217 protein-coding genes, 1 tRNA gene and 5 pseudogenes (1 of these 223 only partly in view) are annotated in these 223,983 nt (G+C 69.1%); 93 read left to right on the top strand and 130 right to left on the bottom strand.

What is annotated here, in order from left to right; genetic code table 11:
- Positions 1-351 precede the first annotated feature (351 nt).
- The 3 genes from ASG51_RS02570 to ASG51_RS02560 are packed head-to-tail and all read right to left on the bottom strand — an operon-like array spanning position 352 to position 3,433.
- Positions 352-2,133 carry a DUF2326 domain-containing protein gene (locus ASG51_RS02570; protein WP_056378841.1) on the bottom strand — a complete coding sequence of 594 codons (1,782 nt, stop codon included), beginning with the start codon at positions 2,131-2,133 and terminating at the stop codon, positions 352-354.
- Positions 2,130-2,384 carry an ABC-three component system middle component 6 gene (locus ASG51_RS02565; protein WP_056378839.1) on the bottom strand — a complete coding sequence of 85 codons (255 nt, stop codon included), beginning with the start codon at positions 2,382-2,384 and terminating at the stop codon, positions 2,130-2,132. The genes ASG51_RS02570 and ASG51_RS02565 overlap by 4 nt, the downstream gene beginning before the upstream one ends.
- Positions 2,381-3,433: an ABC-three component system protein gene (locus ASG51_RS02560; protein WP_156389532.1), complete on the bottom strand. Its 1,053-nt coding sequence runs from the start codon at positions 3,431-3,433 to the stop codon at positions 2,381-2,383. Before ASG51_RS02560 ends, ASG51_RS02565 begins: the two co-directional genes overlap by 4 nt.
- A gap of 165 nt (positions 3,434-3,598) precedes the next feature.
- Between ASG51_RS02560 and ASG51_RS02555 the strand changes: the two genes are divergently transcribed.
- Positions 3,599-4,147: a metallophosphoesterase gene (locus tag ASG51_RS02555; RefSeq protein WP_056378835.1), complete on the top strand. Its 549-nt coding sequence runs from the start codon at positions 3,599-3,601 to the stop codon at positions 4,145-4,147.
- Between the two features lie 45 nt (positions 4,148-4,192).
- On the opposite strand, the gene arsH is transcribed toward ASG51_RS02555, so the two are convergent.
- The gene (arsH, locus tag ASG51_RS02550; protein ID WP_056378834.1) at positions 4,193-4,945 is read right to left on the bottom strand and encodes an arsenical resistance protein ArsH; all 753 of its coding nucleotides are present in this window, start codon (positions 4,943-4,945) and stop codon (positions 4,193-4,195) included.
- A gap of 50 nt (positions 4,946-4,995) precedes the next feature.
- Here arsH and ASG51_RS02545 point away from each other — a divergent pair, with 50 nt between their 5' ends.
- Genes ASG51_RS02545 through ASG51_RS02525 form a run of 5 tightly spaced genes read left to right on the top strand, consistent with a single transcriptional unit; the run spans position 4,996 to position 8,803 of the window.
- Entirely contained in the window at positions 4,996-5,355 is a 360-nt protein-coding gene (locus ASG51_RS02545) for a metalloregulator ArsR/SmtB family transcription factor (protein ID WP_056378967.1), read from the top strand.
- Entirely contained in the window at positions 5,348-5,875 is a 528-nt protein-coding gene (locus ASG51_RS02540) for an arsenate reductase ArsC (RefSeq protein WP_056378831.1), read from the top strand. The genes ASG51_RS02545 and ASG51_RS02540 overlap by 8 nt, the downstream gene beginning before the upstream one ends.
- A complete protein-coding gene (gene arsC / locus ASG51_RS02535; RefSeq protein WP_056378829.1) occupies positions 5,875-6,300 on the top strand; it encodes an arsenate reductase (glutaredoxin) in 426 nt (141 codons plus the stop codon). The genes ASG51_RS02540 and arsC overlap by 1 nt, the downstream gene beginning before the upstream one ends.
- A gap of 36 nt (positions 6,301-6,336) precedes the next feature.
- Positions 6,337-7,632 carry an arsenic transporter gene (locus tag ASG51_RS02530; RefSeq protein ID WP_056378827.1) on the top strand — a complete coding sequence of 432 codons (1,296 nt, stop codon included), beginning with the start codon at positions 6,337-6,339 and terminating at the stop codon, positions 7,630-7,632.
- Between the two features lie 7 nt (positions 7,633-7,639).
- Positions 7,640-8,803, top strand: coding sequence for an MFS transporter (locus ASG51_RS02525; protein WP_056378824.1), 1,164 nt, complete (start codon positions 7,640-7,642; stop codon positions 8,801-8,803).
- A gap of 96 nt (positions 8,804-8,899) precedes the next feature.
- Here the strand turns inward: ASG51_RS02525 and ASG51_RS02520 are convergent, their stop codons facing one another.
- On the bottom strand, positions 8,900-9,313 hold the full coding sequence (locus ASG51_RS02520) for a helix-turn-helix domain-containing protein (protein ID WP_056378821.1): 414 nt from the start codon (positions 9,311-9,313) through the stop codon (positions 8,900-8,902).
- 487 nt (positions 9,314-9,800) lie between these two features.
- On the opposite strand from ASG51_RS02520, the gene ASG51_RS24850 reads away from it, so the two are divergent.
- From ASG51_RS24850 to ASG51_RS02490, 6 genes are all read left to right on the top strand, one after another.
- Positions 9,801-10,031, top strand: coding sequence for a GDCCVxC domain-containing (seleno)protein (locus ASG51_RS24850; RefSeq protein ID WP_082513832.1), 231 nt, complete (start codon positions 9,801-9,803; stop codon positions 10,029-10,031).
- 214 nt (positions 10,032-10,245) lie between these two features.
- Positions 10,246-10,617, top strand: a complete 372-nt coding sequence (locus ASG51_RS02510) for a hypothetical protein (protein ID WP_056378820.1) — start codon at positions 10,246-10,248, stop codon at positions 10,615-10,617.
- 82 nt (positions 10,618-10,699) lie between these two features.
- A complete protein-coding gene (locus ASG51_RS02505; RefSeq protein ID WP_056378817.1) occupies positions 10,700-11,095 on the top strand; it encodes a FixH family protein in 396 nt (131 codons plus the stop codon).
- Positions 11,092-12,594 carry an efflux RND transporter periplasmic adaptor subunit gene (locus tag ASG51_RS02500; protein WP_056378815.1) on the top strand — a complete coding sequence of 501 codons (1,503 nt, stop codon included), beginning with the start codon at positions 11,092-11,094 and terminating at the stop codon, positions 12,592-12,594. The genes ASG51_RS02505 and ASG51_RS02500 overlap by 4 nt, the downstream gene beginning before the upstream one ends.
- Positions 12,591-15,758, top strand: a complete 3,168-nt coding sequence (locus ASG51_RS02495; RefSeq protein ID WP_056378813.1) for a CusA/CzcA family heavy metal efflux RND transporter — start codon at positions 12,591-12,593, stop codon at positions 15,756-15,758. Before ASG51_RS02500 ends, ASG51_RS02495 begins: the two co-directional genes overlap by 4 nt.
- 17 nt (positions 15,759-15,775) lie before the next feature.
- Complete coding sequence (locus ASG51_RS02490) at positions 15,776-16,252, top strand: DUF411 domain-containing protein (RefSeq protein WP_056378810.1); 477 nt, start codon at positions 15,776-15,778, stop codon at positions 16,250-16,252.
- A gap of 37 nt (positions 16,253-16,289) precedes the next feature.
- On the opposite strand, the gene ASG51_RS23110 is transcribed toward ASG51_RS02490, so the two are convergent.
- From ASG51_RS23110 to ASG51_RS02475, 4 genes are all read right to left on the bottom strand, one after another.
- Positions 16,290-16,538, bottom strand: a complete 249-nt coding sequence (locus ASG51_RS23110; RefSeq protein WP_082513831.1) for a DUF1289 domain-containing protein — start codon at positions 16,536-16,538, stop codon at positions 16,290-16,292.
- Between the two features lie 67 nt (positions 16,539-16,605).
- Entirely contained in the window at positions 16,606-16,815 is a 210-nt protein-coding gene (locus tag ASG51_RS24470) for a hypothetical protein (RefSeq protein ID WP_056378808.1), read from the bottom strand.
- 224 nt (positions 16,816-17,039) lie between these two features.
- Complete coding sequence (locus tag ASG51_RS02480) at positions 17,040-17,303, bottom strand: hypothetical protein (protein ID WP_056378805.1); 264 nt, start codon at positions 17,301-17,303, stop codon at positions 17,040-17,042.
- Positions 17,304-17,831: 528 nt separating this feature from the next.
- Positions 17,832-18,572, bottom strand: a complete 741-nt coding sequence (locus ASG51_RS02475; protein ID WP_056378803.1) for an NYN domain-containing protein — start codon at positions 18,570-18,572, stop codon at positions 17,832-17,834.
- Between the two features lie 370 nt (positions 18,573-18,942).
- Between ASG51_RS02475 and ASG51_RS02470 the strand changes: the two genes are divergently transcribed.
- From ASG51_RS02470 to ASG51_RS02440, 7 genes are all read left to right on the top strand, one after another.
- Positions 18,943-19,152, top strand: a complete 210-nt coding sequence (locus tag ASG51_RS02470) for a heavy-metal-associated domain-containing protein (RefSeq protein WP_056378801.1) — start codon at positions 18,943-18,945, stop codon at positions 19,150-19,152.
- 92 nt (positions 19,153-19,244) lie between these two features.
- Positions 19,245-19,718: a hypothetical protein gene (locus tag ASG51_RS02465; RefSeq protein ID WP_056378799.1), complete on the top strand. Its 474-nt coding sequence runs from the start codon at positions 19,245-19,247 to the stop codon at positions 19,716-19,718.
- Between the two features lie 90 nt (positions 19,719-19,808).
- Complete coding sequence (locus ASG51_RS02460) at positions 19,809-21,548, top strand: HlyD family efflux transporter periplasmic adaptor subunit (protein WP_056378962.1); 1,740 nt, start codon at positions 19,809-19,811, stop codon at positions 21,546-21,548.
- A gap of 12 nt (positions 21,549-21,560) precedes the next feature.
- Complete coding sequence (locus tag ASG51_RS02455) at positions 21,561-24,707, top strand: efflux RND transporter permease subunit (RefSeq protein WP_056378797.1); 3,147 nt, start codon at positions 21,561-21,563, stop codon at positions 24,705-24,707.
- A gap of 26 nt (positions 24,708-24,733) precedes the next feature.
- A complete protein-coding gene (locus tag ASG51_RS02450) occupies positions 24,734-25,099 on the top strand; it encodes a hypothetical protein (protein ID WP_056378795.1) in 366 nt (121 codons plus the stop codon).
- 158 nt (positions 25,100-25,257) lie between these two features.
- Positions 25,258-25,500, top strand: coding sequence for a hypothetical protein (locus ASG51_RS02445; protein WP_056355088.1), 243 nt, complete (start codon positions 25,258-25,260; stop codon positions 25,498-25,500).
- 97 nt (positions 25,501-25,597) lie between these two features.
- Positions 25,598-26,029, top strand: a complete 432-nt coding sequence (locus ASG51_RS02440; RefSeq protein ID WP_056378793.1) for a DUF305 domain-containing protein — start codon at positions 25,598-25,600, stop codon at positions 26,027-26,029.
- On the opposite strand, the gene cueR is transcribed toward ASG51_RS02440, so the two are convergent.
- Complete coding sequence (gene cueR / locus ASG51_RS23100; RefSeq protein WP_082513843.1) at positions 25,965-26,450, bottom strand: Cu(I)-responsive transcriptional regulator; 486 nt, start codon at positions 26,448-26,450, stop codon at positions 25,965-25,967. The genes ASG51_RS02440 and cueR overlap by 65 nt on opposite strands.
- A 206-nt stretch (positions 26,451-26,656) precedes the next feature.
- On the opposite strand from cueR, the gene ASG51_RS02430 reads away from it, so the two are divergent.
- Together ASG51_RS02430 and ASG51_RS02425 are read left to right on the top strand one after the other, a co-directional pair.
- Entirely contained in the window at positions 26,657-28,924 is a 2,268-nt protein-coding gene (locus ASG51_RS02430) for a heavy metal translocating P-type ATPase (protein WP_244480040.1), read from the top strand.
- Between the two features lie 166 nt (positions 28,925-29,090).
- Positions 29,091-29,858: pseudogene (locus ASG51_RS02425) on the top strand (cobalamin-binding protein); the annotation flags it as partial.
- A gap of 357 nt (positions 29,859-30,215) precedes the next feature.
- Here the strand turns inward: ASG51_RS02425 and ASG51_RS23815 are convergent.
- Positions 30,216-30,482, bottom strand: coding sequence for a hypothetical protein (locus tag ASG51_RS23815; protein ID WP_156389530.1), 267 nt, complete (start codon positions 30,480-30,482; stop codon positions 30,216-30,218).
- Positions 30,483-30,772: 290 nt separating this feature from the next.
- Between ASG51_RS23815 and ASG51_RS02415 the strand changes: the two genes are divergently transcribed.
- Both ASG51_RS02415 and ASG51_RS02410 read left to right on the top strand, forming a co-directional pair.
- Positions 30,773-31,111 carry a system killer suppression protein gene (locus tag ASG51_RS02415; RefSeq protein WP_056378782.1) on the top strand — a complete coding sequence of 113 codons (339 nt, stop codon included), beginning with the start codon at positions 30,773-30,775 and terminating at the stop codon, positions 31,109-31,111.
- A gap of 18 nt (positions 31,112-31,129) precedes the next feature.
- On the top strand, positions 31,130-32,224 hold the full coding sequence (locus tag ASG51_RS02410; protein ID WP_056378780.1) for a HigA family addiction module antitoxin: 1,095 nt from the start codon (positions 31,130-31,132) through the stop codon (positions 32,222-32,224).
- A 60-nt stretch (positions 32,225-32,284) separates the two neighbouring features.
- On the opposite strand, the gene ASG51_RS02405 is transcribed toward ASG51_RS02410, so the two are convergent.
- The 3 genes from ASG51_RS02405 to ASG51_RS02395 form a co-directional block, all read right to left on the bottom strand.
- A complete protein-coding gene (locus ASG51_RS02405) occupies positions 32,285-33,355 on the bottom strand; it encodes a murein L,D-transpeptidase family protein (protein ID WP_056378960.1) in 1,071 nt (356 codons plus the stop codon).
- Between the two features lie 88 nt (positions 33,356-33,443).
- Positions 33,444-33,920 carry a signal peptidase II gene (gene lspA, locus ASG51_RS02400; protein ID WP_347379724.1) on the bottom strand — a complete coding sequence of 159 codons (477 nt, stop codon included), beginning with the start codon at positions 33,918-33,920 and terminating at the stop codon, positions 33,444-33,446.
- A 38-nt stretch (positions 33,921-33,958) separates the two neighbouring features.
- A complete protein-coding gene (locus tag ASG51_RS02395) occupies positions 33,959-36,139 on the bottom strand; it encodes a heavy metal translocating P-type ATPase (protein WP_056378776.1) in 2,181 nt (726 codons plus the stop codon).
- Positions 36,140-36,238: 99 nt separating this feature from the next.
- Between ASG51_RS02395 and ASG51_RS02390 the strand changes: the two genes are divergently transcribed.
- Positions 36,239-36,640, top strand: coding sequence for a helix-turn-helix domain-containing protein (locus ASG51_RS02390; protein ID WP_056378774.1), 402 nt, complete (start codon positions 36,239-36,241; stop codon positions 36,638-36,640).
- 219 nt (positions 36,641-36,859) lie between these two features.
- Here the strand turns inward: ASG51_RS02390 and ASG51_RS02385 are convergent, their stop codons facing one another.
- From ASG51_RS02385 to ASG51_RS02365, 5 genes are all read right to left on the bottom strand, one after another.
- Positions 36,860-40,105 (bottom strand): CusA/CzcA family heavy metal efflux RND transporter, encoded by a 3,246-nt coding sequence (locus tag ASG51_RS02385; RefSeq protein WP_056378771.1) that lies wholly within the window; start codon positions 40,103-40,105, stop codon positions 36,860-36,862.
- A 15-nt stretch (positions 40,106-40,120) separates the two neighbouring features.
- Positions 40,121-41,530, bottom strand: a complete 1,410-nt coding sequence (locus ASG51_RS02380; protein WP_056378770.1) for an efflux RND transporter periplasmic adaptor subunit — start codon at positions 41,528-41,530, stop codon at positions 40,121-40,123.
- Positions 41,531-41,670: 140 nt separating this feature from the next.
- Positions 41,671-42,033, bottom strand: coding sequence for a hypothetical protein (locus tag ASG51_RS02375; RefSeq protein WP_238225741.1), 363 nt, complete (start codon positions 42,031-42,033; stop codon positions 41,671-41,673).
- Positions 42,034-42,098: 65 nt separating this feature from the next.
- Positions 42,099-42,332, bottom strand: a complete 234-nt coding sequence (locus ASG51_RS23095) for a hypothetical protein (protein WP_082513829.1) — start codon at positions 42,330-42,332, stop codon at positions 42,099-42,101.
- A gap of 143 nt (positions 42,333-42,475) precedes the next feature.
- The gene (locus tag ASG51_RS02365) at positions 42,476-42,727 is read right to left on the bottom strand and encodes a DUF2171 domain-containing protein (RefSeq protein ID WP_056378768.1); all 252 of its coding nucleotides are present in this window, start codon (positions 42,725-42,727) and stop codon (positions 42,476-42,478) included.
- A gap of 288 nt (positions 42,728-43,015) precedes the next feature.
- Here ASG51_RS02365 and ASG51_RS02360 point away from each other — a divergent pair.
- Positions 43,016-43,156: pseudogene (locus ASG51_RS02360) on the top strand (thioredoxin-disulfide reductase); the annotation flags it as partial.
- A gap of 251 nt (positions 43,157-43,407) precedes the next feature.
- Positions 43,408-44,298: a LysR family transcriptional regulator gene (locus tag ASG51_RS02355; RefSeq protein WP_055956592.1), complete on the top strand. Its 891-nt coding sequence runs from the start codon at positions 43,408-43,410 to the stop codon at positions 44,296-44,298.
- A 55-nt stretch (positions 44,299-44,353) separates the two neighbouring features.
- Here ASG51_RS02355 and msrP read toward each other — a convergent pair whose 3' ends face one another.
- From msrP to ASG51_RS02335, 4 genes are all read right to left on the bottom strand, one after another.
- Entirely contained in the window at positions 44,354-45,310 is a 957-nt protein-coding gene (gene msrP / locus ASG51_RS02350; protein WP_056378763.1) for a protein-methionine-sulfoxide reductase catalytic subunit MsrP, read from the bottom strand.
- A 135-nt stretch (positions 45,311-45,445) separates the two neighbouring features.
- Positions 45,446-47,140 (bottom strand): AMP-binding protein, encoded by a 1,695-nt coding sequence (locus ASG51_RS02345; protein ID WP_056353176.1) that lies wholly within the window; start codon positions 47,138-47,140, stop codon positions 45,446-45,448.
- 85 nt (positions 47,141-47,225) lie between these two features.
- Positions 47,226-47,921, bottom strand: a complete 696-nt coding sequence (locus ASG51_RS02340; protein ID WP_056378761.1) for a hypothetical protein — start codon at positions 47,919-47,921, stop codon at positions 47,226-47,228.
- 5 nt (positions 47,922-47,926) lie between these two features.
- On the bottom strand, positions 47,927-49,423 hold the full coding sequence (locus tag ASG51_RS02335; protein ID WP_056378758.1) for a leucyl aminopeptidase: 1,497 nt from the start codon (positions 49,421-49,423) through the stop codon (positions 47,927-47,929).
- Between the two features lie 282 nt (positions 49,424-49,705).
- Here ASG51_RS02335 and lptF point away from each other — a divergent pair, with 282 nt between their 5' ends.
- From lptF to rsmA, 5 genes are read left to right on the top strand one after another with little or no spacing between them, the layout of a single operon-like run.
- Positions 49,706-50,875, top strand: coding sequence for an LPS export ABC transporter permease LptF (lptF, locus tag ASG51_RS02330; protein WP_056218783.1), 1,170 nt, complete (start codon positions 49,706-49,708; stop codon positions 50,873-50,875).
- A gap of 15 nt (positions 50,876-50,890) precedes the next feature.
- Positions 50,891-51,979: an LPS export ABC transporter permease LptG gene (gene lptG / locus ASG51_RS02325; protein ID WP_056218780.1), complete on the top strand. Its 1,089-nt coding sequence runs from the start codon at positions 50,891-50,893 to the stop codon at positions 51,977-51,979.
- Positions 51,979-54,645, top strand: coding sequence for an LPS-assembly protein LptD (locus ASG51_RS02320; RefSeq protein ID WP_056378756.1), 2,667 nt, complete (start codon positions 51,979-51,981; stop codon positions 54,643-54,645). The genes lptG and ASG51_RS02320 overlap by 1 nt, the downstream gene beginning before the upstream one ends.
- A 36-nt stretch (positions 54,646-54,681) precedes the next feature.
- On the top strand, positions 54,682-55,704 hold the full coding sequence (gene pdxA / locus ASG51_RS02315; RefSeq protein ID WP_056378754.1) for a 4-hydroxythreonine-4-phosphate dehydrogenase PdxA: 1,023 nt from the start codon (positions 54,682-54,684) through the stop codon (positions 55,702-55,704).
- Positions 55,701-56,561 carry a 16S rRNA (adenine(1518)-N(6)/adenine(1519)-N(6))-dimethyltransferase RsmA gene (gene rsmA, locus ASG51_RS02310; RefSeq protein ID WP_056378753.1) on the top strand — a complete coding sequence of 287 codons (861 nt, stop codon included), beginning with the start codon at positions 55,701-55,703 and terminating at the stop codon, positions 56,559-56,561. Before pdxA ends, rsmA begins: the two co-directional genes overlap by 4 nt.
- Positions 56,562-56,649: 88 nt before the next feature.
- On the opposite strand, the gene ASG51_RS02305 is transcribed toward rsmA, so the two are convergent.
- From ASG51_RS02305 to ASG51_RS02295, 3 genes are all read right to left on the bottom strand, one after another.
- The gene (locus tag ASG51_RS02305) at positions 56,650-57,648 is read right to left on the bottom strand and encodes a TIM44-like domain-containing protein (protein WP_056378751.1); all 999 of its coding nucleotides are present in this window, start codon (positions 57,646-57,648) and stop codon (positions 56,650-56,652) included.
- Between the two features lie 115 nt (positions 57,649-57,763).
- On the bottom strand, positions 57,764-58,879 hold the full coding sequence (locus tag ASG51_RS02300) for an ATP-binding protein (RefSeq protein WP_056378749.1): 1,116 nt from the start codon (positions 58,877-58,879) through the stop codon (positions 57,764-57,766).
- Between the two features lie 87 nt (positions 58,880-58,966).
- On the bottom strand, positions 58,967-59,599 hold the full coding sequence (locus ASG51_RS02295) for a helix-turn-helix transcriptional regulator (protein ID WP_056378747.1): 633 nt from the start codon (positions 59,597-59,599) through the stop codon (positions 58,967-58,969).
- A 218-nt stretch (positions 59,600-59,817) separates the two neighbouring features.
- Between ASG51_RS02295 and ASG51_RS02290 the strand changes: the two genes are divergently transcribed.
- The 3 genes from ASG51_RS02290 to ASG51_RS02280 all read left to right on the top strand — a co-directional run bounded on the left by ASG51_RS02290 (position 59,818) and on the right by ASG51_RS02280 (position 61,889).
- Positions 59,818-60,210 (top strand): DUF952 domain-containing protein, encoded by a 393-nt coding sequence (locus ASG51_RS02290; RefSeq protein WP_056378745.1) that lies wholly within the window; start codon positions 59,818-59,820, stop codon positions 60,208-60,210.
- Positions 60,207-61,286 carry a quinone-dependent dihydroorotate dehydrogenase gene (locus tag ASG51_RS02285; protein WP_056378743.1) on the top strand — a complete coding sequence of 360 codons (1,080 nt, stop codon included), beginning with the start codon at positions 60,207-60,209 and terminating at the stop codon, positions 61,284-61,286. The genes ASG51_RS02290 and ASG51_RS02285 overlap by 4 nt, the downstream gene beginning before the upstream one ends.
- Positions 61,287-61,514: 228 nt before the next feature.
- Positions 61,515-61,889: a response regulator gene (locus ASG51_RS02280; RefSeq protein ID WP_056378741.1), complete on the top strand. Its 375-nt coding sequence runs from the start codon at positions 61,515-61,517 to the stop codon at positions 61,887-61,889.
- Between the two features lie 51 nt (positions 61,890-61,940).
- Here ASG51_RS02280 and ASG51_RS02275 read toward each other — a convergent pair whose 3' ends face one another.
- A complete protein-coding gene (locus ASG51_RS02275) occupies positions 61,941-63,410 on the bottom strand; it encodes a PAS domain S-box protein (protein WP_056378739.1) in 1,470 nt (489 codons plus the stop codon).
- A 393-nt stretch (positions 63,411-63,803) separates the two neighbouring features.
- On the opposite strand from ASG51_RS02275, the pseudogene ASG51_RS23810 reads away from it, so the two are divergent.
- The 4 genes and pseudogenes from ASG51_RS23810 to ASG51_RS23085 all read left to right on the top strand — a co-directional run.
- A pseudogene (locus ASG51_RS23810) lies at positions 63,804-63,899 on the top strand (IS5/IS1182 family transposase); the annotation flags it as partial.
- Between the two features lie 4 nt (positions 63,900-63,903).
- A complete protein-coding gene (locus tag ASG51_RS23090) occupies positions 63,904-64,524 on the top strand; it encodes a transposase (protein ID WP_082513828.1) in 621 nt (206 codons plus the stop codon).
- Positions 64,525-64,536: 12 nt separating this feature from the next.
- A pseudogene (locus ASG51_RS02260) lies at positions 64,537-64,761 on the top strand (transposase); the annotation flags it as partial.
- 338 nt (positions 64,762-65,099) lie between these two features.
- The gene (locus tag ASG51_RS23085; RefSeq protein ID WP_082513827.1) at positions 65,100-65,384 is read left to right on the top strand and encodes an AlpA family phage regulatory protein; all 285 of its coding nucleotides are present in this window, start codon (positions 65,100-65,102) and stop codon (positions 65,382-65,384) included.
- On the opposite strand, the gene ASG51_RS02255 is transcribed toward ASG51_RS23085, so the two are convergent.
- On the bottom strand, positions 65,350-66,606 hold the full coding sequence (locus tag ASG51_RS02255) for an integrase arm-type DNA-binding domain-containing protein (RefSeq protein ID WP_056378735.1): 1,257 nt from the start codon (positions 66,604-66,606) through the stop codon (positions 65,350-65,352). The two genes, ASG51_RS23085 and ASG51_RS02255, sit on opposite strands and share 35 nt — an antisense overlap.
- Before the next feature lie 293 nt (positions 66,607-66,899).
- Positions 66,900-68,456 (bottom strand): glutamine-hydrolyzing GMP synthase, encoded by a 1,557-nt coding sequence (gene guaA / locus ASG51_RS02250; RefSeq protein WP_056272257.1) that lies wholly within the window; start codon positions 68,454-68,456, stop codon positions 66,900-66,902.
- Positions 68,457-68,621: 165 nt separating this feature from the next.
- Here guaA and ASG51_RS02245 point away from each other — a divergent pair, with 165 nt between their 5' ends.
- Positions 68,622-68,849, top strand: a complete 228-nt coding sequence (locus ASG51_RS02245) for a hypothetical protein (RefSeq protein WP_056212771.1) — start codon at positions 68,622-68,624, stop codon at positions 68,847-68,849.
- A 62-nt stretch (positions 68,850-68,911) separates the two neighbouring features.
- On the opposite strand, the gene ASG51_RS02240 is transcribed toward ASG51_RS02245, so the two are convergent.
- Positions 68,912-70,213, bottom strand: coding sequence for an RsmB/NOP family class I SAM-dependent RNA methyltransferase (locus ASG51_RS02240; protein ID WP_056378953.1), 1,302 nt, complete (start codon positions 70,211-70,213; stop codon positions 68,912-68,914).
- Between the two features lie 164 nt (positions 70,214-70,377).
- Here ASG51_RS02240 and ASG51_RS24560 point away from each other — a divergent pair, with 164 nt between their 5' ends.
- The gene (locus ASG51_RS24560) at positions 70,378-70,551 is read left to right on the top strand and encodes a hypothetical protein (protein ID WP_200927196.1); all 174 of its coding nucleotides are present in this window, start codon (positions 70,378-70,380) and stop codon (positions 70,549-70,551) included.
- Here the strand turns inward: ASG51_RS24560 and panE are convergent.
- The 4 genes from panE to ASG51_RS02220 all read right to left on the bottom strand — a co-directional run bounded on the left by panE (position 70,545) and on the right by ASG51_RS02220 (position 74,632).
- A complete protein-coding gene (gene panE / locus ASG51_RS02235) occupies positions 70,545-71,501 on the bottom strand; it encodes a 2-dehydropantoate 2-reductase (RefSeq protein WP_056378732.1) in 957 nt (318 codons plus the stop codon). The two genes, ASG51_RS24560 and panE, sit on opposite strands and share 7 nt — an antisense overlap.
- A 77-nt stretch (positions 71,502-71,578) precedes the next feature.
- Entirely contained in the window at positions 71,579-72,010 is a 432-nt protein-coding gene (locus tag ASG51_RS02230) for an MAPEG family protein (RefSeq protein ID WP_056378730.1), read from the bottom strand.
- A gap of 61 nt (positions 72,011-72,071) precedes the next feature.
- Entirely contained in the window at positions 72,072-73,565 is a 1,494-nt protein-coding gene (guaB, locus tag ASG51_RS02225; RefSeq protein ID WP_056272260.1) for an IMP dehydrogenase, read from the bottom strand.
- Between the two features lie 164 nt (positions 73,566-73,729).
- Positions 73,730-74,632: a DUF3313 domain-containing protein gene (locus ASG51_RS02220; RefSeq protein WP_056212782.1), complete on the bottom strand. Its 903-nt coding sequence runs from the start codon at positions 74,630-74,632 to the stop codon at positions 73,730-73,732.
- A gap of 72 nt (positions 74,633-74,704) precedes the next feature.
- On the opposite strand from ASG51_RS02220, the gene ASG51_RS02215 reads away from it, so the two are divergent.
- Positions 74,705-76,354, top strand: a complete 1,650-nt coding sequence (locus tag ASG51_RS02215; RefSeq protein WP_347379723.1) for an MDR family MFS transporter — start codon at positions 74,705-74,707, stop codon at positions 76,352-76,354.
- A gap of 36 nt (positions 76,355-76,390) precedes the next feature.
- Here ASG51_RS02215 and ASG51_RS02210 read toward each other — a convergent pair whose 3' ends face one another.
- A complete protein-coding gene (locus ASG51_RS02210) occupies positions 76,391-76,924 on the bottom strand; it encodes a DoxX family protein (protein WP_056378726.1) in 534 nt (177 codons plus the stop codon).
- A gap of 79 nt (positions 76,925-77,003) precedes the next feature.
- Positions 77,004-78,173: a multidrug effflux MFS transporter gene (locus ASG51_RS02205; RefSeq protein ID WP_082513842.1), complete on the bottom strand. Its 1,170-nt coding sequence runs from the start codon at positions 78,171-78,173 to the stop codon at positions 77,004-77,006.
- A gap of 352 nt (positions 78,174-78,525) precedes the next feature.
- On the opposite strand from ASG51_RS02205, the gene ASG51_RS02200 reads away from it, so the two are divergent.
- From ASG51_RS02200 to ASG51_RS02190, 3 genes are all read left to right on the top strand, one after another.
- Entirely contained in the window at positions 78,526-79,956 is a 1,431-nt protein-coding gene (locus ASG51_RS02200; RefSeq protein WP_082513826.1) for a serine hydrolase, read from the top strand.
- 185 nt (positions 79,957-80,141) lie between these two features.
- The gene (gene adh, locus ASG51_RS02195; RefSeq protein WP_056378724.1) at positions 80,142-81,662 is read left to right on the top strand and encodes an aldehyde dehydrogenase; all 1,521 of its coding nucleotides are present in this window, start codon (positions 80,142-80,144) and stop codon (positions 81,660-81,662) included.
- Between the two features lie 113 nt (positions 81,663-81,775).
- The gene (locus tag ASG51_RS02190) at positions 81,776-82,198 is read left to right on the top strand and encodes a DUF779 domain-containing protein (protein WP_056272271.1); all 423 of its coding nucleotides are present in this window, start codon (positions 81,776-81,778) and stop codon (positions 82,196-82,198) included.
- A gap of 4 nt (positions 82,199-82,202) precedes the next feature.
- Here the strand turns inward: ASG51_RS02190 and ASG51_RS02185 are convergent, their stop codons facing one another.
- From ASG51_RS02185 to ASG51_RS02160, 6 genes are all read right to left on the bottom strand, one after another.
- Positions 82,203-82,742 (bottom strand): hypothetical protein, encoded by a 540-nt coding sequence (locus ASG51_RS02185; protein ID WP_056378722.1) that lies wholly within the window; start codon positions 82,740-82,742, stop codon positions 82,203-82,205.
- Positions 82,743-82,779: 37 nt separating this feature from the next.
- Positions 82,780-83,964, bottom strand: a complete 1,185-nt coding sequence (locus tag ASG51_RS02180; RefSeq protein ID WP_056378721.1) for a hypothetical protein — start codon at positions 83,962-83,964, stop codon at positions 82,780-82,782.
- A gap of 441 nt (positions 83,965-84,405) precedes the next feature.
- Positions 84,406-85,701 carry an alpha-hydroxy acid oxidase gene (locus ASG51_RS02175; RefSeq protein ID WP_056272280.1) on the bottom strand — a complete coding sequence of 432 codons (1,296 nt, stop codon included), beginning with the start codon at positions 85,699-85,701 and terminating at the stop codon, positions 84,406-84,408.
- A gap of 282 nt (positions 85,702-85,983) precedes the next feature.
- Entirely contained in the window at positions 85,984-86,700 is a 717-nt protein-coding gene (locus ASG51_RS02170) for an RlmE family RNA methyltransferase (protein ID WP_056378720.1), read from the bottom strand.
- Entirely contained in the window at positions 86,697-87,797 is a 1,101-nt protein-coding gene (locus ASG51_RS02165) for a Ppx/GppA phosphatase family protein (protein ID WP_056378718.1), read from the bottom strand. The genes ASG51_RS02170 and ASG51_RS02165 overlap by 4 nt, the downstream gene beginning before the upstream one ends.
- A 172-nt stretch (positions 87,798-87,969) precedes the next feature.
- A complete protein-coding gene (locus ASG51_RS02160; RefSeq protein WP_056189093.1) occupies positions 87,970-88,440 on the bottom strand; it encodes a response regulator in 471 nt (156 codons plus the stop codon).
- Between the two features lie 379 nt (positions 88,441-88,819).
- On the opposite strand from ASG51_RS02160, the gene ASG51_RS25310 reads away from it, so the two are divergent.
- The gene (locus ASG51_RS25310; protein ID WP_056272289.1) at positions 88,820-89,587 is read left to right on the top strand and encodes a cold shock domain-containing protein; all 768 of its coding nucleotides are present in this window, start codon (positions 88,820-88,822) and stop codon (positions 89,585-89,587) included.
- 127 nt (positions 89,588-89,714) lie between these two features.
- Complete coding sequence (locus ASG51_RS02150; protein WP_056378716.1) at positions 89,715-89,987, top strand: hypothetical protein; 273 nt, start codon at positions 89,715-89,717, stop codon at positions 89,985-89,987.
- Between the two features lie 94 nt (positions 89,988-90,081).
- Here the strand turns inward: ASG51_RS02150 and rpsD are convergent, their stop codons facing one another.
- Together rpsD and murI are read right to left on the bottom strand one after the other, a co-directional pair.
- Positions 90,082-90,699: a 30S ribosomal protein S4 gene (gene rpsD, locus ASG51_RS02145; protein WP_055953400.1), complete on the bottom strand. Its 618-nt coding sequence runs from the start codon at positions 90,697-90,699 to the stop codon at positions 90,082-90,084.
- Positions 90,700-90,906: 207 nt separating this feature from the next.
- Complete coding sequence (murI, locus tag ASG51_RS02140) at positions 90,907-91,785, bottom strand: glutamate racemase (RefSeq protein WP_056212805.1); 879 nt, start codon at positions 91,783-91,785, stop codon at positions 90,907-90,909.
- 213 nt (positions 91,786-91,998) lie between these two features.
- Between murI and egtB the strand changes: the two genes are divergently transcribed.
- Together egtB and egtD are read left to right on the top strand one after the other, a co-directional pair.
- Positions 91,999-93,270 carry an ergothioneine biosynthesis protein EgtB gene (gene egtB / locus ASG51_RS02135; RefSeq protein ID WP_056212891.1) on the top strand — a complete coding sequence of 424 codons (1,272 nt, stop codon included), beginning with the start codon at positions 91,999-92,001 and terminating at the stop codon, positions 93,268-93,270.
- Between the two features lie 49 nt (positions 93,271-93,319).
- Positions 93,320-94,288, top strand: coding sequence for an L-histidine N(alpha)-methyltransferase (gene egtD, locus ASG51_RS02130; protein ID WP_244479572.1), 969 nt, complete (start codon positions 93,320-93,322; stop codon positions 94,286-94,288).
- Between the two features lie 112 nt (positions 94,289-94,400).
- Here the strand turns inward: egtD and ASG51_RS02125 are convergent, their stop codons facing one another.
- The 4 genes from ASG51_RS02125 to ASG51_RS02110 all read right to left on the bottom strand — a co-directional run bounded on the left by ASG51_RS02125 (position 94,401) and on the right by ASG51_RS02110 (position 98,582).
- The gene (locus ASG51_RS02125) at positions 94,401-94,664 is read right to left on the bottom strand and encodes a hypothetical protein (protein ID WP_056212809.1); all 264 of its coding nucleotides are present in this window, start codon (positions 94,662-94,664) and stop codon (positions 94,401-94,403) included.
- Between the two features lie 241 nt (positions 94,665-94,905).
- Entirely contained in the window at positions 94,906-97,377 is a 2,472-nt protein-coding gene (gene clpA, locus ASG51_RS02120) for an ATP-dependent Clp protease ATP-binding subunit ClpA (RefSeq protein WP_056212811.1), read from the bottom strand.
- A 23-nt stretch (positions 97,378-97,400) separates the two neighbouring features.
- Complete coding sequence (clpS, locus tag ASG51_RS02115; RefSeq protein ID WP_055953857.1) at positions 97,401-97,745, bottom strand: ATP-dependent Clp protease adapter ClpS; 345 nt, start codon at positions 97,743-97,745, stop codon at positions 97,401-97,403.
- 387 nt (positions 97,746-98,132) lie between these two features.
- Positions 98,133-98,582: a phasin family protein gene (locus tag ASG51_RS02110; protein ID WP_082513825.1), complete on the bottom strand. Its 450-nt coding sequence runs from the start codon at positions 98,580-98,582 to the stop codon at positions 98,133-98,135.
- Positions 98,583-98,881: 299 nt separating this feature from the next.
- Here ASG51_RS02110 and ASG51_RS02105 point away from each other — a divergent pair, with 299 nt between their 5' ends.
- The gene (locus ASG51_RS02105) at positions 98,882-100,369 is read left to right on the top strand and encodes a D-alanyl-D-alanine carboxypeptidase (RefSeq protein WP_056378710.1); all 1,488 of its coding nucleotides are present in this window, start codon (positions 98,882-98,884) and stop codon (positions 100,367-100,369) included.
- Between the two features lie 129 nt (positions 100,370-100,498).
- On the opposite strand, the gene ASG51_RS02100 is transcribed toward ASG51_RS02105, so the two are convergent.
- The 3 genes from ASG51_RS02100 to ASG51_RS02090 all read right to left on the bottom strand — a co-directional run bounded on the left by ASG51_RS02100 (position 100,499) and on the right by ASG51_RS02090 (position 102,650).
- Positions 100,499-101,176, bottom strand: a complete 678-nt coding sequence (locus ASG51_RS02100) for a DnaJ domain-containing protein (RefSeq protein ID WP_056378708.1) — start codon at positions 101,174-101,176, stop codon at positions 100,499-100,501.
- Entirely contained in the window at positions 101,173-101,427 is a 255-nt protein-coding gene (locus tag ASG51_RS02095) for a hypothetical protein (protein WP_056378706.1), read from the bottom strand. The genes ASG51_RS02100 and ASG51_RS02095 overlap by 4 nt, the downstream gene beginning before the upstream one ends.
- Before the next feature lie 65 nt (positions 101,428-101,492).
- Positions 101,493-102,650 carry a trypsin-like peptidase domain-containing protein gene (locus ASG51_RS02090; protein WP_056378704.1) on the bottom strand — a complete coding sequence of 386 codons (1,158 nt, stop codon included), beginning with the start codon at positions 102,648-102,650 and terminating at the stop codon, positions 101,493-101,495.
- A 436-nt stretch (positions 102,651-103,086) separates the two neighbouring features.
- Between ASG51_RS02090 and ASG51_RS02085 the strand changes: the two genes are divergently transcribed.
- A complete protein-coding gene (locus tag ASG51_RS02085; protein ID WP_055953370.1) occupies positions 103,087-103,302 on the top strand; it encodes a hypothetical protein in 216 nt (71 codons plus the stop codon).
- Between the two features lie 489 nt (positions 103,303-103,791).
- Here the strand turns inward: ASG51_RS02085 and galU are convergent, their stop codons facing one another.
- On the bottom strand, positions 103,792-104,658 hold the full coding sequence (gene galU, locus ASG51_RS02080; protein ID WP_056272316.1) for a UTP--glucose-1-phosphate uridylyltransferase GalU: 867 nt from the start codon (positions 104,656-104,658) through the stop codon (positions 103,792-103,794).
- Positions 104,659-104,826: 168 nt separating this feature from the next.
- Here galU and galE point away from each other — a divergent pair, with 168 nt between their 5' ends.
- The 3 genes from galE to ASG51_RS02065 all read left to right on the top strand — a co-directional run bounded on the left by galE (position 104,827) and on the right by ASG51_RS02065 (position 108,506).
- Positions 104,827-105,816 carry a UDP-glucose 4-epimerase GalE gene (gene galE, locus ASG51_RS02075; protein ID WP_056378701.1) on the top strand — a complete coding sequence of 330 codons (990 nt, stop codon included), beginning with the start codon at positions 104,827-104,829 and terminating at the stop codon, positions 105,814-105,816.
- Between the two features lie 29 nt (positions 105,817-105,845).
- The gene (locus ASG51_RS02070; RefSeq protein ID WP_056378699.1) at positions 105,846-107,030 is read left to right on the top strand and encodes a lytic murein transglycosylase; all 1,185 of its coding nucleotides are present in this window, start codon (positions 105,846-105,848) and stop codon (positions 107,028-107,030) included.
- Positions 107,031-107,102: 72 nt separating this feature from the next.
- Positions 107,103-108,506, top strand: a complete 1,404-nt coding sequence (locus ASG51_RS02065) for an SGNH family hydrolase (protein WP_056378697.1) — start codon at positions 107,103-107,105, stop codon at positions 108,504-108,506.
- A 66-nt stretch (positions 108,507-108,572) separates the two neighbouring features.
- Here ASG51_RS02065 and gor read toward each other — a convergent pair whose 3' ends face one another.
- The 10 genes from gor to ASG51_RS02015 all read right to left on the bottom strand — a co-directional run bounded on the left by gor (position 108,573) and on the right by ASG51_RS02015 (position 121,124).
- On the bottom strand, positions 108,573-109,970 hold the full coding sequence (gene gor, locus ASG51_RS02060; RefSeq protein WP_056378695.1) for a glutathione-disulfide reductase: 1,398 nt from the start codon (positions 109,968-109,970) through the stop codon (positions 108,573-108,575).
- Between the two features lie 150 nt (positions 109,971-110,120).
- Positions 110,121-110,288 (bottom strand): 50S ribosomal protein L33, encoded by a 168-nt coding sequence (gene rpmG / locus ASG51_RS02055; protein WP_018044575.1) that lies wholly within the window; start codon positions 110,286-110,288, stop codon positions 110,121-110,123.
- Positions 110,289-110,395: 107 nt separating this feature from the next.
- Complete coding sequence (locus ASG51_RS02050; protein WP_056212829.1) at positions 110,396-111,577, bottom strand: MFS transporter; 1,182 nt, start codon at positions 111,575-111,577, stop codon at positions 110,396-110,398.
- A gap of 85 nt (positions 111,578-111,662) precedes the next feature.
- Positions 111,663-112,937, bottom strand: a complete 1,275-nt coding sequence (locus ASG51_RS02045) for an efflux RND transporter periplasmic adaptor subunit (protein ID WP_056378693.1) — start codon at positions 112,935-112,937, stop codon at positions 111,663-111,665.
- 64 nt (positions 112,938-113,001) lie between these two features.
- Positions 113,002-116,226 carry an efflux RND transporter permease subunit gene (locus ASG51_RS02040; RefSeq protein ID WP_056212833.1) on the bottom strand — a complete coding sequence of 1,075 codons (3,225 nt, stop codon included), beginning with the start codon at positions 116,224-116,226 and terminating at the stop codon, positions 113,002-113,004.
- 366 nt (positions 116,227-116,592) lie between these two features.
- Complete coding sequence (locus ASG51_RS02035) at positions 116,593-116,817, bottom strand: YbdD/YjiX family protein (protein WP_056212834.1); 225 nt, start codon at positions 116,815-116,817, stop codon at positions 116,593-116,595.
- A 5-nt stretch (positions 116,818-116,822) separates the two neighbouring features.
- Positions 116,823-118,889, bottom strand: coding sequence for a carbon starvation CstA family protein (locus tag ASG51_RS02030; protein WP_056212837.1), 2,067 nt, complete (start codon positions 118,887-118,889; stop codon positions 116,823-116,825).
- A 158-nt stretch (positions 118,890-119,047) separates the two neighbouring features.
- On the bottom strand, positions 119,048-119,680 hold the full coding sequence (locus ASG51_RS02025) for a hypothetical protein (protein WP_056378692.1): 633 nt from the start codon (positions 119,678-119,680) through the stop codon (positions 119,048-119,050).
- A complete protein-coding gene (locus ASG51_RS02020) occupies positions 119,670-120,479 on the bottom strand; it encodes a YgcG family protein (protein ID WP_056378689.1) in 810 nt (269 codons plus the stop codon). The genes ASG51_RS02025 and ASG51_RS02020 overlap by 11 nt, the downstream gene beginning before the upstream one ends.
- Before the next feature lie 6 nt (positions 120,480-120,485).
- Positions 120,486-121,124 (bottom strand): LemA family protein, encoded by a 639-nt coding sequence (locus ASG51_RS02015; RefSeq protein ID WP_056212844.1) that lies wholly within the window; start codon positions 121,122-121,124, stop codon positions 120,486-120,488.
- Between the two features lie 219 nt (positions 121,125-121,343).
- On the opposite strand from ASG51_RS02015, the gene ASG51_RS02010 reads away from it, so the two are divergent.
- The 5 genes from ASG51_RS02010 to ASG51_RS01990 all read left to right on the top strand — a co-directional run bounded on the left by ASG51_RS02010 (position 121,344) and on the right by ASG51_RS01990 (position 127,754).
- Positions 121,344-121,661, top strand: a complete 318-nt coding sequence (locus ASG51_RS02010) for a SelT/SelW/SelH family protein (protein ID WP_056212846.1) — start codon at positions 121,344-121,346, stop codon at positions 121,659-121,661.
- Entirely contained in the window at positions 121,658-123,895 is a 2,238-nt protein-coding gene (locus ASG51_RS02005) for an HWE histidine kinase domain-containing protein (protein ID WP_082513824.1), read from the top strand. Before ASG51_RS02010 ends, ASG51_RS02005 begins: the two co-directional genes overlap by 4 nt.
- 576 nt (positions 123,896-124,471) lie before the next feature.
- On the top strand, positions 124,472-125,845 hold the full coding sequence (locus tag ASG51_RS02000) for a methyl-accepting chemotaxis protein (protein WP_056212848.1): 1,374 nt from the start codon (positions 124,472-124,474) through the stop codon (positions 125,843-125,845).
- 104 nt (positions 125,846-125,949) lie between these two features.
- Positions 125,950-127,491 (top strand): AMP-binding protein, encoded by a 1,542-nt coding sequence (locus ASG51_RS01995; RefSeq protein WP_056378687.1) that lies wholly within the window; start codon positions 125,950-125,952, stop codon positions 127,489-127,491.
- 171 nt (positions 127,492-127,662) lie between these two features.
- A tRNA-Ser gene (locus ASG51_RS01990) sits at positions 127,663-127,754 on the top strand.
- A gap of 237 nt (positions 127,755-127,991) precedes the next feature.
- Here the strand turns inward: ASG51_RS01990 and ASG51_RS01985 are convergent.
- The 4 genes from ASG51_RS01985 to ASG51_RS23805 are packed head-to-tail and all read right to left on the bottom strand — an operon-like array spanning position 127,992 to position 130,123.
- Entirely contained in the window at positions 127,992-128,336 is a 345-nt protein-coding gene (locus tag ASG51_RS01985; RefSeq protein WP_056378685.1) for a nitrile hydratase accessory protein, read from the bottom strand.
- Positions 128,333-129,010, bottom strand: coding sequence for a nitrile hydratase subunit beta (nthB, locus tag ASG51_RS01980; protein ID WP_056378683.1), 678 nt, complete (start codon positions 129,008-129,010; stop codon positions 128,333-128,335). Before nthB ends, ASG51_RS01985 begins: the two co-directional genes overlap by 4 nt.
- The gene (gene nthA, locus ASG51_RS01975) at positions 129,007-129,648 is read right to left on the bottom strand and encodes a nitrile hydratase subunit alpha (protein WP_056378681.1); all 642 of its coding nucleotides are present in this window, start codon (positions 129,646-129,648) and stop codon (positions 129,007-129,009) included. Before nthA ends, nthB begins: the two co-directional genes overlap by 4 nt.
- A gap of 43 nt (positions 129,649-129,691) precedes the next feature.
- Complete coding sequence (locus ASG51_RS23805; protein ID WP_156389526.1) at positions 129,692-130,123, bottom strand: hypothetical protein; 432 nt, start codon at positions 130,121-130,123, stop codon at positions 129,692-129,694.
- 766 nt (positions 130,124-130,889) lie between these two features.
- On the opposite strand from ASG51_RS23805, the gene ASG51_RS01970 reads away from it, so the two are divergent.
- From ASG51_RS01970 to ASG51_RS01950, 5 genes are all read left to right on the top strand, one after another.
- On the top strand, positions 130,890-131,846 hold the full coding sequence (locus tag ASG51_RS01970; RefSeq protein WP_056378678.1) for a LysR family transcriptional regulator: 957 nt from the start codon (positions 130,890-130,892) through the stop codon (positions 131,844-131,846).
- 134 nt (positions 131,847-131,980) lie between these two features.
- The gene (locus tag ASG51_RS01965) at positions 131,981-132,349 is read left to right on the top strand and encodes an HU family DNA-binding protein (RefSeq protein ID WP_082513823.1); all 369 of its coding nucleotides are present in this window, start codon (positions 131,981-131,983) and stop codon (positions 132,347-132,349) included.
- Positions 132,350-132,555: 206 nt separating this feature from the next.
- On the top strand, positions 132,556-133,569 hold the full coding sequence (locus ASG51_RS01960; protein ID WP_156389545.1) for an iron ABC transporter substrate-binding protein: 1,014 nt from the start codon (positions 132,556-132,558) through the stop codon (positions 133,567-133,569).
- A complete protein-coding gene (locus ASG51_RS01955; protein WP_056378676.1) occupies positions 133,566-134,627 on the top strand; it encodes an iron ABC transporter permease in 1,062 nt (353 codons plus the stop codon). The genes ASG51_RS01960 and ASG51_RS01955 overlap by 4 nt, the downstream gene beginning before the upstream one ends.
- Positions 134,624-135,400 carry an ABC transporter ATP-binding protein gene (locus ASG51_RS01950; RefSeq protein WP_056378944.1) on the top strand — a complete coding sequence of 259 codons (777 nt, stop codon included), beginning with the start codon at positions 134,624-134,626 and terminating at the stop codon, positions 135,398-135,400. Before ASG51_RS01955 ends, ASG51_RS01950 begins: the two co-directional genes overlap by 4 nt.
- Here the strand turns inward: ASG51_RS01950 and ASG51_RS01945 are convergent.
- Positions 135,397-136,467: a substrate-binding domain-containing protein gene (locus tag ASG51_RS01945; protein ID WP_056378674.1), complete on the bottom strand. Its 1,071-nt coding sequence runs from the start codon at positions 136,465-136,467 to the stop codon at positions 135,397-135,399. The two genes, ASG51_RS01950 and ASG51_RS01945, sit on opposite strands and share 4 nt — an antisense overlap.
- Positions 136,468-136,753: 286 nt before the next feature.
- Between ASG51_RS01945 and ASG51_RS01940 the strand changes: the two genes are divergently transcribed.
- From ASG51_RS01940 to ASG51_RS01925, 4 genes are all read left to right on the top strand, one after another.
- On the top strand, positions 136,754-137,311 hold the full coding sequence (locus tag ASG51_RS01940; protein WP_056378672.1) for a hypothetical protein: 558 nt from the start codon (positions 136,754-136,756) through the stop codon (positions 137,309-137,311).
- Between the two features lie 296 nt (positions 137,312-137,607).
- Positions 137,608-138,684: a catalase family protein gene (locus ASG51_RS01935; protein ID WP_056378670.1), complete on the top strand. Its 1,077-nt coding sequence runs from the start codon at positions 137,608-137,610 to the stop codon at positions 138,682-138,684.
- Between the two features lie 58 nt (positions 138,685-138,742).
- Positions 138,743-139,249, top strand: coding sequence for a cupin domain-containing protein (locus ASG51_RS01930; protein ID WP_056378668.1), 507 nt, complete (start codon positions 138,743-138,745; stop codon positions 139,247-139,249).
- 73 nt (positions 139,250-139,322) lie between these two features.
- Positions 139,323-139,721 carry an MAPEG family protein gene (locus ASG51_RS01925; RefSeq protein WP_056354269.1) on the top strand — a complete coding sequence of 133 codons (399 nt, stop codon included), beginning with the start codon at positions 139,323-139,325 and terminating at the stop codon, positions 139,719-139,721.
- Between the two features lie 16 nt (positions 139,722-139,737).
- On the opposite strand, the gene ASG51_RS01920 is transcribed toward ASG51_RS01925, so the two are convergent.
- Entirely contained in the window at positions 139,738-140,757 is a 1,020-nt protein-coding gene (locus tag ASG51_RS01920) for an NAD(P)-dependent alcohol dehydrogenase (protein ID WP_056378666.1), read from the bottom strand.
- 269 nt (positions 140,758-141,026) lie between these two features.
- Between ASG51_RS01920 and ASG51_RS01915 the strand changes: the two genes are divergently transcribed.
- A complete protein-coding gene (locus ASG51_RS01915) occupies positions 141,027-142,019 on the top strand; it encodes a catalase family peroxidase (RefSeq protein ID WP_056378664.1) in 993 nt (330 codons plus the stop codon).
- 23 nt (positions 142,020-142,042) lie between these two features.
- Here ASG51_RS01915 and ASG51_RS01910 read toward each other — a convergent pair whose 3' ends face one another.
- Positions 142,043-142,324 carry a hypothetical protein gene (locus ASG51_RS01910; protein ID WP_056378663.1) on the bottom strand — a complete coding sequence of 94 codons (282 nt, stop codon included), beginning with the start codon at positions 142,322-142,324 and terminating at the stop codon, positions 142,043-142,045.
- A 270-nt stretch (positions 142,325-142,594) separates the two neighbouring features.
- Between ASG51_RS01910 and ASG51_RS01905 the strand changes: the two genes are divergently transcribed.
- A complete protein-coding gene (locus ASG51_RS01905; RefSeq protein WP_056378661.1) occupies positions 142,595-143,695 on the top strand; it encodes a catalase family protein in 1,101 nt (366 codons plus the stop codon).
- A gap of 80 nt (positions 143,696-143,775) precedes the next feature.
- Here ASG51_RS01905 and ASG51_RS25305 read toward each other — a convergent pair.
- A pseudogene (locus ASG51_RS25305) lies at positions 143,776-143,963 on the bottom strand (PQQ-dependent dehydrogenase, methanol/ethanol family); the annotation flags it as partial.
- 302 nt (positions 143,964-144,265) lie between these two features.
- Between ASG51_RS25305 and ASG51_RS01900 the strand changes: the two are divergent.
- From ASG51_RS01900 to ASG51_RS01890, 3 genes are all read left to right on the top strand, one after another.
- On the top strand, positions 144,266-144,493 hold the full coding sequence (locus ASG51_RS01900; protein WP_056378943.1) for a hypothetical protein: 228 nt from the start codon (positions 144,266-144,268) through the stop codon (positions 144,491-144,493).
- 143 nt (positions 144,494-144,636) lie between these two features.
- Entirely contained in the window at positions 144,637-144,924 is a 288-nt protein-coding gene (locus tag ASG51_RS01895) for a hypothetical protein (protein WP_056378659.1), read from the top strand.
- 219 nt (positions 144,925-145,143) lie between these two features.
- Positions 145,144-146,577 carry a mannose-1-phosphate guanylyltransferase/mannose-6-phosphate isomerase gene (locus tag ASG51_RS01890; protein ID WP_056378658.1) on the top strand — a complete coding sequence of 478 codons (1,434 nt, stop codon included), beginning with the start codon at positions 145,144-145,146 and terminating at the stop codon, positions 146,575-146,577.
- Between the two features lie 166 nt (positions 146,578-146,743).
- On the opposite strand, the gene ASG51_RS01885 is transcribed toward ASG51_RS01890, so the two are convergent.
- The gene (locus tag ASG51_RS01885; RefSeq protein ID WP_056211408.1) at positions 146,744-147,010 is read right to left on the bottom strand and encodes a hypothetical protein; all 267 of its coding nucleotides are present in this window, start codon (positions 147,008-147,010) and stop codon (positions 146,744-146,746) included.
- Between the two features lie 261 nt (positions 147,011-147,271).
- Between ASG51_RS01885 and ASG51_RS01880 the strand changes: the two genes are divergently transcribed.
- Complete coding sequence (locus tag ASG51_RS01880) at positions 147,272-148,105, top strand: YdcF family protein (RefSeq protein ID WP_056378656.1); 834 nt, start codon at positions 147,272-147,274, stop codon at positions 148,103-148,105.
- On the opposite strand, the gene ASG51_RS01875 is transcribed toward ASG51_RS01880, so the two are convergent.
- From ASG51_RS01875 to ASG51_RS01830, 8 genes are all read right to left on the bottom strand, one after another.
- Complete coding sequence (locus ASG51_RS01875; RefSeq protein ID WP_056273630.1) at positions 148,063-148,326, bottom strand: DUF3253 domain-containing protein; 264 nt, start codon at positions 148,324-148,326, stop codon at positions 148,063-148,065. The two genes, ASG51_RS01880 and ASG51_RS01875, sit on opposite strands and share 43 nt — an antisense overlap.
- Before the next feature lie 134 nt (positions 148,327-148,460).
- Entirely contained in the window at positions 148,461-149,183 is a 723-nt protein-coding gene (locus tag ASG51_RS01870; protein WP_055953252.1) for a DUF599 domain-containing protein, read from the bottom strand.
- A gap of 114 nt (positions 149,184-149,297) precedes the next feature.
- Positions 149,298-149,576: an acylphosphatase gene (locus ASG51_RS01865; protein WP_056272392.1), complete on the bottom strand. Its 279-nt coding sequence runs from the start codon at positions 149,574-149,576 to the stop codon at positions 149,298-149,300.
- A 168-nt stretch (positions 149,577-149,744) separates the two neighbouring features.
- The gene (locus ASG51_RS01860) at positions 149,745-150,176 is read right to left on the bottom strand and encodes a gamma-glutamylcyclotransferase family protein (RefSeq protein ID WP_056354245.1); all 432 of its coding nucleotides are present in this window, start codon (positions 150,174-150,176) and stop codon (positions 149,745-149,747) included.
- A gap of 79 nt (positions 150,177-150,255) precedes the next feature.
- Positions 150,256-152,259 carry an acetyl/propionyl/methylcrotonyl-CoA carboxylase subunit alpha gene (locus ASG51_RS01855; RefSeq protein ID WP_056378654.1) on the bottom strand — a complete coding sequence of 668 codons (2,004 nt, stop codon included), beginning with the start codon at positions 152,257-152,259 and terminating at the stop codon, positions 150,256-150,258.
- Positions 152,260-152,458: 199 nt separating this feature from the next.
- The gene (locus ASG51_RS01850; RefSeq protein ID WP_056378652.1) at positions 152,459-152,893 is read right to left on the bottom strand and encodes a hypothetical protein; all 435 of its coding nucleotides are present in this window, start codon (positions 152,891-152,893) and stop codon (positions 152,459-152,461) included.
- Between the two features lie 211 nt (positions 152,894-153,104).
- Entirely contained in the window at positions 153,105-153,527 is a 423-nt protein-coding gene (panD, locus tag ASG51_RS01845; protein ID WP_056272401.1) for an aspartate 1-decarboxylase, read from the bottom strand.
- A 1,154-nt stretch (positions 153,528-154,681) separates the two neighbouring features.
- Positions 154,682-155,305, bottom strand: coding sequence for a L,D-transpeptidase (locus ASG51_RS01830; RefSeq protein ID WP_056272406.1), 624 nt, complete (start codon positions 155,303-155,305; stop codon positions 154,682-154,684).
- Between the two features lie 181 nt (positions 155,306-155,486).
- On the opposite strand from ASG51_RS01830, the gene ASG51_RS01825 reads away from it, so the two are divergent.
- Positions 155,487-156,416, top strand: coding sequence for a histone deacetylase family protein (locus tag ASG51_RS01825; protein ID WP_056273632.1), 930 nt, complete (start codon positions 155,487-155,489; stop codon positions 156,414-156,416).
- A gap of 29 nt (positions 156,417-156,445) precedes the next feature.
- Here the strand turns inward: ASG51_RS01825 and ASG51_RS01820 are convergent, their stop codons facing one another.
- The 4 genes from ASG51_RS01820 to ASG51_RS01805 all read right to left on the bottom strand — a co-directional run bounded on the left by ASG51_RS01820 (position 156,446) and on the right by ASG51_RS01805 (position 158,702).
- Complete coding sequence (locus ASG51_RS01820; RefSeq protein WP_056211391.1) at positions 156,446-156,643, bottom strand: hypothetical protein; 198 nt, start codon at positions 156,641-156,643, stop codon at positions 156,446-156,448.
- 23 nt (positions 156,644-156,666) lie between these two features.
- Complete coding sequence (locus ASG51_RS01815; protein WP_056211389.1) at positions 156,667-157,290, bottom strand: acyl-homoserine-lactone synthase; 624 nt, start codon at positions 157,288-157,290, stop codon at positions 156,667-156,669.
- 149 nt (positions 157,291-157,439) lie between these two features.
- Positions 157,440-158,174 carry a LuxR family transcriptional regulator gene (locus tag ASG51_RS01810; protein WP_056211387.1) on the bottom strand — a complete coding sequence of 245 codons (735 nt, stop codon included), beginning with the start codon at positions 158,172-158,174 and terminating at the stop codon, positions 157,440-157,442.
- Positions 158,175-158,270: 96 nt separating this feature from the next.
- Positions 158,271-158,702 (bottom strand): DUF488 domain-containing protein, encoded by a 432-nt coding sequence (locus ASG51_RS01805; protein ID WP_056378942.1) that lies wholly within the window; start codon positions 158,700-158,702, stop codon positions 158,271-158,273.
- A 215-nt stretch (positions 158,703-158,917) separates the two neighbouring features.
- Here ASG51_RS01805 and ASG51_RS01800 point away from each other — a divergent pair, with 215 nt between their 5' ends.
- Positions 158,918-159,787, top strand: a complete 870-nt coding sequence (locus tag ASG51_RS01800) for a GH25 family lysozyme (protein WP_056211385.1) — start codon at positions 158,918-158,920, stop codon at positions 159,785-159,787.
- A 76-nt stretch (positions 159,788-159,863) separates the two neighbouring features.
- Here ASG51_RS01800 and ASG51_RS01795 read toward each other — a convergent pair whose 3' ends face one another.
- The 6 genes from ASG51_RS01795 to ASG51_RS01775 all read right to left on the bottom strand — a co-directional run bounded on the left by ASG51_RS01795 (position 159,864) and on the right by ASG51_RS01775 (position 164,999).
- On the bottom strand, positions 159,864-160,544 hold the full coding sequence (locus ASG51_RS01795; RefSeq protein WP_056211384.1) for a hemolysin III family protein: 681 nt from the start codon (positions 160,542-160,544) through the stop codon (positions 159,864-159,866).
- 106 nt (positions 160,545-160,650) lie between these two features.
- Positions 160,651-160,875 (bottom strand): hypothetical protein, encoded by a 225-nt coding sequence (locus ASG51_RS01790; protein ID WP_056378646.1) that lies wholly within the window; start codon positions 160,873-160,875, stop codon positions 160,651-160,653.
- A 229-nt stretch (positions 160,876-161,104) separates the two neighbouring features.
- Complete coding sequence (locus ASG51_RS01785) at positions 161,105-162,199, bottom strand: COX15/CtaA family protein (protein ID WP_056378643.1); 1,095 nt, start codon at positions 162,197-162,199, stop codon at positions 161,105-161,107.
- 88 nt (positions 162,200-162,287) lie between these two features.
- Positions 162,288-162,437, bottom strand: coding sequence for a hypothetical protein (locus ASG51_RS24555; protein WP_200917650.1), 150 nt, complete (start codon positions 162,435-162,437; stop codon positions 162,288-162,290).
- A gap of 357 nt (positions 162,438-162,794) precedes the next feature.
- On the bottom strand, positions 162,795-162,980 hold the full coding sequence (locus ASG51_RS01780) for a hypothetical protein (protein WP_056211377.1): 186 nt from the start codon (positions 162,978-162,980) through the stop codon (positions 162,795-162,797).
- A 210-nt stretch (positions 162,981-163,190) separates the two neighbouring features.
- Complete coding sequence (locus ASG51_RS01775; RefSeq protein ID WP_056378642.1) at positions 163,191-164,999, bottom strand: adenine deaminase C-terminal domain-containing protein; 1,809 nt, start codon at positions 164,997-164,999, stop codon at positions 163,191-163,193.
- A gap of 324 nt (positions 165,000-165,323) precedes the next feature.
- Here ASG51_RS01775 and ASG51_RS01770 point away from each other — a divergent pair, with 324 nt between their 5' ends.
- Positions 165,324-165,578 carry a hypothetical protein gene (locus tag ASG51_RS01770; RefSeq protein WP_056211374.1) on the top strand — a complete coding sequence of 85 codons (255 nt, stop codon included), beginning with the start codon at positions 165,324-165,326 and terminating at the stop codon, positions 165,576-165,578.
- Between the two features lie 46 nt (positions 165,579-165,624).
- Here the strand turns inward: ASG51_RS01770 and ASG51_RS01765 are convergent, their stop codons facing one another.
- The 9 genes from ASG51_RS01765 to ASG51_RS01725 all read right to left on the bottom strand — a co-directional run bounded on the left by ASG51_RS01765 (position 165,625) and on the right by ASG51_RS01725 (position 174,100).
- Positions 165,625-165,840 (bottom strand): alkylphosphonate utilization protein, encoded by a 216-nt coding sequence (locus ASG51_RS01765; RefSeq protein WP_056378640.1) that lies wholly within the window; start codon positions 165,838-165,840, stop codon positions 165,625-165,627.
- 11 nt (positions 165,841-165,851) lie between these two features.
- Entirely contained in the window at positions 165,852-166,055 is a 204-nt protein-coding gene (locus ASG51_RS01760) for a hypothetical protein (protein ID WP_056211367.1), read from the bottom strand.
- Between the two features lie 92 nt (positions 166,056-166,147).
- Positions 166,148-166,912, bottom strand: coding sequence for an SOS response-associated peptidase (locus ASG51_RS01755; protein WP_056378637.1), 765 nt, complete (start codon positions 166,910-166,912; stop codon positions 166,148-166,150).
- Positions 166,913-166,998: 86 nt separating this feature from the next.
- Positions 166,999-168,687 (bottom strand): methyl-accepting chemotaxis protein, encoded by a 1,689-nt coding sequence (locus ASG51_RS01750; protein ID WP_056378635.1) that lies wholly within the window; start codon positions 168,685-168,687, stop codon positions 166,999-167,001.
- Between the two features lie 93 nt (positions 168,688-168,780).
- Positions 168,781-169,785 (bottom strand): magnesium transporter CorA family protein, encoded by a 1,005-nt coding sequence (locus ASG51_RS01745; RefSeq protein WP_056211361.1) that lies wholly within the window; start codon positions 169,783-169,785, stop codon positions 168,781-168,783.
- A 10-nt stretch (positions 169,786-169,795) separates the two neighbouring features.
- Positions 169,796-170,656 carry an NAD(P)-dependent oxidoreductase gene (locus ASG51_RS01740; RefSeq protein ID WP_056211359.1) on the bottom strand — a complete coding sequence of 287 codons (861 nt, stop codon included), beginning with the start codon at positions 170,654-170,656 and terminating at the stop codon, positions 169,796-169,798.
- Between the two features lie 3 nt (positions 170,657-170,659).
- The gene (locus tag ASG51_RS01735) at positions 170,660-171,520 is read right to left on the bottom strand and encodes an SDR family NAD(P)-dependent oxidoreductase (protein ID WP_056378634.1); all 861 of its coding nucleotides are present in this window, start codon (positions 171,518-171,520) and stop codon (positions 170,660-170,662) included.
- Complete coding sequence (locus ASG51_RS01730; protein ID WP_056211355.1) at positions 171,517-172,275, bottom strand: enoyl-CoA hydratase-related protein; 759 nt, start codon at positions 172,273-172,275, stop codon at positions 171,517-171,519. Before ASG51_RS01730 ends, ASG51_RS01735 begins: the two co-directional genes overlap by 4 nt.
- A gap of 61 nt (positions 172,276-172,336) precedes the next feature.
- Positions 172,337-174,100, bottom strand: a complete 1,764-nt coding sequence (locus ASG51_RS01725; protein ID WP_056378632.1) for an acyl-CoA dehydrogenase — start codon at positions 174,098-174,100, stop codon at positions 172,337-172,339.
- 122 nt (positions 174,101-174,222) lie between these two features.
- Here ASG51_RS01725 and ASG51_RS01720 point away from each other — a divergent pair, with 122 nt between their 5' ends.
- Positions 174,223-175,236, top strand: coding sequence for an L-threonylcarbamoyladenylate synthase (locus tag ASG51_RS01720; protein WP_056378629.1), 1,014 nt, complete (start codon positions 174,223-174,225; stop codon positions 175,234-175,236).
- A gap of 175 nt (positions 175,237-175,411) precedes the next feature.
- On the opposite strand, the gene greA is transcribed toward ASG51_RS01720, so the two are convergent.
- The 8 genes from greA to ASG51_RS01685 form a co-directional block, all read right to left on the bottom strand.
- Positions 175,412-175,873: a transcription elongation factor GreA gene (gene greA, locus ASG51_RS01715; RefSeq protein WP_056378627.1), complete on the bottom strand. Its 462-nt coding sequence runs from the start codon at positions 175,871-175,873 to the stop codon at positions 175,412-175,414.
- Between the two features lie 42 nt (positions 175,874-175,915).
- Complete coding sequence (locus ASG51_RS01710; RefSeq protein WP_056378625.1) at positions 175,916-176,902, bottom strand: MDR family oxidoreductase; 987 nt, start codon at positions 176,900-176,902, stop codon at positions 175,916-175,918.
- Between the two features lie 106 nt (positions 176,903-177,008).
- The gene (locus tag ASG51_RS01705; protein ID WP_056211346.1) at positions 177,009-177,596 is read right to left on the bottom strand and encodes a hypothetical protein; all 588 of its coding nucleotides are present in this window, start codon (positions 177,594-177,596) and stop codon (positions 177,009-177,011) included.
- Positions 177,597-177,789: 193 nt separating this feature from the next.
- Positions 177,790-178,797 carry a cell wall hydrolase gene (locus tag ASG51_RS01700; RefSeq protein ID WP_056354195.1) on the bottom strand — a complete coding sequence of 336 codons (1,008 nt, stop codon included), beginning with the start codon at positions 178,795-178,797 and terminating at the stop codon, positions 177,790-177,792.
- Between the two features lie 171 nt (positions 178,798-178,968).
- Complete coding sequence (locus ASG51_RS01695; RefSeq protein ID WP_156389523.1) at positions 178,969-179,232, bottom strand: hypothetical protein; 264 nt, start codon at positions 179,230-179,232, stop codon at positions 178,969-178,971.
- Between the two features lie 227 nt (positions 179,233-179,459).
- On the bottom strand, positions 179,460-182,141 hold the full coding sequence (gene ppdK, locus ASG51_RS01690) for a pyruvate, phosphate dikinase (RefSeq protein WP_056378621.1): 2,682 nt from the start codon (positions 182,139-182,141) through the stop codon (positions 179,460-179,462).
- Positions 182,142-182,288: 147 nt separating this feature from the next.
- Positions 182,289-182,441 carry a DUF3096 domain-containing protein gene (locus ASG51_RS23065; protein ID WP_082487738.1) on the bottom strand — a complete coding sequence of 51 codons (153 nt, stop codon included), beginning with the start codon at positions 182,439-182,441 and terminating at the stop codon, positions 182,289-182,291.
- 61 nt (positions 182,442-182,502) lie between these two features.
- Positions 182,503-183,144, bottom strand: a complete 642-nt coding sequence (locus ASG51_RS01685; RefSeq protein WP_056378618.1) for a L,D-transpeptidase — start codon at positions 183,142-183,144, stop codon at positions 182,503-182,505.
- Between the two features lie 246 nt (positions 183,145-183,390).
- On the opposite strand from ASG51_RS01685, the gene ASG51_RS01680 reads away from it, so the two are divergent.
- Entirely contained in the window at positions 183,391-183,837 is a 447-nt protein-coding gene (locus tag ASG51_RS01680) for a VOC family protein (protein WP_056378616.1), read from the top strand.
- A 22-nt stretch (positions 183,838-183,859) separates the two neighbouring features.
- Here the strand turns inward: ASG51_RS01680 and ASG51_RS01675 are convergent, their stop codons facing one another.
- Positions 183,860-184,303 carry a Crp/Fnr family transcriptional regulator gene (locus tag ASG51_RS01675; RefSeq protein ID WP_056211334.1) on the bottom strand — a complete coding sequence of 148 codons (444 nt, stop codon included), beginning with the start codon at positions 184,301-184,303 and terminating at the stop codon, positions 183,860-183,862.
- Positions 184,304-184,595: 292 nt separating this feature from the next.
- Between ASG51_RS01675 and ASG51_RS01670 the strand changes: the two genes are divergently transcribed.
- Complete coding sequence (locus ASG51_RS01670; protein ID WP_055953126.1) at positions 184,596-184,790, top strand: KGG domain-containing protein; 195 nt, start codon at positions 184,596-184,598, stop codon at positions 184,788-184,790.
- Positions 184,791-184,914: 124 nt separating this feature from the next.
- Here ASG51_RS01670 and ASG51_RS23795 read toward each other — a convergent pair whose 3' ends face one another.
- Both ASG51_RS23795 and ASG51_RS01665 read right to left on the bottom strand, forming a co-directional pair.
- Positions 184,915-185,226, bottom strand: coding sequence for a hypothetical protein (locus ASG51_RS23795; protein ID WP_162245223.1), 312 nt, complete (start codon positions 185,224-185,226; stop codon positions 184,915-184,917).
- Positions 185,227-185,734: 508 nt separating this feature from the next.
- The gene (locus ASG51_RS01665; RefSeq protein WP_055953119.1) at positions 185,735-186,538 is read right to left on the bottom strand and encodes a response regulator; all 804 of its coding nucleotides are present in this window, start codon (positions 186,536-186,538) and stop codon (positions 185,735-185,737) included.
- Positions 186,539-186,718: 180 nt separating this feature from the next.
- Here ASG51_RS01665 and ASG51_RS01660 point away from each other — a divergent pair, with 180 nt between their 5' ends.
- On the top strand, positions 186,719-186,943 hold the full coding sequence (locus tag ASG51_RS01660) for a NepR family anti-sigma factor (protein WP_056211330.1): 225 nt from the start codon (positions 186,719-186,721) through the stop codon (positions 186,941-186,943).
- 142 nt (positions 186,944-187,085) lie between these two features.
- Here ASG51_RS01660 and ASG51_RS23060 read toward each other — a convergent pair whose 3' ends face one another.
- The 9 genes from ASG51_RS23060 to ASG51_RS01620 form a co-directional block, all read right to left on the bottom strand.
- Positions 187,086-187,262: a DUF1328 domain-containing protein gene (locus ASG51_RS23060; RefSeq protein WP_003599466.1), complete on the bottom strand. Its 177-nt coding sequence runs from the start codon at positions 187,260-187,262 to the stop codon at positions 187,086-187,088.
- Positions 187,263-187,442: 180 nt separating this feature from the next.
- The gene (locus tag ASG51_RS01655) at positions 187,443-187,643 is read right to left on the bottom strand and encodes a hypothetical protein (protein ID WP_056272448.1); all 201 of its coding nucleotides are present in this window, start codon (positions 187,641-187,643) and stop codon (positions 187,443-187,445) included.
- 114 nt (positions 187,644-187,757) lie between these two features.
- Positions 187,758-188,951 (bottom strand): hypothetical protein, encoded by a 1,194-nt coding sequence (locus tag ASG51_RS01650; protein WP_056211486.1) that lies wholly within the window; start codon positions 188,949-188,951, stop codon positions 187,758-187,760.
- A 139-nt stretch (positions 188,952-189,090) separates the two neighbouring features.
- A complete protein-coding gene (locus ASG51_RS01645) occupies positions 189,091-189,294 on the bottom strand; it encodes a hypothetical protein (RefSeq protein ID WP_056272450.1) in 204 nt (67 codons plus the stop codon).
- Between the two features lie 91 nt (positions 189,295-189,385).
- Positions 189,386-189,826, bottom strand: coding sequence for a response regulator (locus tag ASG51_RS01640; protein WP_056272453.1), 441 nt, complete (start codon positions 189,824-189,826; stop codon positions 189,386-189,388).
- A gap of 154 nt (positions 189,827-189,980) precedes the next feature.
- The gene (locus ASG51_RS01635) at positions 189,981-190,844 is read right to left on the bottom strand and encodes a dienelactone hydrolase family protein (RefSeq protein WP_056378612.1); all 864 of its coding nucleotides are present in this window, start codon (positions 190,842-190,844) and stop codon (positions 189,981-189,983) included.
- Positions 190,845-190,974: 130 nt separating this feature from the next.
- Positions 190,975-191,505 carry a hypothetical protein gene (locus ASG51_RS24550; RefSeq protein ID WP_200941314.1) on the bottom strand — a complete coding sequence of 177 codons (531 nt, stop codon included), beginning with the start codon at positions 191,503-191,505 and terminating at the stop codon, positions 190,975-190,977.
- Positions 191,506-191,643: 138 nt separating this feature from the next.
- On the bottom strand, positions 191,644-192,081 hold the full coding sequence (locus tag ASG51_RS01625) for a DUF192 domain-containing protein (protein WP_244480043.1): 438 nt from the start codon (positions 192,079-192,081) through the stop codon (positions 191,644-191,646).
- Positions 192,082-192,152: 71 nt separating this feature from the next.
- The gene (locus ASG51_RS01620; RefSeq protein ID WP_056378610.1) at positions 192,153-192,770 is read right to left on the bottom strand and encodes a cold-shock protein; all 618 of its coding nucleotides are present in this window, start codon (positions 192,768-192,770) and stop codon (positions 192,153-192,155) included.
- Positions 192,771-193,073: 303 nt separating this feature from the next.
- Here ASG51_RS01620 and ASG51_RS01615 point away from each other — a divergent pair, with 303 nt between their 5' ends.
- A complete protein-coding gene (locus ASG51_RS01615) occupies positions 193,074-194,063 on the top strand; it encodes a heparan-alpha-glucosaminide N-acetyltransferase (protein ID WP_156389521.1) in 990 nt (329 codons plus the stop codon).
- Between the two features lie 26 nt (positions 194,064-194,089).
- Here the strand turns inward: ASG51_RS01615 and efp are convergent, their stop codons facing one another.
- Positions 194,090-194,656: an elongation factor P gene (gene efp, locus ASG51_RS01610; RefSeq protein ID WP_056211320.1), complete on the bottom strand. Its 567-nt coding sequence runs from the start codon at positions 194,654-194,656 to the stop codon at positions 194,090-194,092.
- 182 nt (positions 194,657-194,838) lie between these two features.
- On the opposite strand from efp, the gene epmA reads away from it, so the two are divergent.
- The 3 genes from epmA (at position 194,839) to ASG51_RS01595 (ending at position 197,505) form a co-directional block, all read left to right on the top strand.
- Positions 194,839-195,891: an EF-P lysine aminoacylase EpmA gene (gene epmA, locus ASG51_RS01605; protein ID WP_056378607.1), complete on the top strand. Its 1,053-nt coding sequence runs from the start codon at positions 194,839-194,841 to the stop codon at positions 195,889-195,891.
- A complete protein-coding gene (locus ASG51_RS01600; RefSeq protein ID WP_056378605.1) occupies positions 195,888-196,940 on the top strand; it encodes a lysine-2,3-aminomutase-like protein in 1,053 nt (350 codons plus the stop codon). Before epmA ends, ASG51_RS01600 begins: the two co-directional genes overlap by 4 nt.
- A gap of 115 nt (positions 196,941-197,055) precedes the next feature.
- Positions 197,056-197,505, top strand: coding sequence for a hypothetical protein (locus ASG51_RS01595; RefSeq protein WP_056211314.1), 450 nt, complete (start codon positions 197,056-197,058; stop codon positions 197,503-197,505).
- Between the two features lie 3 nt (positions 197,506-197,508).
- Here ASG51_RS01595 and ASG51_RS23055 read toward each other — a convergent pair whose 3' ends face one another.
- Complete coding sequence (locus tag ASG51_RS23055) at positions 197,509-197,901, bottom strand: phage holin family protein (RefSeq protein WP_082487734.1); 393 nt, start codon at positions 197,899-197,901, stop codon at positions 197,509-197,511.
- Positions 197,902-198,002: 101 nt separating this feature from the next.
- Positions 198,003-199,427 carry an SNF2-related protein gene (locus ASG51_RS01585; protein WP_056378603.1) on the bottom strand — a complete coding sequence of 475 codons (1,425 nt, stop codon included), beginning with the start codon at positions 199,425-199,427 and terminating at the stop codon, positions 198,003-198,005.
- A gap of 182 nt (positions 199,428-199,609) precedes the next feature.
- Here ASG51_RS01585 and ASG51_RS01580 point away from each other — a divergent pair, with 182 nt between their 5' ends.
- Entirely contained in the window at positions 199,610-200,251 is a 642-nt protein-coding gene (locus ASG51_RS01580; protein WP_244480038.1) for a hypothetical protein, read from the top strand.
- 6 nt (positions 200,252-200,257) lie between these two features.
- Here the strand turns inward: ASG51_RS01580 and ASG51_RS01575 are convergent, their stop codons facing one another.
- Positions 200,258-202,312 carry a nitrate- and nitrite sensing domain-containing protein gene (locus tag ASG51_RS01575; RefSeq protein ID WP_056378601.1) on the bottom strand — a complete coding sequence of 685 codons (2,055 nt, stop codon included), beginning with the start codon at positions 202,310-202,312 and terminating at the stop codon, positions 200,258-200,260.
- 485 nt (positions 202,313-202,797) lie between these two features.
- On the opposite strand from ASG51_RS01575, the gene uvrA reads away from it, so the two are divergent.
- The 3 genes from uvrA (at position 202,798) to ASG51_RS01560 (ending at position 208,078) form a co-directional block, all read left to right on the top strand.
- A complete protein-coding gene (gene uvrA, locus ASG51_RS01570) occupies positions 202,798-205,773 on the top strand; it encodes an excinuclease ABC subunit UvrA (RefSeq protein WP_056378599.1) in 2,976 nt (991 codons plus the stop codon).
- A gap of 511 nt (positions 205,774-206,284) precedes the next feature.
- A complete protein-coding gene (locus tag ASG51_RS01565; RefSeq protein ID WP_056211306.1) occupies positions 206,285-207,244 on the top strand; it encodes a transporter in 960 nt (319 codons plus the stop codon).
- 255 nt (positions 207,245-207,499) lie between these two features.
- On the top strand, positions 207,500-208,078 hold the full coding sequence (locus ASG51_RS01560) for a fasciclin domain-containing protein (protein ID WP_056354159.1): 579 nt from the start codon (positions 207,500-207,502) through the stop codon (positions 208,076-208,078).
- A gap of 94 nt (positions 208,079-208,172) precedes the next feature.
- On the opposite strand, the gene hflX is transcribed toward ASG51_RS01560, so the two are convergent.
- The 4 genes from hflX to ASG51_RS01540 all read right to left on the bottom strand — a co-directional run bounded on the left by hflX (position 208,173) and on the right by ASG51_RS01540 (position 213,748).
- Positions 208,173-209,585 carry a GTPase HflX gene (gene hflX, locus ASG51_RS01555; RefSeq protein ID WP_056378597.1) on the bottom strand — a complete coding sequence of 471 codons (1,413 nt, stop codon included), beginning with the start codon at positions 209,583-209,585 and terminating at the stop codon, positions 208,173-208,175.
- A gap of 113 nt (positions 209,586-209,698) precedes the next feature.
- On the bottom strand, positions 209,699-209,953 hold the full coding sequence (gene hfq / locus ASG51_RS01550) for an RNA chaperone Hfq (protein WP_009866358.1): 255 nt from the start codon (positions 209,951-209,953) through the stop codon (positions 209,699-209,701).
- A 154-nt stretch (positions 209,954-210,107) separates the two neighbouring features.
- Positions 210,108-211,478: a sigma-54 dependent transcriptional regulator gene (locus ASG51_RS01545; protein ID WP_056211300.1), complete on the bottom strand. Its 1,371-nt coding sequence runs from the start codon at positions 211,476-211,478 to the stop codon at positions 210,108-210,110.
- Entirely contained in the window at positions 211,475-213,748 is a 2,274-nt protein-coding gene (locus ASG51_RS01540) for a PAS domain-containing sensor histidine kinase (protein WP_056211298.1), read from the bottom strand. The genes ASG51_RS01545 and ASG51_RS01540 overlap by 4 nt, the downstream gene beginning before the upstream one ends.
- A gap of 299 nt (positions 213,749-214,047) precedes the next feature.
- On the opposite strand from ASG51_RS01540, the gene ASG51_RS01535 reads away from it, so the two are divergent.
- A complete protein-coding gene (locus ASG51_RS01535; protein WP_056378595.1) occupies positions 214,048-215,646 on the top strand; it encodes a gamma-glutamyltransferase family protein in 1,599 nt (532 codons plus the stop codon).
- A gap of 99 nt (positions 215,647-215,745) precedes the next feature.
- Positions 215,746-217,020 carry an oxalate/formate MFS antiporter gene (gene oxlT, locus ASG51_RS01530; protein WP_056272485.1) on the top strand — a complete coding sequence of 425 codons (1,275 nt, stop codon included), beginning with the start codon at positions 215,746-215,748 and terminating at the stop codon, positions 217,018-217,020.
- A 72-nt stretch (positions 217,021-217,092) separates the two neighbouring features.
- Here the strand turns inward: oxlT and ASG51_RS01525 are convergent, their stop codons facing one another.
- The 4 genes from ASG51_RS01525 to dusB are packed head-to-tail and all read right to left on the bottom strand — an operon-like array spanning position 217,093 to position 221,374.
- Complete coding sequence (locus ASG51_RS01525; RefSeq protein ID WP_244480037.1) at positions 217,093-217,701, bottom strand: DUF6886 family protein; 609 nt, start codon at positions 217,699-217,701, stop codon at positions 217,093-217,095.
- Positions 217,698-219,161 (bottom strand): nitrogen regulation protein NR(I), encoded by a 1,464-nt coding sequence (gene ntrC, locus ASG51_RS01520; protein WP_056354145.1) that lies wholly within the window; start codon positions 219,159-219,161, stop codon positions 217,698-217,700. The genes ASG51_RS01525 and ntrC overlap by 4 nt, the downstream gene beginning before the upstream one ends.
- Positions 219,162-219,170: 9 nt before the next feature.
- On the bottom strand, positions 219,171-220,286 hold the full coding sequence (locus tag ASG51_RS01515; RefSeq protein WP_056211472.1) for an ATP-binding protein: 1,116 nt from the start codon (positions 220,284-220,286) through the stop codon (positions 219,171-219,173).
- 35 nt (positions 220,287-220,321) lie between these two features.
- Positions 220,322-221,374 (bottom strand): tRNA dihydrouridine synthase DusB, encoded by a 1,053-nt coding sequence (gene dusB / locus ASG51_RS01510; protein WP_056378593.1) that lies wholly within the window; start codon positions 221,372-221,374, stop codon positions 220,322-220,324.
- Between the two features lie 182 nt (positions 221,375-221,556).
- On the opposite strand from dusB, the gene ASG51_RS01505 reads away from it, so the two are divergent.
- The 3 genes from ASG51_RS01505 to ASG51_RS01495 form a co-directional block, all read left to right on the top strand.
- Complete coding sequence (locus ASG51_RS01505; RefSeq protein ID WP_056378591.1) at positions 221,557-222,852, top strand: bifunctional 2-C-methyl-D-erythritol 4-phosphate cytidylyltransferase/2-C-methyl-D-erythritol 2,4-cyclodiphosphate synthase; 1,296 nt, start codon at positions 221,557-221,559, stop codon at positions 222,850-222,852.
- A complete protein-coding gene (locus tag ASG51_RS01500) occupies positions 222,849-223,352 on the top strand; it encodes a CinA family protein (RefSeq protein ID WP_056378589.1) in 504 nt (167 codons plus the stop codon). The genes ASG51_RS01505 and ASG51_RS01500 overlap by 4 nt, the downstream gene beginning before the upstream one ends.
- Positions 223,353-223,611: 259 nt before the next feature.
- A protein-coding gene (locus tag ASG51_RS01495; protein WP_056378587.1) for an ABC transporter ATP-binding protein crosses the window boundary here: on the top strand, positions 223,612-223,983 show its 5' portion. It continues 1,419 nt past the right edge of the window; 372 of the gene's 1,791 nt are visible here — the first part of the coding sequence; the start codon lies at positions 223,612-223,614; its stop codon lies off the right edge, out of view.

Genomic DNA, 223,983 nt, shown 5'->3' with positions numbered 1-223,983 from the left:
GTCACGGGCTGAACCTTGGCGGGGGACGTGTGCGCGGATGGTCGAACCCGCGATATCGGGAACGAACGAAGAACGCATAAGGAGTGAACGACCCGAAGGTCAAGCCGGATTGGGCGTAATCCGATGTCCGGGCGCTTCCTCCTTGGCGGCAACTGTGGATCCGTGTGGACGGTTAAGAAGTCCTTATCGCCGAGCGCCCCCTACAAGCCTCAGGGCGTCCGGCGCAACCTTTGGGATCGGATATGATAGCCTGAAGCGTGCAGCGCGCGTCGCCGTGGTTATCGAGCGTCGAACTGTGCATGCCGGAGGCTTCTACCGCTCCAGGAACGCGTCGGTAGCCGGTACGTCCGCTCACCTCGCGTCGAACCGGATTCCGAACAGGCCGCCGGTCTCGTCGTCGGACAGGCGTGGTCGGAGCACGGCAGCGTCGAGGTCGATTTCGCTTCCGAGGTCGAGGACGTCGAGCACTTCCGAGTTCAGGGCGATGATGTATTGCCCGCCCCGAGACACGGTCGTTCGGTGGCCGAGGGCGATGGCGGTGCGAACCTGGCGGGGGTCAACGCCGTCGAAAAGGTGGCTGTCGTGGACGAGGAGCCCAGGACCTCCGTTGAACCGTTCCGCGGCGGTCTCGTAGAGCATCAGGTCGAAGCAGAAGATCTCCATGCGGTCGATCCCGCCCCGGTTCCCGTCGCCCTGGATGCTGATGCGGAACTCAGGCCCCTTGGGCGTCGCCTCGACGATGAGGTTGCCGTACCGGTCGTCGTAGAGCTCGGTGATCGATCGGTCGATCATGAGGGTGGCCGAACGAAGGGCATCGCCCCGCTCCCGATGATCGGCCTGGAGACGTTGCAGGAGGGATGCGCGCTCCTGCAGCAGCAGGGACTTTTTGCCTTCGAGGACTTCCGCGTTCCTGAGCTTTTCGCGCAGGAGCTCGACCTCGCTGCCGAGGGTGCCGATCTCCTCGGCCATCATCGTGAAATCTTCCAGAGCGCCCTTGCCGGCTATTTCGGCCATGATCGCGCCCTGGCTCTCGTCCAGAGCGGTCATCTCGGCGTCGACCAAGGCCAAGCCCGCGCGGGTTTCCGAGATCTGCCCCCCGAGATGGACGCGGCGATTCTCGGAAACCGACCTCTGGAAGCTCGCGACGTCGTCCATCTTGGCCAGGACGATGCCGGGCAACTGGACGTCGGCGGCGCGGTAGAGGCGTTCGAGGGCGGCGTATTCCGGGGCCCTTTCCTCGGCGACCGCCGCCTCAAGGTGGGCGATGGTCTGAAGTGCGCGCATACGCTCGAAGCCGAGCGACTGGATGCGGCGTCGGGCGGTCGCGGCTTCCGCGGCGCGTTCCCGGTAATTCTCGGCGACCTCGAACGCGGCGATGGCGGCCCTGAGGCGTTCGATCCTGGCCTCGATCCTCTGGATCTCGGGCCGGATCTCCCCGACGCTTCCAAACAGCTTGCCGAAGGCGCCTTCCTTGATCGCCTTCCGTAGGTCGGCCAGGGCGGCGGTGGAAACCTTAAGCTGTTCGATGGCCCGCGGGATGCGCCAGTCCAGGCCGATGAGGTAGGACAGGTTGACTTGCCAGTCGTAGGCGTTCTGCTTCTCGTGCTGGCGTACAGGCACAGCGAACGCGCCTCCGGCGTTGCGGCGGATGAAGTAGCTTACGAGCGAGCGGAAGCCCGGCACAAAGGATTGCTCGAACTCGGTGCCCTTTGGGTCCCTGGGCAGGTCAAACCAGTAGTGGCCGAGGATCTCGCGCCACCGCTCCACGGGAAGGTAGACCGCCCCCGACTTGTCCCGCGTCAGCGGGGCGGCGATCTTGGCGGCATCCTCCTCCAGGAGAAGTATCCGGTTTGCGTCGGCACCGCTGCGCGACACGGTGATTTCATGATGACCGAGCCGGAGTCTGGCGTGGAACGTGAACGCGAACAAGGCGGGCGACTGGAAGATCGACGACTTCCCGGCGGCCGAGCCAAGCAGGAAGTGCATGACCTCGATCACGCTGGTCTTGCCGGCGCTGTTGCGGGTCTGCCTTTCCGTGGACGCGTCGGTACGGTCGGCGAGGACGACGTTGAGACCTTCGTGGAAGGTGAGCCCCTTGAAGCCCGGAAGGTCGCTGGTGAGGGATAGGATCATGGCTTGCGCTCGGCCCGGACGAGCAGGCCCTCGTCGTTCAGGTCGAGGGCGCCAAGGGCCCTGAGCAGGCACATGGCCAGCACGAACCAGTCGAACGGCAGCACGGCGCTGTCGGGGCGCGAGGCGCGGTTCTTCCGTACCCCGTCCCACGCCTCGGAAACGGTCATCGGTCGGGTGAGGACTTCGAGGATGTCCGCGCCGACGCCGATGAGGGCCCGATCCTGGCTGAGATGTTTGCTCGGCAGGATCATCCGAACACCCCTTCGTCGACAACTTTGTCCTTGAAGATGGTGCACCGGACGAAGAGGTAGGAGAGCAAGCTCCAGGCGGCCACGTCCATCTCGACCGCGACCGGACCGTGGCCGACGATGTTGCCGTAAAGCTTCATCATGATGTCATCGGGTTCGAGGCCCTGGAGGTCGAGATCGACGTACTGTCGCCTGAACTCGTTGGCGATGGTCATCGCCATCAGCGGGACCGGGTGGCCCTCGATCTCCCTCTTTACGATGCGCTCGTTCAGGCCGCCCATGGCGATCTTACGCTGGATGGCGCCCGACAAGCCGTTCGTCCGGAGCTTGCCAACCGGCACGTCACGTCGCTCGTCGTCTTCCGGCAGTTCCTCAAGGGTACCCTGGGCGATGGCATCGATGACGGCGACCACCTCAGGAGCCTGGATATTGCGGAAGTCCTCGGCCGTTACCTCGCGTCCGAGCAGGCCGGTCACCTGGTAGGACTCCAAGGACATGATGTGGGCCTCGAAGGTCGCCCAGCCGAAGACCGCGATACGGTGATGCGGGTTGGCGGCCTGCAGCGCGTCGATCCGGGCAAGCGGCGTCGTGCCCATCCCGAGGATGAAGTTGTTGACGATGTGCCAGACCTTCATGTCGGGCCAATGCCCTGCCGCTCCGACGTAGTCCTCGTCGATCTTGGCCGCCAGTCGGGCATTCACGGCCTTGACCTTCGCACCGCCGTTCTCGGCCCCGTAGCACTGGAAGATCTCGTGCCCGGGGCGAAGGTAACCATCGCACTTCCGATCACCGAGCGAGCCCTCAAGCGCGGGCCTCATGAAGGCGTCGGGGTGACGGAGTTCCATCATCCGACAGAAGAACTCCTGGAAGTGGTTGCCGGTCAGGCGCCGCAGCGTGAGCTCCAGCATGTCCGAGAGGGCGAGCCGTTGCTCAGGAGGGATCGGCATGGCTGCGTTCGTACAATCACGGGCGGATTCGTTGGGGGTCAAGCGTAGCAGCCGGCGTTGAAACCCGCGAGCGCGGGATACACCGACGGGCGGGATGACGGCCATTCCCGTGGATCTCGTCGGACGAACCCTTGCGAAGGGACGCAAGCGGTGCGATCGACACTGCGCAACAGGAGCGCCGAGCCGATGAAAACCAGGGACGTCCACCCTTCCCGCTGACTTCGGAGCGCTGCGTCCCGTACGAGGCCTCCGTCATTTCGGAGGCAAAGAATGCCTAGGACGCTCTTCTGCGCGGACACCCATTTCGGCCATCGAAGCCTGCTCAGTTCCCGCATGGCTCGCCCCCGTCCGTTCGAGACCATCGAGGCGCATGACGAGGCCTTGGTCGCCGCCTGGAACAAGGCCGTCCGACCCGACGACATCGTCTGGCACCTCGGGGACTTCGCCTACCGGTGCAGCCTCGACTACGCCGCCTCCATTCGGGCGCGCCTACACGGCCGCATTCATCTGGTCCGGGGCAACCATGATTTCGGGCTGGGCGAGCGTCTCGAATGGGCGGGACCCGTCGTCGACGTCCAAAGGGTCTTCGTCCAGGACCCGGGCATGCCCCGGCGGGTCGCCCTGTGGGTGAGCCACTATTCGCACGTGACGTGGCCCCATGCCTGGCACGGCGACCTTCACGTCTATGGCCACTCCCACGGCAGCATTCCGGCGACCCGGGCGAGCCTCGACGTCGGCGTTGATTGCTGGGAGTGGGCTCCGGTCACCCTGGGCGAAATCATCGAAAGGATGGCGGGAGCCCATGCATCCGGCCCATAGGGCCGATGCCTCGCCGAAGTTCGGAGGCTCCTCCGTCCAGGCCTGTCACGAAGGTCGTTTTACGAACCCGATGTCGACCGCCACGGCCTTGAGCCGTTCGGGCTCCCGCTCCTTCCGCTCGGAATACCGGTCGACGAGGTAGTCAGCCCGCTCGCGGGTCAGGAGCGTGAACCTGACCAGTTCCTCGCAAACGTCGACCACCCGGTCGTAGAGCGGCCCCTGCTTCATCCGGCCGGCCTCGTCGAACTCCTTGTAGGCCATGGGTACGGACGACTGGTTCGGAATGGTAATCATCCGCATCCAGCGCCCGAGGATGCGCAGGTTGTTGACGGCGTTGAACGACTGCGAGCCGCCTGAGACCTGCATCACAGCCAGGGTCCGACCCTGCGTCGGGCGCACCGACTCCTCCGACAGGGGCAGCCAGTCGATTTGGCTCTTGATGACCCCGGTCATGTTGCCGTGGCGCTCGGGGCTGACCCAGACATGCCCCTCGGACCAGATCGAGAGGTTGCGCAGCTCCTGGACCTTGGGATGGTCGGCGGTCGCGTCATCAGGCAGCGGTAAGCTGTGCGCGTCGTAGATCCGCACCTCGCCGCCCATTGCCTCCAGCAGGCGCGCGGCCTCGTAGGCCAGGAAGCGGCTGAAAGAACGCTCTCGGAGCGAGCCGTACAGGATCAGGAAGCGTGGGGCGTGGGTGAACGGTGCCTGCACCTGCAGGTTGGTCGCCGTCGGAACCACGAAATGCTCCTCGCTGAGGTTGGGCAATCCGTCGGCGAAGAGCTGTTGGGGCTTGTCCAAGACGCTTCATTCCTCTACGTTTCAACGATGGTTGAGATATTGACATCATGATGGACGAACGGCAAGCCGTCGCCGCCTTCGCGGCCCTCGGCCAGGAGCACCGCCTGCGCATCGTGCGCCAGCTCGTCACCGCCGGCCCTGACGGAATGGCGGCCGGCATGCTGGCCGAGGCGGTCGGCGTCTCGGGCACCAACCTGTCATTCCACCTAAAGGAGCTCAGCCATGCCGGGCTGGTCACCTCGCGGCGCGAGGGACGCTCGATCATTTACAGCGCCGCCTACCCGGACCTGTCCGAGCTCATCCAATTCCTGATGCGCGATTGCTGCCAAGGGCGACCCGAGGTCTGCGCCCCCGCCGTCGCCGCGCTCGCAGCCTGCTGCCTGCCCACCGGAGACACCGCCCATGCCTGATCGCGTCTACAACGTCCTGTTCCTCTGCACCGGCAACTCCGCTCGCTCGATCCTGGCGGAGGCCATGCTCAAAAAGGAGGGCCAGGGACGCTTCCGGGCCTTCTCCGCCGGCAGCCAGCCCAAGGCAGACGTGAACCCGCTCGCCGTTCAGGTTCTGAGCGAGACGGAGTACCCGACTGAGGGGCTGCGCTCGAAGTCCTGGGACGAGTTCGCCCGCCCCGACGCGCCGGTCATGGATTTCGTCTTCACGGTCTGTGACAACGCCGCCGGCGAGGCTTGCCCGTACTGGCCCGGCCAGCCGGTGACGGCTCACTGGGGCATCGAGGACCCCGCCGCAGCCGAGGGGACGGACCTGGAGCGCAAGACGGCCTTCGTGACCGCGCAGCGCTACCTCAAGAACCGGATCTCGGCCTTCGTGGCGTTGCCGCTGGCCAGCCTCGACGGGGTCGCCCTGTCCGCCAAGGTGCGCGAGATCGGCCAGCAGGCCGGCGCCACCTCGCCCCGCCCGGAGGTCGCGTGATGGACGTCGTCATCTACCACAACCCGGATTGCGGCACGTCCCGCAACACCCTGGCCCTGATCCGCAACGCCGGCATCGAGCCGCATGTGGTCGAGTACCTCAAGACGCCGCCGAACCCGCTCCTGGTGCGTCAGCTCGCCGACCGGGCCGGCGTCACGGTCCGCGACCTGCTCCGCGAGAAGGGGACGCCCTACGCCGAACTTGGGCTCTCGGACCCGAGCCTGACGGACGACCAGCTACTCGATGCCATCGCAGAACACCCGATCCTGCTGAACCGCCCCGTGGTGGTGAGCCCGAAGGGCGTCGCCCTTTGCCGGCCCTCGGAGAAGGTCCTCGACCTCCTCCCGGCTCAGCAAGGCGAGTTCGTGAAGGAGGACGGCGAGCGCGTCGTCGACGAGCACGGGCGCCGCGTCGCCACCGCCTGATCTTCCCCACGCAGCCAAGAACAAGAAACGGTCCCGATGCTCGCGCTTGCCATCTTCGTGGTCACCCTCGTCTTCGTCATCTGGCAGCCAAAGGGGTTCGGGATCGGGTGGAGCGCCCTCATCGGGGCCGCCGTGGCGCTCGCTACCGGGGTCATCAGCCCCGGTGATATCCCGGTGGTCTGGCACATCGTCTGGGACGCCACCTTCACCTTCGTCGCCCTCATCATCATCTCGCTGCTCCTCGACGAAGCCGGCTTCTTTCACTGGGCGGCGCTCCACATCGCCCGCTGGGGCGGCGGCCGGGGACGCCTGCTCTTCCCGCTGGTCATCCTCCTGGGTGCAGCCATCGCGGCGGTGTTCGCCAATGACGGAGCGGCCCTGCTGCTGACCCCCATCGTGCTCGCGATCCTGCTCCGTCTCGACTTCAAGCCGGCGGCGGCGGTGGCCTTCATCGTAGCCTGCGGGTTCGTGGCAGACTCGACGAGCCTGCCGTTGGTCATTTCGAACCTCGTCAACATCGTCTCGGCGAACTTCTTCGACATCTCCTTCAGCCGCTACGCCGCCGTGATGGTGCCGGTGAACCTCGTCTCGCTGGCCGCGACCCTGGTGGTGCTGTGGCTGTTCTACCGGCGCGACCTGCCCGCCACCTACCCGGTGGCCGAATTGGAGGCGCCGCGCCAGGCGATCCGGGACCCGCTGGTCTTCCGGGCGGCCTTCCCGCTCCTCGGCCTGCTGCTGGTCGCCTACTTCGTGACGGCCCCGTTCGGCGTACCGGTCTCGGTGGTCACCTGTGCGGGGGCGCTCGTGCTCCTGGCCCTGGCCAACCGGGGCCGGATCATCCCCATCCGCACGGTTCTTTCGGTGGCCCCCTGGCAGATCGTCCTGTTCAGCCTCGGCATGTACCTCGTGGTCTACGGCCTGAAGAATGCCGGCCTGACCGACTACCTGGCGCAGGGGCTCGTCTGGCTCTCGGGCTTTGGCCCGTTCGTCGCCACCATCGGCACCGGGTTGGCCGCAGCCATCCTGTCCTCGGTCATGAACAACATGCCAAGCGTGCTAGTGGGTGCGCTCTCCATCCAGCAGGCCCAGGATCTCTCACCCCTAATGCGCGAACTGATGGTCTACGCCAACGTCATCGGCTGCGACCTCGGCCCGAAGTTCACCCCCATCGGAAGTCTGGCGACCCTGCTCTGGCTGCACGTCCTCGACACCAAGGGCCAGCACATCACCTGGGGCCAGTACATGCGGGTCGGCCTGATCATCACCCCGCCGGTACTCCTCGTGACCCTGGCGGCGCTGGCGCTCTGGCTGCCGCTGCTCGGGGCCCGGTAGCGATCCGATGGGTCCGACGCGCCGCTGGCCCGTGATCTCGGCCCTGGGCGTGATCCAGATCCTGACCTGGGGCTCCTCGTTCTACCTCCTGTCGGTGCTGGCAGCCCCGATGTCGAAGGATACGGGATGGCCGCTGGGTTGGGTCATCGGTGGCCTGTCCCTCGGCCTCCTCGTGGCGGGTTTGATCTCCCCGAGAGTGGGAGCCTTCATCGGGGAGCACGGTGGTCGGCCAGTCCTGACCTTCGCGGCCGTCGCCCTCGCCGTCGGCCTTGCCGTCCTCGGCCTGGCGCCGAACCTGCCGACCTACCTCGGAGGCTGGCTCCTTATCGGCCTCGGCATGGGCACCGGACTGTACGATCCCGCCTTCGCCACGCTCGGGCGTCTCTACGGTGCCGAGGCACGGCCCGCGATCACGACGCTAACGCTCTGGGGCGGCTTCGCCAGTACGGTATGCTGGCCACTCTCGGCCTTTCTGATCGAACAGGTGGGCTGGCGCGGGACCTGCCTCGCCTATGCCGGGCTGCACCTTTCGGTCACACTACCGCTGGTCCTGCTCGCGATCCCCCAACCGCTCGCACATCCGGTCACGCGATCCGCAGGGCCAAGCCTCGTCATTCGGCTCGATGGTCGGGAGCGGCGTTCCTTCCTCCTCATGGCCGGGGTGCTGACCCTCGGCGGGACCGTGATGGCCATGGTCTCGGTTCACCTCATCACCTTGCTTCAGGCCCGTGGCGTGGCGCTGACCTCGGCCGTGGCCTACGGCGCCCTGATCGGGCCGTCCCAAGTCGGGGCCCGCATCGTCGAAATGGCCGGAAAGGGCAGGCATCACCCCCTTTGGACCCTGACGGCGGCGATGGTTCTCGTGGCGATCGGGATTGCGATGCTGGCCGCGGGCTTGCCCGTGGTCGGACTGGCGCTCGTCCTCTACGGCGCCGGGAACGGCATCTATTCCATCGCACGCGGCACGGTGCCTCTCGCGCTGTTCGGTCCCGAGCGCTACGCCCCGCTCGTCGGCCGGCTCGCCCGTCCGGGGCTGGTCGCGCAGGCGTTTGCGCCCTCACTTGGGGCCGTCGTGCTGACGCAGGCGGGCGCCGACGCGACCTATGCCCTTCTTTCCGTTCTCGCCCTCGCGAACGTCGCGCTCGCCGTATCCCTTTGGTGCGTCCGGTAGGCCGCCTGCCGCATCGGGAGGGGACCGCCCCGAACGAGCCGCAGGCCCGTTCAACGCGGCCCCTTCCGAAGGCCGACCTTCTAAGGGGTCGGCCTTTCACATCGGGGCATCGAGCATGTCGAGAACCGGGCAGGCGGGCGTAGCCGCGCCGCTGCATCGGTCGACCGTGTCGCCCAGGATGCGTTCAAGCCGCGCGAGTTGAGCAAGCTTGGTCCGGACCTCGGCCAGGTGGGCGCTCGCGATATCCCGAACATCGCGGCAGGACCGGTGACCGGGCGCGGCCAGCGCCAGCAAGGTTCGGATGTCCTCGATCCCGAAGCCCAGCGCTCGGGCGTGACGGATGAACGCCAAGCGGCGGACATGGGCGGCATCGTAGGCCCGGTGACCGCCTTCGGTGCGGTCCGGCGGCGGCATGAGCCCTATGCGCTCGTAGTAGCGGACCGTCTCCAGGTTGACCCCGGCCGCCGCCGCGATCCGCCCGATGGAAAGACCTCGCGGACCCGTTACCATTTTTCGCTTGATCCCGTAGTGGCTACGGGATGCATGTTGGCACGATGATGACTGACGCACCATCCGCAGCTGCCTCGGCGGTCGGCGGTCCGCCCACGTTGCACGGCCGGCCGGTTCCCTCCGGAAGCTGGTTCGCCGGCCTCGGCACGGTCGCGGGCTTGGGAGCCCTCGCGGCATCGTCCTGCTGCGCCCTGCCGGTCGCGCTCGCCGGTCTCGGGGCGACGGGAGCCGTGTTCGGCGGGTTGGCGATGTTGTCGTACCTCCGCCCGCTCCTGCTCGGCGGGGCCGCCTTGGCCCTCTTCGTCGGATGGGGTCTGTTCCTTCGTCGCCGGGCGACGGCATGCGACATGTCCGGACCCTGCTCACGGAAGGGACCATCCTGGGGCACGGTCGCGCTTCTGGGGCTCGGAACCGTGCTGGTCGGTCTCTCGCTCGTGTGGGAACCCTACCTTGAGCCCGTGGTACTCAAGGCGATGCGGTAACGCGGATGCAGCTTCGATCCACTCTTACATGCCCGCATTGCGGTCATACGGCGACGGAAGCGATGCCGACGGACGCCTGTCTGTTCTTCTACGAATGTACCGGCTGCGGCGCGCTCCTGCGCCCGAAGGCGGGCGACTGCTGCGTCTTCTGCTCCTTCGGCGACGTACCCTGCCCGCCCATCCAGGAGGCTCGCGAGAACGGCGGGTCTGCGTCCTGCTGCTCGGGGCTCTCTTGAGCTGCGGATCGGACAGGAACGATACCCGCTCGGTCCAAGTTCGGGCAGGGTGCCGTGCGGAGCGATCCGACCTTTCCCGACCACGGTCCGACGCTCGATGGAGCGTGTCCGAAACCCTCGGGTGCATAGCTTCGGAGACCCGAGTGCGAGACGTCCGGCGCGTCCCGTACTCCAGACCCTTCCTCGCCGGCACATGATGTGGCATCGTTCGCCGGTGACCTTCTGGCTCGCCCTTCGCAGGCTGCTCCCGCTCCTGGCGGTTCTCGGCCTCGCCCTTGCACCGGTGACCGCATCCGCGGCCGCCGCAGGCATGCGCGCGCCGAGGGCCGTTCAGGAGCACGCCATGGCGATGCCCGACGAGGCCATGGACAAGATGTCGTGTTGCCCCAAGGAGCGGCCGGACATGCCCGACTGCTCGAAGGGCTGCCCCCTGATGGCTCTTTGCTTGGCGAAGGTCGCCACCGGGCTGCCTGTCGCCGTCGGACTTCCGGGCCGCGTCTCCGTCGTCGAGGGGACTGCGTGGGCCGTCATCGCCTCCTTCGACAGCCTGTCTCAAGGGCCGCCCGCCGAGCCTCCCCGAGCCTGAACCCGATGCCGCCGGCCCCTGCGCCGGCCGATCCCGCGCGCCTGAAGGCCCGGGTCCCATCGTGTTCAGGAGATCATCGACCGTGACCAAGACATCGTTTTCGCGCGCCCTCACGGCTGCGCTGCTCGGCCTCGTCCTCACCGCCGCGGCCCGGGCTGACACCAAGGACTACGAGTTCCAGCTGGTGAAGGACGAAGCCAAGCAGGGCGAGGCCATCCTCGACGTCCGCCTCGTCGACAAGCGCACGTCCAAGCCCGTGCCGAACGCCGTCATCTTCGCCAAGCGCATCGACATGGCGCCCGACAGCATGGAGGAAATGACCTCCAAGATCGAGCAACTGCCGTCCCCGGAGCCGGGCCTCTACCGGTTCAAGGCGAAGCTGACGATGGCCGGCGGCTGGCGCCTCTCGCTCGGTGCCAAGGTTCAGGGCGAGACCGGCACCGTCGAGAACAAGCTGGTGTTCAAGGCCACCAAGTGAGCCGGAGAGCATGGCTGGCCGGGACCCTCGCCGCGCTCGCGGCGGGAGGCCTGGGGTATGGCGCGGGGCATGAGGGCAGCCCCGTGCCGGTGCTCGTCCAGCAGGCGCGGACCGGGTTCGCCCATTGGCTGCCGGGTGCACGTCCGGCCTCCCCGATGCCCGCCCAGGCTCCGATCAAGGCGACGGGTCCCGTGGTCTACTACCGAGACCCGGACGGAAAGCCGGACTACGCGTCCGAACCGAAACAGACGGCGGACGGTCGCAACTACCGCGCCGTCCACGCCAGCGAGGACGTGCGCTTCGACGAACCCGACGAAGCGGAGGCGATGTCCGATGCCGGGCACGGCGACATGGCCATGGGGCAGGCCACGATGCCTGCGAGCGCCCGCAAGGTGCGCTTCTACCGCAACCCGATGGGCCTCCCCGACACCTCGCCGACTCCGAAGAAGGACTCGATGGGGATGGACTACCTCCCCGTCTACGAGGGCGAGGACACCGACGACGGCACAGTGACAATCTCGCCCGGCAAGCTCCAGCGCACCGGGGTCCGGACGACGGTGGCCGAGCGACGCGTCCTGTCCATGCCGGTGCGCTCGCCCGGCGCCATCGAGGAGGACGAGCGGCGGATCTCGGTCATCGCGATGCGTACCGACGCCTTCATCGAGAAGGTCGAGGCCGTCACCACCGGCGACCACGTCCGCAAGGGCCAGCCGCTGCTGCGCCTGTTCTCGCCGGAGATGAACGCCGCCGCCGCACAATACCTCACCGGCATCGGCTACGAGGGCGCCCGGCGACGCCTGGAGAACCTCGGCATCCCGCCCGAGGTGATCGACGAGATCGAGCGATCCCGAAAAGTGCCGGCGACCATCACGTGGTCGGCGCCACGCGACGGCGTCGTGGTCGAGCGCAACGTCTCCGACGGCATGCGCGCCAAGTCCGGCGACACGCTGTTCAAGCTCGTTGACCATTCCAGGGTCTGGGTCCTGGCCGACGTGACCGAACGCGACCTGGCGGGGGTGGCCGAAGGCCAGACGGCGACTGTGCATGCCCGGACGTTCCCGGATCGCGTCTTCACCGGCGCGGTGACCCGGATCTACCCGCACCTCGCCATGGGGACGCGTACCGCCCGCCTGCGTATCGAGTTGCCCAACCCGAACGGCGACCTGCGCCCGGGCATGTTCGCCGACGTCGAGATCGAAACCGGCAGCGGCAGGCCGGTGGTCGCGGTGCCAGACGACGCGGTCATCGACACCGGCACGAAACAGGTCGTCCTGCTCGACAAGGGCGAAGGCCGCTTCGAGCCGAGACCAGTCAGGCTCGGCACCCATGGCGACGGCTACGTCGAGATCCGCGACGGCATCGCCGCGGGCGACCGCGTGGTGACCTCGGCCAACTTCCTCATCGATGCCGAGAGCAACCTGAAGGCGGCGCTGCAGGGGCTTTCCGAACCCAAGCCCGATCCCGGGGCGCAGGCCGCCGCCGAGCGGAAGGCGCCATGATCGCCCGTCTCATCGCCTGGTCGGCAAAGAATCTGGTGCTGGTCCTGATCGGGACCGTGTTCGCGGTGGGAGCCGGGCTCTACGCCCTGAAAACCCTGCCGCTCGACGCGATCCCGGACCTCTCGGACGTGCAGACCATCGTCTACACGGAGTACCCCGGGCAGGCGCCCCAGGTCATCGAGGACCAGGTCACCTACCCGCTGACTACCGCCATGCTGACGGTGCCCCGTTCCAAGGTCGTGCGCGGCTTCTCGTTCTTCGGGGTGTCGTTCGTCTACGTGATCTTCGAGGACGGCACAGACCCGTACTGGGCCCGCAGCCGGGTGCTCGAATACCTGAACACCGTGGCCAAGCGCCTGCCGGCCGGCGTCACCCCGACGCTGGGACCGGACGCGACGGGGGTGGGCTGGGTCTACCAGTACGTCGTGGTGGCCAAGGAACGGACGCTGGCCGAGCTCCGCTCGCTCCAGGATTGGGTCGTGCGCTTCGGGGCCTCCCGCGCCGAGGGCGTGGCGGAGGTCGCGGGCGTCGGCGGCTTCGTGAAGCAGTACAACGTGGTCGTCGATCCGAACCGGCTGCGGGCGCAGGGCATCACCCTGTCCAAGCTCCGGGACGCGATCCGGTCGAGCAACGCCGACGTCGGCGGGCGAACGGTCGAGCTCTCCGAGTTCGAGTTCGTCGTCCGTGGCCGCGGGTACCTCAAGAGCGTCGCCGACATCGAGAGCATCGTCCTCAAAACGGAGGCGGGCACCCCCCTGCGGGTGAAGGACGTAGCCCGGGTCGAGCTCGGTCCCGACGAGCGCCGCGGCATCACCGAGATGAACGGGGAGGGCGAGGTCGCCGGCGGGATCATCCTCCAGCGCTTCGGGGCCAACGCCCTCGACGTCATCGCGAGCGCCAAGGCGCGCCTCGCCGAGGTCGCCGCCAGCCTGCCTAAGGGCACCGAGATCCTGCCGGTCTACGACCGCTCGCACCTGATCGAGGCGGCCATCGAGACGCTCAAGGGGACCCTGATCGAGGAGAGCGCCATCGTCGCTCTCGTCTGCGTCGTGTTCCTGCTCCACGTGCGCAGCGCGCTGGTGGCCATCCTGATGCTGCCGGTCGGCATCCTCATGGCGTTCGCGGGCATGAAGGCCTTTGGGCTCGGTGCCAACATCATGAGCCTGGGCGGCATCGCCATCGCGGTGGGTGCCATGATCGACGCTGCCATCGTGATGATCGAGAACGCCCACAAGCACCTGGAACGGGCGCCGCCGGACAATACCAGGGTCGAGATCCTGATCGAGGCGGCAAGCGAGGTCGGGCCGTCGCTGTTCTTCTCGCTCCTCATCATCACGGTGAGCTTCCTGCCCATCTTTACCCTGGAGAGCCAGGAAGGGCGCCTGTTCGGTCCGCTGGCCTTCACCAAGACGTTCGCGATGGCCGCGGCCGCCGTGCTGTCCCTGACCCTCGTCCCGGCGCTGATGGTCGTGTTCGTCCATGGCCGGATCATCCCTGAGCACCGCAACCCGCTGAACAGACTCCTGATCTGGGTTTACCGGCCGCTCATCGCGGGCGTCCTGCGGGCGCGGGTGCTCACCATCCTGCTGGCCCTCGTCATCCTTGCGGCGACGGCGTGGCCGGCGAGCCGCCTCGGCTCTGAGTTCATGCCCGATCTCGACGAGGGCACCCTGATGTACATGCCCACCACGCTGCCGGGCATCTCGGTGACCAAGGCCGGTGACCTGCTCGCCACCCAGGACCGCATCATCAAGTCCTTCCCCGAGGTGGCCTCGGTCTACGGCAAGGCCGGACGGGCCAACACCGCGACCGACCCGGCGCCGAGCGAGATGTTCGAGACCATCGTCAACCTGAAGCCGAAGGCGGAGTGGCGCCCCGGGGTCACGACGGCGAGCCTGAAGGCCGAGATGGACGCCGCGCTCCAGTTCCCCGGGGTCTCGAATGCCTGGACCCAGCCGATCCGCGCCCGGATCGACATGCTCTCGACCGGCATCCGTACGCCGGTCGGGATCAAGGTGCTGGGGACGGACCTCACCGAGATGGAGAAGGTCGCCCGCCAGGTCGAGGCCGTGGTGAAGGCGGTCCCGGGCACGTCGAGCGCCTACGCCGAGCGCGTCCAGGGCGGCTACTTCCTCGACATCACGCCCGACCGCGAGATGCTGGGCCGGTACGGCCTGACGGTCGGCGACGTGCAGGACGTGATCGGGATGGCGCTCGGCGGCGAGAGCGTCACCAACACCGTCGAGGGACGTGAGCGCTACACCGTCAACGTGCGTTACCCGCGCGCCTTCCGGTCGAGCCCGCAATCCATCGCCTCCGAGGTGCAGGTGCCCATCGCGGGCGGAGGTACGGTGCCCTTGGGCGAGGTCGCCAAGGTCGCGCTGACCCGGGGCCCGACCCAGATCCGGACCGAGAACGGGCAACTTGCGGTCTTCATCTACGTCGACGTCTCGGGACGTGACCTCGGCGGCTACGTGGCCGATGCGCGGGCGGCCGTGGCCGGCGAGGTGAGCCTGCCGCCGGGGACCACCCTCCAGTGGAGCGGGCAGGTCGAGTACCTCGACCGCGCGACGGCCCGGCTCAAGATCGTGGTGCCCCTGACCCTCCTGACCGTGTTCCTGCTGCTCTACCTGAACTTCCGGAGGCTCACCGAGACGCTCATCGTAATGCTGTCGCTGCCCTTCGCCCTGGTCGGCGGCGTCTGGCTGATGTGGTGGCTCGGCTTCAACCTGTCGGTCGCCGTGGCGGTGGGCTTCATCGCGCTCGCCGGGGTCGCCGCCGAGACCGGGGTGATCATGCTGGTCTACCTCGACCATGCGCTGGCCGAGGTCCGGGCGGAGTGCGTGCGTGAAGGTCGCCCCCTATCGCGAAACGCCCTGAGGCGGGCGATCATGGTCGGGGCGGTCGAGCGGGTGCGGCCCAAGATGATGACGGTGGTCGCCATCATGGCCGGGCTGCTGCCCATCCTGTGGAGCACCGGCTCGGGCTCCGAGGTCATGCAGCGCATCGCGGTGCCGATGATCGGCGGCATGGTGTCATCGACCGTCCTGACCCTCGTCGTGATCCCGGCGGTCTACGGGCTGGTGAAGGGATGGGGACTGCCGAAATCCGACATGCGGCCAGAGTCCGTCGAAGAGCTTACGATGCCCGCGGCCGCCGAATGAGAGGGGAAAACCAAGTGATGAACGAGACGACGGGACCAACGCGACGCGCCCTGGTGCTGGGCCTGGCGGCGTCGGTGGCCTTCGGGCGCCACGCCCTGGCACAGGACCTTCCGACCGTGGCCGTGACCAAGGACCCGACCTGCGGCTGCTGCGAGAAGTGGGTCGCCCACCTCCGGGAGAACGGTTTCACGGTGACGGTCACGGAAGGACCGGTGAACCCGCTCAAGGTCCGCCTCGGCGTGCCGCGGGACCTCGCCTCGTGCCACACGGCCCAGGTCGGCGGCTACGTCGTGGAAGGGCATGTCCCGGCCGGGGCGATCAAGCGGCTCCTGGTGGAGAAGCCGGAAGGAACCGGGTTGGCCGTCCCGGGGATGCCCGCCGGCTCGCCTGGCATGGAGGTCGAGGGCATGGAGCCCGACACCTACGACGTCGTCCTTTTCGGGCCGTCCGGGCGAAGCGTCTTCGCACGCTACCGAGGAGGCGCAGTGACCTGAAATCCAAGACGCCGAGGGGCCGCGATAGCCATCGGATTCAGTTTTCCCGATCCACGGGCGTGGCTTCCCCGACCTGCGAAACGCAGCGGGGTAGATCGCGGGCGAGCGCCGTTCGTCTGAAATCGGTCAGCTTCCGCCAGGCGCGGATCTCGGGGATGGTGTGGCCGCATCCAAAGCACCACCCGGTCCTGCTGTCTAATGCGCCGCGGTGCCTACGATGCTTGCGCGAACATCCACCCCCGTCGAACCGAACGAGGTGGCGGGAGCCGACAACGCCGACGAGCACATTTTCTCCGGTCCGTGACCAGGACCAGCCGCCTTCCCACCACTGCTCGGAATAGGAGGTGCCGCCTTCAAGCTCGGCGAGCCATCCTAGAAGTGATGGTGATGCCGCCGATGGTGATGCTGGTTCCCCCAGCCATGGTGGTGGTGAGGACGGAAATGGTGATGGTGGCCCCAGCCGTGGTGGTGGCCACGGCCGTAGTGGCCACCACCATGATGATGGTGATGCCGGCGATGGTGATGATGGTGGTACTGGGCCTGCCGCAGGAGGCCGGGACCATCCTGCATCGCAAGGGCCCCGCCAGGTGCCAGGGGCGCGGCGGAAGTGGTCGTGCCGAAGGTGAGGACCGCAAGAACCGACAGGGCGATCAAGGAAAAGGTGCGCGTCATGGGCTTTCCTCCTCAATGAGGAAGGAGCGGCCCAGGGTATCCCCTTAATCCCGTCCTCGACCCTTGGCCGAGGGCAGTCCGAAACAAAAAGGGGCCCCGAAGGGCCCCTGGACGATCACATGCGGTGGTGGCGATGGCCGTGACCGTGGCGCATCATGTGGCCGCGGTGATGGTGGTGATGGCGCATGCCGTGCCCACGATGGTGGTGATGGCGCATGCCATGGCCGCGGTGGCCGTGGCTGTCATGCATGCGGACGTCGACGATGTTGGTCTGGGCATCGACGGCGCCGACCGTGCCGGGAGCGGCCGAGACGGGGGCGGCGATGCCGATGGCGCCGAGCGCGGCCAGGGCGGCGACGGCGAACAGGGACTTCCTCATGCGGGGCTTCCTCGTTGGTTTTTGGTTGCCCGTACCGACGATCCGCGCTCTTCGTTGATCGCATGGGATGGGTACGGAAGCGTCGAGGAACGGTGGACCTTCCCGGACCGTTCCGAGGCTAGGTCCTCTCCCGGTCCGCATGGATAAGGAAGCCTTGTCCCCTGCCTGCCTGACGGCGGGCCGGACACGGGTCAGGTCACGGCGGTCGGGATCATCGAACTATGCCGAGCTTCCCGAGGCACCCCTCCGTCTTCCCTGCCGTGTCCCGCCCGTAACCGTCTCGGAAGACGGGTTGGGTCAGGTGCCGCGTCCGAGGGTTCGGACGACGCCCATGGGGTTGAGGGTGCAGGCGGCGACCGTCTCGACCTGCAGGGTGGTGGGTCCGATCCCGAAGCAAGGCATCCGCGCCGGGCGACGGAGCCGCCGACCGTCATCCTCGCGGGGTTCGCAAGGTCCGTCGACGACCTCGTCCATCCTCCACCCCATTCCGGCCTTGCCTCCCTGCCGGCCCCCGGAGCGATAGGCGCTTCACCGCCCAGGCGACACGTTAAGCCTCGGCGCCGCTTGCCCGTTCGACTTCGCGGGCGACTTCGGTCGCTCGTCCCACATGACGTAGCCGGGCGGTGGGTCGTACTCGTGCGGGCGCAGGACGGCGGCCTGCCCCTCGACGGAGACCAACCCGGGAAACAGCGCCCGCTCGATGTGGTCCCGGTTGAGCGCGATCTTGTGCGCCGTGTGCGAGAGGATGTGCTGTGAGTGCGTCCGGCCCGGAGGGCTCACGCTGACGAGCCTCTTTCCCGGGAAACGCCTGGCGAAGAGCTGGGCGGTCGCAGCCTGGTCCGTATCTGCGGTCAGCAGGTAGGCGGTATCCATGACGTCGTGGACCGCATCGTCGTAGACGCTCAAGGCCAGGTTGATGTCCGTCGCCTTCTCGGTCGGCTTCTGCCAGGTGGAGCCGCAGTCCCTGCACCTGGCGTCCTCACGGCTGAAGTGTCCGAGGATGGTCTCGACGCCGACCAGTTTCAGGGCCTTGACCAGGCGTTCGTGGCGGACCTTCTTGCTGTGGTCCCCGGGGTAGTAGGCCGTGCAGAACACGACGCGGACGAGCGTCTCGGTCTGGCGCGGCAGGATGGTTTCCCCCAACTTCCAGAAGTTGCACCACTTCAGGAACGGTTCTTCTAAGTCATTGACGGAGTGGTATAAATTGAAACCATCGATATAGAGTGCGGCCCGGATCTTGGATTTTTCGGCTTGACTATCCGACCCCATGCACTCATATCCGATCCGTCAACGCTGAACGGTGCGCCGCCAGCAACCCATGGGCTCCGGCCCGTGTGAAGCCCACAGGTTCCAACCTGTGGGCTTCTTTGTTCCCGATATCTTTCTATGGTTCCTTCGCCTCGCATGGAACCTGTTTTTATCCGGCGGGTGACCGCTCAGGCGGACCAGGTTCCGAGGCTGGAACGGTCATGATAGTCGGTGCCGTCGCCATCCCGCTCCATGCGGCGGGAAGCTCCGGGGTGCCCCCCCCGCTGCAGTCTCGCTTACGGCCCCCTCGGTCCTGACATCGTCCCCCTTGACCTTCCCACCATGGGAAGCCCCATATCGGCGTGACGTCACTCCAAAGAGGGGAACCGTCATGATCCGGCTCAAGGTCACTCGAATGAACTGCGGCGGCTGCGCCAGGTCCGTCACGCGTGCGGTCCTGGGCGTCGACCCGAATGCCACCGTCGACATCGACCTGGGCGGCGGCATCGTCTCCATCGCGTCGGCCTCGGATGCGACGCGGTTCGCCGACGCGGTCCGTTCCGCGGGCTATGGCGCCGAGCCGCTGAGTACCGCGGCTTGAACGAGGGGTAAGTGGAAACAATATCGGCGCTCGGCCATTTGTGTCCCGGGGCGAGTATTCCTCGGCCCATCGAAACGGTGTAAGCAATCCCGATGAGACCCGACCGGCAACTCGTGCGCCTGATGGCGGCGATGATCGTGATGATCATCGCCTACGTCGCGCCGTCTGCCGTCCAGGCTCACGAAGGCCATCATCACGGTGGCCATGACCATGCCGCCATGACGCGGGCGCCCAAGGCGTCCGTCGCGCCGCTGGCGGCCCCCGCACCGCGCGACATCGGTCGGTCGGCGGCTGCCGTCGATGCAACGCCCGTGCTGCTCAAGGCCGCGGTTCCCGCCCGGGTCGCCGTCCTCCAGTCCGAGGACGCGGGTCGGGGTTGCTGCCCCGGTCCCTGCAAGGGCGCATGCTGCGGGACGATGTCCTGCTGCGTTCCTGGCATCGTCTCGGCTCCGATGACAATGCCGACGCTCGCCTTCGGGCATGTCGTCCTGGTCACGCACGACGTCGACGGCCGCTCCGGCCTCGGCCCCGAGGCCCTGCCCAGGCCCCCACGAACTCTCGCGTAACGAACGGCGCGCCAAGGGCGCGCAACGGTCGGATTCCGTCCGCAAGCCGCGGATGTGCGTCCGGTGTTCGAACGCGAGGATGCCTCTTCCATGTCTTTTCGTATTGCCGCCGCCCTTGGCGCGGCGTGGCTGGCCGTCGCTTCGCTGGCGGGTCCCGCACGTGCCCATGAGGGGCACGACCACGGCGCACCGCCCCCGCCCGTCTCGAAGTCCCTCGCCCCGCGCGGCGAGGCCGCGTCGGACGCGTTCGAGCTGACCGCCATCCCACGGGACGGGAAGGTCACGTTCTACCTCGACCGCTTCCGGACCAACGAACCCGTCCGCGGCGCAGTCCTGGAGGTGGAGACGCCCGAGGGGCAGAGGACCGCCACCGAGACCGCCGAGGCGGCCTACGTGCTTCCCGCGCCCTGGCTCGCGCAGGCGGGATCGCACGACCTCCTGGTGACCGTCACCGCCGGGGAGGCGGTCGACGTCCTCACCGTCCCGCTGTCCATCCCGCAGACCCAGGCGCCCGTCGCCGCCCCGGCCGCAGCGCCGGCCGGCACCGCCATGGCCAAGGCGTCCGCCGCCGTCGCCGACCTGAAGGCCCGCCTCGCGGCCAAGGACCCCGTCCTGATGCTGACCGCGGCGGCCGCCTTCCTCCTCGGCATGCTGCTCACCGTGCTCATGCGGGGCCGGCGCAGCCTTCCCGCCGTGGCCGTCATGGCGGTCTTCGTGACCCTGGCGCTCGGGACCGTGGCCTTCGCCCATGGCGACGAGGACCACGGCACCCCGTCCAAGGGCGACCCGGTTCAAGGCGCGGCCCTGCTCGACCCCGCGCAGCCGTCGTCCGACCTTGCCCAGCGCCTGCCCGACGGCTCCGTGTTCGTGCCCAAGCCGACCCAGCGCCTCCTGGTCCTGCGCACCACCATGACGGAGCAGGCGACGTTCCACCGGACGGTCGAACTGCCGGGACGCGTGATCCCGGACCCGAACGCCAGCGGCGTCGTGCAATCCTCGGTCGGCGGCCGGCTCTCGCCGCCGTCCTCAGGCCTGTTCCCGCGCCTCGGGACGACGGTGAGGAAGGGCGACGTGCTGGCCTACGTGACGCCCCCGGTCCAGGCCATCGACGTCTCGGACATGCGCCAGCGCCAGGGCGAGCTCGACCAGCAGATCGACGTCGTCGAGCGCCGCGTGGAGCGCTATCGCAAGCTCGCGACCACCGGCGCCGTCGCCCAGACGCAGCTCGACGACGCCCTCTCCGAGCTGAAGGGCCTGCAGGACCGCCGCACGGCCCTCGACAAGGCACGACAGCAGCCGGAAGCCCTGGTCGCGCCCGTCGACGGCGTGATCGCGCAGGCCTCCGCGGTGGCGGGCCAGATGGCGGCGGCCGGCGCCATGGTGTTCCAGATCGTCGACCCGACCCGTCTCTGGGTCGAGGCCCTGAGCTTCGACGCCCTCACGCCGGCTGGGAACGCCACGGCCCGCTTCGCCGACGGGCGCACCCTATCCCTCGTCTACCAGGGCGCCGGCCTCGCCGACCGCAACCAGGCCATCCCGGTCCAGTTCGCGATCAAGGGCAACACCGCCGGCCTGCGGGTCGGGCAGTTCCTCACGGTGCTCGCCGGCACGGACGCCGAGCAGTCCGGCCTCGCCCTGCCGCGTGCGGCGGTGGTCCGCTCCGGCAACGGGCAGGCCATCGTCTACGAGCACGTCGCCGCCGAGCGCTTCGAGGCCCGCCAGGTCCGGGTCGAGCCCCTCGACGGGACCAACGTGCTCGTCGCCGAGGGGGTGGGCGCGGGCAAGCGCGTCGTCACCGAGGGCGCCGAGCTCCTCGATCAGGTCCGCTGAGGAGGCACGCCCATGTTCAATTTCCTCGTCACGCAGTCACTGCGCAACCGCCTGCTCGTCCTCGCGGTCGCCGCCGTCCTGATCCTGTACGGCGCCTTCACCGCCACCAAGCTGCCGGTGGACGTGTTTCCCGACCTCAACAAGCCCACGGTCACCATCATGACCGAGGCCGAGGGGCTCGCGCCGCCCGAGGTCGAGCAACTCGTCACCTACCCCATCGAGACCCGGATGAACGGCCTGCCCGGCGTCAGCCGGGTGCGCTCGGTCTCCGGCGTCGGGCTCTCCATCGTCTATGTCGAGTTCGACTGGGGCACCGACATCTACCGGAATCGGCAGCAGATCGCCGAGCGCCTGACCCTGGTCCGCGACCAGCTCCCGCCGAACGTCACGCCCCAGATGGGGCCGATCTCGTCCATCATGGGCCAGATCCTGCTGGTGGCGGTGACGGGCGACAACGCCACCCCGATGGAGGTGCGCGAGGCCGCCGACTTCATCCTGCGGCCTCGCCTGCTCACCATCCCGGGCGTCGCCCAGGTCATTCCCATCGGCGGCGAGGTGCGCCAGTTCCGGGTAAGCCCGAACGTGGCGGCCATGCGGGCGCTCGGCGTCACCAACGCCCAGCTTGAGGCGTCCTTGACCCAGTTCGGCACCAATGCGGGCGGCGGCTTCACCGACCAGTACGCCCGCGAGTACCTCATCCGGAACATCGGCCGGACCATGAGCCTCGACGACCTGCGCAGCGTCGTCGTCGCCAACGTCGCGGACGCGCCTGTCTACCTGCGCCAGGTGGCGGAAGTCTCCTTCGCCCCGAGGGTGAAGCGCGGCGACGGCGGCTACATGGGCAAGCCCGGCGTCATCGTCTCCGTCGAGAAGCAGCCCGACGTCGACACGGTCAAGCTGACGCGCGAGATCGAGTCCGCCCTGAAGGAGATCACCGCAACCCTGCCGAACGGCATCAAGGCCGACCAGATCCTGTTCCGTCAGGCGAACTTCATCGAGACATCCATCGCCAACGTCGAGCGCGTGCTCGTCGAGGCCATCGTGGTCGTGGCCATCGTGCTGTTCGCGTTCCTCCTGAACGTGCGCACCACGGCCATCTCGCTGACCGCCATCCCGGTCTCGATCCTGGCGACCGCGGTGGCTTTCCACCTCGCCGGCCTGTCGATTAACACCATGACCCTGGGCGGGCTCGCCATCGCCATCGGCGAGCTCGTCGACGACGCCGTGGTCGACGTCGAGAACATCTTTCGAAGGCTCGGCGAGAACCGGGCGGCCGGCTCGCCGCGCTCGACCTTCGAGGTGGTGGTTGCCGCCTCCTCGGAGGTGCGCTCCGGCATCGTCTACGCGACGATGATCATCGTCCTCGTGTTCGTGCCCCTGTTCGCCCTGTCGGGCATCGAGGGCCGGCTGTTCGCCCCCCTGGGGCAGGCGTACATCATCTCAATCCTGGCGAGCCTGCTGGTGTCGGTGACGCTGACGCCGGTGCTGGCCTACTACCTGCTGCCGGGCCTCAAGAGCCTGGCCGAGCACGACAGCGCCCTGCTGCGATGGTTGAAGCGGGGCAACGCCCGACTGCTCGGGGTCGCCTTCAGGCACCAGCGCCTGCTCGTCGCCATGGTGGCATTGTCCGTCGTGGCCGCCGGCATCGCCGCCTGGAACCTGCCGCGCGCCTTCCTCCCGCCCTTCAACGAGGGCTCGTTCACCGTCAACACGACCTTCAACCCGGGGATCTCGCTTTCCGAGAGCAACCGCGTCGGCCTCATCGCCGAGAAGCTGCTCCTGGACATTCCGGAGGTCGCCTCGGTGGGTCGCCGCACCGGCCGGGCCGAGCTCGACGAGCATGCCGAGGGCGTCCACTCCTCCGAGATCGAGGTCGAGCTCAAGGGCGGCGGCCGGCCGAAGGACGCGGTCGTGGCGGACATCCGGCAGCGCCTGTCCCGGCTGCCGCTCTCGGTGAACGTCGGCCAGCCGATCTCGCACCGCCTCGACCACATGCTGTCCGGCGTCCGGGCCGAGCTTGCCCTGAAGATCTTCGGCGAGGACCTCGATGCGCTTCGCAGCGTGGCCAACGACCTGCGCGACCGCATGGCAAAAATCCCGGGCCTGGCCGACCTGCAGGTGGAGAAGCAGGTCCGCATCCCGCAGCTGGAGATCCGGGTCGACTACACCCGGGCCGCCCTCTACGGGGTCCAGCCCTCGGCCGTGGTCGAGCAGCTCAGCCGGCTGTCCAACGGGCGCGTCGTTTCGACGGTGGCCGATGGCTACAAGCGCTTCGACGTGCTCTTGCGCCTGCCCGAGCGCCAGCGCACGACCCAGGGGCTCAAGGACCTCCTGATCGAGACGCCGTCCGGCTGGGTGCCGGCGCGCCAGGTCGCCGACATCCGCGAGACGGACGGCCCCAACCAGATCCTGCGCGAGAACAGCCGGCGCCGTCTCGTCGTCCAGGCCAACACCAACGGGCAAAGCGACATGGCCACCATCGTGGCGGCCATTCGCGAGCAGGTGGCGGACGCGAAGTTCCCGCCGGGCTTCTTCGCCAGCCTGGAGGGGACCTTCCAGGCGCAGGAGGAGGCGAGCCGGACCATCGCGGCCCTGTCGACCCTGTCCCTCGCCCTGGTCTTCGCCATCCTCTACAGCCGCTACCGCTCGGCCGTGCTGGCGCTGATCATCATGGGCAACGTGCCGCTCGCCCTCATCGGCAGCGTGATCGCGCTGTGGCTGGTGGGCCAGCCGCTCTCGGTGGCGTCGATGATCGGGTTCATCACGCTGACCGGCATCAGCGCCCGCAACGGCATCCTGAAGATCAGCCACTACCTGAACCTGTCGCTGCACGAGGGCATGCCGTTCGGGCGCGACCTCGTGGTGCGCGGCAGCCTGGAGCGCCTGACGCCGGTGCTGATGACCGCCCTGTCGGCCGGCGTCGCCCTGGTGCCGCTGCTCTACGACGCCGCGAACCCGGGCAAGGAGATCCTGCACCCGGTCGCGGTGACCATCTTCGGCGGCCTGATCAGCGCGACCCTGCTCGACACGGTCCTGACGCCCGTCCTGTTCCTGCGGTTCGGCAAGGCCCCGCTGGAGCGCCTGCGCGCCACGCAGGCCGAGACACCCGATGCACCGCGTCCGGACGGCGCCAAGCCGCGTCCGGTCGAGGCGTTCTGAGCCCCCACCCAAAAAGGAGAAACCCGATGATTCCCTGGAGAATGGCCCTGATGGCGGGCGTGCTGCTCGCCCTGCCGGTCCACGCGCACGAGGTGTCCGGCCAGCACGGCGGCCGGGTGACGGACGCCGGCAAGTACCACGTCGAGCTCGTCGCCAAGGGCGAGACCGTCGACGTGTTCGTCTCGGACGGAAGCCAGAAGCCGGTGCCGGCGACCGGCTTCAAGGGCACCGCCATCCTTGTCGTCGGCGGCAAGCCGGCTCGGGTGCCCCTCGAACCGGCCGACGGCAACCGCCTCTCGGGCAAGGCGTCCGTGGTGCTCGGCGATAGCCCGAAGGGCGCCGTCCAGCTCACCGCCCCGGACGGCGCGACGACGAGCGGCAAGTTCAACTGACCAACGGCCCTCCGGCCCCGGACGCGGGCCGGAGGGGACCGACCGATCCCGTGCAGGGATGCAGGAGGACCGCCGAAGGCTGTCCCTCCTGTTCGAGCCACCGGCCGGAAAACGCTTTGCCGGCCTGTCCAACACGACGAACCAAGGAGACCGAAGCCATGAAGACCATGACCGCCGCCGCCCTGCTGATCGCCCTCTCGGCGGCCACCCCGGCCCTCGCCGACGACCAGGGCAATGCCAACGCCGAGCAGCAGACCCAGCCGACGCCGAACCGTGGTGGCACCTCGGGTGGGCCGGCCCACGACGCGCGCCCCGGCGAGACGGGTTCGACGGGGTCGGGTGAACGCATGGACCACGCCCATCCCGATGGATCGGCCTCCAAGCCTTCCCGGAACCGCTGATCGGCCGCGCGGACCGGGAACCCTCATGCGTCCGTCCAGGGCGCAGGGCTCCCACTGCCCCACCACCAAGTTACGTCACGTAGGAATGGAAACGACCATGAAGACCATCGGCACGATTGCACTGGCCGCGCTGCTCGGCCTCGGAACGGCTGGGCCGAGCCTCGCCCAGTCGACCCATTCCCACGGCGGGCACGAGATGCCCGGCGACCCGAAGGCGTCGCATGACGAAGACATGATGAAGATGATCAACGACATGAAGCCGGACCCGAAGGACCCGGCCTCGACCAAGGACTTCAAGGCCGCCGACATGGCGATGATGCACGACATGCACGTGCCCTACACCGGCAACCCGGACGTGGATTTCCGCACCCACATGATCCCGCACCACAAGGGCGCGGTGGCCATGGCCAAGGTGGCCCTGAAGCACGCCAAGGACCCCGAGACCAAGGCGATGGCCCAGAAGATCATCGACGACCAGGAGAAGGAGATCGGCGAGATGGAAGCCTGGTTGAAGAAGAACGCGAAATAGGCCGTTCACCCGAGGGGCTGGAGGCCGGCACGGATCTGGCCTCCAGCCCCTCGATGATCGGGCAGTGGGGTCGTCCGTCCCCGTCGCAGGCGTCGGCCAGACCACGAAGGACGTCCGCCATCTCCTGAAGGTGGCGGGCCTTCTCTTCGAGTTCCTCGATGTGGGTCAAAGCGAGGGCCTTCACCTCGGCGCTGCTGCGTGTGGGATCGCCCCACAATCCCAGAAGGACCCGGATGCGTTCCAACGGGAAGCCGAGGTCCCGAGCCCGGCGGACGAAGCTGAGCCGGTGCACGTCCTCCGGGTCGTAGTCGCGGTAGCCGCTGTCCCGGCGGTCGGCCTGGGGCACCAAGCCGATGCTCTCGTAATGGCGGATCATCTTGGCTGAGACCCCCGATGCGTCCGCCGCCTGCCCGATGTTCATGACGATCCCCATGATTGACCTTCCCATGATGGGAAGGCGCGCACCGATAGGCAACATCGACGAACGGGAACAGGATCATGATCCACGGCACCGCAGCGAACGACCATGCAGACCCCCACGGTGCCCATGCCGGGCATGACCACGCGCATGGCCATCAGGTGGAGCCGCCCGCCGGCGCGGGGACAGTCAAGGATCCCGTCTGTGGGATGACGGTCGACCCTCACAGGGCGAAGCATCGGGCCGAGCATGCCGGGCACCCGTACTACTTCTGTTCGACAGGCTGCCGAACGAAGTTCGAGGCCGATCCGGTCCGGTACATCGACCCGGCCCAAGCCGCCGCGAAGTCCGATCCCGTGCCCGAAGGCACGATCTACACCTGCCCGATGCATCCGGAGGTGCGCCAGGTCGGCCCCGGCGCCTGCCCGATCTGCGGCATGGGGTTGGAGCCGGCCATGGTCGGCGCGGACGCTGGCCCGAGCGAGGAGCTCGTCGACATGACGCGCCGGTTCCGGGTCGGGCTCGTCCTGACGCTTCCGGTCTTCGTGCTGGAGATGGGCGGCCATCTTTTCGGACTGACCGAGCGGCTCGGCCAGCAGGCCTCGAACTGGATGCAGTTCGCGCTCGCGACGCCGGTCGTGCTCTGGGCCGGCTGGCCCTTCTTCGTGCGGGCCCTGCACTCCGTGCGCTCGCGCAACCTCAACATGTTCACCCTCGTCGCCCTCGGGACCGGGGTGGCCTGGGCTTACAGCGTCGTCGCCACCGTCGCTCCCGGCCTGTTCCCCGAGGCGCTGCGCGGTCACGGCGGGGCGGTGCCGGCCTACTTCGAGGCGGCGGCCGTCATCACCGTGCTGGTGCTCCTCGGCCAGGTCCTGGAACTGCGGGCGCGCGAGAGCACCGGCGGCGCCCTCAGGGCGCTCCTCGACCTGGCGCCGAAGACCGCCCGGCGCCTTCATCCGGACGGTACCGACGACGAGGTTCGCCTGGAGGACATCCGCGTCGGCGACCGCCTGCGGGTGCGCCCGGGCGAGAAGGTACCGGTCGACGGAACCGTGAGCGAGGGTCGAAGCTCGGTCGACGAGAGCCTCGTGACCGGGGAGGCGATGCCGGTCACGAAGGAGGCCGGCGCCGCTGTCATCGGCGGCAGCCTCAACCAGTCCGGCTCGCTCGTCGTCGAGGCGACCAAGGTCGGAAGGGACACCATGCTGGCCCGCATCGTCCAGATGGTGGCCGAGGCGCAGCGCAGCCGGGCCCCCATCCAGCGCCTCGCGGACCGGGTGGCGGGCTGGTTCGTGCCCGCCGTCATCGGCGTGGCGCTGCTGGCCTTCGTCGCCTGGATGGCGTTCGGCCCCGAGCCGCGCTTCACCTTCGCCCTCCTGGCCGCCGTGGCCGTCCTCATCATCGCCTGCCCCTGCGCGCTCGGGCTCGCCACCCCGATGTCCATCATGGTCGGCGTCGGCCGGGGCGCCGGGGCCGGGGTGCTCGTGAAGAACGCCGAGGCGCTGGAGCGGATGGAGCGGGTCACCACCCTCGTGGTCGACAAGACCGGCACCTTGACCGAGGGCAAGCCCACGGTCACCCGGATCGTGCCCGCGGCGGGATTCGACGAGGCGGAGGTCCTGCGGCTTTCGGCTAGCGTGGAGCGCGCAAGCGAACACCCCTTGGCGGTCGCGGTCGTGGCGGCCGCCGAGAAGCGGGGGCTGGCCCTCGCCCCGGTCACCGACTTCGACAGCCCGACCGGCAAGGGCGCGCTTGGCACCATCGAGGGGCGGCGTGTGGCGCTCGGCAACGCGACCTTCCTGCGCGAGCAGGGCGTGGACGTCTCCGCCTACGCGACGGAGGCCGACGACCAGAGGCGGGACGGGGCGACGGCGATCTTCGCCGGCGTCGACGGACGCATCGCCGGCGTCCTCGCCATCGCCGATCCGGTCAAGGCGACGACCGCGGAAGCCCTGGCCGCGCTCCGGGCCGAGGGCATCCGTGTCGTCATGCTCACGGGCGACAACCGGACCACCGCCGAGGCGGTGGCGCGCCGGCTCGGCATCGAGGAGGTCGAGGCGGAGGTGCTGCCCGACCAAAAGGCCGCCGTGGTCGCGCGGCACAAGGCGGCGGGTCAGGTGGTGGCGATGGCGGGCGATGGCGTAAACGATGCCCCGGCGCTTGCCGCGGCGGACGTCGGCATCGCCATGGGGACCGGGACCGACGTGGCCATCGAGAGTGCCGGGCTCACGCTGCTCAAGGGCGACCTCATGGGCATCGTGCGGGCACGGCGCCTGTCGCGGGCGGTGATGGGCAACATCCGCCAGAACCTGTTCTTCGCCTTCATCTACAACGCCGCGGGCGTACCGGTGGCGGCCGGAGTGCTCTACCCGTTCCTCGGCATCCTGTTGTCGCCGGTCATCGCGGCCGCGGCGATGGCGCTCTCCTCGGTCAGCGTCATCGGGAACGCCCTGCGGCTGCGTGCTGTGCGGCTGTAGGGATTCTCGTGGCGGTGGATTGCCGCGAAAGGTAAGGGACACCGAAGTGAGGCTGAGGATCATCGAGCGGCCCAAGACTCCGTGGGAGCGCCGGACCGATGCCTGACCGTCGTGGCCCAGTGGGGGATTGGTTCTCGGGTAAGTCCCAAGGAGGCTATGCACTGTCATGCGCCGCTTCCCTCCCGCCCGCATCGTCTGCCTGACCGAGGAAACGGTCGAGACCCTGTACCTGCTCGGCGAGCAGGACCGCATCGTCGGCGTATCCGGCTATGCCGTCCGGCCGCCGCAGGTCCGCCGCGAGAAGCCGCGGGTCTCGGCCTTCGCCAGCGCGGATATCCCGAAGGTTCTCGCCCTCGACCCCGACCTGGTTCTGACTTTCTCCGACTTGCAGGCCGGCATCGTCGCCGATTTGGTTCGGGCTGGCGTCGCCGTGCATGCCTTCAATCATCGCGACGTCGCTGGCATCCTCGCCATGATCCGCACCGTCGGGGCGCTCGTCGACGCCCGCGACAAGGCGGAGGCGTTGGTCCACGGCTACGAGGCCAGACTCGCGAGCGTGGCGGAGCAGGCCAGGGAACGGCCGCGTCCCCGGGTGTACTTCGAGGAATGGGACGAGCCACTCATCTCCGGCATCGGCTGGGTCTCCGAGCTCGTGGGCATCGCCGGCGGCGACGACGTGTTCCCGGACCTTGCCCGACAGGCGGCCGCCAAGGACCGCATCGTGACGGCCGAGGCGGTGCTGGCGGCCTCGCCCGAGGTCATCCTGGCGTCCTGGTGCGGGAAGAAGGTCGTGCCCTCCCGCATCGCCGGGCGCCCGGGCTGGTCGGCCATCCCCGCCGTTGCGCAGGGGCGCATCATCGAGATCAAGTCGCCCCTGATCCTGCAGCCCGGACCGGCGGCGCTGACGGACGGCCTGGACGCGATCCTGCAGGCACTGGACCACCCGCTCCTGGATGTCAGCCCTTCGCCGCCGTCACCGGGCGCAGGGCTTGCCGCCGCCACGCCCTGGCGTCTCACCGACGGGCACCGCGCGCAGCTTCTCAAGGTCCCGGACGAAGGCTGGATCGAGGCCACTCGCCTGGATGCGCGCTCGCTGGAGGTGCTGGTCCGGCGGGGGTGGATACGAAGGGTGCATTCGGACCCGCTTGGACGCACGCGCCACGACGGCTACCGGAGGACGGAAGTGGCGAGGGTCGCGTTGAACGGTACGACGAGGCCCTCCTGAAAGGCGCCCAACCTTCAAGCTGAGGGGCGTCGGAAACGAGGAGGGGCCCCGAAGGACCCCTCGCGGTCACATGCGGTGGTGGCGATGGCCGTGGCCGTGACGCATCATGTGCCCACGGTGATGATGGTGGCGCATCATGTGACCGCGCATGTGACGGTGGCCCCGCATTCCGTGACGGCCGCGCTGACCCTGCGTGTCGTCCATGCGGACGTCGACGATATTGGTGGAGGCATCGACGGCCCCGACCAGGCCGGGGGCGGCCGCTGCCGGTGCGGCAATGCCGAGGGCGCCGAGCGCGGCCAGGGCTGCGACGGCGAATAGTGACTTCCTCATGGGTGCTTCCTCGTTGATTGTCGTTGGCCCGTTCCGGCACCGTTCCGATGCCGGGATCGGGTTGGTCTCGGGGAGCGACGAAGAACGGCCCCCCTCTAAGGAGGGTTCCGTGAGTGCGCAGCCTGCCCCTCGCCGTGGATAACGAAGGCTTGTCCCGCAGACGTACTCGCATGGGGCGTCCAATGGCAGGGCGCCAACGTCGACGGAAGGATTCGCCACACGTCTGCGACCGTGTTACCTATTGGGTAACGGAGTGCGGAGCATTAACTTGCGGGTAACGGATTGGTGCGATGCAGATCCGTTTCCGGGTTAAGCGGCTGAACAAGGACCTGTCGGACCCGAGGCAGATGGCCAAGGCCTACGGGGACAGGGCGAAACAGATACGGAGGCGGCTGGACATCCTCGGGCAGGCGGCCTGCCTCGCGGACGTCCCGACGGGGCCCCCCGACCACCGGCATCAACTCGGCGGTAACCGGAACGGCCAACTCTCGGTCACGATCAAGGACAACTGGCGTATCGTCTTCGTGCCCGACCACGACCCGGTGCCATGCCGGCCTGACGGCGGGCTCGACACCGGGCAGGTCACGGCGGTCGAGATCATCGAAATCGTCGACTACCACGGCAACTGAACGGCGGAGACCACGGGGATGACGACGCAGGAAGCCTGGACCCCGCAGTGGGCGACCCATCCCGGCGAACACCTCGATGAGTACATCCAGGAGCGCGGCTGGTCCCAGGCGGAGTTCGCCCGCATCGCCGACATGACGCCCAAGCTCGTGAGCACGATCATCAACGGCTCGAACCCGGTCACCCCCGAGACCGCGCTCAAGCTGGAGCATGTGCTCGGCCTCAAGGCCTACATCTGGACCGGCCTCCAGGCGAACTGGGACCTGTTCCAGGCCCGTCAAAGAGAGCAGGAGGCGGCTGGGCGAGAGGCCGAGTGGCTGAAGGGGTTCCCCGTCCGGGAGCTGAAGACCTGCGGACGCCTTCCCCAGACCAGTGACCCCGGGAGGATCATGGACGGGTTGCTCGGCCTCCTCGGGATCGGGAGCCCTCATGCCTATGAGGCGAAGCTTGGGTCACTGGCCGTGCACCACCGCAAGGCGCGGACGGGCACGAGCTCGCCGCACCACATGCTTTGTTGGCTGATGCTGGGCGAGGAGCAGGCGCGCCGGCTCAGCCTGCCGGCCTACGATCCCCGGCGGTTCGTGCAGGGATGCGCCGAGATCCGTTCGCTCACCGTGCACCGCGCCGAGACCTTCGAGCCGCGCCTCAGGGAGATCTGCCACGCGTCCGGCGTCGCGCTGGTGTTCCAGAAGCCCCTGAGCAAAACGTGTGTCTTCGGCTCGGCGCGGTGGCTGAACGACGAGCGTCCCCTGATCCAGATGTCGCTTCGCATGAAGACCAACGACCATTTCTGGTGGACCTTCTTCCACGAGGCGGCGCACATCACCCTGCATCGCGGGAAGAACTTCGTCGATGACCACAACGGCGAGGGCGACGACGTCGAGGCCGAGGCGGATGCCTGGGCCGAGGAGATGCTGGTCGGACGCGAGCGGATCGCCGCCTTCGCCACCACGTGCCCCAGGGCCAAGCAGGAGGTCGTGGCATTCGCCGACGAGGTCGGGCTTCATCCGGGCATCGTGCTCGGGATGCTGCAGCATCGTCGCGTCGTTCCCTTCAGCCACATGAACGACCTCAAGGCGCGCCTGGGATGGGCGGACGAGGTCGCCGCGGCCTGACGAACGCGGGGCATCAGCGAGGCCCCTCGGTCATTTCGTCGCCTGTCCCCGACCGTTGCATCACTTCCGCCCGTCCCCAGCTGCGGCGAAAGTCTCAAGTAGGCGCCGACGTTCCGCCTCCGTCACGCCGGTCCCCGGAAGCTTGGGTGCCGCCGTGCTCCGCACTGGCTCACGCTTTCCGACGGTGGCGCCCGGCCTCTGAGCGGGCATCGCGACTTCGCGCGGCCCTGCCGCCAGGGCTTCGGGGCGGCTCACCTCGCCAAGACCGTATCCGGCCGCCGTCATGGTCTCGCGGAATGCCCGGTGCTGACCGCCGTCCTCGTACACCAGGCGGACGGCCGGCGTTCCGTTCGCCACCAGGGCAGTGACCTGCCGCTCGTCGTCCGCCTGCTTCCGTGCGACCGCGTCGGCGGTGGGGCCGTCGCCGCTCGCATCGAAGACGTAGCGCCCGCCCGATACCTCGACGACCGGTTCGGCCTTCGTGACCTCGAACCGGTCGGCGCCTTCCTTGATGTTCTTCCAGAAGGCCATGTTCGGGTCCGCCCGATGTCGGGCCAGGTTCTCCGGGGTCATGCGGAACGGGTAAGACTGGAACTGGACGGCACGCTGCCCGCCGGCGAACGCCTCGCGAACCACGGCATAGAGCTCCGAGATCGCCTCGTCCGTCATCGCGAAGCAGCCCTGGGACGAGCAGGAGCCGTGGACCATCAGATGCGTACCGGTGCGTCCCAGGGAGCGGTCGTACGCGTTCGGGTAGCCGAGGTTAAACGAGAGGTAGAGGCTGGAATTCGGGTTCATGGACTCCGGCGTGATCGCGTAGAAGCCCTCGGGGGCCTGGCGGTCGCCCTCCCGGGTCTTGGGTCCGAGCTGGCCGGACCAACGGCACATCGGATACGTCTTCAGCAAGGCGTACCTGCCGTCCGCTCGGCGCTTCCAGAGCTCGATCTCGGACTCCTTCTTGTAGGCCCGCATCAGGATCGGGTCGGCGGGAGACGCTCCCTCGGCCGACATCAAGGCCAGGGTCGCCGGCGGGATGGGCGCGAGGTGACGTGTCGAGCCTGCGTACCGTCCGTCCTGGCAGGCGGACAGCGCCAGCAGGAGAGCCAACCCAAGCGTGATCTTTCTCAGCATGTCGGCCTCGACGGTATCGGTGTCTGAGCCTGGGCCCGGAAGGGGCATGACCGGTTGCCGTGGCCACGGTTCGGCGGGATCGAGGCCATCATGAGGTCAATCCCCCGGCATCTGAATGCCGCTGGCGCGCTCGGAAGCCGTCGACGAGCAGCAGGACGACGCCCAGGGAGATCCACGCATCCGCTAGGTTGAAGGTGAACCAGCGCATGCCGCCCGTGTGCAGGTCGAGGTAGTCGGTGACGGCCCCGTCCACGAACCGGTCGATGAGATTTCCCGCGGCGCCGCCGGCCATCGAGGCGAGCCCGAGGCGTTCGAGCCCGCTTCCTGCCGCCACCGCCCAGACGGCAATGAGGCAGGTGAGCGTGCCCTGGATGCCGAGGAGAAGGGTCAAGGACGATGGATCGCGTGCCGGGAATAGGCTGAAGCTGATGCCGTGGTTGAACGACAAGGTCAGGTCGACGAAGGGCAGGAAGCCCTGGACACTACCCTCGTCGAGCCAGGCCTCGGCGGCCGCCTTAGCAACGAGGTCGATGACCGCGGCGATCACCAGGACCGCTCCTACCATCGCGCCCCTGCGGGCCCGTCCGTGCGGTCGGGACCCCATCATGCCCTCAGGAGGCGGAGCGCGTTGGCCGTCACCAGGACGGTCGCGCCGGTATCCGCCAGGATGGCCGGCCAAAGCCCAGTGACGCCCGCAAGCGTGGTCACAAGGAACACCGCCTTCAGACCGAGCGAAATGGCCACGTTCTGGTGAATGTTGCCTAGCGTCGCCCGGGAGAGAGCCACGAGCGCCGCCACGTCGGCCACCCGGTCGTTGAGGACAGCGGCATCGGCCGTCTCCAGCGCCGCGTCGGTGCCGCCGCCCATGGCGATGCCGACGTTGGCTGCGGCAAGCGCGGGGGCGTCGTTGATGCCGTCGCCGACCATGGCGACGGTACCCATCTCCTTTAAAGCCCCCACCTCCGCAAGCTTGTCCGCGGGCAGGAGATCGGCCCGGACGGAAAGCCCGAGGCCCCTGGCGATGGCTTCGCCGGTGCGGCGGTTGTCGCCCGTCAGCATCACGCACTCAACGCCGAGGCGGCGCAGGGACGCGATGCCGACGGCCGCGTCCTGACGAGGCTCGTCGCGGACCGCGATGGCGCCGAGGGCCTCGCCGTCCTGGACCACGATGACGGCGGTCTTGCCCGCCTCCTCCAGGGCCTGCACCGTCGCTTCCACTTCCGGCGAGAGACTGGCCAGCGTCGCGGCGTGGCGTGGGGATGCCACCGCGATTGTGCGTCCGGCGACAGTTGCCTGGACCGCCTTGCCGGGTACCGCGCGAGCGTCGCGGACGGGCCGAAGGGGGATGCCGTCCGCCTCCGCGCGTTCGAGGAGCGCACGGGCGATGGGGTGGCTCGAACCCGCCTCGACCGCCGCCGCCAGCCCGAGCAGGGAGCGATCCGTCATGCCCGTGACGAACGGCAACACGTCCGTAACGAACGGACGCCCGACCGTCAGCGTCCCGGTCTTGTCGAAGGCGACTGTGCGCACCCGTCCGATGGTCTCCAAGGCCGCGCCGCCCTTCACCAGGAGTCCGCGGCGCGCACCGGCGGCCAGCCCCGAGGCGATGGCGGCGGGGGTCGAGAGTACCAGGGCGCAGGGGCAGGCGATGAGAAGCAGCGCCAGCCCGCGATAGATCCAGGTGCCCCAGTCGGCTCCAAGCAGCAGCGGCGGACCGAGCGCCGCCAGGGCGGCGATGGCAAAGGCGACCGGGGTGTATACGGCGCTGAAGCGGTCGATGAACCGGGCGGTTGGCGACTTCGACGCCTGCGCCTCCTCGACCATGTGGAGGATGCGGGCGACGGTGTTGTCGGACGGCATCCGGGTGACCCTGACCTGCAGGGCACCGTCCGCGTTGACACTGCCGGCGTAGACCGCGTCGCCGACCTCCTTCGGCCGGGGCACGGATTCACCCGTGATGGGGGACTCGTCGAGGCTCGATGAGCCGTCCGTGACCTCGCCGTCGGCGGGGACCCGGTCGCCGGGCCGGACCAGCACGGTCTGGCCGATCAGCAAGGCGGCGGCCGGTACCTCGCGCACGACGCCGTCCTCCTCGATGAGGCGCGCCGTCTTCGGCACCAGTCCAACCAGCGCCTTGATGCCGGCCCGGGACCGGCCAGCCGCGAAGCCTTCGAGCATCTCGCCGACGGTGAAGAGGAGGACCACGACAGCGGCTTCCTCCGCGGCATGGATGGCCAGAGCCCCGACGGTCGCGACCGACATCAGCATCTCGATGGAGAAGGGCGATCCGTTGCGCGCCGCGGCGATGGCCCGACGTCCGTAGAAGGCAAGTCCGAAAAGCGCACCGGGCCAGTAGGCGTACTCTCCGACCAGGCTCGGTTGGACCCGGTCGAGAATGAAGCCCAGGGCGAACAAGGCGGCGATGGACAGTGCCAGGAGGCCCTTGCGGCTGCGCCAGACCGAAGGCTCCGCCTCCTCGTCCTCGATGGCGGTGACCTCGGTCCCCGTGGCGTGCGCGCGTGCGAGGTCGGATGCCGTAGGCAGGGTGGCAACGCCGTAGCCGAGCCCTGTGATCCGCTCTTCCAGGATACCCCGGGGCGTGGCGCCCTCGTCGAGGGTGAGATCGAGGACCTGCGCCGTGTAGTTCACCCGCACGTCACCGACGCCGGGCAGGCGCGTCACGGCCGTCTCGATCTTGGACGCGCAGCTTGGGCAATCCATGCCCTTCACGCGGTAGCGCAGGGCGGCTGTGGGGATATCCTCGATGGTTCCTGTCCCAGGCATGGCACGCTCCGTTGGCCCGGGCGTCGCGCCAGGCGGTGGGACGCCCTATATGCACCCTGTAGCAACTACAGGGTCAAGGCCGTGGCGAACGCATCCCCCATGACCATCGGCGACCTCGCTGCGGCGACCGATACAAGCGTCGAGACGGTTCGCTGGTACGAGAAGGTCAAGCTCCTGCCGGCCCCAGCCCGGTCGGCGGGCAACTACCGTCTTTACGGTCGTGAGCACCTACGCCGCCTGAGCTTCATCCGGCGTGGGCGGGATCTGGGCTTCACGGTCGATCAGATCCGGGAGCTGCTAGCCCTTGCCGATGACAGAGACCGATCCTGCGCCGAGGTCGACACCATCGCCCGATCTCATCTCGCCCAGGTCGAGCGCAAGCTCTCCGACCTGACCCGGCTCGCCCAGGAACTGCGCGACGTCATCGGTCAGTGCGGGTGTGGCTCGGTCGCCGACTGTCGCATCATCGAAGCCTTGTCCCCCCATGGCGAGCCGTCCTGAGGATGGGTCGGCGCCATCGGCATCAGGTGGAAGTGCGTCTTCCCGCCGATGTTGCAGAGGCAGTAGAGCAGATAGACGCAGGCCGGGATTGCGATGAGGGCCAGTCCGAAAGTCCGGCTGGCCGCCCGCCGGACATGGGGCCTGACGCGGCGTCGGCGACGTGCGCCCCCGCCCCAGTCGGGGATGGTTCGGGCGACCTTCTTGCTCATCCCGTCCCTCCTACTCGGCGGCGCGGAGATGTGGTTGGACCGCCATGGGCCGATCCTTCCTTTCGGGGGCGACCACACCGGCGAACCTGGCATAGAGGGCCGGCAGGACGACGAGGGTCAGCAGGGTCGCCGAGATGAGGCCGCCGATGACCACGGTCGCCAGGGGACGCTGGATCTCGGCACCGGTTTCGGTCGCCAAAGCCATCGGCACGAACCCGAGGGACGCCACCAGGGCGGTCATCGCCACCGGACGTAGCCGGGTCATGGCGCCCTCCATGATGGCCTCGCGCCGCGGACGACCCTCGGCGATGAGTTGCTTGACGTACGTCAGCATCACCAGGCCGTTAAGCACCGCCACCCCGGACAGGGCGATGAACCCGACGGCAGCTGGCACGGAGAACGGCATCCCGCGCAGCCACAGGGCCGCGATGCCGCCGGTCAGCGCCAGGGGTACGGCGCTGAACACCAGCAGGGCGTCGCGGGCCGAGTTCAGGGCCGAGAACAGCAGCAGGAAGATCAGGAAGAAGCATACGGGAACGACCACCATCAGGCGCTGTCGGGCGGAAGCAAGGTTCTCGAACTGCCCGCCCCAGGTCACGTAATACCCGGTGGGTAGCGATATATCGGACGCGACCTTGGCCTGTGCCTCGGCGACGAGCGAGCCGATATCGCGACCGCGCACGTTGGCGGTGACCACGACCCGACGCCGCCCGTTCTCCCGCGAGATTTGGTTCGGGCCCTCCGTCACCGAGAAGCTCGCCACCTGCTTCAGGAGAACGGACGCGGTGCGCCCGTTCGGCCCGGGAGGCAACGGGACCGGGATGTTCTCCAGGGCCTCGCGGTCCTCGCGCACCTTGTCGTTCAGGCGCACGACGATGGGGAAGCGCCGGTCGCCCTCGAAGACGGCGCCGGACTCGCGGCCGCCGATGGCTGCCCCGATGACCTCCTGGATGGCCGAGGTGCTCAAGCCGAGGCGCGCGGCTTCCCGCTTGTTGATCTTGATGTCCAGGAACGGCAGTCCTGCCGTCTGCTCGACCTTCACGTCATCGGCACCCTCGACACCCCGCAGGATCGCGGCGACCTGGTTCGCGGCCGCGGTCATCGGGCCAAGCTCGTCCCCGAAGACCTTCACGGCGAGGTCGCCTCGCGTACCGGCCAGGAGTTCGTTGAAACGAAGCTGGATCGGCTGGGAGAACTCGTAGACGTTGCCTGCAAGGCCCCCCAATTCCTTCTCGATCTCCTCCTGCAGCTCGGCCTTCGGCAGGCCGGGGTCTGGCCATTCGGCTTGCGGCTTCAGGATGACGAAGGTGTCCGACGAGCTCGGCGGCATCGGGTCCGAGGCCACCTCCGCGGTGCCGGTCTTGGAGAAGACGTAGGCGACCTGGGGGAATCGTCCGATGGCTTGCTCGATCTTCAACTGCATCGCCTGGGACTGGCTCAGCGAGGTCGAGGGGATGCGCTGGGCGTTGAGCGCGATGCTCTTCTCGTCGAGCTGCGGGATGAACTCCTGGCCCAGCCCCTTGAACAGGAACCCGGCGCCCACGAGCAGGACGAGCGCGACCGCAACGAACAGCATGGGCACGCGCAGGGCGGCCCCGAGGACCGGGCGATAGGCGGCCTTGATCGCACGGACGAAGAGGTTGTCGGTCTCGGTGACCTTGCCGGTGATGACGATGGCGATCATCGCCGGTACGAAGGTCAGCGACAGGACGAAGGCCGCGATCAGGGCGATGATGACGGTGAGCGCCATCGGCTCGAACATCTTGCCCTCGACCCCTGTGAAGGTCAGGAGCGGCACGTAGACGAGGATGATGATGGCCTGCCCGTACAAGGACGGCTTGATCATTTCCTCGGCCGAGGCCCGGACGGTGGCGAGGCGCTCATCCAGGTCGAGCTTGCGCCCGAGTTGGGCCTGCCTCTCGGCCACGTGCCTCAGGGCGTTCTCCGCGATAATGACGGCGCCGTCGACGATGAGGCCGAAGTCGAGGGCGCCGAGGCTCATCAGGTTGGCGCTGATGCGGGCCTGGACCATGCCGGTCATGGTCATCAGCATCGCCACCGGAATGACCAGGGCCGTGACGATGGCCGCGCGGATGTTGCCGAGCAGCAGGAACAGTACGACGATGACGAGGGCGGCGCCCTCGGCCAGGTTCTTCGCCACCGTCCGGATGGTGGCCTCGACGAGGACGGTGCGGTTAAGGACTGTCCGGACCTCGACGCCGGGCGGTAGCGTGCGCCGTATCTCGCCCATGCGGGCGTCGACGGCGGCGGCCACGGTACGGCTGTTCTCGCCGATGAGCATCAGGGCGGTGCCGATGACGACCTCCTGCCCGTCCTCGCTTCCCGAACCGGTTCGTAGGTCGCGTCCGATGCGGACCTCGGCGATGTCGGAGATACGCACGGGCACGCCGCCGCGCGTGGTCACAACAACCGAACCGATGTCCTCCATGCTCTCAAGGCGCCCCGCGGCGCGTACGACGTAGCCCTCGCCGTTGTCCTCCAGGTAGCGCGCGCCCTGATTTGCGTTGTTGGCCTCCAGTGCCCGGCCGATGTCGGCAAACGACAGGTCAAGGGCCGTCAGTCGCATCGGGTCCGGCTGGACGTGGTACTGCTTCTCGAAGCCGCCGATGCCGTCGACGCCGGCCACACCAGGGACGGTCCTCACCTGGGGACGGATGATCCAATCCTGGACCGTTCGAAGGTAGGCCGTGCGTTCGAGCTCCGTTGAGAGCCTCTGGCCCTCGGGGGTCAGGTAGCTCCCGTCGGATTGCCAACCGGGCTTGCCCACGCGGGCGAGCTTGCGCTCCCCGGGCTTCGCGTAATGCACCGACCACATGTAGATCTCGCCGAGGCCCGTGGAGATCGGCCCCATGCGCGGCTCGGTCCCGGACGGCATCGCGGCCTCGGCCTCCCGCAGGCGCTCGGCGACCTGCTGGCGAGCGAAGTAGACGTCGGTCGCCTCCGAGAAGACGGCGGTGACCTGGGAGAACCCGTTCCGGGAGAGCGAGCGGGTGTATTCCAGGCCCTTGATGCCCGCGAGCGAGGTCTCGATGGCGAACGTGACCTGCCGCTCGATGTCCGAGGGGCTCAGGGACGGCGCCGTCGTGTTGATCTGAACTTGGTTGTTGGTGATGTCGGGAACGGCGTCGATGGGCAGTTTGGTCAGCGAGAACGCGCCGAAACCGGCCGCCAGGAGCGACAGGAGCACCACGAGGTAACGCTGCCGGACGGAGAAGTTGAGTACGGAGGAGATCATGACCGTTTCTTCCGCTCAGTCGTCGTCGCCGGCTTCGGCCTTGCCGAGCTCGGCCTTGAGGACGAAGGAGTTGGCCACCGCCACCTCATCGCCGGGCTCCAGCCCGGACAGGATCTCGTAGGCGTCGTCGTCCGCCTTCCCGATGGTCACCTCCCGCTTCGAGAAGCCCTCCTCGGTCCGGACGAACACGACCTTCTCAGCCCCAATGTTCTGGATGGCTGACTTCGGCAGGCGAACCTCGACCTTGTCCTGTGCGATCTCGATCTCGGTCGTGACGAAGGTGCCCGGGCGCCAGGCCATGTCCTTGTTGGGCAGGGCGACGATGACCCGGGCCGAGCGCGTCTCGGGGTTGAGGATCGGGCTGACGAAGACGACCTTGCCCTCGGGGCGTGGGGTCTCCTCGCCGCCGACGATGGTCACCCTGGCTCCCTCGCGGACCTTCGATAGCTCGGTGGTGGGAACGGAAATCTCGATCCACAGCGAGGAGAGGTCGGCGACCGTGTAGACGTCGGCCGGGTCGCCCTCGCTGCCCACCTTCGTGCCGACGTCTACCTTGCGTTCCACGATCCGACCGGCGAGGGGCGAGCGCAGTTCGTAACGGCGCAGGGTCGACAGGTTCGGGGTGGTCTCATCCTTCTTGGCCGCGGCGGCGACCTCGGTCGCGTTTAGCCCCAAGGCCGACAGCTTCTGGCGGGAGAGGTCGATGCGCAGGGTTGCCTCGGAGTAGGCGGCCCTCGCGTTCAGGAACGCCGATTCCGCCGAGATCCGTTTGTCCCAGAGAGCCTTCTGGCGGTCGAAGTTGGTCTTCTCCAAGTCCGCCTTGACCGTCGCGGTGAGGAAGTCGCTTTTTGCCTCGGCGACCTCGCGGCTGTCGAGGACGGCGACGACCTCGCCCTTGGCGACGTCCTCGCCGAGGCGCTTGCGCATCTCCGCCACGGTGCCGGCGACCCGCGCAGGCACGCGGGCGATGCGGTCGGCGTCCTGGGCGATGGTGCCGGGCACGAGAAGGTGACGCGAGAGGACGCCGCCCTCGACCTTGGCCAGCTTGATGTCCTGCCGCTCGGCCTGCTCGGCGGTCATCCTGATCTTGCCCTCGCCCTCCTCGTCGTGGCCGTGCGCCCCGCCCTCGGCGTGTTTGTGGCCTCCGAGCTCGGGATTGCCTTCGTCGTCCGAATGCTTCCGCTCGCCGGCAGGCTTGGGCTCGCCGGCAGGCTTGGGCTCGCCCTTGGCGTGCTCTTGGTCGTCGTCATCATCCGCCTTGGAGGCCGGTGGCCTGGTCAAAGCCACATGGGTCGCCGGCGTCTTGCCCGCGGTCGAGAGGCCGGCTGCGGCCAGCGCCCCCTGCACGGTCTCGGACACGCGGGGGAAAGCACCGCCGATGGCGATGCCGAGGGCCAGGAAGGCCACGGACAGGAATGCACGCATGGGAAGGAGGGCCGTTCACCTGGGACCCGGACGCCGCGTCGGGCGATCTGGTAGGTCCGTTGCTTGTCACGCTTGGTCTGCAGACCGGCCTCCGCTGGGAGGGCCGGCCGGGCACGCGCCACGGGCGTGGCGGTCCCGCCTCAGGCGCGAGGGGGCCTTGGAAGCCTGCCGGACGAAATGGAGGCGAGGGCCACGTCCACAGTGGCGTAGGATGGACGCCCGGTCGCGGCGGACGGGAGCCAGGCAGAACCTTCCGAGGTAACCGCGAGGTGGCAGCCGCAGGTGGCGTGGCAGGCTGGGCAGCCGTCGGGCTGGCCCGACGTTGCCTGTGCCGTGTAGGCCGACAGCGAGGCTTCCGTGCCGGGAAGCCGCTGGGCCTCGGCGGACGGGACGGCTCCGGGGACGACGAGCGCCAGGACCAGGACGAACGACAGCGCGCGGACGGCGGTCACCCACCAGCCGCGCATCGCCTCGTAGGCCCTGATCGGGGATACCGCGCTCATGGCCGCCTTATGAACCATTCCGGGCCACCCGTACATGCCGGATGGCCCGCGAAAGGGGGCAAGCCTCAATAGTCGTGATGGTGGTGGTGGTGGTGACGACGCTCGTAGTAGACCGGCCGCTCCTCGTAGTGGCGGCGATGGCGATGCACGACGATGTCGTCATGGTCTCCGTGGTGGTAGCGGTCGACATGGACGTCGCGGCCGCGCCTGTCGAAGTCGCCGCCGTAATACTGGGCGGACGCCGCGGCGGGGGCGAGGATCAGGGTCGCGGCGAGTAGGGCTGGAACGCGGGCTCGCATGGCTCTTTCCTCTGCAGGTGATGGCACCAGGATGTCACCGGAGACTTGAATGAGGCCTGAAGTCGCCGTTCACCCATTCGGCGGACGGGACTGGAAAGCCCGGGCATCCAGGGTCGGCACGGACGCCGAGCCTCCAGGCGCGGTCACTTGCCGACCGTGCCCTCGTCATCCTCCCACTGGGCCCTGACATCGGCGGCCGTGGCCGTGAGGTGAACGCGCTCGTCGACATGGTCGACCCAGGCCAAGGGTAGCAGGTGGTGCCGACCATGGGCGGCTGGGTCCGTCCGCGTCAGCTTGATGAGCTGGTCGCCCTCCATGTGGTCGACCGTTCCGACATGGAGCCCGTCTGCGGACAGGACTTCCATATGCTCCGCGATATCCGTCGGCTTGACCATGCCTGCTCTCCTCGGTGAACGAGGACCTGCAAACGGTCCTCCACGCCGATGGTTCGGCATTCATCCGGGCGGTTCGGATGGTTTCAGACAACTCCGGGGAGGTACGTTCGCGGCAACTGCTCGATGGAGCCAGAACACAGCTTAACGGTCATGTTTGAATCTGCAACGGCGGCCCGTGGCCTTTTTTGCCACGATGGGAGATTTAAGCCTCGGGCCAATATCACTTTTTTCTCGATCACGAAGAGCACGCTGACGGTTTGAATGCGCAAACTTTTTTGGTTTAGAGAAGCCGCGGGCGACGTCACCGACGACGTCTACCGTCAGGCGATCACCGCCGCCGGTATGGGCTGCATGGCTGCCCTGGACGCCGAGAAGTACCTGGCCGCCCTCGAAGTCGGCGAAACACCCCAGCAAGCTGCCGCAGAATAGGAAGATTCTGGCGGACGACGGCGCCATGCGTCTTGCGCGCGACGTCAAGACAATCGCAAGGTCGACCCACTAACCTAAGCGCTAACGGCATGAGCCGTCGGCGTCACCCGCATGACTCGAACCTTTCCGTCCATGTCCCGCGTGGGCCGGAGGGTCCGGGTCGCTCGGGCCAGGCACGGATAGCCGACTCGCACGCCGCGAGACGGGAAGCTTGGTCAGCCGGCGTCGGGTTGCGTACGGGAGTGGACGCCTTGGACTGGGACAAGATCCGCATCTTCCTCAACGTGGCGGAAGCCGGCAGCTTCACGCGCGCGGGCGACGACATCGGCCTGAGCCAGTCGGCCGTCAGCCGTCAGATCAGCGCCCTCGAACGCGAGTTGAAGGCGCCGCTGTTCCACCGCCACGCCCGCGGCCTGATCTTGACCGAACAGGGCGACCTCTTGTTCCGCGCGGCGCGGGACATGAAGCTGCGCCTGGAGAACACCAAGGCGCGCCTCGTCGAAACGAGCGAGCGGCCGACCGGCGACCTCAAGGTCACCACCACCGTCGGCCTCGGCACGGCCTGGCTGGCCCAGCGTGTCGCCGAATTCCTCGACCTCTACCCGGACGTGCGCGTCGAACTCATCCTCACCAACGAGGAACTCGACCTGGCCATGCGCGAGGCCGACGTGGCGATCCGTATGCGGCGCCCGGCCCAGCCGGACTTGATCCAGCGGCGCCTGTTCACGGTCCACTACCACGCCTTCGCCTCGCAGGATTACGTGAAGCGCTTCGGCGAGCCGAAATCCATCGCCGACCTCGACAATCACCGCCTGGTCTCGTTCGGCGGCAACGAGCCGTCCTACCTGCTGGCGACGCACTGGCTCTCCACCGTCGGCCGCGAGGGACAGGAGCGCCGGACGATCCACTTCACGGTGAACAACATCACGGCCCTGCAGCAGGCCATCGACACCGGCGCCGGCATCGGCATCCTCCCGGACTACGCGGCCGAGGGTCAGGCGGGCCTGGTTCAGGTCATGCGCGAGACCGAGATGCCGCACATGGAAAGCTATCTCGTCTATGCCGAGGAGATGCGGTCCGTCGCCCGTGTCCAAGCGTTCCGCGACTTCCTCGTGGCCAAGGCCCAGCGCTGGACGTACTAGAAGCAACACGGGACGCCTGAGCGGACGGGGCCGACCTACCCCGCCGCGGGGCCCGTCAGACGAACAAGCGCTCCTTCTCCAGCCCCTTGTAGAGGCCGGCCACCTGTTCGCCGTAGCCGTTGTAGATCAGGGTCGGCACGCGCTGGTCGGTGCCCAGGACCCGTTCCGTGGCCTGACTCCAGCGGGGATGCGACACCGCCGGATTGACGTTGGCCCAGAAGCCGTACTCGGCCGATTGCAGCCCTTCCCAGAAGGTCTTCGGACGCTCGGCCACGAAGGAGATCTTGGTGATCGATTTCACCGACTTGAAGCCGTATTTCCACGGCACAACGAGGCGGATCGGCGCGCCGAACTGGTTGGCGAGCGGCTTACCGTAGACGCCCGTGGCGACGAAGGCGAGGTCGTTGCCCGCCTCTTCCAGGGTCAGCCCCTCGGTGTAGGGCCAGGGATACAGGAACGACTTCTGGCCCGGCGCCATCGACCGGTCGAGGAAGGTCTGCATCTGGATGTACTTCGCGCCTGAGGTGGGCTTCGCCAGCGCCACGAGCTTCGCGAGGGGGAATCCGGTCCAGGGCACCGACATGGACCAGGCCTCGACGCAGCGGTGCCGGTAAAGGCGCTCCTCCAGCGGCATCTTGCGGATGAGGTCGTCGATTCCGAGGGTCATCGGCTTCTCGACGAGGCCGTCGATGGCCACCGTCCAGGGCCGCGTCTTCAGGGCGTTGGCGGCCGGCAGGACCGACTTCGAGGTGCCGTATTCGTAGAAATTGTTGTAGTCGGCGCTGAACTTCTCCGGGGTCAGCGGGCGGTCGAGGGTATAGGCCTCGTTGCGCTTGGCCGGATAGAGATCGGCGGTCGGGTCGGACGCCGCCCGGGCGCTCTCCGTCCCGATCAGCGAGGCGGCCGCCAGGCCCGCGGCCCCTCCAAGCAGGCGCCGGCGATCGAGGAAGATGCTCTCCGGCGTCGCGAGATGTTCGGGCATCTCCCATGCGTGGGTGCGTCTGATGTTCATGTCGTTCCCTCCGTTCAGCGCGAATCGCGGCGCGCCGGCCTGTTGTCCTGACATTGGCCGGACGCGGCGAGCGCGCAAGCCGTCTCGATGTCACCCTTCGCCGGCAGGCGGCCGCAGGTTACGGGCGGAACGCGATCACGGAGGGGGCGGATCGTCGCGAAGGGCCCGACGCAGCACCTTGCCAACGTTGGTCTTGGGCAGGGCGTCGTGGAAGACGACCCGGCGGGGAACCTTGTAACCGGTGAGCTGCGAGCGGGCGAAGGTCCGGAGTGCGTCGGTGGTCATCGCGTCGTCCTTGCGCACCACATGCGCGACGACCATCTCGCCGGTCTCGTCGTTGACCGCGCCGACCACGGCGCATTCGAGTACGCCCGGATGGCTCGCGAGCACGTCCTCGATCTCGTTCGGGTAGACGTTGAAGCCCGAGACCAGGATCATGTCCTTCATTCGATCGACGATGCGGACCTGTCCATCGGGGTTCAGCACCGCCACGTCGCCGGTGCGGAAGTAGCCATCGACGGTGGTGGCGTGGGCCGTCTCGTCCGGGCGCTTCCAGTAGCCGGCCATGACCTGGGGGCCGCGCACGCAGAGTTCGCCGGGCTCGCCGATATCGACCTCGCGGCCGTCGAGCCCTCGGATCGAGACGTCGGTCGAGGGCAAGGGATACCCGATGGTGCCGCTCCACGCGGAGAGATCCGGCGGGTTGACGCAGACCACCGGGGAGGTCTCGGACAGGCCGTAGCCCTCCACGATGGCGCGACCGGTGATCGCCTTCCACTTCTCGGCGACCGCCGCCTGCACCGCCATCCCGCCCGCGATGACGAAATCCAACCTCGAGAAGTCGACCTCGCGGATCTTCGGATGGTTGATGAGCAGATTGAACAGGGTGTTCACCCCTGAGAAGTGGGTGAAGGGCGTCCCCTTGAGGGTCTTGATGAAGCCGTCGGCATCGCGCGGGTTGGCGATCAGCAGGCAACAGCCACCAACCTTCATGAAGAAGAAGAAGCAGCAGGTCAGGGCGAAGATATGATACAGTGGCAGCGCCGTGACCATGACGCGCGCTGCGCCGTCCTCGGCCGAGACGCGGAACCAGATCCGACTCTGCTCGACATTGGCCATGATGTTGCGATGAGTCAGCATCGCGGCCTTGGCGACCCCCGTGGTCCCGCCGGTATATTGCAGGAACGCCAAGTCGTCCGGCACGACGGGAACCCGGACCTTCGGCTTGCCGGTGCCCGCGCGGATCATCGCGTCGAAGCGGACCGCGAGTCCTTCGGGCAAGCGATAGGCCGGAACGGCTTTCTTCACATGGCGCGAGACCAGGGTGATCAGCCGCCCCTTCATGCCGAGGCCGTCCCCGGGACCAGCCAGGACCACGCGGTCGAGGGCGAGGTCCGGCAGGGCCTGCACCACGGTATGGGCGAAATTCTCCAGGACGAAGAGGATGCGCGCGCCCGAATCGTTCAGCTGCGCCGTCAACTCGCGCGGCGTGTAGAGGGGATTGACGTTGACGACGATACAGCCGGCGAGGAGCACGCCGAAGATCGTCGCCGGATAGGCGGCGACGTTCGGCATCATGATGGCGACGCGATCGCCCTTGGTCAGGCCCTGCGCCGCCAGCCACGCGGCGACGGCCTCCGCCGACGCCCCGAGGGCCGCGTAGGAGATGCGGGCTCCGAAGCTCTCCAGCGCGGGCCGCGCGGCCGAGCGCGCCGTGCACTCCTCGAACAGGTCGACCAGCGTTCCGAGGCCGTCGACATCGAGCTCAGCGGGAATGCCCGGCGGATACGCGGACAGCCACGGGCGCACGGCGCTCCGGGTTTCGGCCATGTCGATCCTCCCTGCGATGCGACCCGGCGGCTTCCTGCCTCCTTAGTTCACACCTAAACTATCCTCAGGCATTCCGGCGGCGGGATCAAGCGTCGGCGCGGGACAGGCGCAAACGATCCTGCCGCGTCGTCAGCCCGTTGCAACTCAGGTGCGGCAGAAACGCGATGCAGGCTAGGGTACCGGCTAACAGGGCATCCCCGATCGTCATCGATCGGCGCGGCCAGATGCCGAACCCCGCCGCGTGGGCGAAGCCCAGCATGGCCAGGGCGAACCAGAGGGCGAGGTACCGGAGCAGGACGTCGACCGCGGCCCGCATCCAGCGCCGGGGCTGGGATCGACCCGCAGGACCGTTGCCGATCAGCAGGGCGCCGACCCCCAGGACGCTTCCGAACACCGTCGCGGCGAGGGCTGATCCGAGGGCGTAGGCCGCCGGCATCGGCTGCTGCGTGATGAAGGCGGTGCCGCCGCTGGCGAAGGCGAGGCGCAGGGCCACGCCGCCGAAGGTGGGATAGAGGCAGGCTGCCAGGAACAGGGCCACGGCCAGCGCCCCGCCGATGAGGCGGCGGGGCCAGCCGGCCGATCCCGGCCGCAGGATCCGCAGGCCGAGGCAGGCGAGCCCGTAGACGATGGCCACCGCGAAGAGTGGGTAGCGATCGAGGAAGAAGCCGTAGAAGCGGGCGTCGAGCTCGGGCGGCATGGCCACCCGCTGGTCGAACCCCGTGGCGAAAGTAAGCGCGATCGCCAGGAGCACTGCCGCCAGCGGAGTCACGGCCGACAGCACGCGGCTCAGGCCTCGTAGTTGTCGCGCACCAGGCGGTCGAGCAGGCGCACGCCCCAGCCCGCCCCCCAGCTCCTGTTGATCTCGCTCGCCGACGAGGACATCGCCACGCCGGCGATGTCGAGATGCGCCCAGGGCACGTCGTTGACGTAGCGCTTCAGGAAGGACGCCGCGGTCGCCGCGCCGCCATGGCGGCCGCCGGAGTTCTTCATGTCGGCGAACTTCGAGTCGATCGCCTTGTCGTAAGCCGGAATCAGGGGCATCCGCCACACGGCCTCGCCCGTCGCCTCGCCGGCGGCCGTGATCTTGGCCGAGAGCGCGTCGTCGTTGGAGAACATCCCGGCGATGTCCTGGCCGAGGGCGACGATGATCGCCCCCGTCAGGGTCGCGAGGTCGATCATGAACTTCGGCTTGTAGGCGCTCTGGATGTGCCAAAGCACGTCGGCGAGGACGAGGCGGCCCTCGGCGTCGGTGTTGATGATCTCGATGGTCTGGCCCGACATCGAGGTGATGATGTCGCTCGGGCGCATGGCGTTGCCATCCGGCATGTTCTCAACGATGCCGATGGCGCCGACGACGTTCACCTTCGCCTTCCGACTGGCGAGCGCGTGCATCGTGCCGACGACGCAGGCGGCTCCGCCCATGTCACCCTTCATGTCCTCCATGCCGCCGGCGGACTTGATCGAGACGCCGCCGGAATCGAAACAGACGCCCTTGCCGACGAAGGCCAGGGGCGCCTCGGCCGGGTCGGCGGCGCCGTTCCAGCGCATCACCACGACGCGGGCCTCCTTCGTCGAGCCCTGCGCCACGGCGAGGAGGGCGCGCATGCCGAGCGCCTCCAGCTTGCCAGGGCCGAGAACCTCGACCTCGACGCCGAGCTGCGTCAGTGCCTCGGCCCGGCGGGCGAACTCCTCCGGATAGAGGACGTTCGGCGGCTCGTTGATCAGCTCGCGCGCCAGGATGACGCCGTCGGAGACCGCCTCCGAGACCTTCGCGGCCGCCTCGGCGGCGGCGCCATCGGCCACCATCAGGGTCAGCGCGGTGGCCCTGGCATCCTCGCCCTCGGGCTTCTTCTTGGTCTTGTAACGGTCGAAGCTGTAGTGGCGCAGGCGGGCCCCGAGGGCGAAATCGGCAGCGTTCTCGGCCGTGACATCGAGACCGGCGAGGATCAGGGCGGCCTGGGCGTTCCGGCCCGAGACCTTGCTGGCGGTGAAGCCGCCGAGCGCAGGCCAGTCGATCTTGGCGCGGTCCTTCTCCGAGCCGAGGCCGATCACCACCAGGCGGTCGGCGTCGAGGCCTGCGGGTGCGGGCAGTGCCAGGGCCGACAGGGACTTGCCCTTGAAGCGCTCGCTGGCGGCGGCACGGGCGACGAGATCGGCCACGCCGCCGCCGATCGCCTGGGCCACGGCCGGAGCCAGGGCGAGATCGTCGCCGACGAAGAGGACGACGTCGCCCCGGCCCACCGGGCCGAGGGGCCCGAACGCGATCGTAATTCCGTCCGCCATGACGCTAGCTTTCCGAGGATTGGGCTCGAACGAACCGTGCGTTCGAAGTGGTGCGTGCAGGATGTGCGGAGCGGCACGGCATCGGACGTGCCACTCCCGGCGCTTCTGTGTACCTGTTGAGGCACAGAACGCAACGCGACCGGACGGCCGTGAAAGCGCCCGAATCGGCGCGCCCGGATCGGAGTCGACGGCCGGGGGGCGGGACGGATACAAACGGGTGGGGCCGAGGCCTCGCCGGGCGATGCGGGGGGCGATCCGCGAGACGCCGATCCACGAGAACCCATGACGCAGATCGAGCGCTACATCTTCAAAATCGCGCTCGGGGCCTTCTTCGCCTGCCTCGTCGGCCTGACCGGTACGATCTGGGTGACGCAGGCCCTGCGCGAGCTCGACCTCATCACCGCCAAGGGTCAGACCCTGGTCATCTTCTTCCTCATCACCGGTCTTTCGCTGCCGACCCTGATCACCGTGATCGCTCCGGTGGCGCTGTTCATCGCCGTTGTCTACGCGCTGAACAAGCTCAACGGTGATTCCGAGCTCATCGTCATGTCGGCGGCAGGGATGCGACCGCGGCAGATCCTGCGCCCCTTCCTCAGCCTCGGCCTCGCGGTCAGCCTCGCGGTGGCCTTCCTGACGATCCAGGTGATGCCATCGTCGTTCCAGGAACTGCGCGACGTGCTGACCCGGGTGCGCGGCGACTTTATCGCCAACGTGGTCAAGGAGGGGCAGTTCACCAGCCTCGACAGCGGCATCACCTTCCATTTCCGCGAGCGCGGCCCGGGGGGCGCCCTGCTCGGCCTGTTCATCCAGGACAAGCGCGAGGCGGGCAAGTCGGTGGTCTACCTCGCCGAGCGCGGACAGGCGTTGGACTATGGCGGCCAGAGCTATCTCGCCCTGGAGAAGGGCAGCATCCACCGCCAGCAGAAAGATTCCCGCGACGCCTCGATCATCACCTTCGAGCGCTACACCGTCGACCTCGCCGCGTTCACGCCGCCCGACGCCGAGCTGGTCTACAAGCCGCGCGAACGCGCCACGGCGCAGCTGCTGTTCCCCGACACCAGCGAGACCTACTACAAGCAGCAGAAGGGTCGTTTCCGGGCCGAGCTGCACGACCGGCTCTCGTCCTGGCTCTACCCGCTGGCCCTGACCTTCATCGCCTTCGCGGCTCTCGGCGACCCGCGCACCACCCGCCAGGGGCGCGGCCTCGCGGTGGCCGGCGCCGTCCTCGCGGTGGTGGTTGTGCGCATCGGCGGCTTCGCGGCTTCCAGCGCGGCGGCGCGCAGTCCGGGCGCGGTGGTGGCCGTCTACGCCGTGCCCCTCCTCGCCATCCTGATCTCGGCGGTGATCATCTTCAACGGCGCGGCGGTGCGGGACTGGAACGCCCGGGTGGGCCGGGCCGCGACCGGGCTCGTCGGCCGCTTCGGCCGGCGCCCGCGCCTCGGCGTGCAGTGAGGCGGAGCTGACGCCATGCTGATCGGCGCCACCCTTGGCCGCTACTTCGCGATGCGCTTCGTGCGCACGATCCTGGGGGTGTTCCTCACGGTCTTCACGCTGGTCTACACCCTCGATTTCGTCGAACTCCTGCGACGCGCCGGCGACGCCGAAGGCGCGTCCACAGGTTTGATGGCGCAGCTCTCGCTCTATCGAACCCCGGCAGTGGCCGAGGGCGTACTGCCCTTCGCCATCCTGTTCGGCTCGATGGCCGCCCTGCTCCAACTCTCGCGCAAGCTCGAACTGGTGGTGGCCCGGGCCGCCGGCATCTCGGCCTGGCAATTCCTGCAGCCGGGCGTGTTCGTGGCGCTGGCCATCGGGGCCTTCACGGTGGGGGTCTACAATCCCATTTCGGCGCTGATGAAGCAGCGCTCCACCGAGATCGAGGCGAAGATCTTCGCCCGCTCGACCAAGGCCAACTCGGGTAAGGATCTCTGGATCCGCCAGCGCAGCCTCGACGGGCAGGCCATCATCCGCGCCGACACCGCGGTGGAGGGCACCACCACGCTGGCCGGCGTCTCGGTCTTCGCCTTCGACGAGGCCGGCATCTTCACCGCGCAGATCGAGGCGGCCAAGGCCAGCCTGCACGACGGCTACTGGGAGCTGAGCCAGGCCCGGGTGATGGCCAAGGGCCAGCCGGCCGAGACCTTCGACACCTACCTGATCGCTTCGACCCTGGTGCCCTCGCAGGTACGCCAGCGCTTCACGCCGCCCGAATCCGTGCCTTTCTGGCAACTGCCGGAGACCATCTCACGCTCCGAGCGGGCCGGCCTCGACGCCACGCGGTACCGCCTCCAGTACGACGTCCTGCTGGCGCGGCCCGTCCTGTTCCTGGCCATGGTGCTGGTGGCGGCCAGCGTTTCCTTAAGGTTCTTCCGCTTTGGTGGTGTCGGCAAACTGGTGCTGAGCGGCGTCGCGGCGGGGTTCGTGCTGTACGTCGCCCGACAGGTGCTGGAAGGCCTCGGTGCCTCGGGAATCGTGACGCCGGCTGTGGCGGCGTGGTTCCCGGCCGTGGTAGGGAGTCTCCTTGGTACGCTCACGCTTCTCTATCAGGAGGACGGCTGATGTCGGACTCGGTGGTGGCGAAGGGGCGCAGGCCTTGGCAGGAGTTGGGACTGGCGTTGCGTAAGGTCGCCGACATCACGTTGGCCACGGGGTTCGTGGCGCTGCTCACGGCCGTCGCCCCCGCGGCGACCGGCGGGCAGGCGCTCGCCCAGGGGGCTCCGCGGGCCAGTGCCTCGAAGACGGACGCCGGCAAGCCGGACTCGGGAAAGCCGGCCGAGCGCCTTCTCGTGGAGGCCGCCGAGCTCGTCTACGACAACGACCGCAACACGGTGACGGCCCGCGGCAACGCCGAGCTGCATTACGGCCCACGCACCTTGCAGGCCGACCGGGTGATCTACGACCGCAAGGCGAGCCGGGTCTTCGCCGAGGGCAACGTGCGGCTGACGGAGGCGTCGGGCGCGGTGGTCACCGGCTCCAAGATGGAGCTCACCGACGACTTCAAGAACGGCTTCATCGACGCCCTCCGGGTGCAGCAGAGCGTCCAGCTCAACGGGCAGACCGTCCGCACCCGCTTCTCGGCGCCCCGAGCCGAGCGGATCGAGGGCGACAGCACCAGCTTCGACTACGGCACCTACACGGCCTGCGAACCCTGCAAGAACAATCCGGAGACGCCGCCGCTCTGGCAGATCCGCGCCACCAAGATCGTCCACAACAATCAGACCCACACCGTCGCGTTCGAGGAATCGACCCTTGAGATCGGCGGCATCCCGGTCGCCTACCTGCCGTATTTCGAGACCGCCGACCCGACGGTGAAGCGCAAGACCGGCTTCCTGACGCCGCGCTTCCTCACTTCGACGGCCCTGGGCTCCGGCCTCGCGACCCCGTTCTTCGTCAACCTGGCGCCGAACTACGACCTGACGCTGTCGCCGGCCTTCCTGAGCAACCAGGGCGTCCTCGGCCAGGCGGAGTTCCGGCACCGGCTGGAGACGGGCTCCTACAACCTGCGCCTCTCCGGCATCTTCCAGACCACGCCGAGCGCCTTCCTGCCCGGCCCCCTCGGGGCGGGAGACCGCGACTTCCGCGGCTCGGTGGAGTCCAAGGGCCAGTTCTACATCAACGACCGCTGGCGCACGGGCTGGGACGTCGTCGGCGTCACCGACAAGTGGTTCCTCGACAACTACCGCATCCGCAACCAGAGCATCACCACGGACTATTTCCGTGAGGCCGTGTCGACCGCCTACCTGATCGGTCAGGGCGATCGCTCGTGGTTCGAGGCGCGGGGCTACTACTTCAAGGGCCTGTCGAGCTTCGACTGGCAGAAGGAGCAGCCCTTCGTCGCGCCGGTGATCGACTACGACAAGCGCATCAACGGACCCGGCTTCCTGGGCGGCGAGGTGCGGTTCGAGGCCAACATCACCAGCCTGACCCGCCAGGCGACGGATTTCCAGGCCGTTCAGAGCCCGACGGCCTATCTCCAGACGCCGACCATCAATGGCCGGACCTACTACCTCTACGAGACATGCACGTCCTTCTCGCGCGGCCAGTGCGTGATCCGGGGCCTCGCCGGCACGAACACCCGCGCCTCGGCCCAGCTGTCCTGGCGCCGCAGCTTCATCGACGACGTCGGCCAGGTCTTCACGCCCTTCGCCTACCTGCGCACGGACGCGTTCTTCGTCGACCCGCGCACCTCCGGCTACCAGAACGCCCTGTCCGCCAACATCGCGACGCAGGACGCGGATTTCTCGGGGCGCGTCCTGCCCGCCGTCGGCATCGACTACCGCTACCCGTTCGTCAGCAATTTCGGGCCGCTGGGCGTGCATACGATCGAGCCGATCGCGCAGGTCATCGCGCGACCGAGCGAGACGCGGATCGGCCGGCTGCCGAACGAGGACGCGCAGAGCCTGATCTTCGACGACACCTCGCTGTTCGAGTGGGACAAGTTCTCGGGCTACGACCGGGTCGAGGGCGGCATGCGCACCAATCTGGGCGCGCAGTACTCCGTCGTAACTCCCGCCGGTTGGTACGCGAACGTGATGTTCGGCGAATCGATCCAGATCGCCGGCGTGAACTCGTTCCGCCGCGGCGACATCGCCAATGTCGGCCTCGATTCCGGCCTCGACAGCCGGGCCTCGGACTTCGTCGGCCGGTTCCAGCTGTCGCCCAACCAGCACATCACCTTCATTACCCGCGGGCGCTTCGATCACGCCGATCTCGGCGTGAACCGGGTCGAGACCGGCGTAATTGCCCGCCTAGCTCCCTTCGCGCCGATCGATCTCTCGGCGTTCTACTCCTATTACAAGGCCCAGCCCGCCCTCGGCTTCGCCAACCGTCGCGAGGGCGTCACCGCCTCGGCCACCTATCACGTGACGCCGAACTGGTTCGTCACGGGCTCGGCCCTGGTGGACCTGTCGCACTACCTCGACGTGCGCGACAACTTCCAGACCGCCTACGCCTCTTACCTCGCGAACCCCGTCGGGGACGCGCCCGTCTACCGCAACCCGGGACGCGCCTATCTCTCGGGCATGAGCATCGGCGGCGGATACCAGGACGAGTGCACGACGGTGTCGGTCAACTACATCGTCTCGCCGGTGGCGGCGGCCCTCGGCACTAGCGAGCGCAACCGGACCGTCCTGCTCCGGCTTGAACTGAAGACCCTGGGCGAGGCGGACTTCCGCCAGAACCTGAACACGGCCATCACGGCCGACGGCATCTCGACGGTCCGCTAAGGCGGCTTGGCCCCTGGAACGACACGGAGTGTTGCGGTGAGCAGCCTGCATGGGCCGATCGCCCTCACCCTCGGAGATCCGGCCGGCATCGGACCGGAACTCGCCCTCATGGCTTGGCGCCTGCGGGACGCAGGGCCCGGGCTGCCGCCCTTCTTCCTGATCGGCGACCCCGCCTTCATCGAGCGGCGGGCGAGCGAACTGAACTTGCGAGTTCCCATCGCGGATGTCGGCCCGGATCTCGCCACCGAAGTCTTCGGGCGCGCCCTGCCGGTGATGGCCCTTCCCAGTGGCGCCGCCATTCATACCGTGGCGGGCCGGCCGGATTCCGCCAATGCCGGTGCGACGCTGGAATCGATCACCACGGCGGTGACCCTCGTCCGTGCCGGGGCGGCGACCGCCCTCGTCACCAATCCGATCGCCAAGTACGTCCTGACGCAGGTCGGCTTCGCGCATCCGGGCCATACCGAGTTCCTGGCCGCCTGCGCGGTGGAGCCCGGCGAGATCCCGCCGCTTCCTGTGATGATGCTGTGGAGCGAAACCCTGGCGGTGGTGCCGGTGACCATTCACGTCGCCCTTCGGCGGGTGCCCGACCTGCTGACGCAGGATCTCGTCCTGCGCACCGCCCGCATCGTGGCGGAGGACCTGCGCCGGCGCTTCGGTCTCGCCCGGCCGCGCCTCGTCCTGTCCGGCCTCAACCCACATGCGGGCGAGAACGGCACCATGGGCACGGAGGATCGTGACGTGTTGGAGGCGGCGGTGCTGCAGTTGCAGAGCGAGGGCATCGACATCCGCGGGCCGTTGCCCGCCGACACCCTGTTCCATGCGCGGGCCCGGGAGACCTACGACGTGGCCCTGACGCCGACCCACGACCAGGCCTTGATCCCGATCAAGACCCTGGCCTTCGACGAGGGCGTGAACGTCACCCTCGGCCTGCCCTTCATCCGGACATCGCCGGACCACGGCACCGCCTTCGACATCGCCGGCAAGGGCATCGCACGACCCGACAGCCTGATGGCGGCGCTCCGCCTCGCCGCCCGTCTCGTGAAGGCCGGCGCGTGAGCGAGGACGGAAGCATCAGCAGCGATGGCCTGCCGCCCCTGCGGGAGGTGGTGCGCCGGCACGGCCTGGAGCCTAAGAAGGCGCTCGGGCAGAACTTCCTGTTCGACCTCAACCTCACGGGACGGATCGCCCGCTCGGCTGGCCCGCTCGACGGCGTGACCGTGGTCGAGATCGGCCCCGGCCCCGGCGGCCTCACCCGTGCGCTCCTGGCGGAGGGCGCCGCCCGGGTCATCGCCATCGAGCGCGATCCCCGCGCGCTTCCGGCGCTGGCCGAGATCGCGGCGCACTATCCGGGGCGCCTCGACGTGGTCGATGCCGATGCCCTGAGCTTCGACCCGGTGCCGCTGATCGGCACGGGGCCGGTACGGATCGTCGCCAACTTGCCCTACAACATCGGCACGCCCCTGCTGGTGGGCTGGCTCGCCAGCGCAGCCTGGCCGCCCTGGTGGGATTCCCTGACACTGATGTTCCAGCGCGAGGTGGCCGAGCGCATCGTCGCCGACCAGGACGACCGCGCCAATTACGGCCGCCTCGGCGTCCTCTGCGGCTGGCGGACCGAGGCCCACATCCTCTTCGACGTGGCGCCCTCGGCCTTCGTGCCACCACCGAAGGTGACGTCCTCCATCGTGCGGCTGACGCCCCGGCGCGAGCCGCTGGCCTGTTCGGTTCAGGCCCTGGAGGCGATCACCCGGGCGGCCTTCGGGCAGCGGCGCAAGATGCTGCGTCAGAGCCTCAAGGCGGCAGTGCCCGATCCGGCCCGGCTTCTGGACGCGGCCGGCATCCCCGAGACGGCAAGGGCGGAGGAAGTGCCGGTCTCGGCCTTCGTGGCGATGGCGCAGGCTTACAGGCCCGCCTGATCGCCGCCTCCTGAAACGCGGAAGGGCCCGCGCGGACATCTCCGCGCGGGCCCTTCGTTTTCAGCGGCTCATCGCCGATGTCGGTCGTTCAGCGACCCTGCTGGATCGCCGAGAGGATCCACCGGCCGCCGCGCTCGCGCACGAAGGTCCACAGTTCGACCGCCTCGGGCTCGCCGGTCTCGACGACCCGCTGGGTCTTACGGTCGAGAGTCACATCCTTGATCGCGTAGCGCATCGCCACCGTGGCGTACTCGGCATTGCCCTCGCCCCAGGACTCGGAGAGGTCGCCCTGCAGCAGCTTCACGTCCGAGATCCGATTGACGACACCGCGTGCCTCGTTGGCGCGCAACTCCTCAAGGAAGTAGCCGGCCATCTCCGGGGTGGCGAGGTTGCGGAGCGCGGCCGCATCCTCACGGCCATAGGCAGCCTGCACGTCGTTGAGGGCGATCTCGAAGCTCTCGAAGTCGCCCGGTCCGATCTGGACCGGACGCGCCTGCGCGGGCTGGACCGGTGCGGGACCGCGCTGGGCGTTGCCGTAGCCGCCGCCCGTCGGGGCGCCCCCCAGGGGTGCGCCACCCAACGGGCCCGGATTCGCGCCGGCGCCGTCGAGATTGGAGCGGGACAGGCCGGCCGCGGCCGGTTGGCCCTGGCGCCGGCGGAACCAGCGCACGGCGAAGGAGACGAGCAGGACCACGAGGCCGACCTGCAGGATCAGGCCGAGGAACGAGGCGATGCCGCCGAGGCCGCCGAAGAAGCCGCCGCCCAGGAGCGCGCCGAGCAGGCCTGCGCCGAGCAGGCCGGCCATGAAGCCGCCGCCGAAGCGCCGTCCGGGCTGGGCGGCGGTGTTCATGCCGGGATTGCCCATGGCGGGGCCGGGCTGGGTCTGCGAGCGCTGGATCGGGGCCGGGGCGCCGGGCGCCGTGGTGGTGGCCGAGGGCGGCGCGTAGGTGCGCGAGCCGCGCGAGCCCATGCCACCGCTGCTGCCGCTACCGGGACGCGCCTCGACGACGGGCGCTGCGAGAACCAGCGTCGCGGCGAGCGCGAGGATGGATGCCGCGCGCTTCCGGCGAGTGGTGGAGGTGAGCATGAAAACGCCTCTGGTGAACAACTGGGAAGTCCGGCGATGACGCCGCTCCTGATATGGTGACGTTCGCGCCGGAGTTTTAGTCCGCTGTTCTTGCCAGAATCCTGTTGGATTCCCCTCAGAGCGCGGCAGGGAACACCATCCGGACCGTGGCGCCCTCACCGGGCTTCGAATCGATCGACACCGTGCCGTTCTGGCGCTTCACGAGGCCGTGGACGATGGCGAGCCCGGCACCCCGACCGGCCTCGCGGCTGGTGACGAAGGGCGCGAGGGCGCGGGCCGCCATCTCGGGGGACATGCCCTGGCCCTCGTCGGTCACCGTGATGCCGACGGCGCCGTCGCCGGGCCGCTGCAGGGCCCGGTCCCCCGGGGGCACCGCGAAGGTCGCGATCACGATGCGCCCGGGCGCCGGCATGGCCTCACAGGCATTGGCCACGATGTGGTTGAGGGCGAGCTCGATCTGGGTCGGGTTGCTGAGGCCGCAGGCGAGCCCCGGCGTGGTCCGGGTCTCCAGGGTGATCCGGGCCGGCAGCGTCGGGCCAGTCCGGGCGCCGAACGCTTCGATCAGCCCGTTCAGGTCGACCGGGCGGACATCGGGCGCGATGCGGCGCGAGAAGGCCAGGAGCTGGCGGGTCAGAGTGGTGGCGCGCTCGGCCGCGTCCGTGGAGCGGACGATGGCGCGCTGAATGAAGGGCTCGTCGCGGTCCCCCAGACGACGCTTCAGCCCGTCGATGTAGCCGATGAGGATCTGGAGGAAGTTGTTGAATTCATGGGCCACGCTGTTGGTGAGCAGGCCCAGCGCCTCGCGCTGACGGGAGAGTGCGAGGGCTCCCTCGGCGTCGTGGCGGCGGGTGACGTCCACGACCTGCGCCAGCCGGTAGGGGGTTTCCGGAACCGGGACGAGGTAGACCTGCACCCAGAATGCCGCACCGCCGCCCAGGCGCGCCAGCACCTCGACGCCCTCGGGCGCCCCACCGGAGAGGGCCGCCGCGAAGGTGGCGCCGGAGTCCCGGTCACCGGCGAGCCCGAGCCAGTCGCGCAGGTCGCCGTCGGAGGGCGCATCGGCGGGCCGGCGGACGAGGTCGCGGAGGGCGCGGTTGGCGAGGAGGATGCGGCCGCCGGGCGCGTCCGGCGCCAGCAGCGCGGCCGGCACGGCCGAGGCGGTCAGCAGTCGGGCGAGGCCGGCCTCCGGCGCACTTTCCGCAGGGTGATCGTCCGTCCGGGGCGATGCCATGGCCTGTCCGCCGATCCGGGGCACGCGGCCCCTCCGGCCGCAAGGCATACCCCCAACCGGGAGAACGGCAAAGCTGCGCCGGAGACGCTACTGGCGCACCCACATCACCCGGCCGATCCAGGCGATATCGCTGACGTTGACGACCCGGTCCTCGTGGTCCGGGTTCAGCGAGGCGAGCTCGATGGTGCGTGCGGTCTTGCGCTTCAGTTCCTTGGCCAGCACCTCGCCGGCCGCGAGCCGCACCACCACCCGGTCGCCCTTGCGGACCCCGGCGGTCGGCGAGACGATGACCACGTCGCCGTCGCGATAGAGGGGGGCCATTGAATCGCCCTGCACCTCCAGGGCGAAGGCGCGATCGTCGGCCAGGTCCGGAAACTCGATCTCCTCCCAGCCGGGACCGCCGGTGGGCATGCCCTCGTCGGTGAAGAGGCGCCCGGCGCCGGCCTGGGTCATGCCGATCAGCGGGATCATGGTGCGCGGTGGTCCATCGCGCGCTTCGATCAGACGGAGAAATTCGTCGAGGCTCGCGCCGGTGGCAGCCAGCACCTTCGAGACCGATTCGGTGGAGGGCCAGCGCTTGCGGCCATCGGGGCCGATGCGCTTCGAGCGATTGAAGCTCGTCGCGTCCAGCCCGGCCCGCCGAGCGAGACCGGACGCGGAGAATCCATGACGTTCCGCTAGGCGGTCGATTGCGGTCCAAATCTGTTCATGAGACAGCATCGAAAGCTCAAAGCGTATTACGGGTAAGACGTCCAGCCTAGAGTTAGGAAAGTAGAACTATTCTACTCGAATGGCAATGGTGCGAAGGCTGCCGATTCAGCCGGTCGCTTCATCCCCGGGTCCTGGCAACTCATGATGTCAACTTAGTCCGTGAGGTTGCAGTTTCGGACGTCGCGGCGGCGTTTGATCGGCCCTGCGAAACCCGGTACGGAGCGGGCATGGCGCTCATCTACAAGATCTCCCCCCGGGCCCTCTGGCGCAGGGCCGAGGATATCGGCCGCTTCGAGGGCGCCCCGATCGACCGCACCGACGGCTACATCCATTTCTCCACCGCCGCTCAGGTGGGGGAGACCGCGGCCCGCCACTTCGCCGGCGTCGAGGACCTCGTTCTGGTCGCCGTGGAGGCCGAAGATCTCGGGCCGGCCCTGCGATACGAACCGTCGCGGGGGGGCAATCTGTTCCCGCACCTCTACGCCGTCCTGGACCTGAAGGCCGTCCGGTCCGTGACCGACCTGCCCCTCGGGGCCGACGGGCGCCACGTCTTCCCGCGCGATCTCGGCGCAGCCCCCCTCGCCGGCGCGGCCCCCCGTGCCGAAGGACGCCCGGCATGATCGGCGCTCTCTTCCCCCTGGCCAAGCCCCTGCTGCACCGCCTCGATGCCGAGACGGCGCACAATCTCACGCTGCGCGGCCTCGCCGCCCTGCCCCCGCGCCGGCCGCCGGCCGACGATGCACGCCTCTCCGTCGAGGCCCTGGGCCGCCGGTTTCCGAATCCGGTCGGTCTCGCGGCGGGCTTCGACAAGGGCGCCGAGGTGCCCGATGCCCTGCTCGGACTCGGCTTCGGCTTCGTCGAGGTCGGCGGCGTCGTTCCGAAGGCGCAGCCGGGCAATCCCCGCCCCCGGGTCTTCCGGCTGGCACAGGACCAAGCGGTCATCAACCGCTTCGGCCTGAACAGCGAGGGCCTCGAGGTGGTGCGAGGCCGCCTCGCCGCCCGCCAGGGCCGGCCAGGGCGCGTCGGCGTCAATATCGGCGCCAACAAGGATTCGACCAACCGCCTCGCCGACTACGTGACCTGCACCCGCGCCCTGGCGCCGCTGGTGGATTTCGTCACCGTCAACGTCTCCTCGCCGAACACCCCCGGCCTGCGGGACCTCCAGGGCGAAGCCTTCCTCGACGAGCTGCTCGCCCGGGTGGTCGAGGCCCGCGACACGACCCATCCGGCCTCCGCCATCCTGCTGAAGATCGCGCCCGACATCACCCTCGACGCCCTCGACGCGATGACGGCCACCGCCCTGCGGCGCGGCGTCCAGGGTCTGGTCGTGTCCAACACCACCATCGCCCGGCCCGGGACCCTTCGCGAGGCGAGCCTCGCCCGCGAGACCGGCGGCCTCTCGGGCCGGCCGCTCTTCGCGGCGGCGACTCGTCTCCTCGCCGAGACCTATCTGCGGGTCGGCGGAAAGCTTCCCCTGGTCGGCGTCGGCGGCATCGACTCGGCGGAGGCCGCCTGGACCAAGATCCGGGCCGGCGCCAGCCTGCTCCAACTCTATTCGAGCCTCGTCTATGCCGGTCCCGGGCTGATCCCGAAGATCAAGGTCGGGCTGGTAGAGCGCATGAAGGCCGAGGGCATGCCCCAGCTCGCCCCCGTGGTCGGGCGCGACGCCGCCGCCCTGGCAAAGCTGCCGGGCTGACGCCGCAGCGCCGGGCCAGCGCCCTTACGCTTTCTTCACGTCACCGGATCGCGCGACGGAGTGCCCCGCTTCCGGGGAGAACCCGGACTAGAGCGCGTCCCTCGCAGCATGGTGCTCAGCCATATCACCACACCGCGGGATCAAACACCGAGACGGCCAAGGTCGGGAATACCCCTGGGCCTAACAGTCCCACAGGCAACCGTTCCGGAGGTCGCTTGTTGAACAGCAATGTCGAGGAAACGCGATCCCGAAACATCGTGGGTGCTTGTGGTCGAGGACGATGACCTCGTCCGCATGATGGCGGTCGACATGCTGGAGGATGCCGGCTTCTCGGTGGTCGAGGCACGTCAAGCCGATGAAGCCTGGTTCATCCTTCACGAGCGTTCGGACATCGGCGTGCTCTTCACGGACGTCGATATGCCCGGGTCTATGTGCGGAGTGACCCTGGCCGAGCGCGTCCACCACGCCTGGCCCGACATCCGGCTCGTCGTGACCTCGGGACGCAACCGGTTCGCGAATCGGGACATGCCGGATCACGGGTTGTTCGTCGCCAAACCGTACAGCTCCTCCCAGGTCGTCGACGCCATCCACCACGCGGCCTGACGTCTGGATGGCGTTTACCAGAATGAGGATACCAGACCGAACGGCGCCCCTTCAGTCTCGGGTGATCTCCAGCAGCGGCGCCTCGGCCGTGAACACGACGCCGCGCGGGCGGTAATCGATCTCCGCCGTCCCTCCGATCTCCTGGGCCAGGGCGCGTTCGATCATGCGGGAGCCGAAGCCGGTCCGCGTCGGTCGCGAGACCCGGGGTCCACCGACCTCCTGCCACTGGAACCAGAGCCGGTCGGGACTGGACCCGTCCACGATATCCCAGCTCACGATCACCCGACCGTCGTCCCGCGAGAGGGAACCGTACTTGACGGAATTCGTCGCGAGTTCGTGGATGGCGAGCGCGAAGGCCAGGGCGACGCGCGGTGCGAGGCGCAGGATCGGTCCGCCGATCTTGAAGCGATGACCCTGCTCGACGCCGAACGGGTGCAGCGCCGCAATGACGACCTCCGTCAGAGTCGCCCAATCGCCACTGCCCCGGGCCAGCATTTCCGTCGCGGCCGACAAGGAACGTAGGCGGGACTCCATCGCGACCTGCGCCTCCTCCAGGGAAGCGGCACCCCGCAGCGTCTGGCGGGAGATGGATTGGACGGTCGCCAGGGTGTTCTGGATGCGGTGGTTGAGCTCGCCCGCAAGGAGGTCGCGGTGCTCTTCGGCCCGCTTGCGGTCCGTGATGTCCAGGCTGATCCCGGCGATGCTCAGAGGTGTGCCATCCGCGCGGTACGAGGCCTGGCCGCGAAACTGCAGCCAGCGTGTCTCGCCTCGCGGAGTGATGACACGGATCTCGACGTCGTAGTCCGAGTGGCCGGCAATCGCGGCGTCCCGGGCCGCGAGCTTCCTGGGGAGATCCTCCGGATGGATGGCCTTGAGCATCTCCTCGTAGGTCAGCGGCTCATTCTGCGGGTGACCAAGGTTCTCCTTGAACCCATCCGACGAGACCAGGCGCATGACGCCGAGATCGAGCGTCCAGGCTCCGAGGCGTCCGGCCTTCAGGGTGAATCGGAGGCGCTCCTCGCTCTCGATGAGTTCGAGGGAGCGGCGGGCCGACTCCGCCTCCAGGGCGTCACGGTCCTTCTGGAGGACGACGAGCCGCTCCTTTTCGAGGGTCACGTCATACTGCGAGGCGAAGAAGTAAGTCAGTTCGCCGTCGGGCGCGAAGACGGGCGAGACGAGGAGGCGGTTCCAGAAAGCGATGCCGTCCTTGCGGTGGTTTTTCAGGTCGATCTCGATGGTGACGCGCCGGTCGATGGCGTCCCTGACCCGCTTGACGTCCTCGGGGTTCGTCTCGGGGCCCTGCAGGAAACGGCAGTTGCGTCCGATGATCTCCGGGCGTTCGTAGCCGGTGAGCTTCACGAACGCGTCGTTCACGTACACGATGGGATTGTCGGGCAACCGCGGATCGGTGATCACCATCGGCATGCGCGTCGCGCGCACGGCAGCGGCGAAGGGATCGGAGCCGACGACGGAGCTGGTGATCTCGGCGTCGATGCGCGCGCCGTCTTCGGAGTCGTTCAAGTGTCGGCCGTCCCGGTGATCAGAAGCGTTCTAGTGAACGATCCTGATCAGGCCAGGGGTGTGATTGTCACACCGCCCATCGCCGCTGCGCGTTCGGTCCCGACGCTCGTGAACATCGGTAAGCGCGAGCCCAGCCGCCGATCTCGAAGACCTTCACGGGCATCAAGACCTGAACCTCGTCGGCATTCGGTCTTCCGCTCAAACGACCGGCGAGATCTCGGGCTGCGCCTCAGCCGCTGAACAGCGACCGAGGCCTCCCACGGCGTTCGATTCCAGTAAGGCCAGAGTGGTGATCGGCGCCCCAAGAATGACGGTGGGATACCGTTAGGGTCTGTCGTCGCCTGAACGGATTGGTTTGGCTTTCGTTTTCGTCTCTCTGATGCAGGAGGGACGATGCTGAGCGACGCGCAGTGGTCTGAACTGGAGCCCCTGGTGGAGGCCTGCCGGCCCAAGGCCAAGACGCCCCCACAGGATCTTCGGCGCACGCTCNACGATGCTGAGCGACGCGCAGTGGTCTGAACTGGAGCCCCTGGTGGAGGCCTGCCGGCCCAAGGCCAAGACGCCCCCACAGGATCTTCGGCGCACGCTCTCAGCCATTCTCTGGCGGCATCAGAACGGGGCCAAGTGGCGGGCTATTCCGGAGSATCTGGGTCCCTGGTGGCGCGCTGCGCAGATCTTCATCCGCTGGTCCCGTGCCGGCGTCTGGGAGCGACTGCTTGGCCTCGTGCAGGAGCGGGGCGTCCAACTCGGGATGGTGGGTCGCGCCATCGCCTTCCGGCTGGCGCCCGGTCAGGCCCATGAACTGCCCCATGCGGTTCCGCTGCTCGACCAGCTTCCGGGTGTGCCCAAGTGGGTCGTCGGGGACCGGGGCTACACCAGCCACGCCTTTCGTGAGCACATCTGGGACATGGGCGCGCGGCCCGCGATCCCGCCTCAGCGCCACGAAGCACCCGTCGCCTGCCCGGACTGGATCTACAACAACCGCAACCAGGTCGAGCGCCTCTGGGCCAGGCTCAAGGAGTGGCGCGCCATCGCCACACGCTACGAGAAGACGACCGTCAGCTTCATGGGCGTCCTCTGTCTTGCCGCGGCCCTCGATTGGCTCAAGCGATGACAGACCCTAGCTCGTGAGCACATCTGGGACATGGGCGCGCGGCCCGCGATCCCGCCTCAGCGCCACGAAGCACCCGTCGCCTGCCCGGACTGGATCTACAACAACCGCAAYCAGGTCGAGCGCCTCTGGGCCAGGCTCAAGGAGTGGCGCGCCATCGCCACACGCTACGAGAAGACGACCGTCAGCTTCATGGGCGTCCTCTGTCTTGCCGCGGCCCTCGATTGGCTCAAGCGATGACAGACCCTAGCGGTGCTCGGCCCCGAGAGTTTCGGGCTGACCTGCCGTCGAAATATTTCGACGGGGAATTGGTGCGGGTGGTCGGAATCGAACCGACACTCCTTTCGGAACCGGATTTGGAAGTGAGTCGAGTCTACCGAACGCCTCCTTCGTGGGGCGAACTTACCGCTATTCGAGTTCGTTCAGCAGGGCCTGTTCGCTACTATGCTGCACCTACGGGTCAGGGAAAACCCGCCGATGTGTACGCCATTGCCCGAAAATACCGCACAGCATCTCGGGAGGGCTTCCAGTATCAACATCTATCGGTCTCAATCGCTCCGGCAACGTAGGAGATTGAGATGGCAAAAACTGAAGCTACGCAAATCCGAAGAACAATCCGGCGGCAGCAGTTGCGTGAAATGGTGCCGATGGCAGACAGCACCATCTATGAAATGGAGCAACGCGGCGAATTCCCACGGCGGTTCGCGCTCTCGCCACGTTGCATCGTGTGGGATCTAGCCGAGGTCGAGGCTTGGTTGATCGCACGACGGACCGCCCCGATCCGTCGTGCGCAGCACCCCGACGTCGCCAAGCGAAAATCCCGTCCAGTCAAAGGGCAGGATCAAGCTCCAGCAAAGGCATAGTCGTGGGTAGGAGCGTTGGGGCATGCCTGCGACCCTCGACCCACGCGTCCACGGTATCCGCCCACTCCTGCATCATATGGCGGCGCTGGACCTCGTATTCGGCCTTGTTATAGACTCCACGCGACGAGCGACCGTCTTCGTGCGCCCAGCACTTCTCGATCCAATCTCTATTAAAACCCAGTTCGTTTAGCAGGGTCGAGCCTGTACGCCGCAGGTCGTGAACCGTGAATGGTTCGAGTGGCAGCCCATCTTGCTTGGCCTGCTCAACGACCGAATATGTGACCCGATTGAACGTCGCGCGAGACATTGGCGCATCGACGTCATAGCGCGAAGGCAACAGATACCGGGAATTCCCGGCGCAGGTTTTGAGCGCAATCATGATGTCGAGAGTCTGGCGGCACAGATAGACGTTGTGCGCCTTTGACCGCTTCATCCGCTCCTTGGGAATTGTCCAAACAGCGTTCTCGAAGTCGACCTCGTCCCAAACCGCGTCCTGCAGTTCGCTCTTGCGCACCATCGTCAGTAGGAAGAGCCGCATCCCGAGCCGGATCGTCGGCAGCGTGGCGACCTTTTCCAGCTCTTTTAGCATCACTCGAATTTCGGCTGGCGACAGAGCCCGATCTTTCGGCGTGAACGTCGCGATCGATGCTGGTCCGACGTCGTCGGCCGGATTGGCCACCTTCTCGCCATGCAAGATCGCGAACCCGTAGATCTGCTTCAGGATGTCGCGTACATGGATCGCGGTAGCGGGCGCGCCGCGATCAACGATCTTTCCGCATTGCGCGCGAAGATCGTCCGGTGTGATCTCGGTAAGCAGGCGGTTGCGCCAAACCGGCAATAGCTCCCGTTCAAAAATGGAACGACGCATGGCGCGTGTGCTGTCAGCCATGGGCGCATTCACCAGCCACTTTTCGCCAAACTCGCCGAAGCTCTTCGCTTCCTTGATACGGCGCTTCTCGCGCTGCTTCTCAATGGCCGGCGATCGGCCCTCGCTGATCGCTCGCCGCGCGTCCAGGCAAAGCTCTCGAGCCCGCGCCAACGAGATTCCATCTCGCCCGTATTTGCCCAGGTAGACCGTCTCCCGTCGTCCATTGAGCCGATAGTCCAGCCTGAACGACAGAGCGCCCGAGGGCGCGACGCGCAAATACATGCCATCGCGGTCCGTCACCTTGTACATTTTCTCTTTAGGTTTAAGCGCCTTGATCGCTGCGTCCGTCAACATGGTACGCCACCTCCAAAAAAGTACCGTCACGCGGTTTTGGGGGGCTCTCGTCGGAAAAGTCTGCGTATTGTCAGCAGCTTAGCGTCAAAAAAGTACCGTCAGGAGCCTCATCTCCCTTGACGGTACTTTCAAATTTCGTCGCGATCAATATGGCCAAGGCCCGTCAACGGGTCCGACAGCCGCGATCTCTGCCCACCGATAGGCATCGATAGATCCCGACAGGAATATTTATTTTTATCAGTGGTTTAGATCGTGCTCTGGGGTGGTTTTGGATATGGCCGGATAGGCAAAAATCATTCCCACTCGATCGTTCCAGGCGGCTTCGAGGTAATATCGTAGGTCACGCGGTTGATCCCCTTGACCTCGTTGATGATCCGCGTCGCCACCCGACCGAGGAACGTCATGTCGAACGGATAGAAATCGGCGGTCATGCCGTCGACCGAGGTCACCGCGCGCAGGGCGCAGACGTGGTCGTAGGTGCGTCCATCGCCCATCACCCCGACGGTCTTCACGGGAAGGATCACCGCGAAGGCCTGCCAGATCGTGTCGTAGAGGCCCGCGTTGCGGATCTCCTCCAGGTAGATCGCATCGGCCTTGCGCAGAGCTTCGAGCTTCTCGGGGGTGATCGTACCGGGGCAGCGGATGGCAAGGCCCGGACCCGGGAAGGGGTGGCGTCCGACGAAGGCCTCCGGCAGCCCGAGCTCCTTGCCGAGCACACGGACCTCGTCCTTGAACAGCTCGCGCAGGGGCTCGACGAGCTGCATGTTCATGCGCTCGGGCAGGCCGCCGACATTGTGGTGGGACTTGATCGTGACCGAGGGACCACCGGTGAACGAGACGCTCTCGATCACGTCCGGGTAGAGGGTGCCCTGGGCCAGGAAGGCGGCGCCGCCGATCTTCCTCGACTCGGCTTCGAAAACGTCGATGAACAGGCGCCCGATGGTCTTGCGCTTCTGCTCCGGGTCGCTGACGCCGGTCAGCTCGCCGAGGAACAGGTCCTGCGCCTCCACATGGACGAGGGGGATGTTGTAGTGGTCGCGGAACAGGCGCACGACCTCCTCGGCCTCGCCCATGCGCAGGAGGCCGTGGTCGACGAAGACGCAGGTGAGCTGCTCGCCGATCGCCTCGTGGATCAGCACCGCCGCCACCGCTGAGTCGACGCCGCCGGACAGGCCGCAGATCACCCGCTCCTTGCCGACCTGCGCTCGGATCTTCTCGATCGCCTCCTCGCGGTAGGCGCCCATGGTCCAGTCGCCGGAACAGCCGGCGATGTCGCGCACGAAGTTGCGGATCAGGAGGGCGCCATGCGGCGTGTGCGCCACCTCCGGATGGAACTGCACCGCGTAGTACTTGCGCGCTTCGTCCGCGACCGCCGCGAAGGGGGCGTTCTTCGACATGGCGACGGTCGTGAAACCGTCCGGCAGCTTCGTGACGCGGTCGCCGTGGCTCATCCAGACGGGGTAGTGCTCGCCCACGTGCCAGACGCCCTTGAACAGGGGGCAATCCGACAGGATCTCGATCTCGGCCCGACCGAACTCCGCGTGGTGCCCGCCCTCGACCTCGCCGCCGAGCTGGGCCGCCATGGTCTGCTGACCGTAGCAGATGCCGAAGACCGGCACGCCGGAATCGAACACGATCTGCGGGGTCCGGGGCGAGGCGTCGGTCGTCACCGATTCGGGACCGCCCGAGAGGATCACGCCCTTGGGCTTGGTTTCGGCGAAGGCTTCGGCCGCCTTGGTGAAGGGGACGATCTCACAGTAGACGCCCTCCTCGCGAACGCGGCGTGCAATGAGCTGCGTCACCTGGCTGCCGAAATCGACGATGAGGATCTTATCGTGCTCTGTAGTCATGGAACCGGAGTTAGACGAGGCCTCGGTCCGGTGCAACGGATCACCCCGCAGAGCCGCCCCGCGGCGGGTATCGGGCTGGGGATGCGGCGCAAAGGACCGTTAACCCGGTGTTCACAGCCGGGCGTCGACACCGTGCGACCCCAGCAACGAACAGGAGCCTCAGCCATGAGAGCCACCATCTTCGGGATCGCCACCCTCGCCCTCGCCGGCTTCGGAGCCACCTCGGCCTCCGCCTTACCCGTTCCGGCCGGCATTGCACCCACCAGCGGGATCCAGCAGGTCCGCGTTGTCGAGCGCACGGTGATCCGCGGCCCCCGTTGCAAGACCGTCGTCACCAAGCGCCGTGGGCCGATGGGCCGGATGGTCGTGGTGCGGAAGCGCCGCTGCTTCTAAAACTGCGCCGCTTCTCCTGAGCAGATGTCTGGAATGGCCCCCATGTGGGGCCATTCCTCGTTTCAGGCCCGCCGCTCCAGGGTGGCGACGTAGAAGCCATCGGTGCCGGTTCGGGCGGGACTCATCTGGAGGCCGTACTGGGTCAGGCGGATGGCCGAGCCGAGTTCGGGGGCGTGCGCGGAAAGGATCTTGGAGGCTGAGACCACCGCGAAGTCGTCAGGCCGACGCGCGAGAAGGCCAGCGACGGCCGCGTCGTTCTCCTCGGGGAGCAGCGAGCAGGTGATGTAGGTGATGCGACCGCCGGTGCGCACCAGCCTTGCGGCCCGGTCGAGTACCGTGGCCTGGTCGGCGACGCGTGTGCTCAGGGCATTCGGACGCATCCGCCACTTGGCATCGGGATTACGCCGCCACGTGCCGGAGCCGGTGCAGGGGGCATCGACGAGGACGCGGTCCGCGCGGCCGTCGAGGTCTGCGAGGACGTCGGTGCGGGCCTTGCCGGCACGGGGCGTGCGGATCTCCGCGACGGCGCCGGCGCGCCGTAGGCGCTCGTGCATCGGGGCGAGCCGGCGCGGATCGTCGTCACTGGCGATCAAACGGCCGGAGTTCTCCATCATCGCGGCCAGGCTCAGGGTCTTTCCCCCGCCGCCGGCGCAGAGATCGATGACGGTTTCGCCGGGCCGTGCGCCGCTGAGAAGGCTTGCGAGCTGCGAGCCCTCGTCCTGAATCTCGTACCAGCCGTCGATGAACTCTGGCTCGACATGGAGGGCCGGGCCGCGTCCGTCGTCGCCGATGGGGATGCGCAGGCCATTGGGCGCGTGCGGGGTCGGTTCCGGTGTGAGGTGGGCGAGGCCCGCCAGGGCCTCTGCGCGGCTGCGCTTGAGGGTGTTGACACGGATGTCGAGGGGCGCGCGTCGGCCGAGGGCCCGCAATTCGTCGAGGATAGCGGATCCGAAGGTCGCCTCGAGGGAGGGGAGCACCCATTCGGGAACATCGCCGGCGACATGAAGCGGGGCGTCGACCAGGGTGCCGTCCGTCAAGCGCGTCCATTCGTCTGCGGTCAGTGGCTCCGGGGCGAAGCGTTCGCCGCTGAACATCTCTGCGATGGTCGGGGCAGCGAGACCGTACTGGAGCCGCAGCGTGCCGATGACGAGGCTGCGCGGGCTCTCGTCGGCCATGATCCAGGCGGCGGAGGCGCGCCGGCGCAGGGTGTCGTAGACGAGGCTGGCGATGGCGGCCCGGTCGCCCGATCCGGCGAAGCGATGGGCGAGGCCCCAATCCTTCAGGGCATCGGCGGCGGGGCGGCGGCGCGAGGCGATATCGGCAAGGACCTCGATGGCGGCGGAGAGGCGGGCGGGGGGCGTCAGGGCAAGATCCTCGGGTTCTGGGCAGTCGCTTTCGGCGGGCGCCGCGATACGGCCACGCTTCGGGCGGCGGCCGGACACAATACAGTCGAGCTTCCGGCGCGTTTACGGCTCAGCTTGCGCCACGGTGCCGCGCAGAGCGGACGCCTGGAGCTTTAGAGAACCCCATGTCTCCCGTCATCCATCTCAGCCTCGCCGGCCTCGTCATGCTGGCGGTCGCCGCCTGTTCCACGGCGCCGGACGCCCCCGACCTGTCGGCGCCACCCCCGCGCCGGCTCGATGCCAAGACCCAGCTCGAATACGGCGCGCCCCCGCCCCCGCCGCCCGGCCCGCGCTACTGAGGGGTCGCAGCCGCCGACTCGCGGGCGCGGCGGTTCTCGTAGGCCTTCAGGTGCGTGTAGACCCGGTCGAGCATCGGATGCCCGGCCGCATCGGGGGCCCGCGCGATCAAGTCGCCGATGATGTGGTCGGCCTCGATGCGGGCGCCGCCCTCGATGTCGCGCAGCATCGAGGCGGTGAAGGCCGAGCCCTCGGCGGTGAGCGTCCTGCGCGTGTTGTCCATCACGGTCGACCGCGGTGCGTAGCCGGCGGCTTCGGCGATGGCACGGCACTCCTCCATCAGCGCTTCTACGAAGGCGAGCCCGCCCGGAGCGGCCATGATGTCGCCGATGGTGGCGCGCATCAGGCAGGTGGCCCCGGCCAGGGTCGCCAGGAAGCTCCATTTCTCCCACATTTCCAGCAGCATTTGCTCGCTGAGGCGGGGCTGGAAATTCACGCCCTGCATCAGGGCCTCGATGGCCTCGACGCGGGTGGAGCGGCCGCCGGCGCGCTCCCCGTAGGTCAAGGTATGGAGCGGGTTCATCTGACGGATCTCGCCCGCGGGGCCGAGAGTCGCCACGATGGCGCAGGAGCCGCCGAGCACACGGTCCGCACCGTATACCACGTCGAACGCGTCGAGGTGGCGCATCCCGTTGAGCAGGGGCAGGATCGCGGTGTCGGGTCCGACGGCCGGCGCGACGTCGGCGATGGCGCTGTCGAGATCGTAGGCCTTGCACGAGAACAGCACGAGGTCGAAGGCGCCGCCCTTGCCGGCGGCGAGGTCGGCGGCGGTGACGGTCTGTGGCGCCGGAATGTGCAGGTTGCCGGCGGGACTCTCGACCCTCAGCCCGGCCGCGGCGAGCTTCGCCGCGCGGGCCGGACGGACCAGGAAGGTGACGTCGCGGCCGGCCTCGGCGAGGCGTGCGCCAAAGTATCCGCCGGTGGCCCCGGCGCCGACAACGAGCACGCGCATGGTCTGATCCCTTTCGTCGTTCGCGGATCGCGGCCCGATGCGGCCACCGATCCGTCAGGCCGCGTCATCGTCCCGGCTCAGACGCCGATCGGCGCCAGGAAGATCCGGAACGCGAAGAGGATCCACATCACCAGCAGCACCAGCGTGCCGACGGCATAGGCGCGGAAGCGGTGCGGGATGTGGTTCGTGGTGAGATAGACGCCGGCATGGACGACGCGCGTGGCCACGAAGATCCAGGCCAGGATCACGAACAGGAGGTCGGCCTTGCGGGTGGCCAGGGCGAACCCGACGAGGACGTAGAACAGCACCGGGATCTCGAACTGGTTCGAGAAGGTGTTGGCGGCCTGCTGGGCCGGGGCCGGCCAGTCGCGCTGGCCCAGTGTCAACGCGCGGTCCTTCACGGCGCCGTCGCGCACCGCCGAGAGGCGCATCCGCCCGGTCCAGAACAGCAGCGCGAAGGTGAGGAGGACCTGGGCGAAGACGGGCGCCAGGATGGCTTGGACGGTCACGGCGATTCCTATCGGGCGGCGACCCGTGCCGGACGTCCGACACGGGCGCGCGCGGCGCGGGTCAGGCGCGGCCGGGGTAGTTCGGGCTCTCGCGGGTGATGGTCACGTCGTGGACGTGGCTCTCGCGCAGGCCCGCATTGGTGATGCGGATGAACTGCGCCTTCTCCTGGAACTCGGGGATCGTCGGGGCGCCGACATAGCCCATGGCGGCCCGCAGGCCGCCGGCGAGCTGGTGGAGCACCGCCGCCACCGGGCCCTTGTAGGGCACCTGCCCCTCGATGCCCTCGGGCACGAGCTTGTGGGTGTCGCTGACCTCGGCCTGGAAGTAGCGGTCGGCGGAGCCGCGGGCCATGGCGCCCACCGAGCCCATGCCCCGGTAGCTCTTGTAGGAGCGGCCCTGGTGCAGGAACACCTCTCCGGGGGCCTCGTCGGTGCCGGCGAGGAGCGAGCCGAGCATGGCCACGGAGGCGCCGGCCGCGATCGCCTTGGCGAGGTCGCCCGAGTACTTGATGCCGCCGTCGGCGATGACCGGCACGTCGGCGCTCTGTGCCGCCTCGACGGCCTCCATCAGGGCGGTGAGCTGCGGCACGCCGACGCCGGCGACGATGCGGGTGGTGCAGATGGAGCCCGGGCCGATGCCGACCTTGATCGCGTCCGCGCCGGCATCGATCAGCGCCTGGGCGCCGTCGCGGGTCGCGACGTTGCCGGCGACGATCTGCACGGTGTTGGAGAGCTGCTTCACGCGGCGCACGGCGTCGAGCACCTTGATCGAGTGGCCGTGGGCCGTGTCGACCACGATGACGTCGCAGCCGGCATCGATGAGGCGCTCGGCCCGCTCGAAGCCGCTGTCGCCCGTGGTGGTGGCGGCCGCGACCCGCAGGCGGCCCTGCTCGTCCTTGACCGCGCCCGGATAGGCGACCTGCTTCTCGATGTCCTTGACCGTGATGAGGCCGATGCAGCGATAGTGGTCGTCGACGACGAGCAGCTTCTCGATGCGGAACTGGTGCAGCAGGCGCTTGGCCTCGTCCTGGCTCACGCCCTCGCGCACGGTGATGAGCCGATCGCGGGTCATCAGGTCGGCGACGGTCTCGGACGAGTTGGTGGCGAAACGGACGTCGCGGTTGGTGAGGATGCCGACGAGCTTGCCGCGGGAGCCGTTGGGGCCGCGCTCCACCACCGGGATGCCGGAGATGCGGTTCTGCTTCATCAGCGAGAACGCATCCGCCAGGGTCTCGTCCGGGTGGATGGTGATGGGGTTCAGCACCATGCCCGACTCGTACTTCTTGACGAGGCGGACCTGCTCGGCCTGCTCGGCCGGCTCGAGGTTGCGATGGATGACGCCCATGCCGCCGTTCTGCGCCATGGCGATGGCCATCGGGGCCTCGGTGACGGTGTCCATGGCCGAAGCCAGGATCGGCAGGTTCAGGTGGATCGAGCGGGTGAGCCGGCTCGCGATCTTGACGTCGCTGGGCATCACCGAGGAGGCCGCGGGGCGCAGCAGGACGTCGTCGAAGGTCAGGCCCTCGATGATGGAATCAGCGGTGATGCGGGCCATGAACCAACTCCGGAACGGGTGCTGCGTCGGGCGCTCGCGGGCGTTCCGACGTCACTGGGTTGGCACGGGCCAGTATCATGCACGGGGAACCGGCGCAAAGCCGCCGGTGCGCGCGTCCGACAGGAAAATGCGCCCGGGACGCCGTTCTCCGGTGGGGGTTGCGCCTAGCGCACGCCTCGGGGCGCGCCCGGCAGGCCCTCGGCTGGCCCCCTGTCGGTCCATTCCGGCGGCGCGCCGACGTAATCGCCGAGGATGCCGTCGAGGCCCGGGGCACGGCCGAACGCTTCGCAATCGGGGTCGAGGGGCGCTTCGCCGAGGGTCGTGATGCGGACGCGGTCGTAGGTCGGCAGCGTAAGCGGCGCCTTGAACGGGTCCTGGCCGGTGGCGAGGTAGAAGCCGAAATCCTGGCCGAACTCGCCGGCGAGGTCGTAGGCGTCGCTGGCCGGGGAGAACCGGGCCTGGTTGGTGAAGGCGTTGCTGGCCCCGCCCCAGACCATGGCGGCGCGCTGCACGTTGCGGCTGTCGAGAGCCTCGGCCTCGACGGTCAGGCTGCCGAGACCGATCGGGATGCGGGGGATCGGGACGCGGCCGACGGCCGTCGCGAAGCCGGCGCCGAGCTGGGACGCGATGGTGATGCCCGCCGAGGTCGCCACCGTGGCGCCGGCCGCCGGCACGTTGGTGAGATCGATCCGGGTCACGGCCGAGCGCACCGTGAGGTCCGCCTTCCGGCCCGAGACCACGTCGTAGCGCAGGGAGAGTTCGTAGCAGAGCGCCCGGTCGGCCGCGTTGGCCACGAGCTTGCGCTCGGCCGGCGTCAGGCCCGGGGCCACCACCTCCGAGAAGGCGGTGGGGACGATCCGCACGGTCCGGGTGGCCGCGAGGGCCGCCGGATCGACGAAGATCCGCGAAGAGCTGGCCGTCTCGTCGCTGCCGGCGAGGCGGTCGTACCGGGTCAGGGCGCCGGATTCCGTGAGCACCACGGTCCCGCAGCCGGCGACGGCAGCCGCCAGGGCGAGGCAGGAGACGAAGCCCGCCAGCCTGCGTCGATGTTCGAACCTCGGAAGCATCGGTGACTTTCTTGGGGACACGGTGGGGAGCGCCCGGCACGGCTCCGAAGCGGAGTCGAGCGGCACCCGATCATGCCGTCGAGCTTAGCGGCTCCAGCAACATTGTGGAAAGGTGAGCGAGGCCGTCGCCGGTTCGATGCTGGGCCGATGTGGCCGCAGGGCCACGCCGTCGAAAGGCCCGGGCCCTGCACGTGCGGCATGTCCCTTTCATCCCGAGCCATTCGTCATTGCATACGCGCTTGCCGCGGCATCGCTTTTTGTCGGTATGAGGCATCCGAAACGCCCGACCGGACCTATGTCTCGCCGATGCGCACGTCCCAGATCGTCCCCCTCGTCGTCGCCACCGCGCTGTTCATGGAGAACACCGATTCCACCGTGATCGCCACCGCGCTCCCGGCCATCGCCCAGAGCCTGAACGAGGACCCGATCGCCCTCAAGCTCGCCCTCACCGCCTACCTCGTCAGCCTGGCGATCTTCATTCCGATCAGCGGCTGGATGGCGGACCGGTTCGGGGCCCGCACGGTGTTCCGGGTCGCCCTCGGGGTGTTCATGGCCGGTTCGCTGGCCTGCGCGGCCTCGAACTCCCTGGCAGGCTTCGTCGCCGCACGGTTCTTCCAGGGGCTCGGCGGCGCCATGATGGTGCCGGTGGGACGCCTCGTGATCCTGCGCAGCGTGCCCAAGAGCGAACTCGTCAGCGCGCTGGCCTACCTGACCATCCCCGCCCTGATCGGGCCGATCTTCGGTCCGCCCCTGGGCGGCTTCATCACGACCTATTTCGACTGGCGCTGGATCTTCTTCATCAACATCCCGATCGGGATCGCCGGCATCGTGCTGTCGACGCTCTACTTCGAGAACATCCGCGAATCCGAGCGCCCACCCCTCGACGTCCTCGGCTTCCTCCTCTCCGGGCTTGGGCTCGCCACGCTGATGCTCGGCCTTGCATCCACCGGCCGCCCCCTCCTCCCGGAGGGCGTCTCCTGGGGCTGCCTCGCCGCCGGAGCGATCCTCCTGGGGCTGTATTTCCGGCATTCGCGCGGCCTGGCCAACCCGGTGATCCGCCTCGACCTGCTGCGCTACCCGACCTTCCGCGCGGCGGTGACCGGCGGCAGCCTGTTCCGGATCGGCACCGGGGCGATCCCCTTCCTGCTGCCGCTGATGCTCCAGATCGGCTTCGGCCTCGATCCCCTGCGCTCGGGCCTCATCACCTTCGCGGCGGCGGCGGGCGCGCTCCTGATCAAGCTCGTCGGCCCCCGCATCCTGCGCGCCTACGGCTTCCGGCGGGTGATGCTCATCAACGCGCTGGTCGCCTCGGCCTTCCTCGCGGTGAACGGCCTGTTCACCGCCGAGACCCCGCACGCGATCATCATCTGCGTGCTGCTGATCGGCGGCTGCGTGCGGTCCCTGCAATTCACCTGCGTCAACGCCATCGCGTATGCCGAGTTGGAGACCCGGGAGATGAGCGCGGCCACGAGCCTCGCGAGCGTGGCCCAGCAGCTCTCGCTCAGCCTCGGAGTGTCCTTCGGGGCGCTGGCCCTGGAGGGCGCCGCGGCGTTCCACGGCCGCACCGAGATCGTGGCGCAGGATTTCGCCCCGGCCTTCCTGGCGGTGGCGCTGATCTCGGTGATGTCCTTCTTCTCCTTCCGGCGGCTCAGCCCGGAGGCCGGCGCCGAGGTCTCGGGGCACCGGCTCGCCGCCGCCGCCCCGCGCAACGCGATGCCGTAGGACGCGATGCCGTCGAACGCGGGGGCGTCCGGGACCTCAGGCGGCGGCCCGGGCCGGATTCCGCCCGGGGGCGCGCTTGGGCTTCGATCCGCCCCGCGCGGCGGCCGAGGAAGTGGCCGGTGCCTTGGCCGATGCCTTGCCCGCACCCGCCGACGCGCGCGCGCCCTGGCGCCAGCCCTGCCAGCTCCAGCGGCCGGGGCCGGTCATCGCGTAGATGAGGAAGCCGCCGGCGAGGCCGAAATCGGCCAGCAGCAGGGTGCGCTCGGCCACCGCGCTCGGCCCGGAGAACTGCCAGAACGGGTGCAGGAGCACGGCCATCACGCCGACGAAGACGGCGAGCGCCAGGCCGCTGAGGCGCGGCAGCACGCCGAGGATCAGCGCGACGGGGCCGAACACCTGGACGATCACGGCCGCGGTGGCGACGGCGTTCGGGGACGGCAGGCCTGTGGCCGCGAGGGTGACGGCGAAGCCGGAGACGTTCAGGGCCCGGGCGACCCCCGTGGGCAGCAGCGCGGCGGCGAGCAGCAGCCGGGCGAGGAAGAGCAGTCCGTCTTGGGCACGGCCGGTCACGTCTGGGGCTCCGTCAGGGATCCTGGGAGACCGAGCTTTGTCGCGACCGCCTGAAGACGGCGTTAAGGCTGCGGTGTCCTCAACCGGAGACGCCGCCGCGGAAGAGGCGGCCCCGCTCCGTCCAGGCCACCACCGCGAGGGCTAGGCCCCCGAGGAGGGCGTAGCCGATGCCGATGGGCAGCACCGAGCCGTCGAAGGCGTGCCCGATCAGGAAGCCGCAGAAGGCGCCCAGGATCGTGGTGTAGAAGCCGAGGAAGGACGAGGCCGTGCCGGCGATCTCGCCCAGGGGCTGCAGCGCCAGGGCGTTGAAGTTCGGCATGGCGAAGCTGATCAGGAACTGGTTGGCGGCCAGGATCGCGAGAAACAGCCCCAGGGGCGGGTGACCGTGATAGGCGAGCCCCGCCACCACCTGCCCCACCGCCACGACGACGAACAGGCTCAGACCCGCATGGGACAGCGGGCGCATGCCGAGGCGCCGGACGAGGCGGGCGTTCACCAGGGTGGCGACCCCCATGGCGCCGGCGACGAGGCCGAAGGCCAGGGGGAACAGGCCCCCGAGATGGTAGAGCCCCGTGTCGAAGACCTGCTGGGCCGAGCCGACATAGCCCATGATGCAGCCGGTGAGCAGGCCGAGCGCCGTGGCGTACCCCACCGCCACGCGGTTGCGGAAGGTGATGGCCACCGCCTGGGCCACCGCCGCGAGGGAGAAGGGCCGCCGGTATTCCGGATGCAGCGTCTCGGGCATCCGCCAGGCGAACCAGATCACCAGGATGCCGGCGAGCGCCAGCATCGAGACGAAGACGTAGACCCACGAGCCGAACAGCAGCATCGCGCCGCCGATGGCCGGCGCGATCATCGGCACGATCAGGAACACCATCATGATGAGCGACATCACGCTCGCCATCTCGCGCCCCGCGAAGCGGTCGCGCACGATCGCCGTCGAGAGGACGCGCCCGCTGGCGGCGCCGATGCCCTGGATGACGCGCGCCGCCAGGAGCCAGCCGAAGGACGGGGCCACCATGGCAAGGCCGGTGCCGACGACGTAGATCGCCAGGCCCGCCAGCAGCACCGAGCGCCGCCCGTAGGTGTCCGAGAGCGGCCCGTAGACGATCTGCGCCGTGCCGAAGCCGATCATGTAGACGTAGATGAGGAGTTGCAGGCTGTTTGGATCGACCACGCCGAAGCGGGCCTGGATCGCCGGAAACGCGGGCAGCAGGTTGTCGATCGAAATCGCCGTGACGGCCATCATCAGCGCGACGATGCCGACGAACTCGCCGAAGCCCGGGCCTGTCCACGGCCGGGCGGCCGGTTCGGAGACGGTGACGGGGATGGGGGCGGCCGGGGCGTGCGCGGCGGGGGCCTGCGCGATTTTGGCCGGGGTGGTGCTCACCTGGGACGGTCCTCGGGGGCTGGGGCGGCGCGGCGGATCATCAGTCGAGCCAGAACGTTTCGTCCGGCTCTTGGTGCCTTCGGCGCGGCGGGGCCATCGGGGGCGCTGCATGGCAGCCGCGCGGGGTCCTCGGCGCGCTCGCGCCACAATTTCGGAGAACCGTGACCGGGTGCCGGGATCGCGGCGGGTCGGGGAGCGGAACGGCGGCAGCATGCAGGAGACGCGTCGCCGCATCGTCCAGTTCGGGCTCCTCGGGGCCCTCCTGCCGGGCCGTCCGGCCCGGGCCGGCGCCGATTCGATCGCCTCGTCCGAGATCACCCCGCCCGACTTCGCCGCCCGGGCCGACGCCCTGGTGCGGCCCTACGCCCGAGCCGGGATCTTCTCCGGCGCCGCCATCGTGGCCCGCGACGGCGCGGTGCTGTTCCGGCAGGCCTACGGCGTTGCCCAGCGCGAATGGTCGGTGCCCAACACGCCCGAGACCCGCTTCCGGATCGCCTCCCTGACGAAGCAGTTCACCGCCGCCGCGATCCTGAAGCTGCAGGAGGCCGGGCGGCTCCGGCTCGACGACCCGGCCGCGCGGTACATGCCCGGCCTGCCGGCGACCTGGGCGCCGATCACCCTGCGGATGCTCCTCGACCACACCGCGGGCCTGCCCAACGTGACGGCCCTGCCCGATTACCCGACCCTCCTCGCCCGGACCGCCCGGACGCCCATGGACGTGGTGGGCCGGCTCTATCGCGAGGCGCTGCTGTTCCCGGCGGGCTCGGCGCAGGAATACAGCAACACCGGCTACATCCTGCTGGCGGCGATCGTGGAGGGGATCACCGGCGCGCCCTTCGCGGCCGTGCTGCACCGCCTGGTCCTCGCCCCCGCCGGCCTCGCCGACACCGGGGACGCCGATCCGGCGGCGGTGATCCCGCAGCGGGCCGCCGGCTACCACCGTGCCGCCGGGCAGTGGCGCAACGCGCCCCCCGAGGTTCCGGCGGCCGTCCTCGGGGCCGGCGGCCTCGTCTCCACGCTCGACGACCTCGTGGCCTGGGACGCCGCGCTGTTCTCCGGCCGGGTCCTGCGACCGGCCTCCCTGGCCGAGATGGTCCGCGACGGCGGCCACGGCTACGGGCTCGGCCTCTATGTCGGCCGCGCCTACGGCCAGCGGCTCCTGTCCCATGGGGGCTTCCTCGACGGGTTCTCGGCGATCAAGGACAGCTACCCGGATCTCGGCCTGACGGTCGTGGTCCTCGGCAACACCGAGACCACGCCGGCCCAGACCCTGTCCCGCCGCCTCGGCGCCCTCGCCCTCGGGCAGCCGGAGGTCAGCGAGATCGCGGTGCCGGCCACCGTGCTCGACCGCTATGTCGGGTTCTACCGGACGGGGCCGCGCGCCGTGGTCGCCCTCGCCCGGGAGGGCGACCGCCTCGTCGCCCGCGGGGCCGGTCCCGCGCGCCTTGCCCTGACACCGGAGAGCGACCGCGTCTTCGTGGCCGAGGACGGCACCCGCCTCGCCCTCGACATCGAGCCGGACGGCCGGGCGACGGGCCTCCTCCTCGACCTGCCCGGCGGCGCGCGCGCGGGTCCCCGGATCGACGCGCAGACGGCCCGGCGGATCGGCAGCCGCCGTCTGGCGCGCCTCGGGCCGCGCTGAGCGCCGCCCGGGTCGCCAACCCGCCCGAACGGGTCTAACATCGCCCCCGCGCCACGACGCCATCGGGCGCGCCGATCATCCGGGCCGTGCGCTCGCGCGACCGACCGTTGGCCAAAAGTCCATCTTGATTTGACGCTGCGTCTGGCTTTGGCTGCTGCCCATAAGAACAATCAGGAGGATACGCGATGAACAAGCCGGAATTTCTCGACCAGGGTACGAAGGCGCCGTTCTCGGCGCGCTACGACAACTTCATCGGCGGCCAGTGGGTCGCGCCCGTGGCCGGCCGCTACTTCGAGAACACGTCCCCGATCACCGGCCGGGTGATCTGCGAAGTCGCCCGCTCGGACGCCGCCGACGTCGACAAGGCGCTCGACGCCGCCCACGCCGCGAAGGAGGCCTGGGGCCGCACCGCGCCGGGCGAGCGCGCCCGCATCCTGAACAAGATCGCCGACCGGATGGAGGAGAACCTCGACCTGATCGCGCTGGCCGAGACCTGGGACAACGGCAAGCCGATCCGCGAGACGACCCACGCCGACATCCCGCTCGCCATCGACCATTTCCGCTACTTCGCCGGCTGCGTCCGCGCGCAGGAGGGCTCGATCTCCGAGATCGACCACGACACCGTGGCCTACCATTTCCACGAGCCGCTGGGCGTCGTCGGCCAGATCATCCCGTGGAACTTCCCCATCCTGATGGCGGTGTGGAAGCTCGCCCCGGCGCTGGCGGCCGGCAACTGCGTCGTGCTCAAGCCCGCCGAGCAGACCCCGGCCTCGATCCTCGTGGTGGCCGAGCTTATCGCCGACCTGCTGCCGGCGGGCGTGCTCAACATTGTCAACGGCTTCGGCCTCGAATGCGGCAAGCCGCTCGCCTCCTCGCCCCGCATCGCCAAGATCGCTTTCACGGGCGAGACGACGACGGGCCGGCTAATCATGCAGTACGCTTCGCAGAACCTGATCCCGGTGACGCTGGAACTCGGCGGCAAGTCGCCGAACATCTTCTTCTCCGACGTCGCCAACGAGGATGACGACTTCTTCGACAAGGCGCTGGAGGGGTTCACGATGTTCGCCCTCAACCAGGGCGAGGTCTGTACCTGTCCGAGCCGCGCCCTGGTGCACGAGTCGATCTACGACCGCTTCATGGAGCGGGCGATCAAGCGCGTCGAGGCGATCACCCAGGGCTCGCCCCTCGATCCCGCCACGATGATCGGCGCCCAGGCCTCCTCGGAGCAGCTGGAGAAGATCCTCAGCTACGTCGACATCGGCAAGCAGGAAGGCGCCCAGTGCCTCACCGGCGGCGAGCGCAACGTGAAGGACGGCGAGTTCGCGGAAGGCTACTACATGAAGCCGACCGTGTTCCGCGGCCACAACAAGATGCGCATCTTCCAGGAGGAGATCTTCGGCCCCGTCCTCTCGGTCACGACCTTCAAGGACGATGCCGATGCTCTCAGCATCGCCAACGACACCCTCTACGGCCTCGGTGCCGGCGTCTGGACCCGCGACGGGACCCGCGCCTACCGCTTCGGCCGCGCCATCCAGGCCGGCCGCGTCTGGACCAACTGCTACCACGCCTACCCGGCCCACGCGGCCTTCGGCGGTTACAAGCAGTCCGGCATCGGCCGTGAGAACCACAAGATGATGCTCGACCACTACCAGCAGACGAAGAACATGCTCGTCAGCTACTCGGCCAAGAAGCTCGGCTTCTTCTAGGACCCGTTCAGGCCACGCAGACCCGCGTGAGACTTGCCCCGGCCGGATGACGGCCGGGGCTTTTTCGTCTTCCGCCCTATTTCTCCCGAAAGGCCTTTCCCGGAGACCGCCCCATGAGCGAGACCGCCCTCGACCCGACCACCGCCGACCAGGCCGGCGCCGACGGGACGCCCCTGCGCGTCACCGCGACCCCCGCCGCCATCGACCTCATCGCGGAATTGCGGGCCGAGCACGGTCCGGTGATGTTCCATCAGTCCGGCGGCTGCTGCGACGGCTCGTCGCCGATGTGCTATCCGGTGGGCGACTTCCTCACCGGCGACAGCGACGTCCATCTCGGTACCGTGGCGGGCGCCGATTTCTGGATCAGCCGGCCGCAATTCGCGGTCTGGAAGCACACGCACCTCATCCTCGACGTGGTGCGCGGCCGCGGCGGCATGTTCTCCCTGGAGAACGGGCGCGACAAGCGCTTCCTCATCCGGTCCCGGGTCTTCACCGAGGCCGAGAACACGGCGCTGGAGGGCGCCTGCCGGCTCTGAGGCGTCAGGAGCGCGGCTTCGGCGCCCCGCCGGCATTGCAGCGCTTCATCGCCGCGAAGGCGTCGGCGGCGCCGCTCAGGTCGAAGCCCGCTTTCCAGCCCTTGCCCTTGATGAGGATCTCTTCGGACTCCGCGGCCTTCTCGGCGAGGTTGCCCGGCAACGTCCCGACGAGCCGGGTGCCGTTGCCGGTCCAGGTCGATTTGGCGTTCACGGTCTTGCCGCCGAGTTCGGTGGCGGCCGTGATCTTTTCGTCCCGGTCGTGCTGCCACTTGCCGTAGGTCAGCACCACGACGAGGGCCTTGTTCTCCAGCGCGAAGGTGATGGAATTGTCGGCGTCGTCATCGTCCTCGTCGACATAGGACCGCACGATCACGCAGGACGGACTGCCCGTGACGCTGGTGGCACGCTCGACCTGCCAGCCGTTCAGGCTCTCGAACAGGGGGCGCTCCGGGACAGGGCTTTCCTGGGCCTCCGCAGGCGCGAGGGTAACCAGACCGGCGACGAGGCCGAACAGGCAGGACCGAGCGGGCGACGGGCGCTTCATGACGGGATTCTCCGGTGGGAATGCGGACGGTCGCGGCTCAGAGCTTGGCGCCGGGCACCGGCGTCTCCGCCGGATTGGGGGGCGCCTTGGCGGCCTCGCGGGCATCCATGAAGGTGGCGAAGTCCTCGGGCGTCCGGGTCGAGAAGGCGACGATGGGCTGCGGGTCGTCCGACAGGTCGCGGAACGCCGCGCAGAGCTCCGTCGCCGGCTTCGCGAAGGTCGGCTGCAGCTTTGCCTGGATCTCCTCCGTGACCGGGGCCATCTCGGGCGCCAGGGCCGCGAGCTTGGCATCGAAGTCGGCCCGCTGCCGCGCCGTGGTCGGAATCTCGCAACTCGCGAGGACCTTCTGGAAGATCAGGCCCATCCCGTAGACCTTGATCCGGGTCTCCGGCGGCCGCGCCGCCGCCTTCTTCTCACTCTGGCGCCGCTCCGTCTCGGCCGCGAAGGCTTCCGGGGTCATGACGAGGTACTGGCCGAGGGCTGTGCCGAAAGCCGCCGCATCGTCCGGCTTGGGGCAGAACGGCGCCTTCGGGTCCGTGAAGCGCTTGCCGAGTTCGATGTCGATCAGCGCCTGGATCGGGCTCATCTCCGGGCGCATCGCCGCCAGTTTGGCCTCGAGGTCGGCGCGCTGCTTGCCCGTGCTCGCGACGTCGCAATCCTTCAGCGCTTTCTGGAAGAAGAGCCCGCTCGCGTAGTTGGCGATACGGCCCTGCGACGGAAGCTCCGTCGCGATTTCGTCCGGCGGTCCGCTGCAGCGCTTCAGGGCCTCGAAGGCTTCGGCGAAGGCCGGGATCTTGAAGTCCGCGTCGCCATCCTTGAAGCGCAGGACGATGGCGTCGGCGCCCAGAAGGTGCGGCAGGAGTGTGTCCGGGAACTCCCCGGTCAACTGGGTATCGTCGGCCTTCCACTTGGAGCGCGGAAGGACGACCTTGCCGCCAGCCAGGAGAACGACGGTGCGGTCGCCCTTGTCGTGCGACCAGCCCTGATAGCCCAGGGAGATGATCAGGAATCCCGGATAGGTCCCGATCGCGACCGCGCTGGCGTTCTCGTCGTCCGCATCCTGGTAGCCGCGCACCATCATGCACTTGGCCTTGGCGCCGTCGCCGCTGCGGCTGATGTCCCAATCCGCCACCTTCGCGAAGGGGACGTCCTTGGCCGTCGCCGCCGTCGCGGCGAAGCCGATCCCGGCCGCGAACAGGGAGACCAGACACCGGAAGACCATCGACAACTCCACACCGCCTGCCCGTCCGGGGCAGGCGCCCGGATCGCGTTCGGCAATCTGGACTGCGGAACATGGAGGATGTGTTGAAGTCCCTGACATCGCCGAGTGATCGTGGCGATCAGGGCTAATGAAAACGTAATGATCCGGCCCTGCAGATCGGAAAATTGCTGCTCCGCAAAGAAACCGCGCGAGAGCGCTGCGCATCGATCTTTCGATTCACGGAGCGCCGCGTCGGCCGGGATTGAAGACCGGAGGCGTCCTGAGCGTTCGGCGCAATGCTGGGGGCCGAACGGGGCACCGCGATGGATGCCGTAGTCTTACCCGACCTGTCCCGCCGGTTCGCCGGCCGAGCCCCGGAACGCGGATCGCTCCCCGGGCGGTTCTGCCCGAGAAGCGATCCGGAGGGGGCGGCGCACGGGTTTCGCCGCCGCGTCGATGATCTCAGGCGCGGCTGACGCTGGCGGGGGTAATTTCGGCGAGCTTCGTCGCGCCGACCTGGCGCATGATCGTCTCGAACTCGCGCTGCATGATCGCCAGCACCGCCGTGACGCCGGGCTCGCCGAAGGCGGCCAGACCCCAGACGTAGGGACGCCCGATGCAGACCGCGTTGGCGCCGAGGGCCAGGGCCTTGATCACGTCGGTGCCGCGGCGGAAGCCGCCGTCGATGAGCACGGGCACCCGGCCGTTGACCGCCTGGACGACCTCCGGCAGCGCATCGATCGTCGCCTCGAGGCTCTCCTCGGCACGGCCGCCATGGTTCGACACGATCAGGGCGTCGACGCCGTAATCGAGGGCCTTCCTGGCGTCCTCGTGGGTGACGATACCCTTGAGGACGAGCTTGCCCTTCACGATGCCGCGCAGGCGCTTCACGTAGTCCCAGGTCATGCCGGTGCCGTAGAGGTTCGTCACCTTCGAGACGTCGATGTCGTCGAACATCGGCTTGCGGCTGACCTCGTTCTTGAAGCCGGGCGTATGGCAATCCGAGCAGGTGCGGGTGTCGAGGCGGCGTTCCCGGAACAGCGTCTCGGTGTTGCGGCCGCCCTGGCGGTCCACGGTGAGGACGATGGCGGGGGCGCCGGCCTTCTCGGCCCGCCTCACCAGGGCCTCGGTCACGGCCCAGTCGTCGGTCGGGTAGAGCATGTACCAGACCGGCGCGCCGCGCTCCTTGATCACGTCCTCGATCGACGTGCTGCCCACGGTCGACAGGATCATCTGGTGACCCTTGACCTTGGCGCCGCGCGCCACGGCCGACTCGGCCTCGGGGTGGAAGGCGGCCTGGCTGCTCACCGGGGCGAGCACGATCGGGCTTGCCCAGGTCTCGCCGAAGATCTTCACCGTAGTGTCGATCTTGCGCACGTCGATGAGGCGGCGGGCACGGATGCGGATCTTCTCGAAGCCCGCGCGATTCGCCTTCAGGGTCTCGTCGCCGTCGACGCCGCTGGCGAGGTAGCCGTAATGGGCCGGGGGCAGGGCCTTCTTCGCGGCGGGCTCGAAATCGAAGACGTTGAGGGCCTGGCTCGGCGAATCGATGATCTCGCCGACATTGCCGGGGGACTGCCGCAAGACGTCGTAGCTCTGGGCCATGGCGGCGTCGGTGCCGAGGGCCGACAGGCCGGCGAGCGCGCTCACCATCCCGGGCGCCACCACCGGGCTGGCCGACAGGAACTCCAGGAACTTGCGGCGGTGGAACAGTTTTTCCGTCTCGGCACCGGACTGAGGGTGAAACGTCTCGGACATTCAAATGGCTCGCAGCGATCTCGCGGAGATGCTGTCCTGCACCATTCATGTTGCAGCGCGCAAGATTGCCGTCCGGGACTATAGTTCTCCTTTGGCAGGCGAGATCCGTAAAATATAGTGCATAAATCTAAATTTTACTTCAAAAACGTCGCAACGGATCTTGAACAGAAAGTCGTCGGAAATAGAGAGGTCTGCGTCAGCCTTCACGCTGCGTTGCACGCAGTGCATTATGGTCACGCTTCCCCTAACCTGGGAGCTTCCCCTGCCCGGAAGGAGCTCGGCTCAGGGATCCCGCGGTTCGACGGCGGCCCCGGTCGGCCCGCGATAGCCCGTCGCCAGCACGTAGAGTTCGCTCGAATCGGCCCGGCTGGCATTCGGCTTGACGTGGCGCACGCTGGCGAAGTCGCGTTTCAGGTCGGCGAGCAGCGTCCCTTCCGTGCCGCCCTGGAACACCTTGGCGAGATAGGATCCGCCGGGTGCCAGGATCTCGCGGGCGAATTCGGCCGCCGTCTCGGCCAGGCCGATGATCCGCAGGTGGTCGGTCTGCTTGTGGCCGGTGGTGTTGGCGGCCATGTCCGAGAGCACGAGGTCGGCCGGACCCCCGAGGACGTCGGTGAGCAGCGTCGGCGCCTCGGGGGCGAGGAAGTCGAGGGTGATGAAGTCGACCCCGACCATCGGCTCGATCTCGAGGAGGTCGATGCCGACGATCTTGCCGCTGGTCCCCACGATCTTGGCCGCCACCTGCGACCAGCCGCCTGGGGCCGCGCCGAGATCGACGATGCGCTGGCCGGGCTTCAGGAGCTTGAAGCGCTCGTCGATCTCGATGAGCTTGAAGGCCGCGCGCGAGCGGTAGCCCTCGCGCTTGGCCCGGGCCACGTAGGGATCGTTGAGCTGGCGCTCCAGCCAGCGCTTCTGGGAGGCGGTGCGGCCCCGCCCCGTCTTCACCCGCTGCTTGAGTTCGCCGCGCAGACCCGCGCCGGCACCACGCCTGTCACTCACCGGTAGCTCCCACGGCGCCAGACGCCGTCCTCACGCATCATGTTCATCAAGAGACCCTCGCGCAGGCCGCGGTCGGCGATGCGCAGGCGGTCGGAGGGAAACGCCCGGCGGATCGCCTCCAGGATGGCGCAGCCCGCCAGAACCAGGTCGGCCCGGTCGCGCCCGATGCAGGGATTGTCCGCGCGCTGTTCGAGCCGGGTGTCGAGGAGGTCGTCGATGGCCTCGCCCACGTCGGCGTCGCTCATCCAGAGACCGTCGACCCGCCGGCGCTCGTAGCGGGCGAGACGCAGGTGCATCGCCGCCAGCGTCGTCACCGTACCGGAGGTGCCGAGCAGGTGGAAGTGCCGGGCATTCGCGGCGGGCGCGGCCCGGATGGCGAAGCGCGCCAGGAGGTCGGCCACCTCCTCCACCATACCCTCGAAGGTCAGGCGGGTGACGTCGGAACCGCCGTGGCGCTCGGCCAGGGTCACGACGCCCACGGGCAGGGAGTCCCAGGCGCGGATGCGCAGGGTCGGATCGGCCGAGGGGTTCGTCGCCGCACCGTCGAGCCAGGCGATCTCGGTGGAGCCGCCGCCGATGTCGAAGATGACCACTGACTCGGAATAGGGGTCCGCCAGGGCGGCGCAGCCCGTCACCGCGAGGTAGGCCTCCGTCTGCCGGTCGACGATCTCGAGGTCGAGACCGACCTCGTTGCGCACGCGCTCGACGAACTCGGCCCCGTTCACCGCGAGCCGGCAGGCCTCGGTGGCGATGATCTTGGCCCGCACCACGCCGCGGGCCTGCATCTTGGCCTTGCAGACCCGGAGGGCTTCGATGGTCCGCTCGATCGCGGCCTCGCTGAGCCGGTTCGAGTTGCCGAGCCCCTCCCCGAGACGGACGATCCGCGAGAAGGCATCGATCACCCGGAAGCCGTGCGAGGCCGGCTCGGCCACGAGGAGGCGGCAATTGTTCGTGCCGAGGTCGAGGGCGGCATAGGCGCTGCGCCGGCTCGGACGGCCGGCCGGACCCGGCGCATCGGCGCGCGCCACCGATGCCGCCAGCGGCGTTGTCCCGCCGCTCGGGCGGGCCGGCATGGTCGCGGCGCTCTCGTCCCTCATCGGCTGAGCCGAAATCCTCGATCATGGTCCCAGGCGGACAGCCGGACCAACAGTCGCTTGAGACGCTACAGGTCTCCCCGGCAAACTGCAAAGCCTCGATCGCGAACACGATCGGATCCGGGATGATTTCGGCGGCTCGAACGGAGCCGGCCGGGCCTGCTCCGAGCGGTCTTCACCCGAGCTTGCCGGCCGCGGCCATGCGCGGCACGGGCCGGAGGAGGCTCTTGACCTGCGAGAACGGGCGCGGCCGGTTGATCACCTCGTCGAGGCGCGACCACAGGGTCTTGGGCGAGAACGGCTTGGCGATGATCTCGTTGACCCCCAGGGAGATCGCCCGATCGACCACGTTGCGGCGGGGCTGGGCCAGCATCAGGATGATCGGCACGGTGGGCGACGGCGAGGTGGTGGGCGTGCGCGCCAGGCGGATGAACTCCTCGCCCGAGAGGATCGCCAGGTCCCAGTCGATGATGGTGAGGTCCGGCTTGCTCTCGGCCAGGACGCCCAGGGCTTCGGCCCCGTCCGGCGCCTCGAGCACGCGCTTGATCCCGACCCGCATGAGCATGTCGCGCACGATGCGGCGGATGTAGAGACTCTCGTCGACCACCAGTGCCGAGAGGTCCGGAAAACTCGGGGTGGCGATCATGGATGCGGCGTCGGGCCCGGCGGCTCGGGGCGGGCATGCCCCGTCGGCACCCTACCGTCCGGGACTTTGCGCTTTGCTAACATCGACCCGCAAATCGATTCGATCGTCGGGCGCGAGACAGGCCTCGGCGGCGGGCGCGGGCCGCCGCCGCCGCCGGGGTGCGCTAAAAAGCTACGCATTTTGCCGCAGGAAAGTTACGGAACTCTCGCCAACCGGGGCAGAAGCATCTTGCGATCAAGGCGGCTTTCAGTCAGGACTAAGGCGTTATTCTTGGTCACCGCTGCTGGGAGTAATGATAGAGCGGAGCGTGGGCTGTCTGGGATGGCGCGCACGCGGTTATCGAAACTGATGGTCGGCGGACGGTTTTTGCGAGCTTTCTATGGGACGTGGTCGTGATTTTCGGGGGCCGCAGAAGCGCGGCTTCGATGAGGGTGGAGCCGAGCCGCGTTGGCCGGATCAGGCTCCTCCGAGCGGCGGTGGCTACGGTGGTGGTTTCGGCGGTGGCGGCGGTTTCGACCGTGGTCCGTCGCGCGCCGCTGCGGCACCCTCTGGACCGGAGCGCGATGCGACGGTCAAGTGGTTCAACAAGGAGAAAGGCTTCGGGTTCGTCGAGCTGGCTGACGGTTCGGGCGATGCCTTCCTCCACATCCGCGCCGTCGAAGCTGCCGGCCATGCCGACCTCCTCCCCGGCACGCGCCTGACGGTTCACACCGCCCAGGGCCAGAAGGGTCCGCAGGTGACCGACGTCACCAGCGTGGATACCTCCACGGCCGAGGCCGCGCCCATGCGCGACGCGCGTCCGCCCCGCAGCGGCGGCTTCGGTGGCGGCGACCGCTTCGGCGGTGGCGGTGCCGGCGGTTACGGCGGCGGCGGCGGCGGTGGTTACGGCGACCGCGGTGGCGACCGTGGCGGCGGACGCTTCGCCAGCGGCCCGTCCACCGAGATGACCGGCACGGTGAAGTGGTACGACCCGGCCAAGGGCTTCGGCTTCGTCTCCGTCAACGACGGCGGCAAGGACGTGTTCGTGCATCGTTCGGCCCTCTCCCGCGCCGGCCTCGACTCCCTGGCCGAAGGCCAGCAGGTCGTCCTCGGCGTCGTCGAGGGTCAGAAGGGCCGCGAGGCCCAGAGCATCAACGTCGACGATTGATCGACCCGGGCTGGCCGCGCTGCGGCCACCTTTCACGGCATGACTGAAGCGGCGGCCCCTTCCGGGCCGCCGTTTCGCGTTTTGAGACATGACCTTTCGAGACACGACCTTGCCTCCGGAGATCGGAATGCGGACCACCCTCCTCGCGCTGATCGGCCTGGCCGGCCTGGCGGCGCCTGCGCCGGCCGCGGCCGAGGACTTCACAGGCTTCTATGCCGGTGTGAATGCGGGCTACGGCTTCGAGACGGGTGGGCGGGACGGACGCGGCTTCGTGCCGGGTGCGCCGGGCGACGCGCCGGGATCTGCCGCCGACACCGGACTTCCGCCGAGCGCCCGGGATGCGTCCCGTGCCCTGAAGTCGCGCAATCGCGCGTCCCCGGGTAGCGCCCTCCCCCGCTGAGACGGGGCGGCCGTTGCGCTGAAGCCGTCGCCCAACGAGAAAAGGCCGCCCTCGCGGGCGGCCCTTTCGCATCTTCGGCGATGATCCGGTGGGATCAGCGCGAGTAGAACTCGATCACGAGGTTCGGTTCCATCTGGACCGGGTAGGGAACCTCGCCGAGGTTCGGCACGCGCGTGACCCGGGCCGTCATCTTGGAATGATCCACCTCGATGTAGTCCGGCACGTCGCGCTCGGCGAGCTGCGCGGCCACGACGACGATCTCGAGCTGCTTCGAGGAATCCTTGACCTCGATCAGGTCGCCCGGCTTCACGAGGTAGCTGGCGATGTTGACGCGCTGGCCGTTGACCTTGACGTGGCCGTGGTTGACGAACTGACGCGCCGCGAACGGGGTCGGAACGAACTTCGCGCGGTACACGACGGCATCGAGGCGGCGCTCGAGCAGGCCGATCAGGTTCTCGCCGGAATCGCCGCGCAGGCGGATCGCCTCGGCGTAGTAGCGGCGGAACTGCTTCTCGGTGATGTTGGCGTAGTAGCCCTTGAGCTTCTGCTTGGCGCGCAGCTGCGTGCCGAAGTCGGACATCTTGCCCTTGCGGCGCTGGCCGTGCTGGCCGGGGCCGTACTCGCGGCGATTGACGGGGCTCTTCGGGCGGCCCCAGATGTTCTGGCCCATGCGGCGATCGAGCTTGTGCTTCGCCTGAATGCGTTTTGACATCGCGGTTCCTCTCGCAATGGAGATCTATCGAGGAACGCGCCCTCCTCTCTCCGCTGGGCCCGGGAGCCTGGAGCGGAGCGACAGGACGGACATGGCCGCCCACGGGTGCGCTTGAAAAGCATCGGGGCCCCTCGTCGGAGCCCCGTTACCGGCGTCTCGTTAGAGCACGAGGCCGCCGTCGTCAATGCCGAGCCGGCTGCCGGTCGCCTATTGCAGGCCGAGCGGCATCGCCTCCACCGCCACGCGTCCGATCCCGCGCGATTCGAGGGAGCGGCGCAGGGGCGCCGTGAGGCCGGCACCGCTCGTGAAGGCCCCGAGCACCGGCGCATCGTCCCGGCCCAGGGCGCGGGGGCTCGGCCCGATCAGCTGCGTCACCCGCCGGGCGATGGCCGGGGCCGGGTCGATCCAGGTCACGGGCCAGGGGGCGAGGGCCTGGAACCGGGCGAGGAGCAGGGGGTAGTGGGTGCAAGCGAGGCAGACCACGTCGGTGCGCCGGCCGTCCTCCAGGGTGACGAAGCAGGGTGCGATCTCGCGGGCCAGGGCCGCGTCGTCCACGGGCTGGCCGGCCAGCTCCGCTTCCGCGAAACCGGCGAGATTCGGGGCGCCCACCAGGGTGACGGCGCAGGCATTCGCGTAGGTCTCGACGAGTTCGTGGGTGTAGGCGCGCGCCACGGTGCCGGGGGTCGCCAGGAGGCTGACCACCCGCGAGCGGGTCGCCTCCGCGGCCGGCTTGATCGGCGGTACGACGCCGACGAAGGGGGTGGCGAAGCGCTGGCGCAGGGCGGGCAGCACCAGGGTCGAGGCGGTGTTGCAGGCCACCACCACGAGGTCCGGCGCGTGCAGGCCGATCAGGCGCTCCATGACCCCAAGCACCCGCTCGACCAGCACCGGCTCGGACAGGCGGCCATACGGGAAGGCGGCATCGTCGGCGGCGTAGACGTAGGCGGCATCCGGTCGGGCGCGCCGGACCTGCTCCAGCACCGTCAGCCCGCCCAGCCCGGAGTCGAACACCAGGATGGTGGGCGCCGGCGCCACGCTCCGTGCCACGGCCGCCGTGGTCGCTCCTGCCATGAGATCGATCCGCATCCGAGTCCGGCCCGACTGTCCCGCGTGAACGGCGAAGTGTCGGCTCCGGAGGGTTAAGGGGAGGTCACCGTGGCCGGAAAAAGGCGATCGATCCGGCGGTGCGAGCGTGGCCGCGACGAAGGACCCCGCTCGGCCTCCGTTGCCGAATGCCGCCGCGGCCATATCTCCCCTCTCACGTTTAGGTTTGCGGGTTCGGATATGGGAGTGGCCGCCATGGCAGCGACGGCAGCGTTTCGCGAGACCTCTGCGGCCGAGGCCGTTCGATCGGCCTTCCCGCCCCCGCCCCTCTCGGCGACGCCGGTGGATCGCGCGGCCTGGATCGCGGCCTTCCACCATGTCCGCGACGAGACCGAGCGCCGGGCGGCACCGCTTTCGCCCGAGGACCAGCAAATCCAGTCGATGGCGGATGCCAGTCCGACGAAGTGGCATCGCGCGCACACGACATGGTTCTTCGAGCAGTTCCTGTTGCGCGAGCACCTGCCAGGCTACGCCATCTACGACGAGCGGCTGCACTACCTGTTCAACTCGTACTACGTCGCCGCCGGCCCCCGTCAGCCGCGGATCATGCGCGGGCTGATCACCCGCCCGACGGCGGACGAGGTCGCCGCCTACCGCGCGCATGTCGACCGCTCGGTCGACGCCCTCCTGAGTCAGGCGTCCGCCAGCGCCCTCGAGGCGGTGCTTCCGGTCCTCGAGATCGGGCTCTATCACGAGCAGCAGCACCAGGAATTGCTGGTCACCGACATCCTGCACGCCTTCGCCCAGAATCCCCTCGGACCGGCCTACGACGCGGATTGGCGCTTTCCCCGGCCCCAGAGCGCAGGGGGGCGGGCGGAGCTGCGCCGGGGCATCGTGCCCATCGGTCATGCCGGTGAGGGCTTCTCCTTCGACAACGAGTCGCCGCGCCACGATGCGCTGATCCAGGGCGGCACCATCGACCGGGCCCTGGTCACCAACGGGCAGTGGCGCGACTTCATGGCCGATGGTGGCTACGCGCGACCGGAGCTCTGGCTCTCGGATGGCTGGATCGCCGCCCAGGCCGAAGGGTGGGAGGCGCCGGGCTACTGGCGCGAGGCTGAGGGCGGGTGGGCGAGCATGACGCTCGCCGGCATTCGGCCGGTCGATCCCGACCTGCCCGTCACCCATATCAGCTACTACGAGGCCGATGCCTATGCCCGCTGGGCCGGGCGAGACCTGCCCACCGAGTTCGAGTGGGAGGTGGCGGCCCGTGAGGACCTGCTGCCCGACGCCTTCGGGCTGGTCTGGCAATGGACCCGCAGCGCCTACACCGCCTACCCGGGCTACCGCCCGGTGGACGGCGCGCTCGGCGAGTACAACGGCAAGTTCATGTCGAACCAGTTCGTCCTGCGCGGCTCCTCGGTGGCGACCCCGCAGGGCCATGCGCGGGTCGGCTACCGCAACTTCTTCTATCCCCATCAGCGCTGGCAGTTCACGGGCCTGCGCCTGTCGGACGCCCGGTCCTGATCCAAGACCCGTCCCTGAATCGTCGCGTAACCGGAGACGTTCCTTGACCATCAACCCCGTCTTCACGGACGCGACCCCGATCGCGGCCATCGATGCCGAGCGTCAGTTCCTGGACGATGTCCTGGCTGGTCTCTCGGCACCCCAGAAATTCCTGTCGGCGAAGTATTTCTACGACGCGGCGGGCTCGGATCTGTTCGAGGCCATCACCCGGCAGCCGGAATATTATCCGACCCGCACGGAGCTCGGCATCCTCGACGCCCAGGGGGCGGCCATCGCCGCGACCCTCCCGGCCCGGGCGAACCTCGTCGAGCTCGGCAGCGGCTCGACCGTGAAGGTCCGGCGCCTGATGGTGCACCGGCCGGATCTCGCCGCCTACGTTCCGGTCGATGTCTCGGAGAGCTTTCTCCGGAGTGAGGCCGAGGCCCTGGCCCGGGATTTCCCGAACCTGACGATCACCCCCGTGGCGGCCGATTTCACCCGCGCCTTCACCCTGCCGGCCGGCCTGTCGGACGGCCCCGTGGCCGGGTTCTTCCCCGGCTCCACCATCGGCAATTTCGAGCCGCCGCAGGCGACCCGGCTGCTCGCGCATTTCGGGCGGGTGCTCGGGGCCGGCGCCACCCTGATCATCGGCGTCGACCTCGTGAAGGAGAAGGCGGTGCTGGATGCCGCCTACGACGATGCGGCCGGCGTGACCGCGGCCTTTAACCGAAACCTGCTCGTGCGGATGCGCAGCGAACTCGGTGCCGAGGTCGATCTCGACGCCTTCGCCCACCGCGCCTTCTTCAACCCCGAGGCCTCCCGCATTGAGATGCACCTCGTCAGTCTGAAGGCGCAGACCATCCGCATCGCGGACCGCGACATCGCTTTCGCCGAGGGTGAGACGATCCACACCGAGAACAGCTACAAGTATACGGTTGAGCGCTTCCGGGCCCTGGCGGCCGAGGCAGGCTGGCGCGCCGAGGCGGTCTGGACCGATCCCGGCCGGCTGTTCTCGATCCACGCCCTGCGGCGGAGCTGATCGCCCGAGCTCGATGCCGGCGATTCCCTCGGGAAGCCGGCGTCGGTGCTTCGCACGAGCGCCGCGCAGGTCAGGAGGATACCGGCGCCGGTTCGATCGACCGGCGTCCGTATCAGCTTCGCTTCTCCATCATCGCCTTGACCTGCATCAGCTGGTCCCAGAGCTGGCCCGGCGAAGTCCCGAGGAAATCGAGGCTCGCGGTCACGCCCCAGTAGATCCCGAAGACGATCAGCGGAACCAGGATCCAGCCCAGGATCTCCTCGCCGCGGCGCCGGCGCCGGCGCCGCAGCCGGCGCTGCTCCCGAGCCGTGAGTTTCGGTGAGGGGGCCTGCTTGGTCGCGATAGGCGTGAGGGGACCCTCATGCAAGTCGTTCATCGGGGACGCCCCTCCTCAACCGATCTCAGCGATGGGGAAGCGTATCCGGCCAGTCTCTCGCAGTGCCCGCTCTCCATTCCCGCGCTTGCTAACCATCCGGCGCCCGCGTGTCGACCGCCGGATGCGGTTTTCCGCCGCCCTGAGGACATGAAAGAACGGCCCCTCCCGTCGGGGAGGGGCCGCTTCGACTGGGCCTGTCTGGCCTAGCCAACAGACTTGGCGGATCTCAGGCCCCGACCTTTCAGGCCTTGACCAGCGGCACCTTCGGAACGGTGCGGACGCCGGAGCCGCCGCTCGGGCCGCCCTTGTCGTCGCGCTTGTCGTTCGTCTTGCGCGCCGAGGCCTTGGCCTTGGTGCGCTTGTGCTTCTTGGCTGCGTTGGCCACGTCCTTCTCCGGCTTCGGCGTGACCGGACCGGCCGGAAACTCGAAGGCGAGCCCGTCCTTCTCCGCGCCCTCGCCCTTGCGCAGGACGACCTGCACTGCGCCGCCGTCCTTCAAGCGCCCGAACAGCACCTCGTCGGCCAGCGGGGTCTTGATGGTCGACTGGATGAGTCGGGCCATCGGGCGGGCGCCCATCGCGTCGTCGTAGCCGTTCTCGGTCAGCCACTCCCGCGCCTCGTCGGAGAGCTCGATGGTGACGTTGCGGTCGGCGAGCTGGGCCTCGAGCTGGAGGACGAACTTGTCGACCACCTTCGCCACCACATCCTTCGGCAGGTGCCCGAAGGAGATGATCGCGTCGAGACGATTGCGGAATTCCGGCGCGAACAGCTTGTTGATCGCCTCGACATCGTCGCCCGTGCGCTTGGCCTGGGTGAAACCGTAGGCCGAGCGCGCGAGGTCGGAGGCGCCCGCATTCGTGGTCATGATGATGATCACGTTGCGGAAATCGACCTGCTTGCCGTTGTGGTCGGTGAGCTTGCCGTGGTCCATGACCTGCAACAGGATGTTGAACAGGTCCGGATGCGCCTTCTCGATCTCGTCGAGCAGCAGCACGCAATGCGGGTGCTGGTCGATGCCGTCGGTGAGCAGGCCGCCCTGGTCGAACCCGACATAGCCGGGGGGCGCGCCGATGAGGCGGCTGACCGTGTGCCGCTCCATGTACTCCGACATGTCGAAACGCAGCATCTCGACGCCGAGGGACGCGGCGAGCTGCTTGGCGGCCTCGGTCTTGCCGACGCCGGTCGGTCCCGCGAACAGGTACGAGCCGATCGGCTTGTCGGGATCGCGCAGGCCCGCGCGGGCCAGCTTGATCGCCGAGGTCAGCGCGTCGATGGCGTTGGGCTGGCCGTAGACGACGCGCTTCAGGTTCTCGGTGAGGTTCTTGAGAACCACCGCGTCGTCCTTCGAGACGGTCTTCGGCGGGATGCGGGCCATCGTGGCGATGGTCGCCTCGATCTCCTTGACGCCGATGGTTCGCTTGCGGCGCGCTTCCGGCACCAGCATCTGCGAGGCGCCGGTCTCGTCGATGACGTCGATCGCCTTGTCCGGAAGCTTGCGGTCGTTGATGTAGCGCGCCGACAGCTCGACCGCGGCCTTCACGGCCTCAGTGGTGTACTTCAGCTTGTGGAACTCCTCGAAATACGGCTTCAGACCCTTCACGATCTCGATCGCGTCGGGGATCGACGGCTCGTTGACGTCGATCTTCTGGAAGCGGCGCACCAGGGCGCGGTCCTTCTCGAAGTACTGGCGGTACTCCTTGTAGGTGGTCGAGCCGATGCAGCGCAGGGAGCCGTTGGCCAAGGCGGGTTTCAGGAGGTTCGAGGCGTCCATCGCCCCGCCGGAGGTCGCCCCGGCGCCGATCACCGTGTGGATCTCGTCGATGAAGAGCACCGCGTTCGGGTGCGCCTCGATCTCCTTCATCACCTGCTTCAGGCGCTCCTCGAAATCGCCCCGGTAGCGGGTGCCCGCCAGCAGGGTGCCCATGTCGAGGGAGAAGACCGTGGCCTCGATGAGGACCTCGGGCACCTCCTTGTTGATGATCTTTCGCGCCAGGCCCTCGGCGATGGCGGTCTTGCCGACGCCGGGCTCGCCCACGAGGAGCGGGTTGTTCTTCTGGCGGCGGCACAGGATCTGGATCGTGCGCTGCACCTCCGCCTCGCGGCCGATCAGCGGGTCGATCCGCCCGTCGCGGGCCTTCTTGTTCAGGTTGACGCAGTAGGCCTCGAGGGCATCGCCCTTCTTCTTCGCGCGGCCCTCGCCCTCGTCGCCGCTCGGACGCTCGGAGGCGGATTCCTCGTCCGCGCCGCGCACGGGCTTGGCCTCGGAGGCGCCCGGGCGCTTGGCGATGCCGTGGCTGATGTAGTTGACCGCGTCGTAGCGCGTCATGTCCTGCTCCTGCAGGAAGTACGCGGCATGGCTCTCGCGCTCGGCGAAGATCGCCACCAGCACGTTCGCGCCGGTGACCTCCTCGCGCCCGGAGGACTGCACGTGGATCACGGCACGCTGGATCACGCGCTGGAAGCCGGCCGTCGGCTTGGCATCCTGGCGGCCGTCCCCGATGAGGTTCGACAACTCGGTGTCGACGTACTCGACGAGGCTGCGCTTGAGGGTGTCGACCTCGACGTTGCAGGCCCGCATGACCGCGGCCGCGTCCTGATCGTCCACGAGGGCGAGCAGGAGATGCTCCAGCGTCGCATATTCGTGCCGGCGCTCGCCGGCGAGCGCCAGGGCGCGGTGGAGAGCTTGTTCTAGGCTGCGAGAGAAGCTGGGCAAAGCGTGGCCTCTGTGTGGGGTGCCTATTTCTTTTCCATAACGCACTGGAGAGGATGTTGGTGTTTGCGGGCGAAGTCCATGACCTGCGTCACCTTGGTCTCCGCAACTTCGTACGTGAAGATCCCGCACTCGCCGACACCGTTGTGGTGTACGTGCATCATGATCTGAAACGCGACTTCCTGCGACTTGTTGAAGAATTTCTCGACGACGTGGACGACGAACTCCTGGGGAGTGTAGTCGTCGTTCAGCAAGAGAACCCGGTAGAGGCTCGGTCGCTTGGTCTTCGGCTTGGTGCGGGTGATGATGGCGGTTCCGGACCGGCCGTCATCCGTACCACCCGGTTCGCGTGGCTCGTCCGTCGCCCGCACATCGGTGACGCGACGCTGGAGCGTGAAGGTCTCGGGGCCGTCCGCGCGTGAGGATTCGCTGCCCCGTATCAGGACGTCGGTCATCTGAATCGCATCGACCCCTTGGTGCGGCATGCTGCTTGGTGGCTGCTTCATCCGCGGGTCGCGCCGGCGAGGCGCGCTCGCATCGCTGGTAATCTATAGGGCCATCGGCTGCTTCGCCAGTCGGCTGCGCGCACTTGTCCGAGACGGCCGCGGACCGGCGTTCCGAACCGCCCGGACGGTGTTCCGCGATCGCCCGGTCCCGAACACGAAAATGCCCCCGTGCGATCGATCGCACGGGGGCCGGACTGGCAAAACGTCTGGGCTCGCGTCGGGACCGTTCGCCCGACGCGGGAAAGCCGTGTGTCAGGCTGCCTTCTGGTCGGCAATGGAGAAGCCGGGAAGCTTTGGGAAAGCCTTGAAATCGAAGGCCTTCGGATTGAAGAACGTCTTCGGATCGAACAAGGTCTTCGGATCGAAGAAAATCTTGAGGTCGAACGGCGCCTTGGTCTGGAGCGGCGCGCCGACCTCCTGGGCGAGGCCCTGGTACAGGTCGGTCATCACCTTGGCCTGGTTCTGGAGGCGCTCGTAGGACGCCTTGAGGTACTCGGCCTGGATCTCCAGGGCGGACTGGAGCGTGCGCGCGGTGGCGAGCTTCTTTATCGCCGCGGCGCCGGCGCTGTAGGATTCCTTGGCGAAATCGGCCATCTCGATGCTGGCGGTCTGATGGGTCTTGGCGAGCGAGGAGACGCTCTTCATCACCGTGGCGAGGCCGGCCTTGTTCATCTCGGCGGCCTTCTCGTACATCTGCGTCATCTGACGATCCTTCCGCCCCCGCGGGGCTTACCCTGATGTGTCGGGCCATTGCCCGCGAGGCCGAGACCGGCCGGGGCCTTTTGTGTGCGATGCAACATAAGACGTCAAGCGATATATTGCATCGCAATATGACGGTCGGATCCGGCGAATTGGTCTCGCTGCATTAACCGGGCCGTAACTGCGTCCACCTAGCCTGATTGACAGATGTTGCGGGGTTACGGCGGCACGGCCGCACCCCCGCCGAGATGTTGCGGTGCAAGCCGGCCCGCGGGTCGTGCATGTCGAGGCAGTGAGTCGTGATGCGTAGCCATACTCCCCGCGTCGGCCGGGTGCCTGCCCTCTCGGCCGCGATCGCCGCAGCCGCCGTCCTGGCCGCCCTCGCCTCCCCGGCCGAGGCGCGACGTGGCCATCATCACCGCGGTGGCGGCGGTGGCGGCTACAATCCGCCCTACGCCGCCATGGTGGTGGACGTGAAGACCGGCAAGACGCTGCACGCGATCAACGAGGATTCGCTGCGCCACCCGGCCTCCATCACCAAGGTGATGACGCTCTACATGCTGTTCGAACAGCTGGAGCGCGGACGCTACACCCTCGAGTCGCCGCTCACCATCTCGTCCTTCGCGGCCTCCCAGGCCCCCTCGAAGCTCGGCCTGCGGCCGGGTTCCACCATCGAGGTCGAGGACGCGATCAAGGCGATCGTGACGAAGTCGGCCAACGATGTGGCCTGTGCCATCGGCGAGAACATCGCCGGCTCGGAACCCCGCTTCGCCGAGATGATGACGCAGAAGGCCAAGGCCCTCGGCATGAGCCGCACCCACTATGCCAATGCCTCCGGTCTGCCGGATGCCGACCAGATCACCACGGCGCGCGATCTCACGATCCTCGCTCGGGCGATCCAGGATCGCTTCCCGCGCTATTACAAGTACTTCCAGACCCGCTCCTTCGCCTTCCGCGGCCGGGTCATCGGCAATCACAACCGCCTCCTCGGCAATGTTCAGGGCGTGGACGGGATCAAGACCGGCTACACCCGCGATTCCGGCTTCAACCTGATGACGGCGGCCAAGCTCGACGACCGTCAGATCGTGGCGATCGTGCTGGGCGGCAAATCCGGCGCCAGTCGCGACCGGATCATGGCCGACCTCGTCCGCCAGTCCCTGCCCCGCGCCTATGCCGGTGCCCGCCAGGCTCCTTCGACCATCGAGGTCGCGGAGCGCGCCCGCCCGGCCGTGGTCGCCGACGGCGCCTCGCGCACCCGGACGCAGGTGGCTTCCGCCGACGACGAGGATGTTGAGACCACGGCGTCGACCCTGCGCGCTGGCCAGCCTCTCGATATCAGCCCCGCCCGCACCGCCACCATGACGCCCGGCAGCGCCGGCATGAAGTGGCGCTCCGGCGCGCTCCCATCCTCGGCGCAGGCCTATGCGCCGGCGGGCGGCCAGGCCGCCTTCCCGGCCGGCGGCAAGAGCGATGCCCGCTTGGCGTCCATCGACGGTCCTCGCGCCGAGGCGGCGAAACCGGTTTCCGGCGCGCGGATCACCCCCACGGCCTGGGTCATCCAGCTCGGCGCCATGGACGACGAGGACAAAGCGAAATCCATGCTGTCCGAGGCCCGCAGCCGGGCCGGCGGCGCGCTCTCGAAGGCTTCGCCCTATACGGTGAAGGTCGAGCATGGCGGCGCGACCCTGTTCCGCGCCCGGTTCTCGGGCTTCGCCGAGCAGGACAGCGCACAGGATGCCTGCAACGCGCTGAAGCGCAACGGCTTCAATTGCTTCGCCACCCGCAGCTGAGTTCGCGCTGACGGGTTCGCAAGGGGCCGGCGCCCCTTCGGGCGTTCCGGCTCAGGACACGGGCGCCCGGTTCGTATCGCCGGACGGCCGTACTCTCGACATTCCCTGTCTGACAACGCGCGTGGAGTATCAGCGATGTCGGTTGTTAAGCCTGTCACGGGCCGCGTTGACGCGGGCCGCCTGCTCGGCCGTGCCTCCTTGGTCGGGGTGCAGCCGCTTCATCAGCGTCCGGTGAGCCGTTCGGACCTGCTCCAGGGACGCCCCGCGCTCAAGCCCCAGGATCTCATAGGCCTCCTGCTCCGTCATCGCCCCTGGATACGCCGCGCGGCGCGGCCCCGGGTCGGGATTGCCCTGAGCGTCTACACGCCAACCGGGATGCCGGCGGTCGAGATACGCCTCTAGCCGACGGGCGGTGTCGGCATCGCGTCCGAACAGGGCGACGAGGGCGGGCAAAGGAATTACCGACAGGGGTTGGCCGGCATAGGGACCTGCCAGGGCGATCCCCTCCCCCGCCGCATCGAAGCGGATGGTAGCCCCCGAGAGTCGGCGCGGATCGTAGCGGGCGGCAAGGCCCCGGATCCGGCGGTTCAAGGCCGCCGACCCCTCCAGCAGCCAGATGGCACCGCCCCCGAGCAGGATGGCGAACTCGAGCCGGCCCCGCACCAGGAAGAGGGCCGCCAGCGCGAGGGCGGCGTAGCCCCCCACCTGCCGCAGGACGCGCGCCGTCAGGGCCGGATGGCGGATCTTCAGGTTCCGCCCGAACCACCACAGGAGAAGGAGCGCGACCGCTCCGGCAAGGAACGTCACCGGGCGAACCCGTACTCGGCACCGATCCGGCCGCCGACGCGCAGCTTCACCCCGCCGACGTCACGGAACCCCTGGCTGTCCGGCGCTGCCGGCTTCGGGCCCGCCGCGGCGCAGCCGGGCTGGGGCGGCAGGCGGACGCCCTCGGGGGCATTCTCCGGGCAGAGATGGGGCTTTGTGCGCTCGGCGGCACCGGCGGCGAGGACACCGGCCAGCCAGAGCAGGACGGCGCAGGAGGGGCGGTGGCTGACCATGGGTCACTTTCACTGGGCGATGGGTCGCTTTAGCGAGCGCTGCGCGGCGTGACGAGGGCCCGGCCTCAGAGCCGGCTCTCCGCCACGTCCGTGGTGGTGACGCGGACCCGGCGCGTGCGCCCGTCCCGCTCCACGATCAGGTCGACCGAGGCGCCGAGACCGGCCGCCTCCATGGCGGCGGTGAGATCGGCGAGGCGGTGGACCGGCCGGTCGCCGGCCCCCACGATGATGTCGCCGATCTCGCCCGTCTGCGCGTCGACGCCCTGCAGGCCGGCCGCGGCGGCCGGAGAGCCGCGCAGCACGCGCAGGACCACCACCCCGTCGATTCCGAGGCGGGCCGCGGTCGCCTCCTGCCCCGCGATGATGCCGATGCCGGGATTGCGCGTCCGTCCGTTGCGGATGAGTTCGGGCACGACCCGGTTCACGACATCGACCGGGATCGCGAAGCCGATGCCGGCGCTCGCCCCGGAGGGCGAGAAGATGGCGGTGTTCACGCCGATGAGGCGCCCGGCGGAGTCGAGGAGCGGACCGCCGGAATTGCCCGGGTTGATCGCCGCATCGGTCTGGATGACGCCGGAAAGCTCGCGTCCCGCGCTGGTGGGCAGGCGACGCTGCAGGGCGCTGATCACGCCGGTGGTCAGGGTGTGGTCGAGGCCGAACGGGTTGCCGATGGCGAAGACCGACTGGCCGACCTTGAGGTCGGCCGAAGTGCCAATGGCCAGGGGCTGCAGGGCCGCGGTGGTGCGCCCCAGGCGAATGACGGCCAGATCGTAGCTCGGGGCAGCGCCGACGAGGCTCGCCGACACGACCTCGCCGGAGGACAGGCGGACCGCGATGGCGCCCCCACCCTGCGCAGCCGCCGCGACCACGTGGTTGTTGGTGACGATGTGCCCGGCCGCATCCCAGATGAAACCGGTCCCGGTCTGCGAGCCCCCGCCCGGCTCACCGCCCTCGTTGTCGACCCCCATCAGGGCCCGCCCCTGGGCCGCGGCCTGCACGAAGACATGAACCACGGACGGGCTGGCGCGGGCGAAAAGCTCCACCGTCGCCGTCTCGGCGGGCGCCAGATCGCCGCGGGCGGTGATCGCCCGCGCGGTGTCCGCCGAAAACAGGAAGCCGGTCAGGTAGGGCTGCGCCACGAAGAGCGCGAGCAGGCCGAGGGCTGCAGCCGCGGCCCAGCGCAGGAAGCGATCCGCCGGCCGCGGGGGAGACCGATCGGGCATGTGTCATCCTCTTCACCATGCTGCGAAAACCGCATCGCGTCGCATCGCCATTAACTGGGCGGTGACGCAATGGCCTTCAACTGGCTCGGTACCGTGACGGGCCAGGGTGCGTCAGCACACCGAAACCCGTTTTGGCGAAAGATAAACAACGGCTCGACATTGTCAGCCGAGGCGACAAACAGAACGAGAGGGCGTCCAAAAGCAGCCATATTCTGCGCGCTGATCAGCAACGGTGCGGTTTGTATGAGGGAGGGAGCGTTCAGGTGCGGATGAGCATTTCATCCCTGTCTGAAATGACCTCAAAGCTGCCTTAGAGATGCTTCCATTCACCCGGATAGACGTCCCGCAGCAAATGTTCAGGTTCGAGGTCGTACAGACCTTTCGCCGGGCAGCCGGCATCGCGGGGAACGACCCTCACGATCAAAGGAACACACACATGGAAACCCAAGCCCTGGAACGTCCCGCCGATCTGACGATCTGGCGTACCGCTCCGGTTCCGGCTCCCCTCGCTCAGCCTGCGCGCTACCGGACCCTGCGTGAGGCCATCGAGGCTGCCGCCGGCGCCCTGTCCGATCCGGCCAAGCAGCCCTGGATCATCACGGAGGATGGCGAGGTGCTGTCGCCGAACTGGATCCGGACCTACCTGAACTGAAACGACCCGCCGGCGCCGTCGCGTCCGTCGTCCCGCGAGCCGACCGCAGCCCTAGGCGCGGCCGGCTCGCGCGCCTTCCAGAGGCGCCTCCACCGATATCCTGCGGCCTGAGGCCGAGCCCTCGCTCCGCGATCCCGAATGCCGGATCGCGTGCAAATCCTTCCACCCGTTTCACAGGCATGCGTGCGCGCGTGATCGCGCGCCCGAACCCCGGGTCGCCCGCGGAGCCCAAGGCGCGTCGTGCCTGGGGCGTCCGTCTGCACCGTCCGGAGCAGGTACAAAAAAAGGCCGCTCCGAAGAGCGGCCCGAAGTCTAGGGAGGAAACGCCCAAGAAGGGCTGCCGAACCGCGACGCCATCGCGGTCCCGCAACGCACAATCTAAAGTGCGACGCACAAAAATCAAGGCCTTTGCACATCGTTCAACTCGTTTTCTGGAGCTTGGGCTCGGCGTTCCCTGAGGCACCGAGCAGGCCGCGCCGGGGCGCGATCTCAGTGCTCGCTCAGAAGCTGCGCGATTTCGGCCTTAAGGGCCTCCGAGAGGTCCTTGCGCTCGAGGGCGTAGGCGATGTTCGCGGTGAGGAATCCGAGCTTCGAGCCGGTATCGTAGGTCCGGCCCTGGTAGTGCATGCCGAAGAAGGCCTGGTCCTTGGCGAGCTTGATCATGGCGTCGGTGAGTTGGATCTCGCCGCCGGCGCCCGTCTCCCCCGCCGACAGGATGTCGAAGATCTCGGGCTGGAGGATGTAGCGCCCGGAGATGATGAAGTTCGAGGGCGCGGTGCCGGCCTTCGGCTTCTCCACCATGCCGTTGATCTCGAAGGTCTGGCCGAAGGTCTGGCCGACGCCGACGATGCCGTACTGGTGCGTCTCCTCGGGCTTCACCTCCTCGACCGCGATGACGTTGCCGCCGTGGCGCTCGTAGGCGGAGAGCATCTGCTGCATGCAGCCGCGGCTCAGCATATCGGGCAGCAGCACCGCGAAGGGCTCGTCGCCGACGATCTCGCGGGCGCACCAGACGGCGTGCCCGAGGCCGAGCGGCGATTGCTGGCGGGTGAAGCTGGTCTGGCCCGCGGCCGGGAGGTCGCGCTTCAGGGCCTCGTAGGCCTCGGTCTTGCCCCGCTCCTGCAGCATTCGGTCGAGCTCGAAGGCAACGTCGAAGTGGTCTTCGATGACCGCCTTGCCGCGTCCCGTGACGAAGATGAAGTGCTCGATCCCCGCTTCGCGGGCCTCGTCGACGACGTGCTGAACGACCGGCCGGTCGACGACGGTGAGCATCTCCTTCGGAACGGCCTTGGTGGCCGGAAGGAAGCGGGTGCCCAAGCCGGCGACGGGCAGGACGGCTTTGCGAATCGGTTTCATCAAGCGAGACCCGGTAGCGAGGGGAGGTGAGGAAAACCCCGAGTGGATTGACGTTGCCTCGGTACAGCCTCCGCCCAGGGAAGGCGATAGAGCCATCGACGTAACGGGCATAACCGACAAGCTCGTTTTCCGATATATCGTCAGTGAAACGTTTGGGGGGAAGGTGTCATGGCGGTTCTTGTGACGGGCGGTGCGGGCTATATCGGCAGCCACATGGTGCTGGCACTGCTCGACGCCGGGCACGAGGAGGTTGTGGTCCTCGACGACCTTTCAACCGGGTTCGACTGGGCGCTTCCACCTGAGGTGAAGCTCGTCATCGGCGATGTCGCCGACCAGTCGCTCCTCACGGAAGTCATCCTCCAGCATCGTATCGACGCCATCGCGCACTTCGCCGCGCGCATCGTCGTGCCGGATTCGGTCGCGGATCCCCTGCAGTATTACTTGGCCAATACCGTCAAGACCCGGGCCTTGATCGAAACGGCGGTTCGCTGCGGGGTCAAGCACGTGATCTTCTCCTCGACGGCTGCGGTCTACGGCGAGCCGGAGGTCGTGCCGGTTCCGGAGGATCTGCGGCCGTCGCCGATTAATCCGTACGGACGCTCCAAACTGATGAGCGAGTGGATGATCGCCGATGCGGCCAAGGCCCACGGCTTCTCCTACGTCATCCTGCGCTACTTCAACGTGGCCGGAGCCGACCCGCGGGGCCGCACGGGGCAATCGACGCCCAACGCCACCCACCTCATCAAGGTCGCGACCCAGGCCGCCCTCGGGCAGCGGACGCATCTCGAGGTCTTCGGCACCGATTACCCGACGCGGGATGGTTCGTGCCTGCGGGACTACATCCAGGTTTCCGACCTCGCCGAGGCCCATCGCGTCGCCCTGAACCATCTGCGGTCCGGCGGCGAGAGCCTGACCCTGAACTGCGGCTACGGGCGCGGCTACTCGGTCCTCGAGGTGATCGACGTGGTCAAGCGGGTCTCGGGACGCGACTTCGAGGTTCGGCTCTCGCCGCGCCGTCCCGGCGATCCGGCCCAGATCGTCGCCGAGGCCCAGCGCATCCGCGATCTCGGCTGGACGCCGCAGAACGACGACCTCGACCGGATCGTCGCCCAGGCTTTCGCCTGGGAAGAGACCCTGACCCGGCGCAACCGTCTGTGAGGGGCTGGGCGCCGCTCGCCCTTGCGGGCATGCTCGGGGCCGGAACGGTGCTGGCGGCGGGCGGTCAGCCTGTACCGCCCGCAACGTCGGCGGAAGCACAGTCCCGCTTCGCCGCCTTCATCGCCGCGCTGCGACCGGAGGCCGAGGCGCGGGGCGTCTCGGCCCGGACCTTCTCGGCGGCCTTCGCGGGGATGTCCGGACCCGATCCCGACATCCTCGCCCGCACGCGCAAGCAGGGCGAGTTCGGGCGTCCGGTCTGGGACTACCTCGTCGGCGCAGTCTCGCCCGGCCGGATCGCCCGGGGGCAGGCCCACGCCAAGCGGCTCGCGTCCGTCCTCGCGCGGATCGAGGCGCGCTACGGCGTGCCGCGCTGGATCGTGCTGGCGTTCTGGGGCGTCGAGTCGGATTTCGGCGCAAGCGGCGGCAGCGTCCCGACGATCCGGGCCCTCGCGACCCTGGCGGAGGCGCGGTTCCGCGGCACGCTGTTCCGCGATGAACTCCTGGCCGCCCTCACCATCCTGGAGCGGGGCGACGTCACGCCGGAGCACATGAAGGGTTCCTGGGCCGGGGCCATGGGGCAGGTGCAGTTCCTGCCGTCCAGTTTCCTGGTCCACGCGGTGGATTTCGACGGCGACGGGCACCGCGACATCTGGGGATCGGAAGCGGACGCCCTGGCCTCCATCGCCGCCTACCTCAAGACCCTGGGCTGGAACCCGGCCTTCTCCTGGGGCTACGCGGTCACCCTGCCGGTGGGGTTCGATCTCGCCCGCTATCGCGGCGGGCTCGTGGATTTTGCCCGGCGCGGGGTTCGACGCACCGACGGTCAGGCCCTGCCGGATGCGGGCACCGCCAGCCTGTTCCTGCCGGGCGGCCTCGGGGGGCCGGTCTTCCTGATCACCGACAATTTCGAGGTGGTCCGCGCCTACAACACCTCGGATTCCTACGCGTTGGCGGTGGGGCATCTCGCCGACCGACTGGCCGGCGAGCCGGTCCTCGCCGCGCCCTGGCCGGTCCGCGACGCCCGCCTCGACAAGGCGGGGCTGCAAGCCCTCCAGGCGGGCCTCACGGAGCGCGGCCTTTACGCGGGCGAGGCGGACGGGCGCGCCGGACCAAAGCTGCGGGAGGCGGTGCGGCAGTACCAGATCGCCGAGGGCCTACCGGCGGACGGCTACGCGACGCCGCGGTTGCTGGAACACCTGCGGGGGCGGCCTTAGACCTCGGCGGCATCCTCCTCTAAGGTGTCGGCCACCCGACCGGTCCTCCGGTCCGATTGATCGAGGCGTCCCATGACCTTGCCGGCATCGCGCGCGGCCTGGTGTTTCCTCTCCGGTCTGTCCCTGCTCCTCGCCGGCGCCGGGCCGGCCTGTGCGCAATGGGGCGATTCCTACGACGCGCCCCGGGGCGGCGATTACCAATCCCCCCGCCGCCGGGCCCGGGACTATTACCGGGACGACGACGGCTACGCCGCCCGCCAGGCGAACCGGCGCTACGCGCCTCCGCCCCAGGAGGCGCCGCGCCAGTTCTACTGGCCCTGGGAGGATCGCCCCGCTCCGCCCCAGGTCGCCCCCGTGCCGAGCGCCCGCCCGGCGCCGCCGCGCAATCGGGGCTATGCCGATGACGGGCGCTCAAGCCACGATGACGGGCGCGCCGTCCGGCGCCGTCCCCGCCCGGCCCCGGTCGTGGCCCAGCCGAAGCCGGTCGCACCGAAGGTCGAGCCGACGACGCGGATCGCGGTCTTCGGCGATACCCTGGCCGGCCACCTCGGCGGCGGCCTGTCGAACGTCTTCGAAGACAATACGGAGATCGGCGTGGTGGATCGCTCGAAGGCCGATAGCGGCCTCGTGCGGAAGGACGTGGTCGACTGGCCGAAGGCCGCCGAGGAGTTCCTGAAGGCCAACCCGAAGACCACCTATGCCCTCGTCATGATGGGATCGAACGATCGCCAACCCATCCGGGAGGGAGACCAGACCCTCGATCCCTTGAGCGACCGCTGGCGCACCCTCTATGCCGAGCGCGTCGACGCCCTGATCAAGGTGTTCACGGACGCGAAGATCCCGCTGATCTGGGTCGGGGCTCCGCCCATGCGCAGCGAATCCCTGACGAAGGACATCGCCGCGATCAACGACATCTACCGCGAGCGCGTGGCCAAGGCCGGCCAGACCTACGTCGATATCTGGCCCGGCTTCGTCGACGACCGCAACCGCTACACCGCGACGGGGCCCGACCTGGAAGGTCAGGAAGCCAAGCTGCGCACGGCGGACGGTGTCCACTTCACCAAGGCGGGCGCGCGCAAAATGGCGCATTTCGCCGACGTCGAGCTGAAGCGGATGATGGGCACGGGTGCGCCGCCGGCCCAGCCGGCGCTCGCCGCCCCCGTGGCGGTGGCGCCGCAGCCGCCGCTGGAAGGCGAGGCGGCCAAGCTCGACGATGCCGCCGCCATCGACCGGCAGATCACCGCGATGCTCCCGAGCCTGCCGGAGCCGCCCGGCATCCCGGCCCTGCCGGTCAAGCCCCTCGCCGGCCCGGTGGTGCCCCTCGGCCGCGCCGAGGTGACGCCGGGGGGGACGCTGATCAGCGGACGCCCCCGCGACGCCGATCCCTCGGGCACCGTCGAGCGCGCCCTGGTGCGGGGCGCCGCCCCCCTGCCCCAGCCCGGCCGGGCCGACGACTTCAAGTGGCCGCCGGGCTGACCGGCGGTCGATCCTCGAGCTTGTCCAGGTGGCGGATCGGACGCGGGGATCCCGGCCCCCGGGGCGCTAGCCGACGCCCACCGGATGCTTCGTCACCACGGGGCTGCGCATGGTGACGAGCTCCTCGCCGGCCGTGGGATGCACCGCGATGGTGCGGTCGAAATCCGCCTTGGTGGCGCCCATGGTGACGGCGATGCCCACGGCCTGAATGATCTCGCCGGCATCGTGGCCGAGGACGTGGACGCCGACGACGCGGTCGCTGGCGCGGTCCACCACGACCTTCATCAGCACGCGCTCGTCGCGGCCGGACAGGGTCGCCTTCATCGGGCGAAAATGCGAGCGGTATACGTCGATGGTGCCGTAGAGGTCACGGGCCACATCCTCGTTGTGGCCAACGACCCCGATCTCCGGGGTCGAGAAGACGGCCGTGGGGATGAGGCCGTGGTCGACGCACCACGGCGTGTCGCCGAACACCGTGTCGGCGAAGGCGTGGCCCTCGCGAATCGCGATCGGGGTCAGCGCAGCTCGGTCGGTGACGTCGCCGACCGCGTAGATCGACGGCACGCGGGTCTGCGAGAAGGCGTCGACCGGGATCGCGCCGCGGGCATCGGGGGCGATCCCGATCGCCTCGAGACCGAGGCCGGCGATGTTGGGGCGCCGGCCCGTGGCCGTCAGGACCTGATCGACCTCCAGGGTGCTGCCGTCGTCGAGGGTGACGCGGATGCCGCTCCCGGCCTGGTCGAGGCGCTCCACCGTGCGGTTGAGGCGCAGGTCCATGCGCTTGGCATAGGCTTCGCCGAGGGCGTCGCGGAGCTCGTCGTCGAAGCCCCGCAGGAGCCGGTCGCCCCGGTGCAGCAGGGTGGTGCGGCTGCCCAGATGGGCGAAGACGCCGGCGAACTCGACGGCGATGTAGCCGCCGCCCACCACGAGGATGCGCTCGGGCAGCGTTTCCAGTTCGAAGACCTCGTTGGAGGTGATGGCGAGCTCGGCGCCCGGGATCAGCGGCTCCTTGACCGGATGGGCCCCGACCGCGACGAGGATGAAGCGGGCGGTGACGCGGCGGTCCGATCCGACGAGGCGCACGGTGTGCGCATCCTCGATCACCGCCCGTTCGGGGATGACGGTGACGCCGGCCCGGCCGAGATTGGCGTCGTAGATGCCCTCCAGGCGCGTCACCTCGGCATCGCGCCGGGCCTTCAGGATGCGCCAGTCGAAGCGCGGCTCGGGCACCGACCAGCCGAAGCCGGCGGCATCCTCGAATTCGTCGGCGAAGCGCCCGGCATAGACCATGAGCTTCTTCGGCACGCAGCCGCGGATCACGCAGGTGCCGCCGACCCGGTACTCCTCGGCGAGCTGGACCCGGGCGCCGTAGCCGGCCGCGATGCGGGCCGCCCGGACGCCGCCGGAGCCGCCGCCGATGACGAACAGATCGACGTCGAAGGTGCGGTCCAGATCGTCTGCCATGAACTCATCCTGCGGGTGGGAGCGCCGAGGGCTCTCCATCGCCCGAACGGGGCAGCACATCAACCGTCCCGCGGCGCAAACGAAAAGGCCGCTTCCCCACCCGGAGAAACGGCCTCGAAGACACCGATGCGGCGCGAGGCGCCGGCGGGCTTACTTGATCTTGGTTTCCTTGAAGTCGACATGCTTGCGCACGACGGGGTCGTACTTCTTCATCGACAGCTTCTCGGTCTGCGTACGGGAGTTCTTCTTGGTGACGTAGAAGTAACCCGTGTCGGCGGTCGAGATCAGCTTGACTTTAACGGTGACGGCCTTGGCCATGGACGCGGCGCTCCTGTGATCGCGGCATTCCGCATCAGCGAAACGCAAAAGGGCCGGCGGTGGCCGGCTGAATACCGGCGGGTGATTGCCCCATCGGCCGGGATTCGTCAAGGCGCCTCATACGTCGGATGCCGGACGATGCCCAGGGCGACGACCATCGCGTAGCCCAGGAACAGCAGGCAGAGGCTGTAGGCGAACCCCTGGGGCGGGATCAGGTCCATCCCCCCGCCGATGAGCGGCGGACCGAGCATCAGACCGACATTGTAGAGGACCACGAAGGCGGCGTTGGCCCCCGCCAGTTCCGGCCCCCGCACGGTGGCGCCGAGATGGGCGAGGCCCACGGTGTAGAGCGTCCCGGCGATGCCGCCCCACAGGAAGAGCAATCCGAGGAGGGCCGGAAACCAGGTCGATGCCAGGGGTATCAGCATCGACCCGAGGGCCCCGCCGAGCCCGGCCATGAGCAGGACGAGGCGCCGGTCGACCCGGTCGGCGAGCCAGCCGAAGGGGATCTGGAAGAGGACGTTGCCCAGCGCCAGCGCACTGACGAGGCCGGCCGCCGTCTCGGCGTCGTAGCCGAGGCGCAGGCCGTAGAGGGGCAGGATCGCGAAGCCGCCGGTCTCCACCGCCCCGTAGACCAGGGCTGCCGCGGTGGCGGCGGGCGCGAGGCGCAGATAGGCGTGGAAGGGGCGCGACGCGCCGTGTCCGATCACCGGGGACAGGCCCCGGGCCAGCAGGAGGGGGACCAGGGCGACGAGGAACAGGCCGGCCCCGCCGAGATAGGGCGCGTAGCCCTGCGTCCCCAGGACGGTGAGCAGGGTCGGTCCCACCGCGAAGCCCAGCGCCAGGACCGTGGCGTAGACGCCCATCACCAGGCCGCGCCGCTCCGGCGGGGCCGCCGCGTTGATCCAGAACTCCGAGAGCACGAACAGGGCGCCGAGGCTCGTGGAAAACACGAAGCGCAGCACGAACCACCAGGCGATGCCCTGGAGGAGCTTGAAGGCGACGAGGCAGAGGGCGCCGAGGACGATGGCGCCCACGAGGAGCGGCAGCACGCCGAGCCGGGCCGCCAGGCGCGGTACGAACGGCACCGTCAGGATGGCCGCGAGGCCCGCCACGGCGGTGTTCACCCCGATCAGGGTGCTCGACGCGCCCATGCGCGCCATCTCGATGGAGAGCAGCGGGATCGTCAGGCTAAGGCCGATGCCGACCACCGCCACGCAGGTGATGGCCGCGGCGATCGAGGCGAAGCGGGAGCCGTCGCGCGACTCGGCGTGGGGAGGGGCCGGCATGAAGGGGTCCGCTGCGGGTCGCTGGCGCGACGCCGGGACCGCCTTGTCTACGCCGGGGCGGGCCGGCGCAACCGGGGGCCTGCCCTCAGCGCGCGGCCGATTTCAGCGGCTTGCCGTCGGCGGTCGGCGGCTTGCGCTCGATCTTCTGGCCGTCCTGCAGGTCGGCGGGGGGGCTGAGTACGATCTCCTCGCCGCCCTCCAGGCCCTGGTCGAGCTCCACCGTGGTACCGAGGTCGCGCCGGATCGTCACCGTGCGCCACTGTGCCGTGCCGTCGTCGCGGGCCACCGCCACCTGGGTGCCGCGCTGGTTGAAGACGAGGGTCTCGGCCGGCACCCGCACGTTCGGTTCGGTGCGCGGCACCTTCAGGGTGACGTAGACGTAGAGCCCGGCCCGCAGGGCGCCGTCGGTGTTCGGGACGTCGACCTGCGCCGTCAGGGTGCGCGACGAGGTCAGCAGCGCCACCGAGCTGCGCTCGACCTTGCCCGAGAAGGTCCGGTCGGCGATCTGCGGCACCTTGATGGACGCATCCACCCCCGGCTTCACCCCGACGGCGACGTTCTGGGGTACGTTGACCGAGACGCGCAGGATGTCGTCGCGGTCCATGGAAAGCAGGGCGGTCCCTGTGCCGTCGGCGTGCACGAGGTCGCCGACATCGACGCCGCGCTGGGTCACCACGCCGTCGAAGGGCGCGATGATGTCCTTGAAGCCGGTGAGCGCCCGCAGGCGCTCCACCGTGGCCGCCTGGGCCTTGATGTTGGCCTGGGCCACCTTCACGCCGGCTTCCGCCGAGGCGAGGGTCGCGGCCTGGCTGAGCACGCTGGCCTGGGAATTGTCCGCGTTCTGCTTCGAGGCCCAGCCCTGGCCGGCCAGCGTCGTGGTGCGGCTGTTGGTGACGTTGGCGAGGTTCACATTGGCCTTGGCCTGGTCGACCATGGACCGGGCCTGGAGGAGCGCGGCCTCGAGCTGTCCCGTCTGCGCCTCCGCCTGGGCCAGCTGCTGGTCGAGGTCGGGCGCCGCGATGCGCATCAGGATGTCGCCCTGGCGGACACGGCTGCCGATATCGACCCGGCGCTCGGCGATGTAGCCGGTGGCGCGGGCGTAGAGGGCCGCCTTGGCGAAGGCGTCGGTCTGCCCCGGCAGGGTGATGTCGATGGGCTTGTCCGCCCGCTCCGCGGTGGCGGTGCGCACCACCGGCACGAAGCTGTTCACCTTGCGCTGGGTCTCGGAGGCGGCGGCGCGCCGCTGCATCTGGCCGTAGCCGCCCCAGGCGAGGAGGCCGATGGCCGCCAGGGCGGCGATCACGAACGGTGCCTTGCCGGGCGGCGGCGGGATGTCGGACGGATCGTGGGTCTGATGCATCACGCCTGTCCCATCGCCGAACCGGGCCTCATCCTGCCATCCCTGTTCCAGACCCGCCAACGGCTCACGCGTAATCCTCCAGCGGCTTGACCGCGCCCCGGCGCAGGAGCGTGTACAGGAACGGCACGAAGAGCAGCGTCGCCGGCGTGCCGATGGCGATGCCGCCCATGACGGCCCGGGCCAAAGCCGCGTTCTGCTCGCCGCCCTCGCCCGTGCCGAGGGCCATCGGGATCAGGCCGAGGAACATCGCGCTCGCGGTCATCAGCACCGGCCGCAGGCGGGTCTCGCCGGCGAGCAGGGCCGCCTCGACGGCGCCGCATCCCGTGGCCTCGCGATGCTCCTTGGCGAAGGTCACCAGCAGGATCGAGTTCGCGGAGGCGATGCCCACCGACATGATCGCCCCGAAGAGCGAGGGAATCGAGAACGTCGTCCCGGTGATGAACAGGCTCGCGACGATGCCGCAGAAGGCCAGCGGCAGGGCGGCCAGCACCACGAAGGGATCGCCCCAGCTCTGGAAGTTCACCGCCATCAGCAGGTAGACCGCCACCAGGGCGATCGCGAGGCCGACCTGAAGCCGGAAGAAGGCCGATTCCATGTTCTCGATCTGGCCCCGGACCGTGATCTTGTCGGGGGCCGGCAGGGCCTTCTGCTCCTCGGCGACGATCTGGCGGATCGCCTTCGACACCGAGCCGAGATCGCTGTCCTGCACCGCTGCGTAGACGTTGAAGGTCGGCTGGGTGTTGACGTGGTTGATCACCGTCTGCGACCCCTCGCGGCGCAGGGTCGAGACGCTGGAGAGGAGCGTCAGCACGCCCGGCGCATCCGCATTGCCGTTGACGAGGAGCGGCGTGTTCTGGAGCGCGGTGAGCGAGTCGTTGCGGTATTCCGGCGTCTGCACCCAGAGCTGGTAGGGGATGCCGGTCTTCGGGTCGGTCCAGAAGTTCGGCGTCACCTGAAACGAGCCCGACAGCGAGACGTTCAGCCCCTGGGCGATCTGCTGCTGGGTCAGCCCGAGCTCCGAGGCGAGCCGCCGGTCGACGTCGACGAAGAATTGCGGCGTGCCGACGATCTGGTGCAGGTGCACGTCGACCGCCCCGCGCACCGCCTTCAGGCGGCGGACGATGCTCTGGGCCACCTCGAGGTCCTTGGCGGTGTTGCGGCCCGAGACCTGGATGTCGATCTGCGCCAGGGTGCCGAAGTTCAGGATCTGGGTGATGATGTCCGAGGGCTGGAAGTAGAACACCACGTCGGGGAAACGCTCGCGCAAGACCTCGCGCAGGCGCTTGGTGTAATCCGCCACCGAACCGTGGCCCTCCTTGAGGTTGATGAGCATCTGGCCGTCGTTGTAGGCGACGAACGAACCGTCCGAGAACGCGAAATTGTAGTTGTTCGCCGGCAGGCCGATATTGTCGAGGATCTGGTCGATCTCGCCCTCGGGGATCACCTCGCGGACCACGTTCTCGACCTGGGCGAAGACCTGCTCGGCCGTCTCGATGCGCATGCCGGGCCGCGTCCGCAGATGCAGGGTCATCTGGCTCGAGGCGACCTGCGGGAAGTAGTCCTGCCCCACGAAGACGAAGAGCCCGGCGGTGGTGGCGAAGACGACGGCCACCAGGGTCAGCGTCGCGGCGCGGCGGGCGACGACGACGTGGAGCAGGCCGAGATAGCCGCGCTGGAAGCGCGCGAACCGCGCCTCGAAGCCGTGGCGGACCCAGCCGGCCAGCCGAAAGACCGGGCCGCCGATCCACGCGAGGGCGCGGGCGACGCGTCCCCGCCGCGGCGCGGCGCCCGCCCCGTGCTTGGCGTCGTATTCCCGCGCCACCAGCACGTCGATCAGCACCGGGACCAGGGTGCGCGACAGGACGTAGGAGGTCAGCATGGCGAACACGACCGCCAGGGCCTGGGGCGTGAACAGGTATTTCGGCGTGTCCGTGAGGGCGAAGACCGAGACGAAGGCGGCGCAGATCGACAGGGTCGAGATCAGTGCCGGCTTGGCGATGCCGGCCGCGCCCTCTACCACCGACTTGCGGAAGGGCTCGCCCTCCTCAAACAGCCGGTAGGTGTTCTCGATCGCCACCGTCGCATCGTCGACCAGGATGCCGACCGCCAGGGCGAGGCCGCCCAGCGTCATCACGTTGATGGTCTCGCCGAGCGCCGCCAGGATCGCCAGGGAGGTCAGGATCGAGAGCGGGATCGAGACCAGCACCACGATGGTGGAGCGCCACGACCCGAGGAACAGCAGGATGGTGAGGCCCGTCAGGCCCGCCGCGATGATCGCCTCGTGGATCACGCCCTCGATGGCGGCGGAGACGAAGACCGACTGGTCGAACAGCGGCTTCAGGCTCATGCCCTCGGGGGCGGCGGCCTGGATGTCGGGCAGCGCCTTCTTCACGTTGTTGACGACATCCAGCGTCGAGGCGGTGCCGTTCTTGAAGATGCGCATCAGCACCGAATGCAGGCCGTCCGCGCGCACGATGTTGACCTGCGGCGGGCCGCCGTCGCGCACGTTGGCGACGTCGCGCACCAGGATCGGCTGGCCGCCCACCACCTTGATGGGGATCTGGTTCAGGGCCTCGATCGCCTCGGGCGAGGCGTTGAGCTGCACCGGGTATTGCTGCTCGCCGATCTTGGCGAGGCCGGAGGGGATCGTCAGGTTCTGGGCCGTCACCGCGTTGGTGACGTCCAGCGCCGTGAGCCCGAGGGCCTGGAGGGCGTGCAGGTCGAGATCGACCATGATCTGGCGCGGGGTGCCGCCGAAGGGCGAGGGCAGGGTCGAGCCCGGCACCTGGGTCAGGCGCTGGCGGATGCGATACTGGGCGTAGTCGAAGACCTTGGTCAGGCTCTCCCGGTCGGACGAGAGCGCGAGCTGGATCACCGGCACCGAGGAGGCCGAGAAGCGCAGGACGATGGGGGGCTGCACCCCGGGCGGCATCGTCGCGCGGATCGAGTTCATCGCCGAGACGACCTGCGCGATGGCCAGATCGATGCTCACCGCGCCGTCGAAGTAGATCTTCTGGATCGCCGTGCCCTGCAGGGTCGTCGATTCCATCCGGGCGATGTTGTTGACGTTGTTCGAGAGCGAGAACTCCGCGTAGGTCGTGATGCGACGCTCCATCTCGGAGGTCGACAGGCCGTTGTAGGTCCACACCACCACGACCACCGGGATATCCACGGTGGGCAGCACGTCCTTGGGCGCGACCACGACCGCCGCCGCGCCGCCGAGCATCATCAGCACGGCCAGCACGTAGATCGTGATGCGGAACTTCAGAGCATACTGGACGAGGCCCATGCGGCTCCCACGCGATCGCGTTCAGGCTGGTGTACCACGGTGGTCGCATGCCACCGGTTCCTCTGTAGCCGTGACGCCGCGACGCAATCGAGGTTTCAAGCCGGGATTTTTGTTTCCGGGTGTAAACCGGGGGCCGCATCGCCGGCGCCGCGGCCCGAGGCCTGGGCAGGCTTCGTCGGGACGTCGCGGCCGAGGCCGCTCGGCACCGCGTCACCCGAGCCCGTGGGGATGGCCCACGCGGCGGGCTCGGGGCCGGGCCAGGGGGCGGCATACGCGGGCGTGTCTGCGTGTGATCGGATGGCTGCGGAGGACGCGCGCGAGGCCGTCCGTCCGGTGAAGACCCGCCGGTACGGCAGGCGGTGGCGCTCAGCAGCAGCGGAAGCCGCTGCGGTTGCCGACGCCGAAGCGGGCATTCTCCCGGTTCCGGAAGAACTCCCGCTCGCTCATGGGCTCCTGGTCCGCATGCGTCCTGCGGATATGGGCGGCATAGGCCTCGTAATCGCCCTGCCCCACCATCAGTCGGGCGCCGTCGCAGACGCATTTCGAGAAGGTCTTGAGACGGTCCCGCAATTCGGTCGACGACAGCGCCATGGGCTTTACTCCGCGGGAACGGCGGCCGGGCCGCCGCTCTCCAGGGCGGTCCAGCGATCGGCCCGATAGGCCTTCACGCAGGCCATGATGCCGAAGGTGGCGATGGCGAGCACGAGGCCGACGAACAGCACCGCGAGGGCGGCGTCGATCCGATCGTTGAAGACGATCTTGTGCATGTCGGCCATGCTCTTGGCCGGCGCCAGCACCTTGTTCTCGGCGATGGCCGCCGAGAAGCGATCGGCGTGGGACAGGAAGCCGATCTTGGGGTCGGCCGAGAAGATCTTCTGCCAGCCGGCCGTGAGGGTGCAGACGCAGAGCCAGACGGTGGGGATGATCGTGACGAAGGCGTAGCGCTCGCGCTTCATCTTGAAGATCACCACGGTGGCGAGCGTCAGGGCCACGGCGGCCAGCATCTGGTTGGAGATGCCGAACAGCGGCCACAGGGTGTAGATGCCGCCGAGGGGATCGGTGACGCCCTGGTAGAGGAAGTAGCCCCAGGCGCCGACGCAGAGGGCGGTGGCCAGGATGCTGGGCGCCCAGGCCGTCGTGTCCTTGAAGCGCGGCGAGACGAGGCCGAGCAGGTCCTGCAGCATGAAGCGCCCGGCGCGCGTGCCGGCATCCACCGCGGTCAGGATGAACAGCGCCTCGAACAGGATGGCGAAGTGGTACCAGAACGCCATCATCGCCTTGCCGCCGATGGCCGAGGAGATGATGTGCGCCATGCCGACCGCGAGGGTCGGCGCGCCGCCGGCGCGGGAGATGATCGAGTGCTCGCCGACGTCCTTGGCCGTCTGGGCGATCTGCTCCGGCGTGATGGCGAAGGCGGGATCGAGCTTCGTCACCGCGGCCGCCGCGCTCTCCGGCGTCGTGCCGACGAGGCCGGCGGGCGAGTTCATGGTGAAGTAGATGCCCGGCTCGATCACGCTGGCGGAGACCAGCGCCATCACGGCCACGAAGCTCTCCATGAGCATGCCGCCGTAGCCGATGAAGCGGGCATCGGACTCGCGGTCGATGAGCTTGGGCGTGGTGCCCGAGGAGATCAGCGCGTGGAAGCCCGAGACCGCGCCGCAGGCGATGGTGATGAACAGGAACGGGAACAGCGACCCGGCCCAGACCGGTCCGCTGCCGTCGACGAACTTGGTCACGGCCGGCATCTGCATGTGCGGGGCGACGTAGGCGATGCCCAGCGCCAGGCCGATGATCGTGCCGATCTTGAGGAAGGTCGAGAGGTAGTCGCGCGGGGCGAGCAGGAGCCAGACCGGCAGGATCGAGGCGATGAAGCCGTAGCCGATCAGCAGCCAGCAGAGCTGCGTGCCCGTGAAGGTGAAGACCGGGCCCCAGTAGGGATCGGCCGCCACGTTGCCGCCGTAGACGATGGCCAGCATCAGCAGCACGAAGCCGATGATCGAGACCTCGCCGACCTTTCCGGGCCGGATGTAGCGGGCGTAGAGGCCCATCAGCATCGCGATCGGGATCGTCGCCGCGACCGTGAAGGTGCCCCAGGGGCTCTCGGCCAGGGCCTTCACGACGATCATCGCCAGCACCGCCAGCAGGATGACCATGATCATGAAGGTGCCGAACAGGGCGATGACGCCCGGAATGGTGCCGAGTTCGGACCGGATCAGCTCGCCCAGCGAGCGGCCGTCCCGGCGCATCGAGATGAAGAGGACCATGAAGTCCTGCACGGCGCCGGCCAGCACCACGCCGGCCAGGATCCAGAGCAGGCCCGGGAGGTAGCCCATCTGCGCGGCGAGCACGGGGCCGACCAGCGGCCCGGCGCCGGCGATGGCGGCGAAGTGGTGTCCGAACAGCACGTTGCGGTTGGTGGGGACGTAGTCGAGCCCGTCGTTGTGGACGTGGGCCGGCGTCCGGCGGCTGTCGTCGAGCCGCATGACCTTGGAGGAGATGAAGAGCGAGTAGTAGCGATAGGCGATGAGATAGACGCAGACCGCCGCCACGACGATCCAGAGGGCGTTGACCGTTTCCCCGCGCGTCGTCGCGACGATGGCGAGGGCGGCCGCCCCCAGCGCTCCCACGAGGGCCCAGGGCCCGTGCTTCGTTACCGCACTCATAGACGTCTCGCTCCTGCGACCTGTCCTTCGTGGCTGGTCGTCAAGGGCTCTTCTTGCGCAAATTCTTCCGCAGGGCCAGAGGCCCGCGATTTCAATCGGTAGGGATTGAATAACCCATCCCCCGTTTGTCACCGCGGGTTGCGAAAGGTCCGCGATCCTCAATCGAGTTCGATGACGCGGTTCGGCAGGGCGTCGAGGGGTCTGGCTTCCGGCGGAAGTGGCCCGGCCAGGATGGTGCCGACCTGCCCGACGGCTTCGGTCAGGCCCGCCTCGGCCTCGCCGCGGCGCAGGGCGGCCAGGAGCGCCTCGATCGCGCCGGACCAGGCGCCGGGCGGGACGCGCGCGGCAACGCCGTGATCGGCCACGATCTCGGCATGGCCCTCGGCCCGGGCGACGTAGATCAGCACCCCGGTCCGCCCTGCCGTCCGGCTGAGGCCGCGGGTCGTGAATTCGCGCAGGGCCTGTTCGTGGGCGCGATCGCGGCGGATCGCCCGTGGGACCAGGGCCATCCGAACCCGGGGATGGAGACCCGCCAGCAGCGCCAGCAGGACCACGGCGACCTGCGCCAGCGCGATCGTGGCCGCGCTCCACGGCGTCAGGACGATCAGCGGCCAGGGCAGGACGAGGCCGGCGGCCAGGGCGAGCAGCAGCGGCGCGGAACGGTAGAGTCCGGCACGGGCGGCCACCAGCACGACGATCTCGCCGGACGTCGCGGTCTCGGCCCGGCGGATCGCCTCCGCGATCCGCGCCCGCGCCGGCGCATCGAGAAAGGGCGGTCGCTTACCAGTCACCGGAGGCTCCTCCCCCACCCGACGAGCCGCCCCCGCCGGAAAAACCGCCCCCATCGAAGCCGCCCGAGACGCCGCCGCTCCAGCCCCCCGAGGATGGCCCCGGCAGGATGATGAAGCCGCCCCCACCGCTCCGCCGCCCGCGGTTCATCCGGTAGACGACGAACAGGACGACGAAGAACAGGATGATGAAGATCACCACCTGTCCGGGATCGGCCTCGTCGCTGCGTACCTGCGCCTTGCGTTGCCACTCCTCGGCGTCGCCCGCGAGGATCGACAGCACCGCGTCGACGCCCGCGTTGATGCCGCCGGCGTAGTCGCCGGTCTTGAAGCGTGGCGTGATCGCGGTGGTGATGATGACCTTCGAGAGGGCATCGGTGAGGGCCCCCTCGAGGCCGTAGCCGACTTCGATCCGGACCTTGCGCTCGTTGGGGGCGACGAGGAGCAGCGCCCCGTTGTCGGTCTTGGCCTGCCCGAGCTTCCAGGCGCGGAACAGGCGGTTGGCGTAGTCCTCCACCGTCCGGCCCTGCAGGCTGGGGACCGTGGCGACTACAACCTGATCGGAGGTCTTGTCCTCGTAGGCCTTCAGCTTGGTCTCGAGGACCGTCCGGTCCTCGGGCTTCAGGAGGCCGGCGCCGTCGACCACCCGCCCGGTCAGGGCGGGGAAGGTCGGTTCGGCGCCACCGGCCTGCGCGTGCGCGAGGCCGGTGGCGCCGACGACGAGCCAGAGCCCGAGGATCAGCCGCGCGGCGATCGACCGGATGGCGTCTGTCCCGGCGCTGCCCGGGCGCGGACGGTCCATGGCGGGCTAGAACTTCACGTTCGGCGGGCGCTCGGCGTTGGGCGTCGCCGTGAAGGTCTCCATCGGCTTCGCGTCCGGGTAGAAGATGGCGGCGATCCACCGGCCCGGAATGGTGCGGACCTCGGTGTTGTAGTCCTGGACCGCGGCGATGTAGTCGCGGCGGGCGACGGCGATCCGGTTCTCGGTGCCTTCGAGCTGCGACTGCAGGGCGAGGAAGTTCTGGTTCGACTTGATGTCGGGGTAGCGCTCGACGGTGACGAGGAGGCGGCCGAGGGCGCCCGAGAGTTGGTTCTGCGCGTCCTGGAATTCCTTGAACTTCTGTGGATCGCTCACGGTCGAGGCGTCGACCTTGACGCTCGACGCCTTGGCCCGCGCCTCGGTCACGCCGATCAGCACGTCCTTCTCCTGCTGCGCGTAGCCCTTCACCGTCTCGACGAGGTTCGGGATCAGGTCGGCCCGGCGCTGGTACTGGTTCTGCACCTCGCTCCACGAGGATTTCGCCCGCTCCTCGAGGGTCGGGACCCGATTGATCGCTCCGCAGCCGGTCAGGGTCGTGCCCAGGGCGAGAGCCGCGACAGCGATCCGAACCCTGCCGAGCCAGGCCCGGACGGGACCCGTCGTCGGGGTGACGACACCTGAACGCATGCTTGGACTCCTTGGCCATCGGCGCGCCGCGCGAAGATCGGTCCCTCACCGGCCCGTGAACACACATAGGCGCATCGGCGCTGCGATAAAGGCGCACAGGGAAAAACTTGGCCGGTTGACGGGAAAACGTCGCCGAACCCCACCGAAGACCATCGCCGTGCGAAGCCCGGGCGCGCGTTTCGGTTGACAAGCCGGGAGCGATCGGTCGCTTTACCCGCCATGGACGAAACGCCCCGCCCATCGCCCGAGAAGCCGCGGGTTTCGATCACCTACTGCACGCAGTGCCAGTGGCTGCTGCGGGCGGGATGGATGGCGCAGGAACTCCTCTCCACGTTTCGCGACGACCTCGGGGAGGTGGCGCTGATCCCCGGCACCGGCGGCGTCTTCGTGATCCTGTGCGGACCGCACCTGATCTGGGATCGGACGCGCGACGGCGGCTTCCCCGACGTCAAGGTCCTCAAGCAGCGCGTTCGGGATCACCTCGCGCCGGATCGCGACCTCGGACACATCGATCGCGCGGGCGTCGCGCGCTCATGAGCCATCCGCCTCCCGGAGAGACACCGCCTCCCGGAGAGACCCCGACCGGGCGCCGCACTTGGCGCCGGGGGTGGGGGTCGCTCGCCTCCGCCTTCGCGCGTGTCCGACAGCGCGGTTTCTCGACCCAGGTCTACCTGGTCGCCCTGGTGATCGCGCTGATCGGACCGGGATTGCTGTTCACGGCGATCCTGCTCGCGCGCTACGCGGGAACCGAGCGGGCCCGCTTCGAGCAGGATGCCCGCGAGAACGTGCGGAGCATCGCCCTCTCCGTCGACCGCGACACGGCGGGCCTCGTCTCGGTGCTGCAGACCCTCGCCACATCGCCGCGACTGAAGGACGGCGAGTTCGACAATTTCGACGCCCAGGCGCGCCTCGTGCGGGACGCGGTCGGCCTCGACATCCTGCTTCGGCGACCGGACGGACAGCAGGTCGTGAACACGGCGGTGCCGCGCCGGGCCCCGCTGCCGCGCAGCGGGCTGCCCTTCGATCGCGAGATCGCCACGGGCAGCCAGCGGGCCGTCGTCTCGGGCTACGTCAAGGGCATGAAGCCCACGGACGCGACCTATGCGGTCGCGGTGCCGGTGTTCGGCGAGGGCGGCGTCACCCATATCCTCAGCTTCACGGTCCCGATCGGCCGGCTGGACGGCCTGGTCGCCCGGGAAGCCGTCGAGGGCTGGACCACCGGCCTCTCCGACCGGGACGGGGTCATCCTGGCGCGGGTGCCCGATCCGGAGACCAATATCGGCTCGCAGCGCCTCGCGACCCTGCGTCAGTACCAGACCGCGACGCCGAATGTCTGGGAGGGCAAGGATCGGCGCCTCAAGGCCGTGACGGTCGTCGAGGCCCGCTCCCGCCTCACGGGCTGGACCGCGGCCGCGATCATCCCGCAGGCCCTGGTGGAAGCGCGCCTGCGCAACTGGATCTGGGCCTTCTGCGGCTTCGGCCTCCTGGTGCTGGCGACCTCGTCCATCCTGGCGGTTCACCTGTGGTCGCGGGTCTCGCAGCCCCTGCGCCGGCTCGCCGCGACGGGGCCGGCCCTCTCCCGCGGCGAGGTCATCCCGCGGATCACCTCGCCGATCCACGAGATCCGGCGCCTGGGGGACGTGCTCGCGGAGGCCTCCCAGCGCCTGCGCCTGCGCAGCGACGAGCGCGACCGGGCGCTGGCGGAGACCGAGCGCGGCCTGAGTGCCCTGCGCGAGAGCGAAGCCCGCTTCCGCCACATGGCCGATTCCGCGCCGGCCCTGATCTGGATGACCGACGAGAACGCCCGGATCAGCTTCGCCAACATGCATTTCGACCACATGTTCGGGCTGCATACGGCCGCCGTGCTGGCCGGCGAGGATTGGCGCCGGATCCTCTTCGCGGAGGACTACGAGGCCTTCGCGACCCGCTTTCGGGACGCCTTCGCGGCGCGGGTGCCCTTCCAGGCCGACGTCCGGGTGGTGGACCAGGACGGCGTCGTGCGCTGGCTGCGCTGCGAGGGGGTGCCGCGGACGGACGATACCGGCAATTTCCTCGGCTACACGGGCTGCAACGTCGACATCACCGACGCCAAGCGCGCCGCCGAGCACCAGCAATTGCTGATCCACGAACTGAACCATCGCGTGAAGAATACCCTGGCCACCGTGCAGTCGATCGCGGGACAGTCCCTGCGCCGGCTCGAGGGGCCGGAGGCCACCGCGGCCCGAGCCGCGTTCGAGGCCCGCCTGCTGGCCCTGGCCCGGGTGCACAACGTCCTCACCCGGGAGAGCTGGGACGGCGCCGAGCTTGGGAACGTCGTGGCCGACGCCATCGCGCCGCTGGATGCGGCGGAGGGGCAGCGCTCCCGGTTCTTCGTCTCCGGCCCAGCCCTGCGGCTGCCGCCGCGCCTGGCCTTGTCGATCGCCATGGCGCTCCATGAGCTCGGCACCAATGCGGTCAAGTACGGGGCGCTCTCGCAGGAGGGGGGCACGGTGACGATCGCCTGGTCGGTGGAGCGCCAGGCGGAGACCCGCCTGATCCTGCGCTGGAGCGAGGCGGGCGGCCCCCCCGTCGTCCCGCCGACCCGGACCGGCTTCGGCTCGCGCCTGATCGAGCGCAGCCTGGCCCGGGAACTCGATGGCGAGGTCCAGTTGCTGTTCGCGGCCAGCGGTGTCGTCTGCACCATCGAGGCCCCGGTCCCCCCGCCGACTCTGCTGGAGCGCAAGGCGGACCTCATCGGCCCGCGCGAGATGCCGCTCTCCCGCTCGGCCTGAGCCGGACTCGATCCGGACCGGCGGCCGAGCGGCGTCGATCCGACGCGCCGCCCGTCTTCCTCCGCGCCTGCCCGGGCGCCATCCTGAATTGGATGGGCCGTGCCGTGCCGGGCCTCGCGGGATGGTTCAGCGCCTGAACAGATTTGGTCCAGGCGGACGCCCCTCGGTCTCGCCGGAGGTTGCGGGCGGCGATCCCCGGGCCACGCGCGGGCCTCCCGGCATCGCCGGCCTGTGTCGAAGTGGACGTCGCGTTCGGCCGGGTGTCCCACCTGGGCTGGACCGGACGGATGATCCCTCAGGCCTCCGCAAGGGTTCTGAATTCGTCATAGATACTAACAATCAATATGGAATTTTAAATAAATTATAATGAAACGCTAAAGCTTACCGAACCAAAACTGGTGGTAGACAACAAGCACTGATTGTGGCGAGCCACCTGTTAATTGTTCGCGTTGCACAACAGCGCATCGCGGTGCGAGACGGAACGCTTCTCGATTTTGAGCGGGTGTTTCAGGCCATAAGGATACATTAATGGAAGATCGGTAGATCACATCGCTACGCCTTACAGGACCAACCGCGATGCTCGGCCTTCCCTTCGCTCGTTCCACCCCGAAGTCGCCCGTCACCGAGACGGCGCCGGATGCCGCTGGGATCCGCGACGAAGCCCGTCTGGTACAGGCGGTGGAATCCCTGATGGTGAGCCAAAATCTCGCATCGGTCGATCTGCCCGAGGGGCCGCTCCGCGCCGCGATCGAGCGGTTGCATGCGAATCGCGAAGCCGATCTCCTGCGCAGCCTGGCCACCACCGCCTCCGTCGCCCGCGAGGCTTCCGAGGCTGCGACGAACACGGGCTGGATGACCTACGACGTCGGTGAGGTGGCGAGCGCCACCCAGACGATCGCGGGCGCCGCCGAGGAGATGGCGGCTTCCGTGGCGGAGGTGGCGCAGACCTCCGAGACCGTGGTGACCGTCGCGCGGGATGCCCTCGCGGAGACCCAGGCCTGCATCCAGGACGCGCAGAAGGCGCGCACGGCGATGCACGAGATCGATGTCCGGACCTCGCAGATCTCCGATCGCGTCGTCGTCCTCGAGCGCGCCATCGCGCAGATCGAGGTGATGGCCACCACCATCGCGGCGATTTCGGCGCAGACCAATCTCCTGGCCCTCAACGCCACCATCGAGGCCGCCCGGGCGGGCGAGGCCGGCCGCGGGTTCTCCGTGGTGGCCGCCGAGGTGAAGTCGCTCTCCGCCCAGACCGCCAAGTCCACCGGGGAGATCCGCGGGCTGCTGAGTACCCTCACCGCCGAGATGGGCGCGATCTCGGAGGCGGTTCACGAGAGCCGCAGCGCCGTCACCACGGGCCGCACCATCGTCGATCACCTCGAGCACCGGATCGTCGAGACCAATGCCCGCATCGCGCAGGCGAGCGACCTGAACCAGGCGATCTCGCACATGCTGGGACAACAGCGGGCCGCGACCTCGGAAATCTCGACCAGCGTGCAGAACATCGCCGCGAAGGCCTCGAAGACCCACGAGGAAATCGAGAAGATCACGAGCCGGCTCGTGCGCGCCGAGGCCACCGGCCAGACGGCGCTGAACGCGAATGCCCGCGACGTACCGGTCTACGCCCTGGTGCGCCTGCCGGCCGATCTCGGCGCGTGGAAGCGCAAGCTCGCCCGGGTTCTCGTCGGCATGGCCCAGCCGGATCCGATCCTGGCCACCCCGTCGGGCCAGCCCGGCCGGAGCCTGAAGACGGACCTGGCCGGGACGGCACCGGCCGCCCACCCCGCCTTCGCCCGGCTGGTGGCTGCGGAGAGCAAGGCCTTCGCGGAAGCCGGCAAGATGCTGGAAGCCCTCAAGGCCAGCAACTGGGATGTCGGAACCCCCGCCTACCAGGCCGCCGCGGAAGCGATGAAGGAGATGCTCGTCGCCGCCAAGGAAATCGCCGGCTGAGGGCCGGCCGCGCCGCGGGGCGGCGCGTCGGAAACGGGGAGCGGGTGCCCTTGTCGAGGCGCCCGCTTTCGGCTTCCTTGCGCGGGTCGCCACGGAGCCCTCGCTTGACCTCATCCCTTGCCGCCGCCGCCGAGGCCCCGCCGTTCAACGGCGCGCGCTTCTGCCTTACCGAGAATGCCCGTCTGCGCGCCCACAAGACGGCGCTCATCATGGCGGGAGTCGGCGACGACGTTCGCGTCCTGACCTTCGGCGAGGTCGATCGGGCGGTCCGGGCCATCGGGGCCGGGCTTCGGTCCCTCGGCCTCGCGCCCGGCGCGCGCGTGATGATTCGCATGGGCAACGAGGCGGACTACGTGCTGGTCTACTTCGGAGCCCTAGCCGCCGGCTTCGTGGCCCTGCCGGCCTCGCCGCAACTGACCGAGCCCGAGGCCGCGTTCCTGATGGAGAATGCGGGCGCGTCCGTCGTGGTCGTGGGGGCGGGCCATGCCGTCGATCCGGCCGGGCTCGGGGGGCGAATTCTGCTCCGGCCCGACGACATCGCCGCGATGAAGGCCGGGCCGCTGCTGCCCGATTACGCGGACACCCGGGCCGAGGACCCCGCGACCCTGGTCTACACCTCCGGCACGACCAGCCGGCCCAAGGGCGTCCTGCACGCGCATCGCGCCATCCGCGGGCGCCGGCCGATGCACGCGCACTGGCTCGGCCTGTCGGAGCACGACGTCATGCTCCATGCCGGTACGATGAACTGGACCTACGCGCTGGGCGTCGGGATCACCGATCCCTGGGCCTGCGGCGCCACGGCGGTGCTCTACGACGGCCCGCGCGATCCGGCGATCTGGCCGGCCCTCATCGCCCGCCATCGGGCAACGCTCTTCGCCGCCGTGCCGAGCGTCTACCGCCAGATCCTGAAATATGCCGATCTCGGGGCCGTCGATCTCGGCACCCTGCGCCACGGGGTGACGGCGGGAGAGGCCCTGTCGCCAGAGCTCCTCGCGGCCTGGACGCAGGCGACCGGCAAGCCCCTCTACGAGGCCCTCGGGATGAGCGAGTGCTCGACCTACGTCTCGAGCGGCCCGACGATCCCCGTGCGCCCCGGCTCCCCCGGCAAGCCGCAGCCCGGGCGCCGCGTGGCGATCCTGTCGCCCGAGGGCCCGGCCGAGCCGCTGCCGCCCGGAGAGGTCGGCCTCCTCGCCATCCACCGCTCCGAGCCGGGCCTGATGCTGGGCTACTGGAACCGGCCCGAGGAGGAGGCCGCGGTGATGCGCGGCGACTGGTTCGTCGGTGGCGACCGCGCGAGCCTCGATGCGGACGGCTACCTGACCTACCACGGCCGCAACGACGACCTCATGAACGCCTTCGGCTATCGGGTCTCGCCGAACGAGATCGAGGGAGTCGTGATCGAGCATCCCGACGTCGCCGAGGTCGGCGTCGCGGAGATGGCGGTCCGGGCCGACCTCAGCGTCATCACCGCCTTCGTCGTGCCGAAGCCCGATGCCGTGCTGGACGCCGACGACATTATGGCCTGGTGTCTCGATCGCCTCGCGACCTACAAGTGCCCCCGCGAAGTGCGCTTCCTGGATGCGCTGCCGCGCACGGCGAACGGCAAGATCCAGCGCAAGCGCCTCGCCGCCAGCGTCGGCGCCTGAGACGGCACGGCGGCCGCAAGAGCCGCCCTGCCCGGCCCGTCCGGCGGCCCCGGGGCATCGACCGGGCCTGTGGCCCCGACGGCACGCCCGCCCGGAAGGCATCGATTTCCCTGCGGCCGCGCCAATCGCAGCTTGACCCGCCGAATGCGAAATTCTAGATCGACCGCCTGCGGAGACGTGGCCGAGCGGCTGAAGGCACTCGTTTGCTAAATGAGCATACCCCGAAAGGGGTATCGAGGGTTCGAATCCCTCCGTCTCCGCCATTCCTTTCGGTGTTCTCCCAGTCGCTCCCGACGCTGATCCGTGTCAGGCCCGTGCGCGCGACGGAGGCATCGCCGATCGTGTCGCCTCGTCCTGTCGGATCGACAAGCGCCGTCATCGCCTCGGGCCGGGTTCAGGACGCTCGACCGTTCGACCCGAGATCGCCTGCTCCGATCCGGCCCCACGTTTGCGGAGCGACGGCTCACGCATCCGCCCGGCTCTCGCGGCGTCTCGGCCCCTCACCCCGGACGGGTGCCCGCGAGCGGATCGTTCGCCAGGAGGATCGGCTCGCCGTGCGGTGTGGCCGCGGCGGCCCGTGCGAAGGCGGCCCGGCGCGCGGCGAGGCGTTCGGGCGCCGCGATGCCGCGTGCCGCGAGCAGGCCTTCGAGGGTCGCGAGCCAGGCGGCATAGTCCGCCGCCTGCCCGGTGCGCCGCGTCTGCGCCCCGAGCGCCTCCGCCCATTCGCTCCAGTCGAACAGGCCGCGGTCGTGGAGCGCCACCACCAGGGCGAAGGCCTGGGCCTCCCAGGGCTCGGCAAAGACCGGATCGGCCCCGTCGTCCCGGGGAATCTGATCGGCGCTCATGCGGAGCGTACCGGTTCGACGGGTTCCAGGTAGCTCTCGAAGGCGTTCACCGAGACGGTGTGGCCGGGTTCGGCCTGGTCCCCCCAGAGGTCGCGGCCCGAGAACCGGACGGTGTAGAGCCATTGCGGCGCCTCGCCGGCGAGCTGCGCGTTCGTGTCGGGAAAGACGAAGCCGCCATGCACCGCCTCGATGGTTCCGATCTGGCCCCGCACGTAGCGCGGCAGGCGCGTGTGTCCCGCCGGATGGATGATCCGGGCGCGGACGCGGTCGCCCCGCGAGAAGCGCGCCGGGTCGGGGACGGGCCGGTCACTCGGGAAGCCCCGCGCGAAGAGCGTCGCCACCTCTTCCCCCCGAAGGACGCGCTTGACCGGAGCGGCGGGAGCCGACGCGATGCCGGTGGACAGCTCCTCGGGCGTGACGAGGCCGTGGTGCTGCACCTGGCGTTCCAGCGCCTTGAGCCAGATCGCGTAATAGCTGGAAGCGAGGTACTCGCCCGGCGGCAGCGCCTCGCGGGCCGACCGGCTGGCATCGAGGTTCCAGGCGCCGGAGAGGCCCATGGCCATCGCGAGGCCGAAGACGCGCTTCTCCCAGGCCGCATGGAAGCGCGGCTCGTCGGCTTCGGGCGCGACAGGGCCGAAGCCGTGCATGCCGCCGAGGTCCTGCCCCCCGTTCATGCGGTCGTTGCCGGCGCGCGCGGAAGGCCGGTGCCGATCATCGCATCCCGGGTGACGAGGGCCGCGAGGGCTGCCTCGTCCAGTTCTTCCGTTCCGGCGGGACGCATCGGCAACACCATGTAGCGCAGCTCGGCGGTGGAATCCCAGACCCGGATGCGCTGTTCGACCGGCAGCGTCACGCCGAACTCGGCCAGCACCGCGCGCGGCTCGATCACGGCGCGCGAGCGGTAGGGGGGCGACTTGTACCAGATCGGTGGCAGGCCGAGCACCGGCCACGGGTAGCAGGAGCAGAGCGTGCAGACCACGAGGTTGTGTTCCTCGGGGGTGTTGGCGACGACGACCATGTGCTCACCACCCCGCCCGCCGACGCCGAGCTCGCGCATGGCCGGATTGGCATCCGCGAGCAGGCGGGCGCGAAAGCCGGGATCGACCCAGGCCCGCGCCACCACCCGGGCCCCGTTATGCGGGCCGACCTTGGTCTCGTAGGTCTCGATCAGCGCATCGAGGGCGGCCGGGTCGACGTAGCCCTTGTCCACGAGGATGGATTCCAGGGCGCGCACCCGCAATTCCATCGGCGAGAGTTCGCTTGCCGGGTGCCTCCCATGGGAATGGTCATCATGATCGTGAGGGTGCGCCATGCTCAATCTCCAGACCGCACCTTACGGGCTGAATCGACGCCCGTCATGCGTGCAGCGGGTCCTGTCGCGTGCCGGGCAAGCCCTTCCCGAATCGTGAAGGATACGGATCGGACGTCATGCGGTGCAGGGCAAAACGGCACGGTTCGGCCGATCCTGATCGTCCGCTCGACCTGTTGGCGAGCGAGGGCTTTTCGCCAGCCATGACGGCGCCGCCTGAGGTCGGGGTGGGGCGGGACCTGTCAGCACGCGCTGCGACCGGTCCGAGAAATTGGTCCTCGGTCTGCGGACGCCTCGGGTCGCGCACGCTCATCCGTTGCAGGGCGTCCGTTCCCGGAAGTCGCGCTCCGAGGCTCGGGACCGCCTCCGCCGCCAGTCCGAGTGCGGGATCCGCCACGGCGCCGGCGCCGATGACGTCGGCCTTGTCGGTCGCGTCCTCGCGCAGGGCGATCTCGTCGGAAGGAAGGCTGGGGCTCACGCTGCGCAGAGGCCCGGAACGGCGACCGTGTGGAACAGCTGCGGGCTCGCGGTGGCGGTCGCCGGATCATCGGCGAGACGGGCTCGGAACTCGGGATCGGTGAAGGCCGTACGAAACGCCGCGACGCTGTCCCAGACGGCGTCATCCAGGAAGACGCCCCTGCCCGCGATGCTGCGGTGCCGAGACGAATCCGGGCTGGCGCTTCATGATCTCCGTGTCGTCCGTCCAGGCGGCGAGCAGGGCATCGGCATCCGTGGGCGGGATTTCGAGGACGAGACTGGTCCAGGCGCGCCGGGCCTTGCGGGGCGTCGGTCCCGCTCGATCGGTCCCAGCCGAGCGGTCATGCGTCGTCCGTCGCAAGATTGGGCATCGATCGGGGCGCCCGCAGCGCCTGATCGGGAATGCCGGTTCGATTATCTCGTCCGTTGGACGCGATGCCAGGGCCGCGATGCTGGACGGGGCCACGCGTAGATCTCTGTGGCGTCCTGAGATCGATCCTCTCGAGGCGCCGACTCGAGGCGCCGATCAGTCACCCCTCGTCTTGGCCAAATCCGTCAGCACCAACTCTGGACCCTTCCAACGCCAGCCGTGGCGGGTTCTTCGCGGCCCGCCACCGGGTCGGGGCCGCGTACGTCCGATCCCGCCATGAGCCAGGCCCTAACTCACAAGGCCAATGGAAGTCTACGACTTATTGAGCTGATCGCATTGGATGTATACCACCGTTCGTCTCGGGGCCTGACGGCGCCATGCTTCCTCTCCCGGACCCGTGATCGACAAACTCGACCTTCTCCTCGCCCTGTCGCGGGAGCACCATTTCGGGCGCGCCGCGGATGCGTGCTGCGTGACGCAGCAGACGCTGTCGGCCGGTGTGAAGAGCCTGGAAAACCAACTCGGGACCCGGCTGGTGCAGCGCGGCTCCCGGTTTCAGGGATTCACGCCCGAGGGCGAACGGGTTCTGGCCTGGGCCCGGCGGATCGTCGCCGATGCGCGCGCGATGCGCGAGGATGTCGCGACCCTGCGCCGGGGACCGGCGGGACACCTGCGGATCGCCGCGATCCCGACCGTCCTTCCGATGATCTCCGCGCTGACCACCCCGTATCATCTCCGCTATCCGGACGTCCGCCTCAGCGTCCTGTCAGCGACGTCGGCGACCATCCTCGACCTGATCGAGAACCTCGTGGCGGATGCCGGTCTCACCTATCTCGACCATGAGCCGCTGAGCCGGGTCACGACGATCCCGCTCTTTAAGGAGCGCTACCAGCTTCTCACCGCGGCCGGCGGCCAGCACGACGGGCGCACCAGCATCACCTGGTCCGAAGTCAGCCGGACGCCGCTCTGCCTGCTGACGCCCGACATGCAGAACCGGCGCATCGTCGATCAGCAGCTTCGGGCCTCGGGGAGCGACCCTGCGCCGACCCTCGAGTCGAATTCGATGATCGTCCTGATGAGCCATGTGCGCACCCTGCACTGGTCGAGCATCATGCCGGCCGCGCTGGCCGACGCCCTCGGGCCGATGCCGGGTCTGCGGACGATCCCGATCGTCGAGCCGGAGATCGAGCACACGATCGGCCTCGTCGTGCCGCAACGCGAACCGGCGACGCCGATGGTCGCCGCGCTGGTGGGCATCGCGCGACAGCTGGCGCGGACCCTGGATGAGCGGATCGGGAAGGCGGACGCGTCGCGGGCCTGCGCCGTCGACGTTCGTGAGAACAGTCTCCGATGACACGCGAGCGCACGGCGCCCGGATCCATCGAGCCGGAAGACCCTGCTGGGGCGGAAACCGGCCTCTGCGTCCGGTGCGAGAAGACGCGAAACTTCTCCCTCCTCTCGATCACTCGCAGGTGCTGAGTTCCCACCATGATCAAGTCCGGTCTGATCGCCCGCACGTGCGAGCAACACCCGCATCTCGGAGCCGCGGAGGCGGACGCCGTGGTGAACGCCATCCTGGCACGGATCGCCGAAGCCCTGGCTGCGGACGACCGGGTCGAATTGCGGGGGCTCGGCGTCTTCTCGGCCGTCCCCCGGGCGCCGCGCCCGGGGCGAAACCTGGCGTCCGGCGCCCCGGTCCTGGTGGGCGAGAAGCGCATCGTCTCGTTCCGGGCGAGCCGGACGATCGCGGCGCAGCTGCGTGGGTCCGCGGCACCGATTCCCCTGCGGACGAAAGGCCCGGTCGTGACCTTGTCTCTCTTGCCCTCCTGCAACGCCGAGCGATCCCGTGCGGCGTAGCGCCTGTCGTCCCGTCTGCGCCGCATCGGCGCTCTGCGGCCCGCACCGGCCCGGACATCCCGTCCGTAGGCGCCGGCTGCCGGACCCACTACACTGACGCGGACACCCGCTCGTCTGGGGATCGTTCTCCTGTGAACACGGCACCGTTTCCACGTCCGCATGGCGGTCTGCGCCGTGCGCGTCACGCCACCCTTCGCCTCGTTCCCTTGCTGGCGGGGCTCGGTCTCGGCGGCCCCCTCGACGCACGGCCCTTCACCGATGCCGCCGGCCGGACCGTCGCGGTGCCCGAGCGCCCCGCCCGAATCCTGGCGGCCGGCCCGCCGGCCTCCGTCCTGCTCTACACCCTGGCGCCGGACCGGATGGTCGGCTGGATCCGCAGCCCGACCCCGGAGGAGAAGCCCTTTCTCGCTCCCGCGACCCGCGACCTGCCCGTCACGGGGCGCCTGACCGGGCGCGGCGGGACTGCGAACGTCGAGGCGGTCCTCGGCCTCAAGCCCGATCTCATCCTCGATGTCGGCAGCACCGCGCCGACCTACGTGTCCCTCGCCGATCGGGTCCAGGCCCAGACCGGGATTCCCTACGTGCTCCTCGACGGGCATTTCGAGAAGACCGCGGAGAGCTATCGGCGCCTCGGCGCCCTCCTCGGCCTGGAATCGGCGGCGGCGGACCTCGCGGGTGCGTCCGAGGCCGCGATGGCGGATGTGGCCCGGGTGATCGCGACGGTGTCGGAGGCGCGGCGCCCGCGCGTCTACTACGCCCGCGGGCCGAAGGGGCTCGAGACCGGCCTCGGCGGGTCGATCAACGTCGAGCTCCTCGGCGTGGTCGGAGCCCGGAACGTTGCGGCCGCCGCCGGCCCCGGCGGGATCGCCACCGTCTCGCCGGAACAGGTGCTGGCCTGGGACCCGGACGTGATCCTCACCCAGGATGCCGGCTTCCGGCGTGGGATCGCGCAAGACCCGCTCTGGTCCGGCCTCCGGGCCGTCCGCGCGGGCCGGGTCTACCAGGTGCCGGCCCTGCCCTTCGGCTGGTTCGATGCACCGCCCGGGGCCAATCGCCTGATCGGCATCCGCTGGCTGGCGCAGGTGCTCTACCCGGACCTGTTCCCGACCGGCCTGAAAGCGGCGACGCGGGACTTCTACCGGCGCTTCTACCATGTGGATCTCGAGGACGGGCAGGTGGCGGCGCTGCTCTCGGGCGCCGCGCCCGGTCCAAAGCCATGACGCCGGACACGGAGGCCCTCGCCCTGCCGGAGAAGGCGGAACGCCGGCGATGGGCGCGGATCTGGCCCGTCCTGGCGCTGATGCTGGGGCTCCTCGCCCTGGTGGTGCTGGCGCTGGCCACCGGGCGCTTCGCCGTTCCCCTCGGCGACGTGGTCGAGATCCTCGGGGCCCGGCTCGTCGGCCTGCCCGCGCGGGCCGACCCGGCAATGCAGACCGTCATCCTCCAGGTCCGCCTGCCCCGTGTCCTCGCCGCCCTGGTGGTGGGGGCGAGTCTCGCGGCGGCCGGGGCGACCTACCAGGGCCTGTTCCGGAATCCCCTGGTCTCGCCGGACATTCTCGGGGTCTCGGCGGGGGCGAGCCTCGGGGCGGTGCTCGGCATCTTCCTGTCCCTGCCCGTGGCGGCGATCCAGGGGCTCGCCTTCGCCGGCGGCCTCGCCGCGGTCGCCGCCGTCTACGCGGTCGGCGCGGCGGTGCGCGGTCAGGATCCGGTGCTGACGCTGGTCCTGGCCGGTGTCGCCATCGGGGCCGTGCTGGGCTCGGCCATCGCGCTCCTGAAGGTCCTGGCGGATCCCTACAACCAGTTGCCGGCCATCACCTACTGGCTCCTCGGCAGCCTCGCTTCGGTGACGTCGGGGGATGTCGGTGCGATCCTGCCGGCGATCGGCCTCGGTCTGGCGCCCCTGGTGCTCCTGCGCTGGCGCATGAACCTGATGAGTCTCGGCGAGGAGGAAGCGCGCGCCCTCGGGGTCGAGACCCGGGTCCTGCGCCCGGTCCTGATCGCCGCCGCCACCCTGGTCACCGCCGCCTCGGTGTCGGTGACGGGGGTGATCGGCTGGATCGGCCTCCTGGTGCCGCACGTGGCCCGGCTGCTGGTGGGCCCGGATTTCCGCCGCCTGCTGCCGGCTTCCCTGGTTCTCGGCGCGGGCTACCTGCTCGCCGTCGACCTCGTGGCCCGCACCATCGCCCCCATCGAGGTGCCGCTCGGCATCCTGACCGCCCTCATTGGCGCGCCGTTCTTCCTCTGGCTCCTTGCCAGCGGCCGGCGGGGCTGGGCCTGATGCTCAGCGTCGAGGATCTCGCCTTCGGCTACGGGCGCCGTCGCATCGGCGCCGGCCTCGCCCTCACCGTGGAGCCCGGGGAGGTGCTGTGCCTGCTGGGCCCAAATGGCGGCGGCAAGACCACGCTGTTCAAGACGCTCCTGGGCCTGCTTCCGCCCCTCGGCGGCCGCATCCGCCTCGACGGGGAGGAGCTCGGCCGTTGGTCTCGGCGCCGGCTGGCGGCGAGCCTCGGCTACGTCCCCCAGGCGCAGGGCGGGTTCTTTCCGTTCCGGGTGCGCGACGTCGTCCTGATGGGGCGCGCGAGCCGGCTCGGCGCCTTCGCGAGCCCCGGCCCGGCCGACCACGCCGTGGCCGAGCGAGTTCTCGAAACCCTGGAGATCGGGCACCTCGCGGAACGGATCTACACCGAGATCAGCGGCGGCGAGCGCCAGATGGTGCTGATCGCCCGCGCGCTCGCCGGCGAACCCCGGATCGTCGTGATGGACGAGCCCACCGCCAGCCTCGATTTCGGCAACCAGGCCCGGGTGCTCGGCCAGATCCGGCGCCTGTCGCGATCGGGTATCGCGGTCGTCCTCTCGACGCACGACCCGGACCACGCCTTCCTGTGCGCCGACCGGGTGGCCCTGCTGCACGAGGGCCGACTCCTCGCCCTCGGGACTCCGGCCGCGACGATCACGCCCGAGACCCTGGCGCGGATCTACGGCGTCGCCGTGGCGGTGGTGCCGCTTCCGGGGCATGGGCATGCCGTCTGCGCTCCGATCCTGCCGGATTAGGGAAGCGGCGCCCCGGGAACGGCAGTCCCTTGCCCGATGCCCCGCACGGTCTCGGGCGGACGATAGCCGGATGTCCGGCACGCGCGCTCGGCCAGGGCCTCCGCGAGGGCGTCGAAGGTCGCGTCGATCCGGGATTGGGCGGTCGCGAGGTAGTAGCGCTCCCAGCCCACGGATAGAAAATCGAGTCCGAACCGGTCGGCCGCCGCCCGCGCACCGAGCCCGGCATCGGCCGCGCCGTAGGCAATCACGGCGGCGACCGCCTGATGCGTGAATTCCTCGGTGGCGTAGCCCCGGATCCGGTCGGCCGGAATGTCGTGCTGGGCCAGGAGCCGATCGAACCACACCCGGGTGCCCGACCCCTTCTGGCGATTGACGTACCGGGCATTTCCGGCGGCGAGGTCGTCCACGCCGCGGATGCCGAGGGGATTGCCGGCCGCGAGCATCAATCCCTGCTCGCGCTCGAATAGAATCCTGACCCGGAAACCGGGATCGGCCGCGAGGTCCGCGAAGGCGGGACCGGCCGTCGGCCAGTCGACGGCACCGCAGTGGAATCCGGCCGCATCGGCACGGGCCTCGGTCAGGCGCGCCACGGCATCCTCGCTGCCGGCGATCGCCAGGGCGAGCTTCGGCCAAGTCGCGGCGACGTCCATGATGAGCAGGTCGTGGCTGGCGACCAGCGTGACGGGGCGCACGGCCCCGGTCAGGACCGGCGCGAGGTGGGCACTGATGGCGCGTGCTTCCCGGGCCATCGGCGCCGCGAGACTGGCCGCGGCCGCTCCCAGGGACTCGCGCAGCAGCACACCCGTGGGCGTCAGCGCGCTGCCGTGCCCGCGCGTCTTCTGCACGAGCTGGTGCCCGAGGCCGGCTTCGAGGGCACGAAGACGCTCCCAGGCCGCCCGGTAGCAGAGGCCGAGCGCGGTCGCGATGCCCTGGACGGAGCCCGTCTCCGCGATCGCGTCGAGCACCGTGACGGCCTCGGCGACCGAGATGCGGTGCGACCCGACGGTGATCGTGCCGCCTAGGGCGAGGTCGATGGCGAGAGGTGAATCATCGGATGCGTGCATCATATTGCGTCGATCGTAACATCTTTCTACGTATTTGCGACGGGTGCCCGCGCTTAGGGCTGCCGCGGATGACGGGATTCGATGGCATGAGGCGCGACCACGAAACTCCGACAGGTGCTGCCCTCGTGGCGGTTTCAGCCGCGCGCGAGGCGGCTTTTGGGCGCCGCGACGCCGTGTCCTCCAGATCGTAGACCTGATCTTGGCCCTCGCCCTCCGAGCGACGCGTGCCGTCGGACGGTCGCGCCCGGAGCGCGACGCCGCAAGACCGCTCCGCCTGCAATTCTCACCCTTGGAGATTTCACGCCTCGCGGCAGCCTATCGGATCGACGCGAAGGAGCGGGCGGCCCTCGCCGCCGGCGCGCGCATCCGGCACGGCGCCTGCACGCGTGAGAACCTCGCCCCGATCCTGACCTGGAAGGTCAGCGACCGTGGCCGGAGTCGTCAACGGAGGAACAGCGACGAGGAGGTCGCCGACGCCCTGCGGACGGCGCTGCTCGCCACGACCCCGCGGGTGGCCGTGTCGGTCCTCACCGGTCTCTCCGGCGTGGCCGGGCCCGTTGCGTCGGCGATCCTGGCCGCGATCCGTCCGGACCATTACGCCGTCATCGACCCTCGGGGCCTCAAGGCCCTCGGCTGCGGACCGCTCGAGATCGGTGCGAAGGCGTCTCTGCCGCTCGACCTCTACCTCCGCTACCTCGCGTTCTGCCGTGACTTCTCCCGAAGCTTCGGCGTCACCCTTCAGGATCTGGACCGCGCACTCTGGGAATGGGCGATGGCCGCCGACCTGCGACCCGGGCTTCCGCCCGGTCTCCTCCGCAGCCGTGAGGACATCCACGCGCCGCGCTGAGCCGGAGGCAGGACGGCGTCCGGGTCGGACCCGCAGCCGGGATCGAGAACGGCGATCGCTCGATTTGGACCGGGCCTGTCTCCCCCGAAGCCTCCGCGAGACCGTGAACCGGAGGGATCCGGCTTCCGCGGGCGGTTCGGGTTCTGGGACGACCGCCATCCCGCGTGAGACCGGCGGGATCGGCGCCTGACGCCGCCTCGGCGGCGCGTTCACGGAGCGTTGAAGGGGACCAACCCGGAACGGAGACCGGACCGGTCCGTTCATCTGCAAGCCGATCCCGACCGGAGTTCCTGACCTTGCAAGCCCCCGTTCGCTACAGTCCCGATGTCGAGACGGTGACGTCCGATGAGAACGAGACCATCGCGCAGCTCAACCAGACCTTCGACAAGATCCTGCAGACCGTGGCCGAGGATTCCGGACATGCGGTGCGTTCGGTGCATGCCAAGTCGCACGGCATCCTGGAGGGCGAGCTCCGCATCGATGACGCCCTGCCCGCAGAACTCGCCCAGGGCCTGTTCGCCCGCCCCGGGACGCACAAGGTCTTCATGCGCCTGTCCACCAACGCGGGCGATATCCTCCCCGACGCCGTCTCGCTGCCGCGGGGTCTCGCGCTGAAGGTGCTCGACGTCGAGGGCGAGCGCCTGGCCGGCGCCGACGGCGCCACCCAGAACTTCATCATGGTCAACGGTAAGGTCTTCCAGGCCCCGAGCGCCCAGAAGTTTCTCGGCAGCCTGAAGCTGTTGGCCGGCACCACCGACCGGGCCGAGGGCCTGAAGGTCGCGGCCTCGACGGTGCTGCGGGGCGTCAACAAGGCGCTTCAGGCCGTGGGCGTCGAGAGCACGACGCTGGCGTCCCTCGGCGGCGCACCCAACGTCGACCCGCTCGGCGAGACCTACTACAGCGTCACTCCGTTCCGGTACGGCGACTACATCGCCAAGTTCTCGGTCGCTCCGGTTGCCCCGGCGCTCACCGCGCTGACCGGGAACGAGATCGACGCGTCCGGTCGTCCCAATGCGATCCGCGAGACGGTGCAGTCCGAGATGCGCGGCATCGAGGGCGTCTGGGAGTTCCGCGTCCAGCTCTGCCGCGACCTCGCGCGCCAGCCCGTCGAGGATCCGACGGTGGAGTGGGACGAGGTGGAAGCTCCGTTCCGGCGCGTCGGGCTGATCACCGTCCGGCCGCAGGACAGCTGGGATCCGTCGCGCGTCCAGGCGGTCGACGAAGGGATGCGCTTCAGCATCTGGACGGGCCTCGCCGCCCATCAGCCCCTTGGCAACATCAATCGCGCCCGCAACGCCCCCTACAAGCACTCGGCCGAGTTTCGCCAGCGCTTCAATGGATGTCCCATCCATGAGCCCGGCGCCGGGCATTGAGGATTGGCCGGTGTCTTCCCAAGACCGCCTCCTCCCGCTTCTCGCAGCAAGGACATCCATGAGCCCGCTCGCACGAACCCTCGCCGCCGCATTGCTGGTGATCCCCGTTGCGGGCACGGCCGTCGCGGCGGCGGGCGACCACGCGGAGCATGGCAGCGTCACCGTTCCGGACGCGGCCAGCGTGGTCTACGAGGCCGGTCCGGCGAACCTGCCCAAGGGCACGCAGATCAGCCGGGTGGCGGGTGATCCGGCCAAGCCCGGGCCCTTCGTGCTTCGCATCAAGTTTCCCGCCGAGACCGTGATCGCCCCGCACACGCATGCGCAGGCCGAAACACTGACTATCCTGGCCGGCTCCATCTACCATCAGCACGGTGCGACGCTGGACAAGAGCGCCGGCAAACCGCTGCGCGCCGGCGGCTTCGTCTACCTGCCGCAGGACATGCCGCACGCCCTCTGGACCACGAGCGAGCCCGTGGAACTGCAGGTCAACGGGACCGGCCCCTTCGGTCTGAACTACATCGACCCGGCCGACGATCCGAGCCGCACCGCCCAGGGTCCCCGCTGAGCTTGGGTTCAAACGTCCTGCCGTCGACCCTGTCCGCGCACGCCATCGAGATCCGCCCTACCGGAGTGACCCCGTGATCTATCCTGCCCTCACGGCTTTCTACGCGGCCGCGTTCGCCCTTCTCTATGTCGGCCTCTCGTCCTGGGTCGTTGCGGGCCGCCTGTCGGCGGACGTCCTGCATGGGGACGGTGGGAATCCGAACCTGGAGAAGCGCATCCGCGCGCAGGGCAATTTCGGGGAGTACGTGCCGCTGGCGCTGATCCTCGTCGCTCTGCTGGAAGCGGGCGGGGGGAGCCCGACCCTGGTCCGCAGCCTCCTGATCGCTTTGCTGGTGGCGCGGGTGCTGCACCCGTTCGGGATGTTCGCCCCGAAGAATTCGCCACGCCAATTCGCCTGCCGCGGGGGCGGGATCCTCGCGACCTTCGCGGTCATAGCCGTGGCGGCCGTCGCCCTCCTGTTCCGGGTCGGCTGAGGCGCGCGGCGGCGGATCAGATCTCGATACAGATCTTGCCGAAGTGCCGGTTGCTTTCCTGGTGCCGGAACGCCGCGACGAGATCCGCCAGGGGATAGCGGCGGTCGACGATCGGACGCAGCCCGCAGGCCTCGATGCCCCGGACCATCTCGATCTGCTGGCGTCGACTGCCGACGAGCACGCCCTGGAGGCGGATCTGCCGAAGCAGGGCCGGTACCAGGGGGAGTGGGCCGGCAACACCGGTCAGGATGCCGATCACCGAGATGTGCCCGCCCACCCGCACGGCGGCCATCGACTGCTCCAGGGTCGCCGGACCCCCGACGTCGAGGACGTGGTCGACTCCGCGCCCGTCAGTCAGGCGTCGGGCCGTTTCACCCCAGCTGGTGTCGGACCGGTAATTCAGGACGTGGTCCGCCCCCAGGGCGCGCAGGCGCTCAAGCTTCTCCGCGCTCGACGAGGTGGCGACCACGGTGGCGCCGGCGGCCTTGGCGAATTGCAGGGCGAAGAGCGAGACGCCTCCGGTGCCCTGAACCAGGACGACGTCGCCGCTCTTCAGGCCCGCATCCCCGTGCAGGGCCCGCCAGGCCGTGAGCGCGGCCGTCGTCAGGGTCGCCGCCTCGGCATGGTCCCATCCCCGCGGCGCGTGGGTGAACGCCATCGCGGAGGCGGTGACGCGCTCGCGGGCATACCCGTCGATGCCGTCGCCCGGCACGGTCGCGAATCCCTCGACCTGGGGGCTTCCTTCCGTCCAGGTCGGAAAGAAGGTGCTGACCACGCGGTCGCCGACCACGAAGGCGTCGACCCCCGGACCCACGGCTTCGACCTCACCGGCCCCATCCGACATCGGCACGCGCGCTTCGCTCGGGCCCCACATGCCGCTCACCACGGCGTAGTCGTGATAGTTGAGAGAACTCGCCCGCAGGCGGACGGTGATCTCGCCGGGGCCGGGTTCCGGAACCGGTCGCTCGCCGAAGCCGACGGCGTCGAAGCCGCCACCGGGTTGAACGATCACCGCGCGGGAGGCCGATACACGCATTCTGAACCTGTTCGTCTCGCCGGCGCGACGCACCGGCCCTGCAGGGGGCGGGATCCACGCAAGGGTGGAGGTCCCGGGCCGGAATCCGATGGTGGCAGCGGGCTCGGCCCCTGTCGAGACCATGTCTTCGTGACGCGATGGTGATGGGCCGGCCGGGTCCGGATCGCGTAGCAATCCCGGCATTGTCGACCGTCGTCGTTCGCGCTTAAGAACGACTCCAAGCCCAGCCGGTCGACGCGTCCAGCGTCGACGCTCCCCTGAGGATCGTCATGCGTCCATCGAGCATCAAGTACACCCTCGCGGCCGGTGTCGCCTTTGCTGTCGTCACGGTAACGCCGGTCTTCGCCGAGGAGGCGACGACCGCCGAGCAGACCATCAACGTCATGAACAAGCTGTTCGGGTCGCATCCGGGCAAGCGCGCCAACCATGCCAAGGGCGTGGTGGCGGAAGGCAGCTTCACCCCTTCGGCCGAGGCCGCGGGGATCAGCAAGGCGTCGCTGTTCCAGGGGCCGCCCGTCCCGGTGACGATCCGGTTCTCGGATGCGACCGGCGTGCCGACGATCCCCGACGGCTCGAAGAACGCCAATCCGCACGGGATGTCGCTGAAGTTCAAGCTCGTGGACGGCTCGGAGATGGACGTCGTCCTGAACGCGCTCAAGTACTTCCCGGTCGCGACCGGTGAGGCGTTCCGCGACCTGCTCCAGGCCGTCGCCGACAGCGGTTCGGACGCGGCGCACCCGACCGCGCTCGAGCGGTTCACCGCCGCCCATCCGGCCGCAGCCACGGCCGGCGGCACGGCCAAGACCCCGTCGAGCCTGGCGCGACAGACCTATAACGGCGTGAACGCCTTCGTCTTCGTCGACAAGGACGGCAAGCGCCAACCGTTCCGCTTCCGCTTCGTGCCGGTTCAGGGCGAGGACATCCTCTCGCCCGAGGACGCGGCCAAGCGCGAACCGGATTACCTGATGGCGGAGATCGGTCCTCGCATCGCGAAGGAGCCGGCGCGCTTCACCGTTCAGGCGCAGCTCGCCGCGCCGGGCGACCCGACCAACGACGCCACCAAGCCCTGGCCCGAGGACCGGAGAATCGTCGACCTGGGAGTCCTCACCGTCTCCAAGGTCGTGCCCGACAGCGCCGAGGCCGAGAAGGCGCTGCTGTTCATGCCGAACGCGCTCACGGACGGCGTCGAGGTCTCGGACGATCCCCTGATCGACGCGCGGGTCCAGGCCTACGCCGTCTCGTTCGGACGCCGGAGCCAGTAGGCTCGTTCGCTGCCGGATCCCCGCTATCGGGTGGTTCCGGCGGCCGGCGCCCCCGGGGCGCCGGGGCGCGACGACGGGGGCTCCTTGTCCGAGGCTGCATCTGGGCCGGCCCGGTGGCTGCCCTCCTCGATCGCCCCGGAGCCGGTCAGCCCGCCGGCTTCGACGCTCGTCGTCCCGGAGCCCACCGGGGCGTCCGACCCCGACCGGGGCCTTTCACCGGCCTTGTCCGAACCGTCCGCGGCCGCTGCGGAGCCCGCGAGGCCGATCAGGATCGCGCCTGCGATGAGGGGGGCGTGCCTGGGCATGACTTCGAAGCCTCCGTCGTCCGTCGGACCGTTCCGACCTGTCCGATCCGAGAAGCGCAGCGCCTCCCCGGGTGTTCCCGGGATTCCTCGGGAAGACATGACCGGCCCCGCGCCGGGGTCCCGTCCGGCAGGCTGCTCGACATCGTCGGACCTTCCGCGGATGCCGGAGACATCGGGTGCCGCGATTGTGAGGCGGGCCCGGCGTCACGGCCGGAAACCCGGGCCGAGTGCCGAGGTTCGCTTGGACACGCACCCAGATAGGACTTCGGTATGGCCGAGACCCGCCCACCCCTGCGCTACAGCGACAGCATCGAAGTGAGGGCGCCTGACGAGGACGCGACGATCGCCAAGATCATCGCGGCGATGACTCACGCGAGCGAGAAGGTCCAGGCGCGCGAACACCGTGCGGTCCGGGCATCCCACGCCAAGGCGTCGGCCTTCCTGAAGGGCACGCTGCAGGTGCGCGACGATCTCCCACCGGAGTTGCGTCAGGGCGTCTTCGCGAAACCGGGCGGCTACGAAGTTGCCGTTCGTCTTGCCCAGGGGCCGGGCGAACACCTGCCGGACAAGGTGCACACCCACCGCGGCATGGCGATCAAGGTGTTCGGTGTGCAGGGCGAGACACTGCCGGACCATGACGCCGACACGCAGGATTTCGTCCTCGCCACGGGGCCGGTCTTCCCCAACGGCACGGCCGCGAGCTTTCTCGGTGCCATGAAGGGATTGGAGGCCGGCGCGGGTGGAAGCGTGCCCGACGGGATGAAGGCGGCCGTGTCGGCGACGGCAGGCGCCCTCAACAGTATGGTGAAGGCCGTGACCGGCGGCGACAGTCCCCTCCTGGATTTCTTCGGCCACTCGGCCCGCCATCCGCTGACCGACTGCTACTACTCGCAGGCCGCCCTGCGCTACGGCGACTACATCGCCAAGATCGTCGCCGTACCAGTTTCGTCCGGGCAGGACGGCTTGAGCCGGGACCCGTTGGATACCCGCAATCCGGACGTCTTCCGGGACGCCACCGTGGTGTATTTCCAAGAGCAGGAGGCCGCCTTCGAGATCCGGGTTCAGCTCTGTACGGACCTCGCGACGATGCCGGTGGAGGATGCTTCCGTGCCGTGGCCGGAGGCGGAGAGCCCGTATCGGCCGGTGGCCCGCCTCGTGCTCCCCCGGCAGGAGGCCATGGGCGCGGCGCGCAGGACCTTCATGAACGACGTGATGTCGTTTCGCCCCGGACACAGTCTGGCGGCGCACCGCCCGCTGGGCTCACTGATGCGGGCCCGCCTGCGGACCTATCCCGCTCTCTACGCCTTCCGGCAGCGACAGAACGGCAATCCGCAGCGCGAGCCGACGCGCGCAGCCGAGATCCCGGACTGAGGTTTGCGTTCGGGCCGCCGGCCGGCGGCCCGCCTCGTGGTGCGGGCGCAGGCCTTCCCCGCCCGAAATCCGACCGTTCGACGCGCGACGACGGTCTTCGGCAGCGTGGAGGCCCGGACGCTGCCGCCCTGGGTGATGCCGGGGGTGAGTTTTGCCACCTCGCCGCCCCAGAGCGGAACCGCCCCGCCCAGCCCCAGCCCGCCGTGATGCCGACCCCCCGCTCGCCATCCGGCTCCCCGGTGATCGGCGCGGAGACGAGGCCGGTCCCATCGGATTTCATCTCGGTGCTTCCGGACGCCGCCGTTGGCCGAACGGAATGCGCGGATCGGCTCTGTGGTCGGTTGTTCTCAGACGTCTTGCCGCCTCCGAACCGTGCCAGCGTACGGCGTACGGCGTGCGCCCACGCCGGGCGGGAAAGCGATCGCACTGCATGGATCCCCGCCCGGGGGCGCGGCTTCGTCACAGGAACAGCCCCCTGCCCATGCAGGTTGAAGCGTCAGACCTAACCCTCGGGGTTTTCCCATGAAGATGTCCGCTCCCCTGTTAAGCGCGGGTGCGCTCGCGATCGTGATGACGTCATCGGTGCAGGCGCAGGGGGGGCTGACCCCGCACGACCGTCGCGGCGTCATTATCCAGAACCAGCCCAACACCACCGGCAACAGCCGCGATCTGGTCATCTCGTACGGGGCCACGGGCGCCGATACCGTGACCACGAACTCGGCCGCGGGGGGCAATGCGAGCCGGCCGGAGCAAGCCTTCCCCAACGGCAGCGCCAATGGGGGACCGGGCGGCCGCTGAGGTCCATGGCAGGCAGAGACCGCGTCCAGCCGCCGCTGCAGTGGGGTGTTCGGTCGCCGATCGGCGGGCGACCTACGCGATTCCGACACCCGACCGGCAGCGTCGGCCGTTGTCGGAGCCAGGGCGCCCTGGCATGATGCGGCATGCCGCAAACGTCCTACCCCCGCTGGTCGCCCGCCGAACTCGTCGATGAATTGCGCGAGGCGGCCGAGGAGATCGCCCCGGAACTGAACGGGATCAGGGCCGAGGAGACCCTGGAGGGTGAATCGGCCCAGATGATCGAAGAGATGGCGGAAGCCCTGAAGCGGATCGCGAGCGGAGCGCCGCGTCCTCAGGACATCGCACGCGCGGCCCTGGCCGCGCAGACGCCCCGCAAGCCGATCGGGCGACCGCAGCCGGCGACCCGCAAGCCGGTGAAACCGCGACGCTGAAGCCCGGCTTCCGGGTCTCTACAACGCTTTAGCTTGCGTCCGCCCCACAGCAAAAAAACCAGGTCTGCCTTAAGGTTACCGGATAGGTGGCCATCGTCGCCGGCGCGTCCGGACTGGTGGGGGGAGGTGTAACCTGTTAGGTGACGATCAGGTTGGAATGCGGATTGCGGCGGGTCGGCCGGCTCGATGCGCTTAGCTCCCGACGAGGCGAACGCGAGAATGTCCGAGTCTGCCGACGCTTTGATCCATCCGATCATTCTCTGCGGCGGTTCGGGCACGCGGCTGTGGCCGGCCTCGCGCGAGAGCATGCCCAAGCAGTTCACGCCGCTCGTGGACCCCAAGACCTCGACCTTCCAGGCCACCGCCCAGCGCCTGAGTGATACCGGCGTGTTCGCCCGCCCCACCGTGCTGACCAGCAGCGATGCACGCTTCATCGTCGCCGAGCAGCTGCAGCAGGCGGGCATCGCGGCCGACATCATCCTCGAGCCCGAGCGGCGCGACTCCGCCGCAGCGGTGGCGGTCGCCACCCTGCACGCGGCCCGGCGCGACCCCGAGAGCGTCGTGCTGATCATGGCCGCCGACCACGTCATCGGCGACACCCTCGCCTTCGTGGCCGCTGCCAAGGCCGCCGCGGCCGGCGCCAGGGCCGGGGCGATCATGACCCTCGGGATCACGCCGACCGCCCCCGCCACCGGCTATGGCTACATCCGCGTCGGCGCAGCCCTTTCGGGCGGCGCGGGCAACCACGCGGTCGAGCGCTTCGTGGAGAAGCCCGATCACGCCGGCGCCCTACGGCTGATCGAGGAGGGCGCCCTCTGGAACTCGGGCTACTTCCTGTTCCGCGCCGACGTGATGCTGGCCGAGCTCGAAGCCCACGCCCCGGAGATCCTGGCGGCCACCCGGGCGGCCCTCGATGCGGCCGTGACCGACCTCGACTTCGTGCGCCTCGACGCGGAGGCCTTCGGCCGGGCGCCCAAGACCTCGATCGATTACGCCGTGATGGAGCGGACCCGGCATGCCGGCGTCCGTCCGGTGTCTTTCGCGTGGTCGGATGTCGGCACCTGGGACGCGGTCTGGGCGGTGCTGGCGCACGATGCCGACGGCAACGCCGTCCGGGGCCGGGTCGAGACCATCGACACCCATGGCAGCCTGATCCACAGCGAGGGCGAGCACCTGACGACGGTGGTGGGGCTCGACGACGTCGTCGTGGTCACGACCCCCGACGCCGTGCTGGTGACCTCGAAGGCGCGATCGGGCGAGGTCAAGGACCTGGTCACGCGCCTGCGCGCGCAGGGCCACCCGGAGGCGGACGCCCATCGGCGGATGTACCGGCCCTGGGGCTGGTACCAGCGGATCGACCTGGGCGAGCGCTTCCAGGTCAAGCGGATCATGGTAACGCCGGGCGGGCGGCTGTCGCTGCAGAAGCACTTCCACCGAGCCGAGCACTGGGTCGTGGTCAAGGGCACGGCGGAGGTCACGCTGAACGAGTCGGTGGTGCTGGTGCACGAGAACGAGGCGATCTACCTGCCGATCGGCTCGATGCACCGCCTGACCAACCCGGGCAGGATCCCCCTGGAACTGATCGAGGTCCAGGTCGGCTCCTACACCGGCGAGGACGACATCATCCGCGTCGAGGATATCTACGGACGCTGAGACCGCCGGGCGCCCTCCCCGAAAGTCTTTCCGTAAGGCCGCAGGGGCACTGACGGCTCCGCGATACCGGTGCAGGACGATCGTCCGAGTCCCCACCGCCACCGAGAAATCGGCTTCCGAGGAGGACGTGCTGGGACGAAAATCACCGCGCGTCGGTCGGACGTCGTCAGGCTTCGTCCGGAATGACCTCGACCGCGCCGTCGACCCGCTCGATATCGAGCGAGAGATGGGCCCGGAACAGGACCTGCGCCTCTTCGCCCCGCACGATCGCCAGGTAGTCCTGTCGCTCGGTCTCGACGCTGAATTCCTGCGCGATCTTGGCCATGATGCGCACGAGCTTCGTGCGCACCGCATCCTCGTCGGACAATTCGAATCCGACCTTGTCCTTGACGAAATTGGCTCCGTCGTGGAGGTCGATGAAAAAGCGTGGCATTGACAATATTACCCGTGGGAATTTATCCCACTCCATGAAATTAACCTAAGCCGTTCGCGGATCAAGTGCAATCGGTGGTCCTTGCGTAGGGCTGATCCGGGACGGATTTGTCAGCTCCATCGTCTATGCGAGTGGGCATGACGATGTCTCGGTTCGCCTCTGTCCGATGCGCTGGTTCGCGCTACCGGGTAACGCGCGGGACAAGGCCGTGGCCGTTGCGGTATCACGCCTCACCTGCCCACCCGCTCCGGTTGCCCGTGCATGTTCTTTCCCTTGTCGAAGCTGCTGTACTTCCTTGTGACGCCGTCGAACGCCCTTGCCCTGCTCGTGCTGCTGGGGATCGGATTGGCGACAGGGGGATGGCTTCGGAGCGGGCTCTGGATCGGCGGCCTGGCGGCCATGATCCTATTGGTCGCCGGCCTCTCACCCCTGCCCGTCCTCATCGCCCTGCCGCTTGAGGAGCGATTTCCCGCATTCGTCGACGATGGTGCACCGGTCACCGGGATCATCGTTCTCGGCGGCGCGATCGAGACCCGGCTTTCGGCGGATCGGGGACAACTTCTCCTCAACGACGCGGCCGAGCGACAGGTCGCGATGGCGGATCTGGCCCGGCGCTATCCCCAGAGCCGTCTCGTCTTCACCGGCGGAAGCGGCAGCCTCGGCGGCAGCAAGGCCTCGGAATCCGAGATCGTCGGTCGCTACGCCGACACGATGGGGCTGCCGCGCACCCGGCTGATCCTTGAGGATCGCTCGCGCAACACGCGCGAGAACGCGCGCTTCACCGCCGACATGGTCAAGCCGCAGCCGGGGGAGCGCTGGCTTCTCGTTACCTCGGCCTGGCACATGCCCCGGGCGATCGGCTGCTTCCGCGAGGCCGGCTTCGCCGTCACCGCCTATCCCGTGGATTATCGCACCGGCGGTTGGCGAGACGTCCTGCACGTCAATGCCTTCGCGTCCGAGGGGTTGGCGCTCCTGGACATCGTGACCAAGGAGTGGTTCGGCCTCGTCGCCTATCGGCTCAGCGGCTACACCGATGCCCTGCTGCCGGCGCCTCAGGCCTCGTCCGGCGCGGGGGCCGCGGCCCCGAGCCGATAGACGCCGCGGAAATCGTCCGGGTCTTCAACCGGCTTTCCCTTGCGCAGGATCGCGACTTCGCCGGCCTTGGTCATCCGCACAGCGATCCGGCGGATGGGCTGCATCAGGGGGCTCCAGCCCTCCGGCTGCGGTCCCCCGAGTTCCCGGGCCACCTCGGACGGACAGATGGTCTTGCCGGCCTCGCGGGCCGCGAGAAGACGCAGGATCGTCTCCGCGATCAGCGTTTCGGACGGCCCCTTGCGTTCGGGGCGACCCGTCGATTTCGGTTCCGGCTTCGCCGCGACCTTCGGGGGCGCCTTCGCGGCGGGGATCTTCGGGGAGGAGGTGCGCTGGCGCGTGGGCTTCTTGGGAATCGTCATGGCTGCCATCCCTGCCCTGTCCCGTCGTCTTCCGCCAGCAGGGCGGCGCGAATTCGCGAGGCGAATTGCCGTCGCCACATCACCAGCACCACCGCGGTGGTCGTCAGCATGAGGAGCCAGGGGCTCACGAACCAGCCGAGATAGGCCAGGGCGAAGAAGAAGGCGCGCTGGCCGCGCGCGAAGTGGCTTCCGGCGGCAATGTTCATCGCGGCCGCCTTGCGCGCCGCGCGGAGCATCTGCTCCGGCGTCGCATCCGAACCTTTCGGCGGCACCGCGCCGAGGAGGATCGCGCCGTAATTGAACAGCCGGTAGGCCCAGGAGAACTTGAAGAAGGCGTAGACGAAGACGACCGCGAGGCCCGCTACCTTGATCTCCCAGGTCAAGCGCGTGGCGATGGCGCCGAAGGGGAGCGTACCGAACAGGGTGAGGACGTCGTCTCCCGAGCGTGACAGGGTCAGGACGCCGCCGAGGGCGATGAGCGAGGTCGAGGCGAAGAAGGCCGTCCCGTTCTGGAGGGAGGCGTTGATCGTGGTGTCGACCACGCGGTTGTCGCGCCCGATGAGCTGGCGCGTCCACTCCGCCCGCTGCGCATTCATGATCTGGCTGAGGCTGGTGCGGCGCCCGCGCATGCGCGCCACCGCGATGCCGTAGCCGGCCCAGGCGGCCACGAAGTAGCTGAGGGCCGCGAGGTCGAGATAGGAGAAGTCGGCGGTCAGCATCGCGTCCGGTCTCTCGACGACCGATCGCCGGGCGCCCCGCCCGGGCGCTAGCGCGGAAGCCGACGCCCTGTCCAGACGAAGGGGGGCCGGATGTGTCTCACCCGGGACGAAGCGTCAGCGGATCGCGAAACCGGTCTGCGGCGGTGCGACCGCAGGCTCCGTCACGGCGATGTCCGTGACGCGGGCACCGGGCGGACCCTGGCGGCAGGCGTCCAGCATCCGTGCCACGGCGTCGGGGGCTCCGGAGAACAGGGCCTCGACAGACCCGTCCGGGCGGTTGCGGACGAACCCGGAGAGGCCTTGGCGATCCGCCTCGCCGCGCGTCCAGAACCGGTAGCCGACGCCCTGGACCCGGCCCTTGATGATCACCGCGACGGTTCGGATCTCGGGCATCGCAGTCTTGTCCTTCGTGGCATCGTTGGGCGGCGGCGGTCCGGAAGACGCGATGGCACGCCGCCGAGGGAGAGGGACCTGCGCGCGCAGGACTCCGTTCGGACTTGCCCCGTCTTCGACAGCCCGAAGCCGGACCCGGGCGATCGAAGACCATCCGGGGAGCATGGCTCAACCGGCGCGCCCGCGCTGCCAGGCCTGTAATTCCGCGCGATAGACGGCCGGCAACTGTGCGGCGGTCGCCGCGGCGAGGACGGCTTCGAGGTAGCCCGGACGGGGCGCCCCCGTGGCGCTGGTGCCGCCGAGATAGATCAGCGCCCGCTTCGAACCGCCCGGCACCGAGACCGGCTGCATCGCCTTGATGTAGAGGCCCGAGGCGACGCCCTCGTAGCGGTCGAGGGCCGGGACGTCTCCGAGGGCGAGATCCCACAGTATACCATGCACGGTCGCGCGTGGGTCGCGCACCACGGAGGCGTAGCCCTCCCGCATGATGATGAAGCGGTGCCGGTTGAGGCGGCCCTGCCCGATCAAGGTCGAGCGCGGGCAGCGCGCGGCCATGGCGCCGGCATCCATGTTCGCGCCGTAGGCGAAGTAGAGGGGCATCGACCGGGTCCAGGGCGTCCGTCCCGGGCCGCGCCGCGTCCCGGGACGGGAGGCGACGCGGCCCGGGGCCGGCCGCGCGTCAAGCGAATTCGAGGATGACCGCGTCGACCGCGAGGCTGTCGCCTTCCTTGGCGGCGATCTTGGCGACGGTGGCGTCGCGCTCGGCCCGCAGCACGTTCTCCATCTTCATCGCCTCGACGATGGCCAGGGGTTCGCCGTTCTTCACCTCCTGGCCTTCCTTGACCAGGATCGCCTTGACGAGGCCGGGCATCGGGCAGAGCACCTGCTTGCCGGAGCCGGCATCCTCCTTGACCGGCATCAGGGCGGCGAGGGCCGCCTCGCGCCGGGTGTAGACCCGGGCCTCGGCCGCGGCGCCGGCGTGCTGGAGGGCGACGCCGTTGAGGAGGCCGCGGACCTGCATCGCCACGCGAGCCCCGCCGATCTCGCCCTGCCAGACGGGTTCGCCCGGGCGCCAGTCGGAGGAGACCGGCCAGGTGGTGCCGTCGGCGCCCGTGACGATCAGGGTGCCGCCGACGGCGTCGACGGTAACTGGGTAGGATTCGCCCGCCAGGACCACGACGCGGTCGCGCTCGAAATGCAGCAAGGCCGGATCGCGCATCTGGCCCGAGATGCCGCGCTTGCGCTGGTTCATCTTGTGGTCGATGGCCGCGGCCGCGGCCGCCATGCGCTGGGCGATCGCGCCCTTCGGCTCGGGGGCGACGAAGCCCTCGGGGAACTCCTCGGCGATGAAGCCGGTGGAGAGGTTGCCCGAGCGCCAGCGCGGATGCGCCATCAGGGCGGCGAGGAACGGGATGTTGTGGCGGATGCCCTCGATGGCGAAGGCGTCCAGCGCCTCGCCCTGGGATTCGATGGCCTCGGCCCGGGTCGGGGCCCAGGTGACCAGCTTGGCGATCATCGGGTCGTAGTGGATCGCGATCTCGCCGCCCTCCTCCACGCCGGTGTCGTTGCGGACGATGGCGCCGCCGAACTCGCCTTCGGCCGGCGGCCGGTAGGTGGTGAGGCGCCCGATCGAGGGCAGGAAGTTGCGGGTCGGGTCCTCGGCGTAGACCCGGCTCTCGACGGCCCAGCCGTTGAGCTTCACGTCTGCCTGGCCGAGCGGCAGGGCCTCGCCGGCCGCGACCCGGATCATCAGCTCGACGAGGTCGAGGCCGGTGATCATCTCGGTGACCGGATGCTCCACCTGCAGGCGGGTGTTCATCTCGAGGAAGTAGAACGACTTGTCCTGGCCGGCCACGAACTCGACGGTGCCGGCGGAATCGTAGTTCACGGCTTTCGCCAGCGCGACGGCCTGCTCGCCCATCTTGCGGCGGGTGGCCTCGTCGAGGAGCGGCGACGGCGCCTCCTCGATGACCTTCTGGTTGCGGCGCTGGATCGAGCACTCGCGCTCGCCGAGGTAGATCACGTTGCCGTGCTTGTCGCCGATCACCTGGATCTCGATGTGGCGCGGGTCGGTGATGAACTTCTCCACGAAGACGCGGTCGTCGCCGAAGGACGAGGCGGCCTCGGACTTGGCGCGGGCGAAGCCCTCCGCCACCTCGCCGGAGGAATGGGCGATGCGCATGCCCTTGCCGCCGCCGCCGGCGGAGGCCTTGATCATGACGGGATAGCCGATCTCGTCCGCGATGGTGACCGCGTGCTCGGGGCTCTCGATGACGCCGAGGAAGCCTGGCACGGTGGAGACCGTCGCGGCCGAGGCCGCCTTCTTGGATTCGATCTTGTCGCCCATCGCCGCGATGGCGGCGGGGTTGGGGCCGATGAAGACGATGCCGGCCGCTTCCAGCGCGCGCGGGAAGGATTCGCGCTCGGACAGGAAGCCGTAGCCCGGATGCACGGCCTGGGCACCGGTCTGCTTGCAGGCTTCGATGATCTTGTCGATGAGCAGGTAGGACTGCGCCGCCGGGGCCGGACCGATATGCACGGCCTCGTCGGCCATGGCGACGTGCACGGCGTCTCGGTCGGCATCCGAGTAGACCGCCACGGTCTTGATGCCCATGCGCCGGGCGGTCTTGATGATGCGACAGGCGATTTCGCCACGGTTCGCGATCAGGATCTTGTCGAACATCTTTCCGCGCACTCTGGTCCGTCAGGGAACATGCGGCGTCTTGCAAACGCCCAAGCTGGTTCCCGTTAAAGCAGTTATGCGGCTTCGGGAAGCTGATCGATCCAGGCCGGGGGCCTGTTTATGCACGGCCACGACCGACAATCTCACGGTGCGATGCACCATATGATTTTGAATGCGAAATATCAGGGGCTGGCGGCACCTAAGCAGCCAGCAATTCGCGCATCCGGTCGCTCTCGGCGGCGGCGCGGTTGGCTGCCAGCGCGAAGGCGATGAGGGCTTCGTCGCTGGCCTGGGCCTCACGCACGACCTCGCGAGCGAGGCGGGCGGCGAGACGGGTCGGGCCGCTGCCGGCGCGCAGGCTGCCCACCAGCCAGGCGGCCACGCCCGCATCGATGTAGCCGGTGGGGCGCTCGCCCCAGACGGCGAAATCCACCACCGACGCGACGAGGTAGTCGCCGAAGCTCGTATCCGCGAAGGTGACGATGCGCTCGAGGGCGATCAGCATGTCGGCCTCGTCGCGGCACACGAAGCCATCGGGGAGGATCTCGCGCGCCAGGATCTGGACATCCTCGGCGGTGATGCAATCGGCTGCAACGATACGGTTACAGAAAACCTGAAGCGAAAGGTTGATCATCTCTTGATGCCTCCCCGGCTTTATCTTGGCCGGTCTGTGTCCCTGTCGATGGTTCGACTATGCAGGACGGCATCGTTCAAGCGGTTAACGGGCAAATCTGAATCACTGTTCAGGTTAAAGCCTGCTCACGAATGAGCCTTTCGAAATCCTGACGCTCCGGAGCCGGCGCACCCTCCCCGCTCCGAGGGCCGCGGGCGGAGCGAGCGCCCCGTCAGCCCGCGATGCCGGGCCCGAGGATGCGCATGTCGAGGCGTCCCTCGGCGTCGCGGAAGACGTCGTAGGTTACCCGGTCGCTGATCGTGTTGTCCGGGCCGAAGATCAGCACCTTCGGCTTGCGCGCGATCACGTCCTCGATGGAGCCGTAGGTCGCGGAGGCGATGATGACCTCGTCGCCGACCTGGCAGGTGCGGGCAGCGGCCCCGTTCAGGATGCAGCAGCGCGATCCCGCCGCGCCGTAGAGCACGTAGGTGCTGATCCGGGCGCCCGACATCTTGTTCCAGATCTCGACGAATTCGAGGGGATCGAGGCCGACCTCCCGGCAGAAGTCCGCGTCGAGGGTGATCGAGCCGTGATAGTTCAGGTCGGCACCGGTCACCCGGAGGCCGTGCAATTTGGCGCGGACGAAACTCTGCATCGGTCTGGCTCTCCCTCGTGCGGTCGCGTTGTTAATCGGCGCCGTCGCGGGAGGCCAGGTCTATCTGGCGCCGACCGGACCGCTCAGGAGAGCCGGGACGATCCGCTCAGGCCCCGGATCCAGCCCCGCAGATGATCGGGTTCGAGGTCCTCGAGAGGCGCCCCTCCGGGGCCCGGACTTCCGCGCGGATTTGCCCGGCGCGAGGCCGTGGGTGCCCTTGAAGGCCCGCGCGGCATGACTCGGCGTAGCGAACCCGAGGGTCCAGACCAGATTCGAAATCCGCACGTCCCTGCCGCTGCGGAAGATGGCCGAGCGCAGGCGGTCCACGCGGCGGCGCAGGATCTCGTGCCCGACCCTGCCGATCGGGACGAAGGCCCGGTAGAGGGCGCTGCGGGACAGGCCGGAGCCGGAGGCGACCGCGCGCATGTCGAGGTCCCGCCGCCCCAGATGCGCGCCGCCTCGCGCTGGTGGACGGCGCCGGCGATCTGCCGGTCACGCAGGAGCAATCTGGCGGCGCGGCGCCCCCTCACGGCGGCCTGGAGGCGGTCGCCGATCCGCGAGACCGTCGAGCCGATCGCGTAGAGGTCGTGGTAGGCCGCGAAGCGGTCCGGCGCATCCGGGGCGAAGACGGCGTGGCTCACGGCGGGTTGCTCGGCGCCCGGCGCGTCGACCGGGGGGCGTCCGGTGCCCCAGAGGCGGCGGGCGCTCCGATGATCCTGCCCGCCTCGCCATCCCCGCTCGCCCCGCGCCTGCCTTGCAGGCAGGGCTCGGCACACGCGAGGGTCACCGGGCACGCCAGGTGTTCGTGAGCGTTTCGGGGGGCGCGCCTTCGTGCCGGGACGTGCGGCGGGGTGCCCGGGCATCGGCCGTCCCGGCGCCATGACCTCGCCCGGAACGGCCGTCTCGGGCGCGACGACGTCGCGCTCCCGTTGTGCCTGCCGGTTCTCGCGGCGCAGGCGAACGCGCTCATCGTCACGTCGGGATCGGCCGTCGGCGGCTCCATCCGCCCGGTTCGTGACGGCGAATCCCCGCGCGAGGCGGTCGGCGTTCCGCCGGCCCACCGTCCCGCCGGGCGTCACCGCGGGATGCGCCTGGGGGCTGGTGCCGACGAACGACCCGCCGCGACCGACAAACCACCCGCGCTTGGTTAAGTGTCAGCGCACCACCACCTTCGCGCCGATCGGCACCCGGTCGTAGAGGTCGACCACGTCGTCGTTGCGCATGCGGATGCAGCCCGAAGAGACCGCCTGACCGATCTTCTCCGGCTCGTTGGTGCCGTGGATGCGGAACAGCGTGTCCTTCTTGCCCTCCGCGAGATAGAGGGCGCGGGCCCCGATCGGGCTCGTGGGGCCACCTTCCAGGCGCTTCGGCAGGTCGGGCCGGCGGGCCAGCATCTCCGGCGGCGGGTTCCAGTCCGGCCATTCGCCCTTGCGGTCGACCTCCGCCGTCCCGGCCCAAGCCATGCCGGCATGGCCCACGGCCACGGGATAGCGCACGGCCTTGCCGTCGGGCAGCACATAGTAGAGCCGCCGCTCCTTGGTGACCACGATGACGGTTCCGGGCGCTTCCCGCGTCGGGTAGTCCACGGTGGCACGGGCGATCTTCGGATCGATGGGGGCGCTCGGCGCGAGTTTCATCCAGGCCTTGTCGCGCTCCGGCCCGCTCAGGGGGGCGGGCGCCGCGGCGAGCGGTCCGGTCGCCCCCGGATTGGTCTGGGTGTTGCAGGCGCCGAGCGGCAGCAGCGTACCGATCAGGAGGAGAAGGGCGGGCGCGCGCATGGATGAGGGCCTGTCTCGACCCGCCGGTCACCGGGCGCGGTCTGATCGATTCGTGTTCGGACAGGTCTTGCACAACCCGAGCCGAGCGCGCATCCCGGCAACGTGATCATGCGCAAGATGTGATACATTGGCATCATCTGTTGTTTCAAAGCGACAGATCGGCGGCCGCAAAGGGATGACCGTGACGACGCTGTACGTGAGCCACCCGTCCGCCCTCGATCACGCCATGCCGGAAGGGCATCCCGAACGCGCCGACCGGATCCGGGCGGTGGAGCGGGCCCTCGAGGACGAGCGCTTCGCTGGGCTGGTCCGCGGCCAGGCCCCGAGGGCCGAGACCTCGGTGCCCACCCTGGTCCATCCCGTGCCCTACGTGCAGGCGATCATCGAGGCGTCGCCGACGGAGGGCTACGTCCAGATCGACGGCGACACCCTGCTCTCCCCCGGCACCGTCGAGGCAGCCCTGCGCGGGGTCGGCGGCGCCGTGCACGCGGTCGATGCCGTGATGGCGGGCGAGTGCGCCAATGCCTTCGTGGCCATGCGGCCTCCGGGCCACCATGCCGAGCGCATGACCGCGATGGGGTTCTGCGTCTTCAACAACGCCGCCATCGCGGCGCGCCATGCCCGCGAAGCCCACGGGGCGAGCCGGGTGGCGATCGTCGATTGGGACGTCCACCACGGCAACGGCACGCAGGACATCTTCTGGGACGACCGCTCCGTGATGTACGCCTCCACCCACGAGATGCCGCTGTTTCCGGGTACGGGCGCCGCGTCGGAGCGGGGCAACCACGACACCATCGTCAACGTACCCCTGCGGGCGGGCGACGACGGCCCGGTCTTTCGCGAGGCCTTCGAGGCCGGCATCCTGCGCCGCCTCGACGCCTATGCCCCCGACCTCATCATCATCTCGGCGGGCTTCGACGCCCACCACCTCGATCCCCTCGGCCATGTCGAGCTCACCGAAGCCGATTTCGGCTGGGCGACCCGCCGCCTGATGGCGCTGGCCGATCGCCATGCCGGCGGGCGCGTCGTCTCGGTCCTGGAGGGCGGCTACAGCCTCAAGGGGCTGGGCCTCTCCGTCGCCGCCCACGTGGATGCGCTGATGGGGCGCTGAGTCTCCGGCGCCGGTCCGCCCGTTCGCCCTCAGGCGACCGGCTCCGGGACGAGGGCCGGATTGTCCGATGGATCCGCCATGGCGACGGCGATCTCGAACAGCAGAAGATCGATCAACCGCCGCATCACCGGCGTCCCGGCCTCCGCGATGACGGCCCGCGCCGCGATGCAGTGGGCGGCAAGGACGTCGAAGGCCTCGCCCTTCGGTGGCTGGATCAGGGTGAGCATGGCAGGTCCTTTGCGGCCGCGCGTCAGGCGGCGAGGTAGGGGTAGGTCGGAGCGAGGACGGAGTCCGTCCGCCCCGTGAGGGCGCGCAGGCGTGCCAGCGTCCGCTCGTCGAATTCCGCGGTGGCCGCGATGATGTCCTCGCCGCTGATCGATTGCGGCAGGCCCAGCGGCCGGGCCCGGAAGTGGAGCTGCACCACGTGCAGCAGGTAGAGGGTCGGCATTTGCAGCACGAGCTGGCGCACGCCGTTGGCGAGGCCCCACTCGACGATGCCGGAGAGCAGGCTGAGCGAGACCGGATTCACCGCCTTGCCCCGTCCGCGATGGGACCGGGCGACGGCCTGGCGCGTCCATTCCCAGGTGTCGTGGCCGCAGGGCAGCGCCACCTCGCAGAGCTGCGGCAGCACGTCGGAGAGGAGGTGTGGCCGGGTCGTCGGCAGGAGCCGGCTGTAGCCGATGACCCGCCCCGCCTCGATGGCAAGGAAGTGCATCGCGTGGGCCGTGTCGAACTGGTCGATCTCGCGCCCATCGGGACGAGCGAGGTCGAGCCAACGCTTCTCCTCGACGAAGATCGCGTGCCTCAGGCGCCAGACCTGTTCCATTTCTTCGCGGAAGCAGTATTCATTCGCGGGTGTCACGATCTGAATCATGTCGAAACCTCCGTTCCGAGGCCGGTTCTGACATGATCGGGACCGTCACAAACCTACGGGAACCCGTAGGTCGACGCCGCGAGGCGTGCGGGATCGACGCCGGCGGACCCTGCGCGGGTGGTCGCGATGGCCCCCGCGAGGGGGCCGCGTCAGGTGATCAGTCCACGCCGCAACGCCACCGCGACCGCCTGGGTCCGGTTGGTGGTGCCGAGCTTCGTCCGGGCCGAGCGCAGGTGGAAGTCGACCCCGTGGGTCGAGATGCCCATGACCTCGCCGATCTCCCAGTCGGTCTTGCCCTCCGCCGCCCATTGCAGGGCCTCGCGCTCCCGCGGCGCGAGCCGGGCGGCCCGCGCCGCCCCCGCCGGGCCGCGCAGGCGCAGGAGATGGCCGAACGCGTAGGTGGCGATGAGGTGGAGCATCGGCCGGTCGCCGGGATTCAGCCCGAGGCGCTCGCCCGAGAGGCTGAAACCCGCCATGTCGCCGTCGAGGGTCATCAGCGGGACCGTGATCCCGTCGCGGAGGCGGAACTCGCCCGCCTCCGCCATCACCCGGCGGGCGCCGGCATCATCGCCGAACCGCTCGCCCAGCTCGCTCCAGGCGAAGGGCGCCGTGCTGTGGGCGAGGTGACGGACCGTGGGGTCGTGGAAGGCGTAGCCGCGCGCCAGGTAGCGCCGGCCCCATTCCTCCGGGAAGGTGTTGACCAGGATGTGTCCGTGCTGCTGCCGCGCCGGCGTCCCCTTGCGGGGAATGGTCCCCGCCATGGCATGGGACACGCCGTGCGCCGCGAATTCCGTCACCAGCAGGCGCCCCACATCGTCGGTGCTCGCGGTCCGGTCGAGGGCCCGGAGGAAGCCCAACGTCTGATCCAGCGCCTTGCGCGTCATTGCAAATCCGGCATCGTCACCCCCGGTTGAGTGAAAACCGGATAACTCTAGATTGTCAACGCGCCGATGGCCTACGTGTGGCGAGGGCAGCGGGCGTCACCCGAACAGGTCCACCGTCGTGAAGCCCCGCGCCTGCATCCGCTCGGCGAGGACGCGGCGATGGCAGCGCGCCGGCTCGCGCTCGAAGCAGAGCAGACAGATCGGCGTGCGGTCGGCCAGGGCACAGAGTTCGTCGAGGGCGAGGCCGCCATCGGCGGTGTCGAGCACCTCCTCGCAATAGATGCGCCGCATCAGCGCGGCATCGTCGGCGCGGGCCGCCTGTCGGCCGGCTTTCGGCGTGCCGAGGCTGCGGGCATGGGCGTAGCCGATGCCGGACTCCTCCAGGCTGGTGCGCAGGGCGGTCTTGGAGAAGCCGCGCTTGCGGGAATTCGCCACGGCGCGGACATCCGCCAGGGTTCCCACCTCTGCGTCCTTCAGAGCCGCGATCAGGCGCTCGGAATCGAGACCTTCGTACCCGATGGTGAACAGAACCTTCACGGCACCCTCCTGTGTCCCAAACCCGCAGGCACGGCCTGCACTTAGGGGGTGGTGCCCGTGGGGGCCAGGGTGGATGCCGACCGCCTATGTGGCTCGCTCGACACGGCTTCCGGAAATCCGCCGCATTGCCGTCAAAGGTCTGTTAACCGCGCCCGGGTCATCCCTTAGCCATTGGTAGCGCGTAGAAGCTGGTGGGTCGGGCAACGATGCGGCTGTGGAACGGGACTGCCCCGGCACGTCAGAACCAGCGTGCGCCGCTGACCGCCTTGCGCGCCGGATTGCGGCGCGGCGCGGCGGTCGCCGTGCTGTCCGCCCTCGCGGCCTGCTCGGGAACCACGGATTTCTATCCGACCAAGGGCGATGCCAAGCCTCATCCCGGCGTCGCGCGGGCCAAGCAGCACCCGGTCCAGGGCATCGACATCTCGAAGTGGCAGGGTCCCGTCGACTGGATGTCGGTGCGTGCGGCCGGCACCCAGTTCGCCTTCATCAAGGCGACGGAGGGCGGCGACCACGTGGACGAGCGCTTCCGGACGAACTGGGACGGGGCCGCGCAGGCCGGCGTGCCGCGGGGCGCCTACCATTTCGTCTTCTGGTGCCGCTCGGCCCAGGACCAGATGGCCTGGTTCAAGAAGAACGTCCCCAACGACCCGACCGCCCTCCCCCCCGTCCTCGACGTGGAGTGGAACGGCCATTCGCAGCTCTGCCCGAAGAAGCTGCCCAAGGCCCAGGCCCTGTCGATGATCCGCTACATGCTCGACGAGATGGAGCGCTACACCGGCAAGCGACCGATCATCTACACGGACATCACCTTCCACAAGGACGTGCTCGAGGACGAGCTGCCGGACTACCCGCACTGGGTCCGCTCCACGGCCGCCGAGCCGGAGCAGCGCTACGTCAAGCGCAAGTGGATGCTGTGGCAGTTCACCTCGACCGGGCGGGTTCCGGGCGTGCGCGGCGACGTCGACCGCAACGCCTTCTACGGCACCCCCGCCGAGTGGGCCTCGTTCCTGTCGACGGATTGCGATCCGCGCGAGCACCGCAACCTTGCCGATCGCGGACTCTGCACGGGCAAGTAGCGCCAAGAGTCGTTCCCGGCCTCGAACCTCTGACCGACTCCGAGCACGGCGTCCCGGCGTCGGGCCCGGTCGCCCCTCAGGCGCCGGCGCCCATCACGGTCGCCATCACGGTCCCGTAATGGCAGGCCGTCGCGGCGAGGACGAAGGCGTGCCAGATCGCGTTCTGGTACGGCAGGCTGCGCCAGACGTGGAAGACGACCCCGAGGGAGTAGAGGACGCCGCCCAGCGCGAGCATCCAGAGGGCATCGCTGCCGAGTCGGCCGATTACCGCGTCGTAGGCGACGACCCCGCTCCACCCGAGGGTGAGGTAGAGCCCGATCGAAACCCGGTCGTAGCGCCCGGGCAGGAGCAGCTTCAGGGCGATGCCGATCGCCGCCACCAGCCAGACCGTGCCGAGAAGGCTCCACGCCGGCAATCCGTCGCCCACCAGGGCGACCAGGGGCGTGTAGGTTCCGGCGATCATCAGGTAGATCAGGGCGTGGTCGGCGCGCCGCAGCAGCCATTTCCGGCGGGACACCGGCCACATGTTGTAGGTGGCCGAGACGCCGAGCATCGAGACGAGGCCGGCCGCGTAGATCGTGACCCCGGCACGCTCGAGGAGCGAGAGCGGCGAGAGGGCGGCGATCACCACGATGGCGATGGCACCCGCGACGCCGAGGGCGACGCCCACGACGTGGACGGCGCCATCCGCCAGGATTTCTTTCCGGGTATAGTTCCAGGTCACTCCCGTTGGGCGTCCGTCGTCCGCTAAAAGCATCGCCGACCTCCGGTATATCCGTTGAGGCTACGCTTGAACCTGTTGCCGCGTTCCCCGCGACAACTACCGAGTTGGAGCGATCAACAGGAATCTCTTCGGGCGAGGACTAGCCCGGAAGGATGTTGGGATAGCGGTTCGCGATGGCGACGGCCCAGACGGCGCCGAGCAATCCCGTCAGGCCGAGGGCCAACCAGGCCTGCTTGCCGTGACGGCGCTTCGCCGGGGATGGGGTCTGACCGGCGGAGGCGGCTGTCCGGGGCTCGGAGTTCGTCCGGGGCTCGGAGGGGGTCGGCTCGGATGCGGGCGTGCGCCGGGTCTCGGTATCCTGCATGCAGGGATCGTCCTCTCGCGGTTCAGGGGCGTCGGACGGGGGGAAAGCCCGAGGGCTCCGGCCGCGTTCCGACGGGGGTCGAACGTGCGGGGGCCAGAGTGGTTCGTTGCAGTGCGGTCGTGATGTGGCGATCCGCACATGCCGGGCCTCGGCCGCATCCGTCACGCGCTCGCGTCGATCCGGCAACCGTGTCGCTCAGGGAGCTCTGTCGATCACGCTGCCCGGCCGGTCACGCCGTCCTGCCGGTGAGCGTTTCGTAGCCGAAGGGGGTCGACGGGCGTCCGAGGGGCGCCGGGACGCGGGATCGGGCCGCTCGCCGGGCATGGACCGTCGCCATCGTCAGCACCGCCATGGCGAAGACCTGATGGGCGAGCGCGGCCCAGAGCGGCACGGCCAGCAGCAGGGTGGTGATGCCGAGGACGGCCTGGGTGAGGACGAGGGCGGCGATGCCGGTTGCCCGGCGGCCCATGCCCGAGCCCGGGCGCGCCCGGCGGGCGTCGAACGCATGAACGAGGGCCACCGCCAGCAGCAGGTAGGCGGTCAGGCGATGGTTCAGCTGCACCAGGGCGAGGTTGTCGACGAAATTCTCGATCCAGGGCGTCCCGGCGAAGAGCTCCGCGACCGGCGGGATGAGGTGTCCGTCCATGGTCGGCCATGTGTTGTAGAGGAGACCGGCCTTCGAGCCCGCCACGAGGCCGCCGAGGAAGATCTGCACGACGACGAGGGTCATGATGGCCAGGGCCGTCCGGCGCAGGCGGGGCGGATCGACCACGACGGCGGCGTCCGGCGCCCGCAATCCGGCGGCGAGCCAGACCAGACCGGCCAGGATCAGGCTGGCGGTGGTGAGGTGCAGGGCGAGCTTGAGGGGCGCCACGGCGGTCATCCCCGGCTGCAGGCCGGAGGCGACCATGATCCAGCCGATCGCGCCCTGGAGCCCGCCCAGGAGCCCGAGGCCGAGGAGGCCGAGGCCGAGGCGCCGGGTCAGGGCGCCGCGCCACCAGAACCAGAGCAGCGGCAGGAAGAAGACGAGGCCGACGATGCGGCCGAGGAGGCGGTGGCCCCATTCCCAGGCATACAGGACCTTGAAGTCCGAAAGCCCCATGCCCTGGTTCAGGATGCGGTACTGGGGCGTGTCGCGGTACTTGTCGAACTCCGCCGCCCAGGCCTCGGCCGAGACGGGCGGAATCGCCCCGGTGACGGGGCGCCACTCGGTGATGGAGAGCCCGGAACCGGTCAGGCGGGTGGCGCCGCCGACGGCGACCATGCCGACGACGAGGGCGGCCAGAACGTAGAGCCAGATCCGCACGCCCCGTAGGCCGGGCATCACGCCGGTCGCCTGTTCGCCTGCTCGCACCACGTCGCTCCTCGCATCCCGCCCGGGCGCCGGACGGCGCGCCTCGGATGGGTGCGGGTTAAGCGAGGTAGGCGCTGTGGGCAACGCTCAGCGACGACGCACCGGGGGCCAGGCCCTCGGCATCCAGCTCGCGCTGGCGGCTGAGCGACAGCATCTCGAGCACGGCGATGACGATCCAGGGCCCCGCGATCCCGATGAAGAACGTCATGCCTGCGAATCCTCCGGCGCGCCACGCGCGACAGCGAGAATAGGCGACGCACGGGGTTCGGCAAGACGCGAGGGTGCCCTCAGAGAGCCGCCAGCGCCAACTTCCAGGCCAGGAAGGCCAGGACACCGGCACCGAGACACCGCCGCCACGGATTCACGCCCCGCACGACCTCGTCGACGGCCCACCATGCCAGGGCCGCCGCGCCGAGAATACGCAGGTAGGGACCGATTCGGCCGCCGGGCCCGTCGAGCCAGCCGACCAGCGCGCAGCCGATGAAGATCAGCAGCGGCGCGTTCGGCCATTGTCCGATGGTGATCGCACCGGTCTTCCGGTCGCGAAAGAACCAGTCGATCGCGTTCAGGTCGGCACCCCGCTCTCGGCCTTGCGGGCCGGGGCGCAGATCTGCGGCGACACCTTGTCGAGATGCTCGCAGGCATTGCGCAGGTACCAGGCCCGCAATTCCGGCTGGCCGGGGGCTACGTACATGCCGACGAGGACGAAGGCGACGGCGCCGACGAGGATGAGGGTGAGAAGACTACGCATCGGGGCAACTCCCAGGACCGGTCTGGCGCCCCTTCCGTCCACCCGATCGTCGGGCGATCCCAAGTCCGGGTAAGCCCGGGACAAAGAAACAGCCCGCGCGCCGATCACGGCATGCAGGCTGTGTAAGCTTGGGAGGATCGAGAGGCTGTTGAGACCTGCCTGACAACGGGGAGACCCCGCCCTGGTTCCCGCGCGTGGAGCGGGAAAACGTCAGGCCGCCTGGAACAGGGGCACGATCCGCATCCCCGGCACCAGGACGAGACCCTTGTCGGTGATGCGGATCTCCGGGATCACCGAGAGCGGGATGAGGTTGAAGCCCATATACGGAATGGTGCAGCCGGCCCGGTCCCAGGCCTCCTTCAGGATTTGGACTTCCTCGGCCACGGCGGTGACGCGCTTGTCCGACAGGAGCCCCGCCACCGGCAGCGGCACCAGGGCGACCACGGCCCCGTCCTCCACCACGCAGACGCCGCCCTGGATCGCGCCGAGGGCATCGAGGGCGACGCGCATGTCGCCCTCGTTCAGGCCGGCGACGATGACGTTGTGCGAATCGTGGCCGACGCTGCTCGCCACCGCGCCCCGCTTCAGCCCGAAGGCCCGCAGCAAGCCGTGGGCGACGTTGCCGGCCCGGCCGTGGCGCTCGATCACGGTGACGAAGCAGAGATCGTTGGCCCCGAGGGTCGACGGCCAGTCCGGTCCGGGCACGAGGTCGACGATCTCGTGGGTGAGTTCGATGCCCGGCAGCGTGGTGCGGATCGCGTTGACCCGGCATGGGCCTGTCGGCAGGTCCGGGGTCAGGGCCGGCAGCGGGTCGGGCAGGTGCATGGTGGCGTAGGCCGGCGCGGGGTAGCGGTAGGGTCGCGACAGCGCGGCGTCGAGCAACGGCGTGATCCGGCGTTCCTCGACCACGAGCTCCCCGCCGTACCAGGTGGACTGGGGCACGAGGTCGTCGTCGAGGAGCACGAGGTCGGCCCGGCGCCCGCCGCCGAAGCCGCCGATCTCCCCATCGAGGCCGTAGCGGGCGGCGGGGTGCAGCGAGCCCATCGACCAGGCCTGGACCTTCGGGACGCCCATGCGCACCGCCTCGCGCACGACCCAGTCGAGGCCGAAGGCGAGGAGATCCTGCGCGTCGCGGTCGTCGGTGCAGACGCAGATCCGCTTGGCCGCGGCGCCGTAATCCAGGATGGTGCCGATGGCTTTCGGCAGGCTGTGCCAGGGCGTGGTCGGCGGGCCGCCGCGCAGGTAGATCCAGATTCCGGCCTCCAGGAGGTCGTCGGCGATGTCGCGGTCGATCGCCTCGTGCGTGTCGGTGACGCCGCTGGCGGCGTAGGCCGCCACGAAGTCGCGTCCATAGATGTGGCCCGAGACCGGGCGACCGCGCTCCAGGGCGGCCTGGATGATGGCATGGGCGCGGGGATCGCCCTCGCAGACCGCCACGAAATCCATCTTCTCGCCGAGGCCGATCGCCTCCGGCCAGGCATCGAACAGGGCCGCGATCTTGGCGGCATCGAGGTCGCCGCCCGCGGTCTCCAGTTCGGGCGAGGTCGCCGGCACCGTGCTGGGCACCGTGAGGTAGATGTTCAGGGGCGCCGCGCGGGCATCCTCCAGCATCCAGGCGATGCCGTCGGCGTCGAGGACGTTGCCGATCTCGTGGCTGTCGCAGACGATCGTGGTGGTGCCGTTGAGGAGCGCGGCCTCGGCATAGGCACAGGCCGTGACCATGCTGCTCTCGATGTGCAGGTGCGGGTCGACGAGGCCCGGCGCGAGGAGCCCGCCGCCGAGGTCGCGCCGGGGCGCATTGCCCCGGTAGGTTCCCGCCGGCTTCACCGCCGCGATCCGCCCGCCGGCGATCCAGACCTCGCGATGCGGCAGGATGCGCTCCGAGTAGGTCGAGAGCAGGCGGGCGCCGGTGAGGACGCTGTCGGGCTCCGCGCGGCCGGAGGCCACGGCCGAGAGGTGTCGCGTCATCCGGCTCAACGGTTCGACGGAGAAGCGCGTCAGCGGTCGCGTGTCGGTCATGCGGTCTCCCGGCTCCGTGGCACTCGACGTGTCCGTCGGATCTGGCGTGCGCCGGGGCCGCCACGCCGGCCCGGCCGTTCCGCGGCGCATGCATCGTGCCAGACACCGGGCCGGGCGGACAGGCGGTGCGACCCGGCGAAACGGGTTGCCAAGCGGGAACGGCGAGACCATTTAAGACAGATGCCGATCGCGACCCCGCGTCGCTCGATCGGAGACGGCCACGAGGCCGGGCCTGGGTGACGCCGGATGTACGCGCACCCGCCCCGCCCATCCGTGGCCGTCGGCGTCTCTTCCCCACCCCTGCAGTTCGAGCACCGTCCCGTCATGGCCAAGCGTACCAAGTCGAAACCGCAGGAGCGCGGCTCCGTCCTGTTCGACGTCGTCTATGACGACGAGTCCCGCGCCTCCAACCGGCGCGTCCCCATGGAGATCCTCGGCGGCCTCGACGGCGACGAGCCGGCCCGCCAGCTCATCGAGGACCAGGACCGCGCCATTTCCGAGAAATCCGGTCGTCCCCTGCGGGCGATCCGCAGCCTGACCCGCTCGCCCGCCCGCGTCTCCACGGCGTCCGACGAGTAGGCGCTCGCCAGGCCGGCCTGCGGTGCGGGGCCGGCGAGGCCCCGCCTCAGGCCTTCTTGAGGAATTCGGCCCTCAGCACGAGGCCCTTCACCTTCTCGGCATTGCCCTCGATCTCCGACGGATCGTCGGTCAGGCGGATGTTCTTGATCAGCGTACCGCGCTTCAGGGTCGTCGAAGTTCCCTTCACCTTCAGGTCCTTGATCAGCGTCACCGCGTCGCCGTCGGCGAGCTTGGTGCCGTTCGCATCCCGGGTCTCGTCCATCGCCCGCGCTCTCAGCTCTCGGGACGCAGGTAGGGTCGGCCGGCATCCACGAGCGCCCGGTCCACGGCCTCGATGGCAAGGAGGATGCGGGTGAGGTCTTCGGCCGCCGAGGGCGCCGCGACCTCGCTGCTGCCGATCCGCCGGGCGAGCGCAGCGCGCTGACGAGCCAGGCTGTCTCGCGCCCGGTTCATCTGGTCGATCTCTTCCGCCGTCATGCTGTGCTCTCCTGAACGCCCGGCCGGGCCGCGGGAGCGATGCGACCTTTGGGGGCCGAACGCAAGGACGGCGTCGTCCCGAGGGTCCCCCTTCAGAACAGGGCACCCTGCGCATCCTCGTCGCTGGAGCGCGGCTGCGCGGCGGGCGGGGCAGACCGCCCGGCTTCGCCCCTCTGCGGCCGGGCCAGGGGCTCGATGAGGTCCGGCGCATCAATGCGGGCGTCGTTCACCCGGGCGCTGACGGGGTCCAGCGTGAGCCAGTCGGCGGGACAGGGGCGGCACAGCTTCACCGCGGCGTCCGGCTCCGTGTCGCGGGTGTCGAGCCAGGAATCGATCTGGTCCGGCGCGAGGATCGCCGGCATGCGGTCGTGCACCGCCGCCATCGTGCCGTTCGCGTCCGTTGTGACGACGGCCGCCGTGTCGACCTCCGAGCCGTCGGCCCCGAGCCAGTTTTCCCAAAGGCCCGCGAGCGCCATCGGTGCCCGGTCGGCGCGGCGGATCATGTAGGGGGTCTTCGTCGCGGCCTTGCCCGTCCCCTCCCGGCGCCACTCGTAGAACCCGTCGGCCAGGAAGACGCAGCGGCGGTGGCGCAGGGCGCCGCGGAAGGTCGGCTTCTCCCGCAGGGTCTCGGACCGGGCGTTGATGACGAGGGGGAAGTCCTTCGGGTCCTTGACCCAGCTCGGCCACAGACCCCAGCGCACCAGCCGGAACCGGCGCCGCCCGCCCTCGGACAGCACCACCGGCACCGGCTGGGTCGGCGCCACGTTGTACCGGGGCGGGAAGTTCGGCAGCTCGGGATAGCCGTAGAAGGCCCGGAAGATGTCCGGAGCCTGGGCGATGAAGAAGCGTCCACACATCCGCGGACGATCCGCAAATTCGACCCGATGGGCAAGGGGCTCAGGCCCCCCGGGGCGACGGATCCCCCGGGGGCGCGTCGCCGGTCTCAGGCGGCGCGGACGCCGGCGAGGAAGCGGCCGACCTCCTGGCCAAGATGGTCGGACTGGCGCGCGAGGGCCGAGGCGGACGCCAGGACCTGGCTCGCCGCGGCGCCGGTTTCCTCGGCCGCTCCCGCCACGCCAGCGATGTTGGCCGTGACCTCGCCCGTGCCGGTGGCGGCCTGCGCGACGTTGCGCACAATCTCTTGGGTCGCCGCGCCCTGCTCCTCGACGGCCGCCGCGATGGTGGTCGCCACCGCGCTGATCTCGTCGATCCGGCCGCGGATGGCGTCGATGGCGTGCACGCTCTCGGCCGTGGCGCCCTGGATCCGCGCGATCTGCGTGCTGATCTCGTCGGTGGCCCGGGCCGTCTGCCCGGCCAGTTCCTTCACCTCCGTCGCAACCACGGCGAAGCCGCGCCCCGCTTCGCCGGCCCGGGCCGCCTCGATCGTGGCGTTCAGCGCGAGGAGGTTGGTCTGACCGGCGATGTCGGAGATCAGCTTGACCACGTCGCCGATCCGCGCCGTCGCGCCGCTGAGTTCCTGCACCAGGGCGGCGGTCGTGCCGGCCTCGCACACGGCGGCGCCGGCGAGCTCGGCCGAGCCTTGCACCTGGCGGCCGATCTCCTGCACGGAGGAGCCGAGCTCCTCGGCCGCCGCCGCCACCGTCTCGACGTTCGAGGCCGCCTCCTCGGCGGCGGCGGCCACCGACAGGGAACGCCCGGCGGTCTCGCTCGCGGTGCCGCTCATGGCCTGGGCGGTCGCCTGCAACTCGCTCGCGGCCCTGCCCACGGAGTCCACGATGCCGCCCACGGCACGCTCGAAGCCGTCGGCCATCTCCTGCATCGCCTGGCGGCGCTGGGCCTCGGCCCCGGCCCGGGCCGAGGCCGTGTCCGCCTCGAGGGCCTTCATGCGGATCAGACTCTCCTTGAAGACCTGGACGGCGTCGGCGATGCGGCCGATCTCGGTGCCGGTGCCCTGGTGCGGGACCGTCACGGCGAGGTTCCCGGCGGTGAGCGCCGTCATCGGCTGCACCACCGAGTCGATGCCCCGCGTGACGCTGCGGATGATCAGGGTCGCGAGCAGGACCGCGAGCACGACAGCCACGCCGAGGGCCGCCAGCGCGATCGACGTCGTCTGGGCCGCGAGGGCGACGCCCTCCGCCTCGGCCTGCGCGGCGCCGGCGTCGTTGATCTCGATGAGCTTCTCCAGGGCGGTGGAGGCGCGCCGCCGCGGCTCGACGCCGTCGGAGAGGTAGAGGGCGTAAGCCTCGCCCTTCGGGGCGGTGCGGGCGGCGGCGACGATCCGGTCGGCCACGCCGAAGAAGGTGGTGACCTCCCGCCTAAAGGCCTGGAAATGCCCGCGCTCCGCATCCGAACTGATCAGGCGCTCGTAGCTCTTGGACAGGGCGCCGACCTGTTCCCGGCGCTTGGTCATGTCGGCCTCGATCTTGGCCTGGTCGCCGGCATCCGTGGTCTGCGTCACGCGCAGCAGGCTCGTGGTGTAGCGGGCCAGGGCGACGTCGATCCGACCGCTCACCTGCACGCTCGGAAGCCAATTGGTCTGGACGGCGGTGAGTAGTGCGTTGATCCGTCCGACACCGGACATTCCAAGCCAGCCAATTGCGACGATGAAGAATGTGATGATCGCGAAGCTGGCAACCAACCGAGTGCGGATGGTCAGGGTCTTGAAGGTCATGGAACCGCTCCAAGAGCATGCATCCGCCCTCCGGATCATGCCAAGTGCGATTACATTGCATCGGCATCCTTAACAGGATGCATCGGATACTCGCTACAACCAGCGTTTCCAGCGGAAGAACACGTATGGAAGGACAGCCGCCACGACCATCATCACGACCGCCATCGGGTATCCGAATCCCCAATCCAATTCGGGCATCGCCTTGAAGTTCATGCCGTAGATCGAGGCGATCAGGGTCGGCGGCATGAACACGACCGCCATGACCGAGAACAGCTTGATGATGTTGTTCTGCTCCAGGTTCACGAGGCCGAGCGTGGCGTCGAGGAGGAACTGGATCTTGGAGGACAGGAAGGTGGCGTGCTCCTCCAGGGACTGCAGGTCGCGCAGGGTGGAGCGCACGTCCTCGCGCAATTCGCGCGGCGCCTTGGCGGTGCGGTAGGTCGCCGAGAGCGAGAGCAGGATGCGCTCCATCGAGACGAGGCTCTCGCGCTGCTTCGAGATCAGGTCGCCGTGGCGCCCGAGCGCCCGGAGGGTGTCCTGCAACGCGGTGTTGCGGGCGCTCGGGTCCTCCTTCTCCTCGAAGATCTTGCCCGAGAGGCGGTCGATGCGCTCCCCCTGGAGCTGGAGCACGTCGGCCGCCCGGTCGATCACCGTCTCGATCAGCCCGGCCAGGATGGTCTCGCCCGAGGGCACGGCCGAGGGGCCGTTGCCCGTCGAGCGGCCGGCCCGCTGGGTGTACATCCGGAAGGCCTGCGGCTCCTCGTAGCGCACCGTGACGAGGCGGCTGCCGCGCAGGATGAAGGTGATGCCGGCCAGCCCCGGCTCCTCGGATTCGCTGACCTTGCTCAGCACCCGGCCGGTCATGTAGCGCGCCCCGTCCTCGACGTAGAGGAGTTCGGAGGGCTCGATGTCCTTCATCTCCTCGCGGGTCGGCACCGAGATGCCCATGAAGACCTCGACCTTGAGGTCCTCCTCCCGGCTCGGCCGCACCATGTCGAGCCAGACGGTGTCGTCGGGGATCGGCTCCTGCAATTCGAGGGAACGGCGCTCGAGCAGGGTCTGCCCGGCGCCGGCGACCGGCTGGTGGATGAAGATCACGCGGGATGTCTCAGGCGAAGGCCCCGGGAGGCGGTGTGCTCGCATCCGGCACGAAGAAGTCCGGCGCAAGAGGAATGCCGGGTGTGACCCGGTATTTTGAAAAGTCCGTGACACCCTGCTCCGCCAGGAAGCTGTCGTCGATGAGGAAGCGGCCCGTCACCGCGCGGGCGGGCAGGCGGAACAGCGCGTGGGCGGCGTCGGCCAGGATCTCGGGCGTGCGGCTCGCCTGCATCAGCGCCTCTCCGCCCAGCAGATTCTGCACCGCCGCCGTGGCGATGGTGGTGCGCGGCCAGAGAGCGTTCACGGCGATGCCCTGGCGCTTGAGCTCGCCGGCGAGCCCGAGCACGCAGAGCGACATGCCGTACTTGGCGATCGAGTAGGCGAGGTGCGGCGCGAACCACTTCTCCGCCATGTCGAGGGGCGGCGACAGCATGACGATGTGCGGGTTTTCTGCCTTGGCGAGGTGCGGGATCGCGTACTTGCTGACCATGTAGGTTCCGCGCGTGTTGACGCCATGCATCAGGTCGAAGCGCTTCATCTCGGTCTCGGGCGTCCGGGTCAGCGCGATCGCGCTGGCGTTGTTCACCACGATGTCGATGCCGCCGAAGGTCTCGGCCGTCCGGGCGATGGCGGAGGCGACGCTGTCCTCGTCGCGGACATCCACCAGGAGCGGCAGCGCCCGGCCGCCCGCCGACTCGATGGCGGCGGCGGCGGTGTGGATGGTGCCCGCCAGCTTGGGATGCGGCGCGTCGGTCTTGGCCGCGATGGCGATGTTGGCGCCGTCGCGGGCCGCCCGCAGGGCGATGGCGAGTCCGATGCCGCGGGACGCCCCGGTGATGAACAGGGTTTTGCCCTGCAGCGAATCGCTCATGTCTCAGCTCTCCTCGGCGTTGATCTGGAACCGGGCCGGCTGCGTGCCGTCCGCATCGGTGAAGCCGTATTCGGCCGCGAGGTCGCCCGCATGGAGGATCTGCCCGGCCCGCGCCGCCACGGCCGGGTCGGCCGCCAGGGCGGCCAGCGCCCGGCCGGCATAGAGCGGGGTCTCCGTCGCCCGGTCGGCATGGCCGATGTCGACGGCGCGCTCGGTGCGCACGAAGCCGGGGGACAGCCCGAGCGCCGTGACCCCGTGCGGCGCCAGTTCCTCGGCGCAGGCGAAGGCCAGCCGGTTCGTGGCCGCCTTGGTCAGGTCGTAGAAGATGTCGCCGAGATAGCCCGGCGCGGTGTCGAACGAGACGAAGGCGATGAGGCCGGATTTCGCCGAGACCATCGCGGGGGCGACGGCGCGGGCGAGGAGGAGGGCCGGATAGGGGCCGCTCCCGAAGAAGTCCGAAAACGGCTCGGCCGAGCGGCGCCAGAACGGCGTGCCCCAGGCGGCGCCATCGGCGTAGCGCTCGCCGTCATAACCCTCGTTGCCCCCCCAGACGCTGGAGACCGCCACGTCGATGCGCCCGAACCGGCGCAGGGCCCAGTGGACCAGGGTGTCGACGGCGCGCTCGCTGGTGTGGTCGCAGAGGTAGTGATGGCCCTCGCCACCGGCGGCATCGACCGCGCGGGCGGTATCCTCGATGGTCTCGGGCCGCCCCTCCGTGCGTGGCCCGGTCTCGCTGGACCGGGCGGTGACGATGACGGTGGCGCCGGCCTCGCCGAGCCCCCGCGCCAAGCCGCGTCCCACCCCGCGCGAGGCGCCGGCGACGAGGCAGATCTTTCCGCGCAGCAGGTCCGGTGCGGGGGTCACGCCGGCTTGGCCCGGCCGAGGAAGCGCGCGAAGGCGGCCTGGGCCTCGGGCGACCGCAGGCGCTCCTCGAAGGCCACGGCCTCGGCCTCCAGGGCGGCGTCCAGGGCGGCCTGGTCGCCCCGGATCAGCGCCCGCGTCGCCTGCACCGCCCCGCGCGGCAGCCCGGCGAGGCGCGCGCCCTGCGCACGGGCATGCTCCAGCAGCAGCCCGGCCGGCATCACCCCGTTGACGAGCCCGAGACCCAGCGCTTCGTCCGCGTCGAAGGGCTGGCTCAGGAGCAGCATCTCCGTGGCCTTCAGGAGCCCGACCCGGCGCGGCAGCAGGTAGCTCGACGCCGCCTCCGGCACGAGGCCGAGTTCCACGAAGGGCATGCGGAAGCGGGCCGCCGGGCTGGCATAGACGAGGTCGCAGTGCAGGGTCAGGGTCGTGCCGATCCCCACCGCGATCCCGTCCACGGCCGCGATCATCGGCGTGCGCGTGCGGGCGAGCTGGCGGATGAACTGCAGGGCCGGCGCCTCGCGGAACGGCTTGCTCGCGCCCGCGACGAAATCGGCGAGGTCGTTGCCCGCGCTGAAGGCGCCCGGCGCCCCGGCGAACACCACGGCGCCGATCGCATCGTGTTCGTCGGCCTCCACCAGGGCGGCGCGCAGGGCGTCGTACATGGCGCCGGTCAGCGCATTCTTCTTCTCGGGCCGGTCGATGCGGATGAGGCGGACGCCGTCGGCGGTATCCGCGATCGCGATGTGCTCGCTCATGGTGCCCTGCCCTCCTGGATGGTGTTCGATCCGCGCGAGTGCGACGCTCGGCGGGGCCGGATCAGCTCGCCAGGGCGAGGGCGGCGTCCTCGGTGAAGCGCCCACCCGCGACGACGCTCTCCTCCAGGCCGCCCACGGCGGTCAGCAGGTTGTCGGCGAAGAACCGGGCCAGCGCGATCCGGCCCGCATGGGCGGGATCGGTGTCCCCCGCCTTGAGCGCCGCGTGGGCGGCGAGCGCCTGGCGACCGAGGCAGGCGCCCCCCTGGACCAGGCCGAACAGGCGCAGGTACGGCGTCGCGCCCGCCAGCGCCGCCTCCGGCCGGTTCGACGCGAGGGCCTTGAGCTGGAAGCTCGTCGCCCGGTCGAGGCTCTCGATGCCGGCACGCAGCCGGGCGCCGAGGCTGCCGAAGGCCGGATCGGGATCCTTGAGGAAGCCCTCGGCGGTCCGGCGCAGGCTCGCGATCTGCGCCCGCACCGTCGCCCCGCCGTTGAGCGGCAACTTGCGGGCGACGAGGTCGATGGCCTGGATGCCGTTCGTGCCCTCGTAGATGCCGAGGATGCGGGCGTCGCGCATGTGCTGGGCGGCGCCGGTCTCCTCCACGAAGCCCATGCCGCCATGGACCTGGACACCCAGCGAGGTCACCTCGTTGGCGATGTCGGTGGAGAAGGCCTTGGCCACCGGCGTCAGCAGCGAGGCGCGGTCATGCGCCCCCTGCCCTTCCGGGCCCTCCGCCGCGTCGAGGGCGGCGGCGGTGAGGTAGCAGATGCCGCGCGCGGCCTGGGTGAAGGCCTTCATGGTCAGCAACATGCGCTGCACGTCGGCGTGGTCGACGATGGGGCTGGTCTCGGGGGCGCCGGGCGCCTTGCCCTGACGCCGGTCGCGGGCATAGCCCAGCGCCTGCTGGTAGGCCCGCTCGGCGATGCCGACGCCCTGGAGGCCGACGTTGAGGCGAGCCGAGTTCATCATCGTGAACATGCAGGCGAGCCCGCGATTCTCCTCGCCGATCAGCCAGCCGACGGCGCCGCCATCGTCGCCGAAGGCCATCGAGCAGGTGGGCGAGCCGTGAATGCCGAGCTTGTGCTCGATGCCGGAGCAGCGCAGGTCGTTGCGGCTGCCGTCCGGCAGGATCTTGGGCACGAGGAACAGCGAGATTCCGCGGGTGCCGGCGGGCGCGTCCTTGAGCCGGGCCAGCACGAGGTGGACGATGTTGTCGGTGAGGTCGTGCTCGCCGTAGGTGATGTAGATCTTCGCGCCGACGATGCCGTAGCGACCGTCCCCAAGGGGTTCGGCGCGGCTGCGCAGCAGGGCCAGGTCCGAGCCGGCCTGCGGCTCCGTCAGGTTCATGGTCGCGGTCCATTCGCCCGAGATCAGCTTGGCGAGGTAACGCGCTTTGAGGTCGTCCGAGCCGTGCTGGGCCAGGGCCTCGATCCCGCCCGCCGTGAGGAGCGGGCAGAGGCCGAAGGCGATGCTCGCTGCGTTCCACATCTCGTTGCAGGCGGCGTTGAGCACGAGGGGCAGGCCTTGCCCGCCATGGTCGGGGTCGGCGCTGAGGCCGTTCCAGCCGCCGGCGATCCAGGTCCGGTAGGCTTCGCGCCAGCCCGGCGGGGTGGTGATGGCACCGTCCTTGAGCGGCGTGCCGTGCCGGTCGCCGACCTGGTTGAGGGGGGCGATGACCGATTCGGCGACCTTGCCGGCCTCGGCCAGGACGGCTTCCGCGTCGTCGACGGCGAGGTCGCCGTGCAGGCCGGCCGCCAGGGCAGCGTCGAGCCCGGCCACGTGGCGCAGGGCGAACAGCATGTCGGCCACCGGAGCGCGATAGGTCATGTTGCTTCCTCCCGCGCCTTGGTTGAATCGACGCGTGTCGCCCCGTGTTTGACGCATGGCCCGGACGGGCGCTAGGCCCAGGCTTTCCCCGCCGAAGGGGCGCCAGTGAAGATAGTTTAGATATGAACAATCTCGGGTCAATCCCCGACGACGCGATCCCGGCGGTGGCGACGCGTCGGCTGACCGAGGACGCCGCCGGGATCGCGGCGGCCGCGTCCCTGCTCCGGGCCGGGCAGGTCGTGGCCTTCCCCACTGAGACGGTCTACGGCCTCGGGGCCGATGCCACCGACCCGGCGGCGGTCGCGAAGATTTTTGCCGCCAAGGCGCGGCCGCGCTTCAATCCGCTGATCGCGCATCTAGCTGACACGGAGGCTGCCTTCGCCCAGGGCTTTTTCGACGACGCGGCGCGCAGTCTCGCCGCGGCGTTCTGGCCCGGCCCTCTGACCCTAGTGGTGCCTTCCGCGCCGGGCTGCCGCGTCTGCGACCTCGCTCGGGCCGGCCTGCCGAGCGTCGCCCTCCGGGTGCCGGCGCCCGACCTGACCCGGGCCTTGCTGGCGCAGGTCGGGCGTCCCGTCGCCGCGCCTTCCGCCAACCGTTCGGGACGCGTCAGCCCGACCAACGCCGATCACGTCCTGGCGGACCTCGAGGGCCGGATCGCTGCCGTGCTGGATGGCGGCGAGACACCGGTCGGCGTCGAATCCACCGTGGTGGCCTGTCTCGGCGGAGTGCCCCGGCTGCTGCGGCCCGGGGGCGTCACACGGGAGGCGCTGGAAGCGCGCCTTGGCTTCGCCCTGGCCGGCCCGGAGCGGGGGGACACGGCCCATCCGGTCGGCCCGGGACTCCTCGCCTCCCACTACGCGCCGCGGGCGCAGGTCCGCCTCGAGGCGACCGCCGCCGCACCGGACGAAGTTGCGCTGCTGTTCGGACCGCATCCGCTCCCGGGAGCGGATGCGGCGCAGGCGCGCCTCAACCTCAGTCCCACAGGGGATCTCGCCGAGGCCGCGGCCCGGCTGTTCTCGGCCCTGCGCCAGCTCGACGGCCTCGGGGCGCCGGTGATCGCGGTGGCGCCCATTCCGGAGCGGGGTCTTGGCGAAGCGATCAACGACCGGCTTCGGAGGGCCGCGGCGCCGCGCTGAAATTTTTTCGGGATGCGCTGGAACCAAGCCGCCGGGGGCGTGTTTTCCCCGTACGAAGGCCAGTTCAGCCCCCAATGGCCTTTTCCCCTCTCGGGCTCGGAGCAATCCGAGCCTTTTTTCTTGCGCGTCATTCGGGCCCTGGCCACGGCGCCCTGACCCGATTTACGAGACCCCATCAGGCGATTTCCAGGATCTCGCTCTCGTGCCCGTTCACCTCGACCACATCGCCGGCGACCTTGCCGGTCAGCGCGCGCGCCATCGGCGAGACATAGGAGATCGTGCCTTGGGCCGGGTCGGCCTCGTCCTCGCCGACGATCCGGTAGGTGCGGCGGCTGTCGTCCTCGGCCAGGATCGTCACCATCGAGCCGAAGCGGACCACGTCGCCCGGCTCCGCCTCGACCAACTGCGCGGAACTGCGCCGGGCGGTCCAATAGGCGAGATCGCGGTTCACCCGGGCCACGTCGGCCTGGGCCTCGGGCGTCAGGGCCGAGAACGCGGCCTGAAGGCGTGCGACCTCCGCCTCGATATGGGCCAGGCCCTCGGCGGTGACGAAATTCGGGTGCGACGAGATCTGGCGTTCGGGAAGATCCTCGAACACCGCTTCACCTTCACGCTCACGGACGAATGCTTGGCTCATGATCGGGGAAACGCCCGGCGCCTGCCCGACGTTCCGTCATGCTCAGGCGACCTCGACAACCGTGCGTCCCCGGACCCGGCCTTCGAGGATCGCCCGTGCCACCGTATCGACGCCGGCCAGCGGCACCGTCTGGGTCATCGCCGCCAGCTTGTCGTGATCGAGCTCCCGGGCGAGCCGGTCCCAGGCCGCCCGGCGCTTCGGTTGCGGCGTCGTCACGCTGTTGATGCCGAGCAGAGAGACACCGCGCAGGATGAACGGGGCGACCGAGGTCGGCAGGTCCATGCCCTGCGCCAGACCGCAGGCGGCGACCGCACCGTCCACCTTCGTCCCCGCCAGGACGTTGGCAAGAGTGACCGATCCGACCGCATCCACCGCCGCTGCCCAGCGCTCCTTGGCCAGCGGCTTGCCGGGCTGGCTCAGCTCCGCGCGGTCGAGGATTTCCGAGGCACCGAGGCCGCGCAGGTAGTCGGATTCCGCATCGCGGCCGGTGGAGGCGATGACGTGCCAGCCGGCCTGCGCCAGCAAGGCCACTGCCACGGACCCGACGCCACCCGAGGCGCCGGTAACGAGAACCGGTCCTTGTGACGGAGTCGCGCCGTGGTGGTCGAGGGCCATCAGGCAGAGCATCGCCGTATAACCGGCGGTGCCGATCGCCATCGCCTGGGCGGGGCTCAGGCTCTGGGGAAGCGGCACCAGCCAGTCGCCTTTGACCCGGGCGCGCTGCGCATAGGCCCCGAGATGGGTCTCGCCGACGCCCCAACCGGTGAGCACCACCGCATCGCCGGGCTGGTAGTCGGGATGATCCGAGGTCTCGACGATCCCGGCGAAGTCGATGCCGGGAATCATGGGGAAACGGCGCACCACCGGCGACTTGCCGGTCATCGCCAGCCCGTCCTTGTAGTTCACCGTGGAGTGGGTGACCCGGACCGTGACGTCGCCCGGCATCAGGTCGGCGTCGTCGAAATCCTGGAAGGCGATGGATTGCCCCGTCTCGGTCTTCTCGATGACCCAAGCCTTGAACCGACCCATGGCACGCCTCCACTGACGGGACTGAGGTGTGGCACGGACGGTCCGAATCAAGCGGCCCCGGGCGCCGCTGGCGTCCGGAGCCGGAGAAGGGTCGGCGACGAAGGGCTCAGTAGCCGTCGTAGATGCTGCCGGAGGAGAAGCCGAGGCCGACGCCGACATCGGCCGAGCTGGCACCGGTGATGCCGAAGGCGTCGGGAATCGAGCCGACGGCGAGACTGGGGCCGAAGGCGCCGGGATAGCCGCCCTGGCCGTAATTGGCCGGGACCCAGCCCGACCGGGCGGGCTGCACCAGGACCCGGCGGCGGACGCTGGCGTATTGCGGCGGAAGGGTCTCGGGAATCGTCTGCGCGGGCTGCACGAGGACGCGGCGGCGGCGGACGGAATATTGCGGCGGCACGTCCACCCAGCAACCGATCAGCTCACCATAGGCATCCCGACGAGTCTGCCAGACCCGGCCGCCGGGCGCCACGAGAACACGCTCCGAGACGGTCTCGTAGACCGGAGGAATGGTGCGGTAGACGGTCTCGGCCGGGCGGACGAGGACCTGCTCGGACACCGCGCCGTAGACCGGAGGGGTGTTGACGTGGCGGTAGCACTCGGCGCCGCCGCAGCCGCCGGCCTGGGCGGAGGACAGGGTGATGACGGCGCCCGCGATGGCGGCGAGACTGATACGGGCTGCGACCGGCGTGGTCATGACGGGTTCCTCGGCTCGAAACGCTGGATAGGACGGGATGGCGCGCGAAGCCCGCGCGCATCTCGACGTTCCAGAGGCCGCCAAGTTGCCGCTCGATCAAGCTGTATCGAGACTCAAGGTAAAATTAACCCAAGCTTAGGACTACTTAGAAGTTTCACTGCTTAGGTAAAAACACGCGGAACTGTCGAGAAAATCAGGTCTGACCGCGCTTGAGCTGGTAAAAGATGTGCCGCCCGATGACGTCCATCTTCTTCAGGCGCCGTGACCAGCCTGGTTTCACGTAGTCCGCGTGGTAATGGGTCGCTCCGCCGACTTCGCTTAGATAGGTGCGCCCCTCAATGACCGCGCTGGCGATCCGGGTGGCGTTCTGCCAGGACGGCCCGTCGGCGATGCGCAGGGACTTGCCTTCGCAGGCGAAGGAGAACTGGCAGCCCATGTAGCGGTGGCGGTTCTGATAGACGACGCCGCAGACGTTGCTGGGATAGAGACCGCTCTTCACTCGGTTGAGGACGACCTGGGCGACCGCCGCCTGCCCCTCTTCGGATTCGCTGCGCGCCTCGAAGTACACGGCCTCGGCGAGACAGCGCTGCTCGCGGTCCATGGCGTCGGGACCGATCAGGTCGGCGTAGCGGTGGCGTGCGACGTCCGGGGGCACGGCCGCACCCGGCGTGGCGCCATCCGCCTGGGATCCCCGCGGCGACAGGCCTGGGAAGACGAGGCTCGCGGCGGCGATCTCGATCGGCGTCGCATCGGCCGGGGCCGGGGTGGTCGAGGAGAGCGCTTCCGCGCGGGGAATGGCGGGGGTCGCCCCATCCTCCACCGCGATCACCGAGCCCTCGCTCTCCCCGCTCGCATCGAGGCCGAGGTCGGGGGGTGGTACGAAGCCGGCATCGAGGTCCGGATTCCAGGTCGCCGATCCTGATTCCAGCAAGCCGCTCACGGGCTCCGCGAGGCTCGTCCGTACGACGAGGGCGTCGCCCCGGCCCTCGGCGTAGAGAAGGCCTTCGGTGGTGCCGCGGGTGTAGACCCGGTGCGGCGCGTGCGAGCGCGTCTCCGTCCCCGCAAGCCGGGCCCCGGGGGAGGCCGTCGCGAGGAGCCGAGCCGGACCGGCCGCGCGCCCGGCGGAGCCCGGCGCCATGTCCGTGCCGGCCGTGGCGGTGAAGGAGACGAGCAGCCCGATGCCCGCCGCCCAGGGAGTCATCGCCGCGCTGAGCCAGCGCAGATGCGACGCGCGCCGTACCTGTTTCCTACCCACGCAACCGACTCGCACCAGGATGCCAAACGCTCACACCGCCGGTCCCAGGAGGACACGGAAGCGGCCGTTGCGTTCAACTATCGTGCGGTATGGTTGCGGAGCGGTTAAGCGGGGGCGTCAGAGCGCGCCGGGACGACCGTGCATCGCCGCCAGGCTGCCGACCAGGGTCGCGAGGTTCGAGCGTCCGCTCCCCTGCGCGCCGGCGATCCGCTCGGCATCGGCCCCGCTCTGCGTGGCGACGGCGAAGACGAACAGCACGATGGTGGCGAGGCCGCTCAGGCCGGCCACGATCCAGAGATACGCCTGCTGCATCACGCGGGGCAGCGGGACAGCGACGGGACTTTCATTGAGAAACAGGGGGGGTGGGCTGGTGTCGTTCATGCCGGCGATCCCACGCGTTGGCTGCCGCCCCAGTCAGCAGGGTTGCCTGCGCGTCATGGTTTGGCACTAGCACTGAACGTGCCCGCGCGGAATCGGTTCGCCGCGTTTTCGACAATTTGTTGAACGGTTCGTTCGACCGTTGACCCGGGACGGCGCGCGGCCGTCCCGATCCGTCATCGTCGGGCCGCGGCGACACTGTGCGGGTCGCCGCGGCCCCTCGTGCGATCCTACTTGGCAGCCTTTGCTGCCTTGGCGGCAAGAGCCGCCTGGGCGGCCGCGAGACGGGCGATCGGCACCCGGTAGGGCGAGCACGACACGTAGTCGAGGCCGACGTCCTGGCAGAACGCCACCGAGGCCGGGTCGCCGCCGTGCTCGCCGCAGATGCCGAGCTTGATGTCGGGACGAACCGCCCGGCCGCGCTCCACGCCGATGCGCACGAGTTCGCCGACGCCTTCCTGATCGATGCTGATGAACGGATCCGCCGCCAGGATGCCCTTCTGCGTGTAGGCGCCGAGGAAGGTCGCGGCATCGTCGCGGGAGATGCCGAGGGCGGTCTGCGTCAGGTCGTTGGTGCCGAAGGAGAAGAACTCCGCCGTCTCGGCGATGTCGCCGGCCCGGAGCGCAGCCCGGGGCAGCTCGATCATCGTGCCGACTTGGTAATCAACCGTGCCGCCCGTTTCGGCAGCGACGGCCTTCGCCATGGCATCGATGCGCGCCTTGACGATGTCGAACTCCATCTTGGTGAAGACGAGCGGCACCATCACCTCGGGAGTGACGGGCGCGCCGGTCTCCTTGGCGGCCTGGACGGCAGCCTCGAAGATCGCGCGGGCCTGCATCTCGGCGATCTCCGGGAAGGCGATGGCGAGGCGGCAGCCGCGGAAACCGAGCATCGGGTTGAACTCGTGCAGCTCCGTCATGCGGCGGCGCAGCTTGTCCTCCGAGACGCCCGTGCTCGTGGCGACGTCGCGGACCTCCTCGTCGGTATGCGGCAGGAATTCGTGCAGCGGCGGATCCAGGAGGCGGATCGTGACGGGCAGGCCCGACATGATCGTGAACAGCTCGACGAAGTCCTGGCGCTGGTAGGGCAGGATCTTGGCGAGCGCCGCGCGGCGGCCCTCCACGTCGTCGGCGAGGATCATCTCGCGCACGGCGACGATGCGGTCACCCTCGAAGAACATGTGCTCGGTGCGGCACAGGCCGATGCCCTCGGCGCCGAAGTTGCGGGCGGCGCGCGCGTCGGTCGGGGTGTCCGCGTTGGTGCGGACCTTCATGGTACGCACCTTGTCGGCCCAGCCCATGAGGGTGGCGAACTCGCCCGACAGGGACGGCTCCAGCATCGCCACCTCGCCGAGGAGAACCTGACCCGTCGAGCCGTCGATGGTAATCTTGTCGCCGGCGTTCAGGGTGGTCCCGGCGACCGAGAGGGTGCCGGCCTTGTAGTCCACGCGGATCGAGCCGACGCCGGAGACGCAGGGCTTGCCCATGCCGCGGGCCACCACGGCCGCGTGGCTGGTCATGCCGCCGCGGGTGGTGAGGATGCCCTCGGAGGCGTGCATGCCGTGGATGTCCTCCGGCGAGGTCTCCACGCGCACCAGGATACACTTGCGCTCGGCCTTGCGAGCGGCCTCGGCATCCTCGGAGTTGAAGACGATCTCGCCGGTGGCGGCGCCCGGCGAGGCCGGCAGGCCGGCGGCGATGACCTTGCGCTCGGCCTTCGGGTCGATGGTCGGGTGCAGGAGCTGATCGAGGGCGGCGGGCTCGACGCGGCCGATGGCCTCCTCCTCGGTGATCAGGCCTTCCGCGGCCAGATCGACGGCGATCCGCAGGGCCGCCTTGGCGGTGCGCTTGCCGTTACGGGTCTGGAGCATCCAGAGCTTCCCGCTCTCGATGGTGAACTCCATGTCCTGCATGTCGCGGTAGTGGTTCTCGAGGAGGCCGTAGATCCGCACCAGCTCCGCATAGGAGTCGGGCATGGCAAGCTCCATCGACGGACGGTCGGACTTCGCCTCGATGCGGGCCTTCTCGGTGATGTCCTGCGGGGTGCGGATGCCCGCCACCACGTCCTCGCCCTGGGCGTTGATCAGGAACTCGCCGTAGAGGGCGCGCTCACCGGTGGACGGGTTGCGGGTGAAGGCGACGCCGGTGGCCGAGGTGTCGCCCATGTTGCCGAACACCATGGCCTGGACGTTGACGGCCGTGCCCCAGCTCTCCGGAATGCTGTTCAGCTCGCGGTACTTCTTCGCGCGCGGAATCATCCAGGAATCGAACACCGCGCCGATGGCGCCCCAGAGCTGGTCCTCGGGGGCCTGCGGGAAATCGGCGCCGTGCTCGGCCTTCACGATGGCCTTGTACTTGCCGACGAGGTGCTTCCAGTCCTCGGCCCCGAGCTCGGTGTCGAGGCTGACGCCCTTGCCTTCCTTGTAGTACTCCAGCGCCTCCTCGAAGGCGTGGTGCTCCACGCCGAGGACGACGTTCGAGTACATGGTGATGAAGCGGCGGTAGGAATCGTAGGCGAAGCGCGGGTCGCCGGCGCCCTGCGCCAGGGCCTCGACCGTGATGTCGTTGAGGCCGAGGTTGAGCACGGTGTCCATCATGCCCGGCATCGAGGCGCGGGCGCCCGAGCGGACCGAGACGAGGAGCGGGTTCTCCGGATCGCCGAAGCCGCGTCCGGTGAGCGCGCCGACGGCGTCCAGGGCGGCCTTGACCTGGCTCTTCAGCTCGTCCGGATACTGCTGTCCGTGGTCGTAATAGTACGTGCAGACTTCGGTCGTGATGGTGAAACCGGGTGGTACCGGAAGACCGAGATTCGACATCTCCGCGAGGTTCGCGCCCTTCCCGCCCAGGAGGTTGCGCATGGACGACTGGCCCTCGGCCTTGCCGTCACCGAAGGAGTAGACCCACTTGCCCATCTGTATCCGTCCGCTTGCAGGAGTGAACACTGCCCCATGCCTAACACGGCGGGTTGGACCATCTTCTGCTGCAACGCAAGATGAACGGCTTCTCCAGGCGGGCACCGCGTGACGCTTCGGGCCCGCTGTAACGGAGCCGTTGCCGGATCAGCCGAGCGCGCGGAAGACGCCGAGGCCGATCAGGCCGACCAGGATGAGGTAGATCGCCACGATGAAGTTCAGCAGCCGCGGGACGATCAGGATCAGCACGCCGGCGGCCAGGGCGATGACGGGCTGAAGACTGGAGATCGTGATGGTCATGGGGCGCGCTCCGGCACGGCTTCAGGACTTGTCGGCGCCGCGCGGCGGCTCAGAGGCGGTGTCAGACGCGGTACTTGCCGTTGCGCCTGACCAGGACCTGCGTACCCACGGGCACCCGCTCGTAGAGGTCGACGATGTCCTCGTTGAGCATCCGCACGCAACCGGACGACATCTGCTCGCCGATGCTCCAGGGCTCGTTGGTGCCGTGGATGCGGAAGAGGATGTCGCGGTTGCCCTGGTAGAGGTAGAGGGCGCGGGCGCCGAGGGGATTGTCGACGCCGCCCTTTCGGGTGCGCGGCAGGTCCGGGTTGAGGGAGACCATCGTGGTGGTGGGGCTCCAGTCGGGCCAGACACCCTTGCGTCCGACCCGGGCCTGGCCCTTCCAAGAGAAGCCGAGCTTGCCCACGCCGACGCCGTACTGCACCGCCGTCCCGTCCTCCTGCACCAGGGCGAGCTGCCGGTTGTCGATGTCGACGACGATCGTGCCGGGCTTCTCCGGACCGGTGTAGCGCACCACCTGCCGGCGATACTTCGGATCGAGCCGGGACTTGTCGACCAGGGGGACGTCGTAGGGCTTGTCCGGCATCGTGCCGGTGTACCAGGCCGCTTCGTCGTCCTGGGCCAGGTTCACGGGGCCATGGGACTGGCATGCCGCGAGGGGCGCGATCAGGATCAGGCCGAGGATGAGGCGGCGGGACGGCATGGACAGCTCCACGTTTCGACGCGTCGGAGGACGGCTCTGTCCCCTGACTACCGCTCCCGGGGCGCCGACGTTGTGTCATTCCCGCCGCAGGTAAGCAGTTGCGTGCTCGAGCAGCCCTGCGGCGGAGGCGTCCGAGATCGGATGATGACGGCGGGACGAGCCGGGCTGCGCCCCGCGCATTGCATCGCGCGAACGGGACTTCCATGATGGCTCCGGGCCGCCATGGGCTCCGGAGTACGGGTGACGATGGTCGAAACGCAGGTGCTTTCCGAGATCGATGCGGGCGCCCCTCTGGCCGACCTCGCCCCCGCCGTCCATCTTGACCACTGCGTCATCCAAGTCACGGACTGGGAGCGCTCGAACGCGTTCTATCGTGACGTGATGGGGGCCGAGATCATCTCCCGCGGGTCGGCCTTCGTCTATCGCTTCGGCGGCGTCCAACTGAACGTGCACGGGCCGGGGGTGAACGCGACGCCGCTGGCGCGGATCCCCGTGCAGCCGGGGAACAGCGATCTGTGCTTTCGCTGGTCGGGCACGATCGAGCAGGCCGCCGACCACCTCGCGTCGCTGGGCGTGACGATCGAGCTCGGACCCGTGGAGCGCAACGGTGCCGCCGGCGCCGGGGTGAGCCTCTACTTCCGAGACCCTGACGGCTCCCTGATGGAGTTCATCACCTACCCGGCCTCCCCGTAGGCACGCGGCTCGGCCTTCGCCCTCAGCCCCGGCTCTGGGCGAGCTGCTGGTTGGTCTGTTCGAGGCGGAGCGCCAGTTCGCGCATCACCGCGATGGCGATGGGCGGGAACTGCGCCAGAAGTTCCAGGAAGACCGTCCGATCGATGCGCAGGGCCATGGCCGGATCGACTGCGGCGACGGTCGCCGAGCGCGGCTGGTCGGCGAGGATGCCCATCTCCCCCACGAGGGCGTTCGCGCCCAGCAGCGCCAGGCGAAAAGGACCTTGCGGTCCGTCGATGGAGACCTCCGCCGAACCTTCCAGGAGAAGATAGGCCGCATCGGCCGCGTCGCCCCGAGCGAAAAGCTGCTGGCCGGCCTCGAAATGCACGCGCTCGCTGGTGAAGGCGAGAAGCTTCAGGCGCGACGGCTCGACACCGCGGAACAGGGGCACCTGGCGAAGGGACGAAACCTCTGTCTCGAGGGTCATTGAGTCGGGCTCCCGTGACGCGACGTCCCTCCCGGTCCGGCACGATCCTGGCGCATCCAATGCGGGTCGGCGCCCCTTTGTCCAGACCCCGACGGCCCGAGGGCTGCGGCGCCCCCAGCGGAAGCGATCCGCCTGGGCCTCAGCCCGTCAGAACAGCCTCCACATCTAACGGTTAAGCTTAAATTAATCGCCAATCCTCGGGGCCTGGACTGCTCGCTCAGCGATCAGATGAGGAACCATCGATATTCGCAAAGGTTGTCTTGGCAGTGAACGCAAAGCTGAGGAGGCGCTGATGGCATCAGGAAATTCCACCTCGAAGCGAGGTTTCGCATCGATGGACCTCGAACGGCAGCGGGAAATCGCGAGCAAGGGCGGCCGCAGCGTGCCGGCCGAGAAGCGCTCGTTCTCGCAGGATCGCGAGTTGGCCTCGAATGCGGGCCGCAAGGGCGGTCAGTCGAGCGGCTCCGGCCGTCCCGGCGACGAGTAGCACACGTTTCGGCGCGTGGCCCTCAGGGCTACGCGCCTTTTTCGTGCCCTCTGAATCTACGAGAACGCCCCGCTCGAACAGAACGGGGCGTTCTCGTACGGTTAGATTGTTAGATCGGTCTCGGTCAGGTCATGCAACGGCCCGGCACCATACGACGGGCCTCCGGACCGGCCAGGGAACTGATGGCCCGCTCGCAGCCTTCCTGGAGCGGCTTGCGCAGCCGGAGCAGCTCCCTGTCGCTGGCCGTCCTCCCTAGAGCGGGAGAAACCGGCTCGGAACGCGGTGCCGCACTCGGAACGGACGCGAGATACACCTGGCCAGCCGTTGCCGGAATGTCGCGGATTTCGGGATTTTCTTGCTGCGCAAGCGAAGCGACCGGTTTGGTTGCGGGCGCCCACTGATCGGCTGCCAAGCGGATCGTCGGATGGATCAGCAACGTCAGTATGGCCGCCGGTCCACTCACGCTGAGAAAGAAGCCAGACCGAGACATAGTCTTAATCTCCGCGCAGAGCTTGACAGGTTGTCAGCTCAACGCAGACCGCAAACAACGGTTCCTTAACCCTTTTGATCTGGATATCCAGTCCTTAAGGCGATGCGTCGCATTCTCTGGATTGCCGAGGCCATGGCCCGGGGCCTCTCGGATCCCGTGGCGAATTTGCATCGGCACAGGAAAAAGCGCTCGCCGAGATGGCGGGTCGGAACCGCCCCGGGCGCTGGTCGTTGTTCCTGCACCCGGCCGCCTGGTCCTCCCCCGCATTCCCCTTGTGCATAGGCCGGAACCTTTCAACGGGTCGGAGCAAATCCGACCCGTTTTTTTGTGCCGGTTTTCCGGGCGGCGGTGGCCCGTGAAGGTGGCGTGAAAAAACCCCGGCCGCTGGACCGGGGTTCGTTTCGTCGCTCGTAAGCCGATCCTCGCAGGCGGCCAATACGCGCTTGGCGGACGATCAGGCCGATTTGGCCTCGCGCCGCCGCGCGCTCTGCTGAAAGAACAGCGCTTGGCTGATCACCGCCGAGACGTTGGCGGGCTGGAAAGGCTTGGCGATGAGGAAGGCCGGCTCGGGCCGCTCGCCGGTGAGGAAGCGCTCGGGATAGGCCGTGATGAAGATCACCGGAACCTCGAAGGTCTTCAGGAGGTCGTTCACCGCGTCGAGCCCGGAGCTGCCATCGGCGAGCTGGATGTCGGCCAGGATCAGGCCCGGGCGCGTGCCGCCGGAGGCGATCTTGATCGCTTCGGTGCGGGTGCGTGCGACGCCGATCACATTGTGGCCCAGGCCTTCCACGAGCGCTTCGAGATCCATCGCGATCAGCGGCTCGTCCTCGATGATGAGGATCTCGGTCGCCATGTCGGCGGCGAGCTCGCGTCCGGCTTCGTCCACGAGGTCGCGGACCTGGCTGACGTCGACGTCGAGGATGATCGCGGCATCCTCCTCGGAGAAGCCCTCGAGGCAGGAGAGCAGGAAGGCCTGGCGCGGCAGAGGCGTGATCTGACCGAGGCGGACTTCCGCCGGCAGATCGTGCTGAACCTGCTCGCTCTGGCCGTTCACCGAGAGCGAGTTCCAGATGCGGGTGAAGACGCGGAACAGGTCGGCCTTTACGTTGGAGCTGCGGCCGAGTGTCTCCGGCTCGTTCACGAGTGTTTCCAGCGTGGCTGCCACGTAGGCGTCGCCAGCAACCTGGCTGCCGGTCAGCGCCCGCGCATAACGGCGCAGGTACGGCAGATGCTGAACGACGAGTTGAGCTGTCGACATTATATCCCCTTGGCTTTGCCGTTCTATCGGGCGCCTCCGCCACAACGCGGAATGCAGGGCTCCGTTCCGCTGAGCGGGAACCGATTGTTCACACCAGCGTTGCAGGTGCAGCCATGGCCTATGTGAAGCCGCAAAACAATCGCGGCGATGTCGCTTGTCGACATCCAAGGGGACCGACGTATGGACGAAAACGGACCGGGTGCCGGCCCCTCACCCGAGGGTGCCGACCCGAAGACAGGCGACGCTTTGCCCGGGCAGGGCCTGAGTGATCATACTCAGAAGCGAATCGGGCTTCACCTGCGGGCCATGTACGACACCATCGTGCAACAACCGGTGCCGGATCGATTCCGCGATCTCATTGCCAAACTCGACGCCTCGGCCACCAATTCCGAGCCCTCGAGCTGAGGCGGTTCCCGTCGCACCTGCATTCCCTCCCTGGGCCGCATAGGTCCGTGGCGGCGCCTCCGCCCGCATCGAAAAAGGGCCGCTCTTCGTGAGCGGCCCTTTTCATGTCTTCAAACGTCCGGCGCGCTTGCGTCGAGGGACGTCAGAGCGTCGGCGAACGACCGCGCATCAGGCCGATCACGGCCGAGATGGCGAACAGGACGATCGCGACGAAGAACACGAGCTTCGCGGCTTCCATCGCCGTGCCGGCAATTCCACCGAAACCAAGCAGCGCCGCGACGAGGGCGACGACCAGGAACGTAACGGCCCATCCGAGCATGTGACTCTACCCTTCATCAAGTACGGTGCAGCATCGGCTGCGACCTCATGACAGCATAACGCCAAGTTAGCGGGACGGTTCCTGGGTTCGTCACAGGTTCGCCACGTTTTCCCCGGGCGATGGACGGCACGTTTCACTCGGTTCTTCGATGGCGCCGCAGGGCGGAAACCAGGATCGGCGTCACAGAGCGTTGCGGCGGACGACGCGTCGCCAGACGAGACCGGCTAGGGCGAGGGCGAGGCCGTACTGCGCGAAGCCGTTCTCCGCGAGATCGCCGATCGATCCGTGCATCTGAAGCAGAAGGCGCGTCAGGCCATTCAGGACGATCACGGTGCCACAGAACAACGCTGACGCGGCTAGGATAGCGATGAAATCGGGCATGGCGGCGTATCCGGTTGACCCGGACACCTCCACGCAAAGCGTGCGCCAGAGCCCCGATCCCTCACGAATGCGGGCTTTCGCCTCCCGGCCGTACGGCAGGGCTGAACGCCCGCGTCAGGGGCGGCGCGACGCCGCCGGCTTCGGGCGGGTACCCGTCGTCGCCGGGGTCGGTGCGGCGGCCGGCTGGGCCGCGGGCGGGCGCGGCGTTTCCACGACGAGACGTTTGACCGGCCAGCCGTCGGCCCAACGCTCCATGTCGCTGAAGCGCGGGTTGGCTTTCAAGCCCGCGGCGTCTGTTCCACCGAAGGCCGCGGCCGCGGCGAGGTCGAAGGTCTTCCAATAGGCGAGATAGTCGAGGCTGTCGGCGCGGGAATTGTTGATCTGGGAGACCAGGGTGGTTTGCTCGCCGGTGAGGGCCATGTCGGGCGACCACTTGAAGGGCGGTGCCGGCTGCTTCGGGTCGCGGGGCGGCTCTGGCGGCAGCTTGATTGCCGATCCGTCATAGGCGGCATCCACGCCGGCCGGCGACGTCAGCGTCGCGGCCAGGGCGGGAAACCCATGGTCGTCCGAGAGGGCGCGCACGAACAGCTTGCGCTCGCTCGGCACGCCGCTGGCCTCCCGCAGAAGGCGTCGCCCCGCCAGGTCCGCAGCCCGCGCGTCCCGGTCGCCGATGACGGTGATGACCAGAGTCTCGGGCGCGATCCGGCCGAGATCGTGCAGGACGATCCCACGGGCACGTGCGTCGCTGGCGATACCGCCGGGCATGATCGCGAAGACGAGACGCGGGATCGGCAGGCCCTGCTCGGCCGCGTCGGCGGCGAGGTTGGCGGCGATCGGTGCGCCGGCGAGGTGCCCGATGACTGCGACCCGCTTCGGGTCGGGCTTGGCGTCGGCATCGCTCGCCAGGTCGGACAGCGTCGACTTGAGGATGCGCTCGGCGATCGCGCTCGCCTCCGACGGGCGCGTCCGGTTGAGGTCCTGAAAGCGCGGAAAGATGACGAGCGAGCCGGTTCGGGCGAGGTGGTCGATCCAGCTGCCGTAGGCCTGCGGATTGGGGGCCCCCCAAGCGTGAAGGAAGACGACGACCGGGCGGCCCTCGGCCGGTGCGGCGCCCGCCTTGTGGAAGACGAAGCTGCCGGAGCCGGCCTTGCCGAGGCCGCGCTTCACGACGGTCGCAGCGCGATCGCCGACCCCGCCGGGCCCTTCCGCGGGCTGGCTCGGCGGGGCGGCGGCGATGGCTGGAACGACCGCCGCCATCAGCGCGGCGAGGCCCAGAGCGGCGACGCCGAGGCTCAGTGTGAAACGCATGGACAGTCCGATGACGCGGCCCGTGAGCTTCGAAGGCCAGTCCTCGCGAAGCACGGATCGAATGTGGGCCGAACCATACGGCAATCCGACGCGTCTGAGTGCGGTATTCCCGCCGCACTGGGCCGGCGGAATGTGGGATTCAGCGCTTGAACTGGCCGCGCCGCTCGTCGATCATTGCCGCAAGTCGCATCAGATCGTTGGGCTGCGTTGCGTCGGTAACCGCTCGATAGACGTCGCGAAGACTGCTCCCGAGTGTCGCGAGCATCCGATCTTCGGGCAAGGCGGTCAGGGACGACCACGCTTCATCCAAACGCTGGGCACGGACCGATGGGGCAAAGTTCATCGTCGGCTTTCGGGCCATCGCGCGGCCTCTCGATTGCGTGAACCCGGACAACGGTCAAGCGCCCCGATGTTTCCACTGATCTATGATAATTTCAGGTTCCGCGCAGAGGGGAGCCGATGACGTCCGGCCCGGAGGCTGCGTCGTCGGGGCGTCCGGCGGCCTCCTCGACCCAGGCCAGGATATCCGCGGCGCGCCAGGGCTTTGGAATGAACGTCGCCGAGACGCGCAGGTCGCTGGGCTGGTCCCCGGCATCGCCGGAGGTCAGAAGGACCCGGACACGCGGCCAGGTGACGCCGATGATCCGGGCCAGTTCGAAGCCCCCGATCGGCCCCGGTGTGCGGACATCCGAGAAGACTACGCTGACCTCATCGCCCCGATCATTGAGGATCGCCAGGGCGCGTTCGGCCGTCTCGGCCTCGATCACCCGGAAGCCGGTCTCTTCGAGAAGCTCGGCCGCGAGGAACCGCTCATCTGGCTCGTCCTCGACGACGAGGATCACGGGACGTGCGTCAGATGGGGTCACTGCACTCATGGGTCCGGTACGCTCTTCGGGCCAGAACGGCGGGCCAAGTGCAATCTTGCGCCACGGAGGCGCGAAGCTGTCAATGTGGCGGAACCGACCAATAGCCCCGAAGGAACGCCGCGCAGGCTCGTTGTGCTTTCAGTGCCACGCTTTCGCGAGGTTTTTAGCCAACACCATGAGATTTGAGAAAGGCTAGGGCCCGCGCCCAACCGTCCTTCGCATCGCCTTCACGGTAGCTCGGCCGGTAATCCGCATGAAATCCATGCGGCGCGTCCGGATACACGACGAGCTCCACCGACTTGCCAGCGGCCTTGGCCTTGTCCCGCGCCGCTTCCACGGCCGGGACCGGGATGCCGGTATCCGCGCCACCGTACAGGCACAGGAGCGGTGCGTTGATGTCCGCCGCCAGATCCGTGGCCGTGCGAGGCTGGATCTCGGTGCGCTCACCGCCGACGGGTCCGTACCACGCGACCCCCGCCTTGAGGTCCTTCCGGTGGGCGGCGTAGAGCCAGACGCCACGGCCGCCGCGGCACCAGCCCATCGTTCCGATCCGTGACGGATCACCACGCGAGGCCGAGACCGCCCAGCCCGCGGCGGCGTCCAGGTCGGCGATCCATTGGGCGTCCGGAGTCTTCGAGATGACATCGCGAATGATCACCTTCGCGTCCGTCATGGTCGAAAGATCGCCCTGGCGGGCATAGAGCTCGGGAGCGACCGCACAGTAGCCGACCTTAGCGAGCCGGCGGCAGATATCCTTGATGTAGTCGTGAACGCCGAAGATCTCTTCGATGACGAGGATGACCGGAAACGGCCCCTCTCCCTTCGGCATGGCCCGGTATCCGGGCATCGGGCCATCGGCGGCGGGGATCTTCACTTCACCGGCTTCGATGTCCTCGGCGTCGGTCCTGATGACCTGGGCCTCGACGGAACTCGTCGCGAGGGTCAGCCCCGTCATCAGGCTCGTCATGACGAAACCGCGTCGGGAAAAGGGCGGTGTCAGGAGTCCGTCGAGGCCCTCGAGCGGCATGGTGTCAGCGCGATGATCCGACGTGTGCGACATGGTGTTCCCGGGGCGAACTGGGAGAAGCGATCGCGCGGGACGAAGACATCCTGGATCGCAACCGGGAAGTTAGGGCTCGGCGCCGCGCCGAACAGTCTCAGAGGGCCACGCGCTGGCGTGCCGCCTCGCCCGTCCGCGGATCGGCCGGCGAACCTGCGCGCCGCGTCGCCGAACGGGCCTCGCCGGCCGGGGTGCGCTTCCGGGCCACCCCGGAACTCGCCGGCTTCGGCCGAACGAGATCGCCCAGGGGCACGAAGCCCACGTCGCCCCGTCGCGTCCCGGCGCCGGCGACCACCCCAAAGGCGATCGCGAAGGACTGCGAGAGGCCGGAATCCATCTCGACCCCGAATGCCGCCACGGCGGCGAGGAACGCTTCCCGGAAGCTGCGCGGTGTGCACCAGCTCTTCTCGGCCAGATGCATCGGCCATTCCCAGAGGTCGCCCCGCCGCTGGGAAACCATGTCACGCGCGATGAAATAGCCGGTCTCGCGATGCTCGAGGCCGTCGGCGGCGACGCACCAGTCGGCGTTCTCGAACAGGATCGCCGTCGGCTGGCACCCATGGTCGGGGGACAGGTCGTCGAGAGGCAGATCGTCCAGAGGCGAGTCGTCCAAGGGCAGGTCGAACATGATGTCCCCTCTTCGCCAGCTTCGGAGCCGCCGCGCGGCCGTCCCGAAATGGATCAGAACATTGAGGGAACAGTGGGGATAAATCGATCGAGCGTCAAGGGTTTGTTCTTGGTGTGTTCGATCGGAGCAAAGGCAGCTCTAGCGCGGCGTCCGCTCGAACAGCGCATGCTCCACCCGATCTCCGGCATGGATCCGAAGACGCGCGGCCGTTCCGGCGTTCAGCTCCAGCACGGAGAGAACCGGCTCGTTCGAGGGGATCACCTTGGTGGAGAGCGGCTCGGTATCGGCGGCGATCTTGGCGATGGTGCCGTCGGACCGTATGAACAGCATGTCGAGCGGCAGGTAGGTGTTCTTCATCCACATGGCCACGGGCGCCGAGGCCTGGAAGTCGAACAGCATGCCGTGGTCGGGCGCCATGGTGCGCCGGTACATCAATCCGCGCGAGCGGTCGGCATCGGTGCGCATCACCTCGACGGCGAAGACGTGCCGCCCCTGGCGGCCGACGATGCTCAGCGGCTCGGTCGGCCCGGAGGCCGCATCCTGCGCCGTCGCGTGGCCGAGGAGTAGCCCGAACAAGGCGAGGGCGAGGAGTGCGCGAATCCCGTCGCGCCAATCGATCAAACGTCGCGTGACCACCGGACCATCCGTCAGTGTGAGGCGGGCAGTGCACCGTCGAGGAGCCGAACTTCGGCGGCCATCTTGCCCTTAGAACCATCGCCGTAGCGGACGAGAACGGTCTCGCCCGGCTTGAGTTCGGCGATTCCGTAACGGCGGAGCGTCTCCATGTGAACGAAGATATCCGGCGTCCCGTCGCCGCGGCTGAGGAATCCGAAGCCGCGCAGGCGATTGAACCACTTCACCACGGCGGTTTCGAGGCCGCTGGTCGGCGAGACGGTGACGTGGGTGCGCGGCAGGGGCAGTTCGGAGGGATGAAGCGCGGTGGACTGATCGAGGGAGATGACCCGGAAGGCCTGCCAGCCGCGGGGCCGCTCCGTGGCCTCGACCACCACGCGGGCTCCCTCGCTGGCGCTCTGATGCCCGTCCCGACGCAGGCAGGTGATGTGGAGGAGCACGTCGGCCGAGCCGTCGTCCGGCACGATGAAGCCGAAGCCCTTCGCCACGTCGAACCATTTGATCCGGCCCGATACCTCCGTGAGGTCGAGCGGGCGCTGCGCCTCGGCGCCCTGGCCCTCGACGGCGCGGGTGTCGTCCTGCTCTCCCGACGAACGCTGCCCGAAGGGGCCTGAACCGAACTCGTCAGACATGTAAGCAACCCACACCGAATCACGTCTCGCGACCCGCACCAGAGATTAACAAAGTCATGACTCGGCGGAAGCCCGTTTGGCGATCCTCGTTGGACTTCGATGCCGCATTGTTCGGCAGGGCGGTGCGGGGGCAACAGCAGACCCCCGACGATCGCGCCCCAAGCTCGCGCTGAGCTTCAGTATTTTTTTGGCTCGGATCGTCGGCGATCAAAATTTGTTAGCCAAGGGCGCGGAAAAGCTGCGACGTCTGTCATCGACCCTGGACCGTCGCGACGGCTCGGGATCGATGCTAGGGCCTGCGCGATGATGCGCCCGCCCCCCTCCTCCGCTGCGCCCCGCTTCCGGTACGCGGCCCTCGATGTCACGCGCGGCATCGCCCTCGTGGCCATGGCGCTCTACCATGCCACCTGGGATCTCGGGGCGGTGCGTCTCACGCCCGAAAACTATGCGCTGACGCCGTCGGGCCGTCTCGCCGCACACGGCATCGCCGGAAGCTTCCTGCTCCTCGTCGGGATCGGGCTCGTGCTGATGAACGGCGAGCGCTTCGCGGCGCGGCCGTTCGTTCTGCGGCTGGCCCGGATCACCGGTGCAGCGCTGCTCGTGACCGTCGCGACGGTCGTCACCGATCCGTCCAGTTACATCTTCTTCGGAATCCTGCACTGCATCGCCGTATCGAGCGTGCTGGCGCTGCCCTTCGTGCGGGTCCTGCCGCGCTGGGCTTCGGTTCTCGCCGCGGCGCTCGTCCTGGCAGGGCCGCACCTGATCTCGGGCGGGATCCTCGATGCGCCGATGCTGTCCTTCCTGGGACTCGGGCGCGCCATGCCGCAGACTAACGACTACGTACCGCTGTTTCCCTGGTTCGGACTGGTTCTCGCCGGTGTCGCGACGGCCCTGTACGGCCTGGCCGCCGTCCGCCGCTCGCGGCTCGCGACCTGGACGCCCACCGGCCGCCTTGCGCGGGGGCTGGCCTGGGCCGGGCGCCACAGCCTAGCGATCTACCTGATCCACCAGCCGATCCTGATGGGACTTTTCTTGGGGCTGGTGACCGTGACGGGCCCGCACCCGCAGGCGGGAGTGGCCGAATTCCGAGCGCTCTACGTGCGCAACTGCGTCGCGACGGGGGGCGAGACACAGGCCTGCACCCGCGCGGCGGCCTGCGTCTCTGATGCGTTCCGCCGGGAAAACCTCTGGGCGGACCGGCCGCGCAGCTTCACCGCCGAGGAGCGCCTGCGGGCCCAAGGCCTGTCGCAGGGCTGTTACGAGGCAGCGGAGGGAACGGCGCCGGCTCCGTGAATCCGGCTCGCGATCCTCCGGTGCGGTCAGTCCTTGGCGCGCTCCACGTAGGAGCCGTCCTCGGTCATGATCACCACGCGGGTGCCGACGGCGATATGCGGCGGCACGGCGGTACGAACGCCGTTGGAGAGGATCGCGGGCTTGTAGGACGAGGAGGCCGTCTGGCCCTTCATCGCCGGCTCGGTCTCGGTGACTTCGAGGACGACGCGCTGCGGCAGATCGAGGGTCAGCGCCACGCCGTTATGAGTCGAGACCATCACGGCCATGCCTTCCTGAAGGTACGGGGCGGCATTGCCGACGACGTCCTTGGGGATCGCGACCTGATCGTAGTTCTCGGGGTTCATGAAGTGGAAGCCCTCGCCGTCCTCGTAGAGGAAGGTGTGCTCCCGGTCCTCGACGAAGGCGCGCTCGACCGATTCGGTGGTGCGGTAGCGCTCGGACACCTTCACGCCATCGGTGATGCGGCGCATGTCGAGCTGGGTCACCGGGGTGCCCTTGCCGGGGTGGATGTTCTCGACCGTCAGGATGACGTAGAGCTTGCCATCCTTGTCGACGACGTTGCCCTTGCGGAGCGTAGAGGCGATCACCTTCACGGGGTCTGGTCCTGCTGTGTTCGTTGAGAAAAACGACTCGGCACCCCGACGCGGATCTCTCCGCGGGAGCGACATCTTGGCTCCGCCACTAACCTATCCGCGCCACCGTTGCCAGTCGCTCCGCGAGACGCCACTCCCGAGACGTCGATTCCAGGTCTGAAGCAGGTCGCAAAGCTCGCCGCATGAACACCCCCTCCCCCTGGTGGGCGCCCCATCGCCACGCCGACCGCCGGCCAGCCCTGATGGTGCGCAACCGCATCGTCGCGGCCTTCCGAGCGCATTTCGCGGCGGCCGACTTCGTCGAGGTCGAGGCGGCCGCGCTGCAGGTCTCGCCCGGCAACGAGGCCCATCTCTCGGCCTTCGCCACCGAGGCCCTGGGTCCGGACGGCGCGCGGCAGGCGCTCTACCTCCACACCTCGCCGGAATTCGCCTGCAAGAAGCTCCTGGCCGCCGGCGAGCCGCGCCTCGTCAGCTTCGCCCGTGTCTACCGTAACCGCGAGCGGGGGCCCCTGCACCACCCGGAATTCACTATGCTCGAATGGTACCGGGCCGGGGCCGACTATACCGCGCTGATGCGCGACGGGGCCGAGCTCCTGGCGCTCGCAGCGGAGACGGCGGGGGTCCCGACGCTGCGCCATCGCGGTCGCACGGCCGATCCCTTCGCGAAGCCCGAGCGGGTGACCGTGGCGGAGGCCTTCGCCGCGCGTGCCGGCATCGACCTCCTCGCCACCATCGATGCCGACGGCACCACCGACCGTGCGGCGCTCGCGGCGGCCGTGTCCGGGGCCGGGCTCCGGGTCGCCGCTGACGACACCTGGGCCGACCTGTTCAGCCGGGTCCTAGTGGCGCGGATCGAGCCGCATCTCGGGCTCGGGCGCCCGACGATCCTGTGCGAGTACCCCGTAAGCGAAGCCGCCCTGGCCCGGCCGAGCCCGCGCGACCCGCGCGTGGCCGAGCGCTTCGAGCTCTATGCCTGCGGCGTCGAACTCGCCAATGCCTTCGGCGAGCTTACGGATGCCGAGGAGCAACGCCGGCGCTTCACGCTCGAGATGGCCGAGAAGGCGCGCGTCTACGGCGAGTCCTATCCCATCGACGAGGATTTCCTCGACGCCCTGGCGATCATGCCGGAGGCGAGCGGAATCGCCCTCGGTCTCGACCGCCTCGTCATGCTGGCGACCGATGCCCGCCACATCGAGGATGTGCTCTGGACGCCGGTGGTGGGGCCGGCGCGATGAGTCCGTCCCTGCGTCGGCCGGCCGACCTCGCCCGCGTCGGGCTCGTTGCCCCCGCCGACCTTCCGGCCCTGGAGGCCGTGGCGGCCCGCTATGCCGTCTCCGTCACCGCCGACATGGCCGAGCTGATTGATCCGCACGATCCGGCGGACCCGATCGCCCGGCAGTTCCTGCCCCGGGTCGAGGAATTGCAGACGCAGGATCAGGAGGCGGCCGACCCCATCGGCGACGGGGCCCACAGCCCCCTGCCCGGCCTGGTCCATCGCTACCCGGACCGGGTGCTCCTGAAGCCGCTGCATGTCTGTCCGGTCTATTGCCGCTTCTGCTTCCGGCGCGAAATGGTCGGGCCGGAGGGCCTCGGGACCCTGGGCGAGGCCGATCTTGCCCGGGCTCTCGCCTACATCGCCGAACGGCCCGAGATCTGGGAGGTCGTGGTCACCGGGGGCGACCCCTTCGCCCTGGCGCCGCGCCGGCTGGCCCAGATCGCCGCCGCCCTCGCGGCGATCCCGCACGTGCGGGTGTTGCGCATCCACACCCGGGTTCCGGTGGTGGACCCCGGCTCGGTCGGCGCGGAGCTCATCGAGGCCCTGAAGCGATTCGAGGGGGCGGTGTTCGTCGCGCTGCATGCCAATCACCCGCGCGAGTTCACCCCGGCGGCCTGCGCGGCCGTGGCGCGCCTCGTCGATGCCGGCATCCCGATGGTGAGCCAGACGGTACTGCTCGCCGGGATCAACGACGATCCGGAGACCCTGGCCCTGCTGATGCGGCGCTTCGTCGAGAACCGGATCAAGCCCTACTACCTGCATCACGGCGACCTCGCACCCGGGACCAGCCACCTGCGCACGGATCTCGGCGCGGGCCGCGACCTCGTCCGGGCGCTGCGCGGACGCCTCTCGGGTCTCGCCCAGCCCCTCTACGTGCTCGACATCCCGGGCGGGCACGGCAAGGTCCCGGCCGGGCCCGATTATCTCGCCGAAGCCGGCGTCGGATGGCGGGTGACCGACCCGCAGGGAGCCGTCCACGATTATCCGCCCAAGGCGTGCGAGCCGTGAAGCGGCAGGTGCGTTGACACGCCTCCGGCGCCAAGCTTTTGATGCGAAAGCGGTGTCGTGGGACGGTCCGGCCAGATCCGGGTGCCGCCCATTTTGAAAGTCTTCGGGGAGCCGGATGGGTGTGTTTCAGGAGTTCGTCGGGCGCTTCTCTCAGACCATGGGCGCCTATCTGGGCGACCGGGCGCTGATGGAGGCGGCGGTCTCGGCCTCGGCCAACGTCATCCTGGCGGATTACGAGATCGACGAGGAGGAGATCGAGGTCGCGCTCGCCGGCATGCGGTCCAATCCAATCCTCGAGCGCGGCTACGACACCCTCAAGCTTGAGGCCGAGCTGTTCGAGGGGATCGCCCGCGCCCGCACCCGCGCCGGCCGCGCCGAGAACCTGCACTTCGTCGCCGCCATCGCGGAGCGCGAGATCGCCCAGCGCACCAGCGTGTTCCTGATCGCCGCGGACGTCGCCGACCAAGCCGGAATCAGCGAGCCGGAGCACGCGGCCCTGGCCGAGATCGCCGCGGCGCTCGGCGTGGACAAGGACGCCTTGCTCGGCTCCGTCCGGAAGGCCTGAGGTTCAGTCGGCGACGCGGCTGGCCACCAGGGCGGCGTCCTTCTCCACCTGGCGCTCGAAGCGACGCGGCAGCAGGTTGGAGCGGTCCATCCGGCGCAGGCCCAGGACCATCAGGACCAGGGCGATTCCAGCGAAGGGCGCCCCGACGATGAGCGCCGCCAGGATTTCCGACCCGATCAGGGCGGCGATGCCCTTCACCAGTGCCACGAACAGCATCACCAGGGCGGCGACCACGAGGGTGAGCGCGGTGCCGAACCGGGCGACGAGGCCGAGGATCGCGCGGATGTTCCCGTCCGTCTCGCGCCGCATCAGCTCGAGTTCCTGGCCGACGAGGTCGCCGCCATGGCGCAGGCCCTCGCTGATCAGGCGGCCAAGGCTCGGCGTCGGTCGTGCCATCGGGACGGTCCTCCTCGTTGGGGGTAGGCGCCCCGGCGAGACGGGACCCTGATGGCCACAACCGTGGCGGTTCGATCCCGTTCCAACGGAACGAGGCCGACCTAGGCCGCCTCGCCGGCCTGCACCTCGGCGATGGCCTGGGCGATCGCGTCGATCAGCCTGGTGTCCTCGCCCGCCATGGCGTCCATCGAGGCCATGCGGCCGACGACGGTGGCGGCGATGCTCTCCTCCACCGTGCCCTCGGCGAGGGCGTAGTAGATCGTCGCCTGCTGTCCGTCCCGGTGGCAGCGGCCCTCGATCTGCGTCAGCTGGATCGCGCTGTGGCGCAGGTCGTGGACGATGAGCGCGCGCGGCTTCTCGCCCCCCGGCAACTCGTGGGCATGCAGGGAGATCGATTCCGTCACGGTGAAGATGACGGCGTCGAGCCCGCCGGTCTGGAAGGCGAGCCGTACGGCCTCGTTCGCCTCGCCCGACTGCGTGCCCGTGATCGCGTCGGCCCGCCAGCCCGCCGCCCGCATCGCCTCGACCAGCGCGGAAGCCGTCTCCAGGAAGGCCACCGAGATCGCTACCGCCTGGCCGTCCTCCATCAGGAGGTCGGCAAAGGCCGTGGTGCCCGAGACCCGGAGCAGACTCGCCTTCTGGCGGAATCGCAGGTCCGCCGCCCAGCCGGCCGGCTTGCGGGTGCTGCCACCGAGGAGGCCCCATTCCCGGCGGAACTCGCGCCAGGTCGCGTCGTAGAGGCGGCGTTCGGACGGCGTGAGGGCGACCGCGCTCAGGGCGCGCTGCACCTCGGGCCACCCGGCGATGTCGCCGGGGCGCCGGCGCAGGCCGATCGCCCCCTCCCCCTTGAACAGCAGGTCGGCCATCACCGTGCAGTCGCGTGGGTTCGCGTCCCAGGACCAGTTGGTCCAGCGGCCCTTGGCCCGGCCGATCCCGAGGTGCTGCATCAGACCTCGGAAGTCCGCCAGGGTCGCTGTGGGCTGGCCCGCGGCCTCACCCAGCAGGCGCCCGAGATAGGAGAGCTCGTGCGGGGCCTGGCCGGCGGTGGCGCTGAGATAGATCGTGAAGGCGGCCGCCTCCGCGATCTGCTGGCAGACGAGGCTCTGCTGGGCGTACGGGTTCCGGATCCGGTGACTCTCGTCGAAGACCACCAGGGACCAGGTCCGCTTCGGTGTGCCATGCCGGGCGAGCGCATTGTTCTTTGCCCGGGTCGAGCGCCGGTTGCTGGCGGGAGGCGGCGCCATCAGCGCCTTGGTGCGCTCGTAATTGGTGAGCGTCACCGCCTTCTCGCCGAGATGCGCCAAGGCGATCGTGCGCCGCCACTGGGGCATCGCGCCCTTGGGACAGACGATGAGGACATCGCGCTCGGGCATGGCCGCGACCGCGCTCCAGACCGACAGGGTCTTGCCGAGGCCGGTCGTGTCGCCGAGCAGAAATCCTGTCCGGCCGGCAGCACGTGCAGCCAGGATCGCGTCGCGCGCCGAACGCTGATGCGGGCGCGGAACCAGGTGTTCACTGGCAACCATCAGGCGACCGGTCCGCGGATGCGATCCGAGCCGGATTTTTTTCCATTCTCGGCTGCGAAAGCAGGCTCGCGAAGTCTTGGCACAGCCCTCACCATCTTTTGAAAAACTCGGAACTGTTCAGGTTGTGCTTTTGTTAAGGGGTCATCTCGGCGCGCCGTCGGGCGCCTCACCCGGAGACATCGATGCCGACGATCCCGTTCTCCGCAGCCACGCGCATTGTCGCCGCTCCCGTTTTCGGACTGATGATGCTCACGCTTCCGGCGTGCGCTCAGAGCGCCGATGGCGGCCTGTTCGACCTGCTCTTTGCGCCCGCACGGCCGGCCCAGCAAGCCGCGCCCGCGCCCGTGGCCGATCCCGGCTTCGACTATCAGCAGGCCCGTCGCTCGATCCGAAAGGCCACGCGCCAGCGTCCGAAGATCCGCTACGCCGCGCTTCCCAAATCTGAGCCCCTGCAGATCAAGGTCACGGACCGCCAGACTCCGCTCGACATGAAGGCTGGCCCCGCGGCCGCCTTCATGAAGGACGAGACCCTCCGCCCCGGGGATATCGTGGTGATGAAGGACGGCGCGAAGGTCTTCACCGGGCGGCCCGACGACCGGCACACCGTTCGCGACTTCGAGAGCGTCGGGCGCTCCGACTTCGTCGATCGGCGCACCCGCAACCAGCTCGCCGCGATGATGCTGCCGATCGGCGCTCTTCCAGCGGATCAGGCCCGCAAGATGATGGCGCAGGCGCGCAAGGTGATGCCCGCGAGCGTCGACCAATCCGTGAAGCCGGAATTGACGGCGATGCGCGTCATCAACCCCTGGAAGACCAACCCGTAGGGCGGATCAGGCTGCCCGGACCGTGACCAGGAAGCCGTCGACTTCCCGGCGCAGGGCCGAGGCCTGACGGGCGAGATCGCTCGCCGCGGTAAGCACCTGCGCCGACCCGCTACGGGCTGATTCCGCCGCCTCGCGGACACCGACGATGTGGCCGGATACGGCCCGGGTGCCCTCGGACGTCAGGACCGTGTTGCGGGCGATCTCCTGCGTGGCCGCTTCCTGTTGGTCGACGGCCACCGAGATGTCCTCCGAGATCCGACTCAGGCGTTGGATGACGTCGGTGATTCCACCGATGGCCGTCACGGACGCGTCGGTCGATTGGGCGATCTCGCCGACCTTCGCGGCGATCTCTTCGGTGGCCCTGGCTGTCTGGGTCGCGAGGCTCTTCACCTCTGCGGCGACGACCGCGAATCCGCGCCCGGCCTCGCCGGCTCGGGCCGCCTCGATGGTGGCGTTCAGCGCCAGGAGGTTGGTCTGGGCCGCGATACTGGTGATCAGGCCGACGATCTCGCCGATGCTGCTCGCCGCTTGGGCCAGGCGATGGACATCCTCCGCCATCCGCGCTGCATCGCGCTCCGCCTCACCGGCGACCGCGCTCGAGGCCTCGACGCGGTTGCCGATCTCCCGCACCGAGGCGCTGAGCTCCTCCGTGGCTGCCGCCACGGTGTCGGCCGTGGCCGCGGTTTCCGCCGAGGCTGCGGCCACGGACCCACTCAGGGATGACGTGTCGGTCGCGGCCTGGGTGAGGGCATAGGCCGCCGTTTCGAGCTGGATCGCGGAGGCCGACACCGCCTCGACGATCCCGCTGGCCTGGGCCTCGAAGCGATCGGCCAGTGCCACCATCTCGGCGCGGCGGGCCGCCGCGGCGTGGGCGGTGAGGTGGTCGGCTTCCGTGGCGATGCGCCGGCGCTCGACCACGCTGGCCTGGAAGTCGACGGCCGCTGCCGCGATGGCGCGAACCTCGCGGGCGCCGTTCTGCAGGATAGGGCCGGCTTCCTCGCCTCGGCCGATGGCTGTCAGGGAGGCGGCGATGCGGGTGAGCGGACGGGCGATGGCGGTCCCGAAGGCGAAGGCGAGGCCGCACGAGAGGACCAGGATCGCGAGTCCCACGGCCATCCAGACCAGGACGCTCCGCTCGGCATCGGCGCGGGCTGCTCCGGCGGCGGCTCCGAGATCCGCGGTGAGCCGGTCCTCGATCGTCTTGAGCGTATCGATGCGCTCGGTCGCGAGGCGGAACCAGGCGGGCGCATCGGTGAAGGCGAGCGGCGTGCCGGGGGGCGTGTCGAGAACGAGGCGGCGGAGACGATCGATCTCCCGGGCCGCGGGCGCAGCCTTGCCGGCATCGAGGAGGGCCACCTGTTCCGGCTCGGCCCCGAGGCGGAACAGGGCTTCGTAGGTGCCCTGGCCCGCGCTCAGACCCGCCAGGCGCTCGTGGCCTGCAAGATCGATCTGGCCGGCGCCGAAGATCGCCGAGGCCGCGGCCCGCTCCTGGCCCGCCAGTTCCTTGAGGGCGAGGAACGACGAGTAGGAACTGATGCGGGCGGCGAGATCGGCGCTGGCGGCGACCTGGGAAACCTCGCGCACTAGGTCGAGCGCGTTGGCGATCACCCCCGAATAGAGCCCCATGTTCTGAGCCGGCGTGCGACCGAGCCCGTCGACCGCCGCGCGGTGGGGGACGATGGCCGCCAGCTGCTCGGTCAGCGTTGCATTGCGACGGGCGACGCCGGCTCCTAAGGCGGGGAGGTCGAGGCCGGCCCGGCCCGCGTCCAGGGCTGCCCGGGCGGCATCGGTCCGCAGGCGCTGCGCATCGAGTTCGGACCGAAACTTGGTCCCCTTGGCGGCGAGATAGAGGCTCGATGCCCCGCGCTCCCGCTGGGCTTCGTGCACCAGGGCGCTGATCTGGCCCGCCATGCCGACGAGGTCTTGCACATGGACCATCCGGGTCCGAGCATTCATCCGCTCAGTGATGGCAAGGCCCACGACCATCGCAAACGCAAGACATGGAGCGAGGGCAACCAGAAGAATCCGAATGCGCAGCGATGAAAAAAGACCGGCGGACATCACATGAAACCTGCTTCGAAACGCTGCGGCACTGTCGGAGCAGCCGGTAAAAGTTGTGTTTCAAATTTATCTTATGATCAATTTTTGGTCGGTCCCTTCAATTTTTAGGCAGGGCGGGTCGGGAGCTTCAGCGAACCATCCAGTTGCTTTGTGACTCCGGCTCGCTCACGCGACCGCTGGACCGCGAAGCAACTGATCCGTCTGCGGAAGCGGCAGGGGGCGGCCCAATCCTGCGGCCGAAGCCGCGGGGGCCGCGTCTTCCAAACCTTCGGCAGCGAACTCCCTCACTGCCACTCGGTGCGGTCGCGGCAGCCGAAACCTCTGCCGGAAGGCCGCGATATTGTCCGCGTACGCTTTTTGTTCTAGCTGAAGAGCGGCTATGCGTGGCGCGCGCCTTGCCCGACGCGGTGGTGCGCCCGACATGCCGCTGGGGCTCCGGTCGAGTCCCGACGAGTTCCGCGCCGAAGACGTTCCGAAGAGACTCCATGGCCAAAGCCAAAGCCGCTGCCAAGACATCGCAAGCCGAGGCCGAGCGGGTCGAAGCCAAGATCGAGGCGCTGTTCGACGGGGCTCGCGACGCGCGGGTCATCTCGGTGCGCGGCGCGCGCGAGCACAATCTGAAGAACATCGACCTGACGATTCCCCGCGATCGCCTCGTTGTCTTCACGGGTCTGTCCGGTTCCGGTAAGTCGTCGCTCGCCTTCGACACCATCTACGCCGAGGGCCAGCGCCGCTACGTCGAATCCCTCTCGGCCTACGCGCGCCAGTTCCTGGAGATGATGTCGAAGCCCGATGTCGACCAGATCGACGGGCTCTCGCCGGCGATCTCCATCGAGCAGAAGACCACCTCGAAGAACCCGCGCTCGACGGTCGGCACCGTCACCGAGATCTACGACTACATGCGCCTGCTCTGGGCGCGGGTGGGCATTCCCTACTCGCCCGCGACCGGGCTGCCGATCGAGAGCCAGACCGTCAGCCAGATGGTGGACCGCGTCCTGGCCCTGCCGGAGAAGAGCCGACTCTACCTCCTGGCACCGGTGATCCGTGGCCGAAAGGGCGAGTACCGCAAGGAGATCGCCGAGTTCCAGAAGAAGGGCTTCCAGCGCCTGCGGATCGACGGCGAGTACTACGCCATCGACGACGTGCCGAAGCTCGACAAGAAGCTGAAGCACGACATCGACGTGGTGGTGGACCGGATCGTGGTGCGGGCGGACATCGCGGCGCGGCTGGCCGATTCCTTCGAGACCGCCCTGGAACTCGCCGACGGCATCGCCCTGATCGAGTTCGCCGAGACGCCGGAGGGCGCGGCGCCGCGGGAGGCCATCACCTTCTCGTCGCGTTTCGCCTGCCCCGTCTCCGGCTTCACCATCGCGGAGATCGAACCGCGGCTCTTCTCGTTCAACAATCCCTTCGGCGCCTGCCCGACCTGCGGGGGCATCGGCCACGAGATGCGGATCGACCCGGAGCTCGTGATCTCGGATGCCAAGCTCAGCCTGAAGCGCGGTGCCGTCGGTCCCTGGGCGAAGTCGACCTCTCCCTATTACGGCCAGACCCTCGACGCGCTGGCCCGCCACTTCGGCTTCAAAACCACGGTCGCCTGGGCCGATCTGCCGACGAAGGCCCGGGACGTGATCCTGTCCGGCACCGGTTCTGAATTGGTCCGCTTCGCCTACGACGACGGCATGCGCGCCTACGAGGTGAACAAGCCCTTCGAGGGCGTCATCCCGAACCTGGAGCGGCGCTACAAGGAGACCGAGAGCGACAGCTCGCGCGAGGAGATCGCGCGCTTCATGAGCGAGACGCCCTGCGCCACCTGCGGCGGCAAGCGCCTGAAGCTCGAAGCGCTCTCGGTCAAGATCGCGATGCAGGATGTGGGCGAGATCACCGCCCTCTCGGTCCGAAATGCCCATGCATGGTTCTCGGAGCTGCCGGGCAAGCTCACCGAAAAGCAGAACGAGATCGCCTACCGGATCCTCAAGGAGATCCGCGACCGGCTGACCTTCTTGATCGATGTCGGGCTCGAGTACCTGACGCTGGCGCGCGGCTCCGGCTCGCTGTCCGGCGGCGAGAGCCAGCGCATCCGTCTGGCCTCCCAGATCGGCTCCGGGCTGACCGGCGTGCTCTACGTGCTGGACGAGCCGTCCATCGGCCTGCACCAGCGCGACAACGAGCGCCTGCTCGGCACGCTGAAGCGCCTGCGCGACCTCGGCAACTCGGTGATCGTGGTCGAGCACGACGAGGACGCGATCCTGCAGGCCGACTACGTCGTGGATGTCGGCCCGGGCGCCGGCATCCATGGCGGACGGATCATCGCCCAGGGCACGCCCGAAGAGGTGCTGAAGAACCCGGATTCGCTGACCGCCAAGTATCTCACCGGCGAGATGAGCGTGCGGGTGCCGACGGCGCGTCGCAAGGGACGGAAGGGCACGCTCAGCCTCGTCGGGGCCCGGGGCAACAACCTCAAGAACGTCTCGGTCGACATCCCGCTCGGCACCTTCACCTGCATCTCGGGTGTCTCCGGCGGCGGCAAGTCGACCCTGATCATCGACACGCTCTACAAGGCGGTGGCGAAATCCCTGAACGGTGCCCTGGAGCACCCGGCGCCCTTCGAGCGGCTCGACGGGCTGGAGCATCTCGACAAGGTCATCGACATCGACCAGTCGCCGATCGGCCGGACCCCGCGCTCCAACCCCGCCACCTACACCGGCGCCTTCACGCCGATCCGCGACTGGTTCGCGGGCCTGCCCGAGGCCAAGGCGCGCGGCTATCAGGCCGGGCGCTTCTCCTTCAACGTGAAGGGCGGACGCTGCGAGGCCTGTTCCGGCGACGGCGTCATCAAGATCGAGATGCACTTCCTGCCGGACGTCTACGTCACCTGCGACGTCTGCAAGGGCCGCCGTTACGACCGCGAGACCCTGGAGGTGAAGTACCGCGACCACTCGATCGCCGACGTCCTCGACATGACCGTCGAGGAAGCCGCCGATTTGTTCAAGGCGGTGCCCACCATTCGCGAGAAGATGGAGACCTTGGCCCGGGTCGGCCTCGGCTACGTCAAGGTCGGGCAGCAGGCGACCACTCTGTCGGGCGGTGAGGCGCAGCGGGTGAAGCTTTCGAAAGAGCTGTCCAAGCGCGCCACAGGCCGCACGCTCTACATTCTCGACGAGCCGACGACGGGACTGCACTTCCACGACGTCGCCAAACTCATGGAGGTGCTCCACGAGCTCGTCGACCAGGGCAACACCGTGGTGGTGATCGAGCACAACCTCGAAGTCATCAAGACCGCCGACTGGGTCATCGATATGGGACCCGAAGGCGGCGACGGCGGTGGCGTCGTCGTGGCCCAAGGAACGCCCGAGCAGATCGCCAAGTCGCGGGCGAGCCACACGGGTCGATTCCTGCGAGACGTCCTCGCGCGTCGGCCGGTCGCGGCGCCCGCGAAGGGTCGGGCCGCCGCCGAATAGCGCATCGGGACGACGCGATACCCGGCGATTCGCCGGGTCGACCGATCCGAACCGGTGGCGCAACGCATCAACCCGCCGGTCGGGAGCCCGGTCCGACCCGACCGAGCGCGCCGGACTGCGCAATGGTCCGCGGGCGGTTGCCGGATCGTCCTGGGACGGAACCGTAACCATAACAGCTTGAGTGTTCAGCGGTATTTTGCCGTTCCAGGTCTTCGCGGAGGCGCGAAGACGTCGGCCAACCTGCTCAAAAGGTTAACAAATCCTTCCGCTGCACTGCACCGAAAATGCGACTTTTGCGCAACGGTCGGATCCGAACTGCCCCGTTTCCAAGCATTCCTCTGTCCTTCCGCGGCGTCCTGTAGAATAGTTCTCGACGTTGAGACTTGAGAACGGGCCGCAAGGGGGGCCGCCGGATCCACTGCAAACAAGCTGCGAACAAGCGGCGCATCGGCAGAATGGTTCGGACGGCTGCGTGGCGGACGCCTGAAATCCTTGGGAAGGAAGAGTAAAAATGTCGAAGAACTGGCTCGTTGCCGGAGCGCTCGCGCTCACGGTCGGCATGACCGCCACCGCATCCTACGCGCAGACCACGACGGTTCCGGGCGAGCAGGTCGGCCTGGCCACCGGCGCCCCGCTGCCCGAGGGCATCTATGCGCTGAACACGTTCGTCTTCCAGTCGCGGGACAATCCGTCGGCCGTCGACGTCGGTGTGAACGTCCCGGTGCTGGTCTGGTCGACCCCGTTCGTTCCCTTCGGCGGCCGCGTCGAGCTCCTCGTTGCTCCCCCCACCGTGTTCGCCTTCGGCAAGCGCGGCGGCCCCACCGGCGTGCGTGATCTGTCGATCAACGTCGGTACCTTCGTGGGCGGCATCTGGGCCTTCGATCTCGGCGGCGGCTTCGGCGTCAGCTTGCTCGGCGGTGTCTACCTGAACGAGCTGAACGGCGACCGCGGCGTTCTGGTGCAGAACAACGGTGTCCTCGGCGCCGGCGCCGTGCTCCCGCAGCTCTCCTCGAACACCTACCGCGCCGGCATCGCAGGCAGCTACACGGCTGATGGCTGGAACATCACCGCCAACCTGACCGCCAACTTCTACGACTCGCCGTCGTCGTTCGGTGGTGGCCGGAACTTCGGTACCGTCTACACCCTGTCCGACTCGCTCAACCTCGACCTGACCGCGACCAAGAAGTTCGGCAAGTTCGAGATCGGCGCCATCGCCTACGGCACCGTCAACTTCGACACCAGCCTCGGTCGGGTCGGCACCGTCAACGCCGCCTTCAACGATCGCGGCCGGTTCCTGATGGGCGGCCTCGTCGGCTACGACTTCGGGCCCGTCACCGCGCAGGTCTACGTCGCCCGTACCGTCGCGACCACCAGCTTCGACAGCACCGAGATCTCGGGCCGCCTGATCGTTCCGCTGTACTCGCCGACCCCGGTTGCCGCCGCTCCCGCGCCGATCATCCGCAAGTACTGATCCGACGTCCGGCGGCGGGGCCTGGCCCCGCCGCAGAGGGGATCGCGCAAAGCCCGTCCGACACCTGTCGGACGGGCTTTCGCGTGTTCGGCGACAGAGACCGCTCCGAGAGGGGATTCGAGCCGGTGCCTCGCGGGTAAGAGAAACCCCGTCCGCCCTTCAAGCAATCCGCCGGCGTCTGAAACTTTATCCGACCGTCCTCCGTACCGGACGATGATGCCCACGAAGGGGCAATCGTTCCAGAGGATACGCTCCATGATCACGCGTCACGCCCGTCGCCCGGTGGCTTCCAAGATCGCCGCCGTCGTGCTCGCCTTCTCCGTCGGCGCCACCTTCCCGGTCGCGGCCTTCGCCAAGAACCCGATGGTCGGCGGTGCGCCGATGTACGCCTCGAAGAACATCGTCGAGAACGCGGTGAACTCGAAGGACCACACCACCCTGGTCGCCGCCGTGAAGGCCGCCGGCCTCGTCGACACCCTGGCCAGCCCCGGCCCGTTCACGGTGTTCGCGCCCACCAACGCCGCCTTCGCCAAGCTGCCGGCCGGCACGGTCGAGACCCTGGTGAAGCCCGAGAACAAGGCGACCCTGACCAAGATCCTGACCTACCACGTGGTCCCCGGCACCTACACGGCCAAGGATCTGATGAAGCTCGCCAAGGATGGCGGCGGCGAAGCGCAGTTGAAGACGGTCGAGGGCGAGCCGCTGACCGTCCAGACCAAGGGCAAGAAGGTCTATGTGACCGACGCCAAGGGCAGCACCGCCACCGTCACCACCGCCAACGTGATGCAGTCGAACGGCGTCATCCACGTCATCAACGGCGTGCTCCAGCCCTGATCGTTTCGGGCCCTCGGCGCCACTGACGGAAACGCCCGTGATCCGGAAGGATCGCGGGCGTCACGCGTTCAGGGACGAGCCGTCGGAAAGGTCGTCAACTCACCCGATTGAGGCGGCGCGCGCCCTCGAAGCGGTTCAGGAAGCGCGGCTCCTTCTCGGGCGCGATGCGGATGGCGAGGTGCATCGTGCCGCCCTCCTCTTCGCGCCGGTCGAGCACCTCGGCATTCTCGTAGAGCCAGTGCAGGGCGGCGCCGTCCTCCGGCGGCAGGACCACCGCGAAGGTCGAACGCTGGCGCGCAATCCGCGCTTCGATGCGCGCCGTCAGGACACCGAGCCCCTCCCCCGTCAGGGCCGAGACCAGCACCGGGGCATCGCTGTCCCGATCGCTGCGGCCCTGTCCGCTGAGATTCAGGAGGCGGGTTCGCTCATCCGCATCGAGGAGATCGGCCTTGTTCCAGACCTCGATGATGCGCGAGGCCGAAGTCTCGATCCCGAGCTCGCGCAGAACGGAGCCCACATCCTCCGCCTGGGCGGCGCTGTCCACGTGAGACACGTCGCGGACATGGAGCAGGATGTCGGCGTGGATCACGTCCTCCAGGGTCGCCCGGAAGGCTGCGATCAGGGAGGTCGGCAGCTCCGAGATGAAACCCACGGTGTCGGAGAGGATCACGGTCTCGCCGTGCGGCAGCTTCGTCGCCCGCGCCGTCGGGTCCAGGGTCGCGAACAGCATGTCCTGCGCCATGACCTGGGCCTTGGTGAGAGTGTTGAACAACGTCGACTTGCCGGCATTGGTGTAGCCCACGAGGGCCACGATCGGGTAGGGCACCCGTGCCCGGCTCTGTCGGTGCAGGCCGCGGGTGCGGGTCACGCTGTCGAGCTCGCGCTCGATCTTCGTCATCCGTTCCTGGATCATGCGCCGGTCGGCCTCGATCTGCGTCTCACCGGGACCGCCGAGGAAGCCGAAGCCGCCGCGCTGGCGCTCCAGGTGGGTCCAGGATCGGACGAGGCGGCTCTTCTGGTAGGCGAGATGGGCATGCTCGACCTGCAGCGTGCCTTCGCGAGTCGAGGCGCGCCGGCCGAAGATCTCCAGGATCAGGCCGGTGCGGTCGATGACCTTGCAGCCGAAGGCCTTCTCGAGGTTGCGCTGCTGCACCGGCGACAGGGCGCAGTCCATCACCACGAGACCGATCTCGCGGGCGCGAATCACGTCGGCCAGCTCCTCGACGCGTCCCTTGCCGAGATAGGTTGACGGGCGGATCCGCTGCACCGGCGCCACGATGGCTTCGACGACGTCGAGCTCGATGGCGGCCGCGAGCCCGGCGGCCTCGTCGAGGCGCGCCTCGGTCGAGCGCAAGGTTTCCGGGCTGCCGTCGGAATTGCCTCGGGCGGCGGCGGCGCGCCCGAGATAGGGTCCGACGACGAGGGTGTGGGTTGCCGCCGCGATGTCACCCTCGGGGGCGGCCATCGCCTGGAGCCGGGCTTCGCCGGGCGTCATCGGTTCAGTCATGAAGTTCTTTGTTCAACCCTGTCCTGCGTGTCTTCAGGACAATGGGCGCTTGCCGGCCCCAGACAAGGGCGCGGCAAACCTTTCCGGCCGGACGGATGCAGTTTCCCGCGCGCTCAGGCCTTGTCCGGCGCCGTTTCGTCGGGCTCGAACAGCTGCACCGGGTGCCCCGGCATGATCGTCGAGATGGCGTGCTTGTAGACGAGCTGAGAATGGCCGTCCCGCCGCAGGAGCACGCAGAAATTGTCGAACCACGTCACCACGCCCTGAAGCTTGACGCCGTTCACGAGGAAAATCGTGAGCGGAATCTTGTTCTTGCGAACATGGTTCAGGAACGTGTCCTGGAGGTTCTGAGCGCGCTCGCCCGCCATTTTTTCTTATCCTTGGTTCGCATCGCCGCCCGCCGTAATGACGGGTTCTCGTCCGTTGGTCTCGCATGCCCCGACGCGCTACGCAGCAGGGCGACGGTGCGGGAACATTACACGTGTATCGCGGTCACGATGCAAGTGCATCGCCGCGGTGTTCTCAGGGGCCGATCCCGAGCGACTTGAGTTTTCGGTGGAGTGCGGAGCGCTCCATGCCGATGAACTCCGCCGTGCGGGAGATGTTGCCGGAGAATCGGGCGATCTGCGCGATCAGGTACTCACGCTCGAAGATCTCGCGGGCCTCGCGGAGCGCCAGGCTCATCAGCTTCTCGCCGCCCGACCCGTTCGGCGTCGTCGGCACCAGGGCGCCGATCTCGGTGGGCAGCATCTCGGAGGTCACTTCCTGATCCGGATCCGTGTGGGTCAGGATCATCAGGCGTTCGACGTTGTTGCGCAGCTGGCGGACGTTGCCGGGCCAGTCGTGCGACTGGAGGACCGCCATGGCGTCCTCGGCGATGCGCCGACGCGGCAGGCCGGTCGCGCCCGAGATCTGCTCCATGAAGAAGGTGATCAGTTCGGGCACGTCCTCGCGGCGCTCCGACAGGGATGGCACCCGGATCGGCACCACTGAGAGGCGGTGGAACAGGTCCTCCCGGAAGCGGCCCCCGGCGATCTCCTCGGCGAGATCGCGCGACGAGGACGAGATGATGCGGACATCCACGTGCACCCGCGTCGTGCCGCCGACGCGCTGGAAGTTCTGATCGACCAGGACGCGCAGGATGCGGTTCTGGGTCTCGCGCGGCATGTCTGCGACTTCGTCGATGTAGAGCGACCCGCCATGGGCCTCCTCCAGGGCACCGACCCGGCGCGCCCGGCCCTCCCCCGCCTCGACGCCGAACAGCTCGGCCTCCATCGTGTCCGGTGTGATGGTGGCGGCGTTGATGACCACGAAGGGCCCGTTCGCCCGGGCCGACAGGGCGTGGAGGGTGCGTGCCGAGAGCTCCTTGCCCGAGCCCGGTGCCCCGAGGATCATCACGCGGGCGTTGGTCGGTGCCACCCGCTCCACGGTCTGGCGCAGCTGGTTGACCACCACCGAGGCGCCGACGAGCCGGCTGGCCTGACCCGACCGGGCCTTGAGGTCGCGAACCTCGCGCTTGAGGCGCGAGGCTTCGAGGGCGCGCTCGGCCACCAGGATCAGCCGGTCGGCCTTGAACGGCTTCTCGATGAAGTCGTAGGCACCGGCCTTGATCGCCGCCACGGCGGTCTCGATGTTGCCGTGGCCCGAGATCATCACCACCGGCAGGTCCGGGTGGCCGGCCTTGATCTGGTCGAGCACCTGCAGGCCGTCGAGGCGCGAGCCCTGCAGCCAGATGTCGAGGAAGACGAGGTGGGGCCGACGGGACTCGATCGCCGCCAGGGCCTCGTCCGATCCGCCGGCGGTGCGGGTGCGATGGCCCTCGTCGTCGAGGATACCGGCCACGAGGTCGCGGATGTCGGCTTCGTCGTCGACGATGAGGATATCGGCGCTCATGACTGGATCTCCGCGATTGGGGGGGCCGTCCGCGCGGCGCCCTTCTCATCCTGCGCAGAGGGGTTGCCCTCCGGCGGCGTGTGGTTGGCTGAGTCTCGGACGGGGGCGGCGCTGGTGTCGCGCGGGACGCGCAGGCGTACGCGCCCTCCCCGACCTTCCGGATTGTCGTTCAATTCGATCCCGCCGCCATGCTCTTCGAGGACTTTGCTAACGATGGCCAGCCCCAGGCCGGTGCCACCCTCGCGGGTGGTCATATAGGGCTCCAGCAGCCGCTGGCGCCCCTCGATGGGAAATCCCTTGCCGTTATCCGTGACCTCGATGATCACGAACCCCTCTTCGAGGACGAGGCGCACGTCGACCTTGCCCTGGCCGAGTTCGGCCTCCGGCACGGCCTGCACCGCCTCGACGGCGTTCTTCAGGATGTTCGTGATCGCCTGGGACAGCAGGCGGATATCAAACGCGGCCAGGATCGGCTGATCGCCGTCCTCGCCGAACGAGAATTCCATGTCGGGATGCGCCACCCGCATCATGAACAGGTTCTGGCGCGTGATCTCGCTGAGGTCGTTCTGCGCGATGGCCGGCTTCGGCATCCGTGCGAAGGACGAGAACTCGTCGACCATGCGCTTGATCTCGTCGACCTGGCGCACGATCGTCGCCGTGCACTGGTCGAACACCTCCTTGTCGGTGGTGATGACCTTGCCGTACTTGCGCCGGATGCGCTCGGCCGAGAGCTGGATCGGGGTCAGCGGATTCTTGATTTCATGGGCGATGCGCCGGGCGACGTCCGCCCAGGCCGAGGTGCGCTGGGCCGAGACGAGATCGGTGATGTCGTCGAGGGTGACGACGAAGCCGCGGGCGCCGCCCTGAGCCTGCTCGCTGGTGACCCGAACGGTCACGGTGCGCTCGCGACCGTCCCGCGTGAGCTGGATCTGCTGCTGCAGGGTGCGCAGGCGCGCCTCGCCGCCCTCTGGGAACAGCGCCTGCAGCTCGGGTACCGCCTGGGTCAGGGGTTTGCCGACGATCGCGTCGGCCGAGAGCCCGAGGGTGCGCTCCACCGACGGATTGGCGATGGTGACGTGCCCCGCCGCGTCGACGCCGAGGACGCCGGGGGAGACGCCAGCCAGCACGGCCTCCGTGAATCGACGGCGCCGGTCGATGAGATCGCTGGCTGCCGTCAGACCGTCATGCTGGCGGCGCAACTCCTGCGTCATCTTGTTGAAGCTCTCGGACAGGTGCGCGAGGTCGCCGTCGCTCTTGCGGGCCGGGACCTGAGCGTAGAAGTTGCCCGAGGCGACCTGGTCGGCGGCGTTGATCAGGCGTCGGATCGGCGCGACGAAACGGTTGGCGAAGTTGAGGCCGAACCACACCGCCGAGAGCAGGGCGATCAGGGCGATCAGCACGAAGACCGAGGCGAAGCTGATCTGGATCGAGCGCTTCAGCGAGTCGTAGGTCAGGTACTCGGCGGCGGCCGCCCGCGACACGCCTGGGAACTCGATGGCGAGTTGGCTCACCTCGCGCTGCACCAGCAGCACGGCGCCGTCGTAGGCCGGCATCCGCAGGAGGGCGGCGAAGATGCGCCCTTCGCTCGGTACGAGGCAGATCGGATCGGTCGATTTCGCCGCGTCCTCGAAGGCCGCCGCCGAAGGTAGGCGGCGTTCCTTCAGGGTATCGATCTTGGCGCGCGCCACCACCTCGTTCGGGCCGCGCATGATCTCGGCCACCGGCAGGCCGAGGGCCGTGGCGCGGGTGGTGAGGAAGCTCTCGAACCAAGCGCGATTCACGTCGAAGTTCGGCCGCGCCCGGGTGAGGTCGTCGGCCAGGATGCGGATCTCGCGCGCCAGGCTCTGGCACTGGTTTTCCTGATAGGCATCCGCCACCTCGACGGATTTGAGAACCACGTCGCGGACCCGATCGGTGAAGCCGAGCGACAGGCCGCGATCGATGGTCACCGCCGCCACCACTGCGAGGAGCACGGTCGGCAGGATGGCGATCAGGCTGAACAGGCCGACGATGCGGGTGTGCAGGCGGGCCACCGCGGCATTCGTCCGCCGCGCGTAGAGGAAGACCCGCGCCTCCCAGGCGATGATCACCACGAGGCCGAGGACGAGGAAGACATTGATGCCGAGGAGGGTCAGTCCCACCGTCGGCGTCGGCGTGACCCGGATCACGCCGGCCAGGATCAGAAAGGTGGTGATGGCGGAGACCAGCGCCGTGATGACCACCAGCGCACCGATCAGGCCTGGGCCGCGCGGCGGGGGACGCACCGTCATGGGTGATCGGTCGGTCCCGCCGGTCTCCGCCGGATCGGCGGAGCCCGAACCCTCCCGGGAGGCCTTGGAATTGTGGGACGAGCGGAGCCACGGCATTGCTGATGCGTCGCCACAACAGTGTGGCGAAATTAATACGAATTGGGCACGGAGGAGGGTCGGAATCTTCTAAAAGGCGAGGCGCCGCTTGGGCCCGAAGCCGCCGTCTGCGCCGGTGGGCCCGGCGCCCAGACCAGCCCGACAACGATCGACGCCCCGTGTAAATACATTATCCTTCAGCGCATCCTCACGCAGAGATCACCATGTCCAACACCCCCGTCTTCGCTTCGGCCGCGGTCGCGGCGCCCCACCGCCTCGCCGCCCAGGCCGGGCAGCACGTCCTGGCGCAGGGGGGCAACGCGATCGAGGCGATGACGGCCATGGCCGCCGCCATCGCGGTGGTCTACCCGCACATGAATGGGATCGGCGGCGACGGCTTCTGGCTGGTACGCGAACGCGGCGGGCGGGTGCGCGGTATCGAGGCTTGCGGCCCGGCCGGCCAGAACGCCACGATCCGGCGCTACCGGGAGAAGGGCTACGAGGTCCTCCCGTCCCGGGGCCCGGATGCGGCGCTCACCGTGGCGGGCGCCATCGGCGGCTGGCGCCTCGCCCTCGACCTGTCGAAGGCGCTGGGTGGCCGCTTACCCCTCTCCACCCTGCTCGCCGACGCGATCCGCCATGCCCGGGACGGCGTCGCGGTCTCGCCCTCGGAGGCGCGCTACGTCCCGAAGGAGCTCGACACGCTCCACGACCAGCCGCACTTCGCGGAGACCTTCCTCGACGGCGGCAAGCCGTTCGCGGCCGGCGCCCTCCGCAAGCTGCCGGCGCTCGCCGGCACCCTGGAGCAACTGGCCCATGCGGGTCTCGACGACTTCTACAAGGGTGACCTCGGGCGCGAGATCGCCGCCGACCTCGACCGCCTCGAAACGCCTGTCACCCGGGCCGACCTCGAAGCCTATGCGCCCCGCGAACGCGCGCCGCTCGCGATCCGCCGCCGGGATGCCATGCTCTACAACTTCCCGCCGCCCACCCAGGGCATCGCCGCGCTGTTGATCCTCGGCATCTTCGACCGCCTTCGGATCGACCGGCCCGAGACCACCGCGCATTACCATGGGCTGATCGAGGCCACGAAGCGCGCCTTCGCGATCCGCGACCGGATCGTGACCGACTACGATCGGCTGGCCGTCGACCCCGCCAGCTTCCTGACGCCGGAGCGCATGGACCGCGAGGCGGCACAGATCGACATGCGCCGGGCCGCGAGCGTGCCCCTGCGCAACCTCGGCGAGGGCGACACCGTCTGGATGGGCGCCATCGACCGCGACGGTCTGGCAGTGTCCTACATCCAGTCGATCTACTGGGAATACGGCTCCGGCATCGTGTTGCCGAAGACCGGCATCCACTGGCAGAACCGGGGGACCTCGTTCTCCCTCGACGCCACGGCGGTGAACCCGCTGGAGCCTGGCCGTCGCCCGTTCCACACCCTGATTCCGGCCCTCGCCTGCTTCGACGACGGCCGCGTGATGTCCTACGGCAGCATGGGCGGCGACGGGCAGCCGCAGTTCCAGTCGCAGATCTTCGCGCGCTACGCCGATTACGGGATGGACCCGGCGGCCGCTGTCGACGCGCCGCGCCTTCTCTACGGCCGGACCTGGGGGGCCGAATCCCTCACCGTGAAGGTGGAGGACCGCTTCGACCCGGCCTGCATCGCCGCGCTGCGCAAGCTCGGACACGAGATCGAGGAACTCGGCGGCGCCTACATCGACTCCCTCGGCCATGCCGGCATGCTCGTGCGTCACGCAAGCAACGGCGCGATCGCCGCGGTCCACGATCCGAGATCCGACGGTGGTTCGGAGGGGCTGTAACTTCCCCTGATCTTCGCGGCTGGGTTGCGTCATAAGACGAGATAGAGCAACGACTTGGCACCATCCTTGCGAAGGCCGGTCCATCGCAAGGAGCGAATAATGGATACGACCCTTTCCCGCCAACGCTGGCTGCAACTCGGCCTCGGGCTGATCGCCATGATGGCGATCTCCAGTCCGCAATACGTCTGGACGCTCTTCACCAAACCGCTGATCGCGACGACCGGCTCGACGCTGCCGCAGATCCAGTGGACCTTCACGATCCTGATCGTGCTGCAGACCTTCTTCTCGCCGGTACAGGGCTACCTAATCGATCGGTTCAGCCCCAAGCTGATGATCGCGCTGGGGGCCGCCCTGTCCGGCCTCGGCTGGGTCCTGGCTGCCCGGGTCGACACCCTGCTGGGTGTCTACGCCACCTATGGGCTGTTCTGCGGCCTCGGCACCGGCATCGTCTATGTCGGCATCGTCGGCCTGATGGTGAAGTGGTTTCCCGACCGGCGCGGCTTCGCCGTCGGCGTGGTCGCGGCCGGTTACGGCATGGGCGCCATGCTGAGCACCTTCCCGATCAGCGACATGCTCACCGCATCGGGCTACCGTCACACGCTCACGGTGTTCGGCATCGTGCTCGGAGCGATCGGAGCGCTCGCGGCCCTCGGTCTGCGCGCACCGCGCGCCGGTGAGGTTCTGCCGCCCCCGGCCGTCAACCTGTCGACCTGCGTCCACGACACCCCCCCGCGGGTGATGCTGCGGACGCCGCTGTTCTGGCTGATGTTCGTGATGATGACGATGATGTCGACCGGCGGCCTGATGGTGGTGGCCAACTTCGCCTCCTTCGCCCGCGACTTCGGTGTCGCCGATGCGATCATCTTCGGCTTCGTTGCCCTGCCCTTCGCGCTGACCTTCGACCGCATCACCAACGGCCTGACCCGCCCGTTCTTCGGCTGGGTCTCCGACAAGATCGGTCGCGAGAACACCATGGGCATCGCCTTCGCGGCCGAAGCGGTGGCGATCGCCCTGCTCCTGGTGTTCCGCGAGAACGCCTACGCCTTCGCGCTGCTCTCCGGCGTGGTGTTTTTCGCCTGGGGCGAGATCTTCTCGCTGTTCCCCTCGATCCTCACCGACACGTTCGGCACCAAGCATGCCACGACGAATTACGGCTTCCTCTACATGGCCCAGGGCATCGGCTCGCTCTTCGGCGGCCCGATCGCGGCTTGGATCTACGCCGTGCAGGGATCGTGGCTGCCGGTCTTCGCGATCATCATCACCCTCGACGTGCTGACCGCGATCCTCGCCTACTTCGTGCTGAAGCCGATGCGTCGGCGCTGGCTCGACGGAAGCGTCGAACCGGTGCTCGTGGGCAAGCCCGCCATGGCCTGATAGGCGACACAGCGAGAGCGCGGCGGCGACGCGGACGGGGCAACCCGTCCGCGTTTCGCTGGGCCGGGATCGTCAGGGCCAATGGGCGATCGGCCGAGGCGGTCCGCCCTCGGGGGGTACCCAATCCTGTGCGTTCCGGAGGCGAATGCCGCTGGCGTGCAGGCTCGATCGCCAGATCGGCGCGAGCGGGGTGAGACGGGGCAGCATGCGAAGCTCCAAACCCGCCCAAGCCATTGCAGCCGGCAGATCGGGGAGGCTGTCACGGCTGTCCGGAATGACAGCGCGCCGCGAGACCCAGGTGCCGGGATCTCCGGCAGGCTCGAACGCTTCGGATGGCATCGCGTAGCGGTGGAGCGTCCCGGATCGGATCCGGTCCATCCAGGCTTCCTCCACATAGGCGACGGCGCGGCCCGCGACGTCCCCGAACCAGGTCCGCCGGTCCTCCGGCGAGGTCTCGGCGGTCGGCCAGATCACGATCCGGGGACAGTCGCGGGGGAAGAGGTAGAGCAGGCTGTGGGCGGCGTCGATCGCCCAGACCAGGGGGCCGTTCAGCCAGGCCCGGTCCGGACCGCGATCGATGGGGACCCGAACGGGACGCGGCACGAAGAGCCGGATCGCCGGATCCTCGCTGAAGTGGAACAGGCCGGGTGCGCGCCCCGCGGCGTCGCCCGGGCGGGTCACCGCGCGTTGCGGAAGACCTGCAGGTCGAGGTCTCGGACCTTCTTGCGCAGGGTGTTGCGGTTCACGCCCAGCAGCTCCGCCGCCCGGATCTGGTTGCCGCGGGTGGCGGCCAGCGCCGCACCGATCAGCGGCCCTTCGATCTCGCGCAGGATGCGGTGGTACAGGCCCGGCGGAGGCAGCGTGTCCCGGTATCCGCTGAAATACTCGGCGAGGTGGCGCTCCACCGCCCCCGACAGCGTCTCGGCCTCGCCGGGTGGCTTGCGGGCGCCGGCCGCGCCGTTCGGCTGGCTCTGGGCCAACGGCAGGGTGTCGAGCTCGGCCTCGATGACGGGCCCGGTGATCGTCTCCTGCGGGTAGAGGGCCGCGAGGCGCCGGACGAGGTTCTCCAACTCGCGGACATTGCCGGGCCAGCGATAGCGCTTCAGCCGCTCCATCGCCTCGCCGTCGAGCTGCTTGCGGCTCAGGCCCTCGCGCTCCACCAGGATGAAGAAGTGGCGGATGAGGTCGGGCACGTCCTCGGAGCGCTCGCGCAGGGCCGGCAGGCGCAGGGGCACCACGTTCAGCCGGAAGAACAGGTCCTCGCGGAAGATGCCCTGCTGGATCGAGACCCGCAGGTCCTTGTTCGTCGCTGCGATGATGCGGACGTTGGTCTTGATCGGCACCCGGCCGCCGACGGTGGTGTACTCGCCCTGCTGCAGCACGCGCAGGAGGCGGGTCTGCGCCTCCATGGGCATGTCGCCGATCTCGTCGAGGAACAGCGTGCCGCCCTCGGCCTGCTCGAAGCGGCCGGCCGAGCGCGACAACGCGCCTGTGAAGGCTCCCTTCTCATGACCGAACAGCTCGGATTCGATGAGGTCGCGCGGGATGGCGGCCATGTTCACTGGCACGAACGGGCCGGTCCGGCGCCGTCCGTAATCGTGCAGCGCCCGGGCGACGAGCTCCTTGCCGGTGCCGGACTCGCCGGTGATCATCACGGTGAGGTCGGTCGGCATCAGCCGGGCCAGCGCCCGGTAGATCTCCTGCATGGCCGGCGAGCGCCCGACCAGGGGGATGTCCTCGTTGCCCGGGTCGGCCCCGGCGGGTGCGGTGCCGCGCGGACGGGACAGGGCGCGCCCAACGATGGCGATCAGCTCCTTCAGGTCGAAGGGCTTGGGCAGGTATTCGTAGGCACCCCGCTCGGACGCGCGGATCGCCGTCATGAAGGTGTTCTGCGCACTCATGACGATGATCGGCAGCTCCGGCCGCACCCGCTTGATGCGCGGCAGCAAGTCGAAGACGTTCTCGTCCGGCATCACCACGTCGGTGATGACGAGGTCGCCCGCGCCTTCGGCGACCCACCGCCAGAGGGTGGCGCAATTGCCGGTCGAGCGGACCTCGTACCCGGCCCGCGACAGGGCTTGGTTGAGGACGGTGCGGATGGCGGCGTCGTCATCCGCGACGATGATGTGTCCGTTGGGCATGACGCGACTCTACAGCTCCGCGGACGATTCGCGCCCGTCGCGGGCGCTCGACATGGGGAGAAGAAGGCGGAACGTGGTTCGGCGGGGGACCGGATCGCACTCGACGATCCCGCCATGGTCGCCGATGATCTTGGCGACTAATGCAAGTCCGAGGCCGGAGCCTTGCGCCTTCGTCGTGACGAAGGGATCGAACAGGTCGGGCAGCAGGTCCGCCGAGACGCCGGGACCGTTGTCCCGCACAGCGACCTCGATCGGCAGGCTGACGCGCTCGCGCGACCCCGGCACCTGCAGGCGCAGGCCGGTGCGGAAGGCCGTCGACAGGGTGATCTCGCCGTCGACCGCGTCGGCGCCGATGGCCTCGGCGGCGTTCTTCACGAGGTTCAGGATCACCTGCACGAGCTGGTCTCGGTTGCCCAGCACCGGCGGCAGGGAGGGATCGTAGGTTTCGACGAAGCGGATATGGCGGGCGAAGCCCGACTGTGCCGAGCGCTTCACCTGGTCGAGCACGCCGTGCACGTTGACCGAGCCGCGCTCCACCGGGCGCTCGTCCCCGAACAGCTCCATGCGCTCGACGATGCGTACGATCCGGTCGGATTCGTCGCAGATCAGGCGGGTCAGGAGACGATCGTCCTCGTTGCCCGACTGCTCGAGGAGCTGGGCCGCCCCGCGGATGCCCGCGAGCGGGTTCTTGATCTCGTGGGCCAGCATGGCGCCGAGCGCCACCATGGAACGTGCCGCGCCCCGATGGGTGAGCTGGCGGTTCATCTTGTCGGCGATGGTGCGTTCCTGGAGCATGAGGACCACGGCTTCTTCGTCGTCGCCCAGGGGCGTCGCGAAGACGTCGACGCTGCGCTCGAGGCCCGAGCGCGGCTGCACCAACTCCACCCCGTACTCGCTGACGCTGGCCCGGCGCCGCCGCACCTCCGCCACCAGGGCGATGATCGGCGAGGCGAAGGGGATGATGTCCGAGAGGCGCCGCCGCTGCATCAGCCGGGCGGAATGATCGAAGAAGGTCTCGCCGGCATGATTGACGTGGAGGATGTGGTCGTCCGCCCCGACCGTCAGGACCGGCAGCGGCAGGGCGTTGATCACCGCCTCGTTGGTGGGGATGGCGTCGGGTCGCATGGCACCGCCGCGCCCCGAGATCGGCTTGTCCGAGCTCATGCGGCCTCCCCGATAGCGTGCGGCAGTATCCCGCCGCAATCCGCGCCGAAGGCCCGGCCCAGGAGGGTGGTGGCGACCGCCGGGTCCGTGGTGGTGAGAAGGCGCATCCGGTCCTCGGCCGAGAGGCCGCCGCCGGCCTCCGCATAGGCTGCCAGGTGCTTGCGGGCGTGGCGCACGCCCATGCGCAGGCCGTAGAGGGCGAGGAGGCCTTGATAATGCTCCACCGCCAGGGCGGCCTTCTCGGCTCCCGAAAGGACGGGCGCGGGCCGGCCCGCGAGGCCGGCGGCGAGGGCGCCGACGAGCCAGGGCCGTCCCACCGCCGCCCGCCCGACCATCAGGCCGGCGGCGCCGGAGCGCGCGAGGCAGGTTCGCGCCTCGGCGAGGGTGGCGATGTCGCCGTTGGCAATGACCGGAATGGCCACCGCCTCGACCACGGCGCGGATCGCGACCCAATCGGCCTGGTCCTTGTAGAATTGCTGCCGCGTCCGGCCGTGCACCGTCACGGCGTTCAGCCCAAGCCTCTCGGCCCGGCGCGCGAGGTCGGGGGCATTGAGGTTGGCGTGGTCCCAGCCGAGCCGCATCTTCACCGTGACGGGGACCCGCACGGCCCCCCGCACGGCGGCGAGGATGCGGGTCGCCCCCTCGATGTCGCGCATCAGCGCCGAGCCCGAGGCGACGCCGGTCACCACCTTGGCGGGACAGCCCATGTTGATGTCGATCACGTCCGCCCCGTTGGCTTCTGCGATGCGCGCGGCCTCCGCCATCGGCTCCGGGGCGCAACCCGCGAGCTGCACGATGTGCGGATCGACGCCGCTGCCCTCTGCCCGCAGCCGAGCTTCCTGGTCGCCGCGGGCGAGTTCCGCGGCGGCCACCATCTCGGAGACGACCGCGCTCGCACCGAGGCGTCGCGCGATGCGTCGGACATGCAGGTCGGTGACACCGGACAGCGGCGCCAAGAGGACCGGAACGGGTCGCTCGCCGCCGGGGGGCGCGAGGCCACCCTCGGTCTCCGACCCGCGGAGAAAGCTCAAATAATCATCAGCGCACATTGTGCTCAACAAATAGACAAAACGGCAGGCCGCGCAAGCGATTCCCGGGATTTGATTTCAGCTTCTCCCGCGCTTAAACGACAGACCGCCCATCGGTGGGCCACCGAGCCATTCGCATCGCGCGCGCGTGGGGACTGGTCGGTGCGCGAATCTTCACACACCCGAAGCGCGGGAGCATACCCATGTCCGGTACCGCGTGGAATGCGGCAGCGGTGGTCGTCGCCGCCGGCCGCGGCATCCGCATCGGGGGCGACACCCCGAAACAGTACCGCCGCGTCGGCGGCCATGCGGTGCTGACCCGGACGCTGGCGGCCCTGGCGGCCCATCCGGGCATCGGCCGAATCCAGCCGGTGATCGCCCCGGACGCCGCGGACTTCTATCGCGCCTGCCTCGACGATCTCGACGCCGCCATCCGGGACAAGCTCGCCGATCCCGTGCCCGGCGGCGCCACCCGCCAGCAATCGGTCCGCGCCGGACTTGAGGCCCTGGACGGCGCCGGCGCACCGGATCTCGTCCTCGTTCACGACGCCGCGCGTCCGCACGTGGATGTGGCCCTGATCGAGCGCGCCCTCGTGGCCGGCCGCGACCATCGCGCCGCCGTGCCGGGCATCGCCGTCACCGACACGATCAAGGTGGTGGAGGACCTCGGCGACGGCACCGGCCGGGTCCGCGAGACGCCGCAGCGCGAGGGCCTGCGCGCGGTTCAGACGCCCCAGTCCTTCGCCTACGGCCCGCTGCGCGACGCCCATCGCCGCGCGGCCGAGGCCGACCTGCACGCCTTCACCGACGACGGGGCCCTCGCCGAATGGGCCGGCTTAGCCGTCGTCGTCTTCGAGGGCGACCCGCGCAACCGCAAGATCACCCAGCCGGCCGACCTGATCGAGGCCGATCGCGGCTTCTCCGGCCAACACCCCACCGCCCTGAGCGAGGCCCATCCCATGACCACCTACGTCACCCGCCTCGGTACCGGCTTCGATGTCCACGCCTTCACGGAGGGCGACCATGTCTGGCTCGGTGGCGTGAAGATCCCGGCGGACCGGGGCGTCCTCGCCCACTCGGACGGTGACGTCGCCCTCCACGCCCTCACCGATGCCCTGCTCGGTGCGATCGCGGACGGCGATATCGGCACCCATTTCCCGCCGAGCGACGAGCAGTGGCGCGGCGCCTCGTCCGACCGCTTCCTCGCCCATGCGGTGGACTTGGTGCGAGCGCGCGGCGGCAAGATCGACCACCTGGACATCACCGTCCTGGCCGAGGCCCCGCGCGTCGGCGCGCATCGCGAAGCCATCCGCGCCCGCATCGCCGAGATTGCCTGCGTGCCGCTGAGTTCCGTCTCGATCAAGGCGACCACCAGCGAGAAGCTCGGCTTCGTCGGCCGTGCCGAGGGCCTCGCCGCTCAGGCCGCCGCCACGGTGCGGCTGCCCGAGATGACGGCCGAGCTCAACGCCGCCGACGAGACGGCCGAGCGCCGCGCGTGATCGACGATCCCGCCCTGCTGGCCCGGGCGGAGGCGCTTGTCGCCGCCTACGCGGCGGCGGGCCTGACGGTCGCCACGGCCGAATCCTGCACCGGCGGCCTCGTCGCCGGGCTGCTCACTGCGATCCCGGGCTCCTCGGCGGTGGTGGAGCGTGGCTTCGTCACCTACTCGAACGCCGCGAAATCCGAGAGCATCGGCGTACCCGCCGACCTCATCGCCGCCCACGGCGCAGTGAGTGCGCCGGTGGCCCGCGCCATGGCCGATGGGACCCTGGCCCATGCCCGCTCCAGTGTCGCTGTCGCGATCACCGGTATCGCCGGGCCCGGCGGCGGCAGCGCCGACAAGCCGGTCGGCCTCGTGCATTTCGGTCTCGCCGCCAGGGGCAACACCGTGCGCCACCTGGAGCGTCGCTACGGCGACCTCGGCCGCACCGAAATCCGCCGGCAGGCGGTGGCCGATGCGCTCGGCCTCCTCGAATCGGTCCTCGCACCGACGTCTTGAAACCGACACGCCCGACTGCCAGGATGCCACTCACGGCGCACCCACGCCGTGTTCGTCCGCGAACCCATGGGGAGGCTGCATGACATCGATATCGTTCGCCGCCCCGGCCCGCCCGCGCCGCGTGCGCCTGCCGGTCTGACGTCGTCGCGCGCCTGAGCGCGCCAGCGCGTCGCCGTTCCGTCCCCCCTTCTTCGGCCACTCGCTGCGGCGCCCGGGCCGTCCACGGAGTCGGCGCGCGTTCCGCGCCGTGATCGCGTCCATGATTCTCGACCGCCTGAAAGGCGCGGAGGCCTATCGTGCCGTTCTCGCGTTCCTCGTCCGCCAGTGGCGCAGTCGGCTCCGCCTCCTCGGCGGCGTCGTCGCGGCGATCGTCGGATCGACCCTGGCCGACGTGTTCCTGCCCCTGTTCGCCGGTCGGCTGGTCGACGCGCTCTCGGCCGTCGACCGCGCGTCGGCCCGCTTGGATGCCCTCGTCGCCTTCGCCGCCATGGGCGGCCTCGGGCTCGTCACCCTGGGTCTACGTCACGTGGCTTGGTCTCTTGTGGTGCCGCTCACCCTCTCGACCATGCAGACGGTGGCGCAGGCAGGCTTCCACCGGGTTCAGCGCCTTTCCACCGAGTGGCACGCCAAC

Source organism: Methylobacterium sp. Leaf465 (genome assembly GCF_001424705.1).
Taxonomy (GTDB): Bacteria; Pseudomonadota; Alphaproteobacteria; order Rhizobiales; family Beijerinckiaceae; genus Methylobacterium.
This window is presented reverse-complemented; position numbering and strand designations above follow the sequence as displayed.

Coding starts and splice junctions, on each gene's coding strand:
- ASG51_RS02570 (WP_056378841.1), bottom strand. CDS start 2,133: ATGATCCTATCCCTCACCAGCGACCTTCCGGGCTTCAAGGGGCTCACC.
- ASG51_RS02565 (WP_056378839.1), bottom strand. CDS start 2,384: ATGATCCTGCCGAGCAAACATCTCAGCCAGGATCGGGCCCTCATCGGC.
- ASG51_RS02560 (WP_156389532.1), bottom strand. CDS start 3,433: ATGGCCGTCATCCCGCCCGTCGGTGTATCCCGCGCTCGCGGGTTTCAA.
- ASG51_RS02555 (WP_056378835.1), top strand. CDS start 3,599: ATGCCTAGGACGCTCTTCTGCGCGGACACCCATTTCGGCCATCGAAGC.
- ASG51_RS02545 (WP_056378967.1), top strand. CDS start 4,996: ATGGACGAACGGCAAGCCGTCGCCGCCTTCGCGGCCCTCGGCCAGGAG.
- ASG51_RS02540 (WP_056378831.1), top strand. CDS start 5,348: ATGCCTGATCGCGTCTACAACGTCCTGTTCCTCTGCACCGGCAACTCC.
- arsC (WP_056378829.1), top strand. CDS start 5,875: ATGGACGTCGTCATCTACCACAACCCGGATTGCGGCACGTCCCGCAAC.
- ASG51_RS02530 (WP_056378827.1), top strand. CDS start 6,337: ATGCTCGCGCTTGCCATCTTCGTGGTCACCCTCGTCTTCGTCATCTGG.
- ASG51_RS02525 (WP_056378824.1), top strand. CDS start 7,640: ATGGGTCCGACGCGCCGCTGGCCCGTGATCTCGGCCCTGGGCGTGATC.
- ASG51_RS02520 (WP_056378821.1), bottom strand. CDS start 9,313: ATGGTAACGGGTCCGCGAGGTCTTTCCATCGGGCGGATCGCGGCGGCG.
- ASG51_RS24850 (WP_082513832.1), top strand. CDS start 9,801: ATGCAGCTTCGATCCACTCTTACATGCCCGCATTGCGGTCATACGGCG.
- ASG51_RS02495 (WP_056378813.1), top strand. CDS start 12,591: ATGATCGCCCGTCTCATCGCCTGGTCGGCAAAGAATCTGGTGCTGGTC.
- ASG51_RS02490 (WP_056378810.1), top strand. CDS start 15,776: ATGAACGAGACGACGGGACCAACGCGACGCGCCCTGGTGCTGGGCCTG.
- ASG51_RS24470 (WP_056378808.1), bottom strand. CDS start 16,815: ATGGTCCCGGCCTCCTGCGGCAGGCCCAGTACCACCATCATCACCATC.
- ASG51_RS02480 (WP_056378805.1), bottom strand. CDS start 17,303: ATGAGGAAGTCCCTGTTCGCCGTCGCCGCCCTGGCCGCGCTCGGCGCC.
- ASG51_RS02475 (WP_056378803.1), bottom strand. CDS start 18,572: ATGGGGTCGGATAGTCAAGCCGAAAAATCCAAGATCCGGGCCGCACTC.
- ASG51_RS02470 (WP_056378801.1), top strand. CDS start 18,943: ATGATCCGGCTCAAGGTCACTCGAATGAACTGCGGCGGCTGCGCCAGG.
- ASG51_RS02465 (WP_056378799.1), top strand. CDS start 19,245: ATGAGACCCGACCGGCAACTCGTGCGCCTGATGGCGGCGATGATCGTG.
- ASG51_RS02460 (WP_056378962.1), top strand. CDS start 19,809: ATGTCTTTTCGTATTGCCGCCGCCCTTGGCGCGGCGTGGCTGGCCGTC.
- ASG51_RS02455 (WP_056378797.1), top strand. CDS start 21,561: ATGTTCAATTTCCTCGTCACGCAGTCACTGCGCAACCGCCTGCTCGTC.
- ASG51_RS02450 (WP_056378795.1), top strand. CDS start 24,734: ATGATTCCCTGGAGAATGGCCCTGATGGCGGGCGTGCTGCTCGCCCTG.
- ASG51_RS02445 (WP_056355088.1), top strand. CDS start 25,258: ATGAAGACCATGACCGCCGCCGCCCTGCTGATCGCCCTCTCGGCGGCC.
- ASG51_RS02440 (WP_056378793.1), top strand. CDS start 25,598: ATGAAGACCATCGGCACGATTGCACTGGCCGCGCTGCTCGGCCTCGGA.
- cueR (WP_082513843.1), bottom strand. CDS start 26,450: ATGAACATCGGGCAGGCGGCGGACGCATCGGGGGTCTCAGCCAAGATG.
- ASG51_RS02430 (WP_244480040.1), top strand. CDS start 26,657: ATGACGGTCGACCCTCACAGGGCGAAGCATCGGGCCGAGCATGCCGGG.
- ASG51_RS23815 (WP_156389530.1), bottom strand. CDS start 30,482: ATGAGGAAGTCACTATTCGCCGTCGCAGCCCTGGCCGCGCTCGGCGCC.
- ASG51_RS02415 (WP_056378782.1), top strand. CDS start 30,773: ATGCAGATCCGTTTCCGGGTTAAGCGGCTGAACAAGGACCTGTCGGAC.
- ASG51_RS02410 (WP_056378780.1), top strand. CDS start 31,130: ATGACGACGCAGGAAGCCTGGACCCCGCAGTGGGCGACCCATCCCGGC.
- ASG51_RS02405 (WP_056378960.1), bottom strand. CDS start 33,355: ATGCTGAGAAAGATCACGCTTGGGTTGGCTCTCCTGCTGGCGCTGTCC.
- lspA (WP_347379724.1), bottom strand. CDS start 33,920: ATGGTAGGAGCGGTCCTGGTGATCGCCGCGGTCATCGACCTCGTTGCT.
- ASG51_RS02395 (WP_056378776.1), bottom strand. CDS start 36,139: ATGCCTGGGACAGGAACCATCGAGGATATCCCCACAGCCGCCCTGCGC.
- ASG51_RS02390 (WP_056378774.1), top strand. CDS start 36,239: ATGACCATCGGCGACCTCGCTGCGGCGACCGATACAAGCGTCGAGACG.
- ASG51_RS02385 (WP_056378771.1), bottom strand. CDS start 40,105: ATGATCTCCTCCGTACTCAACTTCTCCGTCCGGCAGCGTTACCTCGTG.
- ASG51_RS02380 (WP_056378770.1), bottom strand. CDS start 41,530: ATGCGTGCATTCCTGTCCGTGGCCTTCCTGGCCCTCGGCATCGCCATC.
- ASG51_RS02375 (WP_238225741.1), bottom strand. CDS start 42,033: ATGAGCGCGGTATCCCCGATCAGGGCCTACGAGGCGATGCGCGGCTGG.
- ASG51_RS23095 (WP_082513829.1), bottom strand. CDS start 42,332: ATGCGAGCCCGCGTTCCAGCCCTACTCGCCGCGACCCTGATCCTCGCC.
- ASG51_RS02365 (WP_056378768.1), bottom strand. CDS start 42,727: ATGGTCAAGCCGACGGATATCGCGGAGCATATGGAAGTCCTGTCCGCA.
- msrP (WP_056378763.1), bottom strand. CDS start 45,310: ATGAACATCAGACGCACCCACGCATGGGAGATGCCCGAACATCTCGCG.
- ASG51_RS02345 (WP_056353176.1), bottom strand. CDS start 47,140: ATGGCCGAAACCCGGAGCGCCGTGCGCCCGTGGCTGTCCGCGTATCCG.
- ASG51_RS02335 (WP_056378758.1), bottom strand. CDS start 49,423: ATGGCGGACGGAATTACGATCGCGTTCGGGCCCCTCGGCCCGGTGGGC.
- lptF (WP_056218783.1), top strand. CDS start 49,706: ATGACGCAGATCGAGCGCTACATCTTCAAAATCGCGCTCGGGGCCTTC.
- lptG (WP_056218780.1), top strand. CDS start 50,891: ATGCTGATCGGCGCCACCCTTGGCCGCTACTTCGCGATGCGCTTCGTG.
- ASG51_RS02320 (WP_056378756.1), top strand. CDS start 51,979: ATGTCGGACTCGGTGGTGGCGAAGGGGCGCAGGCCTTGGCAGGAGTTG.
- ASG51_RS02305 (WP_056378751.1), bottom strand. CDS start 57,648: ATGCTCACCTCCACCACTCGCCGGAAGCGCGCGGCATCCATCCTCGCG.
- ASG51_RS02300 (WP_056378749.1), bottom strand. CDS start 58,879: ATGGCATCGCCCCGGACGGACGATCACCCTGCGGAAAGTGCGCCGGAG.
- ASG51_RS02295 (WP_056378747.1), bottom strand. CDS start 59,599: ATGCTGTCTCATGAACAGATTTGGACCGCAATCGACCGCCTAGCGGAA.
- ASG51_RS02290 (WP_056378745.1), top strand. CDS start 59,818: ATGGCGCTCATCTACAAGATCTCCCCCCGGGCCCTCTGGCGCAGGGCC.
- ASG51_RS02285 (WP_056378743.1), top strand. CDS start 60,207: ATGATCGGCGCTCTCTTCCCCCTGGCCAAGCCCCTGCTGCACCGCCTC.
- ASG51_RS02280 (WP_056378741.1), top strand. CDS start 61,515: ATGTCGAGGAAACGCGATCCCGAAACATCGTGGGTGCTTGTGGTCGAG.
- ASG51_RS23085 (WP_082513827.1), top strand. CDS start 65,100: ATGGCAAAAACTGAAGCTACGCAAATCCGAAGAACAATCCGGCGGCAG.
- ASG51_RS02255 (WP_056378735.1), bottom strand. CDS start 66,606: ATGTTGACGGACGCAGCGATCAAGGCGCTTAAACCTAAAGAGAAAATG.
- guaA (WP_056272257.1), bottom strand. CDS start 68,456: ATGACTACAGAGCACGATAAGATCCTCATCGTCGATTTCGGCAGCCAG.
- ASG51_RS02245 (WP_056212771.1), top strand. CDS start 68,622: ATGAGAGCCACCATCTTCGGGATCGCCACCCTCGCCCTCGCCGGCTTC.
- ASG51_RS24560 (WP_200927196.1), top strand. CDS start 70,378: ATGTCTCCCGTCATCCATCTCAGCCTCGCCGGCCTCGTCATGCTGGCG.
- panE (WP_056378732.1), bottom strand. CDS start 71,501: ATGCGCGTGCTCGTTGTCGGCGCCGGGGCCACCGGCGGATACTTTGGC.
- guaB (WP_056272260.1), bottom strand. CDS start 73,565: ATGGCCCGCATCACCGCTGATTCCATCATCGAGGGCCTGACCTTCGAC.
- ASG51_RS02220 (WP_056212782.1), bottom strand. CDS start 74,632: ATGCTTCCGAGGTTCGAACATCGACGCAGGCTGGCGGGCTTCGTCTCC.
- ASG51_RS02215 (WP_347379723.1), top strand. CDS start 74,705: ATGCCGTCGAGCTTAGCGGCTCCAGCAACATTGTGGAAAGGTGAGCGA.
- ASG51_RS02205 (WP_082513842.1), bottom strand. CDS start 78,173: ATGATGGCCGTCACGGCGATTTCGATCGACAACCTGCTGCCCGCGTTT.
- ASG51_RS02200 (WP_082513826.1), top strand. CDS start 78,526: ATGCAGGAGACGCGTCGCCGCATCGTCCAGTTCGGGCTCCTCGGGGCC.
- adh (WP_056378724.1), top strand. CDS start 80,142: ATGAACAAGCCGGAATTTCTCGACCAGGGTACGAAGGCGCCGTTCTCG.
- ASG51_RS02190 (WP_056272271.1), top strand. CDS start 81,776: ATGAGCGAGACCGCCCTCGACCCGACCACCGCCGACCAGGCCGGCGCC.
- ASG51_RS02185 (WP_056378722.1), bottom strand. CDS start 82,742: ATGAAGCGCCCGTCGCCCGCTCGGTCCTGCCTGTTCGGCCTCGTCGCC.
- ASG51_RS02180 (WP_056378721.1), bottom strand. CDS start 83,964: ATGGTCTTCCGGTGTCTGGTCTCCCTGTTCGCGGCCGGGATCGGCTTC.
- ASG51_RS02175 (WP_056272280.1), bottom strand. CDS start 85,701: ATGTCCGAGACGTTTCACCCTCAGTCCGGTGCCGAGACGGAAAAACTG.
- ASG51_RS02165 (WP_056378718.1), bottom strand. CDS start 87,797: ATGAGGGACGAGAGCGCCGCGACCATGCCGGCCCGCCCGAGCGGCGGG.
- ASG51_RS02160 (WP_056189093.1), bottom strand. CDS start 88,440: ATGATCGCCACCCCGAGTTTTCCGGACCTCTCGGCACTGGTGGTCGAC.
- ASG51_RS25310 (WP_056272289.1), top strand. CDS start 88,820: ATGGGACGTGGTCGTGATTTTCGGGGGCCGCAGAAGCGCGGCTTCGAT.
- ASG51_RS02150 (WP_056378716.1), top strand. CDS start 89,715: ATGCGGACCACCCTCCTCGCGCTGATCGGCCTGGCCGGCCTGGCGGCG.
- rpsD (WP_055953400.1), bottom strand. CDS start 90,699: ATGTCAAAACGCATTCAGGCGAAGCACAAGCTCGATCGCCGCATGGGC.
- murI (WP_056212805.1), bottom strand. CDS start 91,785: ATGCGGATCGATCTCATGGCAGGAGCGACCACGGCGGCCGTGGCACGG.
- egtB (WP_056212891.1), top strand. CDS start 91,999: ATGGCAGCGACGGCAGCGTTTCGCGAGACCTCTGCGGCCGAGGCCGTT.
- ASG51_RS02125 (WP_056212809.1), bottom strand. CDS start 94,664: ATGAACGACTTGCATGAGGGTCCCCTCACGCCTATCGCGACCAAGCAG.
- ASG51_RS02110 (WP_082513825.1), bottom strand. CDS start 98,582: ATGACGCAGATGTACGAGAAGGCCGCCGAGATGAACAAGGCCGGCCTC.
- ASG51_RS02105 (WP_056378710.1), top strand. CDS start 98,882: ATGCGTAGCCATACTCCCCGCGTCGGCCGGGTGCCTGCCCTCTCGGCC.
- ASG51_RS02095 (WP_056378706.1), bottom strand. CDS start 101,427: ATGGTCAGCCACCGCCCCTCCTGCGCCGTCCTGCTCTGGCTGGCCGGT.
- ASG51_RS02090 (WP_056378704.1), bottom strand. CDS start 102,650: ATGCCCGATCGGTCTCCCCCGCGGCCGGCGGATCGCTTCCTGCGCTGG.
- ASG51_RS02085 (WP_055953370.1), top strand. CDS start 103,087: ATGGAAACCCAAGCCCTGGAACGTCCCGCCGATCTGACGATCTGGCGT.
- galU (WP_056272316.1), bottom strand. CDS start 104,658: ATGAAACCGATTCGCAAAGCCGTCCTGCCCGTCGCCGGCTTGGGCACC.
- galE (WP_056378701.1), top strand. CDS start 104,827: ATGGCGGTTCTTGTGACGGGCGGTGCGGGCTATATCGGCAGCCACATG.
- ASG51_RS02070 (WP_056378699.1), top strand. CDS start 105,846: ATGCTCGGGGCCGGAACGGTGCTGGCGGCGGGCGGTCAGCCTGTACCG.
- ASG51_RS02065 (WP_056378697.1), top strand. CDS start 107,103: ATGACCTTGCCGGCATCGCGCGCGGCCTGGTGTTTCCTCTCCGGTCTG.
- gor (WP_056378695.1), bottom strand. CDS start 109,970: ATGGCAGACGATCTGGACCGCACCTTCGACGTCGATCTGTTCGTCATC.
- rpmG (WP_018044575.1), bottom strand. CDS start 110,288: ATGGCCAAGGCCGTCACCGTTAAAGTCAAGCTGATCTCGACCGCCGAC.
- ASG51_RS02050 (WP_056212829.1), bottom strand. CDS start 111,577: ATGCCGGCCCCTCCCCACGCCGAGTCGCGCGACGGCTCCCGCTTCGCC.
- ASG51_RS02045 (WP_056378693.1), bottom strand. CDS start 112,937: ATGCATCAGACCCACGATCCGTCCGACATCCCGCCGCCGCCCGGCAAG.
- ASG51_RS02040 (WP_056212833.1), bottom strand. CDS start 116,226: ATGGGCCTCGTCCAGTATGCTCTGAAGTTCCGCATCACGATCTACGTG.
- ASG51_RS02035 (WP_056212834.1), bottom strand. CDS start 116,817: ATGGCGCTGTCGTCGACCGAATTGCGGGACCGTCTCAAGACCTTCTCG.
- ASG51_RS02030 (WP_056212837.1), bottom strand. CDS start 118,889: ATGAGTGCGGTAACGAAGCACGGGCCCTGGGCCCTCGTGGGAGCGCTG.
- ASG51_RS02020 (WP_056378689.1), bottom strand. CDS start 120,479: ATGGACCGTCCGCGCCCGGGCAGCGCCGGGACAGACGCCATCCGGTCG.
- ASG51_RS02015 (WP_056212844.1), bottom strand. CDS start 121,124: ATGCGTTCAGGTGTCGTCACCCCGACGACGGGTCCCGTCCGGGCCTGG.
- ASG51_RS02010 (WP_056212846.1), top strand. CDS start 121,344: ATGGACGAAACGCCCCGCCCATCGCCCGAGAAGCCGCGGGTTTCGATC.
- ASG51_RS02005 (WP_082513824.1), top strand. CDS start 121,658: ATGAGCCATCCGCCTCCCGGAGAGACACCGCCTCCCGGAGAGACCCCG.
- ASG51_RS02000 (WP_056212848.1), top strand. CDS start 124,472: ATGCTCGGCCTTCCCTTCGCTCGTTCCACCCCGAAGTCGCCCGTCACC.
- ASG51_RS01985 (WP_056378685.1), bottom strand. CDS start 128,336: ATGAGCGCCGATCAGATTCCCCGGGACGACGGGGCCGATCCGGTCTTT.
- nthB (WP_056378683.1), bottom strand. CDS start 129,010: ATGAACGGGGGGCAGGACCTCGGCGGCATGCACGGCTTCGGCCCTGTC.
- nthA (WP_056378681.1), bottom strand. CDS start 129,648: ATGGCGCACCCTCACGATCATGATGACCATTCCCATGGGAGGCACCCG.
- ASG51_RS01965 (WP_082513823.1), top strand. CDS start 131,981: ATGATCAAGTCCGGTCTGATCGCCCGCACGTGCGAGCAACACCCGCAT.
- ASG51_RS01955 (WP_056378676.1), top strand. CDS start 133,566: ATGACGCCGGACACGGAGGCCCTCGCCCTGCCGGAGAAGGCGGAACGC.
- ASG51_RS01945 (WP_056378674.1), bottom strand. CDS start 136,467: ATGATGCACGCATCCGATGATTCACCTCTCGCCATCGACCTCGCCCTA.
- ASG51_RS01930 (WP_056378668.1), top strand. CDS start 138,743: ATGAGCCCGCTCGCACGAACCCTCGCCGCCGCATTGCTGGTGATCCCC.
- ASG51_RS01920 (WP_056378666.1), bottom strand. CDS start 140,757: ATGCGTGTATCGGCCTCCCGCGCGGTGATCGTTCAACCCGGTGGCGGC.
- ASG51_RS01915 (WP_056378664.1), top strand. CDS start 141,027: ATGCGTCCATCGAGCATCAAGTACACCCTCGCGGCCGGTGTCGCCTTT.
- ASG51_RS01910 (WP_056378663.1), bottom strand. CDS start 142,324: ATGCCCAGGCACGCCCCCCTCATCGCAGGCGCGATCCTGATCGGCCTC.
- ASG51_RS01905 (WP_056378661.1), top strand. CDS start 142,595: ATGGCCGAGACCCGCCCACCCCTGCGCTACAGCGACAGCATCGAAGTG.
- ASG51_RS01900 (WP_056378943.1), top strand. CDS start 144,266: ATGACGTCATCGGTGCAGGCGCAGGGGGGGCTGACCCCGCACGACCGT.
- ASG51_RS01895 (WP_056378659.1), top strand. CDS start 144,637: ATGCCGCAAACGTCCTACCCCCGCTGGTCGCCCGCCGAACTCGTCGAT.
- ASG51_RS01890 (WP_056378658.1), top strand. CDS start 145,144: ATGTCCGAGTCTGCCGACGCTTTGATCCATCCGATCATTCTCTGCGGC.
- ASG51_RS01885 (WP_056211408.1), bottom strand. CDS start 147,010: ATGCCACGCTTTTTCATCGACCTCCACGACGGAGCCAATTTCGTCAAG.
- ASG51_RS01880 (WP_056378656.1), top strand. CDS start 147,272: ATGTTCTTTCCCTTGTCGAAGCTGCTGTACTTCCTTGTGACGCCGTCG.
- ASG51_RS01870 (WP_055953252.1), bottom strand. CDS start 149,183: ATGCTGACCGCCGACTTCTCCTATCTCGACCTCGCGGCCCTCAGCTAC.
- ASG51_RS01865 (WP_056272392.1), bottom strand. CDS start 149,576: ATGCCCGAGATCCGAACCGTCGCGGTGATCATCAAGGGCCGGGTCCAG.
- ASG51_RS01860 (WP_056354245.1), bottom strand. CDS start 150,176: ATGCCCCTCTACTTCGCCTACGGCGCGAACATGGATGCCGGCGCCATG.
- ASG51_RS01855 (WP_056378654.1), bottom strand. CDS start 152,259: ATGTTCGACAAGATCCTGATCGCGAACCGTGGCGAAATCGCCTGTCGC.
- ASG51_RS01850 (WP_056378652.1), bottom strand. CDS start 152,893: ATGATCAACCTTTCGCTTCAGGTTTTCTGTAACCGTATCGTTGCAGCC.
- panD (WP_056272401.1), bottom strand. CDS start 153,527: ATGCAGAGTTTCGTCCGCGCCAAATTGCACGGCCTCCGGGTGACCGGT.
- ASG51_RS01830 (WP_056272406.1), bottom strand. CDS start 155,305: ATGCGCGCGCCCGCCCTTCTCCTCCTGATCGGTACGCTGCTGCCGCTC.
- ASG51_RS01820 (WP_056211391.1), bottom strand. CDS start 156,643: ATGCTCACCCTGATCCAGCCACCGAAGGGCGAGGCCTTCGACGTCCTT.
- ASG51_RS01815 (WP_056211389.1), bottom strand. CDS start 157,290: ATGATTCAGATCGTGACACCCGCGAATGAATACTGCTTCCGCGAAGAA.
- ASG51_RS01810 (WP_056211387.1), bottom strand. CDS start 158,174: ATGACGCGCAAGGCGCTGGATCAGACGTTGGGCTTCCTCCGGGCCCTC.
- ASG51_RS01800 (WP_056211385.1), top strand. CDS start 158,918: ATGCGGCTGTGGAACGGGACTGCCCCGGCACGTCAGAACCAGCGTGCG.
- ASG51_RS01795 (WP_056211384.1), bottom strand. CDS start 160,544: ATGCTTTTAGCGGACGACGGACGCCCAACGGGAGTGACCTGGAACTAT.
- ASG51_RS01790 (WP_056378646.1), bottom strand. CDS start 160,875: ATGCAGGATACCGAGACCCGGCGCACGCCCGCATCCGAGCCGACCCCC.
- ASG51_RS01785 (WP_056378643.1), bottom strand. CDS start 162,199: ATGCCCGGCCTACGGGGCGTGCGGATCTGGCTCTACGTTCTGGCCGCC.
- ASG51_RS24555 (WP_200917650.1), bottom strand. CDS start 162,437: ATGACGTTCTTCATCGGGATCGCGGGGCCCTGGATCGTCATCGCCGTG.
- ASG51_RS01780 (WP_056211377.1), bottom strand. CDS start 162,980: ATGCGTAGTCTTCTCACCCTCATCCTCGTCGGCGCCGTCGCCTTCGTC.
- ASG51_RS01775 (WP_056378642.1), bottom strand. CDS start 164,999: ATGACCGACACGCGACCGCTGACGCGCTTCTCCGTCGAACCGTTGAGC.
- ASG51_RS01770 (WP_056211374.1), top strand. CDS start 165,324: ATGGCCAAGCGTACCAAGTCGAAACCGCAGGAGCGCGGCTCCGTCCTG.
- ASG51_RS01765 (WP_056378640.1), bottom strand. CDS start 165,840: ATGGACGAGACCCGGGATGCGAACGGCACCAAGCTCGCCGACGGCGAC.
- ASG51_RS01760 (WP_056211367.1), bottom strand. CDS start 166,055: ATGACGGCGGAAGAGATCGACCAGATGAACCGGGCGCGAGACAGCCTG.
- ASG51_RS01755 (WP_056378637.1), bottom strand. CDS start 166,912: ATGTGTGGACGCTTCTTCATCGCCCAGGCTCCGGACATCTTCCGGGCC.
- ASG51_RS01750 (WP_056378635.1), bottom strand. CDS start 168,687: ATGACCTTCAAGACCCTGACCATCCGCACTCGGTTGGTTGCCAGCTTC.
- ASG51_RS01740 (WP_056211359.1), bottom strand. CDS start 170,656: ATGAGCGATTCGCTGCAGGGCAAAACCCTGTTCATCACCGGGGCGTCC.
- ASG51_RS01730 (WP_056211355.1), bottom strand. CDS start 172,275: ATGAGCGAGCACATCGCGATCGCGGATACCGCCGACGGCGTCCGCCTC.
- ASG51_RS01725 (WP_056378632.1), bottom strand. CDS start 174,100: ATGACCTATCGCGCTCCGGTGGCCGACATGCTGTTCGCCCTGCGCCAC.
- ASG51_RS01720 (WP_056378629.1), top strand. CDS start 174,223: ATGAACAATCTCGGGTCAATCCCCGACGACGCGATCCCGGCGGTGGCG.
- greA (WP_056378627.1), bottom strand. CDS start 175,873: ATGAGCCAAGCATTCGTCCGTGAGCGTGAAGGTGAAGCGGTGTTCGAG.
- ASG51_RS01710 (WP_056378625.1), bottom strand. CDS start 176,902: ATGGGTCGGTTCAAGGCTTGGGTCATCGAGAAGACCGAGACGGGGCAA.
- ASG51_RS01705 (WP_056211346.1), bottom strand. CDS start 177,596: ATGACCACGCCGGTCGCAGCCCGTATCAGTCTCGCCGCCATCGCGGGC.
- ASG51_RS01700 (WP_056354195.1), bottom strand. CDS start 178,797: ATGACTCCCTGGGCGGCGGGCATCGGGCTGCTCGTCTCCTTCACCGCC.
- ASG51_RS01695 (WP_156389523.1), bottom strand. CDS start 179,232: ATGAACGACACCAGCCCACCCCCCCTGTTTCTCAATGAAAGTCCCGTC.
- ppdK (WP_056378621.1), bottom strand. CDS start 182,141: ATGGGCAAGTGGGTCTACTCCTTCGGTGACGGCAAGGCCGAGGGCCAG.
- ASG51_RS23065 (WP_082487738.1), bottom strand. CDS start 182,441: ATGACCATCACGATCTCCAGTCTTCAGCCCGTCATCGCCCTGGCCGCC.
- ASG51_RS01685 (WP_056378618.1), bottom strand. CDS start 183,144: ATGCCGTCCCGCCGCCTCATCCTCGGCCTGATCCTGATCGCGCCCCTC.
- ASG51_RS01680 (WP_056378616.1), top strand. CDS start 183,391: ATGGTCGAAACGCAGGTGCTTTCCGAGATCGATGCGGGCGCCCCTCTG.
- ASG51_RS01675 (WP_056211334.1), bottom strand. CDS start 184,303: ATGACCCTCGAGACAGAGGTTTCGTCCCTTCGCCAGGTGCCCCTGTTC.
- ASG51_RS01670 (WP_055953126.1), top strand. CDS start 184,596: ATGGCATCAGGAAATTCCACCTCGAAGCGAGGTTTCGCATCGATGGAC.
- ASG51_RS01665 (WP_055953119.1), bottom strand. CDS start 186,538: ATGTCGACAGCTCAACTCGTCGTTCAGCATCTGCCGTACCTGCGCCGT.
- ASG51_RS01660 (WP_056211330.1), top strand. CDS start 186,719: ATGGACGAAAACGGACCGGGTGCCGGCCCCTCACCCGAGGGTGCCGAC.
- ASG51_RS23060 (WP_003599466.1), bottom strand. CDS start 187,262: ATGCTCGGATGGGCCGTTACGTTCCTGGTCGTCGCCCTCGTCGCGGCG.
- ASG51_RS01655 (WP_056272448.1), bottom strand. CDS start 187,643: ATGCCCGATTTCATCGCTATCCTAGCCGCGTCAGCGTTGTTCTGTGGC.
- ASG51_RS01650 (WP_056211486.1), bottom strand. CDS start 188,951: ATGCGTTTCACACTGAGCCTCGGCGTCGCCGCTCTGGGCCTCGCCGCG.
- ASG51_RS01645 (WP_056272450.1), bottom strand. CDS start 189,294: ATGAACTTTGCCCCATCGGTCCGTGCCCAGCGTTTGGATGAAGCGTGG.
- ASG51_RS01640 (WP_056272453.1), bottom strand. CDS start 189,826: ATGAGTGCAGTGACCCCATCTGACGCACGTCCCGTGATCCTCGTCGTC.
- ASG51_RS01635 (WP_056378612.1), bottom strand. CDS start 190,844: ATGCCGCTCGAGGGCCTCGACGGACTCCTGACACCGCCCTTTTCCCGA.
- ASG51_RS24550 (WP_200941314.1), bottom strand. CDS start 191,505: ATGTTCGACCTGCCCTTGGACGACTCGCCTCTGGACGATCTGCCTCTC.
- ASG51_RS01620 (WP_056378610.1), bottom strand. CDS start 192,770: ATGTCTGACGAGTTCGGTTCAGGCCCCTTCGGGCAGCGTTCGTCGGGA.
- ASG51_RS01615 (WP_156389521.1), top strand. CDS start 193,074: ATGATGCGCCCGCCCCCCTCCTCCGCTGCGCCCCGCTTCCGGTACGCG.
- epmA (WP_056378607.1), top strand. CDS start 194,839: ATGAACACCCCCTCCCCCTGGTGGGCGCCCCATCGCCACGCCGACCGC.
- ASG51_RS01600 (WP_056378605.1), top strand. CDS start 195,888: ATGAGTCCGTCCCTGCGTCGGCCGGCCGACCTCGCCCGCGTCGGGCTC.
- ASG51_RS01595 (WP_056211314.1), top strand. CDS start 197,056: ATGGGTGTGTTTCAGGAGTTCGTCGGGCGCTTCTCTCAGACCATGGGC.
- ASG51_RS23055 (WP_082487734.1), bottom strand. CDS start 197,901: ATGGCACGACCGACGCCGAGCCTTGGCCGCCTGATCAGCGAGGGCCTG.
- ASG51_RS01585 (WP_056378603.1), bottom strand. CDS start 199,427: ATGGTTGCCAGTGAACACCTGGTTCCGCGCCCGCATCAGCGTTCGGCG.
- ASG51_RS01580 (WP_244480038.1), top strand. CDS start 199,610: ATGCCGACGATCCCGTTCTCCGCAGCCACGCGCATTGTCGCCGCTCCC.
- ASG51_RS01575 (WP_056378601.1), bottom strand. CDS start 202,312: ATGTCCGCCGGTCTTTTTTCATCGCTGCGCATTCGGATTCTTCTGGTT.
- uvrA (WP_056378599.1), top strand. CDS start 202,798: ATGGCCAAAGCCAAAGCCGCTGCCAAGACATCGCAAGCCGAGGCCGAG.
- ASG51_RS01565 (WP_056211306.1), top strand. CDS start 206,285: ATGTCGAAGAACTGGCTCGTTGCCGGAGCGCTCGCGCTCACGGTCGGC.
- ASG51_RS01560 (WP_056354159.1), top strand. CDS start 207,500: ATGATCACGCGTCACGCCCGTCGCCCGGTGGCTTCCAAGATCGCCGCC.
- hflX (WP_056378597.1), bottom strand. CDS start 209,585: ATGACTGAACCGATGACGCCCGGCGAAGCCCGGCTCCAGGCGATGGCC.
- hfq (WP_009866358.1), bottom strand. CDS start 209,953: ATGGCGGGCGAGCGCGCTCAGAACCTCCAGGACACGTTCCTGAACCAT.
- ASG51_RS01545 (WP_056211300.1), bottom strand. CDS start 211,478: ATGAGCGCCGATATCCTCATCGTCGACGACGAAGCCGACATCCGCGAC.
- ASG51_RS01540 (WP_056211298.1), bottom strand. CDS start 213,748: ATGACGGTGCGTCCCCCGCCGCGCGGCCCAGGCCTGATCGGTGCGCTG.
- ASG51_RS01535 (WP_056378595.1), top strand. CDS start 214,048: ATGTCCAACACCCCCGTCTTCGCTTCGGCCGCGGTCGCGGCGCCCCAC.
- oxlT (WP_056272485.1), top strand. CDS start 215,746: ATGGATACGACCCTTTCCCGCCAACGCTGGCTGCAACTCGGCCTCGGG.
- ntrC (WP_056354145.1), bottom strand. CDS start 219,161: ATGCCCAACGGACACATCATCGTCGCGGATGACGACGCCGCCATCCGC.
- ASG51_RS01515 (WP_056211472.1), bottom strand. CDS start 220,286: ATGCGACCCGACGCCATCCCCACCAACGAGGCGGTGATCAACGCCCTG.
- dusB (WP_056378593.1), bottom strand. CDS start 221,374: ATGTGCGCTGATGATTATTTGAGCTTTCTCCGCGGGTCGGAGACCGAG.
- ASG51_RS01505 (WP_056378591.1), top strand. CDS start 221,557: ATGTCCGGTACCGCGTGGAATGCGGCAGCGGTGGTCGTCGCCGCCGGC.